This window comes from Flagellimonas okinawensis, assembly GCF_029194005.1.
GTDB lineage: Bacteria > Bacteroidota > Bacteroidia > Flavobacteriales > Flavobacteriaceae > Flagellimonas > Flagellimonas okinawensis.
In genome coordinates, this window is the sequence record NZ_JARFVA010000001.1 from 173,015 (window position 1) to 403,700 (window position 230,686).

The following is a 230,686-nucleotide window of genomic DNA, read 5'->3' on the forward strand; positions in this document are numbered from 1 at the left end:
GAACCAAGAGTTGATGGGCATGGAGCAGGTATTGTTACAGGATAAGGGACTTCCCCGCAGGGATTGGTTTAAGCACCAGATCTATGCCCCTGGATTTTACACCGGGTATGGGGTAAAAACACTTCCAGGCGTGCGCGAGGCCATTGAACAGAAGGAATGGAAAGAAGCACAGGAACAAATTGGGGTATTGGCCACCACCCTAAAAGCTTTTGATGCGCAGGTACAAAAACTGAACAGCATAGTGCAGTAATTGGATTTCTCCTGAAAAATTAAAACCGCCCCTGCGAATATCGTTGGGGCGGTTTTTTATTTTTAATTGGGTTGAATTTGATTATAAAAGAATATAGAGTCGGGGTTAATAGTAATTTTGGCTGGGACGCTATAAATTTTAAAATCAATTTATTTCAGGCTCCAATGATGATTCCACATCATCTAATTTAAGGCTACCTAAACTTCCTATCATTGGTAAAAGAATTGGAGACAAAACTTTTGTTGTATACTTTATATGGGTGAAAATATTTCCGATTTCATTATTGGTTTCTTCAATAGACCTTTCAATTTTATCATTGTATTCTTTTAGAAGTGCAATGCCTATAAGTACCATTCCATATTTATATCTAGCATTCAATAATTTCGAATCAATATTACCATTTGATTTTTGCTCTGATAATAAATGAATATTATTCATGTTTATGAAAAAATCATACCCTCCTTGCCCATCCTCGAATACATGCAAAGCAGTTTCATTTTCAAATCCTTTAGAAATCCAATTTTTATCCTTCTTAAAAACTTCTATAACATTTGGCAGGTCAAGATGTGAGGTATTCTCACTATCGTTTCCCCTATTTTTTGTTGATGATTTTTTCCTACTGGTTTTAGTTGATGAATTATTCTTTTTTTCTATATCTGTAACCTTAATAAAAAACTTACTAACAAATGGTTCAATTTGACTTACATCCTCTACTTTACTTTCAAAGCATAAAATATCGCCAACTTTAGCATTCTCAGGAAGTAAAACATTTAAGTTTATAAAACCATTCCATGGGTTAATCTGTTTATTCTCGACCTCTGTTCCATTAACATAAAGTGAGAATTTACCAGGATCATTATCTCTATCAAAATAATCATTTTCAGCATCAGTTTTATATTGAACTCTGAATCTCACATTTCTAGGACAATCTTTTGGGGAACCTTCTGGATATTCTTTGATTAATGTGAAAAATGTTGGGAACCTTTTTCCTTTAAATTTTTCCTCGCTTTTACTACTTGCTATATTAAATGGATTTGGTAACCTTACTCCTTTGATAAATAGTTTTGATAGTGTTGGAGACTTCTTTAAAATATTCTCTATAACATCGGCAAGAGGTTTTGAATCTTCAAGTTTATCCTCTATATCCTCTCTTCGTCTTCTTTCTCTTAACTGATTTAAACCTTTATGTTCTCTCAATAAAATTTCAAGTTCTCTTTCAATTTGAGAACGCAATTCTCCTGATGCTAATCGATCTCGACTATTTAAAAACAAATCTTCCCTTGATCTTCCATCCAATTCAGAACAATCTACAACTACCAGTAAGGAATCTGCTATATAGCTATGACGCACTGCATTTCGAGTAAAAAATGATTTAGAAAGCGTACCATGTGTTTGTCCGTTAATAACAAAAATAATTCCTTCATCTCTTGTATAATTAGTTGACCTTCCTCTTTTAAATGCGAAAATAGAAGCACGCATTTTTTGACCTAAAGCAGTAATGGGACCTGATACAGGGAAACCACTTTCCAAATTCTCTTTTTTATCTTCATCAAGTCTAACTGACAGACCGGACAATGTAGTTTCCAAAGTATGTCCCTTGTATCCTTTCCTACGTTCATAAAGGCGAATAGGAAGTGCTATGCTAGGCATTAATAAAGCAAGTTTATAATTAAGATCAAATAATATATTTGTTTTCAATCCTGTCATTTGATATTCATACAATTTGATAAAAGTTCCAAATGACAAATCATTTTGGTAAGCATTAGGGTATATACCAGGCATCAACTTAAGTGACTCACTTTCAAATCGTAATATTTTATTATCAGGAGCCAAGAATTTATAAATCGAACTTCGAACACCTTGAGGCGGGTTTTCTCTTCTTACGACAGTGATTCCCCAACAATTGACTGAATCATCTAATTCTTCTTGAATTTTAATATCTGGATTTCTTTTAGAAATAATGAGCTGCAAATTTTCTCGGCCACAAAAACGTAAAACTGCCGTACCACCCATATTAAATTTACCTTGGACAAAAGGAGTTCTCAATTTGTTATTTTTATCTATTGACAAAATTGTATCAGGCAATCTATTGGGTGTTTGTCCTTCACCCTTATCAATAATTGAATAACAAGGATTAGACTTTGCGCCAGTTGAAACAAGTGCTATATTTTCAGCAAGTTTTGTTCTTTCATTTGGAGTTATATTTGATAATTTACCATTATCGACTTTATAAAATTTCTCTAAAGCATCAGCTATACTAGTTGGCGCCTCTGGACTATCTGTCTTAACACCTCTCTTAAGACATTCAGCCATTAATACCGCATCAACGGAATTTACTATTTTCTCAACTAAAGCATCTTCAGCCCTACTTTTTTGATTCCCAATTGTTGCAAAATTGTTTTCTTTACCTCCATATAATTGCCAAACATCAGAATTATCCCAATAACCTTCTTTTTTAAGAATATTAATTATCTCTTTCTCAGTATCAGCCTTAACTAGACTTATTGCTAATTCCTTGTTATTCATACATTTTCAAATGGTTACTGATTTTTCACTTCGTTAGTAAACCTTTAAAAATACCAACATTTAACACGTAACCGATTACAGAAAACCGTAACCATACAAAAAAAGCCCTAAAGGGCTTTCTCCAACATTCCAATAAATCCAACAATCCAACCGTCCTTAAAAAGAAAGTATCCCCTGCATCTGCTCCAACAACTCGGCTGCCATTTCAGGCTGTAACCCATAATCCTGTAGGCTGCCCACAGGGTTTTTAAAACTCAGTTGGGTGGTGGTGTCATCCAGTTGGTGCAACACCATTTTTAGTGGGATATCGTTTATGGCCAGCGGATCGTTCGCCATGATCTCTGCAATATATTTCGGGTGGAAAAAGAGCAATTGCCGCAACGGCGCTATGCGCACCCCGTGTTTGGCCACAATGGCCTGGGTGTCTATTTCGTGCAGGAGTAAAAAGCCGTGTTCCACAATGCGTTTTTTAAGCGCACCGTACAATTGCTCAAAGGGCACGGAAACGGTTTGAGATATCACATGTGCTTTCATGGGTAAAAATTAGGCCATGGCGGCGCGGGCAAAGCCCACTGTTTCGCGATAGGTTTTGGGCGAAACTTCCGCGTTGTTCTTAAAAAATCGGCTAAAGTAGTGTTCATCGTCATACCCAAGGTCGTAGGCAATTTCCTTTACCGTTTTGTCGGTAAGGAACAGCTCGCGCTTGGCCTCGATAATGATTCGTTCGCTGATCAGGTTGGTCATGGTTTTGTTAAAGTGGTTCTTGGTCATTTTGGCCAAGGCCTTGGGGCTAATGTTCAGCAAATCGGCATACTCCCCGGCAGAGTGCATGGTCTTGTAATGTGTCTCAATTAAGTTTTTAAGTTTTTGCAGAATAAAAGGCTCCTTTTGGTCGGTAGCGCCTTCCAGCACTTCGGGCTGTTGCTTGGTCTTGGCACGCGAGGCTGTGATCAAGAATATTTTTAGGTAAGAGACCAACAGCTCGTACTGCGCCAGTTCGGATTTCTGTACCTCGGTATACATCTGCTCGAGTACCAATTCAAAATTTTGGCACATTTCCTCGGTAACGCAGAGCGTAGGCGGACTGTAAATATTATTAAAGAGCACCCCATTACAGGCCACTTGTTCGTGGTGCTTGTGAATGCAGTAAAAATCGGGGTGGAAATTCAACACCACGCCCTCCAACGGTTCTTCCTCGGTAATGGTAAAAGGTTGATAGGGCGTTACGGCAATTAGGGTATTTGGCGTAAACGCGTACTCCGAAAAGTCCACATGGGCTGTACCCCTCCCCTTTTTTATCCAGATCAAGGAATAGTAATTTAAACGGTGCGTGTCGCAAAATTGGCAACCATCCTCAAATTCGGATAGTTTAAAGGCCAGGTTTCCCGTTTGTTCGTTGATGAGCGTGTTGGTGTTGTAGATGTCCATATTTGTTTAGTTAACAGTTGTTAGTTGTTAGTAGCCAGTTGTCTGTCACTTCGATGTTGTCATTTCGAGTGGTTTTTGGACCAAGGGCCAAAAATTATATTGAGAAATGAGTTTTTATGTGCCGGAAACCTTGTTCTCGATACTTTTTCATTCTGAAAAAACTCGAACTGACGGTTTCTATATTGTCTTGTCACTTCGAAGTGACAATGCCTTAACACTTATCAAAGTCTTCTCTCCGATGCTGCTATCGGCAGGTCGTTGATACTGGCAAAGCGCTTTTGCATAAGCCCATGCTCATTGAACTCCCAATTCTCGTTTCCATATGCGCGAATCCACGCTCCTTCGGCATTCTGGTATTCGTATTCAAACCGAACTGCAATCTTATTGTCGGTAAAGGCCCATAGTTCCTTTCTTAATTTGTAATTTTTTTCTTTCTTCCACTTTTCCGTCAAAAAGGAAACTACCTCTTCACGCCCATTTACAAACTGGGAACGGTTGCGCCATTCGGTGTCCACCGTGTAGGCTTTGCTTACCTTTTCCGGGTTTTGACTGTTCCAGGCATCTTCGGCCAATTGTACTTTTTCACGAGCGGTTTCCTCGGTAAAAGGTGGTACGGGATATTTTTTTTCTATGTCCATGATTGTGATTTTTTAAAACAAAAAAAGGGCAGAACCTATGGCGAGGCCCTACCCTTACTGCTAATTAAAACTACTTACTGTTTCTTACTTTGGGCCAATTGGCATGTGCTGCCTTTTTTAGCTCCGTCGTACGTTGCCCCCAATCTTCGTAGGTGTTGAAAGGCTCCCCGTTAAAGGGGCCGTTAAAGAATAGGTAAAGTTTACCATCGATCACCGTGTAGGTTTCCGGATTGATGGGAAACTTGACTTCTTTGGCACCAATACCCCAAGCACAATACCCATCGAACTGAGGTAAATAATTGTTGGGCGATTTTTTAAAGGCAGTCTGGTTCGCCTTGCTAGCGAAGTAATAGGTAGCACCACTGTGCTTTACCGCATAGCTCTTGCTGCCCTTTTGTGCTTCCCCTGAAAAATAGGAAACCACATCGTACCCACCAATGGCAAGACCATTATCGTCTACCGGTGGCGTTTGTGCCTGCGCACTAATAGCGGCAAACAAAACAATTCCAAAAAGAAATAAGTTTTTAATCGTTTTCATTTGAATAGGATTTAAGATTAATGATTGATTACACGGTAGCGACTTCCACCACTGGGAAATCGATATCGGTGTTTGCGGTATTGTTGAAGTAATTCGTGAATACGTTCAAGGCTACATGTGCCACGATCTCACCTACAGCGCCATCGGAATATCCGGCCGCTTTTACGGTTTCCACATCTTCTGCAGTCACGCGTCCGTTTTTATTGATCAATGATTTTGCAAACTGAAGTGCCGCAGCGATTTTTGGGTCTGCATTGATGGCTTCTCTTGCGGATTGCAAGGTGTTGGTATCGATACCCACCAATTTCTCACCAATAAAGGAGTGTGCAGATAGGCAGTAATTACAGGCGTTGGCTTCAGCAACGGTCAAGGCCAACAATTCGCCCAATTTACCTCCCAAGGATCCTTTGCCCAATAGTTCGCTAAGGTTCAGGTAACCTTCCAAAACTACGGAGGAGTTCCCCATGGTTTTCATCATGTTGGGTACCATGCCCAATTTAGCTTGGATACCGTCGAATAATTCTTTTGATCTTCCGGTGGCTTCCTTTGGATCTAATGCTTGTAAACGTGTCATAACTTTCTGTTTTTTAATTCATAAATGGTTTGTCATTATTGACATTACAAAGGTGCAGTGATGAGGTCTTGGATAAAATGGACATATGCCGCAAGTCCGTGGACATTTTTCCCTTTTTCCACTTAAATAATTGAAAAACAAGGCTCTATTTAAAAAATTGGTTTCTGTCAACCTGAACTCGTTTCAGGTTCTCATCACCGTTTTCCAATCAATAGGATGGGATTCTGAAATAAATTCAGAATGACGTATCTGCTTGTCTCCTGGACAATTTCCCCGCTCGTTGAATACTCAACTGATTGTCCATATATTAGAGACCATCATAAAAAAGCGTTCGTCAACCTGAACTCGTTTCAGGTTCTCATCATCATTTTGTAATCAACACGATGAGATTCTGAAATAAATTCAGAATGATGTATTTCACCCTATCAACAAAAAAGAAGGGCCAAACCTAAGTCCGACCCTTCTACCCTCAACTGCAACATCACAAACACTGACGTTCTACTTCATTGGGTGCATTTTCAATTCTTTCACCAATTCCTTAGTGGTAAATACACGGCTGGAAATTAGTTTATAGTTAGTCTGGGCAGCTTGGTCGCCATCCAATCCAGGTAGTTTGGCAGAAGCGGTAGCGTCACCAACAACAGCAACTTCAAAACCGTTCTCTACCAATTCCCTCATGTGGGATTCGGCACATAGGTTACCGGACATCCCTGCCAAGATTACTTTGTCCACCCCTTGTTTTCTCAATTGTAGGGCCAAATCATTGGATTCAGGTCCATATACTTTGTGCGGGCTGGTCACTACTACCCTATCCTTATTGATGTACTTTTTGTAGCGAGGCAACCAATCGGCACCTGAACCTTCAAAACCTTCTACATTAAGTTGGTCCCCACGATCGAACATGCTAATGTTGTGCATCAATTTTTCAAGGGTTCCCTCGAACTTCCACACGTGATCGTGTTTGTAGTAGTAGTGGGGAGAAATAAATACGGGAATGTTGTACTCTTCGCCCAATTTAAAAATGGTCTCCAAGTTTTCGACGGTGTTGTTTTCCTGAACGCTCTGGCCCACGGCACCCCAAGCCACACCATCGGGGCTAAGGAAATCGATTTGCGGGTCGGTGATCACAATGGCGGTGTTTCCGTCAATGGTAAAACCTGGTTCTGGCAATTGGGCGTAAACGCCTGTTACGGTAATCAAGAACAGTGTTACTGTTCGCATCAAATTTCTCATGATATTCTTCTTTAATTGATTAAACTTAAATTTTGATGGGACAAAGTTGCGGCAATACCACGTGTGAAAAAATGGACGAAATACGCCAGTGAATGGACAATTTTTCCATTTTGCGAAATTCCTGGGATAATCGGTTGATTGAGAACGGGTATTGATCAATTGGCAAAGGGCATTCATCAATTTATTGCGCAAAATAATTGCACATAATGTAGCTTCCAGAAAATTTCAGAGTATGACTACACTAGAAACCATAAACGCCCTACAGATATTCTGTTTGGTGATGGTGGGCTTTATTATTTATTTGGCAGGTTGGATGCACGGTGCACATTGGGGGAAAAGAAACAGGTACTAGTACAATACAAGATTTTTTGTCCCGTTACAATCTTCCCAGTAACCTTTAAACCTACTTTGCCATTTTTTGGAGAGATTCCAATATTGAACGTATTTTGGCCTACTTCGGTGATCAACAGTTTACCGTAAGAATAGATGAATTGAAATCTGGCGAGATACGCTACCTGTGCTGGCACAAAAGTAACAGCATATTGGCAAAACCAAGTTTAATGCTTTGTCGAGGCACTGTAAAAAGAGGTGGGAACGGTGAAATCAGGGAATTTACCTTTTTACACGACGACCGTGTTTTTACCATTGAGTATATTCCTTCGAAATTAAAAGGAGGAGTCAATTACTACTTTATCGAGGTTACGGATAGTAACCATAAAAAAAGTACTTGGAAAATGGAACAAAGGCCCATTCCCAAGTACTTGCGTAATTTATCTTAAGGTTTATCCTTTATAGCTTACCCTGTAAATGGCATTGCCTTCATCATCGGAAATTAAAAGAGAGCCATCTTCCAAGAACAATAGATCTACCGGTCTTCCGAATGCTTCTTGCGACTCTTCGTCCAACCATCCATCTATAAAAGGTTCGTAGCTCACAGCTTCTCCATTTTCCAACTTAACCAAAGTAACCCTATACCCTACTTTGGACGAGCGGTTCCAAGAACCGTGCTCTGCTAAAAATGCATGTCCGTTATATTGCTCTGGAAACATTGGCCCTTTTCCAAACTTGACACCCAAAGCAGCTACATGGGCACCCAATGGCTGCACTGGCGGCACAAAATCCGAACACGGGCGCTGGTCTCCAAATTCTGGGTCCTTCACGGTTCCTCCATGGCAAAAAGGATAGCCAAAGTGCTGACCTACTTCGGTAAGTTTGTTCAACTCTCCCGGAGGTACGTCATCCCCCATCATATCTCTGCCGTTATCGGTGAACCAAAGCTCGTTGGTATCCGGATGCCAAGTAAAACCAACGGTATTTCTTACCCCGTGGGCCACAATCTCCCGATTGCTTCCGTCGGAATCCATTCTGGTAATGGAGGCAAAACGCTCGTCCTCATCGGTTCGGTCGCAAATATTACATGGTGCGCCAACAGGCACATATAATTTATTGTCCGGGCCAAAGGCAATATATTTCCATCCGTGGTGGAATTCCGTTGGGTAATCATCATAGATCAATTCTGGCTCCGCTGGATTTTCCAATTGGGATTCTATACCTGTAAACTTAAACAACCGGCTTACGGCGGCCACATACAGGTCACCATCCCTAAATGCCACACCGTTTGGTTGCTCCAAATCGGTAGCAATGGTATAGGTTTCATCGACCCTATAATCACCATCCACATCTTTTAGGGCATATACCTTTCCTTCGTTTCGAGTACCTACAAAAAGGGTTCCGTCAGCACCCATGGCCATGGAGCGTGCTCCTTCAATATTCTCTGCATAAACATCTATGCTAAAACCTTCTGGCAAATTAAGGCGGTCCAAGGGCAGGTCACCCTCGTATTTTGGGGTTTCTTCTACATTATCGGCAACTTCTTCCGTTGCTGTTTCTTCATTTCCGCCATTGTTTCCCTTACATGCAACAAAGGATACGGCCAGCGAAAGCATCAGTATTGACCTAAAGGTCAAAGTGTACATTTTCATCTTGTTTTATTAGGTGTTTTGGTTTCTGAACCAATAAAGCTATGATAAAATGTTGGAAAGAGGAAAATGTTTGCGGTCGGATAGTTGAGACCTGAATCAAAAAAACAACTTAGGTCCGTAAACAAAGTTTTCCAACAGATTTACTTTTCCTCCTCGTATTCACGGAAATTCCCCTGATACCAAATATTGGTCCTATGTGTACTTGAAATCGTAATTCGGGCGTTTCCATTGGGATAAAGTTGTGCATAGACTTGAAAACCTTCGGAATCTTGATCAATGGTAAAACTCATGGTTTTTCCATCCCCCTTTTTAAGGGGTTCAAAAGTGAGGTTTTCGGGGATGCCTTCAAATTTAATTCCTGCCTTATCTTGATTATAATACCCTCCCATACGTCTTTCCCCAAAATATGGCAGGTCGGCCATTACACTGTCCCCAACAACACGCAGATATGCGGTTGCCCCGGTAATATCTATACGGCTGGCCGTACTGCCCGGAGGCAATAAACCGGCATTAGCGATACTATTTAATCCTTGACTTGCCATGGGCTGTGCCCAAGTGGCCCTAATCTCGAACCGCTGATTGGATATTAAATTTTCCAACTCGGCAATTTCTTCGGGCGTGGCATTGTTTCTCCCTGTTGCGCAAGCGGCAACAACCAACAATAGTAGAAAAGCTCCATATTTTAAAATAGACTTCATGATACAAGGTATTTACATCTAGTAAATTACAAAATCATTGAGTCAATTCCGAGACAAATAACGGTGTGTTAACGTTTAAAGCGCTCAAAAATGGCCAGTGTTTTTTTTGTGTTGATAAAATACACACCGGTTAAAAGTATTACGGCGGCCAGAATGGATTGCTTTGTAATCTGTTCATCCAAAAAGTACCAACCTAATAACAGGGCCACTATCGGATTCACATAAGTGGACGTTGCCACTTTTTCCGGGGAAACGGCTTTGAGCAAATAATTAAAGGATGTAAATGCCAAAATACTACCGAAAAATATGAGCAGGAGCATAGATATCTGCACTTCACCGCTCCATTCGGTGGGAGCCGTCCATTTCTCCCCAAAGGAAAGACTCATTATCCCCAGTATAATTCCTGCGAAAAACATCTGAAAACCGGTATTTACAAAATAGTTGGTCGGAAGGTCTGCTTTTGCCACGAATAAACTGGCATAGGCCCAACATATCATACAGAAGAAAATCATGATCATACCTATAATGGATTCTTCTTGTGTTATGATTTGTTTTTGACTCACCAATAAATAAATTCCGACGACGCCAAAAACAACTCCCAACACTGACATCGGCTGAATTTTTTTTCCTTGGAGTATCCGCATCATCAATAAAATAATGAGTGGTTGTGAAGAAATCTCCAAGGCGGCAAAACCTGTATCCACATAGCGTAGGGCCCAAACCACAAGGCCATTTCCTATGCTCAAGAACAATACCCCGGCAATAATGGTGTTCACCAATTGTTTTTTAGTGATTTTAAGGGAAATCCCCATGAGCTTGGCCAAGATAAAAATACAGAGTCCCGCTAGAGTAAACCTGCAACCGGCCAACATAAAAGGCTCCAGCTCCATTACCGCTATTTTATTGAGTAAATATGTGGAACCCCATATAACATAGATGGCAAAAAACGCCAGTATTACAAGAGCGGAATTTGAAGATTTTGCCATAGGGGACAGTTTAGCTGCCCTGCAATATTACGTATGTTTCTGAAAGTAATTATTCTAGATGGGAAATTTAGAAACATTATTCCCTATCTACATGGAATTCTTAATCGGTAAGATAGGATGCGAAATCTTTTTCCAACTTCTTAAAGCGGTCAAGTTGATTTCCGACTTCGTTGTTCACGGCATCGGAGAAATCCATCTTTCGCTGTCGAATTTTGGACATGATATGTTTTTGGTGCTTTTTGAAGTTTTCGATGCTCTTGTTCAGTTCGTAGAATTTTTCGAACTGTTGCGGGCATTTGGGTTGGCAGGTATACGAATTCAACTTTTGAGATAAGCGTTGTACCATTCTATTATTCCTCTCCACCCGCACCAATAATTCTTGTTGCTGTTCTGTGTTATAGTGGATAGTGTTCTCCATAGTTACGCTCAGGTTTATGTTTTAATGATTTGAATACCATTAAGTTAATAAAATTCTGTCAACACAAAGATGGCTTAACCCACATTTAATAGTTTATTTAACATCTGTCAACAAAAAAGGCCCGGAAAAACCGGGCCTTTATATTTTAATAGGGCGACTTCTTAATTTTCAGTCTGCTCGTAAGCTTCTTGTTTAAGCTCGTCACTGGCAATAATAGCAAGCTCAACACGTCTGTTCGCTGCTTTACCGGCAGCAGTCTCGTTGCTTTCCACAGGTTGATCCTCACCATACCATTTAGTGGTAAAGCGTCCCCCGGAAATACCTTTGGATACCAAATAACTGGTTACGGCCTGGGCTCTACGTTGCGAAAGTCCCATATTGTATTCGGCCGCTCCATCGCTATCGGTGTGACCTTCAACTAAAATATTGGTTTTAGGATATTCTTTAAAAATACCGGCCAATTTATCCAATGTGGCTGCAGAGGCTCCTTTGATATCGGATTTGTTGGTGTCGAAATAAACACCGTTTTCTCCACTAAAGGTAACGTTGATACCTTCACCTACCCTTTGCACTTCAGCTCCAGGGATTTCTTGTTCAATCTGCTCAGCTTGTCGGTCCATGCGGTTTCCAATGTAACCACCGGCAGCACCACCTACAACAGCACCGATAATAGCGCCCAAGGCAGTATTTCCTTTACCTACGTTGTTACCGATAACACCACCTATAACAGCACCACCACCTGCACCGATTGCAGCACCTTTTTGAGTGTTGTTTGCATTTTTAATGGCATCACAACTAATAATCATGGTCAACGCCAAAAATGCCATTGCACCTTTTAATACTATATTTTTCATCTATTTATTTTTTTGAGAATTCGTAAACAATGGTCACAGGTTGCCCGTCCACAGAAACATTGGAGTTAAGGGTCATGGATTGTTCGGATAAGCTAACGATGTTCAATCGGTATCCGTAGCCTCCGGAAATATCCTTCCGGTTTTCATCGATAAACTTAAATTGAAGTTGGCTTTGGTAATTCTGTTGTGGTTCTACCACGGACCATCTAAAAAATCGGTCTCCACCTTGGCAAAGGGAACTTTGGGCTATAGTATAGCGCCCTGTACTGTTATTATCGCGGAAAAACCATTCACTGCCTTCAAAACAGATATCTTCTGCATCGTTAAAAATGACAGATTTAAAGTTTCCGGTATTGTTTTCATAATAAACATTGTCCAAGTTCCATGTTCCGCTGAACAAATTTCGTTGTGTTCTAGCACTTTTTGAAACTGAACATGACGAGAGCAAAAGTCCCACCACGGCAAAGAGTAATAATGATCGTTTCATCATAAATAATTAAGTTAATGTTCTATTTAATATACGACTTGGGAGGTTTTTATAGTTGTTAAATTATTGAAAAAAGAGATAACTCACCCTATATTCAATGGATTGCGTTAAAATTAATATTGATACAGTTCAACAAGAGCTGACTCAAATCGATGCTTGGGCAAATAATTCTCTTCCAACGATTTTGCAAATGGAACTGGTGTTTCCAAACTGCCCACTCTTTTTACCGGGGCATCTAGATACTCAAAGCAGTTTTCCATGACCATGGCAGCTATATCGCTTGCCACACCACCAAAAAGTGTGTCCTCTTGTAACACGATCAACTTTCCTGTTTTTTTCACGGAGTTGTAAATAGCTTCTTCGTCCAAGGGCTGCAATGTTCTTAGGTCCAACAAATCGGCATTGATTTCTGGATGATTGCCCAATATCTCCAAAGCCCAATGCACGCCGGCACCATAGGTGACAACCGTAATATCATTCCCTTCTTTAAGCACACTTGCTTTGCCAAAGGGCAGGGTGTAATAATCTACTGGAACTTCTTCTTTTACACTTCGGTACAAACCTTTATGCTCAAAAAACAAAACAGGATTAGGGTCATTAATAGCCGTATTCAAAAGTCCTTTTGCATCGTAAGGGAAAGCAGGGTATACTACTTTTAATCCAGGGGTTTTGGTAAACCAGGCCTCATTGGTCTGTGAATGGAAGGGTCCGGCCCCCACTCCACCACCACAAGGCATTCGAATCACAACATCGGCATTTTCGTTCCACCTGTAGTGCACTTTGGCCAAGTAATTTACGATTGGATTAAATCCAGAGCTCACAAAATCGGCAAATTGCATCTCCACAACCGCTTTCATACCATTAATGGACAAACCCATCGCTGCGGATACGATTGCAGATTCACAAATCGGGGTGTTCCGTACCCTTCGCTTTCCAAACTTGGGCACAAAACCTTCGGTAATTTTAAATACACCACCATAATCAGCTACATCCTGCCCCATTATAATTAGTTCGTTATGCCGATACATGGATTGTTCCAACCCTTGCGAAATAGCATCGACGAAACGTAATTCTTCTTTGTGGTCTGATTCAGGTTTTATTATTTGATTTTCTGATGCTTTGTATACATCACTTAATTCTTTACTTTCAGTTGATGATATTGCATCTTCATCAAAAGCCAGCTTTAAATTTTCATTGATTTCTTCGGATATACTGCTTTTTAACTCCTCTATACGTTCTTGGGTGAGAATACCTTCATTGACCAAAAATGTTTCATAATTGGCAATTGGGTCCTTTTCTCCCCACTCCTTCATTAATTTATCAGGGACGTATTTTGTGCCACTGGCCTCTTCATGGCCACGCATCCTAAACGTTTTGAATTCCAACAATATAGGTCGAGGCCGCCTACGGATAGCCTTGCACAATTCATCCACCTTGGAATACACTTCCAAAATATTATTGCCATCTATAATTCTGGATTCAATACCATACCCCTTGGCCCTATCTGCCAAATGTTCGCAATTATATTGTTCGTTGGTCGGTGTGGAAAGCCCATATCCATTATTCTCAATACAGAAAAGCACGGGTAAGTTCCAAACGGATGCCACATTCAATGCTTCGTGAAAATCTCCCTCACTTGTAGCGCCTTCACCAGTAAATACGGCAGTAACACGTTTTTTTCTTCGCAACATGTCGGCAAGGGCAATTCCATCGGCAACTCCAAGTTGGGGTCCTAAATGGGATATCATACCTACAATCTTGTATTCTTGGGTCCCAAAATGAAAACTACGGTCCCTGCCTTTGGTAAACCCACTCGCTTTGCCTTGCCATTGCGCAAATAGTCGGTGGAGCGGAATGTCCCTCGAAGTAAAAACGCCCAGGTTTCTGTGCATGGGCAAAATGTATTCACTTTCCTTGAGTGCCTTTGTAACACCCACCGAAATAGCCTCTTGTCCAATACCGCTAAACCATTTTGAAATCTTGCCCTGCCGAAGTAAAATCAGCATTTTTTCCTCTATCATTCTGGGCTTGAGCATTCCCGTGTACAAATCAAGCAACTTTTGTTGTTCCAAGTCGCCAACATGATACCTCATACGATAAATTTCTGTAGGTTAAAAGTAGTAAAAAGCCCTTCAAAACGCTTTAAAATTCCATAATCTTCAGCATTATTCCCTATTTTTGACATTATTTCAAAGATGACAATATGAGTGCTATTCCAAGTGTAGACCTAAAGGACTTTGTTTCGGAAGACCCAAAAAGAAAGGAGAAATTTGTCAAAGAAATAGGTGCAGCATTCGAGGATATCGGATTTGTTGCGCTGAGTGGACATTTCTTGTCGGACGAACTGGTCGACAATCTATATGATGAAATAAAAAAATTCTTCAATTTGCCCCAAGACGTTAAGGACAACTACGAGATTGAGGGTATTGGCGGACAAAGGGGTTATACTTCTTTTGGAAAAGAACACGCCAAAGGCAAAAAGGAAGGCGACCTTAAAGAGTTTTGGCATTTTGGACAATATGTTGAGAACAATCCAGCACTCGAAGCCCAATATCCCGACAATGTTACGGTTGAGGAGCTTCCCAATTTTAATAGTGTTGGAAAGGAAACGTACAAAATGTTGGAGAAAACAGCCAAATACGTTCTCAGGGCTTTGGCCCTGCACTTGGGCCTAGAAGAAACCTATTTTGATGATTACATTAAAAACGGAAACTCCATATTAAGGCCCATCCACTACCCTCCCATCACAGAAGAACCCAAAAATGCGGTCAGGGCCGCAGCACATGGCGACATTAATTTGATTACCTTATTAATGGGCGCCCATGGAAAAGGGCTCCAGGTAAAAGACCATCAAGGCAATTGGGTGGATGCCATCGCCAAGCCGGACCAATTAATGATCAATGTTGGGGATATGCTGTCCAGACTATCCAACAATAAATTAAAATCCACCATTCACCAAGTGGTAAACCCGCCCAAAGAACTTTGGGGCACTTCAAGATATTCCATTCCATTTTTTATGCACCCCGTAAGCGATATGCCACTCAATTGTTTGGAAAATTGCATAGATGAGGAGCACCCAAAAGCATTTGAGGATATAACCGCCGGCGAGTACCTGCACGAAAGGCTAATAGAGCTGGGATTGATAAAGAAGTAAAATGGACCTAGGAGATCAACTCAAAAATCTATTTCCGGACCATGTGCCGGAGGAGGAACCAAAAAGCGAAGAGAACAAACCTGATTATTGGCTGCAGGACGAACCAATAATCTGTAAATATGAAAAACGCAAAGGCAAACCCGTAACCATTCTTGAAGGATACAATGGGGCCGATAGCGATTTTAAAAAGTTGACCAAAGAACTAAAAACACTATTGGGTGTTGGGGGAAGTTTTAAGAACGAGGCCATTATTATACAAGGGGATTACCGCGATAAAATCATGGACTACCTCAAAGAAAATGGCTTTTCCGTGAAGCGAGTGGGCGGATAACTGGTAATTCAGCAAAAAAACAATTCGGTTTTTTATACATGTTAAAAACTTGCTCAGAATTGCAATGTTTTGTGAAAATATTTTTGTGTTCCTGCTTTAAACCTTACTTTTATTATTCCTAACCAACGAAAACTGAGCTGAAAATGAAATCACTGTTGCACATAACCAACGGGGACAGTTTCACGTCTAGATTACAATCTTTAGAATTAAAAGGGGACGTAATTACCTGGAGAGAAATGTTATGCGAAGGCAAAACCCTCTCTACCGTAGGAAGCGAATCATTCTGGAAAACAAGATTCGAATTCCTGAACAAAAATTACAAAGTCTCCAAATCCTGGTTTATAGAAAAAACATTGAAAGAATATCGGTCGCTTTGTAACCACAAGCAACAAGACCAGATAGTTCTTTGGTTTGAATACGATCTATTTTGCCAAATAAACATGCTGGCCGTTCTAAGTTGGCTAAAAACCCATCGTAGGCACGCTGAAATCTCGTTAGTGTGCAGCGGTAAGGTAGAAGGCTCGGAAAAACTTCACGGACTTAACGAACTCAATGACGAAGCCTTGATGGAGATGTACGAAAACAAAAAAGTACTCTCGCAAGACGACATTGAATATGCAGACTATATTTGGCAACTATATTGCAGCGACAATCCAATTCGATTGGAGAATCAAATTGCCAACAACGATTTTCAATTCGAATATCTTTCGGATGCATTGAAAACACATCTAAAAAGATTCCCTACCATTAAAAATGGCTTAAACGATTTAGAGAACCATATTCTCGAAGTTGCCAAGAACAGCAAGCCAGAATCAAAGAAAGCATTAATGGGGGAATTATTGACCAACCAAGGGTATTATGGTTTTGGCGATTCCCAATACGAACGCATGATTGCCTCCTTAAAACCCTTGTTCAGTTCTTTTGATCCAGTAAAATTGACCAAAAAAGGTTTGGATGTCCTAAAACAAGAAGCTAATTACTACTCGGAACTACGTGATAATCAAATGTATCTAGGCGGTTCTTTAAAGTATAACTTCTTATATAATACGGAAACAGAACGAATCCTTAAATTGTAATAGATGAGCTCATCTTTGGGCAGTTCAGAGCTTATTCTGAATCCTGATGGGAGCATTTACCATCTAAATCTTCTTCCCGAAGACATTTCCAACATCATTATCACGGTTGGTGATCAAAATCGCGTACACGAAGTATCCAAATACTTTGAAACTATTGAAGTGCAAAAAAGCAAACGTGAATTTGTAACCCATACCGGCATTTTTAAAGGGAAACGAATATCAGTGGTCTCAACAGGCATAGGAACCGACAATATTGATATCGTTTTTAACGAACTCGATGCTCTTGCCAACATAGATTTTGAAACAAGACAGGTTAAAGAAGTTAAGTCCCAACTCAATTTTATACGGGTCGGTACATCTGGATCCCTGCAGCCGGACCTGCCCGTAGATTCATTTTTACTGAGTACTGCAGGGATTGGTTTCGACAATCTCCTTCATTTTTATAACTGTGGACACATCAAGAACAACGAGTTGGAATCAGCTTTGAACGATTACCTAAATTGGAGCAAGCACAATATCCACCCATACGCAGTTGATTTCGATGAAGAATTAGGTAGTATATTCACTTCAAATCGTATACGATTAGGTGTAACAGGAACTAATTCAGGTTTTTATGGTCCTCAAGGAAGAACACTTCGCATACCCCCTGCCATTCCGGACTTTAACGAGAAACTTGCATCCTTTACCTTCAACAAAATACGAATAACCAACCTAGAAATGGAAACCGCAGCCATGTACGGTTTGGCAAAACTGCATGGACACAGGGCCGTTTCACTGAATGCTATTTTGGCAAATAGGGCAACCGGTGAATTTTCACAGCAAGGCCATAAATCTATTGACCAACTAATACAATACACCTTGGATTGTATTGCAAAAAGTCAGTTGGTATAATTTAATACCATGTTTTTTTGGTCAAATACTGCACGGAATCATAATTTTAATCTCATTTATAAATCCAATACATGAAAACTGTAAAAATAATTGGTGTCCCCGAACATTTTAACCTTCCTTGGCATTTGGCCATGGAGGACAATGCTTTTGAAGACCGCGGAATTCAATTGGAATGGACCGATATACCCGAGGGAACGGGAAAAATGACACAAATGCTTCAGGACGGCGAAGCTGATTTGGCCATTATTCTTACCGAAGGCATAATTAAAAGTATATCACAGGGAAATCCAGCCAAAATTGTTCAAGTGTATGTTTCCTCTCCCCTGCTTTGGGGCATACATGTGGATGGCAAGAGTAACCGCAACTCCATATCTGAATTAAAAGAAGACCCTATTGCAATAAGTCGAATGGGAAGTGGAAGTCATTTAATGGCTTATATCAACGCACAGAATCAGGGTTGGGACACGGAGAAGCTTCAATTTGAGATCATTAACAACCTTGATGGCGCTGTAGAAAACCTGACAAGTGGGTCCAATGCATATTTTATGTGGGAACATTTTACCACAAAACCACTTGTGGACAAAGGAATATTTAAACGTGTAGGCGATTGCCCAACCCCTTGGCCATGTTTTGTTGTTGCAGCCTCCAACTCTTTTCTAAAAGAAAAAGCAGGTGTTTTGAGACATATTCTGGAAGTTATTTATACATATACAGCGGAATTTAAACAAATTCCAAGTATCGACAGAACCTTGTCCAATCGGTACGAACAAAAGTTGGAAGACATTCAGGAATGGTTATCCAGTACATCTTGGGGTCAAGAACAGCTTTCTGAAACAACGGTAAATGAAGTGCAGTCCAGGTTACACGACCTTAATTTAATCGAAGAAGTCAAGGACGCTTCAGATTTCCTTTGGAAATAGACGGATATCAGGTCGAGCGCGGTCCAAATACTCGAGGTGGTAGAATTCACCAATCAATCGGTTCTTTGCCCATTTGGGCAAGCAAACCGTTGGTTTTACTAAAATGTTGATTACCGAACCACAATCCACGATTGGCGCTTAAAGGTGAAGGATGCCCCGATGTTAGAATATGGTGTTTGGTTTTATCAATTAAGCTGGATTTTTTCTTTGCAAATCCGCCCCACAACAAAAAAACAACCCCTTCCAGCTCGCTGGAAACGGTTTTTATCACAGCATCGGTAAACTGCTCCCATCCTTTCTTTTGATGGCTGCCCGCTTCGTGAGCGCGAACCGTTAGTGTGGCATTGAGCAAAAGAACACCTTGATCGGCCCATCGTTCCAGATTGCCACTTTCAGGATACGGTTTTTGTAAATCAACCTTGATCTCCTTAAAAATATTCACCAATGAAGGAGGATGAGGAATCCCATCTTTTACGGAAAAACAAAGTCCATTTGCCTGATTGGGCCCATGGTAAGGATCTTGCCCTATGATTACAACTTTGGTTTCTTGAAACGGACAATGGTCGAAGGCAGAAAAAATAGCTACTCCCTTTGGATAACAGGTATTCTGCTGATATTCTTGCTTCACAAAAGTCGTTAGCTGTTGAAAATAAGGCTTTTCAAATTCATTGTTCAGCTGCGCTTTCCAACTTGGCTCAATGTTTACGTCCATGTGATGACTTTACTTTTTTTTCGTCAGTTTGTAGATCAAATATCCGATACCTGCTACAAAATGTAGAATAATAACTCCTGCTATAATATAAATTACCGTGTTGTCGCCCCTCATTTTACCGTGTTTTGATTCAATCCAACGAGTATACATCAAAAGTACGTAATGCAAAATGTTTTTGCTAAACCGTCTGACCTCAAAAACACATCAAAATCCTATCTTTGCGCTGCTAGTAGAAAAAGATGCGAAACATTCACCCTAAAACACTTCAAGATCTAGAATTTCCAACGGTATTGACGCAAATCGCTGCGCGTTGCAATACCGAACTTGGAAAAGAAGATGCGTTATCCATACACCCCTTCCGCCACCAACAAGAATTGATGGACGTTTTGGGACAGACTTCGGAGTATTTAGCATCCTTTTCCAACGACAACCGCATACCAAACCATGGTTTCGACCATATCAACAGCGAACTCGGACTTCTTAAAATAGACAACAGCACTTTAGAAATATCAGGTTTTCGAAAAATTGGGGGTATTTGCAAAACCGTGGCCATTCATCAAAAATTCTTCAAGAAGTTTAGAGAATATTATCCGTTACTTTTTGATAAAGTGAATGCATTGGAACTACATCCCGAGATTCCGGATGCCATAGATGATGTTATCGACAAATTTGGGGAAATCAAGGATTCAGCCTCGGATGAACTGCGTTATATCCGCAGCCAAATCAATGAGGTAAGAAGCAAAATCAACCAAAGCTTTGGAGCGGCACTCGGTCGGTACCAATCCTTGGATTTTTTGGATGAAATCAGGGAGTCCGTAATGGAAAACCGCAGAGTCCTGGCCGTTAAAGCAATGCATAGAAAAAAAGTTAAGGGTACCGTAATGGGCACTTCCAAAACGGGAAGCATCGTCTACATTGTTCCGGAAGCAACACTTTCCTATACCCGCGAACTCAGCAACCTTGAATTTGAAGAAAAGGAGGAAGTACAACGTATTTTAAACCTGCTCACGGACCAAATCAGGCCCTATCTGGAGTTGTTGAAGGAGTACCAAAAGTATTTGTCCGATACCGATATTACAGCAGCCAAGGCAAAGTATGCAAACGAGATGAACGGCATATTGCCCGAAATCAATGAAGAGCGCGAGTTGTTTCTGCGAGATGCGTACCACCCCCTGCTCTATTTATCCAATAAACGAAAGAACGAAAAGACCTGGCCACAGACCATAAAACTGCATCAAGAAAACCGGATTATCGTGATTTCTGGCCCCAACGCAGGTGGAAAAAGTATCACACTTAAAACGATTGGGTTACTGCAAATAATGCTTCAAAGTGGAATGCTGATTCCGGTTCATGAACGCAGTTCGGTTTGCTTTTTTGATAAGATACTTACAGATATTGGTGATAATCAATCCATTGAAAATCATCTAAGTACATACAGTTACCGACTCAAAAACATGAACCACTTTCTTCGGAAGTGCAACGATAAGACCTTATTCTTGATAGATGAGTTTGGAACAGGAAGTGACCCCGAATTGGGAGGCGCTCTTGCTGAAGCTTTTCTTGAAGTGTTCTACGAACGGGAAGCTTACGGAGTTATCACAACACATTATGCAAATTTAAAGGCTCTGGCCAATGAATTGCCGCATGCTACCAATGCAAATATGCTATTCAATTCCAAAACCTTGGAACCTACCTTTCAGTTGGTATTAGGAGAAGCCGGTAGTTCCTTTACATTTGAGGTAGCACAAAAGAATGGCATTCCCTACTCTTTGATTAACAAAGCAAAGAAGAAGATAGAACGAGGCAAAGTCCGTTTTGATGCAACCATAGCCAAACTACAAAAAGAGCGCAGTAAAATGGTGGAGACGGGCTCCAAGCTCAAAGAAGAGGAAACCAAGGCACGGGAAGAATCCGAACGATTGGAGCAGCTCAACTCTAAGATCAAATCCAAGTTGGAGAGCTACCAGGAGATGTACGACCATAACCAACGTATGATTCAGTTGGGCAACAAGGTGAACACTGCTGCAGAAAAATACTTCATTGACAAGAAAAAACGACCGTTGATCTCTGAAATGCTCCGTATTGTTGAAACCGAAAACAGCAAACGTAAAAAGACCACAGCTAAAAAAGCCAAGGCAAAACAGCAGGAGAAAAAACAAGTAGCCCAGGAACTGGAACAGAAAATCAAAAAGGTCAGGGTCGAGAAGAAAATAAAAAAGAAAAAGGAAATCCAGGCCGAAAAGAACAAACCACGCCCTGTATTTAAAGTGGGGGATCGCGTGCGTATGATGGATGGAAAGGCTGTGGGCACTATTGATACGCTGGAAAAAGGCAAAGCAGTTGTCAATTATGGTATTTTCACCACCAATGTTAGCGTGGACCAGCTGGATTTAGTCGAAGCCAAGAAATAAAAAGCCTTGATCTGGAGCGAGTATAATCCCTCTTTCCTTTAAAATCTTCTCAGAATGCCACATCCAACAATGGGAACAGTCTTTATTAAAACGAACATTCAAACTAATGAAGATATTCAAATTTCCGACTGCCCTATTACTTTTCCTTTTTACGATTTCTTGCACCAACCCAGATAAGAAAACTGATTCAGCCGAATTAAAAAACGAAATCGACCGTTACCTGACCAAAACCATGGAAGTTCACAACATTCCAGGCTTGGCTTTGGCAGTGGTTGAGGGTGATAACACTATTTATGAAGGTTACTTCGGGAAAGCTACTTTAGATAGTAACGTTGATGTTAACAAGAAAACATTGTTCAGGGTTTTCTCAGCAACAAAACTTATCACCGCAACAGGGATATTCCAGCTAATTCAGGATGGAAAGCTAGGTTTAGAGGATAAAATTTCAAAGTATCTAGATGATTTACCCCTGCAATGGCAAGAAATCAAAGTAAAAAATCTATTGAGTCATTCTTCAGGACTGCCAGATATCATTCAGTATCCAAGCAGTTTAAACGATAAAGAACTAATGGATAGGCTGTCCGAAGCTGAAATGGAATTTGTCACCGGAAATCAGTTTCGGTACAACCAGACCAATTACTGGCTGCTTGCCCAAATTATTGAGAAAATAACCGGGTTAAGTTTTGATGATTATATCCTTCAAAATCAATTTGAAAATTCCAAAAATGGTGTTCTGTTATCTTCAAATTCACAAGAGGTTATTCCCAATAGAGCCACAAGATATTCCTATAACGACAAAACAAAAGCGTTTGAAAAAGACACCAACAACAATGGTATAAGAGGACACGCTGGGAATGGGCTAAACATTACCCTTGATAAATTTACTGAATGGAACAGGCAATTGGATAAGAATGTTCTGCTGGATCACGCAACCAAAATTAAAATGTGGACACCATTCAATTTTACCAATCAAAAGGACAGTTTTTTATTTGGTTGGGGCAATTATCCTGTCAATAGCTTGTCTTCTTATGGATTTTCAGGCGGAAACTTAGCTGCCTTTAGAAAGTTTGTGGACCAAAAAACAACTATCATATTATTATCGAATGGATATGAAATTCCAGCCTATGACATAATTGTCAATGATGTTGCAAGAATTGCAATCCCTGAATTAAAAGGTTCCACCCTAGAAGAAGATGTTATGAGCCTGATTATAAACAGTGAGTTTGATAAAGCTGCTTTAGCATTTGAAAATCTAAAGGAAGAAAACCCGGATTCGGATTTTGACAATTTAAAATGGAATATCAACAGTTTAGGCAATACTTATTTATACGGTGAAAACAACCCTGAAAAGGCGTTTGAGGTATTTAAATTCAATGCGGACGCAAATGCGGACTGGTGGGTTTCATTGGCGAGTTTGGCAGAAATCCAGGAAGTGAAAAAAGAGAACATCAGTGCTATTAAAAATTACCAAAAAGCCATACTGCTAAATAAAGCCAATGAATGGGATTATAATGAACAGATGAAAAATAAAATTGAAATACTGCGAAGCAATTAAGTTCTTAAATGAATTCATAACAATGCAATACAAGTCATTAGCCTTTACAAGAATGTAAACCGTAATCTCAAAAAACACCAAAAATCGGAGCTCAAAGTTAATACGTAGGAGTAGAGAAAACTTGTTATTTTCCTTATCTTGTTTAGCAAATAAATAGTAAGCCAACCTAAACAAGAGATGAAAAAAACACCAACCTCTTCCAGTAGAAGAAATTTTGTAAAAAATACAGCACTGGCCTCCAGTGTGTTTATAGTACCGCGGCATGTTTTGGGCGGACCAGGTTTTATAGCTCCTAGTGATCGTTTGCACATTGCGGCCATTGGTGCCGGAGGTAAAGGTGCTAGTGATATTGCCAATGCATCCGTGGACGGACGAGAACGAATAGTTGCTTTATGTGACGTTGATTTTTCAGGCTCCGCGAAGCGATCCGTAGAGCGTTTTCCAAAAGCTAAGTTGTTCAGTGATTACCGAGAAATGCTCGATAAAATGAAAGGTATCGACGCGGTAACCATAAGTACCCCCGATCACATACATGGTCCGGCCGCATCCTACGCCATGGAACGCAGTAAACATGTATATGTGCAAAAACCGATTACCCATAACATTCGCGAAGCCCGAATGCTCACCGAAATGGCGAGAGAGAAACAAGTGGTGACCCAAATGGGAAACCAAGGTGCTTCCAACCCACTTTTGGGAATGGTGCAAGAATGGGTAGACTCCGGTAAACTGGGTAAAATATCCAAAATTGAAGTATGGACAAATCGTCCTGTGTGGCCCCAAGGTTATGCCATGCCCGATCCCGACCCGGCCAGCAGACCCGAAGACCTTAACTGGGACCTTTGGCTCGGCCCTGCCCCCATGAAGCCTTACACTCCCAACCTGCACCCCTTTAATTGGAGAGGATGGTGGGATTATGGAACTGGAGCATTGGGAGATGTCGGTTGCCATTTGATCGATATTCCATACCGTACATTAGGATTAAAATATCCAACCTCAGCAGAATGTAGTGTAGGAACTGTATTTTCTCAAATGTGGACCCCGGATTATAACCCAGAGGGTTGTCCTGCGTCTTCATTTATCACCTTAACTTATGAAGAAACTGAAAAAACAGGCTCACAGGTAACAATGACATGGAGCGATGGCGGTATTCGCCCATCCCACCCTGCCATTATTCCTGCAGATGATGACATTGGAGGACCTGGAAGCTATAATGGCGTATTGATCCATGGCGAAAATGGTGTTATCTCCACTAACATTAATGACAGTTCACCATTGACACCAAAATTATACTTGAATGATGGTACCCGAATATTCGGTCCGGAGGTAGAGGAAATGCCGGAACCGGAATATGGCCACCAGCGCAAGTGGGTAGATGCCTGTAAAGCTGGTTTTGGCAGCGAAGAACACCTTGGATTGACCTCATCGTTTGATTACGCCGGTCCTATGACAGAAACCGTGCTTATGGGTAATTTGGCCATTCGCAGCTATATGTTGCGCAGGGAAAATACGGAGGGCAATATGGAATTCTATGGTCGTAAGAAACTGCTTTGGGATGGCGAGAATATGAAAGTCACCAATTTTGATGATGCCAACCAATTTGTGACCCGTACTTACCGCGAAGGTTGGGAAATGTAAAAAACAACCAAACATATAAATTAGAAAAGGGCCGCCAACGCGGCCTTATTTTATAAACGTTTTAAGGTTATCTTTAATTGATAATTTATTTACTACCTCAAATGAAGAAATTCAATTTAATCGCCTTTGTCTTTGTCCTACTTCTAAATGTTTCCTGTGCATTAAAACCTATTTCTAGCGAACACGCACTCTTACGAATGGAAAAGGAAGACGTCTCCTTGGAGAGCTTGGGCAATGGAAAAGTTCTAATCTATAATGATGCAAACATTCTTCATACTGGAGATAATACAGCTAGACTGAATATTATATTGGATGACAAAAACCTTGGTCAATTAAGGGCAAAAGACTTTGCCATAATACAACTGGAAAATGGAGACCATGTTTTCAAAATACGCCACATTGATGTGGTTAACATGAGAAGCACCCATAAAGTCAAAATTACAGACACTGTAAAAATCATTCGTGTTAAACCGACTATTACGTCCAATAAACTTGAAATAACCAATGAGTTTCCCAACAATTGGGATAAATATGGTTTTATGCAATCTCACAACTAACTTACATTCTATAAAAAACAAACCCAGTTCCAAATCGGAACCGGGCTTGCACAATAACATGTCAAAACAAACTCAATATTAGAAGTTTACCACTTCTCCATGGTAGCAAGCGTTGTAAATATCCTTTAACTCCTCTACCGTAGGTTTTCTTGGATTAAAACCGGTACATGGATCGGCAAACGCATTATTTGCAATATAATCCAGGTTTTTATCCCAGTCTTCTTGAGAAATTCCAAACTCTTTGATGCTGGCTTGGTTGTTTACTTCCGAACGCAAGGTTTCCACGGCCACGGCCAAATCCTCTGCCGTTTCCTTACCGATCACTTGTGCCAGTTCAGGAAAACGTTCGGTAGCCTTGGCATTATATCGAATTACATTGGGCAAGAAAATAGCATTTGATGCCCCGTGCGGAATACCGTAAAGTGCTCCAACTTGGTGAGACAAAGAGTGTACAATACCCAACCATGCGTTGTTAAATGCCAATCCGCCCATAAACGAAGCGTCGTGCATATTCTGACGTGCCTTAATGTTGCCCGGGTTGTTCACGGCTTCTTTTAGGTTTTTAAATACAATATCCAATCCACCTTTGGCCAATGCATCGGCATAATTGTCCTCAATGTTGGACACATATGCTTCCACACAATGCGTCAATGCATCCAAACCAGTATTAGAAGTAACATGGGCTGGCATAGTGGCACAAATTTCACCATCCACTATAGCAATATCCGGAGTCAATTCGTATGATACTATTGGGTACTTTACCCCTTTCTCACGATCGGTGATCACAGCAAGTCCTGTAGTTTCGGTACCTGTTCCGCTTGTGGAAGGAATGGCAATAAATTTCGCCTTGTTACGAAGTGTTGGAACTGAGAAAGGTTTGGTCATCTCATCAAAATCGGCATCTGGGTGTTCGTAGAAAACCCACATCATTTTAGCGGCGTCAATAGCGGAACAACCGCCTAGACCCACAATCCAATCCGGTTGAAACTTGCGCATTACCTCTGCCCCGTCAAAACAGGTGGCGGATGAAGGGTCCTCTTCTACTCCTTCGAACACTTTGGTCTCTATTCCAGCTTCATTTAAAAATCCAATGGCCCTGTCCAAAGAACCACTTTTGCGCATGGAACTGCCTCCGGTAACAATAACCGCTTTTTGTCCCTTTACGTTTTTAAGTTCTTCTAAACTTCCTGCGCTGTGTAGTACTTCACCAGCGATAAACAATTTACTCATCTTGTATTTTTTTTGATGAGGCAAAAGTACCGGCGAAGGGAACCCTATTGATTATAAAAACATGGCTAATACTTATAAATTCGGGACAGTTCCTCTTTAAGTTCGCTCGGGGTCTCCTTTAATTTAGCATACACAAACTTGTTTAAAGCTGACGGCGAGTCGAAACCAAGGTCGTATGCGATTTCTTTATGATTTTTTCCTGAAAAGATAAGTTGACGCTTAATTTCGGTAAGAATACGTTCGTGGATAATGTTCAAAGCTGTCTTACCTGTTTTTTCCTTACAAATTGCATTTAGTTTTTTAGGGGTCAACTGTAATTCGCCCGTGTAGTATGATACGGTGCGTTTGGATTTAAAATTGGACTCTATCAAGGTTTTGAACCGTGCAAAATAATCCAACTGGCCAGGTGTTTGGAAACCTTGATATTTTTGATGCGCAGCTTCAATAATTTCCAACAACATTATTTTGATATGGAAACGTATCTGCTCTTTTTTTATAGGGGTCAAGTCTTGGAACAGTTCAAAAATTTGCACACCATATGCATTGATCTTTGAAAACTCCTCGGTTGACAATACTACATGATTCAATTTGTTCATCAAATCATTGTTATAGGAAATCAACTCATTTTTTAATAGATCCGAACAGAACAAGACCTCATCAAATTGGATGATGATACCCTTGGCGTTCTCGTCTATTTCCAATGCATTGACCTGATGTGGAAAAACAACGGTGACATGGTTTTTTTTCAGTTGAACATGTTCATGCTCAATTCGATGATTCACAAGCCCATCATCCAACAGTACCACCTGAAAATAATCGCTTCGATGCAGTTCAGAATCCTTTCCTATACTGAGATCTTGTATATCGTACACATTAAAGGAGAGACAAGGTGATTTCTTCTGATCAAAATATGCTTTAAGGGTATATTGGGGGATATCCATATCTGTAAAAATTGGGGCGCAAAGATAATGATTATGCCACGAGTACTCCTCACCCTTACACCATGGATTTATCAAAACGAAAAACAGCCGGCATCAAATGGTTGAACCCCACCTGAGCGGCCGACAGCACTTATTTGGCCATTAGAAATTGCTATTTAATTCGAACGAATTTAAAATGTGCTGTAATCCCTGCATTAAAGCTCAATGTTTCCGTGACTTCATCATTTATATCCAAGTCTTCCAGCTTAACAGTGCCCGTATGCGACCCCAAATTTCCATCTGGAAGCAACCCATTGTAATCCCACAGATTTCCGTAATATTCAACATGGTCTATGGCCATATTGGGTCTGTAGGGTTTAAAAGTGTATGATTGTCCGACCGTGTAGGTCTTGTCGTTCTGTACATCAACAAAGTTCGAAGAGTCCCTGCTCCATGTGGTTCCATCATCAACTCCGTTACCATTGGCATCGAGGTAGACCCCTCCCACTCTCATCTTAACCCGCAAAGTTCCATAGACTTCTGTATCCGATGGTTGCGTTCCCGTGATTCTATCAATGGTCACCAAATATTCTGGGTAGGCCAGGTCACACTCCCTTACCTGATATTCCGTTGCCAATATTACACGTGCCACTGGAAAGCCTTCTTTCACAAAACGCAATTTATACGCCAAAGGGGCTCCCGGCGAATCTGGTGAATAATTACCACCTTCAGAAATAAAATTGTACACCTCATCAGGGCCATTAATGGCTTGCACTGCCCCATCTCCAGAACCACCAATGATCATGGCCTTGATGTTTGAGGAGTTCATGATTTGTTGGTATTCAGCATCAATACTGCCATCGGTTGACCCAACGGATGCATCGAAAGCCAATTTTACTTCGGACATTGTGGCATTGGATTCCACGGTGTACAAAACCATTCTACCATAGGTTACGGATGAAACATACACTGGATTGGCTGCTCCCAGACTATTGATGTCGGGTAAATCGGTAAACAAATCGCTAGGATCTTGTCCGGGCGAATTTAAATCCAACGTAAAGTAGCGTTGAATAAACTTCAACACATAGGTGTGTTTATACGACGAACCATTGAATTGCAAGTCGGCAGAAACCTTTTTGGTCACTCCCCTGTAATTGGCACCAATGGCTACCGACATATGCTGTTCGGAATGTACTTCGGTAATATCTAGACTAACCTGCGCAGGAGTCGCCCCGGTTACCTCGCGGCTCAACAATTCATTGATGCCTGCCCTAACCTCGGAAAGTTGATTAGGGTCCTCAATTACAATGGATGGACTTCCGCTGATATTGCTAAGGGATGTAGAGACCGTAATTGGGGCCCTACTGGCATTAATACCAATGTATTCCCCTGAAGTAATGGATTCGCCATTTAACAATGCTCCGGGATATATCACATCGGTAGTTGGATCTAGAGTAAACATTTCATCAAACCCCGGTGCGCCGGAATAGGTTTTCGTATAGCATTCCAAGGTCGTGTCCGCAACATCTCGCTCGGGGTCCGAACTGTTTGTTTCCTCAATTGGGGATTCATCAGGCTGATTTAATGCTTGTAGGTTGGCCATCGCATTATTGAATTCCAAAGCTTCATCTTCAGAATACTGTGGTTCTTCAGGTTGCCCTGGGGCAGGTTCAGTACCTCCGTCCGAACTACAAGAAAGTGCTGTTACTGTTATAGAAGCAAATAGCAACAGAACGCCAATCTTCCATATTTTTATCAATGTTTTCATAACTAACGGGTTTTAAGGTTCAACGAGCTCGAAATTAGAGTCATACGATCCTCAAACCTATTTTTGGGCATGGACAAAGTATGGACATGACCTATGGACGACACCTAAAAACCATATGGACAGGCTGATTTTAAAATTTGTGCAATTCACCGATTAACATTAACAAAATCAACACTTTAAAGAGATTTAAATACTTGAATTCATTCAAAGAGACATAGGGTTTATATGGACAAGATTTTTTTTGACCTTATAATCAATTGGGAATCAAAGCCATAATATTTCTACCTTGTAGAACAACAATCAACCTTAACTATGAGAAAATCTGTCTTGCAACTCTTCTTAGTATTCGTGTTGGCACCAAGCCTAAGTTTTGGTCAGTACGATGCCAGCCCGCAACAAATTGATAGTCTTCTGGAAGAATTGGCAAGCACCCCTGTTGATTCCTCTCGGACACCCATACTTGTAAACCTTTGGAGAGCTCACATTAATCGTGATATTGATAAGGCTTTTGGTTATGCGGATCAACTTATTGCTTTGGGAAAACAGCTTGACAATGTTCCAATTCAACATACAGGTTATCAAAGAATGGGAATCGCCTATTCGTATATAGATGATTATCCGTCTTCCAACACCTACTACCGAAAGGCCATGGAACTTAGTGAAAAGTACCAACGCTATAATTCCACGGCCGCGATGCAAATCAATATTGCCATCAACCACTCTATCATGAACCAACAGGACAGTACCTTGATGTATGCAAACAAAGCCATTGAAAATTTTGCCAAGGACAATGATTCCACAGGTATTGGTGCCTGCTATAGTGTAATTTCAGGCGTATATTTTAACAAGGGTCAGTATCAATTATCCTTGGAAAACTCCATTAAGGCCATGGGAATCGCGGAACGCCACAACGACCATCGCAATATGAAGGATGCGATACGGAACATTTACAAAAACTACCTCAAAATGAAAGATACCACTAATACAGTAAGGTATCTAAAGCGTCTGATGCAACTGAACAGAGCGGATAATGACAAACATGGCCTTATTTCCGACCTAACTAATTTGGGTACACTCTACACGAACAAAAATGATAGTTTGGAAGTGGCCAAAAAAATGTTGGATGAAAGCTGGGAACTGTCACAAGACATGAAGTTTCCGAGCGGACAGGTAAGTGCCCTTTATGGATTGGGCAAGTACCATGCAAAAAAGGACAACTTGTTTGAAGCACAGACCAGTTTTAAAAAATCAATGGCCCTTGCTGACTCCCTTGAGCAGATTGGCAATGTAGTGAACAACCAATTGGAACTGGCAAAAATAGCCATTAGAGAAAATGACATGAACAATGCAGCGTCTTGGGCAAACCAAGCCTTATCGCTCTCAAAAGAAAAGGATTTTTTAGAACAACAGGCGCAGGCCTACCAACTACTTTCGGAAATAGCAATGCAGCAGAATAGACAAAGCATTGCATTGTCCTACTTTAAGCAATACAAAATGTTGAACGACAGCATTTACAATATTGAAAACGGGCAACGGCTGTCCGAACTCCAGACCATTTATGAAACGGAGAAAAAAGAAGCTGAAATAGCCTTGCAACAAGAGGAAATCAATACGTTGAACGCCAAGGCCAAAGTGGACAAACTCACCAAAGGACTTTATGCGGGCGGAATGGCCTCTGCCCTAGCCCTTTCCGGCTTGTTAGTGTTCGGTTACCGTCAGAGAATGAAGAAGAACAAAATAGCTCGCGAAAAACAGGAAGAAATCTACAAACAGGAAATAGCCCACAAGAAGAAAGAACTGGCTAGCCAAACCCTGCATTTGGTGCAAAAGAACACCTTTATCCAAGAGTTGATGGAAAACTTGGAAAACATAAAAAACTCCCCGGAAAAATTTAAAATGGAGTTTCGGCGTATTGTGATGCTCCTTAAAAAAGAAAATGCTTCGGATAAGGATTGGGAGGTGTTTAAAACCTACTTTGCCGAGGTTCACAACGACTATGACCAAAAACTAAAGACCATTTACCCGGATATCTCCGAAAAAGAGATCAGGTTGGCCGCCTTTTTACGAATGAATCTGACCACCAAAGAAATCGCGGCAACCCTCAATGTTTTGCCAGATAGCATCCTTAAATCCAAATACCGCTTAAAGAAGAAGTTGGCATTGGACAAGGAAACTGATTTGAGTGAATTCCTCAATTCTTTGTAAAATCACTAGATTGTTGATAATTAAGTTAGATCATTACAGATAACCTATTGATTTTAAGTCGGAAATAACCGAATTTGGTGATTCAACCTAACCAAATGATCAAATTCTTCAGGAAAATACGTCAACGATTGTTGAACGAAAACAGGTTTTCCAAATATCTCCTCTACGCCATTGGCGAAATTGTTCTAGTAGTCATTGGGATTTTGATAGCTCTTCAAATCAGTAATTGGAATGAAAGAAACCAAAAGAAAGAGGAACTTCTAGGTATTTACGCAATTATACAGCAAGATTTAAAAAAAGACATTACATCCATTGACAGGCTCTTGAAATATAAAAATGCGGACATGCCCATTTTTGAAAAAGTGTTCAATGGAACCATGACGGTACAAGAGTATGAAAATTGCGATAGGTGCATAAAACTAATTTTTGGTTACAACGAACTCGCCATTGAACAAAGAGGAATCAATCTTCTAAAAAATTATAGTGTAGATCTACATCAAAACAAAGATTCGCTTCAAATATTGATTAACCAGTTTTACACAAATGCCTTAAAAATCTTGCAAAGTGATGATACGATACGGGCCGAAGCGGTATCAAAAGTTGTGTTCGACTGGGAATCCAAATACGACTGGTACATGGATTATACCACAGACCGTGATTACTCCGGTTTTATTCAGTACGCACTAAACAATAAAGATTACGCAAACAAAGTGGCCACCTACTATCTACTGCAGTACACCATATATCTACCTATTTTGGAAAGATATAAAAAAGGTGCAAGTAGTATAATTGCCAAAATTGATAAAGAATTATTGGAACAAGGATAACACAACCATAGACGACCATGATCAAATTCTTCAGGAAAATACGTCAACGATTGTTGAACGAAAACAGGTTTTCCAAGTATCTACTCTACGCCATTGGCGAAATCGTCCTAGTAGTCCTTGGGATTTTGATTGCATTACAGATCAACAACTGGAACGAAAACAGAAAAAATCTGAATAAAAGAAGTGCCTATACCAAGTCTCTTTTAAAAGAGCTGCAACAAGATACCATTGATTTTAATAAAAACATGGGCTTTCTCGAAGACCAAATGGAGATCTTAAAAGGCTATCATAAAAGATTATCATCAGATAGTGCGACCATAGACACCATGAAGCAGATTGCCCGATATGAATTTCATATGGTCATAGACAATAAGAAAAACTACAACAACAATACTTTAAAAGCTTTACAGACCTCGAGCGAAATACAATTGTACCCTAAACATATACAAGAATTAATGCTTGAACTTAAGGCGATACAGGAAGAAAACAACGATATTATAGAACTGTACCTAGCGGATTATCTACAAGCGGTACAAGCGCAAAGTCTTTTGGCCACAAGACCTGAAAAGTATAATTATTTTGGAATCCATGACAAATTCAAATCAAAAACCTGGGATGCTATGGATGAAGTTGAATTCATTACGGTTTTTGACAATTTTCTAAATGCAAAACTTGACTTTACCGGTGGAAGATTAATCACTTATAAGCTGGTTTCCGAAAAAACGGAAGAGCTCATCAATGCGCTTCAAACTATAGAAGAAAAATGATAAAATTCTTTAGAAAAATTCGACAAGATCTCCTCAACGAAGGAAAGACAAGCAAATACCTCAAATATGCTCTGGGAGAGATTATGTTGGTGGTGATTGGAATTTTAATCGCTTTGGGAATTAACAACTGGAACCAAAACAAAAGCAATACCGCATCCGCGAATCTGCACTTAAAAACCGTGGCCCAAAACCTTAAAGAAGATCTGGCACAACTGAATTACATGTATAAGTTCACGGACACTACTCTAACCTACTCCAAAAAGCTTACCCGACAATTCCAGACCTTGGACCCTATTGACGACAAAACAACAATGTATATATTTTACTTGTTACTTGAAAAGTCCACATCTCCCAATAAAAGCGGTATTGAAACCATTAATAATTCAGGTGAATTATCCTATGTGGATCAGGACATACAGGATATGATCTTAAATTATTACACCACGCTGGACCATATTTTGGCCCGTGAAGAAATATCCAACACCTTCATCAAAATACGATATGAACCCTATTTTTTTGAACATTACAGTTACACCATAAATTCCAATTCGGATTGGGAATCCATTCGGGAGTATTACAAAGACGACCCGAGAACGCCCAAAACCATTGACGAAACAAGTTTTTTAAACGACAGTCCATTTGAGGCCATGGTTTTTGGAAGGTATTTTCAAATTGAACAGCAACACGGACTTTATAAAGAGGCAATACAACTAGCCAATCAGCTTTTACTAAAAATAAACGCCAATGATTAAATTCTTTAGAAAAATTAGACAACGATTGTTCATGGAAAATAGATTCACAAAATACCTGTTGTATGCCTTGGGCGAGATCATTTTGGTGGTCATTGGTATATTGATCGCGCTACAGATCAATAACTGGAACGAACATAGAAAAGAGCTTCAAAAAGAATTGGTAATTGCGAAAGAACTATATAATGAATTACAGCAAAACTTAATAGTAACCACAAAACACCAACAGAATATTGAAAAAATAAACCAAGAAGTACTTTTCCTGCTTAATATAAGCAATGATTCCCTAAAGTCATTGACCAACAAAGAGCTAAACGAACATATTTTTAAATCATCAAAAATCACCAGTTATAGACCAATTAACCAAAAGTTGAAAAGGATACTGGGTATAGAAAGTTTTGGGTTCAGCCACTCCAAAACGCTTTTAAATGAACTCCAGGACTACAATAACTCCATTGATGATATTACTGCTATGAATTTATCAGCAGTTGAGGTATTTAGAAATATGATGGTTCCCTTTCTAGGCGAAAATTTGAGTTTAAAAAATTTGATGCATGAAATGTACCCAAACAAAATTACCAAAAGTGACAATTACGTTGATGTTGGCCCCATTATTAAATCTATGGCATTTGAAAACCTCTATGCAGATTTGTTTGCATCTTACACTTCATACATTTTCACTTTAGAGCGTACTATTGAATTAACAAAAAACCTAATAACGCATATCGAAAAAGCCTACCCGTCAGTTATCCCAACCAAATAAACTCCTTCATGATCAAATTCTTTAGAAAAATCAGACAACGATTGTTAATGGAAAATAGATTCACCAAATACCTGTTGTATGCATTGGGTGAAATCGTCCTGGTTGTCATTGGAATATTGATAGCCCTACAGATCAATAATTGGAATGAACAAAGAAAAGAGCAGATCAGGGAAAAAAAGCTGCTATACTCCCTTAAAGAAGATTTTCAAGCCACCAAATCCAATCTACTGAAATCTTTGGATTATTATCCCGAATTAATGGAAAGGCTAGAAAAACAGCTGTCTTATTTGGGGTACAACAATGCTCAAATTACCGACACCATAAAAACTCAATTAACTGGTACCTTTTTCCCTAACACAAAAATTTTTGATGGAAGTTTAAATGTTGTTCTGAGTTCAGAAAACCTACAATTGATTTCCAACGATAGCCTTAAAAAATACCTTACTGCCTACCCGTCTTACCTATCCAGTTTTAAAGAACAAGAAACCGATGCTAAAAAACTAGTCTTAAATGAACATCGGCCTATATTGGAGCATTATTTTTCATTGACTGATTGGTATACTAGAGATGGAAGAGATCCAGACTTGGCCTCTAGGACAGTACCTTCCGATTTTGTAGGGCTTGTCAATGACCGTGCTTTTCAAAATGTACTGGTAAAAGAAATTTACCACATTAACTACACATTCGATGAAGCAGAAACACTTCTGAACAGGACGAATCAAATTCTTGAGGAGATAGATAAGGAATTAAACAGTAGCAGCCCATGATCAAGTTCTTCAGAAATATCCGCAGAACGCTCATCAACCAAGGTAAAACCAGCAAATACCTTAAATATGCCTTAGGTGAGATTGTTCTCGTGGTTATAGGTATTCTTCTTGCACTTCAAATCAATAATTGGAACGAACACCGAAAGGAAGAAGCCAGCAAGAAAAAATTGATGCTCAACATCAGAGCAGAACTGATGGAAAATAAATTGAGAATGGAGGGCCATATCCTCGGTTTGCATAATAGCAATATGGTTTTGAGCAAGGTGCTCCAATTCTCCACAGGATCTTTACAAATTCCCATGGATAGCCTAAAACTGTATTTAAATGACATGCAGCACAATGGAGAATTGGCCATTCTAACTTCTGTTCAGGAAGAAGCTATCTCATCAGGGAAATTTGTTATGTTGAGTGACACTGTTAAACAAAACCTCTCCATACTAAAGGACTATATGGAATCGAGAAATGCAATCCAAGATCGAGGGAGGCAATTGTACATCTATGATATTGATAATAAATTCGACAAGCTTTGGGCCAAATTAGGTTTGGTGTATGAACCTCCTGAAGCTTTAAAGATACATCCGACAATTCCCGTGCATCCAGATTTCGCGTTACCCGATGATGAAATTGCAACTTTGGTTAAAGATGGTGAAACCTTCCTAGATCTATATAGGGTTTATCAAAACCAATATTCAGATGAGATTTGGGTAAAGTTTGGTCTTGAAACTATCACAAACAGAACCATTGATTTGATAGATAAGGAATTGGCAGAAAATTAAAAAAAATTGACAACGGCATGGCACAATTGGCGAACATGTCAAAAACCTTTTATGATTATTTGATGGAACAAAATCGCTGATTCTCCTTGTTACTTTGTAACATTTCTGATGATTTTGAGTCATATATGCTCATCATCAAAAAACAATCAGAATGACATTCTCCAAAATGGCAAAATCTTGCTATGCCTTTATTTTTATTTCCTCTCTTTTTCTAATAGGTTCGTGTTCCGACGATAATGGCAATGATACCTTGCCAAACAACCAATACCTCTTGATTCCGGACAACCATTTTGAGCAATTACTTATTGATCAAGGCATAGATACAGACGGCGCCATTAATGGACAAATGCTACGGGAAGAAGCCGAACAAATCACTCGATTGGACCTGAACCTAAACAGCCACTTTGGTGAAATCGAAGACCTTACGGGAATCGAAGGGTTTACAAATATTACTTTTCTATCGGCGGCCGGCCAAAACCTAGAAGACATTGATCTAAGTGCAAACACACAATTGGACACCTTGTACCTGCAGAACAATTACCTCACTTCCCTCGACCTGAGTAAAAATACCAATCTGATCTTGGTGCATGCGTTGGTAAACGAATTGACCGAGATTACTGGACTAGAGCAAGCAACACAATTAAAGGAGTTGAACTTATCGTATAACTACTTCGAGGATTTTAGCATTACCAATGCATCCATGGAACATTTGCTGATGAGCGACAACGAATTGACATCTTTTGATTCCTCAGAAGCACCCCATCTTAAAAGTATATCATTGACCACCAATCAACTGAGCACGGTGGATGTAAGCTCCAATCCACTTTTGGAAACCGTGGTGATCTCCAATAATGCGTTGCAAAACATCAGTCTAGAGGACAACCCTAACCTGATGTATTTTTATGCTTCGTCCAATGTATTGAGCACTTTGGATGTAAGCCAAAATACAGCGCTGATTGATTTACGAGTGGACAGAAACCCGGATTTAAGCTGCATCAAAATCCATAGCGGACAAGAAATACCTACGGTATCAATATCCGAATACCAAGAATTGAACGAGAATTGCCAATAAGGGTTTAGATAGTACAAAGCCCGCAAACCATGGACTGGAACTTTTGTTTTTAAAGGATATTTCGCCGAACTTGAAATCCTCTAAAAACATAGACCCATTGAAAACAACCACCACCCTTCTTGCTTTTGTATTCGTGCTTTTGCTCAGTTGTAACACCGATAAAAAGGAAAGCACTGCAGAAACCTCGACCACAACTCAAAATTTCACCTCCAACGATTATCAAGACCTAGTAGCCTTGTTCAAGGAATGGAGAACGTTCGAGAATCCTCCGCTTTTGGATGGAGCTCCCGATTACACCGCAGCAACCTTCGAGAAACGTTGGCCAAGGTTTAAAGAGCTACAATCTCAACTACAGAGTATCGACACAACCAACTGGTCCGTGGAGAACCAAGTGGATTGGATGATCGTTTGGGCCGAGATGAACGGCTACGACTTCAACCAGCGTGTTTTACAGCCTTGGGTGCGCGATCCCGCCTATTACAAAGTGGTCTGGACCGCTAAAAGCGATGTGCCCGCCCACGAGGGACCCACCAATCATGGGACCACGGAACTGTGGACTTATAATTTCCCATTATCCACCGAGGAACGTTCCAGGCTATTGTCCGACCTACAAGTAATTCCGCCATTTTACACACAGGCCAAGAAAAACTTGACAGGCAACGCTCGGGAGTTATGGATCACAGGTATCCGGGATATCAAAAACCAGAGCATCGTGCTCATCGACTTAAAAGAAAACGAGGCCATTACCAACGATGCCGAACTGGTGGCCGTAATCGATGAGGCCATAGCCGCTACCGACGACCTTGCGGGTTGGTTGGAGACGGAATCCGAATCCAAAACAGGCCCTTCGGGCATTGGCAAGGACAATTACACCTGGTATATGCAAAATGTGCATTTGGTGCCGTTGACTTGGGAAGATGAGGTCATGATCCTAAAACGGGAACTCGCCCGTGCATGGACCTCCCTAAAATTGGTGGAGCACAACAACAGAAACCTGCCGGAACTGGTGGATGCAGACTCCCCAGAGGCTTATGATAAAATGGCCGATGCCTCCGCTAAAAGCTTGATGGACTTTTTGGAGCAACAGGACATTGTTACCGTAAAACCGTATTTTGACCCTGCCCTACGCGAGCATTTGGGGGAGTTTATCCCCAAGGAGAAACGTAATTTCTTTTCCATTGGAGAGCATTACGATGCCCGCCCCCTCTACTCCCATTTTTACCATTGGTTTGAACTCGCGCGCATGGATTTGGAACCCCATAAAAGTGAAATACGGAAAGGCCCTTTATTGTACAATATTTGGGATTCCAGAAACGAAGGTACCGCGACGGCCGTGGAGGAAATGTTTATGCAAGCAGGTCTGTACAATGATAGCCCACGGACCAAAGAGATCGTATACATTATGATCGCCCAGCGTGCCGCCAGAGGTTTGGGCTCGTTATATGCCCACGCCAATGAAATGACCATGGAAGAAGCCGGAGGCATCCACAGCGAGTACACGCCGCGGGGTTGGATGAAGACCGAAAAGGAACTGCTCATTTTTGAGCAACACCTCTATTTGCGCCAACCCGGGTATGGATCTAGCTATATTACCGGTAAATATTTGCTGGAAGCCGCCTTGGCCGATTATGCCCGACTACAGGAACTGGAGGGCGAACCCTTTGCCCCAAAGGACTTTTTTGATACGCTGAACAGTATCGGCAACATCCCTATTTCTCTCGGACATTGGCAAATGACGGGCTCCAAGGAGCATTTAAAGACCATTACCGAGTAAACACAGTATAAAACAAAAGGAACGAGGGCCGTAAAATTGCCTTACCCCCTAAACCAAATTTCCTACCTTTAAGAAAACCTATATTAATGCTTTCATAAAACAATAAACAAATTCCAATGAGCAGTATTCAGGACATGAATAATCGCATGAAACAAAATCGGAATTTGCGGCCTTCAAAGCGTCAAAAGTTCAAGGCGAATAATAGAGAAACCCTATACAAAGAATCAAACCCAGAGGACAGACCAAAATTCAAGGAGTTTTCTGAATTTCAAATAAAAAAAACAATTTATAAAATTCGAAAAAGGGCGGAATCGGAAAGGCGCATGGATTTGATATTGATTATTTTAATTATTGGAATAATTAGTCTTTTTATTGCTTACTTCATTTTTACTGAAGAGAACTCTGTAAAACAAAATACGGACAATAGAACCACAACCAATGATGATACCACTCAACCAATAATTTGGAATGGAAAACTATCTGATCCATTGGAACTGCCATTTTCAGACTTATACTACGCTCCAAAGATCAAGGGTTTGGACTTGAATACACAAATCGAAAAATCAATCGAAATAAATTTAACAACTATGGTAGCTGACAGCACCATCAATATTCTATTTTTTGACAGCGATTGCAATTTGATACGTGAGCTTCTTCCAGCTGATGGGCATATTCGATGGATGTATACTGGACCGATAAAGGAAAATATGGGGCCTAAGAGAAATCTGTATGCACTATCCAAAGATGATACAAACAATGACGGACTTATAAATGACAAGGACACGGATTATTTGTTCATTTCAGAACCTAATGGTAAAGGTTTATCTAAAGTTACTGAGCGACGAATAAATAGCATGCAATGGATAGGTAGTGGAAATGAGTTATTTATTGAATTTCCGAATCCAAACAATTTCTTTAATCCTCAAAAACAAAAAGATAGTCTTTATGGAATTTTTAATACAGAGACCAATTCTTTAAGATTAACAAACCAAAAAATAAACAATTAAAACGCTTCACAACAACAGCCATAATCTATTGCTCCCTCCTCCCCTAAACGAAATTCCCTATTTTTAAGAAAACAAACACATATAGCGGAGACAGATATACATAATTCCTCAAAACGACATGCTGTAACCATAACCAACACGGATAACCAATGAAAAATACCAAACCCATTCTTTTTGCAGTGCTAAGCATACTGTTTTTCACGTCGGAATTATTTTCCCAAACCGATAAGGAACAAATAGTATCCATCAGAAAGGCATCCAATTCAGCATTGAAGTCTTATGCAAATAAAGAGGTGCTTTCTTATTTAACGGATGATGTATTGACCACTACAGGAAATGGAACGCTATTATGTGGAAAAGCGGAGTTGGAAGAATATATTTTGGCGGGTGGAGAAAGTAAAATGTATTGGATACGCGATACAAAAGACATAATAATCAATGCAAAAAGAGGCTTGGCTTGGGAAACTGGAGTTTGGAATGGATATGATCCGGAAAAAGGTGAAGATGCTATCGTCAATGGGAATTATTCAGCAATGTGGACTAAAGAGTCTGGTATCTGGAAAATTAAATCACAACTCTTTGTAACACTGGGTGAAAAATAACGCATTATGCCCTAACACCTTGTATAATTCCTTGCTGCCATCCTAAACTAAATTCCCTATTTTTAAGAAAAGTAGAGTAATGAAACTAGAGCATATCGCTATTTGGACTTCTGATCTAGAAAAAATGAGAGCGTTTTACCTACGTTTTTTCGAATTGGAATCCAATGAAAAGTATTACAATCCAAAAAAAGAGTTCAGTTCTTATTTCCTCTCCTTTAAAACAGGGGCACGCATCGAATAAATGCATCGGCCCGATATTTCCGAATTCTTGGAGCATAGGGATGCGAAATTGGGCCTTACCCATTTTGCTATATCCGTGGGTTCCAAACAAAAAGTAGCTACCCTTACCGAAACCATCCGCAACAACGGATTTAAGGTCATAGGAGAACCCAGAACCACTGGCGATGGCTATTACGAAAGTGTTATTGCCGACCCCGAAGGCAATTGGATCGAGATAACGGAGTAAAGCTACATGGTTATCCTCAAGGTCATTTCGAAATGAGGAACAAAGTTCCGATTGAGAAATCCAAAAAAAGAGATTTCTCACACTCGCACAGCTCGGTTCGAAATAACACGCTCCTTGATTAGTGTTTATTCGTGCCATTAGTGTCAGCCTATTAGCCTTTGAGAACTCACTATCATATCTTTACAGTAAAGAAATTGGATTCCTGCCTACGCAGGAATGACAGCACGGAACCCCTGCACCGCATCGATTGAGAAATCCAAAAAAGAGATTTCTCACACTCGCACAGCTCGGTTCGAAATGACAGTATTAAAGTCATTCGTGAAAATTCGTGCCATTAGTGTCAGCCTATTAGCCTTTGAGAACTCACTATCATATCTTGACAATAAAGAAATTGGATTCCTGCCTACGCAGGAATGACAGCACGGAACCGCAGCACCGCATCGATCGAGAAATCTAGTTTTCTCACACTCCCACAGCTCGGTTCGAAATGTCAACGATCTTATTCCCTTATGGAAAAGTTACGAACATTGGCTATAATTCATTGTCCCCTCCTACCCTAAACTAAATTCGCTATTTTTAAGAAACTAAACGTATATAGTCGAGGCCGTTGGCACCCATTGATATGAAACAGGGACTCATAACATCAATATCCAAACACATTACCTTAAGTTACGAGGAAGCCCATTTAATCGAAACGTTTTGGACGGAAAAAACCCTTGAAAAAGGGGATTATCTATTGCGAAACGGGCAAACCTGCCGTACCGATAATTTTGTGGTGAACGGTGCATTAAAGGCTTTTTACATCAACCCCGAAACAGGAAAGGAAGAGATTCTATATTTTGCCATTGAAAACTGGTGGGCAACGGATATAGATAGTTTTCAAAAACAAAGACCATCCATCTACAACATTCATGCCATTGAAAAAACCACGCTGCTTCAAATCAGCCACGACTCTTTTCAAGAAATGCTCAGGCAACTACCAAAACTGGAGCGCTTTTTTAGAATCATCCTGGAAAATTATCTGGGGAGTTTACAGAAAAGAATCATCTTGAATAAAACCCTCGATGCGGAACAACGCTATTTGGAATTCTTAAAAGATTACCCAGAGATTTCCAAGAGAGTACCCAACTATCTCATTGCTTCGTATTTGGGCATTTCTGCCGAATTTTTAAGTAGGATCCGCAAAAAAATCGAAGCATCTTGAACTAGGTCAATTTTTTTCCTATTTCCGATAAGGAACTTTGTCTCGTAATCTAAAAATTAGGAATTATGAACAAAGTATTGATCATTAACGCAAGTGTTCGAAACGAAAGATCGCAGAGCAGAAAGCTGACACAACTTTTCGAGGAAAATTGGCAAAAGAAACATCCGAACGACCTTTTCACCCACCGCGAAGTTGGATTGGAAGAGATACCCCCCATTAACGAAAAATGGATTGCCAGTGCATTCGTCCAACCCAATGAAAGAACACAAGAAAACCAATCAGGTGTTACCCTTAGCGATGCATTGGTAAAAGAGTTTAAAGCACATGATATTTATGTTTTGGGGACACCTATGTACAACTGGTCCATTCCAAGCGGACTAAAGGCCTACATTGACCAACTTATGCGGATCAACGAAACTTGGAAATTTCGTTCAGGCAAACCAGATGGAGATTATGTGGGTATGCTTGAAAACAAAAAAATGTTCATCCTGTCCAGTCGTGGAGACACAGGTTATGGAGAAAACGAAAAAAATGAACACATGAATTTTCAAACCACCTATTTAAAGTTCGTTTTTGGAATTATGGGCATAAAAGACATTTCAATCATCTCTCTGGACAATGAAGAATTTGGTGGAGAATTATTTGAGAACTCTAAGAAAGAAATTTACCAAAAGATGGAACGGATTTAAAATCATATCTTTAGGGAAACCAACCTCCAATGATCAAGTTCTTTCGTAGCATCCGTCAGCGATTGCTTTCCGAAAATAAGTTCAGCAAGTACCTCCTCTATGCCATTGGCGAAATTGTACTCGTGGTCATTGGTATCTTGATTGCACTTCAAATCAACAATTGGAACGAATCAAAAAAGAACTCCAAAAAGGAATTTTATCTGTTGCAACAATTGCAAAAGGAATTTAAAAAGGATAGTAGTCGAATATCCACACAAGCTTCGTTGACCAATTTAAAAATGCAAGATGGAAAGATGGTAAAATCCTTTTTGGAAGGAAAGACCAATTTAGGAGCAGATTCCTTGGTTAGCTTTTTGTTTTATAATAGTAAAGCATTGTTGTTCCAAAGCCACACGCCTACGTATGATGAAATTATTTCATCTGGTAATTTAAACCTGATTACGAATGAAGATTTAAAAGCAAAAATCTCTAGCTATAAAAGTGATCTTAGTTTGATAAATTCTTTTTTATTCATGGAAGCCCATGAACATAAAGAGCGGTACAATCTCCATATATATAAATACTTCGATTCGGAGATCATGACATATTTGTGGAAAAACAATGGTAGAAAAGATAGAATAATTTCGAACGAGGCCATTAAGGATTTTAAAACAGATATCAATGGCTATAAAAATGATTCAAATTCAATATACCATGTCAGCACCTTGATTGGTGTTGATGCAGAACTAAACTTTCAATACACCCAAAGAATAAATATTAGGATCTACGAAATTTTGGATGAATTGAAAAAAGAATTAAAAAAACCTGGACTTTAATAAACCACAACTAACCAAATAATAAATAACGGATGAAAAAAATAAAATACAGGTACCTATTCCTTGGGGTTGTATTAGTGACAATTCTATCATGTAAATCCAACTTTAAATTAAAGTGGACGAATGAAAAAGCACCGGAATATTTCACAGCGAAATTTGAAACCACCAAAGGTGATTTTGAAATCCAATCAAGAAGGGAGTGGTCACCAGCTGCTGTTGATAGGCTCTATCAATTAATAGAACACGGATTTTATACAGACATAGCCATCTTTAGGGTACTTCCCAATTATGTGGCCCAATTTGGGATCCATAATGATAGTACCATTACATCATCCTGGAATAGGGTGAAAATTAAAGATGAGCCGGTACTAAAACCCAACACCCAAGGTTCGGTAAGTTTTGCCCGTGGAGGACCAGAAACCAGGGGAACACAATTGTTTATTAATCTAAAGGATAATTCCCCTCGTTTAGATACTATTTCGTTTATGGATGTAACGGGATTTCCTGTAGTAGCCCAAGTTATTTCAGGTTTTGATGTAGTAGAATCATTTTATGATGGCTATAAAGCGGAATTGGATGATAAGCAGGGTACAATTTATGATCAAGGCAATACCTATTTGAGGAAAAATTACCCCAAATTGGATTATATACACAAGGCATCTATTACAAAAGAGGAATAAAACGGGAAAGCTTATAATAAATCGTAGTGTGTAAACACGTTCAATTCCAATCCTTTAAAATCATATCTTTAGAGAAACCAACCTCTCATGATCAAATTTTTTCGCAGAATCCGTCAGCAATTGCTTTCCGAAAATAAGTTCAGCAAGTACCTACTTTATGCCATTGGTGAAATAGTACTTGTGGTCATTGGTATCTTGATTGCATTGCAGATCAATAATAAGAATCAGGAAAGAATCAATAGAGATTATGAACTAACCATGCTGAGGGAAGTTAAAGAAGCCCTGGATAAAGACATCTACAACTTGGAGGGCGGAATTAAAAATCTTGAAGAATTAAAACAAAGCGTTATTGTGTTGACGACTGTTCGAAATGGATCAACTTACCCTCAGGATTCATTGGACCACCATTTTAACAATGTAAGACAAGGAGGTATTGCACTTGCAATCAATTATAGTCCATACGAGTCCATCAAGTCCACAGGATTAGATAAAATTTCAAATTCCGAACTTAGAAATAGCATTACGAATTTATACGAGGTAAAATTAAAAGCAGTGGAGTTTTGGGTCAATGAATTTATTAGAAGAAAACTGTATGAGAAAAATGACTTGGTCGCTGCCATATTTGAGAAGAAAATTATCCCCGATACAACAGATGGTTTAAAAGTGGAATATATCATAAATCATGAGTTGATCCATACCAACGATCAATTCGATGACTTTCTAGTTGCATCTGGTGGTTATATCCCCATTGCCGTTAGAAATATCAGTTTCGCAATAAAAGAAATGAAATCCCAGGCAAAAGAAATAGCATCTGAACTGGAAAAAAACTAAGGATATGTTAGAAACACTGGAAGAATATGCATTGATCGCTGAAATAATATCAGCGGTTGCCATCATAATATCGTTAATATTTGTTGGTGTTCAGATAAGAGAAAATACAAAAGCAACACAAGCATCTACTTTTCATGAAATTGCAGCTTTGGACATCAACATACTGCTCAATTTTAGCAGTTCTCCAGAATTGGCAAGATTGATCACATTGTTCAGAGATGATCCCGACTCATTGAGCGAGGAAGAACAAATTCATGGGTTTTATTTGTTCGGCGCCGAGGTTCGGCACGTTGAAAATTTGTTTTTACAAAATGAAAACAAGATGTTGAGTGCCAAAAATTGGAAATCCAGAAAGGCACTGGTAGATGGCATAGTACTCTCCGCTGGATTTGGGGCATTGTTAAAACATCCGTTCAGTAAGTTTTTTGACGGCTCATTTATTGAGTATGGTAGAAATCAAAGAAAAAAATCAGGAATAACAGAATGATCGGAGTTTTAGTATTGATTGCCATTTCATGGTTGCTTTTATATCTGCTAGAAAAGAAGACCATTTTAGCATTGGGATTTTTTCCCGTAGCAAAACGACTAAAACAATTCTTGATCGGATTTTTGGTCACGGCCGTGCTCTGTGTTCTGGTTCAATTACTGGAAGCATATTTAAAATCATCCACATGGGTTTTAAATCAAAACATTTCAGCCGCAGCTATTTTGCATTCTTTTTGGTGGGATGTTAAGTCCGTCCTCACCGAAGAACTTATTTTTCGTGGGGCTTTGTTATATCTACTTATCCAAAAAATAGGCACTACAAAAAGCATCTTAATCTCTGCCATAGCATTCGGGATTTACCATTGGTTCTCTTACGGAGTTTTAGGAAATGCAATGGCCATGATCTTGGTATTTATAGGGACAGGATTAATGGGTTATGCCTGGGCATGGGCTTTTTCCAAAACAAAATCCATAATGCTCCCGTTTGGACTCCACTTGGGCTGGAATTTTATTTACAACAGCATATTCTCCAAAGGACCTTTGGGCGATTTGGCATTGATATCTAAAGGAGGCCATGAATTAACGGATTGGGCTTCCTTATTGAACTTTGTCAGTGGATTGGTCTTAGTGCCAATTATAGTACTGCTCTATGTTCGGTATTTTGTGAAAAAAGAAACAGAGGTCAATCCAGAAATAGAGTAATAACCAAGGGATATGATGAGCCCAAAACGAATATTAAAGGTTCTTCCCACCATAGGGATTTTGATGTTCATTGCTATTTACGCTTATGCATCCCACCTATACCCCGGAGGTTCGCTGGCAGATGTAAATTCAGCAGGTTTTGATTGGCTCAACAATCATTGGTGCCACTTAATGCGTGAAAATGCCTTGAACGGCGTTCAAAACAAGGCAAGACCTGTTGCCATTGCCGGTATTACAATGCTTTGCGCCAGTATGATCATCTTTTTCTTTCAGTTTGCGAATCATTTTGAGAAAAATAGAAATTGGAACATAACCATTAAGGTTTCGGGGACCTTGGGCATGTTATCGGCCTGTTTCATTTTTACCATATACCATGATATTATGACTTCCATTTTAAGCGTATTTGGCACCTTGGTCATTATTGGAATGTTACGGGCGCTGTATAAAAAACGGTTGATTTTTTTAATGGTAATGGGCGTATTTTGTATCCTAATTGTGGCAATGAACAATTATTTCTACTACAACGAAAATCTTACCCAATATTCACCGATTATTCAGAAAATAGCCTTTATATTGATTCTTTCCTGGACGGTTTTCCTTAATTTGACCATAACTAAAAATGAGCTGAAAAATGGAATAGAATAATAGGCCCGTTCATACAACTATTTAATATCTGTGCCGTTTACTATTTCCGAACATTGCATTACAAGAAATTCAAATAACCGATTAAAAACACTACAACCATGACTAAAAAACTATTGATCGTTGCACTGGTACACCTTTTAAGCTTTACCGCATTTGGACAAACTGATGGGGAATACAGCAAAACCCTTAAACGAATGTTTGAGGTGTCGGGTACCGAAATATCTTTCCAAACTGCCATTAAACAGATGTTCTCCATGTTTAGGGAACAATATCCAACCATAGAAACTGAAATATGGGTCGATTTGGAGAAGGAATTTTCCAAAACTTCATTAAATGAACTAACTGAAATGCTTGTTCCGGTTTATTCCAAACATTTAAATCAACAAGATTTGGAAGATTTGATCCAATTTTTTGAAACACCCGTTGGAAAAAAATATGCCGCAAGTACACCCTTGATTTTACAGGAATCCATGCAGGTTGGACAACAATGGGGAATGAAAATTGGACAGGATTTTCAAAGAAAACTTCAGGAAAAGGGGTACTAGAACCAGCTATTTCCTGTTAAATAATTGGATTTTTAAGGGTTTCAACCTGTCTTGGACGGGTTGCGACTATCTGTTTGTCTGGTTCTTTTTCCATTGATGTAACATTTTTACTTCTACCGAGTCTACAGGTAAAATACATCATCAATGAAATCAATCAAAATCCTATTATTCCTTCTTGTGAGCACAGTCATCAGCAATTGCAAGAACAGTCCGAACAGTACAGAAACAGCAAGTTCCATCATCACCTTTTTGGATAATGGCGAAGAATTCACCCCTTCAGAACAAAAGCAAATTCGAGAAGTGGTCCTGCAATCCGAACAAGAAATCAGAACCTTGTTGCCCACCCTACCCGACAGTATTAATGTTTCCTTTGAAATTGTGGATTGGGACCTTGATGTGGTCGGGGGTGTTACCGGTCGCACGGAAACCAATTCTCCTCCCGTAGTGTTTATCCAAATTTCGGAGAACTACCCTGGTGGTATTACCGCTGCAACCCAAAAGGCATTAAAACATACCATTTTTCACGAATTCCATCACTTGTCCAGGGGTTGGGCCATTCAGGATAACAAATACGGACCTGGTATTTCCATAGCGGCCATAAACGAAGGTTTGGCCGTTGTTTTCTCCGAGGAATACACCAACGAAGCCATGGAAGCTGATACGCCCCCAGCAGAAGCCATTGCGGAGGCATGGGTAAAAGAGATTAGAGCATTGCCCATAAATGCCAACTATCAACATTGGATGTTCCAACATCCTGATGGCAGACTGGCCGTGGGTTACCGCACGGGAAATTTCCTGATCAGAAAAGCGATGTCCGAATCAGGAAAGGACATACTTGAACTCAGCGAACTTACTCCGGATGAAATTTATCAATTGGCCGGCTATGGGCAAAGCAATTAATTCTGATTTCTAAATAATTTCAACACACTGATTTTAAATACTTTATTCGCATATTAATAGTCCCCCGGACCTCCATACACTGTCATCCTACTTTTAGGGTATAACTAATAGCAACCAAACCCGTTAGTACGATGAAAACACCATTCAAATTAATTCTGGTCCCTTGTCTTGTAGTGCTAATTCATTTTAATAGTTATGGGCAGGAAAAAGTAAACGTAGCAGCAACTATTGGCGCCCCTGACCTTATCGGTATCGGGGTGCGCTTTCAGATGCGTCAATCACAAATAGGATTGAGCTATGGTTTTGCTACGATAAACGATTCCTATGACAAAACCTATATTATTTCTGCGGAGTACTTCAATCACTTTAGTGGACAATCCAAGTTTACCAATAGAAGACCTTGGTATTTTCGTGGAGGGTTCAATTATATGGTAGACGAGGACGATTATTACAAGGACACTTATCTCTATACCAGCCTGAGACTTGGAAGGGATTTCAATGTTTCCAAAAAAATCGGTTTCACCTTTGATCTTGGGTTGATGGTGGAACTGCTACATAACGAAAAGGAGAAGCAACCGTTGGAAGTACCTTACTGGTTCAATTTTGATTGGGGGTTTTCTTCGAGCGATGCCAAAGTATTGCCTGCTCTTTCACTGGGACTGTTTTATCGAATTTGACCTAACAAATGCCATTATAAGTTTATTTCCACAACAACGCCCCAGGCTCTATCTTTGCATTGTGGAAAATGGCAAGAAAATAATTTTGTTCGATGGTGTTTGCAATTTGTGCAACAGTTCCGTCCAGTTCGTAATCAAGCGCGATAAAAAGGATATATTCCGTTATGCCGCACTGCAAAGTGACATAGGTGAACAATTGGTAACCCAAAGGCATATCGATACCAGTAAAGTGGACTCCATTATCCTAATTGAACCCGGTGTGGCCTATTATACAAAATCGGATGCCGCATTGGAAATAGCAAAGGAATTGGGCGGATTATGGAAGCTAACATCCATTTTTACATGGATTCCGACCTCCGTAAGAAATGCTATTTATGATTTTGTGGCCAAAAACCGTTACAAATGGTTTGGCAAACAAGAATCCTGCATGATTCCCACTCCTGAGCTCAAGGCCAAATTTTTGGATTAACTCTCTTTTTCCTTTTGATAGTTATCGTCCCAATTCTTCACTTTGGGCTCACCTAGTTTACCCACAGATTTGGCTACAACCATGGATACCGTTGCATCACCGGAAACATTGACTACCGTTCGGCACATATCCAAAGGTCGGTCCACAGCAAATATAAGTGCCAAACCGGCCTCAGGAATTCCTGCTTGGGCCAATACAATTACCAACATAACCATACCTGCACCAGGAACTGCCGCACTACCTATGGATGCGAGCGTTGCAGTAACAATAATCCCAAGTTGGGCAGAAATACTTAAATCCATACCAAAGGCCTGTGCTATAAAAACAGCGGCCACAGCTTGGTAAAGACTGGTACCATCCATATTAATGGTCGCGCCGATAGGAAGCACAAAACTGGTAACTTCTTCCTCGACCCCAAGGTGCTCTTCTACGCGCTCCATGGTAACGGGAAGAGTGGCCGCACTGGAACTGGTCGAAAACGCCAATAACTGTGCCGGTGACATTCCTTTCATAAAGAAAGCAGGATTGGTTTTGGTGAAAATCCATGCAATCAAAAGGTATACACATAACATTAGTGCCAATCCAAGGAGTACACAGAATGCGTACCATGCCAATGCCTGGAACAAATCCAAACTTGGGGATTCTACCACCAAAGCGGCCAATAGGGCGAACACACCATAAGGTGCCGCCAACATAATGATATCAATGAGTTTTAAAATGACCTCATTAAAGCCATCAAAGAATTTTTTTACCGGTTCTGCGGTCTTTTCAGGAATTAAAATAAGGCCGATACCAAAAAATATGGCGAAGAAAATTACCTGAAGCATATTTCCGTTGTCGCTGGCGGCCTTAAAAATATTACTGGGCACCAAATCCTCCAATGCCTGCAATGGACCGGCTTCCTTTTGTTTATCTGCTGCAGTTTTTATGTTATCGGCGTCTCCCTTATAGTTTTCGACCAACTCGTTTCTGGTATCCTCACTTATGGAACTTCCGGGTTTTACCATATTTACTACCAATAACCCAATGGTTACGGCAATTACGGTGGTAATAATATAAATACCGATGGTACGCCCACCCATTTTGGACAGTTTGGATATGTCTTTAAGGTCGGATACCCCTTTGATCAAAGAAGCCAAGATCAAGGGAACGGCAATCAATTTAAGAGAGTTGATAAAAATATTTCCGAAAGGCTTGATCCAATCCGAGACAATTTTAGGACCCCAATCAAATTGAACCATTAACAATGCAAACAAAACACCCAAGGCCATCCCTATTAGGATTTGCCAGTGTAATTCCAATTTCTTCATAAAGAGTTAAGTTAGGGACGGAAAGATACTTTATAGATGGGAAACGTCCTAACGTAAGCTTAGATTTTGTTGGTGCGGGCCAAAAGTGTGTAGTCTGCCAAAACCAATGCGGCCATGGCTTCCACGATAGGCACCGCTCTAGGGACTACGCATGGATCATGTCTGCCTTTGCCTTGTGTAGTTACTTTTTCTCCTTCCTTATTGATTGTCTCATAGGATTGTAACACTGTAGCTACCGGTTTAAAAGCAACACTGAAATAAATATCCATACCATTACTGATTCCACCTTGCACACCACCACTTCGATTGGTTTTTGTAGTCCCATCAGGATTAAAAGCGTCGTTGTGTTCACTGCCTTTCATTGCAACTCCGGCAAAACCACTACCGTATTCAAAACCTTTTACGGCATTGATGGACAACATGGCCTCCCCAAGTTTGGCATGAAGCTTATCGAATACAGGTTCACCTAAACCAATTGGTACATTTTCAATAACACAGGTAACCACTCCACCAATGGTATCTCCTTCTTTTTTAATGGCCTTGATGTAATCTTCCATCTTCTGGGCCATTTCCGCATCCGGACAGCGTACTGCATTGGATTCGATTTGTGAAAAATCAAGTTCTTGGTAGGATTTATCCAACTTCATATCTCCTACTTGAGACACAAAGGCATTGATTTTTATGTCACTTAAAAATTGCTTCGCAATAGCCCCTGCCACTACCCTACTTGCCGTTTCACGGGCGGAACTTCTTCCACCTCCGCGATAATCGCGGAAACCATATTTTTTATCGTACACATAATCCGCATGCGACGGACGGTACGAATCCTTGATATGGGAATAATCCTTGGATTTTTGGTTGGTGTTATGGATGGCAAAGCCTATCGGCGTTCCTGTGGTTTTTCCCTCGAACACACCCGAATAGATTTCAACGGTGTCCGGCTCCTTACGCTGGGTAACAATAGCTGATTGGCCTGGTTTTCTTCTGTTCAGTTCTTCTTGGACCTTGTCCAAATCTAAAGTAATCCCCGCTGGACAACCATCAATTACGCCTCCCAATGCTTTTCCGTGAGATTCACCAAAAGTGGTGAGTCTAAAAAGTTGTCCAAAAGAATTTCCTGCCATTCGGTATAAAAATTATGATGTCCCCAAAGGTAGACGTTACAAATCTAATTCAAAAACGATGTAACGCCTTAATATTATTGTAACATATTTAGTTTCAGCGTGATGATTTTTTAACATTATGCTCATGAATTGATGACTTCAATTTCATTTTTAATTTATTCCAACCATTTTATTTTGCATTAAACCCTATACCATTGAAAAAAAGGAAGATAGAATTGGCCGTTATCTCAGATGTACACTTGGGAACTTACGGCTGCCATGCAGATGAACTCATTACATATCTCAACAGTATCCAGCCTAAAAAACTGATTCTGAACGGTGATATCATCGACATTTGGCAGTTTAGTAAGCGATACTTCCCTCCTTCCCACCTCAAAGTTTTGCGAAAGATCATAGGGATGGCCTCGAAGGGTACCGAAGTTTACTATATCACTGGAAATCATGATGAAATGCTTCGTAAGTTCAGTGATACTTCAATGGGTAATTTTAAAATAATGAACAAGCTGGTGCTCAATCTGGATGGAAAAAAAGCCTGGATTTTCCATGGCGATGTTTTTGATGTCTCCATTCAGAATGCAAAATGGTTGGCCAAATTGGGCGGCTATGGTTACGACCTCCTTATTTTGATCAACAGCTTTTTAAATTGGTGCTTGGCCAAGATGGGCCGCGAAAAATATTCGCTGTCAAAACGAATCAAAAACAGTGTTAAGGGTGCCATTAAATACATCAACAATTTTGAGAAGACCGCTGCCGAACTTGCCATTGAAAATGATTATGATTATGTGGTCTGCGGACACATCCATCAACCTAAAAAGGAGATATACGAAAATAAATATGGTAGTTGTACCTATTTAAATTCAGGGGATTGGGTTGAAAACCTGACGGCTTTGGAATACTCCTTCAAGCGTTGGAGAATCTATCATTACAATCACGATAGACTCTCCCCTTTCTTTGTGGACGAGGATTTAAAAGAAATGGACATGAACGACTTGATTGCCTCCATTACCGACAAAGACGTCAATATTGAGAATATTTCCCCAGAATATTTGGGAAACGAGGAAAATATAGACCTCGATTTCCTAGATGACAAGGGCTTGTCTCAAGATTGAAACCGGGTGCTGCGCCTCCCTTTTCGTTCCATCCTTAATTTGATGCCTACAACTGGTTCCATTGGCCGCAATAATAGTTTCCTTTGGACTTTTTTCGACTGCCGGGAATAACTTTAGCCCACCAACTTGCATGCTTACTTCGTAGTGTTCCTTTTCGTACCCAAACGAACCGGCCATACCACAACAACCAGACGGAATAATTGTCACCTTATAGTTTTTGGGCAGATTCAACACATCAAAGGTCACCTTTTGGTTACTTAGTGCTTTTTGATGGCAATGCCCATGTATTTTGATAGTCTTTTCCTCTTCGGTAAAACTTTCGGCCGTAATATGCCCACTTGCTATTTCTGCAGCTAGGAATTCTTCTATCAAAAATGATTGTGAAGCCAACTTTTTCAGTTGTTCCTTATTATCGTGTAAACGCTGGTACTCGTCCCTGAACGATAGTATAGCGGAGGGCTCCAATCCCACGATTGGTGTTCCTGCATCCAAAATCGCTTTAAGGCTCTCCATATTTTGATCCACCAATTTTTTGGCTTGCTTCAAAAATCCCTTGGATAGAAAAGTTCTGCCACTTTCCCCGTAAAATAATTCCACATCGTAACCTAATTTGCACAACAGCTCTATAGCATCCTTACCTACTTGAATATCCAAATATTTGACAAACTCGTCAATATACAGGACTATTTGTTTTTTGGAAAGATCTGTTCGCTTTACTCGGTTTTTCTTTAGATGATTTTTGAAATTGAATCGGCCTACCTTTGGTAGATTACGTTCTGGAGCCACCCCCACTGCTTTTTTGAGCGCTCCGCTCACTGCTTTGGTATCGTACATCCAATTTGTAATTCCTGCAACCTTGCTTCCCATGGCATTTAGCCGGGTGTTATGGGCAAATAATTTACTGCGTAGGCTATACCCGTTTGCCTCTTGATAATTATACAGGAACTCAGCTTTTAAAGCGGAAACGTCAACATTACTAGGGCATTCACTGGCACAGGCTTTACAGCTCAGACACAGGTCGAAAGCCGACTTTAGCTCTGCATGATCAAAACGATTGGTTTTTTCCGAATTGGTCAAAAATTCCCTAAGAGCATTGGCCCTAGCACGCGTGGTATCTTTTTCATCCTTGGTAGCCTGGTAGCTTGGGCACATGCCACCATTCATATGATGGCTTTTTCTACAGTCACCGCTTCCGTTACATTTTTCGGCAGCTTTTAAAATACCTTCACTATCCGAAAAATCCAATATAGTTTCTACCTCCGGCTCTTTACGGTCCACCTCGTACCGCAAAGATTCATCCATTGGATAAGCATCCACGATTTTACCTGGATTCAATATCAAATTGGGGTCAAAAAGAGCTTTAACCCTTTTCAAAAGATTATAATTGGTATCGCCGATCATCAATGGGATAAACTCGGCACGAACTATACCATCACCATGCTCTCCACTAAAACTTCCATTATATTTTTTGGTAAGCTTGGCAACATCCGTAGTAATGCTTCTAAAGAGCACAACATCCTCCGACTTTTTAAGATTCAAGATGGGTCGCAAATGCAATTCACCGGCACCGGCATGGGCATAGTAAACCGCATCTTGGTTGTAACCTTCCATAATTTTGGAAAATTCCGCTATAAAATCTTTGAGGTCCTCCAAGGCAACTGCCGTGTCCTCGATACATGCCACCGCTTTTCTGTCCCCCACCATATTGCCCAACAGGCCGAGTCCGGCTTTTCGCAATTCAATGGCTTTATTGATGTCGTCTCCGTATAAAATAGGATTGGCATAGCTTAAACCAGACTTTTCTATGGTTGCCAAAAGTGATTCCAACTGCTTTTCCAAATCTTCTTTGGTGTCGGCCTTTACCTCCAACATTAAAATTCCTGCCGGGTCTCCTTCCACAAAAAAACGATTGGCCAATTGCGCCCTATTATTTTTTGTACAATCCAAGATCACCTTGTCCATCATCTCGCACAAATGCAAATTATGGTTCATCACAGGAGCCACATCGCTCAAGCAATCCTCCAAAGTTTTGTAATGTGTCGCTACCATTGCTGCGTGTGCCGGTGGCAACTCATCCAATTGAAGGGTAACCTCGGTGGTAAAAGCCAATGTGCCCTCACTACCAGAGAGCAATCTACACAAATTGAATTCAGCAGCTTCATCCCCAAAAACATTATTATGAAGGAGTTCGTCCACTGCATATCCAGTGTTTCTGCGATGGATACTAGGTTTTGGAAATTCTGATCGTATGTTGTTTTGTATGTCCGGATTCGAGAGTTCTTCGTAAAGCTTGCTGTAAATTTTAGCCTCCAAGGAATCTCCCTTTTTCTTCTTTTCGAACTCTTCTTTAGAGATATTGGAAAAATACGCATCGCTTCCATCGGACAAAACACATTGCATGGCAATGACTTTGTCCCTGGTAACACCGTATTGAATAGAGGTAGTACCTGATGAATTGTTTCCGACCATCCCACCGATCATACATCTATTGGATGTAGAGGTATTCGGACCAAAGAACAGTCCAAATTGTTTTAGGTATTGATTGAGCTCGTCACGAACTACACCGGGCTGGACCGTAACTTGCCTCTTATCCTTATCCAAACTGACAATCTTGGTGAAATAACGGCTGACGTCAACTACAATACCTTCTCCAACACATTGACCGGCCAAGGAGGTTCCTGCAGTTCTTGGGATTAGACCTATTTTGTTTTTGTTTGCAAATGCAAGCAAGTTTTTAAGGTCATTTACATTTTTAGGATAAGCTACCGCAGTCGGCAACTTTCTATATACTGAAGCATCGGTGGCATAAATTGCCCTGCTCAAATCATCGAACAGCAACTCACCTTTCAAGGCCTCTGAAAGGTCTTTTAACAAATTTTTATCCAATTTGGAGTAATTTTTGGGAACTAAAACGGTTTTTCAAACGTAAATCTAATACAAAACTATCTCTAATTTTTAACTTAACGAGACTATCATGAAGATTACCACATTATTTTCAGTTATTATTTTTTTTGCAACAGCGAGCTTAAGCGCTCAGAACATTTCTGAACATGCCTTAGGATTGCGTTTGGGCGACAGCGACGGTTTTGGAGCTGAGATTTCTTATCAAAAATCTATAGGCCAATACAACCGTGCCGAGTTCGACCTTGGCTGGAGAGACAGCAATAACTTTGATGCCTTTAAGTTGACCGGAGTATACCAGTGGGTCCGTCCTTTGGATGGAAACTTTAACTGGTACTATGGTGTTGGTGGTGGATTGGGTAGCGTTGATTTCGATTATCCAGATCCGGACTTTAACGACGACAACGACGGATTGTTCGTTTTTGCGGCCGGAGACATTGGTGTAGAGTACGATTTCGACATTCCACTTTTACTGTCATTGGATTTTAGACCAGAAATCGGTTTGATCGGTTACGACGGTTTTGACAATGATTTTGATTTTGACATCGCTCTTGGTATCCGTTACCAGTTTTAATTAAGAAAACTTTATAATCGACCCTTGGCCCAAGAAAAGCCAAGGGTTTTTTTATGCGATAACTATTGAATACCTTAGCGGCCTAAACATTTTAAAATGAAAAAACTATTTGTACTATCCTTAGGGGTTCTTTTCTTAACTGCCTGTAATTCCGAACCTAAAGGATTTACTATTAGCGGTACCATTAGCGGGGAGCCCGAAAATGGAACACAAATATTCTTAAAAACAACAGATTCCATCAATCAATTGATAGATGTTGACACAGCCACTGTTGAGAACGGATTGTTCAGCTTTACCGGAAACCAGTTGGAGCCTAAGATGCACTACATTTTTGTTGACAAATTGCGGGGAAACGCCCCAATTATTGTCGAAAATGCTGCTATGGAGGTAGAGTTTCAAAAAGACAGTATAGGTTATGCCGAAATAAAAGGTACCGAGCAGAACGAACTGTTCATGGGCTTTTTGGCAGAGTCCCGTAAATTATCCGAACGTGCCAGGTCCATGCAAGACGATATGAGAATGGCAGCACAAGAAAGAGACACGGCCACTGTTGCAGCCTTGAGAGAGGAGTTCATAGAGTTCCAGGAAGATGCAAGGAATTATAACATGAACTATGCAAAGGAAAACCCTAATGCATTGGTTTCCGTATTGATCATTGGAAACCTATTGGCTACCAAAGGTGCACCTGTTGAAGAAATACAAACCATGTTTGATGGGCTTTCACCAGAAATGAAAGCTACGGAACCAGGGAAAAAGATTGCCGAACAGTTAGAAAGCTTAAAATCAACGGAAGTTGGGGCCACAGCTCCAGATTTTTCCGCGCCTACCCCAACAGGCAGCGTACTTGCATTGAGCGATGTTACCAGCAATGCCAAACTCACACTAGTAGACTTTTGGGCTGCTTGGTGCAGACCATGTCGTGAGGAGAACCCGAACATCGTATCAGTTTATAAAAAGTACCACGATAAAGGTTTTGATGTGTTGGGCGTTTCTTTGGATAATAAAGCAGAGCATTGGACCCAAGCCATTGAATCTGACGAATTGGTTTGGAACCATATTTCCAACTTACAGCGTTTTCAAGATCCCATTGCACGTTTATATAACATCAATGCGATACCAGCAGCATTCTTATTGGATGAGAATGGAGTTATCGTAGCAAAAGACCTAAGAGGTCCTGCATTGGAAGAAAAAGTAGCGGAAATCCTTGGGAAGAGCTAAACAAAAAATATTTTTTTGATGAAGAAAAAAGGTTTTGAATGTTTCAAGGCCTTTTTTGTTGCGCTATATTTTGCCCATTTTATCCAACACAAAAAGTACAATGATTGGAATAGCAAGCAGTACAACAATCAAGGTATCCGTTACAAAAAGGTCCGGCATAAACAATAATGTGGTTGCATAACCACCAATGGCACCACCAAAATGCGCGGTATGTCCAATATTTCCATGTCTGCTCTTCATTCCCCAAATAGAATACAGCAAATAAGCAATACCCAACACATACGCCGGTAGCGGAATCGGGATAAACATAATACCCAATTGCATATCTGGATTCAACAAAATAGCAGCGTACAAAACACCCATTACCGCCCCACTGGCACCGACAGCACTGTAAAAAGGCTCGTTTTTATGAAAGAAAAGTGCCAAAAGGCTCCCAGCAATCAAACTGACCAAGTAAATAATGACAAATTTTATAGGTCCGAACCACCCAATCACAACTGGAGCAAAAAAGTAGAGGGTAAACATGTTCAGGAACAAATGGGAAATATCCACGTGCAAAAAACCAGATGTTACCATTCTTTCCCGCTGACCCGCTTGTACGGCGTTGATACTGAACTTGTATCTATCAAAAAATGCAGTGCTATTAAACCCACGTAGGGAAACCAAAACATTGGCGGCCATAATGGCAATGGTAGCGATATGTAAATTGAGCATGTAAATAAAGGTTTGGGTTCAAATATAGCTATATTTGCACACAAGAATAGTCTATGCAGCTGGTAGTTTATATCCTTGTTTATCCATTGCTCTGGTTGATTTCCAGACTTCCCTTTAAAGTCATTTATTTTATTTCTGATGGTGTTTATGTGCTATTGTACCATGTAATTGGCTATCGAAAAAAAGTGGTGCGAAACAACCTTGCCCTTGTTTTTCCAGAAAAATCTGAGAAAGAACGACTGTTGATCGAGAAGAAATTCTTCCGGCACATGTGTGATATTTTCTTGGAGATGATGAAGACTATGGGGATGAGCAAAAAAGAAATTCAAGAGCGATTTACCGTAACCAATATTGAGTTGATCATTGACTTGGAGGACAAAGGCATCAATACCATGCTAATGCTTCCCCATTACGCCAGTTGGGAATGGGTTTTATCCCTTAACCTTCAGATCAAGTCCAAGGGTTATGGTATTTATCAAAAAATAGAGAACAAGTATTTTGATAAATTAGTGAGGAGCATACGTGGCAAATACAATACCGAGCTTATATCCACTAGAGAATCAAGAAAAATCCTTAAAGCCGCAAACGAAAGTAAAAAATTGACCATGGTGGGCATCATCAGCGACCAATCGCCCATGGTTAGCAGAGCTAAGTATTGGACCGAATTTATGGGGGTTACAGTTCCAGCGCATGTAGGTGGTGAAGAAATCTGTAAAACGAACAACTTTGTACCTATCTATCTTAAAGTTAAAAAACTGAAGCGTGGATATTACCAAAGTACATTTGAAGTTCTTTTTGATGACCCTACTATTGTTCCCGATTACAAAATAACCGATGCCTTTTTGCGGGAAACGGAGAAGTCTATTCGCGAAGCTCCAGAATATTACTTTTGGACCCACAAACGTTGGAAGCACAAAGACAAAGTGCCCAAAGAGTTTCAACAAAAAACCACAAAAGCAGCGAATTCTTAGATTCCTGCCACTTCCTTTATTTCACTGATAATTCTATCGGCCAAACCATCGGCTTCATCTTGTGATTTTGCCTCGGTATAGATTCGGATAATCGGCTCCGTGTTGGATTTTCTTAAGTGTACCCAGTTCTCTGGAAAGTCAATCTTTACCCCATCGATCGTGGACACCTCTTCATCTTTGTATTTGTTGTGCATAGCTTCCAAGAGCGCATCCACATCCAAGTCCGGTGTCAACTCGATCTTCTTTTTGCTCATAAAGTAGCTTGGATAACTAGCGCGCAGCTCAGCAACCGTTCCTCCTCGCTCAGCCATCAACATTAAGAACAAAGCAGTACCAACTAAGGCGTCACGTCCATAATGACTTTCGGGATAGATGATTCCGCCGTTACCTTCACCTCCTATAATGGCGTTATTGTCTTTCATTTTGGTCACCACGTTCACCTCTCCTACTGCGGCGGCTTCATACGTTCCACCATGTTTTTCGGTTACATCTCGTAAAGCTCTGGAAGAAGATAGGTTGGAAACCGTATTTCCTTTGGTTTTGGACAGTACATAATCGGCACAGGCCACTAATGTATATTCTTCACCGAACATTTCACCATCGTTGCTTATGAATGCTAAACGGTCCACGTCGGGGTCAACCACAATACCAAAATCGGCCTTTTCTTCAACTACTTTCTTACAGATATCCCCCAAATGCTCTTTCAATGGCTCTGGATTGTGCGGGAAGTGTCCTGTTGGGTCGCAATAGAGCTTTACCACTTCCACACCCAATTCTTCAAGCAACTTGGGGATGGCAATACCCCCTGTGGAGTTTACACCATCAACAACAACTTTAAAACCTGCTTTTTTAATGGTATCGGCATCGACCAAGGGTAGCTCCAAAACTTCATCAATATGGATGTCGATATAAGAATCATTTTTAATGATTTCTCCCAAGTCATCTACCTCGGCAAATTCGAAATCCTCTTTTTCGGCCAAAGCCAAGATTTTTGCCCCTTGTTCCGCATCCAAAAACTCCCCCTTTTCATTCAGTAATTTAAGGGCGTTCCATTGTTTGGGGTTATGACTTGCAGTCAAGATAATTCCACCATCGGCTTTTTCCAAAGGAACCGCTATCTCTACTGTAGGTGTGGTCGACAAGTCTAAATCGATTACATCAATCCCAAGTCCGACCAAAGTGGAGACGACCAAATTTTGGATCATTTCACCAGATAAACGGGCATCACGACCAATTACGACTTTTAATTCATCCTTTTCCGAGTACGATTTTAACCAAGTACCATAAGCTGCAGCAAATTTTACTGCATCTACAGGTGTTAGGTTATCATTTGTTTGGCCACCAATGGTACCTCGTATTCCGGAAATTGATTTGATTAGTGTCATAATTGTTAAAAAAGTTTTTGCAAATATAGTTGGGCTTATTCGATTCCATGTTTTGAATTTGTAAATTTCGACAGAAAAGGAATTTGCCCCGATGAACTTCTTAGCGCATATCTATTTATCTTTTGGTGACGATGAAATAACATTGGGTAATTTCTTTGCCGATCATATTCGTGGCAACAAGTACAAACATTTACCAGAAAAAATTCAGAAAGGCATTTTGCTGCACCGGGAAATCGACACCTTCACAGATGCACACCCAACTGCCAGAAAAAGCAGTAAGCGCCTTCATAAAAATTACCATCATTATAGTCGAGTAATCGTTGATATTTATTACGACCATTTTTTGGCCAAAAACTGGAGCAGTTATTCAGATGTGCCTTTGGATACCTTTGTAGAAAAGTTCTATGATTTATTGGAAGACAATTACGATATCCTTCCCATGGCCACCAAACGAATGATGCCCTACATGATTGCGGACAATTGGCTGCTCAACTATGCCAATTTAGCTGGGATTGAACGTGTTCTCAATGGCATGAACCGACGGACAAAAAACAAGTCTCGAATGAATTATGCCATTTTGGACCTTGAAGAAAATTATACTGAATTCGAAAATGAATTCACTTCATTTTTTGAAGAATTGATTACCTTTTCCAACCAAAAATTTATTTCTCTATGCGAAGACTAGTACTCCTCTTCCTTCCCCTAATCTTTTTTATTAATTGTAAGCAACAACCAGCAACACCTACTGGACTGGTCGCTGAAAAGGCCATGGTAGTATCCGCCCGTGAAGAAGCATCACAATTGGCGGTGGATATTATGAAAAAAGGCGGAAACGCTTTTGATGCCATGGTAGCTACGGAACTTTCCCTTGTTGTAGCATATCCGTTTGCAGGAAGCGTTGGTGGTGGTGGTTTTATGGTCTACCGCAAAAACAATGGTGAAGTCGGTGGAATCGATTATCGCGAAAAAGCCCCTTTGGCCGCCCATAAAGACATGTATTTGGATTCCTTGGGCAATGTGATCCCAGGTTTAAGCACATCTGGCGGTACTGCAGTGGGAGTTCCAGGTACAGTTGCCGGCGTATTGGAGGTTCACAAAAAATTCGGAAAACTTCCTTTAAAGGATATCATTGAACCTATTATTCAACTCGCCAATAAGGGTGTTGTAGTAACCGAAAACCAGGCCAATCGTTTGGAAAGAACACGAGAACGTTTTATCGAAGCCAATGGTGACAGCACCAAATTCGCCCAAGCTTTTGTTGTAGGTGATACCATAAAGTACCCTGCCTACGCCAAAACACTCCAAAAAATAATGGAAGAAGGTCGTGATGGTTTCTACAAAGGTGAGGTTGCCCAGAAACTAGCCGCTTTTGTTCAGGAGAATGGAGGTTTGATTACCGAAGAGGATCTAGAAAAATATGAAGCGGTATGGAGAGACCCCGTTGTCTTTAACTACAAAGGCATCAAAGTTATCTCAATGAGCCCACCCAGCAGCGGAGGTGTTACCATCAACCAGATATTTAAAATGATGGAACCTTATGAAGTTGCCAAATATGGACATAACTCAGCAAAAACCATCCAATTGTTTACCGAAGCATCTCGTAGAGCTTATGCTGATAGAAATTTCTATTTAGGTGATCCTGATTTTGTGGACATTCCCTACGATATGCTCTTGGACGATGAATATTTGCAAGATAGAATGAGCAATTTCTCTTTTGACAAAGCCACTTTATCCTCAGAGGTTAGTCATGGTGAAGTCGAAATTGTTGAAAGTGACCAAACCACACACTTTTCCATAGTGGATAGCGAAGGTAATGCCGTTTCCGTGACATCCACGTTAAATGGTGGTTATGGATCCAAACTGTATTCTGATGAGCTTGGTTTCTTTTTAAACAATGAGATGGATGATTTTAGCGCCAAACCTGGTGTACCCAACATGTTTGGCCTAATTGGTGCCGAAGCCAACAGTATTGAACCAGAAAAACGCATGTTGAGCAGCATGACCCCTACCATTGTAGAAAAAGACGGGAAACTGTACATGGTTGTAGGTACTCCTGGAGGTTCTACCATAATTACCGCCGTTGCGCAGACCATCCTGAATGTTTATGAGTTCAACCTAAGCATGCAAGAAGCTGTGAATGCACCCCGTTTTCACCATCAGTGGTTGCCCGACATGGTGATTTTTGAACCGGAAGGTTTCTCCGAAGAACTTAAGGCCGAATTAAAATCCAAAGGGTACATCATCAATGAAGAGAGGACTCCGATTATTGGAAAGGTTGATGCGATTCGTGTGTTGCCCGACGGAAAATTGGAAGGTGGCGCAGATAAACGTGGAGATGATACCGCGGTTGGTTATTAATTAGCATTCAATGGAATTTGACGTTGTTGTTTTGACGGACCACAGGTATGTGGACCCAAAAGAAAAGACACCCTACATTCAAAATGTACTGCAAGAAGACCAACTGGTTTTGGAAGCATTGCAAAATCAAGGGTTAAAAGTGGTTCGTAAAGCATGGGACGACCCGGATTTTGATTGGTCGACCACCAAATATGCTTTGTTCCGGACCACCTGGGACTATTTTGACCGTTATGCGGAATTCTCGGAATGGTTGGAAAAAGCATCAAAACAAACACAGTTTATCAATTCCAAAGAGCTTATTTATTGGAATATTGACAAGCATTATTTTAAAGACCTATCTAAGGCAGGAGTGAATGTTCCCAACACGGTATATATAGAAAAAGGTTCCAAAACCACCCTTGAAGGAACGATTCAAAGTGCTATGTCCAACCATGGTTTTACTGCGGACACCTACATTTTAAAGCCATGTGTTTCCGGAGCAGCCCGTCATACCTATAAAATCAAAAATGATAAAGTTTCCGAGCACGAAGCTGTTTTTCAAGATTTGATAAAAGAGGAAGCCATGATGCTTCAGGAGTTTCAGCACCATATTGTTTCGGAAGGGGAAATTTCCATGATGGTTTTTAACGGACAGTTTACCCATGCTGTACTAAAAATTGCCAAACCGGGCGATTTTAGGGTACAGGATGATTTTGGTGGAACTGTTCATAACTATTCGCCGAGCGCTTCGCAAATAGCATTTGCAAAAAGTGTGGTGTATGCTGCACCAGAATTGCCCGTTTATGCTCGAGTGGATATTTTTAAGGACAACGATGGCAATTGGGCTCTGGCCGAATTGGAGATTTTTGAACCGGAATTATGGTTCCGACTTAACCCAACAGCTGCGCATACAGTTGCCAAGGCTATTAAAAACAAATTCTTCTCTTAAAACTATCTAGCAATCTGCTTTTTTAACTCTTCCATGGACTGCTGAAGTTGTTTCAACAGGCCTGTTTCGGTAGTTGCATCAACATTAAAGGTCAACTTACTGCTCACCTCCCAAATCTCTTGAATTTGAAAGGGTTTGATTTCGTAAGGCGGGTAGGTTTCATTCAAGGAAACCAAGGTGATGTTATTGGAATTGGGCTTACGCTCTATTTTCTTCACCATCACGGAGTCTTGTAAAACGACTACGTACATTTTATTGGGACTCACATGGTCTATATGCTCAATGGCACGTGCCAACACCCAATCGTTGGGTCTTAAATTGGGCAACATACTATCCCCTTCTACCTGAAAACCACGATAGGTCGCATTACGGAACTCAGGTATGGGCATATCAAAAGCGGGCAACTGCCTATACCAACTCGTATCGGAAATATTCTGTGGATAACCCGCCGCAGCTTTGGCATTTACCATCACCATGTTGTCATTATCGGAATTATCAACAGTGACCACTTTAGGAATAACACTGGTTTTGGAAGTATCCAAATGCTTTTGATCACTTTCACCGAACAACCACAATGGATTGATCTTGAACTGCTTCAAAAGTTCGGCCACTACTTTACCGGAAAGCTTGGTTCTCCCCCGCTCTATGTCGGCCGTGGTATTTTTAACCCCAAGTAATTTGGCGAACTCGGTTTGAGTGTAGCCAAGTTCCCTGCGGATATCGGTAAATCGTTTTAGGGTTATTTCATTTTCCATCATCAATTCAATAATGTCATGTCGAGCGCAGTCGAGACATCTAGCAACATATTATTCTCGAAAGCAATCAAACAGACAATCCATTCTCAAATATAGCTATTTTGGAATATTTCCAAAAACTTTTATGGATTATTTCCATTTATTGGATTATTTCCATATTTTTGATTGGAATATTTCCAAGTTATGAATTTTGAACGGATACGAGAAAAACTGAACATATTGGCAGATGCTGCCAAATACGATGTCTCTTGTGCAAGTAGTGGCAGTGACCGAACCAATAAAACCAAAGGATTGGGAAATGCTTCCAAAATGGGAATATGCCATAGCTACACCGCAGATGGCCGATGTGTTTCCTTGTTAAAGATCCTGTTGACCAACCATTGTATCTTTGATTGTGCCTATTGCGTAACTCGCAAATCCAATGATGTTCCAAGGGCCGCTTTCAAGGTGCAGGAAGTAGTAGACCTCACCATCAATTTTTATCGCAGAAATTATATCGAAGGGCTTTTTTTGAGTTCCGGGATTTTCAAAAGTCCCGACCACACCATGGAACGTTTGGTGGCCGTTGCCAGAAAACTGCGCGAAGAAGAAAATTTCAACGGCTATATCCATTTAAAATCCATTCCTGGGGCCAGTGATGAATTAATGTACGAAGCAGGATTGTACGCCGACCGACTTTCTGTAAATATCGAAGTTCCCACCATCTCTGGATTAAAATTATTGGCACCGGACAAAAAGCACGAGGACTTTACTAAACCCATGGAAAAGGTGAAAAATGAAATTGTACGATACAAATCAGAACGAAAAATCATTAGAAGTACACCAAAATATGCCCCTGCAGGGCAAAGCACACAGATGATTGTGGGAGCTTCGGGAGAATCGGATAAGGATATTATGTATTCCGCGACCTATTACTATAAAACCTTCAATATGAAACGCGTATACTATTCTGGCTATGTACCGGTGACCCATGATTCCCGCTTGCCGGCCATAGGTTCCCAGGTACCTATGTTGCGCGAAAACCGATTGTACCAAACGGATTGGCTATTGCGTTTTTACGGCTTTTCCATTGGAGAAATCCTGAACAATCAACACCCGAATTTGGATATGGACGTAGACCCAAAGCTATCTTGGGCCTTGCGCAACCTGCACCATTTTCCTGTGAATGTAAATACGGCGGACAAACAACTACTGGCCCGAATTCCTGGGATTGGAATGCGGTCGGTGGACAAAATTGTAAAAGCCAGGAAATTTAGAAAACTGAACTGGGACCACCTCAAAAAGATTGGTGTGGCCCTCAACCGTGCCCAATATTTTATGGTCTGCGATTCCCGGCATTGGGAACGCCGTGATCTGGATGCGGATAAAATTAAAGGTTTGATCCTTCAGAATTCCTCGGGGAAATTTAGGAATCAGTACAGTACACAATTGCCTTTGTTCAATTAGTACAGGCAATTGACAAGTAAGTCATTTCGAACGCATGTGAGAAATCTAGATTCCTCGATCATTAGATCCTTCGAAATGATATCTAAAAAACAAAAAATGCAAGCGCTATGAATGCTTCAACAACCTTAGTTTATGACGGTAGCTTTAACGGATTCTTGACCGCCGTATTTGTCGCCTTTGATGAAAAAATCAATGTAGCCGATATCCAAAAGAACAATCAAACCCAAAGCGGATTGTTTTCTGATACAGAGACAGTTTTCACCCATGTGGAAAAAGCCAAACGTGTTTGGAACGGTGTCCGCAATAAAAGCCACAATGCGATTTCCAATGTCTATTTCGCTTTTTTAAGTGAAGCAGAAGGCGTGGAAATGATGCTTTACTCCTACATCCAAAAATTGATGCGCACCAAAAATGGTAAGTATTTGGACTATTCTGATAGTACAGTGCTCTACATAGCACAACTAGCCAGAAAAGTGGGCCGGGAAAAACATCGAATGGAGGCTTTTGTTCGGTTCCAATTAACCAAGGACGACATCTACTTTGCCAACATAGAACCTGATTTCGACGTTCTACCGTTGATCTCCAAACATTTTCGTGATCGCTACGCTGACCAAAAATGGTTGATCTACGATGTAAAACGTAAGTATGGCATTTATTACGATTTGAACCATGTAGAGATGGTATCCCTGAATTTGAAGGATATCCACTATAACAAAACGGTTAAAAGCGATGCCTTCTCTAAGGAGGAATATGAATACCAAACCCTTTGGAACGATTATTTTAAAAGTACCAATATTGCGTCGCGTATCAACCCTAAGTTACATACGCAACATGTACCAAAACGCTATTGGAAGTATTTAAGTGAGAAGAAGGAGGCGGTTTGATTACTGCTTACTTTTCTCCCCTACAAAATGGTCGCTTTTGGTCTTGAACAGTACATTAAAACTGGTCAAGCTACCATAAATTCGGGTAATATATTGTTGTAAGTCGATTTTTTCTTGATCGTCCAGGTTCTTGCTACTATTAATCTTTTGCTCCATCACACGGATGCGGTCGCGGACCATCACAATTTTATGGAAAAAGGTGTCAATGGGCATTTCTTTATTTGCCGTAGTGTCCCCTGGTTCCAAAACCAATTTACCTCCTCTCCACTTATCGGCCAAAGCCACTTTTTCATGCGTATCGCTCCACTTTTCCAATATTTTCACCAAGGAACGTTCCACATCAAAAAAACTAACGCTATCCACTTCATCTTCCACAGCTTCAATGACTTCAAAATCTGCATCCAAATCAATGGTTTCCAATCCATTTTCCAAAAATGTCACCCAATAGTGTTTGGACGATACGTTGGTTACCACACCTTTACCATAATCTGGATGATCTATTCTTGAGCCAATGCCTAATATTTTCATAATTAAATTTATTTTCTGCTCTCAAATTTAGAATTTTTGAATGTTTCCCCTACCTTCGATAATGGTTTTATAAACCAGCATTCATGGAACCACAAAAATTAAGAGCAAAACTCGGGGAGTTGGCCTCTACTTCCATCAGTGGTAACGACATCAGTTCTTCTTGCCTGTACGTATCCGCTTTGGCCGTTCTACACGCTGGTCAATATGCATGGATTTCATTATTGATTGTTGGCGTAGTTCTCTTTTTATTTCGAAAAATTTATGGTGAAGTCGTTGGAGCGCTTCCAATGAACGGTGGCGCCTATAATGCACTACTGAACACCACAAGTAAGAGCATGGCATCCTTGGCCGCATCACTTACTTTGCTGTCCTATATGGCCACAGCGGTAATCTCTGCCAATGAGGCCATGGCCTATTTAAAAAATATTGTTCCCCATTTGCCCGTGATATTGGCCACCATTGGTCTATTAGCCATTTTTATGGGATTGGTGATTATCGGAATCGGGGAATCATCCAAAGTGGCGATTGCCATTTTCATTTTCCATTTATCCTCATTGGTATTACTGTCATCTTTCGCCGGTTTTTATCTTTTAGAACATGGATGGGAAGTATTTTTCAACAACAATGCGTTACCCGTAAAACATGGAGCTTTGCCCATGGCCCTGTTCTTTGGTTTTTCTGCCGCCATGCTGGGGATAAGCGGCTTCGAGAGTTCGGCGAACTTTGTGGAGGAACAAAAAAAAGGGGTTTTTCCAAAAACGCTTCGCAACATGTGGGTCGTGGTTACCATTTTTAATCCGCTGATTGCCTTTTTGGCATTGGCTGTATTGCCTATTCCCGAGATTGAATCCAATAGCGAAGCTTTATTGTCCATTATGGGCAACCAGGTCAGCGGTTCATGGTTAGCAATGTTGGTTTCCGTGGATGCGGTACTGGTATTGAGTGGTGCCGTCCTTACCTCTTTTGTTGGTGTCTCCGGATTAGTGGAACGTATTACTTTGGACAGGATTTTACCTCCTTTCCTTTTAAAACGAAATAAAAACGGAAGCACCTATCGCATTGCCATTGTTTTCTTTATGCTCTGTGTCTCGATTTTGTTGATTACCGAAGGTAATTTGGAGGCTTTGGCGGGAGTGTACACCATTGCTTTTTTGTCGGTGATGGCGCTTTTTGGAATCGGCAACATCTTATTGAAAGTAAGACGTAAAAATCTTCCCCGCCCAGAACGTTCGGGCTGGTTGTCTTTATTGGTTGCCATTGTTGCCGTAATTACAGCATTGGTCGGAAATATTCTATTGAATCCCGATTACCTTGCCGTATTTATGGAATACTTTATTCCTACCATTGCATTGGTTTTGGTAATGCTCAACAGGACCGCCCTTTTAAAGCTATTGTTGCGTTTAATTCGATATTTTCTCGACCCCGTGAATCGTTTTTTGGTTAAATCCTACCGCGGCATCAATCGGGTTATTGACCGTATCAACGATCAAGAATTTGTCTATTTCACTAAAAAAGATGATGTAGCGGCGCTCAATAAGGTACTGCTCTACATTCGAAATAATGAGCATACAAGAAAATTAAAAATCGTATCTGTATTTCCGGAAGGAGAACAAGCTACGGATAGTTTTGTGTCCGACTTAAATGTATTGGATAGGGAGTATCCAGAAATCAAAATAGAATTTATCCAATTGCATGGTGAGTTTACACCAAAATTGATAAAACAGTTATCGGACCAATGGAAAATTCCTATCAATTTTATGTTTATCGGGAGTCCTAGCGACAAGTTTCCTTACCCACTTCAAGAGTTGGGTGGAGTTAGGTTGATTATTTGATGTTTCTAGCACTTTTAATTCATTGTAAGGAAAGATAGAGTCACTTCCTTTTTAGATCCCAATTCGCTACTTTTGAGGTTTGCTATGATTTATGATTAATTACGAAGAACATATTGAGGTTAAGGGCGCAAGGGTCCATAACCTGAAAAATATAGATGTTACCATTCCCCGTGAAAAACTTGTTGTGATCACAGGACTTTCGGGAAGTGGTAAATCCTCCTTAGCGTTCGATACCATTTATGCCGAAGGGCAACGCAGATATATTGAAACCTTCTCTGCCTATGCCCGGCAGTTCTTGGGCGGGCTGGAGCGCCCTGATGTGGATAAAATAGATGGGCTCTCTCCTGTTATTGCCATTGAACAGAAAACTACATCGAAATCCCCTCGTTCTACAGTAGGTACCATTACCGAAGTCTATGATTTCTTGCGTCTTCTTTTTGCAAGGGCTGGGGATGCCTACAGCTACAATACAGGCGAAAAAATGGTAAGCTATAGCGATGAACAAATCAAGGATTTGATCATAGAGTCTTACAAGGATAAAAAAATCAACGTTCTTGCTCCGGTTATCAAATCGCGTAAAGGACATTACCGTGAACTTTTTGAGCAGATTGCAAAGCAAGGGTTTGTTAAGGTTCGTGTTGATGGTGAGATTATGGACATCACCAAAGGGATGAAGGTCGACCGATACAAAACCCACGATATTGAGATTGTAATCGACCGTTTGAAAGTCGGCGATAGCGAAGATTTCCATAAACGGCTGAGCGAGACCATCAATACTGCCATGTATAGTGGAGACAACGTGCTTATGGTATTGGAAGAAGGGGAATCGGTACCGCGATATTTCAGTAGAGATTTAATGTGTCCATCATCGGGCATCTCCTACCCCACTCCAGAGCCTAACACTTTTTCCTTTAACTCTCCAAAAGGAATGTGTCCCGAATGCAGTGGATTAGGGCATGTTTTTCAAGTCAACGAGAATAAAATCATCCCGAACAAGAAAGTATCCATCAAATCTGGTGGGCTTGCCCCTCTAGGGGAATACAAAAAGTCATGGGCCTTCAAACAACTGGAAACCATTGCGCAACGCTACAATTTTGATCTTTCGGATGCAATAGAAAAGATACCTGCCGAAGCTATGGATGTTATTTTGAACGGCGGCAAGGAAAGTTTTGAGGTAGATTCAAAGAGTCTTGGGGTAAAAAGACAATACAAGATTGATTACGAAGGAATTTCCAACTTCATCAAAACCCAATACGAAGAAGCCAATTCTACTTCCATTAAACGATGGGCCAAGGATTATATGGACAAGGTAAGTTGTCCCACTTGTGAAGGCTCCCGCTTACGAAAAGAGTCGCTCTATTTTAAAATAGACGGAAAGAACATAGCCGAACTGGCACAAATGGATATTGCCGAGCTTGCAAATTTCTTCAAACATTTGGAAGACACCTTGGAGGGTAACCAAAAAAAGATTGCTGAGGAAATTATCAAGGAAATTAAGGCAAGGGTCGGTTTCTTGTTGGATGTTGGCTTGGATTACCTTTCCTTGAATCGAAGTTCGAAATCGCTTTCAGGTGGTGAAGCACAACGTATCCGATTGGCCACTCAAATAGGCTCGCAATTGGTTGGCGTACTCTACATTTTGGATGAACCAAGCATTGGACTGCACCAGCGAGACAATGAACGATTGATTCATTCCCTCGAATCGCTTCGTGATATTGGGAATTCGGTTATTGTGGTAGAGCACGACCGTGACATGATCGAATGTGCTGACCATGTTATCGATATTGGCCCTAAAGCCGGCAAACATGGTGGAGAGATTATATCCGAAGGAAGTCCAAAGGAACTCATTGATCATCATACCATAACCGCGCAGTTCATCACTGGAGAAATGGAAATCCCTGTGCCAGACAAAAGACGCAAGGGAACGGGCAAAAAAATCACACTCTCTGGCTGCACTGGCAATAACTTAAAAAATGTGACCGTGGATTTCCCTTTGGGAAAACTGATCGGTGTAACTGGGGTTTCCGGCAGTGGTAAGTCTACATTGATAAACGAAACCCTCTACCCCATTATGAACGCCCATTATTTTAATGGCGTTAAAAAACCAATGCCCTACAAAAAGATTACCGGGCTAGAACATATCGATAAGGTAATAGACATCAATCAATCTCCTATTGGCCGCACACCGAGGTCGAACCCGGCTACCTACACAGGTGTTTTCAGTGAAATTCGCTCATTGTTCTCTAAAACCACCGAAGCTACTATACGTGGATATAAACCAGGGCGATTTAGCTTTAATGTGGCAGGCGGTCGTTGCGAAACTTGTCAAGGTGGTGGACTCAAGGTCATTGAAATGAATTTTTTGCCCGATGTGTATGTGGAATGTGAGACCTGTAACGGCAAACGATTCAACAGGGAAACCTTGGAGATACGTTACAAAGGAAAATCCATTGCCGATGTGTTAGAAATGACCATCAACGAAGCTGTGGATTTCTTTGAGAATATTCCAAAAATTCATCGTAAACTTAAGACAATAAAAGATGTAGGTTTAGGTTATATATCTTTAGGGCAGCAATCCACTACGCTCTCGGGAGGAGAGGCCCAGAGAGTGAAGTTGGCCACAGAGCTTTCCAAAAGAGATACGGGCAACACTTTTTATATTCTTGACGAACCGACCACAGGCCTGCATTTTGAAGATATCCGAGTACTTATGGAAGTACTGAACCGCTTAGTGGATAAAGGAAACACCATTTTGGTCATAGAACATAATATGGATGTGATCAAAATGATGGACCATATCATCGATATTGGATACGAAGGAGGAAGAGGTGGCGGAAATGTTGTAGCAGAAGGTACACCTGAGGAAGTTGCCAAGGACAAGAAAAGCTATACCGCCAAGTTTTTAAAGAAAGAATTAGACAATACAAAGCAAAAAATAAAACGCGCAGTTTAAAACACTAGACAACTATGCAAATGCGAAAAGAACAACATTCCAAAGGATGGAATGAGATCAAGACAAACGATTCATGGGCCATATTCAAAATTATGGGCGAGTTTGTCAATGGATTTGAAAAAATGAGTGTAATAGGTCCTTGTGTATCCATTTTTGGTTCCGCCAGGGTACGCGAAGGACATCCTTATTACGATTTGGCAGTTAAAATATCCAGGAAAATAGCGGAAGCCGGTTATGGAGTTATTACAGGAGGTGGACCCGGTATTATGGAAGCAGGTAACAAAGGGGCCAATTTGGCGGGCGGCACATCGGTTGGTCTAAACATTGATTTGCCCTTTGAACAGCATGACAACCCTTATATTGACGACGACAAAAGCCTTGATTTTGATTACTTTTTCGTTAGAAAAGTGATGTTTGTAAAGTACTCTCAAGGGTTTGTGGTAATGCCAGGTGGGTTCGGGACTTTGGACGAGTTCTTTGAGGCATTGACCCTTATTCAGACACATAAAATACACACCTTTCCTATAATTCTTGTTGGAACAGAGTTTTGGAAGGGCCTGTTGGATTGGATCAAAAACACCTTGGTCGAAGCAGGCAACATTAGCCCGAAGGACTTAGACTTGATTAAACTAGTGGACACAGAGGATGAGGTTGTTGAAATTATAGATGCCTTTTATAAGGGCAGAACACTTAGCCCAAACTTTTAAACGTATTACTTTGTTAAACCATCGAGCATTACTTAGCCTTGTGCTGCTTATCATTACGGTGTGCCCCAAACTTTGGAGCCAGCACCAAAATGATGTTGTGGCTACTCTCGATGGACCTACTAACCAAATACGGATCCGTCAACACTTTACCTATGTAAATCATTCCAACCGTGGGCTTTCCACCTTGTATTTTAACGACTGGAACCATGCTTATTCGAACAAAAACACAGCATTGGCCAAACGGTTTGCAGAAGAATTTAACAGAAGCCTGCACTTGGCCAAGGATAGGGAAAGAGGTAAAACTACCATCAGAACAATTGTTGATCAAAATTATGCGGGACTGGATTGGAAACGAGAGGGCAACAAGGATGTAATAGCGGTAACACTTAACGAAGTTTTAAAGCCGGGAGAATCTATCCAACTGTTTTTTACCTACACCATTAAATTGCCCACTGCGAAGTTTACAGGATATGGGCATACCGATAGTCGAGGTTTCAACTTAAAAGATTGGTATTTTACCCCAGCGGTCTATGATGGTGAATGGAAACTATACGACAATAAAAACCTAGATGACATTTACACCGATGTTTCCGATACGCGGGTAAATTTCACATATCCCGATGGGCTCTTTTTGGCCTCAAACTATAGAATGTCCAATGTATCCGTTTTTCCCGGCGGACAGCATGTGCAACTGTACGGTACAAAAAGAAAAAGTTGTGAACTGATCCTTACTATCGACGATAGGTTCACTAAACACGTAGCAGAAAACTTAACCATAACCACGGACATTGAGTCCAATAAATATGAGGAGATTCCGCAAGGTATCTCCATCATTAAAATAGCCGATTTCCTGAATGAAAACCTTGGGCCATATCCGCACGACAATCTGTTGGTCAGTGAATTCGATTATAACAAATCACCTTTATATGGCATAAGCCAACTCCCCTCTTTTATCCGGCCGTACGAAGAACAGTTTCAATTTGAAATGAAGTTTTTAAAAACGGCTATTAGGAACTACTTAAAAGAATCACTTTATCTGGACCCACGCAAAGAACGTTGGGTAAACGATGCCATTGGGTACTATTTGATGATCAAATATGTGGAAGAACATTATCCCGATCAAAAATTAGCCGGAAAGCTTTCAAAAATTTGGGGTATTAAAAACTTCCATTTTGCGCAAATGGATTTTAATGACCAATACGCACTTTTTAGCATGCTCAGTGCTCGTAAAAACATAGACCAAGCCCTGACCACTTCAAACGATTCGTTGATCAAGTTCAACCAAAAAATAGCCAATGGCTATAAAGCTGGACTTGGAATGTCCTATTTATCGGCTTATTTGGGTGAGAAAAAAATAGATAGTACCGTTCTTGATTTTTATAAAAACTATAAGCTAAAACAAAAGGTTACCGCTTTGGATTTTAGAAAAACCATTGAGAAATATTCCAATAAGGATGTGGACTGGTTTTTTAATGAATACGTGGGAACCGATAAAAAGATTGATTATAAGATCAAGAAAATCGAGAAAACGGAAGACTCCATAAGTTTTGTGTTAAAGAATAAGCGCGGTACCAATGTGCCGATATCGGTTTTTGGTCTTGAAAATGATTCTGTCGTATCCCATTATTGGTTCACTGGTATTGACAGCACAAAGACCTTTACCATTCCAAGACAAGGCGAAGACAGGCTGGTTTTGAACTATGATCAGAACATTCCAGAGTTTAACCAACGTGATAATTGGAAAACCTTGAACGGATTTTTCTCCAGCAACAAAAAACTTAAGTTTCAATTTTTCAAGGATACCGAAAACCCATATTTCAATCAGGTTTTTTACGTTCCAATTGCAAATTTTAACCTTTACGATGGTATAACCCCAGGACTACGCCTTTACAACAAAACTTTTTTAGAGCGCCCGTTTCAGTACGACATCTCCCCTACTTACTCGTTTTTAGAACGAACATTGGTTGGGAAAGCTAGTTTCAGGTATCGTAAGTACCATAAAAAAACAGGGCTTTATGTAACCAATTATTCCTTTTCTGCTTCTACCTCCCATTTTCAGGAAAACTCCAGGTTCTCAACCCTTACTCCTGCGGTAAGTTTTGGATGGCGACCCAACGATTTATTATCCAACCGCAGACAATCCCTACTTTTAAGGTACAGGAGTGTTTTCAGATCTATTGATGACAATTTGGTGGGTGAACTGGATACCGACCCGGATTATGGGGTAATGAATGTTCGGTTTACGGACGTGGACAATAATATTCTCAACTATTCTTCTTGGTTTATAGATGCCCAACACTCGAGCGAATTCACCAAATTGGCCTTTGAGCTAGAATATAGAAAATTGTTCCAAAGTAATAGACAATTGAACTTGAGGTTTTATGCCGGAAAGTTCCTTAGAAATAAAACAGCGTCTGATTTTTTCAGTTTTGCACTGGACAGGCCTACCGATTATATGTTCGACCTTGCTTATTTGGGTAGATCGGAAAGCTCAGGTCTGTACAGCCAGCAAGTAATTATTGCCGAAGGAGGTTTTAAATCCAAATTGGAAAATCCTTTCGCGAATGACTGGATAGCCACTACAAATGCGAGTACCAATATTTGGAGATGGGTCGAAGCTTATGGCGATATTGGGTTTTTAAAGAACAAAGGAGAAAATGCCCGTTTTGTGTACGACTCTGGTATACGTTTAAATTTGGTAACCGATTATTTTGAACTTTATTTCCCGGTCTACTCCAACCGTGGATGGGAAATCGCGGAAGACGACTACGGTCAACGCATTCGTTTTGTGGTGACTATTAGCCCTAGAACATTGATCGGGTTGTTCACAAGAAAGTGGTTTTAATTATCATATCCTCAATTTACGGCGTCACAATAAAGTTTTATTTGTTACATATATAATTAATTGATTTTATTTTTACGATATATTCAATTTATTAACACGTAGACATATTGCAGTTTTGATGGTTTTTTAGTAATTTCGCAGAAATCTTCAACAATTCATGAAACCTAACCCTAGTACGAGTAACGACATTTCTTTTGACGATTTTAAATCGCAAATTCTTCAAGATTACGAGACAGCCGTCACCAGTAGGGAATGTAGCTTAATGGGACGTCGAGAAGTACTTTCCGGCAAAGCGAAGTTCGGTATTTTTGGAGATGGCAAGGAACTTCCTCAGTTGGCCATGGCAAGAGCTTTCCAAGATGGAGACTTTAGAAGCGGCTACTATCGTGACCAGACGTTTATGATGGCTTTGGGGTATTTGAGCCCAAAAGCATTTTTCCATGGACTTTATGCTACAACAGATTTGGATAAAGAGCCCATGAGTGCCGGTAGGCAAATGGGTGGTCATTTTGTGACCCACAGTTTAAATGAAGATGGGACATGGAAGAACCTAACAGAACAAAAAAACAGTAGTGCCGATATATCCTGTACTGCGGGTCAAATGCCTCGATTATTAGGATTGGCGCAAGCTTCAAAGATATATCGCCATGTTGATGGCATAGATCAGACCAATTTTTCCAAAAATGGTAATGAAGTAGCCTGGGGAACCATTGGAAATGCAAGTACCAGTGAGGGTCATTTTTTTGAGACCCTGAATGCTGCAGGTGTAATGCAGGTTCCTATGGTCATTAGTATTTGGGATGATGAATACGGAATCTCGGTACCATCGGAATTTCATACCACCAAAGGTGATATTTCTGAGGCACTCAGTGGACTTCAGAGAGATGAAGATCATGCAGGTTTTGAAATTTTGAAAGTCAAAGGATGGGATTACACTGCACTTATCCATGCATTTGAAAACGCTTCTGACATAGCCCGTGAAAGCCACGTGCCTGTTCTTATCCATGTTACCGAACTCACCCAACCACAGGGACACTCGACTTCCGGGTCGCACGAAAGATACAAGTCAGCGGAACGATTGGAATGGGAGCGTGAAAACGACTGCAACAAACGTTTCAGGGAATGGATCATTGAAAATGGCATCAGTACAGAAGAAGAGCTTAAAAAACAAGAACGCGAGATTAAGCAAAAAGTTCGTGCAGCCAAAAAAGAAGCTTGGTCAGAGTTTTTAAAACCTCAATTGGAGGCAAAAAAACAACTGGTTCCTTTATTGGACAAAGTGGCAAATCAAAGTCCAAATCGCGTTTTCATCAATAAATTAAAAAACGATTTAATTGCCATTGAGGAGCCTCTTAAAAAAGATTTGGCCTCTGTGTCCAGAAAAGCATTGCGTTATCTATTGGAAGAGAATTCAGCAGAGAAAAAGCAACTTCAACAATGGGTAGACAATTTCTTGGCCACTAATGAGCCTCATTACAGCTCCCATTTATATAATGAACTTGACAACAAGGCCACAAAAGTGGCGCAAGTAGCCCCTACCTACGCAGAAAGTCCAGAAAAAGTAGACGGACGCATCATTCTCAGAGATAATTTTGATGTTCTTTTTGCCAAATATCCAGAAGCATTGGTTTTTGGAGAGGACACCGGTAATATTGGGGATGTTAATCAAGGTTTGGAAGGTCTACAAAGCAAGTATGGAGAACTTCGGATTTCCGATACCGGTATACGTGAAACCTCGATAATAGGACAAGGTATTGGTATGGCTTTACGTGGTTTAAGGCCAATTGCCGAAATTCAATACTTGGATTATATTTTATACGCCATACAAACATTGAGCGACGATTTGGCTACGTTGATGTACAGAACGGTAGGTAAGCAAAAAGCACCACTGATTGTACGTACCAGAGGTCATAGGTTGGAAGGTATTTGGCATTCTGGCTCCCCCATGGGCGGACTGATACATTTGCTACGCGGCATGTATATTTTGGCTCCAAGAAATATGACGCAGGCTGCAGGTTTCTACAACACCCTTATGAAGAGTGATGAACCTGCCCTTATAATAGAAAGCCTTAATGGATATCGCTTAAAAGAGGACATGCCCACCAATTTGGGTGAGTTTTGTACACCTATTGGCAAAGTGGAAACAATTAAAGAGGGTACCGACATTACTTTGTTGTCCTATGGTTCCACCTTGCGGATAGTGGAAAAAGTTGCACACGAACTTTTGGAAGTTGGAATAGATGCAGAAGTTATAGATGCACAGTCCCTACTGCCATTTGACCTTGATCACGATGTTGTAAAAAGTGTGGCCAAAACCAATAGACTCTTGGTTATAGACGAAGATGTTCCAGGGGGATGCTCCGCATATCTAATGCAGGAAGTAGTTGAAAAACAAGGAGGTTACCGTTATTTGGACAGTGCACCACAGACCTTATCTGCAAAATCGCATCGTCCGGCATATGCTTCGGATGGGGATTACTTTTCTAAACCCAATGCTGAGGATATCTTTGAAAAAGTATACCAGATTATGCACGAGACTGACCCAAAATCCTATCCTGCATTAAGATAACTTAATCCTAAAAGGTCAATCCAAAATCACCTTTCATCAATTTATGTTACGTTTTTTAAAACATAATTTATACATTCACGTGGATTAAATTTTCCCCACATGAAAAACAACACTTTGATACACCTAGGTCTTGCAATTTTGAGAATAGTTCCATCTATTTTTATGATGACCCATGGCTATCCAAAACTTATGAATCTTATTAATGGCAACACGGAGTTTGCCAATCCTTTTGGTATTGGCCAGGCCCCCTCACTATTTTTAACGGTAGTGGCGGAATTCGTTTGTCCTCTTCTAATAATTATCGGTTTTAAAACAAGATGGGCTGCAATTCCCACTGCGTTTACCATGTTCATTGCTGGATTCGTTATCCACGGAGCAGACCCATTTGGAAGAAAAGAAATGGCGTTGCTTTACCTGACCGTATTTGTAGTCATCATGCTTTTGGGACCTGGTAAATATAGCGTGGACAAAAAATAATCCTAGATAATTTCCGAAAGTAATTCTTTTAGCAAATCGGCCTGTGCCATATTGCTGGCACCTACCCCTTTGCTTTTTAGATCCAAGGTTCTAAGATTTGAGATAATTCCGCTTACCCTTTTCATAGGGTAATTGCGAGCGGCTACCACATACTCGTTCACAAAATATGGATTGACTCCTAGCACCTTGGCCACATTTCCTGGGGAATGGTCCTTTAGCCCATGATATTGCAATAGCTGCGTAAAAAAAGTGTTTAAAAGAGTGACTGTGACCACAAAAGGATTGTCTTTTGGATTTTGGGCAAAATAATCAATTATTCGTGACGCCTTTTTCACATTGCGCTCACCAATGGCCTTTTTTAGCTCAAAATTGTTGAAGTCCTTACTTATCCCAATGTGCTCTTCAATCAATTCAGGGGTTATTTCCGTGGTCGGCGGAACAATCAATGTAAGTTTATCCAACTCGTTACTGATTTTACTAAGGTCCGTACCCAAGAATTCCACCAGCATAATACAAGACTTGGGAGAAATCTTATACTTTTTGCTTGCCAAGGTTCTACGTATCCAATCTGCTACCTGATTATCATACAACTTTTTGCTTTCAAACAATTCCCCGCTCTTTTTAATGGTTTTATAGAGCTTTTTACGCTTATCCAACTTTTTGTACTTGTAGCAAAGCACCAAAATGGTGGTGGGTTGTGGATTTTCAGCATAAGGAACCAGGTTTTCTATGGTTCTGGAAAGATGTTGTGCCTCCTTAACGATCACTACCTGATACTGAGCCATCATGGGGAAACGTTTCGCATTGGCAACAACTTCATCTACAGAAGTATCCTTTCCGTAAAGCACCATTTGGTTGAATCCCTTTTCATCTTCCGTTAGTACGTTTTCGGCAATAAATTGAGATATTCTATCTATATAATAGGGCTCCTCCCCCATTAAAAAATAGATAGGTTTTGGGTTTCCATTGTTGATTTCCGATACGATCTCCTTTACTTTGTCCATTCAAATTATATCACCAGTTTTGTAGAATGCAAGATTTGAATTTTCCACCTTATTCGTTCCGAATCAAAAATAGCCAAAATAGGCAGTACATTTTTGATGGGTTGCGTAAAAAATTTGTGGTCCTTCAACCTGAAGAATGGGTACGCCAACATGTACTAAGATATTTAGTGTTTACAAAAAACTACCCTAAAAGCTTGATCAATGTAGAAAAGCAGCTTACAGTGAACAAGTTAAAAAAACGGTATGATGTTGTGGTGTTCAATCCAGATGGATCTATATTTCTTTTAATAGAGTGCAAAGCACCGGAAGTAAAGATCACCCAAGAAACCTTTGATCAGATAGCGAGGTACAATTACGAGCTTAAAGCCGAATATTTAATGGTGACCAATGGTCTGGAACATTATTACTGCGAAATGGACCATGAGAATGAAAAGTATACCTTTTTAAAGGATATTCCTGAATTTAGCCGTTAATTTGCCTCCGTTTTGAAAATCGCCGTAGTCATACTCAACTGGAATGGAGAAGCCTTATTGGAAAGGTTCCTGCCATCGGTTATGGAATATTCCAAAGATGCCGATATTTATGTAGTTGACAACGCAAGTACAGACGGGTCGATAGATTTTTTAAAAGAACACTACCCCACGATCGGTATTGTACAAAACTCAACCAATGGTGGTTTTGCAAAGGGCTATAATGACGGGCTAAAACATATTGAAGCCGATATGTATTGTCTTTTAAATTCTGATGTGGAAGTAACTCCAAATTGGCTGGAACCCATAAAACAAACTTTTGAAGACCTGCCCGAAGCTTCGATAATTCAACCCAAAATTTTAGATCTTAACCAAAAGGACCACTTTGAATATGCTGGGGCCGCTGGTGGATTTATAGACATGTTCGGCTATCCATTCTGCCGGGGACGTATTTTCCAGACCATAGAAAAGGACGAAGGCCAATACAACGACATTAAAGAGGTTTTCTGGGCCACAGGTGCCTGTATGTTCATTAAAAGCGAAGTGTTCCATTACCTTGGAGGGTTTGATGAGGATTATTTTGCGCATCAAGAAGAAATTGACCTTTGCTGGCGCGCCAAAAATGCAGGCCATAAAGTTTATTATGTTGGCCATAGCAGTGTTTACCATTTAGGAGGCAGCACACTATCCAATATGAATCCAAAAAAGACCTTTCTCAATTTTAGGAACTCCCTCTATTCCATCACTAAAAATCTTCCCAGAAAAAAAGCATTGCCCTTGGTACTTGCCCGCTTACTACTGGATGGTATTGCCGCATTGCGTTTTGTGTTCCAATTAAAGTTCGATCACTGTTTTGCCATCTTGCGAGCACATCTCAGTTTTTATGCTAACTTTATAAAAATGTACAGAAAGCGCGAAAAAGCTAATTTTTTATTAAAGTACCATGTTGCGACATCCATAGTATGGTCTTACTTCGTACATCAAGTAAAGAATTTTAACATTTTAGTAAAAGATTAACGAAGCCGAAATATAGGAGCCTTGGTTTTTCTATAATTTTGGTGTAGTTTCTTAACATTTGATAAATCTAACAATCCTTAAATTATACTCTGAACTATGAAAAAAGTTTTTCTAGGAACATTGGCAATGACAGTTCTTTTATCTTCTTGTGTATCGCAGAAGAAATATGCCGAACTGGAGGCCAAACAAAAAGAAACCCAAGACCTATTGAATTCAGCAACCGTTAAATTGAACGACTGCTTGGAAGAAAAAGCAACTGCAGATTCTAGGTTAAAAACCCTCGAAGACCAAAACGCATTCCTTAAAGCGAACAACCAAGAGCTTATCAACAACATGGGCAACTTGACAACGCTTACCACAAAAGGAGCTGAAAACCTTGAAAAATCCTTGGAAAGCCTTCGTGAAAAAGACCTTACCATTAGAAAATTACAAGACGCCGTTACTCGTAGAGACTCTGTAAACCTTGCATTGGTACAGAGCTTAAAAGGTGTGTTGGGCAACTTGGATGACGAAGACATCGAAATCAGTGTTGAAAAAGGTGTGGTATTCGTTTCCATTTCCGACAAATTGTTGTTCAGAAGCGGAAGCTACAACGTAACAAGTGCAGCTAAAGAAGTACTTGGAAAAGTAGCCAAAGTAGTTAACAACAAGCCTGACTTTGAGTTTATGGTAGAAGGACATACGGACAATGTACCTTACAGAAGCGGTGTTCTATTGGACAACTGGGATTTGAGTGCTAAAAGAGCAACTTCTGTTGTAAGAATACTTCAGAACGATTTCGGTGTAGATCCTGCTAGAATGACAGCAGCTGGACGTAGCTACTATGTACCACTTGTAGATAACGATACTTCTGCTAACAGAGCTAAAAACAGAAGAACAAGAATCGTTGTACTTCCAAAAATCGATCAGTTCTACAACATGATCGAAGAAGGAATGAAAGATCCTGCTATCGGCGGAACCGGAAAATAAGAATAAGCTTTAGCTTAAAAACAGAAAAGCGGCCAAAAGGCCGCTTTTTTTATTTAGTATATTTCAAGACTTCCTTTACCCTCCCTTATAACCTCCGGTTCGTCTCCAGAAAGGTCTATAACTGTGGAGGCTACATTATCACCATACCCACCGTCGACAACAACATCCACCAGATTCTGCCATTTCTCAAAAATAAGCTCTGGATCGGTGGTATACTCTAAAATATCATCATCGTCACGGATAGAAGTGGAAACAATAGGATGTCCCAAACCCTTTACCAATGCTCTAGCAATGGAATTATCGGGAACCCTAATACCCACCGTTTTCTTCTTCTTGAAATCTTTGGGAAGATTATTGTTGCCTGGCAGAATAAACGTATAAGGTCCAGGCAGCGTTCTTTTTAGGATTTTAAACGTTGGACTATCAATCTGTCTTACATAATCGGAGAGATTGCTCAGGTCAGCGCAAATAAACGACCAATTGGCCTTTTCCAATTTTATTCCCTTGATTCGGGCCAATCGCTGCAAAGCTTTGGAATTGGTTATATCGCATCCCAAACCATACACGGTATCAGTAGGATAAATAACCAATCCACCCTTTTTTAAAACGTTCACCACCTTTTCAACCTGTTTAGGGTTTGGGTTTTCTTCGTAAAGTTTTATCAGCTCTGCCATCCTGAAAAGAATTAAATACAAAGATAATACTTAATTCAGCTTACCCCACTTGCATACCGAGACTGTTAAATAAATGATAAAGCACCCAACCAAAAACAATTATGCAATCTATATAAAAGCACAAGGGGCATTCATCAATCCATATTGGGCATTGATTGGTTTTAACCAAATATTCTAAAAGATAAGCCTCAATTTTAATAAAAATTGCTATTTGATGAAATTAAGAAACATACCATTAATAATTTTTACCCTTTTAAACATCTTATTCTTCCCAAGTTGTCAAAACATGAACAGTTCTAAATCGAAAAACCAGCAATTGACAGGTTATGAGGTGCTTGACAAATTGGACAGTTTGGCAACCCGACTCAACAACTTGGAATCAAAAGACTGTGAAAACATTGATGAGATTGTGACCATAAATGAGCAGATGCGCAGAATTATTGAAGATATTTATTCTAATAATGTATTGGATGAATTGATTACAGCTGCACATAAAGAAACCCATCAAATTGTGTTTGCATCATCTGAAGATAAAAATGTTGGAGTGTTTTCATGGGAATCCAAACTGGATTGTTTGGGTCACAATATCAAAAACATTGCTCTGTTCCGGTCCAACAATAGGGTAAGCACCTCTTCTTTATATGGAAAATCAATGATGTACAGCGAAGTGTCACTGCTCAAAAACAATAATAACAAAATGCTCTACCAACTTAAAGGCACATCGCATTTTGGTGAAAATAAGGTGAACGGATACACAATCAGCAACGGACAATTGATTGAATCACAAATTCCTAACAAAGCTGTTTCCAGACAATATGCCAATTCTACCCTTGAAGAATAGGTTCTATTATTACTATTCCTTGGTATAAAACCCGATATCATCCAATACAACAACACCCAAGGTATCCTTATCAAAGACTAAATTGATACTTTTTAATTTATCCAATTTTAGGCTATCGTTCTTTTTTAAGAATGATGACACGGGCAAATAACAACTTTTCAATTGCACCTCTGAGTTTTTTCCAATCATATCCTTATCCAAAAAATTGAACTTGGTGAACTTGGTCTTAATAATATTGGGCAAGCTGTTGTAATCAGAAATTCCCACCGAAGCCGCATTGTTCAGGCTATCCTTGAGCATAACCGTAAAATTGAAACCCACCTTGGGTTCATCTTCAATTTTGTCCTCCAGCTTTAATTCCGCAATGTCCCCCATGGCCAAGGATATGGCCAACGTATCCGCCGAACTTAAATTCTTAAGGGTATCGGGCAATAAAATAGTGTACACCGGTATTGAATCAGTATCGGTATCTTTGGTATAATTCCAACCCAATACTAAAGTATTGTTCTGTTGACTGCCACCGTCCCTAGCCTCCAGTTCGGTTTCCCTCCAAACCTTAAAATTCTCGGCAAACAAGGTTATACTGTCCAAAGTACTGGTGATATCCAAACCATCTTCGAAGTTTACCAGTACATTTTTATGCGCATCACTATACTGGCTTCTGTATGTTTCCTTGGGCAACCAATCACTGACCAAATCCACATTTTTAAACATGGGTCTGTACGCTTTATTTCCTTTGAGCACTGCCTCTGCAAATGCGCTTACATAAACCTTGGCTACTTGGCGCTGCTCTTCCCCTGTCACCAATGGTGTTAAATTGAGCAACCATTTCATTGGAGCTCCAAAATCCGAACGCCCCCAAGTAGAATTAAACTGTCCATGATTTGCATGATTCATGTACAACCCAGTTTTAAAGCCATCAAAGTTTTCTGAAAATTGTAATCTATGGTAAGGCCTCATTCCCCAAAAACTGGTCTCGTCCGAATCATACGCACCTTGTATGGACATATAGTTGATATCCTTAAGACTGATTTCACGATTATACCTGTAGTCCGTTGGAGCTATTGAGATTACCCCTTTGATTCCAAAACCAAACTCAAATTTTTCATTGCCATTATCTGGAAATCTGTCCAATTGGTTAAATGCTGCGGCAATGGATACGGCCTCTCCTCCCCTGGAATGCCCTACTAAAATCACTTTATCCAAGTCTGCTTTTCCATAGAGCTCAGCGTCTACATCTTTGTTCCATTTTCTCCATTGTTCCAAATGTTTCAAAAGAAGCCAGGCACGTGTTGGCATTTCCTTACCTCTAAAATCTCCCGACCAATGTCCATTTATAAAATTTTCATCTACCGAAATCCCAATAATTCCTCTACTGGCCAATACTTCGCCTAAATAGGCATAGCCACCATCGGAATAATCGATCATGCTGTGGTTGCCATGTACCATCATTACCACAGGAAAAGGTCCATCACCTTTGGGCATATAGACCCTTGCATTCAAAGGGAAGCTGTCTACACCAAACCCCCAAAACTTCTCACGCCATTTCTTCTTTTTACCTTTCCAATCTGGCAATAGCAATGATGCATCCACGGTAGGTGTTTTTACCCTAACCTCTTCTGCAAATTCCACCCGTTTCTTATCGGTTCCACTTCCATAGGTAAACACCTCTACATCATAGTTCCCCTTTGCAGAGGGGTCTTCTATCCCAAGTTCACTTAAGGTTTTAATAGCCATAGTTTCTCCCGGCGATTCTTCCACATAAGGATCACCATCCAAAGAGTTAAAACCTACAAAGCCCAATATTGCAATTATTATTCCCGCTAGAATGGACAATGTCCCTGCTTTGACATTCTTTTTCTGGATAAATTGCCATACTCCAGAAGTTAATAACAACAAACAGATAAATCCCAGTAGAACTAGTCCATAAAATAAAAGAGCAGGCCACCTAAAGGCATACATCCGCATGATATAAAAAGTAAAAAAACCTCCCAATAAGGATGTAATAATGGCAATAGGTATTTTTTTGAACAGGGGCAAAAGCCATGAAAACACCAATTTTAGGATAACGAGCAATACAATCCCTATCAAAATGGCCACAAGCATGGTAATCCAAGCCGGGTAACCGAGTTCATAGTGATAACCGGCAATACCAAATAGGGTTACAACAAGTAAAGCAATAGCTAAAAATACGGGTTTAAAAAAGAGGTTCTTCATAAAAGGGGAAGTTGGTTGGTTTGGTCTAAAAAATTCAAAATAATAGCATTGAATTTAAGCATTTTTGACTACCTGAACCACCTCCTAAAGATTAATTAGAAAATCCCTAAACCTATTATGGTTTCATTATCAGAAACAGAAAATTTCTATTGGGCATTGTCCAAAACCTCAAGTTTGGCAAAACGGAGCAACAATTTTTTGATTCCTCCCTGATCAAAATGTATTTCCGCCTTCCTATCATTGCCCGCCCCCTCGATATTGAGGATTTTGCCCCTACCGAATCGGGTATGGTTTACCCTTGCCCCTACAACCAGTCCAGGGTCTAGATCCATCGGCTTTGCAGGTGAAGAAATTTCTGGTTTGAGCTTCCGCAATTTACGCAATTGGCTCTCGTTGGGCTTTTTAACACTTGGTGGAGTTCCATTGGAAGGTTTTACCTGTCGTAACTTGCTTTTATCTACCTCTCCAAAAATATTCTTGTCGATCATGGATTTATAGCGGTAACCATCATTCACTGGAGTAAGGTTCTCTACATATTGTTCCTCGATTTCTTCCAAAAAACGACTGGGTTCCGCATCGATAAGTTTACCCCAACGATATCTGTTTTGGGTATAAGTAAGAAATGCCTGTTTTTCTGCCCGGGTCAATGCTACGTAAAACAGTCTGCGCTCTTCTTCCAACTCACTCCGGGTATTCATACTCATGGCAGAAGGAAATAAATCCTCCTCCATACCCACAATATACACATAAGGGAACTCAAGTCCTTTGGCTAAGTGAATGGTCATCAAAGCTACTCTGTCATCATCCTCGACCTCTTTGTCCATATCGGTGGCGAGTGCTACATCTTCCAAGAACTCAGTAAGACTGCCAGTAGCGTCGGCGATTTCTTTTTGTCCTTCCACAAAATCCTTGATACCATTGAGCAACTCCTCAATGTTTTCCATTTTAGCAATGCCTTCAGGAGTACCGTCTTTTTTAAACTCCAACAAAAGACCTGTTTTTTTAGCTACATGTTCAGCCAAGGTAAAAGCATCCGACCCCTCGTTCATGATCTGAAAACTCTTGATCATGGTCACAAAATCCGCCAATTTTCTTTTGGTGCCGGCATTTATGTTTAAATTGAGTTTGTCCAAGTGCTCCATAACCTCATAAATGGAGCGGCCGTAATGGTTGGCTGCAACAACAAGTTTATCAATGGTGGTTTGCCCAATGCCCCTTGTTGGAAAGTTGATCACCCGCTTCAATGCCTCCTCATCCTTCGGATTAATAATCAAACGTAAATATGCCAGTACATCCTTGATCTCTTTACGTTGATAGAATGATAAACCTCCATAAATACGATAGGGAATATCCCGTTTGCGCAAGGCGTCCTCGATAGCACGGGATTGCGAGTTGGTTCTGTACAAGACTGCAAAATCACCGTTTTGCATCTGTTGTTGCATCTTGTTCTCAAAAATAGAACCTGCCACATAACGTCCTTCTTCGGCATCGGTAACACTACGGTGAATTTTAATCAGTTCACCATCATCGTTAGAGGTCCATACGTTCTTCTCCAACTGGTTCTTGTTATTGGCAATTATAGAATTGGCAGCGTTAACAATGTTTTTGGTAGAGCGATAGTTCTGTTCCAAACGATATACGGCAACATTGTCATAATCACGCTGAAAATTAAGGATGTTACTAATGTTGGCCCCACGGAAGGAATAAATACTCTGGGCATCGTCCCCCACCACGCAAATATTTTGATATCTATCCGATAATGCTTTTACAATCAAGTACTGTGAATGGTTGGTATCCTGGTACTCGTCCACCAAAATATATCTGAACCTATCTTGATATTTCATCAAAACCTCTGGAAAACGTGTCAACAATTCATTGGTGCGTAAAAGTAAGTCATCAAAATCCATGGCGCCGGCCTTAAAGCATCTATTCACATAATTTTGATAGATCTCCCCAAGCCTAGGTCGTTTGGCCATGGCATCCGCCTCCATCAATTCAGGGTTCTGGAAATATGCCTTAACAGTGATCAAACTGTTTTTATAGGACGAAATCCTGTTCTGTACCTGTTTGTATTTGTAAATATCCTTGTCCAACCCCATTTCTTTGATGATCGCTGCAATCAATCGTTGGGAATCTTGGGTGTCATAAATGGTAAAATTGCTCGGATAGCCCAATTTATCGCCATCAAAACGCAGTAATTTGGCAAATACCGAGTGGAAGGTTCCCATCCACAGGTTTTTTGCTTCGGAATTACCCACAATGGTCGCAATACGCTTCTTCATCTCACGTGCAGCCTTGTTGGTAAAGGTCAGTGCCAAAATATTAAAGGAATCCACCCCCTGTTCCATCAAATGGGCAATCCTATATGTAAGCACACGGGTTTTCCCGGAACCTGCACCAGCAATAACCATTAAAGGTCCATCTTTATGCAGCACGGGAGCGCGCTGCGCATCATTCAGTTCATCTATAAAATTACTCAAGGGCCAGAAGCTTTTAAAGTAGGCGTGAAATTAGCCAATATTGATCTTTTGCTAAAATCAAGCTTTCAATTTTTATAAACACTGTTTTTTCGGATTTGGTTTGATTTTTAAATATATTTAAAGCCTCAACTCAATTAGCTAATGAATTTTCAACGTTTACCCCTATTCCTTCTAGTTTTCACTTCATTTTTAGGATTTTCACAAACAACCAAAACCGGTCCGGTCATTAAAGATTATGGTGCGGTTTGGGAAATAGACAATCCCGATTTTAAAACCGACAAAACCCAAGAGTTCAAAGTTGTCTTTGATGTTAAGGATGGACCAAAATCCGATACCGAACTCAATAGAAACTTAAATACGGTGGCACGTTTCTTAAACATGCACGCCCAAAGCGGTATACCGGCATCTCAGATAAAAGTTGCACTTATAGTCCATGGAACTGCAGCCAGAAACTTGCTCACAGACGAGGCCCACAAAGAACGGTATAAAGTTGCCAACCCAAACAGGGAACTTGTTGAGCAATTGTTGCAAGCGGATGTAGAAGTTATAATGTGTGGACAATCCTCCAAAACAAGGGGTCTTCCAAAGGAAGATTTGATTGAAGGAGTTCAAATTGCCCTATCTGCAATGACAGCGAACATTCAATATCAAAACCAAGGATACCGTCCTATTAAATTATAAACCAACTAACTCTATTATGAAGAAAATTTTAGCACTTGCACTTTGTTCTGCAAGTTTAACCATGTACGCCCAAGATCATGGGCTCGAAAAAGACATCGCTGCGGTCGAATCCAAAGTAATTAAATGGCGACGAGACATGCACGAAAACCCGGAACTGAGCAACCGTGAGTTCAAAACTGCGGAAAAAATTGCTGCCCACCTCAAATCCTTGGGTATGGAAGTACAAACCGGTGTTGCCCATACAGGTGTAGTAGGCCTTTTAAAGGGAGACCATCCAGGTAAAGTTGTTGCCTTGAGGGCAGATATTGATGCATTGCCTGTTACAGAACGAAACGATCTGCCGTTCAAGTCCGAGGTGACCTCTGAATATTTAGGACAAGAAGTTGGGGTAATGCATGCTTGTGGACATGATACGCACATTGCCATAATGATGGGAACCGCAGAGGTTTTGGCCAAAAACAAGGACAAGATACACGGAACCATTAAATTTATATTTCAACCTGCTGAAGAAGGAGCGCCTCCGGGAGAAGAAGGTGGTGCTGAACTTATGGTAAAGGAAGGTGTTCTTGAAAACCCAAAAGTGGATGCCATTTATGGACTGCACATTGGTTCGTACCTGCCGGTTGGACATATTGCTTACAAGCCAGGCGGGGCATTGGCCGCTGCACAGCGTTTTGTCGTGAAGATCAAAGGAAAGCAATCTCACGGGTCACAACCTTGGGGAGGAATCGACCCAATTTTTGTGGCATCTAAAATTGTGGATGGCTACCAATCCATCATCAGCCGTGAATTGGAGTTGACCAAAGAAGCTGCCGTGATTACCGTGGGTAAAATATCAGGAGGGGTTCGCAACAATATTATCCCAGAAAGTGCTGAACTTATCGGAACCATCCGAACGTTGGATTATGACATGCAAAAGCAAGTAAACGACAGGATGAAAGAAATGGCGGAAACCATTGCCAAGGCCTACCGTGCAGAAGCTACTGTAGAAATTGCCAAAGGTGTGCCGATTACGTACAATGATCCTGATCTGACCGCTGCATCCTTGCCGAGTTTGCAAGAAGTGGCAGGTTCCGAAAATGTACACTTGATCAAAGCGATCACTGGAGCCGAGGACTTCTCCTTCTTTCAGGAGAAAATCCCTGGTTTCTTCTATATTTTAGGTGGTAAAGACCCAAATGCTGGACCTGACGAGCATTTTCCACACCACACACCAGATTTTAAGATTGATGACAGTGGTCTTCAATTAGGGGTGAAAGCCATGACGGAAATCGCATTGGATTATTTGGATAGAAGCAAATAGTCCATCTTTAAATAATTAACTCTTTTAGCCCCAATATCCTCCATAATTTGGAATTTGGATATTGGGGCTTGATATTTGTAACTGTTACTTCAATCAATTCAAATGGAATCATTCCTCGATTTTTTAGGCGATATCCCGTGGTGGACCTGGATTTTAATTTTTCTGATTTTGGTCGCCATACGTGATATCTTTTTTCAAAAAGCCCATACCATAAGCCATAACTACCCAGTGGTAGGTCATCTTAGGTATTGGCTGGAGAGTATTGGGCCCGAGATGCGCCAATATTTTGTTGCCAACAATCGAGAAGAGCTCCCCTTTAACCGTATAGAGCGGAGTTGGATATACGCGTCGGCCAAAAAAGAGAACAATTATGAAGGGTTTGGGACCGACAGGGACATTTACAAACATCAACATCTGTTTATTAAAAATGCGATGATCGGGTTTCAAGCCCCAGAAAATCACCCTAACAATGAACATCCATATTTTTTGCCTTGCGCCAAGGTAATGGGTGCCTATAACAAACGTAAAAAACCATATCGGCCGGCATCTATAATCAATGTTTCCGCAATGAGCTTTGGTTCACTTTCAGCTGCCGCCATTGAGTCTTTGAACAAAGGTGTGGAAAAATGCGGTGCCTATCACAATACTGGTGAAGGAGGGCTTTCCCCTTACCACAAGCAAGGAGGCGATGTCATATTTCACTTTGGAACAGGATATTTTGGTGTTAGATCCCGTGATGGAGGGTTTTCCATGAACAAACTAAAAGTTCTTGTAGATGAAAACCCCTGCATTAAGGCCATCGAAATTAAATTATCCCAAGGTGCAAAACCGGGAAAAGGGGGTGTACTTCCAGGTTCTAAAATAACGCAAGAGCTTGCAGAAATACGAGGAGTAGAAGTCGGTAAAGATGTAATCTCCCCTCCTACCCATAAAGCTTTTTCCACCATACCTGAACTTATGGACTTTATAGAATCCATCGCCGAGGAAACCGGGTTGCCCGTGGGTATAAAAGGTGCTATCGGTAAAATTGATCAGTGGCAAGAATTGGCCGATTTAATGAAAAAAACCGGCAAAGGACCGGATTTCATCACCGTAGATGGTGGCGAAGGCGGTACCGGTGCTGCTCCCCCTAGTTTTGCCGATCATGTTTCCTTGCCCTGGAGTTATGGATTTTCTTCTGTCTACAAAATATTTTTAGACCATGGTCTTACCGATAGAATCGTATTTATTGGAAGTGGAAAATTAGGCTTCCCCGGAAAAGCGGCCATGGCATTTGCCATGGGAGCGGATTGTATCAATGTAGCGCGAGAGGCAATGATGAGTATTGGTTGTATTCAGGCCCAAGTTTGCCACACAAATCGCTGCCCAGCTGGAGTGGCCACGCAGAGCAAATGGAGACAAAGTGGGATTAATGTCCCATTAAAATCCGATAGACTTGCCCAATATTTCAATACGTTTAAAAAGGAATTTCTAGAAATAACCCATGCCGCTGGCTACGAGCATCCCTGCCAATTTCATATGGAAGATATACAAGTGAATGTAGATGATGATTATCTTAGCAGCGATATTAGAAGGGTATACAAGTATCAAAAAGAGAAAGTACCTTTCACATCCATGCAAGAGCTTTATGATTGCGAGCACCTTGGAGGCAAAAAAGAAATTAATTAAAACACAATAACTTAGACCCAATCAATTGTACTACTTATGAAAAGAAATTTACCCCTAATCCTGCTTTTAGTAATAGCAACAAGTGCTTTTTCCCAACGAAAAAGTGAGCTATTTGCCGAAATTGATACACTTAAAACCAGAATATCCGAAGTGGAGCAGGAATTGGCCAAAGCAAAGCGTGAAATATCATCTAGCAGCGCAGAGGCGGAAGCATTAAGAGCAGAAAATGTAAGTCTACGAGATGCTAACGCTACCCTATTGGGCAACTTGAGCAATTTTTCTGAGTTGTCCAAGCAGAATTCGGAAAATGTGAACAAGGCCATGGCCGCACTTTCCCGAAAGGAAAAGCAGCTTAGCGGCATTAACGACATGATCTCTGCAAACGATTCCACTGCCATTGTATCCCTGACTCGCATAAAGCAAACTTTGGGCGAAAATGCCAAAGTTGGTGTTGAGGGAGGCATAGTTGTCATCAGTAATAGTTTAAACACCCTTTTTGGTTCTGACACCTCCGCGGAGTTAACAGAAGAAGGCAAGTCTTGGTTGGCCGGTGTTGCCGACATCATAAAATCCAACCCTAACTTTAAAGCTGAAATTGAAGGATTGAACATTACCGGAGAGTTTGGTCCAACCTACAATCAAGTTGCCTCTGTTGCGTCAGAAATGGTAAGCAACTTGGAAGTTCCTGCAGCGAACATTGCAATTTCGGCCAAAGATGGAAACTTTAAAGAAGGAATCAACATTAAATTACAGCCAGACTACAAAGGTTTTTATGCTAAGGCCAAGGAAAGTGCCAAGGCGGCCCAATAACCTTTTGTCCTACATAATTTTTGTGGCTTTGATGCGTTCTTGGTAGTGTAAAATCAATAAAAAACCAGACTACACTATGAGTGGAGATCAAATCCTTCAGTTATTTGCTTATTTATTACCAGCCGTGGTTACAGGTGTTGTAGCTTTCTATTTTTTTAGATTGCACACCAGAAACGAAGATGGTCGTAGGCGCTATTTGTTGCACAAAGATTCCCAAAAGGAAACCCTACCTATACGTTTACAGGCATACGAACGTATGGCACTTTTCTTGGAACGAATCGCATTGAACAGTCTTGTGGTTCGAGTTTCACCAACAGGTAAAAAGAAAAGTGATTACGAAAACCTATTGATCAAGCAAATTGAAACGGAGTTTGAACACAACCTGTCCCAACAGATCTACATGTCCGATTCTTGTTGGAACATCATCAAAACCGCTAAAAACACTACTATACAAATTATTCGCTCTGCTGGAATGAGCGAAACTGATTCACCCGATAAATTGCGTGAAGACATTCTGAACCAAACCATGGAAAAGGAGTCACCTTCCAATGCAGCCTTAGCTTTTGTAAAAAAAGAGGTGAGCGATCTTTGGGCCTAAGTTATTCCTGTTTTTCAGGTTCAATTGGGCTTGTTTCCTCATTCTTGTTCTTCGCATACAAATAACCACGCTTCCACCACAAGGTCATTCGTTCCTTATTAAAAATCAATGAGTTTGTGGTGAGAACCGTTGGTGTATAGTAAAAGTTGATGATGGCATCCTTTTGATTCGCCACTAATTTACCGATACGGATATTTTGGTTCTCGATTCGATCTAACATAAAACCGAAAATGGTAGTGATCAGATCAAACGGGTTTTTGGACGACATACGGTTCAAATGATTAACCTCGGTATGCAGCACTACAACATCCACCTCGGTGGCGCCGCGATTCAACGCTTCTTCTATTGGAACTAAAGTTCCCAGACCACCATCGGCATATTCACATCCGTTCTTTTTGGCCAAGCTCATAAACGGCGTGTAGTTGGATGAAATCCATATCCAATCAATGAATTCATCATAAGTACAATCGTTAATAGATTTGTATTCCACTTGGTTCAAAGAAAGATTGGACACAGTGACCACCACATCCATCTTACTTTTTTTGAGCTTGTTAAATTCTTGAACCGTTATTGATCTTCGAATCAATTTTCGAAGGTTCTCGCTTTCACCAAAGGTTTTTTTGCCTTTTAAAAAATTCTTGAGCACGTTCCAGTGGTTGATGGCAATGGTTTCCACCCCGTGCTTTTTTTTGATAACAAACGGGCAATTATTGAAAATACTGTCCTGATTAACGGATGAATAGATGTTCTTGATTTTATCCAGTTTGTTCAAGGCCAAATGGGAAATAAGAAGACTTCCGGTAGAGGTCCCGACAAACAAATCATAGTCGTGTTTGGCCTCTTGAATCAAAAATTGGGCAACACCACCCGCAAAGGCACCCTTGCTACCTCCCCCTGAAATGACCAATGCCCTCATTCACCTAAAGTTTTCTCCAAATATTGTTTTTCTTGCTGACTTAACAAAGGGTAAAGTCCCTTAATACGGGCTGTATTTCCTTCAGATTGCAAAAAGTCGCTCAATATGGTTCGGGCCGATTTTTTAAAGTGCCATACATGGTGACTACAGGACTCCACCAAATTCTTTAGTACCGTATCGGTAAAGCCTCCGATGCTCTTTAAATACTGGAATGCAATCAAACGGGTCTCAAAATGATGTTCTGAACCAGTATACCCGCTCAATTCATCAAAATATAAAGCCTTGTAGTCGGGGTTGTATTCTGGGGTCACCAATGCCAGTGTTAACCAAAGTAATCGAATGTTTTTATCAGGAAAGCCGGTTATTGTGTCTGTTTCATTTAGGTACTTACTTCTGTTTTTGGGGAAATCTGTCCATAAACGGTACAAAGCGGCCTCAATCGTCGTATAACTTTCGTCTTTCAACAGCCCTTCTACCACAGTCTTGATCTCCGTTGGGATTTTATTTTGGGAAAGGATTACAGCTTGCCTGGTTTTAATATCTCCAGATTGCAGTATAAGGTCCAAAAATTCCGGTGACAACTTGCCTCCGTAATCCAGTACAAGATTTTCTCTTAATTGACTGGATTTTAATTTCTTCCAGTTTCTTTTTAAAATGGTTTCCGTTTTATCAGGCTGCTCCGCTATCTTGTTTTTCAGTTCGAAATAGGTGTTTATGGAAGCACTTTTCTCCTGTAAAAATGAAACAACCTGATCGTAGGGAAAATCAGGATTCTTTAACCACAATTGCTCAAAATCAGCAAGATCGGAATTCGAGGTCAACTCCAATTCTTCCATCAAATTGGAAATGGTCACGTTGCTAAATGCATATTTGTTCAGATAGTTTTTGACCCCATTTTTAAAAGCTTCCCCTCCCACTCTCTCTTGGAGCATTACCAAAGCCCAGGCTCCTTTCTCATAAAAAGTAAGACTTCCGGCTCCAGAATTTTGCAATGCTTCACCCTGATCGTCGTCAGAGAAATTACGTAGAGCTTGTGCTGTCTTGAACAAGTGCCAATAAAAGTAATCGTCTCCAAAAATGTCCTTTTCAGCCAAATAAGCATAAAATGTGGCAAAACCCTCGTGCAACCAATGGTGTTCGCTACTGGTTTCCGTGACCAAATCGCCGAACCAATGGTGTGCCAACTCATGGGCATTAACATTAACATAGTTCTTATCCACAAAAGCAATCGAATCTATCACATATTGATTGGAAAATATGGTGCAGGTGGTATTTTCCATCCCCGCGTAGAGGAAATCCTGTACCGGGACTTGTTTATAGTTCTGCCAAGGATAGGAAACACCGATTTCAGTCTCCAAAAAGTCAAAAATGTGCTTGGTGTATCGATAAGTAGGCTCCACTTTGGCAGAGTCCGCAGGTTCATAATACAGCTCTATGGGTATTCCTGTAGATGATTTAATTGTCTTTTTATGGTAGTCACCAATGGCAAATCCGACCAAATAGCTGCTCATAGGTTCCTCCATATCAAACTGCCATGAATATCCAGTGGAATTTGGCAATGTTTTCTTTTTAATAAGTTTACCGTTAGCGATCACGGTAAAATCCTCTTTTAGAATGATCTTAAGGTCAAATTCGACCTTTTCTGTCATGTCGTCAAAACTGGGTAACCAATGACTGGTATATTTACCTTGCCCTTGCGTCCAAACTTGTTCATTGTTCCTGACCGCATCATCCCATCCTAAAAAATATACCGTTTGTTTTGGTTTCGCCACATAATCCAAGGAAACAATATGGTTCTCCCCTTTATTCATTTCCTTATTGACAGTGATTTGTTTGCCATTATAATTGTATTCTACTTGAACACCATCGAGAGAAACATTCGAAAATTCCATGTTCACGGCATCCAAAAAAAAGGAATCCACATCCTCAATCACATTAAAATGATAAGAAACACTGCCATTAATACGATTTTCTACAGGCGTGGGTTCAATTAAAACATCGGCTCGCAGAAAGTCCACTTTACTCTGAATTTGGGCGGACAGCAACTGCACAAATAAGAAAAATATAACTACAGGGCTCAGCTTCATACCATCATCTTATCAAAAGTCCTTCCAAATTACATATTTTAGTTCGATGAATCCCAATTTTCTGCAAACTCCCATAGCATATTTAAAAGGTGTTGGCCCCAATCGGGCCGAAACCCTAAAGGCCGAATTGGGCATTGAGACCTTTAGAGACCTGCTCCACCTGTTCCCTAACCGCTATTTGGACAGGACGAGTTACTACAAAGTCAATCAACTGCAGCCCAGCGGTGCCGATGTGCAGGTAGTGGGCAAAATTGTCCATATAAAAACCGTAGAGCAAAAACGTGGAAAGCGTTTGGTGGCCACCTTTGTGGATGAAACAGGACAAATGGAACTGGTTTGGTTTAGAGGGCACAAATGGATCAAGGAAAATTTAAAATTGAACGAACCCTACGTGGTCTTTGGCCGGGTCAACAAATACGGAAGCACCTTTTCGATGCCCCATCCTGAAATGGAGACCCTACAAAAACATCAACAAGGGCTAAAAATGGTGATGCAGCCCATTTACCCTTCCACCGAAAAATTAAGCAATAAAGGCATCACGAATCGAGTCATTGGTAAAATGATCCAACAATTATTCTTGGAATGCCAAGGCAAGTTTCCAGAATCGTTATCGCCCACCATTTTGGAAGAACTGAAATTGATTTCGAAGAGTTCCGCGCTGTTCAACATTCATTTTCCGAAGAATCAAGAATTGTTGGCCAAGGCCCAGTTCCGCTTAAAGTTTGAAGAGTTGTTTTTTGTGCAATTACAGCTCATATCCAAAAAAATGCTGCGCAAACAAAAAATCAAAGGGATGCCATTTGAGGCCGTGGGCGAAAAGTTTACCGAATTTTTTGAGAATCACTTGCCTTTTGATTTAACCAAGGCACAAAAACGGGTTATTAAGGAAATCCGAAACGATTTGGGGAGCAATGCCCAAATGAACCGGCTTTTACAGGGTGATGTGGGTTCAGGAAAAACCATTGTGGCATTAATGTGCATGTTATTGGCAATTGATAACGGCTTTCAAGCCTGTTTGATGGCCCCAACTGAGATTTTAGCGACGCAACACTGCAACGGACTCAAAGAACTGTTGGAAAACATGGACGTTAAAATTGCTTTATTGACAGGCTCCACAAAGAAATCAGAACGCACCTTGCTCCACAATCAACTGGAAAATGGCAATTTAAATATATTGGTAGGTACACACGCGGTTTTGGAGGATAAAGTCCAATTCAAAAATCTTGGTTTGGCCATCGTGGACGAACAGCACAGGTTTGGTGTGGCACAACGGTCAAAGTTGTGGCATAAAAATCAGACTCCTCCGCATGTTTTGGTAATGACAGCGACCCCCATTCCCAGAACTTTAGCTATGAGTCTTTATGGGGATTTGGATATCTCTGTCATAGACGAACTCCCGCCAGGCCGAAAACCCATAAAAACAGTACATCGTTTTGACAGTAACCGGTTGAAGGTGTTTGGCTTCATCAAAGATGAAATCAAAAAAGGGAGACAGATTTACATTGTATATCCGCTTATCCAAGAATCTGAAGCTTTGGACTACAAGGACTTAATGGATGGTTATGAAAGTATTGCTCGTGATTTTCCACAGCCCGAGTATCAAATTTCCATTGTACACGGACAAATGAAGCCTGCCGACAAGGACTACGAAATGGAGCGCTTTGTTAAAGGTGAAACCCAAATCATGATTGCCACTACGGTCATTGAAGTGGGCGTAAACGTACCGAATGCCTCTGTGATGATCATTGAAAGTGCGGAAAGATTTGGTCTATCTCAATTGCATCAGCTTCGTGGGCGTGTGGGCCGAGGCGCGGAACAAAGTTTTTGTATTTTAATGACAGGCCACAAGCTTTCCGAGGATTCCAAGACCCGATTGCAGACCATGGTGCGCACCAATGATGGTTTTGAGATTGCGGAGGTAGACCTTAAACTACGTGGGCCAGGCGATTTGATGGGTACACAACAGAGCGGAATGCTTAATCTTAAGATTGCTGATATTGTAAAGGATAATCAAATCCTCAAAACAGCCCGTTATCATGCCATTCAATTACTGAAAGACGACCCTAGACTGGAAAAAGCGGAAAATGCACCCATCCTAAATGCCTATTCCAAAATGATGGCCAACAAAACCATTTGGAATTATATTAGTTAAAGTTTTTGCTATTAGTGTTTAATCATAGCAATTGGTTCCAATTGGCCGAATTCGTAATGTTTTAATAGATTAAACTCAAAATCCAAAATCATTATTCCGTAGGGTGATGAATCATAAGCAGCATCTTTATATGTGACTACAAAGGTTTCCGATTCCAGATCTATCTCTGATTGTAGAATCTCTAGATTATACCTTCCTTCCGAAATTGCAAAGTAAGTCTGATATATTTTAAGGGATGAAAATATGTCAAGAGCTCCTGTATCTAAATCCAAAATAGCGGGTCCAAAAAAATCCGAAATATTTCCCCCTGGAATAATCTCGCCAGATCCATTGTAATACATCATTTTCCCAGCCTCAAACCGGGCTGGAAAACGGATGTCCGATTTAAAACCCAATAAGACACTTGATTCGGATGATAAATCCTGAGACTGGTAATAGATATTGGTGGGAGAGCTTAAAGAGTTTGAGTCGGTATTGTAACTGTAAAATTCCTTATCAACAATGTCGAACATTACAATCTCATTATTGTTGATTGCAAATGGATTCAAACCTAAATTAGCACTTGTTGAATAGGCCTGATCATTCAATTTAATTATCCCCCAATAGTCAGGGTTATCATTTTCATCATGATGATAGTACAAAAGTAAGTCCTTTGTTCCTGTCTTAAAATCAGAGGAACAATCTGATATTGCCAAGGCTGAATCAGGTAAATTTATTTGATAGGTCTCGCCTGTGTCCATATTATAACTTTCCACAAAATAGTAGTCTGATGAAGGGTCTTCAGTTGTATAGAAAGTGATTATTTCTTCATAGGTTGGCACGGTACATTTATTACGTCCTACAAGAACATTATTTGTATCAAAATAGTTTGAGAATGTTGCCTTTTCTTTTGAAACAACATTATAAGACCAAACTAAACCATTATGATCCCAAACAAAGAATTTGTCTTCTTCCACTTTATATCTTGAAAGAAAACGGAGTGATTCTGGTAATTCCAATAATTCTCCATCCTTTATCAAATCACCGTTCTCCAAACTGAATTCGTAAGTTTTCTCTTGAAAATGGGCCAAAACCGTTAGATTGTAGGATAAAGATTTTGTTTCTTCTCCTCCACCGGTTTCGTCAATATTTTCATCTGGAGTTTCCGGGACATTCTCCTGTTCGGTTTGTCCATTGGTATCAGGTTCTGACGAATCAGAACTACAAGAAAAAATAATACAAAGACAAAGTAAAGCGAAGAGGTTTTTCATGGATTATGTAAGATTTTTCCAAAATAATAGATTTCATTTATTTCCACAAAGGCATTTCTATCAATAGCATCTTTTTCAGTTTCATATCTGTAATTAGGACCTAAATCAAATTTTTATAATTATGTTTCCACTTTCATGACATCTCCAATATTCGACTCACCATTTTAATTGTTATAAATTGAAAATCAACCTTTAAGATTTGTTAACTTTAAAAACAATCGCTTGAAATTGCGGTTGAACATCGTAATTTTACCAGAACCGAAAATCGGTTTTACACACAAATTTTAACTTTGTAGGCTTACAAATTATTGAAGACACAATGAGCAAGACACTTTTTGATAAAGTTTGGGATTCACACGTAGTGAAGCATATTGAGAACGGTCCGGATGTACTTTTTATCGACAGGCATTTGGTCCACGAAGTAACGAGTCCCGTAGCTTTTCTAGGATTGAAGAATAGAGGCATAAAAGTATTGTATCCAGAGCGCACCTTTGCGACCGCAGACCACAATACACCGACCAGAAATCAACACTTGCCCGTTAAGGATCCCTTGTCCGCCAATCAGTTAAGGGCTTTGGAAGAAAACGCCAACGCTCACAACATACCTTATTGGGGACTTGGACATAAGAAAAACGGAATTGTACACGTAATTGGCCCGGAAAACGGAATTACCGTTCCAGGAGCCACTATTGTTTGTGGAGATTCACACACTTCTACCCACGGAGCTTTTGGTGCCATCGCTTTTGGTATCGGAACCAGCGAAGTGGAAATGGTGTTATCGACCCAATGCATCATGCAGCCTAAACCTAAAAGTTTGCGCATCAATGTGAATGGGGAATTGAGCGAAGCTGTTACCCCGAAAGATGTAGCACTTTTCATTATTTCGAAATTGTCCACTTCCGGCGCAACCGGCTATTTTGCCGAATATGCAGGCGATGTCTTCAAAAATATGTCGATGGAAGGTCGTATGACAGTTTGTAACCTTAGTATTGAAATGGGTGCCCGTGGCGGTATGATCGCTCCCGACGAAACTACTTTTGAATATATAAAAGGAAGGGAATACACGCCAAAAGGCAAGGATTGGGATGCTGCCATGGAATACTGGAGTACCCTTTATTCTGATGACGATGCTGAGTTTGACAAAGAAGTGACTTTTGACGCCAGCGAGATAGAACCTATGATTACTTTCGGCACCAACCCTGGGATGGGTATCGGTATCAGCAAGGATATTCCTTTGGCAGAGAGTATTGATGGCTCTCCTGCTACTTACAAGAAATCCTTGGAATATATGGATTACAACGAAGGTGAAGCCATGGTGGGCAAACCTATCGATTTTGTGTTCCTCGGAAGCTGTACTAATGGTAGAATTGAGGATTTTAGGGCTTTCGCTTCCATCATTAAAGGAAGAAAAAAAGCGGACAACGTGACCGCTTGGTTGGTTCCCGGTTCCCACAAAGTGGAAGAAGCCATCAAAGAAGAAGGCATCTTGGATATTTTGACCGAAGCTGGATTTGAATTGAGAGAGCCTGGCTGTTCCGCTTGTTTGGCCATGAACGATGATAAAATCCCAGCAGGTAAATATGCAGTGAGTACATCCAACAGAAACTTTGAAGGACGTCAAGGACCTGGAGCACGTACACTGCTTGCTAGTCCATTGGTGGCCGCAGCTGCAGCTGTTACAGGTAAAGTGACCGACCCAAGAGAATTAATGCAGGAAGAAGTTTTAGCATAACACTATACAATGAGCAATAAACAATTAGCAATGAGTGGTTTATTGTTAATTGAACATTGATAACTGATAATTGAAAGAAAAATGGCATACGATAAATTCAACATACTAACAAGTTCAGCGGTACCATTACCTATTGAGAATGTGGATACCGACCAAATTATCCCTGCGCGATTCTTAAAAGCTACGGAGCGTAAAGGATTCGGGGACAATTTGTTCCGTGACTGGAGATACAATTCTGACGACACTCCCAAAGAACAATTTGTACTCAACAATCCTATCTACTCCGGTAAAATCTTGGTTGGAGGAAAAAACTTTGGTTCTGGTTCTTCTAGGGAGCACGCAGCTTGGGCAGTATATGACTACGGCTTTCGTTGTGTAGTGTCTAGCTTTTTTGCAGATATTTTTAGAGGTAACTGCTTGAACATCGGTGTTCTTCCGGTTCAGGTGAGTCCAGAGTTTTTGGACAAAATATTCAAGGCCATTGAAGCTGACCCAAAAACCGAGTTGGAAATCAACCTTCCGGAACAAAAAATTACGATTTTAGCTACGGGTGAAAGTGAAAGCTTTGACATCAACGATTACAAAAAAGGCAACATGCTCAATGGTTTTGATGATATCGACTACTTGTTGAACATCCAAAAAGACATTGAGAAATACGCTGAAAACACGCCTTTATAATCCACCTTTCGGAACACTACGGCATATAAAATGAAAACACGTACCATCGAAATCATGGACACCACCCTACGTGATGGTGAACAAACCTCTGGGGTTTCCTTTTCGGCCTCGGAAAAACTCACCTTGGCCAAACTCCTGCTGGAAGAACTCAAGGTGGACCGCATTGAGGTGGCCTCCGCCCGTGTTTCAGAAGGAGAACTACAGGCAGTTAAAAATATCACCGAATGGGCTGAAGCGGAAGGCTTGATTTCAAAGGTAGAAGTATTGACCTTTGTGGATAACGGAGTGTCTCTAAAATGGATGCAAGAAGCAGGGGCAAAAGTTCAGAACTTGCTGACAAAGGGTTCATTAAACCATTTAACCCATCAACTCAAAAAGACTCCGGAACAGCATTTTACAGAAATTAAAAATGTAGTTTCCGAAGCTCAAAAGCTCGGCATTGAAACAAATGTTTACCTAGAGGATTGGAGCAATGGCATGCGCAATTCCAAAGAGTATGTTTTTGAATTTCTCGACTTTTTGACGCAACAACCGATAAAACGTGTTCTGCTTCCAGATACCTTGGGCGTACTGACTCACACCGAAACAGGAGCGTTTTTTAAGGAAATCATTGAAAGATATCCAAATACGCATTTCGATTTTCACGGACACAACGATTACGATTTGAGCGTCGCCAATGTGATGGAAGCGTTGAAAGCTGGTGCCCACGGATTGCACCTTACCGTAAACGGGATGGGCGAACGTGCAGGTAATGCGCCTTTGGCAAGTGCAGTGGCCGTAATCAACGATTTTTTACCGGAAATCAAGATTGGCGTAAAGGAATCATCACTCTACAAAGTAAGTAAATTGGTGTCGGCATTTACTGGTTTTGGCATACCTGACAACAAACCTATTGTTGGCGGCAATGTGTTTACACAAACAGCTGGTATACATGCAGATGGAGATAGTAAAAAGAATCTTTACTTTAATGATTTATTGCCAGAAAGATTTGGTAGAAAACGTAAATACGCATTAGGTAAAACATCAGGAAAGGCCAATATCCAGAAGAACCTTCAGGAGCTTGGACTGACATTGAACGATGATGAGCTTAAAAAGGTTACCGAGCGTATTATTGAACTTGGAGATAAGAAAGAACGCGTTACAAAGGATGACTTACCTTACATCATTTCTGATGTGCTGGACAGCAACCTGCACCAGCAAAAGGTTTTTGTAAAATCTTATGTGCTTACCCACTCCAAAGGATTAAAACCCTCCACTACTCTTTCCATCGAAATTGAAGGAAAGATCTACGAGGAAAACGCTCAAGGCGATGGACAGTTCGATGCTTTTATCAATGCGTTGAAAAAAGTGTACAAAAAAGAAGGAAGGGAATTGCCTAAATTGGTGGATTATGCCGTGCGCATACCTCCTGGCAGTAATTCCGATGCACTTTGTGAGACCATCATCACTTGGCAGACCAAGGAAAAAGACTTCACTACTCGTGGACTCGATTCAGACCAAACGGTGTCTGCTATCAAGGCCACGGAAAAAATGTTGAATTTAGTATAACAGACTTTGATAATTGTTTATTGATAACCGATAATTGATATAATGAAACTAAACATAGCGCTCTTGGCCGGAGATGGAATTGGCCCCGAAGTAATCGATCAAGCCGTAAAAGTATCTGATGCCGTAGCTGCGAAGTTCGGTCATGAAATTAGCTGGACCCCTGCCCTAACCGGTGCTGCAGCGATTGATGCGGTTGGGGAACCTTACCCGGACGAAACCCACGAAGCCTGTGTTGCTGCCGATGCCGTTCTTTTTGGCGCCATTGGCCATCCACGATTTGATAACGACCCTTCCGCCAAGGTACGTCCCGAGCAAGGTTTGTTGAAAATGCGTCAAAAATTGGGATTGTTCGCCAATGTTAGACCAACATTTACTTTTCCATCCTTGATAGATAAGTCTCCTTTGAAACGAGAGCGTATTGAAGGAACCGATTTAGTATTTCTTCGAGAATTGACGGGAGGTATCTATTTCGGGAAACGTGGACGCGAAGACAACGACAATACCGCTTACGATACTTGCACCTATACTCGAGAGGAAGTTGAGCGTTTGGCCAAAAAAGGCTTTGAAATGGCCATGCAACGTTCCAAAAAGCTTTGTTGCGTAGACAAGGCCAACGTTTTGGAAACTTCGCGCTTATGGAGGGAAACCGTTCAAAAACTGGAAAAAGACTATCCCGAAGTGGAAGTGTCCTATGAATTTGTGGACGCCGTGGCGATGCGTTTGGTGCAATGGCCAAGTGCTTACGATGTTTTGATTACAGAAAACCTATTCGGTGATATCTTAACAGATGAAGCTTCTGTGATTTCTGGATCTATGGGATTAATGCCATCTGCTTCATTGGGTGAAAAGACATCGTTGTTCGAACCTATCCACGGTTCTTATCCACAAGCTGCTGGAAAGGATATTGCCAACCCATTGGCAACGGTTCTTTCTGCGGCAATGATGTTTGAAACTGCATTTGGACTTAAAGATGAAGCTGAAGCTATCCGTGAGGTAGTGAACAAATCATTGGCCGAAGGTGTGGTGACCGAAGATCTTGCCGATGGCGGAAAAGCATACAAGACCAGCGAGGTCGGGAACTGGTTGGCTGAACATATTTAATCAACCCCATATAAAAACCAAAAAGAAAGCCCCGAAATTCGGGGCTTTCTTATTTATTATAAAATTTAATCTTCAACTTTTTCTTTACTATTCTTCAATAACGATACGTCATTCTGAATTTAATTCAGAATCTCATCATTTTAGTATTCCAATTTTAGTGAGAACCTGAAACAAGTTCAGGTTGACTAGAGTTATATTTTCTTAAAAGCTTTTCAGCTTACAATATATAGTCCGTACTCAAAAAGTTGCTCACCTTAGCCTCCATCAATTGTTCCACCGTTTGAACGTTCAAATTGTTATCCTTGAACGCCACAAAGGTTCGAATAGAGAACGAACGCAAGGCATCATGCACGCTTAATGTAGACTGAGCTGAATCTTTTCTTCCTGTAAATGGATACACGTCCGGTCCACGCTGGCAGGAACTGTTTAGGTTCACTCGGCACACCAAGTTCGCCAACGTATCGATGAGCGGAGATAACGTATACACATCCTTACCGAACAAACTTACCTGTTGTCCGTAGTTGGATTCCGCCATATCATCCAGAGGCTCTTCAATATCCTGAAAAGAAAGCACTGGAATTATCGGTCCAAACTGCTCTTCTTGATACACTCGCATATCTTTGGTTACCGGGTACAATACCGCTGGCCATATGTAATTATCAAAATGCTTCCCTCCTTTTTTATTGATGATTTTGGCACCTTTTGCCAAGGCATCATCCAATAACTCTTGAATATATTCGGGCTTGTCAGGTTCAGGAAGTGGCGTTAAGTCCACACCATCATCCCAAGGATTACCGAATTTTAATCCATCCACCTTTTCGGCGAAGCGTTTCAGGAAATCATCTTTTACTTCGTCGTGTACATAAACCACCTTTAGAGCGGTACAGCGCTGGCCATTAAAGGACAACGTACCTGAAATACACTCGTTGATGGTCAAATCCAACTCCGCATCTGGGAGTACAATGGCTGGATTCTTTGCTTCTAGGCCCAATACCAAACGTAATCTATTACTTTTAGGATGTTGCTCCTGTAAGGCATTGGCCGACTTACTGTTTCCAATCAAAGCCAACACATCTACCTTGCCTGTTTGCATTATCGGAGCCGCCACGGCCCTTCCTCGACCAAATAGTATATTCACCACTCCTTTGGGGAAACTGCTCTGAAAAGCCTCCAAAAGTGGCGTAATGAGCAGAACTCCATGCTTAGCTGGTTTAAATATGGTGGTGTTTCCCATAATGATGGCAGGAATCAACAAGGCAAAGGTTTCGTTCAACGGATAGTTGTAGGGTCCAAGACACAACACCACCCCAAGTGGACCTCTTCGGATATGAGCGTAAACACCATCATGTTTTTCGAACTTGGCACTATCGCGATCCAATTTCTTGTAGTCTTCAATGGTATCATAAATATACTCTACGGTACGGTCAAACTCTTTATAAGAATCTGGTTTGGATTTACCTATTTCCCACATCAAAAGCTTGACGACCTCTTCTCGCTTTTGCTCCATTTTCTTCACAAAGGATTCCATGCACTCGACACGGTCCTTCACCTTCATAGTGGGCCAAAGTCCTTGTCCCCTGTCATAAGCCTTCAAAGCAGAATCCAGGGCGTCCAAAGCTTCTATTTCCCCCATATCGGGAACACTTCCCAAAGTTGTCGGAGCATATTCCTCCGTGGATGAGATAGTCGAAATCACAGGACTGGTTGCCCCGTCCCATTTACGCAATTCCCCATTGACCAAATATGTTTTTTGATGAATCTCTTCGGTAATCTGAAAAGCTTCCGGTATCTTTTTAGTTGTTGCCATTAGTTGTTGTTTTACTTTGATTAGTGTTGATAAATGGTCGCAATACTACACAAAGCTAACACAAAAACCGTTGAAATTGATGCTGGTTTTGAGCAAACGCTTAAGTGTAGATTTAAAACCAAACTTTATTATGATGATGCTTGAAAATGTTGGTCGCATCACACCAAATACTGGAACAAATCGGGTTTATTATTTAGATAATCCCCATAGAAATTATTGTCTTTCATCCGTTGAACCAAAGGTGCCAAGTCGTCGGGCGATTTTAGTTCCACCCCAACAATGGCAGGGGCATTTTCCCTGCTTGATTTTTTAGAATATTCAAAATGAGTAATGTCGTCATTGGGACCCAAAATATCCACGACAAATTCTTTCAACGCACCTGGGCGCTGTGGGAACCTCACAATAAAATAATGCTTCAATTGAGCGTACAATAAAGCCCTCTCCTTAATTTCTGCCGTGCGGGTGATGTCGTTATTACTTCCACTGACCACGCAGACTACATTCTTACCTTTGATTTCTTCCTTGAAATAATCCAAAGCGGCAATCGTCAAGGCTCCTGCTGGCTCCACTACAATGGCATCCCTATTGTATAGGTCCAAAATCGTCTGGCATACTTTCCCTTCGGGAACGGTTACCATTTTGTGCAGGTATTCTTTGCAAATGGGATAGGTCAATGACCCCACTTTCTGGACCGCAGCCCCATCGATAAATTTGTCGATGTTTTCCAGTTCCACCAATTCCCCTTGCTCAATGGATTTTAGCATGGAGGGCGCACCTTCGGGCTCCACTCCTATTATCTTGGTGTTGGGCGACAATGCCTGAAACGTGCCGCACAGTCCCGATGCCAATCCTCCGCCACCAACGGCCACAAAAACATAATCGATGGGCTCGCTGGATTGCTGCAGTATCTCCAAACCAACGGTTGCTTGCCCCTCAATGGTTTTTTCATCATCAAAAGGATGCACAAAGGTTTTGCCTTTCTGTTCGCAAAACAATTCGGCCGCTTTCTTGGAATCGTCAAAGGTGTCCCCTTCCAAAACTACATCCACCCATTCACCGCCAAACATATTGGTCTGGTCTATTTTTTGTTTTGGGGTAACCACCGGCATATAAATGGTCCCTTTCACCTGCAAATGACTACAAGCAAAGGCGACACCCTGAGCATGGTTCCCTGCGCTGGCACAGACCACACCACTATCCAGTTGTTTTTGACTTAGGGAGCTAATTTTATTGTATGCACCACGAATTTTGTAGCTACGCACCCTGTGAAGGTCCTCTCTTTTTAAAAGAATATTGGCCCCATGGGATTTGGAATAGCGGATACTTTGCTGCAAAGGTGTTTCCTCTGCCACTTGGGCAATGGTCTTTGCTGCTTGGTAAATATCCGCTATTTGCGGAAAATAGATTTCCACAGTTTCACTCATAGGGCCAATGGTTTTGTTTTATCCGATTGGCTTCATGGCTGTCATCGATGCACGCAATCTAGCACCAACAACCTCTACATCGTGTTCACGGATGGCTTTGTTCACGGCAATCAACCTTACGTTGTCTACGCCAGTGTCCTTACCTTCCCCAAAGTGCTTACCAATGATATCGGTCTCCACGGTTTTCATGAAATCGGTCAACAAAGGTTTACACGCATGGTCGAACAAGTAACAACCGTACTCTGCCGTATCGGAGATAACACGGTTCATTTCGAACAATTTCTTTCTAGCAATGGTATTTGCGATCAATGGTGTCTCGTGCAAGGACTCGTAGTAAGCCGACTCGCCAATGATTCCAGATTCGGTCATAGTCTCATAGGCCAATTCCACTCCTGACTTCACAAAAGCGACCATCAATACGCCATTATCGTAGTATTCTTGCTCAGAGATTTCCATATCTCCAGCTGGAGTCTTTTCAAAAGCTGTCTCCCCTGTGGCAGCTCTCCAGTCCAATAGGTTTTTATCTCCATTGTCCCAATCTTCCATCATAGTTTTGGAGAAATGTCCGCTCATAATGTCGTCCATATGCTTTTGGAACAACGGACGCATAATCACTTTCAATTCTTCAGCCAAATCAAAAGCTTTGATCTTGGCAGGGTTGGACAAACGGTCCATCATATTGGTTATTCCCCCTTGTTTCAATCCTTCGGTGATGGTTTCCCATCCGTATTGAATCAATTTGGAGGCGTATGCTTCATCAATTCCCTTTTCAACCATTTTATTGAAGGAAAGGATGGATCCTGTTTGCAACAAACCACAAAGAATGGTCTGCTCTCCCATCAAATCCGACTTTACTTCCGCTACAAATGATGATTCCAAAACTCCCGCCTTGTCTCCTCCTGTACCTGCGGCATAGGCTTTGGCTTGCTCCAAACCTTTACCCTCTGGGTCGTTTTCTGGGTGAACGGCAATCAAGGTAGGTACACCGAAACCTCTTTTGTACTCTTCGCGTACCTCGGAACCTGGACTTTTTGGCGCAACCATAATCACGGTAAGGTCCTCACGCACCTGCATTCCTTCTTCCACAATATTAAAACCGTGGGAATAGGATAAGGTTGCCCCTTTTTTCATCAAAGGCATTACCGTGCTCACCACATTGGTATGCTGCTTGTCAGGTGTAAGGTTAATGACCAAATCAGCAGAAGGGATCAATTCCTCATATGTTCCCACCACAAAATTGTTTTCTTTGGCATTTTTAAACGATTGCCTTTCTTCCTTAATAGCTGCTGGACGAAGAGCATAGGAGATATCCAATCCGGAATCACGCATGTTCAACCCTTGGTTCAACCCTTGGGCGCCACACCCAACAATTACTATTTTTTTTCCTTTTAGTGCGGTAACACCATCAGCGAACTCGCTGGAATCCATAAATCTACATTTCCCCAACTGTGTAAGTTGTTCGCGAAGTGATAGTGTGTTGAAGTAATTTGCCATTTTTATATTTGATTTTACGCTATTTAGTTTTCTTGAAATTCTTCTAATATTTCACTGATCGGCATGGTAGCCTTGGTCACAGTAATACGCCCGGAGCGCACAAATTGCATAATACCGTAGGGTTCCAACGCCTCGTACATTTCGTCGATTTCGTGCCTGCGGCCTGTTTTGGCCAAAACAAAAAACTCTCGGTTTACTGTTACAATCTGTGATTTGCTTTCTTTGATTATGTTCTGGATCTGCCTTTCATCAAAAAGTAAATGAGAAGCTACTTTGAACAGTGCAGATTCCTGATAGATGGTTTCGTCATCGGTGTGATAATATGCCTTTATAACCTCTATTTGCTTTTCTATCTGACCAACGATTTTACGAGTCCAATCTTCAGTTGTATGAACTACAATTGTAAATTTTGAGACTCCGTCTATTTCTGATTTAGAAACATTTAAACTTTCTATATTAATGTGTCTCTTTAAGAATATCCCCGATATTCTATTAAGTAATCCCACATGATTTTCGGAATACACCGAGATGGTATACCATTGTTTTTCCATAGTGTTTTATATGCTTGTACCCTGTTTAAAAACAACAAGGCAAATCTCTCTAATTATTTTAATCTGATGTCTGAAACGGAGGCTCCTGATGGAATCATCGGGAATACGTTATCCTCTTTTTCCACTTTCACTTCCAAAAAGTAAGGGTCTTTGGACGCCATCATTTCTTCTACCGCATCTTGAAGGTCGCCCCTTTCGGTCACTCTTCTTGATTTGATATGGTATCCTTCCGCGATTTTCACAAAATCTGGGTTGGTCATAACCGTAGAAGCATAGCGTCTATCAAAGAACAGTTCTTGCCATTGACGCACCATTCCCAAATGGTCGTTGTTCAGTACCACGATTTTTACTGGCACATTGTGCTGGAAAATAACACCTAGCTCCTGAATGGTCATTTGATACCCTCCATCGCCGATGATGGCAACGACTTCACGGTCCATTGCGCCCATTTTGGCACCGATGGCTGCTGGAAGCCCAAATCCCATGGTCCCGAGACCCCCAGAGGTAATGTTACTCTTGGATTGCTTAAACTTGGCATAGCGACAGGCAATCATTTGATGCTGCCCTACATCGGACACAATCACAGCTTTTTGTTCGGATGCTATATTGATTTGCTCGATTACCTCTCCCATGGTCAACCCTTCTTTGGTTGGGTGGATATCATTTTTTATCAAGGTATCGAACTCAATTTGGTACATTTTATCAAATTCCGCCTTCCAGTCCTTATGGTCGTTCTCTTTCACCAAAGGAAGAATATCGCTCAAGGTTTCTTTGGAATTTCCCAAAACGGCAACATCAACCTTTACATTTTTGTTTACCTCGGCAGGGTCAATTTCAAAATGAATAATCTTGGCCTGCTTGGCATATGTATCCAAATTACCCGTGACACGATCATCAAAACGCATACCTATGGCTATCAGCACATCACATTCATTGGTAAGCAGATTGGGGCCATAATTTCCGTGCATGCCCACCATACCTACATTTAAAGGGTGGTCGGTATCCATTGCGGACAAACCTAATATGGTCCAAGCAGCTGGAATTCCTGTTTTTTCCACAAAGGCTTTGAGTTCGGCTTCCGCTTCCCCCAAAATCACACCTTGTCCAAATACAATAAAAGGTTTTTTGGCACTGTTTATCAATTCTGCTGCCTTCTCCAAACTACCTGCTTCAGGCTTGGGAACTGGCTTATAACTTCTGACCTTGGTGCATTTCTCATACACAAAATCAAGCTCATCAAATTGTGCATTTTTGGTAATATCCACCAATACAGGACCTGGCCTACCAGACCTGGCAATGTAGAAAGCTTTTGCTAAAATCTCAGGAATCTCCTCTACTCTGGTGATTTGATAGTTCCATTTGGTCACTGGAGTGGAAATACCCACAATGTCCGTTTCCTGAAATGCATCGGAGCCCAATAAACTACGGGTTACCTGGCCGGTGATGCACACCATTGGCGTAGAATCTATTTGGGCATCGGCCAAACCGGTAACCAAGTTGGTCGCACCCGGTCCGGAAGTTGCCATGGCAACACCTACCCTGCCCGTTACCCTTGCATAGCCCTGTGCTGCATGGGTAGCTCCTTGTTCGTGACGCGTTAAAATATGCGTTAAACGATCTTGGAACTTGTATAATTCGTCGTAAACGGGCATAATGGCTCCTCCAGGGTAACCATAAATTAAATCAACACCCTCTGCCAACAAACAATGGATAATGGCTTCAGCGCCGGTAATCCTGATTGTCTTTTGGTCTTTACTATCTTTTTTTTGTGCTTTTAATGTCTCCATAAGCCTAAATTGAGGGAGATACCCCTATCATAATTATTAGAACAAATCGGTAACACAGCCTTTTGCTGCAGACGAAACCGTTTTGGCGTATTTATATAAGCTCCCTGACTTCACTTTGAGCTCAGGTTGCTTCCATTCTTTTCTTCGCTTTTCGAACTCTTCGTCCGATATGTTTATGTTGATGGTATTCTTGACAGCATCAATAGTGATTTCATCGCCATCCTTTACCAATGCGATTCCTCCACCGACTTGAGCTTCGGGAGAAACGTGGCCCACTACAAATCCATGGGAACCACCGGAGAACCTACCATCTGTGATCAAGGCTACATCCTTACCAAGACCTGCTCCCATGATGGCGGAAGTTGGCTTTAGCATTTCTGGCATACCTGGAGCTCCTTTTGGGCCCTCGTAACGGATAACCACAACATCTCCTTTTTGAACTTTTCCTGTGTGAATGCCTTCGTTTACCGCAGCCTCGCTATCAAAAACACGTGCGGTTCCCGTAAATTCCAGACCTTCCTTACCTGTGATTTTAGCCACAGCACCTTCAGATGCCAAGTTTCCATATAATATACGGATATGCCCCGTTTCTTTAATCGGCTGGTCTTTCTTTCTTATAATGTCTTGGCCTTCGGCTAAATCCGGGGCATCCAACAAATTTTCCGCCAATGTTTTTCCAGTAACTGTCATACAATCACCATGAAGCATTCCTTCCTTCAACATATATTTCAATACCGCGGGAACACCTCCAACCTTGTGCAAGTCCTCCATTAAGTACTTACCACTTGGCTTTAAATCGGCCAACAATGGGGTGGATTCACTAATTCTTGTAATGTCTTCCAATGTAAAATCTACCTCAGCAGCATGGGCAATTGCCATAAAGTGAAGCACGGCATTGGTTGAACCACCAAGTACGGTGACCAACCTAAATGCGTTTTCCAAGGATTTTTTGGTCACAATATCCCTTGGTTTGATATCTTCTTTCAATAAATGATACAGAGCTGCGCCCGAAGCTTCACAGTCTGCTTGCTTTTTATCGTTTACTGCTGGAATTGAGGAATTGAAAGGCATGGACATCCCCATGGCCTCAATGGCCGAAGCCATGGTATTGGCAGTATACATACCCCCACAGGCACCAGCACCCGGACAAGCTTTATGAATGACTTCTTTAAATTCCTTCTCGTCTATGGTTCCCGCAACCTTTTGCCCGTAAGCTTCAAAAGCTGAGATAATATCCAGTTTTTTGTTGTTATGGCACCCAGGAGCAATGGTTCCGCCATACACTAATATGGAAGGTCGGTTCAATCGTAATTGAGCCATTAAGGCTCCTGGCATGTTTTTATCACAACCTACAACCGTTACAAGTCCATCATAACTCATGGCGTGTATTACGGTTTCGATGGAGTCGGCAATGATATCCCGCGATGGCAATGAATATCGCATACCTGGGGTACCGTTAGATATCCCGTCACTCACTCCAATGGTATTAAAAATAAGACCCACCAAATTAGAGGACTCGACTCCTTTTTTTACCTCAAGGGCTAAATCATTCAAATGCATGTTACAGGGGTTGCCCTCGTATCCTGTACTTGCTATTCCGATTAAAGGTTTTTGTAGATCTTCATCTGTTAGCCCAATTGCATGTAACATAGCTTGAGCGGCCGGCAGCGTTGGGTCTTGTGTTACTTTCTTACTAAACTTGTTCAATTCCATTATCAAATTTCATTCAAATACAGTATTCTTATGAATATATACCGCAATTCAAAGATAAATGTTTAAAAAACCCTAGATTTTTAACAGTTGTAAGCTGTTTAAATCCACTGGAAACATAATATAGTTATTTTACTGTATTTCAGTTATTTAGATTGTTTAAAATTCCAGTATTCAATTAATTTTATTGTAATAAAAAAGGCCTGTATCGCGTGGGATACAGGCCTTTTTTCGTCAATAGAAAGTCTGCATCACCCCATTTCTGGGATAATAATGACCTCGACAATGACTTGTTTGTTTGTTTTCATTATTCAATGGTACAAAAAAATGATGAAAGTAGATTTACTATGAGGTTAATAATTTTCAGACGAGTTTAAACTTCAATTCATCCCCAAACTTTTTCTGGGCAAGTACGGCAATAGATTCCTCACTGAGTTGAAGTATACGAGGATAGCCGCCCGTGGTTTGGCCGTCTTTCATTAAAATAATCATACGGCCTGCAGGGGTCAATTGAATGGTTCCGGGCAATGTTCCCGAAGTTAGCATGGAGTGGGAATGACCCGTAATCAATTCAGAAATTTGATAGGCCATCCGGTTATTTTCTTTGGACACGGAATAAGGCTTTGCAAATATCTCGGTTAGTTGACCATCCGATAGCAATGAGAATTCTGGGCCTTTGTAAACTTTTAAAACATTATGGTCAAAATGGTCGTCAATCTTTACTTCTGATATTTTAGGCTCATAGGAGACTGTTTCTTTGTAGGGCACCTCATCCCCATCCTTGAGTCGTGATGATTTTGTGACAGGATAAAATTGCGAACGACTATCCAGTAATTTTTCCGACTGAAAACCTCCTTTAATGGCCAAATAGCCCCTAAAGCCTTTTTCGAGCCGCCCATAAGAAAGAATATCGCCTTTACCTATTTTGATTACAGTATAATTATCGATGGGCTCATTGTTCAACGTGGCCACAATATGAGCACCGGACAAACTAATATAGGTTTCCGCATCAAACTGCAATGTTGGCCCTGTCATGGTAATTTCGAGCACAGCATCATTCTCGTCGTTCTCAAGTAAGAGATTTGCCTTTTTAACCGATTCCACATCCATGGCACCGGCAATGGGCACACCAATATCACGGTGTCCGAACCTTCCAAGGTCCTGGATACTCAGATAAAGCCCTGCTTTCAACACTTTAAGCATTCAAAACAACTTTTTCAGGTTCATAAATACCTACTTCGCCTTCAATTTTATGAAGCTTATATTCGGCCTTGGATATACTTTCAAACTGAATCTTGTCCCCCACTTTCACAAAACAAGGAGCCTTTTTAGTGGGGTCGAACAAATCTACTGGACAATTACCGATAATGTTCCAACCACCAGGCGAATCCTGTGGGTAAATACCTGTTTGCTTGCTAGCCAAACCTACCGAACCTTTATGTACTTTTAACCGCGGCTCAGCTCGACGCGGAATCTCTAAGGAAGATGGTAGTCCGCCCAAATACATGAATCCCGGCAAAAACCCTATACCATAAACCACATACTGATGTGATGTATGCTGTTCTATTAGTTCATCTACGGTAAGTCCCAAAGTTTTGGAAGCCTCTTCGATATCCATTCCAAATTCAAGGTCGTAGCATACGGGCAGCGTCCATAAATGTTGAACTCGCTCCGTTTTAGATTTGGCTTGCCGTTCATGGCATTCCAAAATCATGCTCTTGGTATCCTCAAAATCAATATGATCTTGATTATAGACCATTGTTAAAGAGTTATAGGCAACGGACATTTCCCAGCCGGGAATTTTCAGTTCCTTAAAGGCATCCATAAAATCAAGGATATCTGCTAGAATGGATTCGCTCACCTTTTCGGGCCATTCTACTAAAACAGCTCGTTCTCCGAAAGGCTTAATACTTATGGGGTAACTTTTCACTTTGCTAATTGCACCTGATTTTGGGGTAATGCTGTAGAAAGATACATTAATATTTTTAATGCAGAAACCGTATCGCCATGTATACAGAGGGTATCAGCTTTTATTTTGAAAGAATCACCGTTCACAGCCAAAACCTCATCTTTTTTAATGATGGGCAATACATGTTTTAAAACAGCTTCGGGCTCCTCTATCAATGCGTTTTGTTCCTTTCTGGACACAAGGGATAAATCCGGGTTGTAGTTTCTATCCGCAAAGGCTTCAAACCAAATTTTAAATCCTCTCTCCACTGCTATTCTTGTAATTACAGAATGGAAGGGAACATAAACAATGGCCTTCTCTTTATACTCTTGAATGGCATCCAAATATAATTTTGCCAATCCTTCATCCTTGGCCGTTTGATTGTATAAGGCTCCATGGGCTTTAATATGATGCAACGGCAGACCTACTTGTTTCAACACCTCATCAAAGTCGAACAATTGTTTCCGGATACTTTTAATTAGATCATGGTCCGAAATAAGCATCACTTCCCTTCCAAAATTGGCTTTATCGGGAAATGAAGGGTGCGAACCAACCTTAATATTATGTTGTTTGGCGAGGGATACTACCCTAAGCATGGTTTCCAAATCTCCTGCATGCCCCCCACAAGCAATATTACACGAACTGATATATGGGAAAATTTCACCTTCATTGCCTACCCCCTCACCTACATCACAGTTAATATCTATGCTAAACTCTTCCATTAAAACAATCCGATCACTTTTAGTACACTTTTCGCCCCAAGGAATATCGCAAATACCACAATGGCTACCCCGAAAGCATTCTGCATCATGGAGTTTCTGTTTTCACCCATCACAGATTTCTTGTTCACTACCCACAGTAGCAGCAAAGCCATCACGGGAAGCAATACACCATTGGCCACTTGTGCAAATTGAATCACTTCAATGGGTTTAATATCAAAAGAAAGGAAAACAACACCGCACAACAGTACAATACCCCAGACCATTTTAAATTTTTTATTCTGCATACCACCTTCCCAACCAAAACAACTACTGGCCACATAGGCCGCAGCCAAAGGAGCCGTTATCGCTGATGTGATCCCGGCCGCCAATAGACCTATTGCCATAAACAAGAATGCCATTTTACCGAATAACGGTTCCAAAGCAATGGCCATATCCAAAGCGTTATTGATTTCTGAAATGGGCGCTGCAGAAGCCGTGACCAAAATAGCCATGGAAACCAGACCTCCCAACCCAATGGAGATGGTCGTATCCCAGTTCACAGCTTTTAAATCACTTTTTGAATTCCATTTTTCTTTGACCAAAGAAGCATGCAAAAAAAGATTGTATGGAACTACCGTTGTACCCACAAGAGCTACAACAGTTAATAATCCATTTTCAGGTAGTTTTGGTACAAACAATCCTTTTATTATTTCCAACATGGATGGCTGGGTGATTATGGCACACACCACGAAACTAACCCCCATTACCCCTACCAGTCCAACAAATATTTTTTCCAAAATCTTGTAACTACTGAACCATAATAATAGAAATATGACGCCTCCAATAAAAACCGGTAAAAAAGGTCTGAGTTGAGGTTGGGGAAATAATTGCTCGAGCCCAAGTGTTGCACCTCCAATGTTACCTGCTTCGTAGGCTGCATTGCCAACTAAAATTGCTCCCAAAACTATGGCGATAACAATATTTCTGACCCAAGGGGTTTTAAGCTCTTTACGCACCACGTCCAAAAGGCCGCTTTGTGTTACAAGACCAATTCTCCCTGCCATTCCCTGCAATACAATGGTAGCAATGATCGAAATTAAAAGAGCCCACAACAAAGCATAGCCAAAACGGGCTCCGGCAAGGGTACACATAGTTATGGTTCCCGGTCCCACAAAGGCTGCTGCGACCAGAACTCCCGGTCCTATTTTTTTAAACATGGATTCTTTGGTTTTGGTGCGCTTAAATTAAAAGTATAAATGGACAAATCATGCATTTCATCCGAAAAAGTGTATTTCGTCTAAAAGTGAAATGCCGTACGTCGATTTTTTATACTATTTCAAAAATCTCAAAGTTATAATAGTCCCAAATCATACTTAGACTTAAACCTGACAAAACTTATGACATGTAAGGATTGCGGCAAAGACATTAACCCCCAACAGTTTAAAGATTCGAAAGAGTCTTTAGGTGTAGCGCTTTGCGAAAGACATACACGCCTCATTAAAAAGGTGATCCTGGACAACGACACCCCGATTGATGCCATTCATTTATTTTATGCATTAAAAGATGCCGGAGTCTACCCCATGCTAGAATGGTGGGATGGTAAAAAATCTGTTGACATTGCTATATCAAGAGTCAAGCTTAACATTGAGATTGACAAAAATTACAACATGATTACGCATGAACAAGCCATTAGCGACTTGGAAGATGCCATGCATTCGTTTAAAAACGGCTTTACGACCATACGTATACCTCATCTGGCAATAAAATATTACCTAGAAGAAACTGTTGAAAATATACTTGGAATTATTTCAGGGCTAAAGGCTAACATCAAAGCAATTTAATCACAGTACTGGACACTGCTCGCTTTTTTCGTGTGCTTGTATTCCAGAATGTTAATGACCACCGTGTCCTCACCGATGTTCTCTAAATCGTTGACATAGTTCTTGCCCTTATTTTCGAAATATTCGGTATCACCTTGGTTCAGTTTTATCATATCGATTTTTCCATTTCCATATCTGGTAATCAATAAGCCGCCTGTTGTGCACACCCATCCATAATTGACATTGTGCCTTCTAAACGACAAGCGTTCTCCCGGAAGTAATCGTAAGTCCCAAAGTTTTATACCATCGTTTTCAAAAACCAAACGATCGCTCAAAGAATTTTTTATTTCTTGATGTAGCAACTCATCAATCCTCTCCTGCTCCCAAGGGTCAAAATTACCCGTTGGGTTCAACTCCACACATTGCATGTACTATTATTTTCTAAAAACTGGGCAAAAGTACACCTTAATCAACTTAATTACAGTAGATTAAGTTACTTTTAACGTATTGCTTGACTATCTCTCTAAATAAATAGGAATTATTATCAATTTATTCAGTATCCAAGGATTAAATTATTTTTTTCTGATTGATTCACTGATGATTTTTATCTAATTTGGGACAAACAACCAAAACCAACCATGAAAAAAATTCTTCTTGCCGTTCTAGGCTTAATCGTAGTACTTGCTGCCGTATTAATTTTCAACACCCTATCACTTAGTTCAAAACAGGTTGATTCCGAGCCATTGGAGGCCATGAACTTTCCAGACCGTGCATTTGATAACCTGTCAAAAGCAGTGCAATACAAAACTATTTCCTTCAGCGAAGATGCAATCCCAGATTCCACTGCATTTAATGGGTTCCATCAATTTCTGTACGAAACGTACCCACTACTCCATCAAAATTTGACATTGGAGAAAATAAACGAATATAGCTTGTTGTATAAATGGGAAGGAACCGATTCGTCGAAAAAACCAATAATACTGCTTTCTCACCAAGATGTGGTACCTGTGGACCAACCTACATTGGGAGATTGGGAAGCTGGACCTTTTGAAGGAAAAATAACAGATAGCCACATTATTGGCCGTGGTACTCTGGACGACAAAAGCTCTCTGATGGCACTTATGGAATCCGTTGAACTTTTGCTTAAAGAATCGTTCGCCCCAGAACAGAATATATATCTGGCATTTGGACATGACGAAGAGCTTGGAGGTGAAAATGGTGCCAAGGCCATTGCCGCCTACCTGAAAGAAAAAGGAGTAGAAGCTGCCATGACTTTGGACGAAGGTGGATTTTTAGCAGAAAATATGGTTCCTGATTTTGATAAAACCGTTGCTATGGTGAATTTGGCCGAGAAAGGCTATGCCTCGTTCAATCTTATTGTACAGACTACCGGAGGCCATAGTTCCGCTCCACCAGAAAACAACACCTTGGGTATGTTGGCGCAAGCCATTGTTGATTTAGAGAACAATCAACTACCTTATAAACTGGTGAAACCCATCGATTATCAGTTTGAATATATGGGCGCCGAAATGCCCTTTTTTAAAAAAATGGCGTTTGCCAACCCTTGGCTATTTAAAGCACCTGTGCTAAAAGCATTGAATGCACATACCACAACAGCCCCCACTATAATCGAGGGAGGGGTAAAAGACAACGTAATTCCGACCCTTGGAAAAGCCACGATTAATTTTAGAATTCTCCCAGGTGAAACCATCGAATCCGTAAAAGCGCACATTCAAGAAACTGTTGGTGATAAAATCAAAGTTGAACTAGACGGTTTCGCTACAAATCCGTCACCTGTTTCCGGTATTGAATCGGATGCATTTAAAAACTTGGAAAAAACCATTCGTTCCGTTTTTCCCGAAGCTGTCGTGGTTCCTGGATTAATTGGTGGCGGCACCGATGCCAGATATTTTTATGACATTTCTGAAGATGTTTATCGCTTTTATCCTATTAGAATTGGACCGGACAGTATGACACGGTTTCATGGAATAGATGAAAAAATCGAAAAAGAAAACTACAAGGAGATGGTCATATTCACCTATAATTTGATAAAAAGGTTCAATTAATATATCCCAACTATCCTTCACGGTCAAAGCTGCAGCATAGGATGGCTTCGGTGACATACCCGAATGTGCATTTATGAAATATTAAACTCAGGCTTTCTGCAAATTCTTTTTATAAAATCGAGTTATACAAATGAAAAAAATTAAATCCTTTATTACCTTAATACTTGCATTAAGTGTTACCTGTGCTAATGCGAGCAATCCTAAAAACGGTAAAATTGAAACTGCAAATGATTCACTAAGGCTAGCGGAACTAAATAACTTTTGGGCCGAGGTTTCGAGAACTGTAAAAGAGGGAGACTTCGAAGGTTATAAAGCTACCTATCATGAAGATGCGGTTGTTGTATTTACAACTGGTAAAAACAAAGGATCTGTATCTATTGCGAAGGCACTACAAAACTGGAAACAAGGTTTCATGGACACCAAAACAGGAAAAACACAAAATAATGTGGAATTCCGTTTCTCACAGCGGATAGGTGACGAAACTACTGCTCATGAAACAGGGATTTTTGCGTTCCAATCCAACAATGGGGCTGGTAACGCCAATCAAAAACAATTTGTACATTTTAATGCGCTACTCATAAAACGCGATAAAACTTGGTTTTTGGTAATGGAATATCAGAAATCCAAAGCTACTGAAGAAGAGTGGAACTTATTGGAGTAATCCTGCCTTCTGCATTAAAAAGATAACATCCATTACAGGGTCATGATAGCGTTGTATTCTATTGTGACTGTGTGTTTTTGGTATAAAAAGATATAATAGTCTTTTTCACCCTAACCAACCATCTCTATCTAGACTTCGATACTGAATGGCTTCGGAAATATGATTTTCATTTACTTCCGAAGTCTGTTCCAAATCCGCAATGGTTCGGGACACTTTTAGAATACGATCATAAGCCCTGGCCGAAAGATTTAATCGTTGCATAGCATCTTTTAAAAGATTTTTGGAGGTGTTGTTCAATGCACAGAACTCTCGGATATGCTTAGTACCCATTTGTGCATTATAGTGTATCCCCTCCACCATTTTAAATCTTTGGGTCTGAATTTCTCTCGCAGCCTCCACTCGTTTTCTAATTACCATACTGCTTTCACCTTTACGGTCTTCAGATAATTTATCAAAAGGAACAGGCGTCACCTCGATATGAATATCGATCCTATCCAACAAAGGACCGGAGATTTTACCCAAGTAGCGTTGCATTTCGGCTGGGCTGGATGTTACCGGAGCATCGGGATCATTGAAATAGCCTCCCGGGCTGGGGTTCATGCTTGCGACCAACATAAAGCTACTTGGATAAGTGACCGTAAATTGTGCCCTGGCAATAGTTACTTCCCTATCTTCCATAGGCTGACGCATTACTTCGAGCACCCTACGTTCAAACTCAGGCAATTCATCCAAAAACAAAACACCATTATGGGACAATGATATCTCCCCTGGCCGTGGATAACTGCCCCCTCCCACCAAAGCAGCGGAACTTATGGTATGGTGAGGGTTCCTAAACGGTCTTTGGCTCATCAAACCTTTATTTTTCACCTTCCCCACTACACTATGTATTTTAGTGGTCTCCAAGGCTTCGTGCAAGGTCATTGGCGGCAAAATAGAAGGTAAACGCTTGGCCAACATTGTTTTGCCAGCACCCGGTGGACCGATCAATATAATATTATGCCCTCCCGCTGCGGCAATTTCCATACATCGTTTAATACTTTCTTGCCCCTTTACATCAGCAAAATCAAACTCTGGAAAATCAAGGTGCTCATAATATTCTTTTCGCGTATCCACTTTGGTTTGTTCCAATGGAACAGCTGAATCAAAAAACTCGATCACCTCTTTTATATTTTCTACGCCATAAATCTTAAGACCATCTACAACAGCCGCCTCATTGGCATTCTCCTTTGGTAAAATAAACCCTTCAAATCCCTCCTCTTTTGCCTTAATGGCGATGGGCAGCGCGCCTTTAATGGGCAAGAGACTCCCATCCAACGAAAGCTCTCCCATGATCAAATATTTTTCGATACCCTCCGAATGAATTTGGCTAGATGCTGCCAATATGCCTATAGCCAAAGTAAGGTCGTATGCAGAACCCTCCTTTCGTAGATCGGCCGGCGCCATGTTTATTGTGATTTTTTTACCGGGAATACGATATCCGTTGTTCTGTAGTGCGGCCGCAATTCTGTAATTGCTTTCCTTGATGGCATTATCCGGCAATCCTACCAAATGGTACCCAATGCCTTTATCAATATTAACTTCAACTACAATGGTTGTTGCTTCAATACCAAAAACGGCACTTCCGTGGACTTTAATGAGCATGTGGAATTTCTGAATGAATAAGATTGAAAAATAGCCAATCCTATGACAAAAAGAATTTCCCTTTTGATGAATGCCCTATTATGAATTGATGAAAACAGCTTCTGAATTAACGAAAGATCAGAACGGATTCAGCAGTCTCTTCTATTTCTTGTTTGTTCATCATCATTTTTCGGAACTCACCATTAACATACATTTGAGCCTGATCCTCATAATGTTTACTGAATGGATTTCCTGATTGACCCGTAGGAAGAATACTGATACTGTTCTCCACATCCGAAAAGTCTATAATACGCCTTGTGGATGGCCCTGAACTTACTTTATAGAAACCTGTTCCATCGTACGGAAATGATAGGTTGTTGATTACCTCACGGGTTCCTTCAACAGGAAACGGTCCTACATTAAAATATTTGCGAAGTGATTCGATTTGCCCAAACGGATGTTGGTGCTCAATGGTGTGTACCTTGTCCCATGTCCATTCACTCGGGTCATCTCCAAAATCAGCTACAAGTGATTCCCAAGTTTGAGCAAATGACATCATAACAATGTCTTGCCGTGTTTCAATTTCAGGAGTATTGACGTTATCCCACCAAACACCACTTTTCATTCCAGAGCCCCATGCTATTTGCCTTTTAAACAAATGTGTGGACAAAAATTGTTTGAACATTTCCGGTCCCAGTTCATCCTCCATGGTGTTTTTGACCATATTGTACAGAGTTCGATGGTAGATCAACGGGCTTGTGGCTTTTAAGGAGTACTCTCCATCCCAATTCTTCAAAGAATCCAAAAGCGCCAGCTGCTCTTTGTCCAAATGTGTTACATCAAAAAGTTTGATCAGTTCGGTAACCACTTCGGTATTGACCGGGGAGGTAACATCCAATATCATTTCGGATATGGCTTCCTTGTCCCAATCGTCTTTTGCATCTAACAACTGCACAATACGTTTTGCCCTGTTCTCCGGTAAATAATATCCTGGATACAGCATGCCTGCTATAGAATCGGGCTGATTATTGGCGGAATACACGTAGTTCCACGGCGGGTTTTCCGCCATTGGATTCTCAGAGAAATCCAAATATCTCAATGGCTCATCTTTTCCTGTAGCTCCATCCAAAACAAATTTTGTGGATAAGCTATCTGGCATTTCATACAATTTGGCAGTAGCCCACCATGCTACATTGCCTTCGGCATCGCCATACATTACGTTGAGCCCCGGTGCATGGATATTTGGCAATGCACTTTTAAACTCTTCCCTGTTTGAGGCATGGCTTAACCCATACAAGGCATGGAGCACCATATTTTTGGGTTTGGTATAAATCCAAGACATAGCTATTGGCCTGTCTCCCGATATTTGATCCGCGATATTATTGAGAACAGGACCGTGATGTGTTTTCTTATAGGTAAAGCTCACATCGTCCCCGTCCTTCACCTTTATAGTTTTATTTACGAATTCATAGTTCTTCCAGCCCTCGGGAGTTTTATATTGGGTACTGTCCGTTGGATTGGATTCCTCATAGTAAAAGTCGATATCATCATTTTCGAACATGGTAAGCCCATACGCCAATTTCCTATTGTGAGCAAGTAAAGGAAATGGAACTCCTGCTAGATGATATCCGTATTTTTCGTAAGTCGGGGTACTTACATGTGCTTCGTACCAAACGGAAGGTTGTGCAAAACCAATATGCGGGTCGTTGGCGAAAATGACCTTTCCATTTTTTGTTTTTTCCGGGGCAACCACCCAGCTATTACTTCCCTCGAACTGTGGAATTGGAAGTTTATCCAATGCTGCGGTAACACTTGCAGTAATATTGGTGCCCAACGTATCGGTTTTCTCTCCTTTATAATTTTTTATCCAAACGGTAGAAGTGTCCGAGCTTATGGCTAGATCTTTTAAATATGCTTCCCCGAGCTTATTGCGCATACTTGTCAATAACGGGTCGGTCTTATGGGCCATGGCAAAGCTGAAGGCCATATAACCTACTGCATTGTACACATCTTCAATAGAAAATGGTTCCTTTTCAATACCCGTCAAATAAAACTCGATGGGGGTAGGTCCATTTTTTATAAACTCGTTGATTCCATCTAAATAGGCTTGAGACAATGCAATGGTTTCACTGGTTTGGTCCAAACTGGAAAGTGTTTCTTTGGTGTGATCGTCTATACCCAGCGAAAGGAAAAATTTATCCGTTTTAACCATATCCTCTCCAAAAACTTCGGATAGCCTACCCTTTGCAATTCGGCGTAATAGCTCCATTTGCCATAAACGGTCTTGTGCATGTACGTACCCCAAAGCTTTTAAAGCATCTGTTTCATTTTCGGCATAAATGTGCGGGATACCGTAAGGGTCGAAATAGGTAGTTACTTCACTCGAAATACCAGGCAATGATTTTTCGCCGCCGTAATCAGGTTTTAAGCTGTTTATAAATATGGCAACGCCTATAATTACAAGTAAAATCAGTCCTGCGAGAACAAGAAGAATCTTTTTGAACTTTTTCACGAAGATTGGTTAAGCAAATTAGTCCTACCTAAGGTATAACTATTTTCTTAGAACCATAACAAAATAAAAGACAATTGTAAATTATTTGTTCATGGAAAGATGATGCTTCTGAAGGCCCGATTTTAACCACTCTTCGTATGTTTCAACATCAACATACTGCACGGCATCATTCAAAATTTCCAAATTTGGGGATAGCAGTACGTAATAAGGCTGTGATGCGGCATTAAAATTAATGGTTTGAAAAGTTCCCCATTTTTGACCCACAGTTTCAATAGCCTTTATTCTTCCTGAATCAAACTTAAAATCGAACTGCTCCGTTTCGGGCAATTCCTTTCTATCGTCCACATATAGCGAAATCAAAACATAATCATCCTTAAGAATGGGGTAAACATTTGGATCGCTCCAAACATTCTCTTCCATTTTTCTGCAGTTTACACAAGCCCAGCCCGTAAAATCGAGCAAAATGGGCTTGTTCACCTCTTGAGCATGCGCAACACCTTCTTCAAAATCTTTGTAACAATCGAGACCTAAAGGGCAATCACTTTCTGTTTCCACAACACTGTAAAAGCTTGGTGGTGGAAAGCCACTCAACAACTTCAGGTTACTGAAATTAAAGAGACCCAATATCAAATAAATCGTAAAGGCAAAACTTAACAGGCCGACCATTTTTCTGGCAGGAGACAAGTTCTTTTTAGGTCCATCATGTGGAAATCTAAAAATTCCAAAGAGATACAAGGTCATTAAAATGAAGAGCACCACCCATATTCCCACAAAAATCTCTCGTTTGAATATTCCCCAGTTACCCACTAAGTCGGCATTGGATAAAAACTTGAATGCCAAGGCAAGTTCCAAGAAACCAAGTACCACTTTAACGGTGGTCATCCACCCTCCGGATTTTGGCAAAGAGTTCAACCAAGCTGGGAACATGGCGAACAACGCGAACGGAAGTGCCAAGGCCAAACCGAAACCGACCATTCCAGAAGTCAAGTTGGTGGCTACATTACCCTCTGCCAATGTTGTGCTCCCCAATAATCCGCCCAATATGGGCCCTGTACAGGAGAAAGAAACAATGGCCAAGGTCAAAGCCATGAAAAAGATACCGAGTCCCCCCCCTACTTTGGACGAGGCGGAATCCATTTTATTGGCCCATGAACTAGGCAACGTTAATTCGTAATACCCAAAAAATGAAAAGGCAAAGAATACGAAAATGATGAAAAAGAATACATTTAGCCAAATGTTCGTGGCGATGGTGTTCAATATTTGCGAGTCTACCGAATTGAACAAATGGAACGGTAAGCTCAACAAGAAATAAATCAGAACAATAAAGAATCCATAAAGTAAGGCATTCGCAATCCCCTTGGATTTATTTTGAGTCTGTTTGGTGAAAAACGAAACGGTCAACGGAATCATCGGAAAAACACAAGGGGTCAACAATGCGATCAAACCGCCAATAAAGCCCAATCCAAAAATCACCCATAAATTGGATTTACCCTCGGAATCCGTTACTCCTCCTTGATTGAGCAGTTGCTTATTCTTGAAATCCACTTTAAGAGATTCACCTAATGCAACACTACGTTCGTCCAAGGAAGTTTCTTCGGCCACAAAACCACTGCCATCCAAAGAAATCTCGAAAAATTCATCCACCGGAAGACAAACCTCTTTGCAAATCTGATAAAATAGATTGACCGATATCTGATTGACTTCAGGATCTAGCAATTTTATCTTTTGGGTGAATATGGCCTCTCCTTTAAAGAAGGTCTCCTCTACTTCAAAAATATCACTATACTCTTTTATGGTCTCGCTCTCTTCGGTCTTTCCAACAAGCTCATAATCCTCACCAGCTTTTTCAAAAGTGAACTCACTAGGTAGGGAGCCTCCCTCTGCTGTGTATTGGGAATACACATGCCATCCGTCCATAATTTTCCCTTTGAACACTAACTCGTATTCGGTATCGGATAATTTATGTACTTCGTGACTCCAAACCGCTGGATTCTCTTCGGTTTGTGCGAATGTGGTTAGATTGACAAAAAATAATCCTAAAAAGAGTATTAAAAATCTCATTTAACTTGTGTAATCTTTACTATTTGTTGGGTTGATTCCTCAACCCTGAATCGTTCATCTGCTCGTTTGCCCACTACCCAAACAATTTCGTTGTTTGAGCAGAGAAGCCACTGTTTATCTTTGGAAATCTGGTCTATTTTTTCATCCTTGAAAAACTTGGATAACTTTTTTTTGCCCTCCATCCCAAAAGGATAAAAATAGTCGCCATTTTTCCTCTTTCTTAACACTAACGGAAAGTTTAACTTTTCCTTATCCAAAAATATGACATTTTCTCCTTGTTTATCAAGGGTTTTCACTTCTTCAATCTTTAATTGAACTGGCAGGTCGGGTGTGCCTTCCGTTAAATAGACAAGGTGATTGACATTTACCCTATTTTTTATTTTGGAAAGAATTAGGTGGTCCCGGTCTTTAAGCAAAATGTGCGACTTGGACATTACTTTTTTTCCACTGGTCGCAGTCAATAGATTTTTGACGTCCTCCCATTCGGTAAAACCAAAATCTTTCAACAAGCCATATAAGTGGGCATCCAAAGGATGTAACTTCTTTAGTTCCGCAATACTTATTTTGATTTCACCTTCCCATTCCCTGAACAATTTGGACCTTAACTCGTTCAAATAAAGACTTGCCAAATCGTTGGTCTGTTCTAAATGCTTTTGTGTGTTGAGGAAGTTTTGCAAAAAAGCTGGGTGCAACTCCTTTAAAGAAGGTACTATTTCGTGACGAATCTTATTGCGAAGGTATTTGGTACTTGCATTGCTGCTATCTTCCCGCCAGTCCACACCTTCGGAATTGGCGTATTCCAAAACTTCGTTTTGCGAAAATGGCAACAAAGGCCGAATTACTTTTCCGTTTACTTCGGGAATACCTGAGAGTCCATCAATACCTGTTCCTCGTGACAAGTTGATCAAGAAAGTTTCCAGACTATCATCGGCGTGATGGGCCGTTAAAACATAATCATAACCTTTCGTTTCCAACAATTCATCAAACCATTGGTAACGTAATTCCCTGGCAGCCATTTGCACGGACAAACCCTGTTCTTTGGCAAAGGCCTCGGTTTCAAATCGCCCTACATAAACTTCCACGTCCAATTTCGACGCCAAATCAAGGACAAAAGTCTCGTCCCCATCACTTTCTTCACCCCTGAGATTGAAATTGCAATGAGCCATGGCAAAATTCAATTCGATATTGGCACACAAATGGGCCAATACTACACTATCCACCCCTCCACTACAAGCCAAAAGCAAGCGCTTACCCATTAAAAAGGGCATTGTACTGGTAATGTGTTCCTTAAAATTTGCCAACATGCCGCGAATTTACGAATAAACCTTAGTCTTGTTCCAAAACTGTTCGCATAGCCTTGGCTTTCAGCAAACATTCTGCGTATTCATTTTCGGGTATTGATTTGGAAGTTATGGCACTTCCTACGGAAAAGGAAACGTATTTTTCACTGGCATTGTACAAAATACTGCGTATCACCACATTGAAGTCCATATTTCCGTTCGGAGCAAAATAACCAACAGCTCCACTGTACAAACCCCGTTTGGTCTCTTCCAATTCTTCGATAATCTTCATTGCAGATATTTTTGGAGCGCCTGTCATACTCCCCATCGGAAAAGTTTCCCTGATCAATTCCAAAGGGTTCTTACCCCCCGGAACCATTGAAACAACGGTGGAGATCAACTGGTGTACCTGTTTGAATGTGTAGACCTTACAAAGTTCTTCAACATTTACCGAACCTTTGATGGCACTTTTGGACAAGTCGTTACGGACCAAATCGGTAATCATAATGTTTTCGGAGCGTTCCTTTTGATCCTGAACCAGTTCTTTTTTGATTACGTTGTCTTCCTTATCATCCTCTCCTCGCCGTGCCGTCCCCTTGATAGGTTGAGAGATTACCTTATCTCCCATTTTTTTAATGTAACGCTCAGGGGAAGCACACATTAAATAGTTTTCACCTAATCCAAGGAATGCCGCAAACGGAGGTTCCGAGATACGATTGAGCCGATCATAGGTTTCCCATGGGTCCAAAGAAACATTTTCCGCATAGAACTCTTGGCAAAAATTGGCCTCATAAATATCACCACGATGAATGTGCTCCAAAAAACGATTGGCCTTTTCAAAATAGGCATCTTTATGGATGCGCATCTTAATTTTTATCGGGTCATCTTGCTTATGTAATGCATTCTGAGGTTGAACTATGAAGATATCTTTATAGTCTTGTTGAATTTCATCGGAACAATGCTCTAAATAGTTAAAATGAAGGTGTCCATCTAAAACAATGATCAGTTTACTGGGTTGAAAAAACTGAATTGTTGGAAAATTCAATGAGTCTGCGTTCCATGAAGACAACTCCTCCAATTCATTTTTAAAATCATAGGAAAAATAACCGAACAGCCAATCGTTTTCCTGTTGTAGAAAATCATTTAGCCCATCCGCATTCTTTAAAATTTGAGATGCACCAACGGCCAAACAGGCCTCGAAACTGGAATACTTGTCCGTATGTGAATTGCTATCCAACCACACCACATGTTGATGACCACGAGACCAATCGAACAAAGCCTTTTTACTTTGTTCTAGGGAATCTATTTTAAAGGTACGTTGTACACGCAATCCGTTCTTATTTTAAAGCATCCAAAAAGGTATTCAAAGCTTGCCGATGTTCCTCTTTCATGTCCTCATCCAAAATACCGGCTTCCCCAAAATTATCATTGAAAAATTTAAGGGAATACGTAGCTACGATATCACCACCAAACAAAGTGAGCATATTTTTTACGACACCCAGTGATTTTTCCGCACCAAACCTACCTCCTGCGGTGGACATCAAAAAAACTTTTGTTCCTTCCAAAAAACTTCTGTCCAAACGTGACAACCAATCCAGTACATTCTTAAAATATGCAGAAGGATTTCCATTATGTTCGTTAACGGACAGTATAAGCCCGTCCGATGCGGTAATGGTTTCTTTCAATTTCACCAATGCTTCTGGAAAACCATTATCTCTTTCCACATCTTCACTATACATTGGAAATGGTTGTTCGGCCATGTTTAAAGTCTGAATATCATGGTTTTGTATTAAGGAATTGGTGTATTTTACAAGTTTTAAATTAATAGAAGTTGAAGAATTGCTTCCGGCAAATGCCAAAATTGCAGCCATAGTTTAAAATTATTGTTTGTTTCGCTAAAATACCCCGATATCTGCATAGATGCGAGTATTTTATATATTTTTGGCGCAACAAACATCCAAACTATTTGTTTAACAAGTATATAGGGTGAACTAATACTAAATGGCAGTAAAAAGCAACAGACTATTTTTCGTGGACGCCATGCGTGCATGGGCCATTTTAATGATGCTACAAGGGCATTTCATCGATGGCCTTTTGGATCCTGTTTTCCGGGACTCCAGCAATACTGCTTATTCCATATGGCTCTATTTTAGAGGCATAACGGCTCCCGTATTTTTTACTGTATCCGGTTTTATCTTTACTTATCTCTTAATCAGGGTTCCAGAAAACGGAGTTGAAAACCCTAGGGTTAAAAAAGGAATCCGACGTGGATTGCAACTTTTGGCCATTGGCTATTTATTGCGATTAAATCTTGGCGGTCTTTTAAAAGGTCAAATCTACAATGCCTTTTATCTAGTAGATGTATTGCACTGCATAGGACTATCTATTTTAGGGCTAGTTGGTTTGTATGTACTTACAGCCAAAAAGAAAAAGTTTGTTTTCCCAACTGCTCTTGTGGTTGTAACCTTGGTGCTTTTCTTGTTCGAAAGGGTTTATAAAGATTGGTCTTTTGCGTTTTTACCAGATTTCTTGGCCAATTATTTCACCAAGTCCAATGGTTCTGTTTTCACCATTATTCCGTGGTTTGGCTATACTACCATTGGTGCTTTTATCTCGGTTCTCTTTACTCGATTCAAAAATTACAGGTATTTGTACCCGGCTGCCATATCCATTGCTTTGGTAACGGGATATTTACTGATTTATCAGTCATCTGCCGCCTTTGCCATACTCTACGACTGGACTGGATTTGAATTTTTGAAACTGATCTTATCCAACAACTACTTATTTATCCGATTGGGTAATGTGTTTGTGGTTTTTGCGGTATTTATGATACTTAGACAGTTGATGACCAACAAAACTGTTTTAAAAATTGGAGCCAGCACACTTTCCATTTATGTGATTCACTTTATTATACTTTACGGTAGTTTTACGGGATTGGGATTGTATGGGTTCTTCAACCATTCACTTTCGCCTGAAATCGTTATTCCTGGTGCGCTTGCCTTTATGGTTGCCTGTACATTCTTGGCTTTGCAATACAATAAATATGAGGCTTATATCAAAGTTCAAGTAGGCTTGGGCATTGTCTTTGTAAAAGGCCAGCTTATTGAGGCAAAAGAGCTTTCAGCTCCGATGGCAAAAGAAATTCTGATAAAAGCCCGACTAGTTCTCCGAAGAGTTTTACGGACCGTAAGAAGCTAAAAAAAGCATCCAATCCTAAGACTGAATGCTTTTTACTATTCTTTGATTTTATTTCCTCAGCTATACATGCAAAGCTCTATCATCCGTTGCCGCCAATGCAGCTTCTTTTACAGCTTCCGCAAAAGTCGGGTGCGCATGGCTCATTCGGGAAATATCTTCAGCAGACGCCCTAAATTCCATGGCAGTCACTCCTTCTGCAATTAAATCCGCACAACGAGCACCGATCATATGTACACCTAATACCTCGTCGGTATTCTTATCTGCAAGAATTTTCACAAAACCGTCAATATCCATACTAGCACGAGCTCTACCTAAAGCACGCATTGGGAACTGACCTGATTTGTATTCCACACCTTCTTCCTTCAATTGCTCTTCTGTTTTTCCAACAGCAGCAACCTCTGGCCACGTATATACCACCCCAGGAATTAAGTTGTAATCGATATGTGGTTTTTGACCAGCCAAAATTTCGGCAACCATGGTTCCTTCTTCTTCAGCTTTGTGCGCCAACATGACACCTTTTACCACATCACCGATTGCATAAATATTGGAAACATTGGTCTGTAAGTGCTCGTTAACCTCTACTCTGCCCCTATCATCCAATTTGATTCCGGCAGCTTCGGCATTCAATCCATCGGTATATGGCTTACGACCAACGCTTACTAGGCAATAGTCACCTGTTAGGGTTACTTCTTTCCCTTTTTTATCATCTGCTTTCACAATAACCTCGTCTCCTTTGCGCTCTACAGACTTAACTTTATGGGAAAGGTTGAACTTTACTTTTTGTTTTTTCATCACTTTGGTGAGCTCTTTGGACAATGCGCCGTCCATACCAGGGATAATACGGTCCATGAACTCCACTACAGTCACATCGGCACCCAAACGTTTGTATACCTGACCCAATTCCAAACCGATTACTCCACCACCAATCACAATCAAGTGCTTTGGAACTTCCTTCAATTTTAGAGCTTCGGTAGAAGTTATCACTCTTTCTTTATCGATATCTATAAAAGGTAGTGATGATGGTTTTGAACCTGTTGCAATAATTATGTTCTTGGCCTCAATAGTTTCTTCACCATCCTCTTTTGCAATATTGATGTGCGTGGCATCCTTAAAGCTTCCGATACCATGGTAGACATCAATTTTGTTCTTGCTCATCAAAAACTCGATACCTTTTGTGGTTTGGTCAACAACCCCTTGTTTACGGGCGATCATTTGCTCCAAATTCACTTTTACTTCACCAGGAATTTCAATACCGTGCTCCTCGAAGTGCTTTACGGCATCCTCATAATGGTGCGATGAGTCCAACAATGCTTTTGATGGGATACAACCTACGTTAAGACAGGTACCTCCCAAGGTTGCATACTTTTCTATAATTGCGGTTTTCATTCCCAATTGGGCACATCGAATTGCCGCCACATAGCCTCCTGGTCCAGAGCCGATAATGGCTACATCATATTGATTCATATTGTAATAATTGTAAGGATAATTGCTAAAAAACTGTGTTTTTCTAAAACAAGTGTAAAAATACAAATGTTTTTCGGGACAGTACCAAGGAATTATGTTGGATTGTTAGGTTAATAGTGCAGTGGATTGTTTGATTTTTGGGTGGTTGGATTTCTAGTTGTCTTAATGAGTGATAATATTGGTCATTGTCAATTGTTAATTGTTAATTGCACATTAGATATGAACGGATGGGCTATTCTTTACCTCATTGATCACAAAAGAGCTTTGGGTATTCCCGATGTTGGCTATGGCCGTAAGTTTGGTTACCATGAACTCCCGGTAACTCTTCATATCCTTTACAAAAATCTTTAAGATATAATCGTAATCACCGCCTACGTGAAAGCATTCGGAAACCTCGTCCAATTGCAGTACCTCCCGCTCAAACTTTAAAACATTCTCCTTGGTATGTTGCACCAATCTTATTTGGCAGAGTACCATAAAATCGCGTCCCACCTTTATTTTGTCCACCAGAGCGGTGTATTGGGTTATCACTCCATTGCGCTCCAAACGCTTAATGCGTTCATAAACTGCAGTTTTGGACAAATGCAAAGCATCCGCATATTGTTTGGTAGTTTTTTTACTATCCTTTTGGAGTAATCTGATCAATTCTATGTCTACTTTATCCAATTTCATACCGACGAATTTTCTAGTCAATCCAGTTAAATCAACAATTTAATGAATTTATTCCTAATAAATTTAATAATAAAGACTATTGTTCTTTATTAAATCACTTCTATTGATTTTATGTCTATAGATGTATAGTTTTACTAAAAACGGTACATTATGGATTATAAAGCATCAGAACACATACAAGACCTTCAATACTTTGGTGAATTCGGAGGTGTAAACCCTTCAATATCAGATTCATCAACTTACACTTTCCTGTCAGCAAAGACCATGTTCGACACTTTCGAAGGAAACACGGAAGGCTGCTATTTGTACAGCCGCCACTCTTCCCCTTCTAACCTCTATTTAGGTGAGGCCATGGCCCAATTGGAAGGAACAGAGTCCGCGAATGTATATGCCAGTGGAATGGGTGCTATAACCGCTGTGATTCTTCAACTGTGCGATTCGGGAGACCACATTGTATGTAGTAGGACAATTTATGGTGGGACCTATGCTTTCCTAAAGAACTTTGTGAAGAAATTCAATATTGATGTTTCTTTTGTGGACATTACCAATTTGGAAATGGTCACAAATTCCATCACACCCAAAACCAAGATGATATATTGTGAAGCGGTCAGCAATCCTTTGTTGGAAATCGCCGATATCCCATCACTATCAAAAATCGCCAAGAAAAATGATATGCCGCTGGTAGTGGACAACACTTTTTCTCCCTTAACGATAAGTGCCGCCCAATTGGGAGCCGATATTGTGGTCCACAGCCTTACCAAATTCATTAACGGTAGCAGTGATTGTGTTGCAGGAGCAGTTTGTGCCTCTACCGATTTCTGTTTGAGTCTTAAAGATGTAAACAACGGAGCCGGAATGCTCTTGGGGAGCACATTGGATAGTTTACGTGCCGCTTCCATATTAAAGAATATGAGAACACTACACATCCGCATTAAAAAGCACAGTGAAAACGCCCATTATTTGGCTACAGAATTCGAAAAGGATGGATTAAAAGTAGTATACCCCGGATTGGAAAGTCATTCTGGCCATACTTTGATAAAGTCCCAAATGAACCCAGAATATGGTTTTGGCGGCATGCTTACCCTGGATGTAGGTTCCGTTGAAAGAGCCAATGCTCTAATGGAATTAATGCAAAAAGAGAAATTGGGTTATTTGGCCGTTAGTCTCGGATTCTACAAAACGCTATTTAGCGCTTCCGGGACATCCACATCATCTGAGATTCCAGAAGAGGAACAAAAAGAACTGGGTCTTTCTCAAGGACTTATCCGTTTTTCCATTGGTCTGGACAACGATATCCATAAAACCTATACGACTATGCGGAAGTGTATGGAGATGCTGGATATTTTGTCTCCCGATAAAAGTTTGGCATAAATGGTAGTTGAGCGAGGTTTGCACAACATGGTGCAAAATCGTAATATTACCTTCTAACAAACTCAGACCAAATGCCGAATAAAAAGGAGAAACCAAAGTTTAGGGAAGACGAACACATTGTAGAAAATAAAGATTTGACCATTGCAGAAGCGCTTATACCCGTTTTTGCCCTGGTTGCCATGTTGGCCTACAATGTTTATGTTTTTGGGGATGATGCCCTAAGCGGTTCCAATCAATTTATTCTTTTAATGGGTGGTGCGGTAGCTGCCATTGTTGGCATTTTCAATAAGGTTTCCTACAAACGAATGATTGCCGAAGTGGCCGAAAATGTAAAGTCCACAACTGGTGCATTGCTTATTCTATTAATGGTAGGTGCCCTATCGGGAACTTGGTTGGTTAGCGGTATTATTCCTGCCATGATCTATTACGGACTTCAAATATTGAATCCCACAATATTTTTGGCGGCCAGTGTTGTGATTTGCGCTATAATTTCTATTGCAACAGGAAGTAGCTGGACTACTGCCGCAACTGTTGGGATTGCGCTTATCGGTATTGGTGATGCTTTGGGCATTTCGTTGGGGATGACAGCCGGAGCTGTACTTTCCGGGGCTTACTTTGGAGACAAAATGTCTCCTTTGAGCGATACCACTAACTTGGCTCCTGCCATGGCTGGCGGGGATTTGTTTTCCCACATTCGTTACATGACCTACACCACGGTTCCGACCATTATTGTGACCTTGATTGTATTTATTATTCTTGGTTTTACTATTGACACTTCTGGAGTGGCAGATACAAGTGCACTTCTTGAAAATATTGGGTCTACCTTTAATATAAACGGTTGGCTGTTTATTGTCCCTTTAGTGGTAATTGGACTAATCGTAAAAAAAGCACCACCATTAATGGCTCTTTTGATCGGGACCTTGTTAGGTGGAGTTTTCGCACTTATTTTTCAACCGGAAATTGTCGCCAATATTGGAGGGGGAACCGCTTTGAATTTTGAATCAGGTTACAAAGGCATTTTAAATGCCATTACCGTTGATACAGCCATCGCAACAGACGACCCAGCACTTAACGACTTGTTCTCTTCTGGAGGAATGGCAGGAATGCTCGGCACCATTTGGTTGATTGTTTGTGCCATGGTATTCGGTGGCATTATGGATGGTATCGGAGCTTTGGAACGCATCACCGAATCGCTTTTAAAATTAGCCAAGACCACTTTTGGACTTTTCGCAAGCACCGTTGGAAGTTGTTTGGCCTTGAACGTAACCGCATCGGACCAATATTTGGCGATTGTTGTTCCAGGTAAAATGTTTTCCAAGGCATACGAGGAACGTGGACTTGCTCCAGAAAATCTTAGTAGATCATTGGAGGATTCAGGAACCGTGACCTCCGTTTTGGTGCCTTGGAACACTTGTGGAGCCTACCATAGCGGCGTGCTCGGCGTAGGCGTGGGCGAATATGCACTTTATGCCGTTTTTAATTGGTTGAGTCCTATTATGACACTGCTTTTTGCGGCTTTCCGAATTAAGATTAAACAACTGGCCACAACAACCGCTCAATAAATTTTCAATCTACTTTTTTAGCATTCTTTAATTATTTGAGAAGTTGGTGAAATTTGATGTTCAATTTTATCACAACCTCAATAATGACGGTTGATTTTTATGGCATAGTCACAGCTTATCAAGCCATAAGAAATACTAATTTTTCGTTTATTAAAACACGAAAAACCACTGTATTTTTGCTTCTCAAAATTCTAAAAAAATCCAATAAATGACTTTAGTAGGAAGAAAATTTCCAAACATTGAAGTAAACGCCATCGATGAAATGGGCGACACTTTCAAAATCAACATTTTAGAGAAAGCCAAAGCCGAAAACAAGAAAGTATTGTTGTTCTGGTACCCAAAAGATTTCACTTTTGTTTGCCCGACCGAGCTTTTTGCTTTTCAACAAAACCTAAGCGAATTTGAAAAGAGAAACACCATTGTTATTGGAGCGTCCTGCGATACTGCCGAAGTACATTTTGCATGGTTGAACACAGAAAAGGATAACGGAGGAATTGAAGGTGTAACCTACCCTATCGTTTCCGATAGCAATAGAAACTTGGCTACAGCTCTAGGCATCTTGGATATCATGAAGGAGGATTTCAATGAGGAAACCAACACTGTTATGGTGGAAGGGGACAATGTAACCTATAGAGCCACTTACCTAATCGATGAAGAGGGAACTGTATTCCACGAAAGCATCAACCACATGCCATTGGGAAGAAACGTAAAGGAGTTTTTACGTTTGGTAGATGCCTACACACACGTACAGGAAAAAGGAGAGGTTTGTCCAGCCAACTGGGAAGAAGGCAAAGAGGCCATGAGTGCTGACAGAGCTGGTGTATCCGATTATTTGGCTAACCACGTAAATTAATTTGCCATGGTTGTAGAATTGGATAAAGACAACTTAAGCGAAGTTATAGCGAACAACGATAATGTTGTGGTACAGTATAGCGCATCTTGGTGCGGTAACTGCAGAATCATGAAACCTAAGTTTAAAAAGGAAGCATCCTTGAACGAGAACTTAAAGTTTGTAATGGTCGATGCTGAAAAATTCCCGGAATCCAGAAAATTGGCCAATGTGGACAATTTACCCACTTTTGCCACTTTTTCCAAAGGGGCTTTAAAAAATCAGGTGCAGACCAATAAATATGATGTTTTAAAAGACTTGATCAATGAAGTTGCCCATAATTAAACAATTGGTCAATTTTGCCGAAGAGCATGATGAAGACTATTTACAGGAAACAGCCGATACGCTAGAAAGTGTCTGCGAGGTTTCCAGTCTTAAGGATGAGGAACTGGATATGATCGGGGAGTTGATTTCCAATATTTATGGAGCTCTCGAAGTATCCAACGAAATCAAGAATGGAGCGTCTAAAAAAGAGGCACTTAATGGTTTTATGTCCAGGGTACTCGGCTCAATCGACAAGTAGCGATACTTTAAAACAAATAAGTTTTAAGAACCTTCCCATAACATACTTTGGGAAGGTTTTTTTTTGAGTATTTTTGGCACTGAGCCTGCTCCATTTTGAGAGCGAAAACCATTGTCAAAACTTACTTGAAGCATTTTAATGCCCAAAGAATCTTTTCTTCAGAATAGGATAAAAAGTGTGGGATATGCCCTTAAGGGCATGTTTCTCCTAATGCGCACGGAATCCAGCATAAAAATTCAATTGTGCATTGCCTTGATTGTCACGGTATTTGGATTCTATTTCGAAATAACGGCAACGGAATGGATGTTTCAGCTTTTGGCCATAGGATTGGTAATGGGCATAGAAGCTGTAAATACCGCAATCGAAAAAATCTGCGACTACATCCAACCTAATCTGGACCCCAAGATAGGATTGATAAAAGATATTTCAGCAGGAGCCGTTATGATAGTATCGATCATCGCAAGTATCATTGGACTGATCATTTATATACCTAAGATTTTTTAGTAAAATCCAAGAACCCGAGTAGCAACGTAAATTTGTAACTTAGCCCCGCTTAAAAACGATTAATGGCCAAAAAAAGAACAAAATCCAAATCAAAAAAAACTACCGCAACTGCTAAAAAGAAGCTTTCGTTAAAGCCATCCAAGCAGAACAAGATAATATTCGGTAGCCTTTTGATTGTTCTCAGCATTGCGCTTTTCTTCTCTTTCATGTCCTTTTATTTCACATGGCAGGAAGATCAAAGTATGTTGTCCCAATTCGCGGACCGTAATGCCCAAGCCAGTAATTTATTGAACAAATTCGGGGCAAGTGTCAGCCACTTTTTTATGTACAAGGGCTTTGGTCTTGCTTCTTTTGCTTTTCCTTTTCTATTGGCCATAACAGGACTTTACCTGTTTCTGGGTTTAAACGGAAAACGCTTGGTATCCAAATGGATTTGGGGGCTCGTTGGTGTTATTTGGGGCTCTGTGGCCCTAGGTTTTTTCGCTGCCGATTTTCCACTTTTAGGTGGACTTATCGGTTATGAGATGAATGATTTCCTCCAAGATTACACTGGAAAGATCGGGGTGTTCCTGATTCTCATATTTGTTTTGATGGTGATTTTGGTACAATTGTTCAATTTCACTCCCGAAGGATTTGCCAATTTCTTTAAAAGGCAAAAACAAAAAATCAAGTCGGACTTCAACGAAAATCAATCACCTGAAACCCCTAAAGAATCTGTCGTTACTGACGAGGAAGGAAGTATAGCTTTAAGCACGGAAGATTCCGTTCCAGAAAAAATTGACACCTATACCCATAAAAAAGACATTCCTCCACTGGATGAAGCAGGGCTAGATGTCAACATTCCCGAGGAAGAGGAGTCGGACATCGCACTGAAAGTAGAGGAAACTCCTGTTGAGGAAGAAGAAACCGACGCAAAAGCTGCGAAACTGGTAGAGGATTTTGGAGAATTCGACCCAAAATTGGAATTGGGCAATTACAAATTCCCAACCTTGGACCTTTTGGAGGCTCATGGTGCTTCTGGCGGAATTACCATCAATCAAGAAGAGCTCGAGGAAAACAAAAACCGAATTGTAAGCACCCTCAAAAACTATAAAATCGGGATTGCCCAAATCAAAGCGACCATCGGTCCAACGGTAACCCTTTACGAAATTGTACCCGAAGCAGGTATCCGTATTTCCAAAATCAAAAACTTGGAAGACGACATTGCTTTGTCCCTAGCGGCACTAGGCATCCGTATAATTGCCCCTATTCCTGGCAAAGGAACAGTAGGTATAGAGGTTCCAAACAAGAATGCGACCATTGTTTCCATGCGTTCGGTAATCGCCTCCAACAAATTCCAAAAGGCGGAGATGGAATTGCCGATTGCTTTCGGAAAGACCATCAGTAACGAGACTTTTGTAGTGGATTTGGCCAAAATGCCGCACATGCTTATGGCTGGTGCTACCGGACAAGGTAAATCCGTAGGATTGAATGCGGTGATCAGTTCGCTACTGTATAAAAAACACCCAGCAGAGGTTAAGTTTATATTGGTCGATCCCAAAAAAGTGGAATTGACGCTTTACAATAAAATTGAACGTCACTTTTTGGCAAAACTGCCAGACTCCGAAGAAGCCATTATCACGGATAACACCAAAGTAATCAATACATTGAATTCCCTATGTATTGAAATGGACAACCGTTACGAGCTGCTTAAAACAGCAATGGTCCGAAATATTAAAGAGTATAATGCCAAATTTAAGGCAAGGAAATTAAACCCGAACGATGGGCACAAGTTTTTACCCTATATCGTTTTGGTAATAGATGAATTCGCCGACCTGATCATGACAGCAGGCAAGGAAGTGGAAACCCCAATAGCAAGATTGGCGCAATTGGCCCGTGCCATTGGTATCCATTTGATCATCGCTACACAAAGACCTTCGGTAAATGTGATCACAGGTATCATCAAGGCCAACTTCCCGGCGAGAATAGCGTTTAGGGTAACCTCAAAGATTGATTCGAGAACCATTTTGGACGCACAGGGGGCCGACCAACTTATCGGTAGAGGTGATATGCTATATACCCAAGGAAATGATGTGACACGACTGCAATGCGCCTTTGTGGATACTCCGGAAGTTGCTAAAATTACAGACTATATTGGGTCGCAACGAGCTTATCCAGAAGCCCACCTACTGCCAGAGTATGTTGGTGAAGAATCTGGCACAAGTCTTGATAATGATATCGCGGATAGAGATGCTATGTTCCGAGAAGCAGCGGAAGTTATTGTAACCGCGCAACAAGGTTCGGCATCCTTGATACAAAGAAAATTAAAATTGGGGTACAACAGGGCCGGTCGGATCATAGACCAATTGGAAGCAGCTGGAATTGTTGGGCCTTTTGAAGGCAGTAAGGCACGGCAAGTTTTGGTCCCTGACATGTATTCCTTAGATCAACTATTAGAAAATGAAGCAAAATAAGAACATGATCAAGAAAAGTATTCTTTTAATAGCATTGTTTGTTGTTGGATTATCTTCCTACGGACAGAACTCAGATAAGGCCAAGGCTTTATTGGACGAAGTATACAATAAGGTACAGAGTTACGACAATATTTATATTGATTTCCAATCTACCTTGGAAAATACCGAAGCCAATTTAAAGCAAGAGACCAATGGCAACGTTACGCTGGATGGCGAGAAATATTTACTCAACTATTTCGGAGCCAAACAAATGTACGATGGCAAAAAAGTATATACCGTTGTACCCGAAAACGAAGAAGTAACCATTGAAGATGTAAATGAGGACAACGACAACGTAAGCCCATCCAAAATGTTGACTTTTTACAAAACGGGACATAACTATCAATGGGACATTCTTCAAAATGTAGGCGGTAGAAAAATCCAGTATGTAAAATTGATTCCGATCGACTCCAATACTGAAATCAAGTCTGTGCTGCTCGGAATAGACACACAAACAAAACACATCTATAAACTGATCCAAACGGGAAACAATGGTACCAAAACCACCATTACCGTTAATTCTTTCAAAACCAATCAGCCCATATCAAGTACTCTGTTTACCTTTGACGAGAAAAAGTACGAGGACAAAGGGTACTATATTATAAGAAACTAGGCATTGAAAATACTTGATCAGTATATACTAAGAAGATTTCTTTACAACTTCTTCAGTTCTTTTTTCATCCTGATCGTCATATTCATCTTTCAAGGGATATGGCTGTTCATCGATGATTTAGCGGGAAAAGGGCTGGGCATGGTAATTATTGGCAAGTTTATTTTCTACTTTATCCCGACACTGGTGGACAAGGTATTGCCACTTACGGTACTCCTCTCCTCCATCCTTACCTTTGGTACTTTTGCCGAAAACTACGAGTTTGCCGCTATGAAAGCTTCCGGCATATCGCTTCAACGTGGTATGCGAAGTCTAATAGTTTTTGTATTGTTTCTCGGATTGGTCACCTTCTTTTTCGCAAATGACGTGATTCCAAAATCTGAACAAAAAATGTTCAATTTAAGAAGGAACATAGCCAAAGTTAAACCAGCAGCGGCCATAACGGAAGGTGTTTTCAGTGATTTTGAAGGAACCGGTGAGGGAATGAACATTAAAGTGGACAAAAAATACGGCGAACAAGACCGTTTTTTGGATAATGTTATCATACATAAAAAAACAAATCAGAACATAAACAATACGGTGATCAAGGCCAAGTCTGGCGAATTGATAAGTAGCGAAGATTCCGATATAATTCAATTGGTTTTAAAAGATGGCAATTACTATGAAGAAGTAATGCCAAAGGATTCCAAAGAACGACGCAAACAACCCTTTGCCAAATCCGAGTTTGACACCTACACCATCAATATCGATATATCCGAGCTCAACGAGCAAGATTTGGAAGAGGATCAAAACATCACAACCAACAAAATGAAAAACGTTAGTCGTCTTATAAAAGATATTGATTCCTTGAGGGACAATAATCTTGAAAAGGTGACCGCTTTTTCTAAAAATGTGATCAATCGAATGGGAGCTTTCCCCATAGCCATTGTTCCAGATAGCACAAACAAAGAGCTAGAAAGAATTGAAATCAAAAAGAAGGTCGAGGATAAAGTCGCGCAATCGGATTCTATAAAAAGTGCAGATGATTTTATGGCAAGCTTGGAACAATGGGAACAAATCCAAGTAATGAAAAAGGCCCAGAACGATGTGACCAGTATTCTTAACACGGTGGAATCCAAGAAAAACGAACTACAGAGCAGATACAAGTTCTACAATAGCCATATACTATCCCTTCATCAAAAATATGCCCTTGCGCTATCTTGTATTATCCTATTTTTTGTAGGTGCTCCGTTAGGTGCGATTATACGAAAAGGTGGACTGGGACTACCCATGGTAGTTGCCATTATCTTATTTTTGACCTATTACTTTATCGGAGTATTTGCCGGGAACTACGCCAAAGAAGGAAATATACATCCAGCTTTAGGCGCATGGCTGCCTACCCTGATTATGTTGCCCTTGGGCATATCACTCACTAGAAGAGCAACAGCGGATAAAGGATTAATTGGATTTGGACACTTTATTGACCGTATCAAATCATTATTTAAAAAGAAAGAAAAAGAAGCAGAGGGCCAATGATCGCCAAGGATAAAAAAATTCAATTGAACGCCATAGAAGAAGCCATTGCCGATATACGAGATGGTAAAGTTATTATTGTGGTCGATGATGAGAACAGGGAAAACGAAGGTGATTTCTTGGCTGCTGCCGAGTTGATTACTCCCGAGACCATTAATTTTATGGCCACCCATGGCCGTGGTCTTATTTGTGCACCACTTACCGAAGGGCGTTGCAAGGATTTGGGTCTGCACAAAATGGTGACTCACAATACAGACCCATTGGAAACCGCCTTTACAGTTTCCGTTGATCTAAGAGGAAAAGGAGTTACCACTGGCATTTCTGCAGGTGACAGGGCCAAAACCGTGCTTGCGCTAACCGATTACGCCACTAAACCCCATGAATTGGCAAGGCCTGGACATATTTTTCCTTTAATTGCCAAAGAAGGCGGGGTTCTTCGCCGAACCGGACATACGGAGGCGGCCATCGATTTTGCACGTTTGGCAGGATTGGAACCTGCTGGAGTTATAGTGGAAATCATGAACGAAGATGGTTCCATGGCGCGTTTGCCCCAGTTAATGGAAGTGGCAAAAAAGTTTGACCTAAAAATTGTTTCCATCGAGGACTTGATTGCGTATCGTATGGAACACGATAGCTTGATCGAGTTAAAGGAAGCTTTCACCATTCAGACCAGATTTGGTCAGTTTAGACTCCGAGCTTACAAGCAAACTACAAACGACCAAGTACACATTGCTTTGTTAAGGGGCAACTGGAAAACCGGGGAACCTGTACTTACACGTATCAACTCTACTTTGGTCAACAATGATATTCTGGGAACACTGACCAATAATCCGGATGAAGGTCTCCAACGCATGTTCGATGCGCTTAATGCAGAAGAAAACAGTGCTATGATCTTTATTAATCAAGGTAATCAGTCCATGAACTTATTGAACAGGTTATCCGAGTTCAAAAAACTACAGGGTGAAGGGGTTACCAAAGCACCCAAGGTAGAAATGGACAATAAAGATTTTGGTATAGGCGCTCAAATCCTTCATGATATTAATATCTCCAAAATCCGATTATTGACAAATTCAGGACAAACCCGACGTGTAGGCATGGTAGGGTATGGCCTTGAGATTGTGGAGTATGTGAATTATTAAAGCACGGACTTAATTCCCTCGACCATTGTACTGGCTCTCGCGGCTACATCATCCTCGGACCACCCCAATTTTATGAGGCACGAAATATTTCTGGACATCCATTTATCGGATTGCGAGAAATCTGTCTTACTGTAATCGGGCATAGATTCCTGAACATCTTTTGGCAACTTTCCCAAAGATTTCATTTCTGTCAAATGTTCCCACTTTTTATAGTAATGCCAGTTGTTGTTGTACCAATAAAAACATGCATCCACACCGGTATCGCTTAGTGCTTGTTGGGCCTTTTGTGCCAAATCCTCGGTTGGCAAAAAGAAGTTTAAAAAAGAATAGTTCTCCTCTCCTCCTTGTGGGACAGTTCTGAACAGAACTTCAGGAATACTGGACAAGGCCTCTCGCAATACTGTATAGTTTCGCTTTTGAATGGCCAAAAACTCATCTAAGCGAGCGAGTTGGGCAACTCCAACGGCAGCATTCATTTCCGAAATTCTAAAATTGTACCCTAAAAATGGATGTTCTTCTGCTCCCCTATTATTGCCGATATGGTCGTGACCATGATCGGAATACTTGTGAGCATTTTCATAATAGGATTTATTATTTGTAATTACCGCACCACCTTCACCACAAGTAATGGTTTTTACATAATCGAAAGAAAAACATCCCAAGTCACCAATACTTCCCAATGGTTTGCCTTTATAGCTGCCTCCAATGGCCTGACAGGCATCTTCCAGCAACAATAGGCCATACTTGTCACAAATGGCTTTTAAGGCTTCCAAATTAGCCATAGAGCCACACATATGGACGGGCATCACCACTTTGGTATTTGGAGTGATAGCTTTTTCAACAGCATCAGGGTCAAGAGTCAGAGTATCATCGATATTCACTAGGACAGGTACTGCACCGAGGGCTAAAATAGATTCAAAACTAGCTACAAAGGTAAAAGTGGGCATGATGACCTCATCCCCAGCTCCAATACCTGCACTGGCCAACGCAACCGTTAAAGCGGCTGTTCCACTACTTACTGCGTGGGCATACTTGGTCTTCATACGCTGGGACAATCCAGCTTCAAGCTCCTGTGTTTTCCAATGTCCCTTGCGCATTCCATCGAACCCATATCGCATCAAGACCCCAGAGTCCATAACATCTTGTACTTCTTTTCTTTCCTTATCTCCAAAAAGCTCAAATCCCGGCATAATACTATCAATTTAAAAGAACCATAGTTTAATGGCCATTAAAACTACAGCTATTACTAAAAATGTTTTTATGAATCCGTCTCCCTTTTTCACGGAGAACCTACTGGCAAACCAAGCACCTGAACCATTGCCTATGGCCAAGATGAACCCCATTTTCCAATCAATTTTATCGTTAAATGCAAAAACGGCCAGGGCCGCCAACATATAAACAAAAACCACGGCCACTTTAGTGGCATTGGACCTTACCAAATTCATTTGGTTAAAATAATGCAGAAAAAGCATCATTATAAATCCTAGTCCCGCATTTATGAATCCTCCGTAAATTCCAAAAAAGAAAAACGCAATCAAAGCCACCCAAAGATATTTCCCTGTGAGTCGTTCCTGAATTTCTTCCAACCTCATTTTAGGTTTAAAAATAATGATGAGCACTACAGCAATCATTACTATGGCCAAAATCCTGTTAAAGGTCTCCCCGTCTATATCCACTGCAATATATGCGCCGATTATAGCTCCAAAAAAGGCCGAAATTCCCAAGTAAATATTAAACGGATAGGTAGATATTCCCTTGCTCTTAAAACCAGCAGTAGCCATAGCGGTTTGAATAACAATGGCCACACGATTGGTTCCGTTGGCCACTGCGGGCGGCAAGCCCAAAAATATAAGTGTAGGAAGGGACAGAAGGGAACCACCGCCTGCCACTGTATTTATAAATCCGACTGCAAAACCTACAGCTACCAAAAGCAAATAGTGATACCATTCTAGCATAAAACAAAGGTATGACGATTGTTTTGAACAGGCCTATGGAACAGTACAAAGTTTGGATTAAGATTTTTATGGCCCTGTGCTACAAATTTATTTTAACAATAAAGCAAAAAGGTCTTTTGGGAAAAGAAAAAGCTTTATATATTTGCACCCGCTTAGGAGGAATGGCAGAGTGGTCGAATGCGGCAGTCTTGAAAACTGTTGAGGGTCACACCTCCGGGGGTTCGAATCCCTCTTCCTCCGCTGAGAGACATCATCTCAAAACAAGAAACCCTGTAAATTATTGATTTACAGGGTTTTTATTTTTTTTGATATCAAATGATATCATTTATTTTCATCCTAATAGGTGCCCAATTCGGTGTCACCTGTAATCTTACCAAAAAGGGACACCTAATACCATTTAAAATATTGTTAATCAACATATTACAGGGATTATTTTTTAATATTTTTTTACTAAATTCAAGGTAAATAATGTTAAAATAGGTGTCCCTTTTATGTTATCTCTCTTATTCTACATCAAAAAGCACAAAACCGACAAAGTAGGTCGGGCAATGATCTATATCAGAATCACTGTAAATGGAAAGCGTTCCGAATTCAGCACAGGTCGCAAAATTTATCCCAACACTTGGGATGCCACAAATGGAAAGGTGTTGGGGTTCTCGCAAGAAGTACGTCAACTGAATTCGCAATTAATGAAAATACGTACCGACCTGTTTCGGCATGCGGATAAATTGAAAGACAAGGGCCGACCATTGACCGCTGTTTCACTTAAAAATTCTTACCTAGGTGTCGATAAGCCCTCAAAAATGTTATTGGAAATATTTCAAGAGCACAATGACAGGGTTGAAAAATTAGTTGGGAAAGATTTTGCTCCAGGTACAGCAGAACGATACAAAACCGCAAAAAGTCATTTGGCCGAATATTTACAGAACGAGCTTCGAAAGAAAGATGTTCCAGTCGTGGATGTAGACCATTCCTTTATTTCTGGTTTCGAATATTATCTAAAGACAAAAAGAAAGTGCAGCCATAACACGGCCATCAAATATGTGGTGAACTTTAAAAAGATCATTAGGATTGCCTATGCCAATGGTTGGATCAGAACAGACCCCTTTGCCAATTGGAAAGCACGATTGAAAACGGTTGAGCGGGAATTCCTGACCGATGAAGAGCTTCAACGACTGATGAATCATGCTTTTACAAATGAGCGATTGGAGCATGTAAGGGATTGTTTTGTTTTCTGTTGCTTTACCGGATTAGCCTATGCAGACGTAAAAAAACTTACCCATGATGATTTTGTGATAGGGATTGACGGAGATCTTTGGATAAATACCAAACGTACCAAAACAAAAACCAAAAGTAACATTCCTGTTCTTCCCACTGCATTGATGATTCTCGAAAAATACGAGCACAGTTCCTTACTTGTAGATAAAAAGGTACTACCCGTATTGACCAATCAAAAAATGAATGCCTATTTAAAGGAAATAGCAGACCTTAGCGGAATCAACAAACACCTGACCACACATTTGGCTAGGCATACTTTTGCAACTACCGTAACACTTTCCAATGGCGTCTCCATCGAATCGGTAAGTAAAATGCTGGGGCATAAATCACTTCGAACCACACAACATTATGCGAAAATATTGAACCGTAGGGTCAGTGAGGATATGCAACTGTTAAAAAAGAAGTTGAGTTTCCAAGAAAAAGTTAAGTCAAAAAATGCTTGATATCATTATCCTATAATTATACATAACTCAAACACAAAGCAACTAAGTTCCAAAAAAATTAAAAGTCAAGTTTTTTTCGCAAAAAACTTGACTTTCGTTTATGGAAGTATTCACAAAGCATATGGTGGGATTTGTTGGGACATCCACTATCCTAACCAAAAAGCTGCATACTTTTATTCTTGGCGATTCGCCGTGCCAGACTATGGCTCATAATTGTTTTTAAAATTGTTTTTTTTCGTTCTTCCGAATTACTATTTCTATATTTTTGAGAGAAGTTGTTTTTTTATGATCTCGTAGGCGTTTCTTTGGTCATATTCAATGCCGGGCCTTAACAGCGCATAGATATCACCTCCAAAATCCGGATCCTCTATTTTTTCATCCATATTTAACAAGAACTGTTTTTGTGTTGGTGATTGCCCTCTAGAAAAATCCATATAGTGCTTGTATATAGATATCAATTTATCTGTATCAACATCCAGTAGACTTATTGCATGGTTCAAGTCGAATAAATCCCGCCCCTTTCTGCGTTGATATAATGCTCGTAGTTTCGTGGCCAACAACTCCTCAATAGAAAAGGAATTCATGGTACAACTTCCAGAAAACCAACCGTTTTCCATACTATGCTCTAACTCGGTATAGCCCATGACAGTAAAGTGTTCTCGAGTATTGATTTCAATCTTCAACCTCATGTTGACAACCGGTGGAATTTCAGATTCAAAGCGGTAGGTCGCCGTATTCATATTAACATTCTGCTTAATGTTTCTTTTGGTTCCCAAAAAATCAAGCTGCTTTCCTATGGCTTGCAAAATTGGCTTTATGGGGCCCTTCTTTATCTGAACCAAATCAATATCCTCGGAATAACGGGCTTGGGGTTTCAAATAGATTTTATGTAAGGCCGTACCACCACGAAACGCTACATGCTCCTTTAAAAAAGGGTCCGAAAACAAAGCCACCAAAGCGCGCTCTATGACCAAGTCCTGTTCCACTTGTGCGTCTGTCGGCCATGGGGCGTTTGCTTTCCATTCGGTAATATATCTCCTCGGTATCATGAAAAATCCAGTTCAGTATTAATGATCAAGTTCCATTTATCATCCATGAAACCACTCTTGTTTTTGTGGGACAATGATAATGGAGCCGTATTGGTTTTATTTGCCCTCAAAAAATTGGATAGATTATCTACAAGTTTAGTTTCTGACAACTGCTCCAATAGATAGCCCAATCGCTGTAAGGTGGGTAGGGATGATTCCTTGGCAATAGCTAAAATTCTTGACGACTTAAAATTCTCGCTTAGTTCTTCTAGAACCGGAATCACTCTATTTAATCCTCCTATTTGCTTATGATAATGTACTAAATCTACAGCAGTCAATTCAGGGCTTGAGACCAAGACATATCCGGCATCGGTTTTCTTTTGCTCCAACCAATCGCCCCTCCAAGAACCTTTCGTAAAAAATTTTAAATGTTGATTTTTGGTCTTGATGTCCCTAAGTGCCGGTTTTTTAATAATAATCTGCGATTGCATCGGCTGTTGGTGTCCTGCGCCATGAAGTGCAGCAGCAGAGTATAGCCCAAGATAGTATTCCCGATTAAGGAAATTCATCATATCATCTAAATAATAGATAGTGGGCAATATTCCCATATGGGAATATTGAGGAGGGATAATTACATAAAATTCCTTTCGTACCTGGGCAAGTTTGTTCTCCTTTTTTAAACGGTGTAGTTTTTGGGCTATCGCGTTTTCGTTGGGGCCAAAGCGTTTCCTAAGCTCATGCAGACTAACAGAATACCTGCCTTGAGCTTGGATTTCATATAAATAATCTGAAATATCGTGGCCTATCACCTCAAATCTGTTTGCGTAAATTTATGATAAATGTAGTTAATCGCAAACAAATATATAATAAGTCTACTCAAAATTACGGTTTCAGCTTAGATAAACCCCAAATCCTTACCTCCAACTTCAGCGCATGGACCCTGGCCTATTTTTGCAGCGATTCGGAAAGATAAGCGTAAAGCAAAAATAGGCTAGGGCGCTGTCCTACTTTTTGTTATTATCTTCCTGCCATTTTTGATAGAGTTCCCTTGCCTCTGGGATATCGTCAAGGAATGTCCCGTAGTGTTCAATGGCATCATCCTGACCTTTGATGAATGCTGCCTCTTCTTTCTTGGAAATCCTTGATACCTGATAGATGGAAAAACCAAGGACCAACAGGACCGTGACCAACAACCCCCAAATAAGTTTTATGGCCCAACTGGGCAAGAGAACGGACCGCTCTACTTTATGAAGAATCCTTTCCATCAGTCTTTGTTGTTCCTTAATGTTGTTATTTTGGTTGTTGCCATAGTCTTTTAGAAGCGCATTTAATTCGCTGGTATCTGGCCTTAATGGATGGTTTTTGAAATACTCATGAACCTTTTCCAATCGGCCGATACTCTTTTCAAATCCGTTGATCTCCTCTGTCAACAGTTCCGCTATTTCATCCAGTTTTGCCATGATGTTATGTTTAAATTCCTATTCCTGTGTCCCTGACCACCTTGATGGCCAATTTGATGGTTTTCTTTATGATGGTCTGGGACAGACTTGTTGGGACATTCACGGTCCTGCCCAAAAGCTGCATGCTCCTGTCCTTGGCAATCCGCTGTGCCATATTTCTTTCAAAGTTCATTTGACGGGCAATCCTGCCCATGGACATGGACCGGTGCACCTCGCTTCCCTTGAGATTGGTTCCCTTATACTCAAAACGGAAGCCCTGTAACTGGTTCTGCCTGTTGATGCTGGGAATGACCTTTACATTGTTCTGCTCCATGGATTTGATGTACTGGTCAAAATCCCTTGGCCGTTCCCTGGCCATGACCTTTTCATGGATCTTTTGTATTTCAGAGCGGACATGTTGCATCCGGTAGAGTTTTTCCTGCTGTACCTCCCTTACCGTGGTCAGGTCCATTTGTTTGGCCACCCGCTCCGCTACTTGTTGGCTCCGCTTCCCGATAAAGCTGTCGTTATAGGCCTTGCCCTGAAAGTTTATCCGGTTCACATACAGGTGGACATGTACGTGTTCCTTATCCCTGTGTACAAAGGCCACAGCCTGTCGTTCCTTCAACCTCATTTCCTTAAGGAACCGTTCGGTCATTTCCTTGAGCCGTTCGCTTTCGAATTTCCTGCCGTCCTCGATGGTGGGACTGAGCACAAAGCTGAGCGTGTTCTTACGGCACAGTTCGTTCTGTTCTTGGATGACCTTGAACTCCTCGGTGATCTCTCTTGGGGTCTCCCCCGCCAGATATTGACTGTGGATGATCTCCGATTCCTTCTCCTCGTTCATACCGTAGCTCATGGAGGCTGCGGTGTGCGATATGGATTTCCCCATGCCTATCATTTCTTGAAATTTAAAAGGTGTTGTCGTATCTCTTTGGCCAGCTGCGCCGTTTCCTCGGCCAACCTGGGGTTCCGCTTCCGGAACATATTGGTGATCAGCCTAAAATTTCGTTGGTATTTGACCAATAGCTTATAGGCCTCTATCTGTTCGTCCGTCATCCGCTCCACAATACGATCTTCGAATGCGGCACGCCTACAGTATTCACTGATGGAAAGACCGCTTTTCCGGGCCTTGACCTTCAGCAGTTTCTTCTCGTAGACCGAGCAGCGGAACTGGACGAACTCTTTCTTCATTTTCACATCATCTTTTGCGACCTTCGGGAGCAAAAGCAAGATTTGTCATGACAATGACACATCTTGAATTCGTTGCCGAACTTCATCCTTCGCGCTTTTTACCTTCCATTCATTGATATCCTTGAACCCCCTATAGAGAGAGGACATATCCCTACTGTTCGGGCACTTTTCCAACAAAAGTTCTGTCATCCCCATTCCCGCTTTGTCCCTATCCAGAAACAGCTCCACATTTTCATATTTCCCTATTTCTTTTATCATCCGTTTTACAAAGGCCGTGGTGTTCAATACCAGAAGGTCATGGCTGTTTACGATATCCGGCTTCAGCTCCATTAGGGTGAGCATATCGAACATGCCCTCGGTAATGGTCAAGTTTTTTGAATCGTTCTTGATCAATGAAACATCCTTTGGCGATGTGGACCCTTTCCAATAGCTGTTTCGCAGCTCCCAGCCTCCAGACCTGTTCTGGAGTCCGACGCCAAAATATGCCCGCTCCCCTATTCGATAATGTATCTCCTTGCAAAGTTTTCTTCCGGTCTTGATCGAGATACTTCTGGAGCTCAGATAGTTTTCTAGGGCCCGGTGTTCGATTTCCTTTGTCTCGATGATTTCAATCGGGTTGGCCCTATGTTCCTTCTTGGTTGGATTTGGCCGCCGGTGAAAAGAGAAATGGCCCATGTTCCCGGACAGTCTCTCCAATGCCTCCCTTACGGAACAGTTCTCCATTTTCATCACAAGGTCTATGGTACTGCCCCCTTCAAAGGTCCCGAAGTCTATCCAATAGTTTTTCTTCAATGACACCTTGAAAGAGGCTTGGGTCTCGATCCGGAACGGGCTGAGGAACCAAGCTTCTTTTTCCGTTTTCCGGACTGGAAAGTGCCCCAAATTGGCAAGCGTGGAAACGATGTCAATGTTGCGGGCTTTTTCGCAGTCCATTCTTTTTTCTTTCATGGTTCTGTTTTTAGTCGATTTTTGATGATTTGATGACAAACCTCTGGGAAACCCTGTAAATACTGGTTGTTTCCCCGTCATCACTTTGTCATCGTTTCATCACTTTTGTTTTTTTCTTCATGGTACCTGTCATCATTTTTTATTTTGATGACAGAATGATGACAAAGTGATGACAGCCTGAACCTTTATAAACACTGGGCTTATATCAATCTGTCATCAAATCATCAAAATTTTGGGCCAAAAATTTCTTTTTTATGGTAAAGTACCTTCCCTTGGCGTCCTCGGTGTTGATCTCGCCGGTATTCCAGATGGTGATCTTTTGGTACTTGTTGGAATTGGGCTGGTTGTCCAGTTTCCAATCCTTTTTCAGCAACCGTCTCAGTTGGGTCAGGTCAGTCTTGACCCTTGTACGGTTGAGCATGTGCAGGGCATCGATGGGACAAAGGTCCACCGAGTCCATCTCGAACTTTTCCATCGCACTGAGCAATAGGCTGGCCAGTTCCTTCTCCACCCGGTTCCGATTATTGTTCACCAGTTTCTTTAGGGCAGGAGTATGAACCTGTTTGGGGGTGAACCACATTCGTGTTCTTTGCTTTGTGCTATACTCCCTTTTTGAAAGGAAATCCAAAAAGGCGGGTACCTCCTGGGCCAACTGGTCCAGGAAATCGGTGTCCTCCCTTTTAAGGGATGGGATCTTCCTCACCCAGAACCGGGTCTCATGGGCATCGATCTTGATGAAACTGTCCTCGTTGTTGCTGCACAGAATAAATTTACCAAAGAATTCCACTTCTCTTTTATCCTTGCCCTTGGCCTCCAGTTTGTTCCGGTTGGTGGTGCTCAGGTATTTGATGCGCTCGGTGAGCTCTTCCTTGTTGAACAGTACCTCGTCGACGCATATCAGCAGCTTGTTCGCCCAGTCCGCATTGAACTGGCTTGCAAAGCTGTCATTGGTCAGATAGGTAAGGTTGTTGCCAAAGATCTCCTTGAGCCATTTGAGGAAGGTGCTTTTCCCGGTGTTCCTTTCGGTGGAGACCAGACAGAGGATGGGGAGCACCTGCACCGGTCTTTGGTACAGGAGTTTTAGATAGTCCAGTCCCAGTTCCAGCTGGTTGCCGAAGATATGCCCTAAAAAGGCCCGTGTTCTTTTGATGGTTCCCTCTTTGGGTTCATGTGCCAAAAGGGAATAGGTATTGTAGAAACCATGGTGTTCCTTTTTGAAGTCCACATGACAGGGAATACAGGCGAACCCATCATATTTGGGCACCTTGCCCAAATAGTCCTTGCCATGGTCCTGCTTGATGATATGCTCGTTCCAAAGGACCAGCTGCTCGTTGAAATGTCCAGAAATGGTCGGAATCCTCACCAACTTGTAAAAGGTGGTCCCGACCCTTATGTATGGTACTGTTTCCATATTGGTGCTTTTGAAATTTTGTGATTACTTCCACTTTTGGTGAATCCACAAATAGTTTAAAGATGAATCCGTGGCTAAGGATTTGAATCCACAATCGTTTCGCTTTCCGGCAATGGCTTACGTTGGTTCTGTAGCAACCAACTGACTATCTTTTCCCTTTCAAAGAATATAAGTTTTCCATTGGGCTTGGAGTGCGGGATTTGCCCCGCAGCGGTAAGCTTGTACAGATAGCTTCTTGATATGCCTGTGTAATCACAGGTCTCATCAAAGGTCAGTACTTCTTTATTGGCTATCATAAGTCGTTCCAAACGGTCGAGCCGTTCGAGTATCAAAAAATTGTCCATTTTGTTTCTTTTAACGATTAGAAATGAACAAAAGCGCTTTTGTTTTCCTTTGAAGAATTCTTTGGATAAAGATAAAAGAGGTCGGAGGGAAAGTAAGGTTTATAGATTGAATTTTATCCACAAAAAATTGATGTGCAAACACTTACATCATATCAGTTCATATCAAACCAAATGAAAAATGGCAAATAAAATTTTGTTCTAAATCAAATCAAATGACATCAATCGAATTTTCTTAGAATACAAGGATATTGAGTTATCAACAATTGAAATAAACAGATATAAAATTTTGGGCACCAATAAACGATTGATTAGTTGGATGAAAACATTCAGGTAGCTCTGGAATACTGTCTCGAAAAGGGTTAGCTTTTTAAACCTGTTCACTTTACTTCAAAAAAAAGCACCCCGTTTATGAGGTGCTTTTATGTATTTACAAGTAGGAGAATTGACTAGTTTCCTTCGCTCAAAGAAAAGCTGCCATCACCACTAAAAGATTCTACTGTAATCGTTACGGTCCATATTCCGGAAGTGCCTGCGTCGGTTACTCCAGAGAAAGAATCGGGCTCAACCGCACCGTTCAATGATCTATTCAACACGATATTTGCATCTGCATCTGTTACCACCATATTGAAGGTACCTTCCGTGGTCGCAGTGATATCGGCATTATAATCCGCTGTACTGAGGTTGTTGTTCCAGCTGAATATACGGGTGGTAGAACCACCGTTGCCGGTAAAACTTGCATCGATGTCACCATTGAAATCCGACCGGTCACCAACGGTAAAGTCGGAAGGGCTTGTTCTTAATGTTGTTCCATTGACCGTTACACTCGCAAAAGGGTCATCATCTTTGCTACAGGCAATGACGGTAAGGACCATTACTCCGGCTATTAAGGATTTAAATAGATTTGAGGTTTTCATACTTTACTATTGATTAATTAAGAATTGTTGTTTTATAGTTTCCATAGGTTAAACAATCATACTAACGAATTCCCTACCCTGATGATATAAAATCATCTTTTTTTGTTGTGAATCGTGCCCTAATAGTTGTGAAATCATTTTTTTTAGAATTCGGATATCTGTACAATAACGGTTAGGATTGGTTGGCAAAAGTTACTATGGCCGGGAATCTGGTTGATAAAAGGAAGAGAAGATCAAAGGTATCTAATGGGTATATAACTTTTTCAAATTACTCTGAAATATGTGAATAAACATCGAAATAGTCCAACTTGCAACAAATAATCAAAAGACAAATTTGACCTGAGTTTGCGTGCAAATTGCGTGCAAATGAAAAAAGCTCCAAAAGTTGAAAACTCTTGAAGCCTTATTGTGCCTGTGGAGAATACCGGATTCGAACCGGTGGCCTCTTGCCTGCCAGGAAAGTTAGGTTTCTTTGATAGAGATTTCATTAAGTGACCTATTGAAAGTTTTTAACATCCTTGTTAAATAGACTTTCTATTTTAAATTTTGATTTCGTTATCTGGTATTACCCAATTTTAAATTCTGTCATTTTGAAGCTCTTTAATTTATTTTAAATCTCATTGTATCCATTTGGCATTTAAAAGGCCCATAATTGTTAAATTACTGTTAAAAAGGTGTCCCTTTCGGTGTCAGTATCAATTCCCTACCCTTTACAACCCCTAAAAACAGTGGTTTTTTCAATTTAAAGAAGACCCTCTTCCTCCGCAACCAAGCACTATGCTTAAAAAAACCGCAGAGTCATCTCTAGCGGTTTTTTTGTTTTATCAGCTTTTTGTTTTACTTAAATAATCGAGGTGCAAAGTTTTTTAAATCATGTCGCCACACATGCCAGCTATGGCCTCCTGGCATTTCACTGAATTCGTATTCAATTCCATTTTTATCAAAAACCTTTAGCATTTCCTTTCCATTGGCATAGGCAATATCCTCAGGACCTCCTTGGGTGAAAAGCAATAGCTTCACCGTTTTATTTAATGTAGTATTTATTTCTGCCAATCGCTTGTCCCCGTTCGCGTACATTTCTTTGTTATTGGCAAACCAACCTGAACTCATCACATTTATATAGGTAAACATATCCGGCTTTTCCATAAACGAATTCAATACTTCCAATCCTCCCATGGATAAACCGGCCAGAGCACGATGTTCAGTATCAGCGTACACATTGTAGTTGGATTCGATATAAGGAATTATCTCATTAAAGAAATCTTCTACAAACAGATTCACATCTATACCGCCATCTGGCATAACAACCATCATTTCGGTAATTTTCCCTTCCGCCAAAAGATTATCCATAATAATTCCTGCCCGCCCTACTCCAGGCCAGGCTTTTTCGCTATCACCTCCCCCATGTAGCAAATAAAGCACTGGTAACTTTTTGTTGGTTTTATGGTAACCCGCCGGTGTCCAAACTTTCATGTTCCTCATAGATTTGGTTGTGGAGGAATAATATTGAATAGTTGATACCGCGCCATGAGGAACATCCTTCCGGTTTGCAAAAAAAGTTCCATCTCCTTCTGGGGGAATCGAAACCAAGGCGGAGGTCTTGTATGCATCTGGAGCTTTGGGATCATATACCTTAACTCCATCTACCATAAAATGATAACGATAAGTTCCTGCCGAAACTTTGGGCACTATTATAGACCAAACACCGATTTCCGATTTTTTACTTTCAAGGGTTGCTCCCCACGGAACTACATCTCCTCCAAGAGTTACGTTTTCCGCCTTGGGAGCGTAAATACGAAACACCACATCTCCGTTTTCCAAAATTTCCGTTGATTTTAAGGTGTCGTTTGGTGTTGGGGTGCGGTTGAACCGCTGTGCTTGAACGGGTACACTGCATATCAAAATAAGGGTCATGGCAATGCCAAATACACGTATTGATTTGTGAATAGTTTCGAGTTGCTTTGAATCTAAGATTAATCGGGTTTTCATTTTGGCTGAAATTTAGATACTCAAATTAGCCATATCCTCCCAATTACCTGTTGTCCTTTTCGGAAATTTCCATATACCTCTCTAAAAAATGCGCGGCATTTAAAATTTATTCACTTAAAAATGAAGTTTCATCCCTTCATGGGTTGCTGTAAACCCAAGAGATTCATAAAACCGAATGGCATCTGGTCGATTTTTATCCGTTGTTAATTGTAAAACATGTGCATTCTTTTCCTTTGCCCTTCTTATGGCCCACTCCATTACCAATTTGCCAATTCCTTGATTGCGATAAGCTTTGTGCACCCTAACACCTTCGATTTGTGCGCGAATACCCCCTTGGTATGTTAGGTATGGAATAAACGACATTTGAAATACGGCTGTGATATTTCCCGTTTTGTTTTCAACCACCATCAGCTCTTGATTCTTATCCGAAGTGATGCGCTCCAATGCATCATAATAAGTTTTGGGCAAGGGCAAGGTATAGTTCTCTCTTTTACTGCCCAAAGGGTCGTCAGCTATCATTTCAACAATAATAGGTAAGTCCTTGGTCGATGCCTTTCTAAATATCATAAACGTCCTTTTTGCGGCTTTTTAAATCATGTTTTACTGCACCTTTAACCAATTATCCCCCTTATCCCTTCTCAAAGTTTATTAATCTTTACGTCCTGCGGCAGAAAGGGTCTCTCGATTTATTGGTTTACCATTGATAATCACATGCGAGATATCGTTATAGGCAGTAATATCCAGCAAAGGGTTTTTGTTCAAGACCAAAAGGTTGGCCCTTTTCCCTTCTTCCACACTTCCATATTTATCGTCTAGTCGAAATGCCTTTGCGTTTTCGATGGTTGCCATAGATAATATTTTGTTCAACGGTAATCCGGCATCTGCCATTTCCATCATTTCTAAATATCCATTGTAGCCGGGGGGATTACCATATGTGGGAGATGAAGGTGAATCTGTTCCAAAAAGGATATTGCCTCCATTTTTGTACATGTACATTAAATTGATTTTACCTTGATCGGATATCCTGGTAAAGTTGGTCTCAATAATTTCCTTGGGAGCGTCCCCAAAAATATTGGCATACATAGTCTCAGAATGTTCTTTGTAATAAGTTATCAAGTCCTGTGGTAAAACATGGTCCAATTCCGGGCTATTTAAAAAACTTGCATTTGTCAATATTTTTAAGCCATTGATTACTTGTAAAGTCGGCATATATCCCACTTGATTCTCAATTTCGGTGTCCAAAACCTTCTGTATTTCTTTTGGAATCGTTAGCGAATCACCCAAGCTGTATTTTCCCCAATTCCAAAGTCCATGTGCTATCACATCCACATTGGCTTGTCCCAAGAAATCATGGGCCTCCAAAGAATTTCCATGAACAACCAGGGTTAGATTATTCCTGTGGGCTTCTTTTTTTATATCCGCCATAAGTTCAAAGGTCGGCGTAGGGAAAGAAGGGATGGTTGGGTCAAAACCGGGTTCATAATATGTTTTTAAGGCAATGGCCCCTGACTCCCCCACTCTTTTGGCCACTGCTTTTGGTGTATGGTTTTCCTTTTGGTATTCTTCTGGGATTGGATATGCCTCGTTCTCTTGATAAATAAAATTGGGAACTTCATCGCTCCAATTCGTCAAACCATATCCATTTCCGATAACCGCTCCGCCACCTACATAAAATAAGTCGGGCTTGATCTCTGCCTCTAAAAAATCCTGTAAACGATCGGGATGGGCCGTGCCCAAATCTATAATTGTGGTGTAGCCAAAGTAGAGATAGCTCTTGGGCAGTTGATTTTTATAGTGCGCAACTATTTCGGGGTTTTGAATTTCTTCTTCCTCCGAGAGTGCATCGGTACCGGTAATATGCACATGACTATCTATAAGTCCGGGAATAATAAATTTGCCTTTGGCATCCAGTGTTGTAAAAGTGCCTTTAACATGGGGTTCTTGTTGTCCTATATAGGCAATACTGTCTCCATCCAAAACTATAAAGTTGTTCGACGAAACATCCTGACTTAGCGGAGATACTATGTCTGCATTTTTGATAACGAGGCCATTAACTATTGCAATATCGACCTTGGGAGCATTACAAGAAAACAGCAAAAGGGTGGTAAGTAGGGAAATTAAAGATTTGTTCATTTTATGATGTTTATGCATTACGAATTACTGGTCTAATTCTTTTATATTTTCCAAAACGGACGAAAAATCGACCCAATAAATATTGCCGAACCACTCCGAACCATCTTCACCTTCACTATCCACTTCATATCCTCTATGGAAAAACAAATACTTACCATCCGGGGAAACGGAAGGTGCCATTTCGGTTTGCTCTGTATTAATTTTTGAGCCAAGGTTAACGGCCTTGGTCCATGAGTCATTTGTATTAAAACTGATGTACAAATCGCTATCCCCAAATCCTGAAGATTTCTTCCCATCAAAAATCATGTAGCTTTCATCTGGAGCTATAAAGGAGTGTGCAATCATTTTTCCTTGATTGATTTCTTCCCCCATTCTTTTAATTTCGTTGTACTTTCCTTCTTCTAAATATGAATAATAGATACCCCCTTCTTCAATGTTCGCACCTTCCTCCTGTGAGGTAAAATAAAGGTTGCCATTTTTAGATGAAGTCAAATACATCATATAAGTACTTACGACTGGATGCTGCATGGGAACGGGGGCGCTCCACCCATTTTCGGATTTTTCGCAATACCATTGGATCAGCCCCGGAGATTGCACCGAATCGTTGATGGGACGAGTACTCCCGAAATACAGTCGTCCCCCCGTAGGATCCACATGAGGTTCAAACTCCCATGTATCTTCCGATGAAAATGAGGCCAATTCTGGTGTTGTCCAACTATTGTCAATCAATTTACTGACAAAAATATTATTTCTTCCACCGGGAAATCGTCGAGTAAAATACATCTCATCCATCTCAGGATTAAAAGTTATGGCAAAGTCCATGGCATCCTCTATGGACACCAAACCTTGTCCAAAAACCAAAGGGGCATCCATTGGAATTTGGTCACTGAATAATGTAAGGCTCGATTTAGTATTATCGCAGGAAAGGGCAAAAACAAACAATGCTGAGATAAGCACAGTTTTAATTAGATTCATAATATAAATTTTGATTGATGATGTGTAATTTACGGCTTTGATTTTTTATCAAAAGCATTGGAAACCAATAAAAGTACAAAAGCCAAACCAAACCCGATTATGCCAATATTGACACCAAAAAGCGCCTTTTCACTGCCGTCCAAATACCTCATATCGCCTCCATAAAGGTCTTTTATGGTATATGCCAACAGAAATCCTCCGGTGACCAATAAACTTAGTATTCCGCTTATTCTGGTCTCGTTTTTATACCAGACCAACCATAGGCACAACAAACCAATACCAGAGTTTGTGATTAATTGCCAAACTTCGTGTATGCGAACATGTGGTGTCCAATCCGGATTAAAAACATGAGTATTGTTAATTTCCAAAAATGGAACAGCAAATGCGTATAATAAGACAGTAAAGGTAATTGCCACTTTTTTCATTTCTTTAGTTGATTAAAATTCTTGTTGTATTTGTGTATATAAATCCTCTTCAAAGGACTTATAAATTTCCTCGTACCTGTTGTTGCTTAAAATCACAAGGAATTCATTTGTTTTTGGTAAAAACAGTGTCATGGTTTTGGCACCGCCCCAACTCCCATTATGATAGACCCATTTTCCTTTTTTTTGCAGAATCGCAAATGACAAAGCCAAACCCGTACTTTTCTGAAACAACATCCGTAGAGAACATGGCTTGCTTGCTCTCTTCAGTAATTAAGGTATTATTTCGAATGGCCAGTTTCCATTTTTCCAAATCAAGGATAGTCGTATACACTCCACTGCCGCCTACAATGTCGTTCATCCAATTTAGGTGTTTAAGTTCCTTATCACTTTTGGCAAGTTGGCATTCATTCTTTCGATTATTTCGGGTATACCCTTTGGCAACATTATCCATCGTCTACAAGTCCATGTTTTTAGAAAATACTTGTAGCGATACAATAAACTTTGCTTTCAATCTCATTTTATCGGCTTTTCATAAAGATTTTCTGTCATGTTTTTTAGTCCCATTTCAGGTAAAAACTGGTCGGAAATGGTCAGTATTGCATGTAGATTGTCCCTAAGTCGCTCAAGCTTAATTTCTTCTGGGGCCATGGATGTTTGCAATAAGTGCAGCGCCATATCGGCCAACAGTAACCGTTGTTTTTCCAACCACTCCTTATCATCCTTTTTTGCTGGATGGCTCAAATAAGCGGTTTCGACCTGGCTATGCAATTCCCAACTGGTCTTTATCATTTCTGTTTTTTGCTCTTTTGTCATATGTCCGGCTTTTGATTATTTGGTTTTGGTTATTTTAAATCACTTTTAACCCGTTCCAAACATAGGTCGCAAAAACGTCCCTCCTATTACGGCACTTGTATTCCTAATTATTGGTGATTTTTGCAAAAATCACGGACTTTTTAAACAGCCAATACATGGTGATCATACCAACATATTCCAAACCTATGATCCAAAAAACAGGATCGGTAAAAAAGCTGATATGATTTCCTCCATAGGGCAGAATAAACATGGGTACTGTAATACTGGCATCCAACACAATAGTTATCAAAAACATATAACACCCAACACGGAGGCCATGAGTCCTATAGCCTTTTTTATAGTATAAATGGGCTCCTAAGAGTGTTGCCGGAATAATGGTTATGGCCAATACCCAGTTTGCCTGAACCTCTGGATCTTCCAAAACCGGGACAAAATATGATAGCACATATGCGGTCACCCCCAGCACCCATACAATAAGGGCCGAAACGGTAGCTTTTTTAATTTGATCAACATTCATGATTTTTATTTAAATGGTGTGGGTTACATCTTGATTCCAAACGCCTGTAGCTTTCGTCTTTTGCACAAATGATTCAAAACTGGTCGCTGGTCTGCCCAAAACCATTTCAACATCTTGTGATACCTCTTGGTTCTCGGGATTGCCCAAAACTTCTTTGAACAAATATCCGAACAACCACACGTAAGAATCCGGAAGGCCTGCCTGTTTCATTCCAACTTTAAATTCTTCTATGGAAATGGGATGGTAGTGGATTTCCTTGCCAATTCCATCGGACATAACCTGAATTGCCTGCTCCCATGTCATTTTTTTAGGTCCGGTAACTGTTATGGTGCGACCATTGTACGTATCGTCCAATAATACATGGCATACCACATCTGCAATGTCATCGGTATCCACGAATGGAATCTCTGCTTCAGGCATTGGCAAGGCTACCTGACCTGCTAGGATAAAATCCAAGAAAGCACCTTCACTAAAGTTCTGATTGAACCAAGATGCCCGTACCAAAGTATAGTTCAAGCCCGAGTTGGCCACAATCTCTTCACATGCCTCAGCCTCCTTTTCTCCCTTTCCCGATAAAAGCACCACTTTCTCCAGGCCTTCTTTTAATGCAACCGCCGTAAGGTTTTCAATCGCTTCCCTAGAACCCGGCACGGCCAAGTCTGGATAGTACACAATATATGCACGGTCCATCCCTTTTAATGCATGGGCATAGGTGGATGGATCTTCCCAGTTAAAAGCAGGATTGCTATTTCGGGAACCGATTCTAATTTGATGCCCTGCGTCCTCAAGTTTTTTTGCAACCCGGCTCCCTGTTTTACCTGTTCCGCCGATTACTAAAATGTTGTGTTTTAGATTTTTCATGACTGTTCGTTTTTTGATTTTTATTTTTTGATTTGAATGAATACTGCGACCAATCCCAATACAAATGAAAGTACCGTACATATGGTTCTAATTTGATGGAGTCTGTTCCAATTAACCTCATAATAATCCCTGAACTCCTTCATCTTATCTGCATTTAGCTCATAAAGATGTAGTGCATCCAATTTGTTGTTCAACGGAACATTCCCTAGCCCCGTAACTCCAATTGTTCCGATCAGATAAATAATAAATGCGGACAAAATCAACCAAAAAGTGACTTTGTTGTAATTCCATTGATTAAAGCCGGCCACGCCAAAGGCAATAACACTTCCAAAAAAAACAATGAAAAAAGCAGGGTTTATTATCGCCCGATTAATGGACTGCATGGTTTCCAAGTAAACCCCATCCGATAGTCTTTGAGTTCCTGGAATCACAGATACCGACCATCCATAAAACAATCCAGCGGACAATCCTGTTAAAAAAACAGATACCATTAAGGAAATTGTTTTCACAGAGACATACATTTCACATCGTTTTTTAATTCGGATGTAAAATTGCGGCTATCCATTGGGCGATGCTTGACACTTTGTGCCAAACTTTTGACATTTTATGCCAAACACCTCTTTTAAGGGGTGTTACGGAATTCGATCGGCGTTATCCCCGTCCATCTTTTAAATGCCCGATTAAAAGCGCTTTGTTCAGAAAAACCAGTTTCAAAAGCAATTTCAGCAATGCTTCTTTCTGTATGTTTTAATAGATCTTTGGAGATACCTTCCTGTGTTTTTCGGATTAAATCCCGAAACGTTATGCCATTATCGGCAAGTCTTCTTGCCAAGGTTCTATTGCTCATCCCCATCAGTGCGCCAATTTGATGGATACTGGGAATACCACTGGGCAAAGCATCCTGAATTAGTCTCTCACAATCCATGGCTACTTTATTGGCGCTAATTTCCAATCCTTTGGTCTCTTCCTCCACCCGTTCCACCAAAAACTTATTTATGCTACTATCCGCCTTTGCTGTCCGCATTTGAAAGTCGCTTGAGCTGTATGTAATGGAATAATGTGGCTGATCAAAAAGGATTGGGCAATCGAATACGTTGGTATAGCTACTTAAATCGTTAGGTGGACTATGCTTAAAACTAACTTGTGTCGGGGAAATATGAGACTCGGTCATTGCCTGCAAAACCACTACCGTGGCAGATAAGGTTGCTTCGTTGGAAAGCTCCAAACCCCTTCTGTGCGGCTCCCGCATTAAATGGATTACGGAATATTCCTTATTTTTTTCAACTTTGAACACATAGGTATTGGAAAGCATTTTAAAATAGCGCTCGGAACGTTCAAATATTTCACCAACGTAAGAGCAAGTCCTCCACGACAAACCGAGAACGCCATAGTCCTCAATTTTCATTTGCTGACCTACCCGAATTGAAAATCCTGGACCCAACTCAGCGTCTAATAGTTCATGAAGTTCAAAAAATTCTTCTGCAGGAACGGCCTTCACAGTGTCCAAGCTTGAGTATGGAGTCTTCAATTCATTAAAATAGTCCACCTGCATACCTTCGGCCAAGGCACACACGATCATTTTTCGATATAAACTAACTGCAGTGTATTTCATGTAAGGACCCTCGGTAGCCGACAGGTGTTCAATTGTGGAATTAAATATATCGACTTCTGTCCAAAAACGAAATAAGCCTTGCAAACAAAAGTTTACAAGGCTCTTCCATAAAATTTAAATCAACAGCTATTTTGGTATGTTGCACCCCATCCCTTCCCAAGGATACATACCGGCTGGCAATGCTTCTTCAATGGTGATCAACGGTAAAAATATTTCAGCATCCATAGCAACCGCTGACCCTTGTAGGTTAAGGCCAAAAATACTTCGTAATTGATTGGCACCCGTGTTGGGGACTGTTACTGCTGCATCGACCTCTTCCCTACTAATCTCTTGTCTGCCGGCATAAATCTCCGCCCAACGTTCAGCTACAGGTATTTTGATCAATAAACCTTGATTTCCGTCACTCATGGGATCCAAATACATTGCTTCGTCCAAAATATCGGCCACGGCCATTTTATCGTTGATCTCACGGTAATCGTATTTGCTGTTACCTGTAAACAGATTGTTCTTCATGGTGATTTTTGCCCCTTTGTTATAAAGTCCTCCCATATGTCCATAACCCAGCGCATTGTTTTCTATGGCAGCAACCAGGTTTTGATCTATGGCCAAAGCATCTCCACCATAGGAAGCAATAGGATCATGCTTCCACGTAAATAGTACGGTATTGTGTTTTATCTGAAATTTTGGCAAAACAGATTCATCCGAACCTACATATCCTGTTCTGGCCTGAATTCCATATCCGGTATTGTTGATACAGAAGTTGTTTTGGATAATACCTTGTCCGCCCTTAAATACACGCAATGAAATAGCACCCTCGGTCGGCGCGGTATTCATGACCACACAATTTTGAACCGCTATGTTCGTAAAATTGCTGCCAACGATCACAATGCCTCCTGATTCCGGTGATGGGTTTTGTTGCGACTTTGGACTTGCCTTTCTTCTAATGGCCAAATTTTTGTCCAAATGATAGCGGTTTCTTGGTCCATGGTCTACAATTATACCATCAACAATAATCTCTGAACCAGTTGATTTTTGACCGTTATTTTCCCGTTGCTGATCAGTGCGGATATAGATGCGTGGTTGCGTAGATTTCATATACTCGTTGGTACCCGTAAAAATGGTTTTATGTGCATCCCAAGGGTCCCGTGTTGTAAAAGATGTGTCGTAACCTCCGTATATTTTGACCGGAACATTGATCTCATCTGACCCGCTGGAACCTTTGCTCATATAAATTCCTTCAGCAATATGAATTCGATCATTGGGTTTTAGATGATGAATGATGTTTCCCAGGTCCTTGGCCGGGCGTTCTTTTGTGCCCATCTGACCAGAGCCCGTATTTTTGCTAATAAACCAATCCCTTCCCTCGTTGGAGAAGTTAGGAGAGGTATTCTGTGAAATACCCCAATTGAATGATACCAATAGAATAATTGCGGTTGAAATTTGATTCTTCATTTTATAATTAATGTTAGTATTTGTTTATCGTTAATAAGGCCTAAAAGACCTCAATAGTTCCAGTAAGTGCGATGCGTTTTCTTTTTTCATACCGATAGGTGTCCACGCAACAAGAAAATACAGGTCGTCATTTTTTTCTATGAAAACGGTGTAATATGAAATCGGAAAGGGAATGTCCGCTATTTGAGCATCAAATTGTACTCCTCTATTATTGGCATTGGCGATTCCCATGGACAATTCTTCTTCCGAAATAACCTTCATGTCGTGTCTGAACGATGCCAGCTGAATTTGTTTATAGTTTTCCAATAAGGAAAGCCCATCTTGGTAAGCTCCATATTTACGCTGTGCAGTTTTAAATTCCTCGGCAGATTCATCGATGACAATGGCATAAAGTTCCTTTTCCTCATTTTGTAGTTGAAGTGAAGCCGCATCGTTTAGGTCGTATACCTTTTCCATGTGTACGGGCAATTCCAGCGAATACTTTTGTGGTATGCCGATGGTTCCCTTCATGCTTTTGAAACCACGATTGGAAAATTCGGTCTTTTCTTTACGCTGGTGCACATAACTTTTGTAGGCTGTGTAAAGTCGATAGCACAACACTGCGGCTGCACCGATTACACCAATAATTTTGATATCCATTGAATTCCTATTTACAGGCAAATTAGCCTGTTGGAACTGCTATGGGGTACAAGAATTCCCATGCCCTCAAAAAATCTATGAAAACAGGTAATTTTTTATGGACAGGATGTTATTCCTATGTATGTAGGGAATATTCCATAGCTACCTTTACCAGCCCTGCTGTATTTCGGGTTCCGGTCTTGATTAGCATATTTCTTCGGTGGGTCTCCACTGTACCAAAGCTGATAAAGAGTTTATCAGCAATTTCTTGGGTAGTGTGCTCATCAAGTATTAACTGAAGAACTTCCTTTTCCCGTCGGGAAAGTTTTGGAAACAAACTAGAAGTCTCCTTGATCTTCTTGTCGTTGGTCATCATATTAAAAACAATCTCCTTGGAGGTCTCATCCAAATACGTCTTGCCTTCGAATACTGATTTTATGGCCTCGACTAATTCTTTTTTACCGGCATTTTTTAAAACATAACCTTTGGCTCCATTATTTAGCATTTGCCTTATCAAGCTGCTCTCCTTGTGCATGGTTATCGCAATCACTTTGGATGCGAGTCCTAACTTGGTGATTTTCTTGCAGGCATCAATTCCATTTAATTCCGGCATATTAATATCCAAAAGAATAACATCGGGATTGATTTCGGGTAATAGCTGAAGTGCTTTCTTGGCGTCCAATTCAGAACCGACTACCTTAATTTCAACTTCGTTTTGCAGTAATAATTTAAACCCTTCGATAACCATTTGGTGGTCATCAATTATAAAAACATTGATCATTGGTCGGTTGGCAAGCTTATGCGGTTGGTTGATGGTTTTCCCACTAAATATAGGGATACATTCATTTAAAATAAAAACTGTTTCTAGTCTAGCTGATAACCAGATATATAAGCTTCTCCAACTTTTGTAGATGTGGTAATATGGTAAGGTCTTTTGTAGCCATCGGCAAAATGCAGTACCCCATCGTAAACCCAGAGTTCCTCTCCATCTGAGCTCTCGTGCAACCTAAAGGTAGTCCTGCTGTAGCCTTCAATTTCTCCATGTTCATCGGTCAGGGCTTTCATGTAGTTGGCCAATTGACTGCCCAAGGTTGGAGTCCGATATTTTTCGATAACAGTTTTGGCTATCGACTCGTGGTTTCCATCAACAATATGATTTGAGAAATCCGTAAACACTTTCGACTTTATCACATATGGCTCCAAAACTTCTGGCTGATATTTATATTCAGTGGATTCACCCGTTTGCGAGTTTATGGTTTCAACCATTATGTACCCAAATTTCTCCTTTTCCTCTTCGGTGAAACCATCTAACAACATCATGGCCACGGAAGGGCATACCAAATCCTTACGTAAGGAATCCAACATTTTGCTGTTGGTCAATTTAACTTTAAAGGCGGCATAGCTTTCGTTGTTTTCATCGTTCATTTTAAATTCTCTCGAGGAAGTAACTTCGGCTTCAAAATTATCGCTCAGTTTATCCAAAACAGCATCTTGATTGTCCGTGTTGCAGGAAAAAAATAGCAGCGCCAACAAAGGCAGTAAATAGCGGTTTTTCATTTTGGTCGGTGTTTAGTATTAGCTTAGTGTTAATTATATTTTTCAGTGATAAATTCAGATATTTCCTGTTGCAGGGCCTGAAAGTCTTTTTTCTTGGTGTAATACATAGCTCCATAGAATATAAATCCTCCCAAAAGAGTCAATGCGATCAAAACAACAAAAGCCACGAACATCCAAGGAAGCATTAGGTTAATGTTCCCAACAACCTTCACTTTATCGTTTTTGGGGATTACAATGGCCATCACAGGACCATTGACCACATTGATTATTTTTTTGTTGAACATTGGGTATTTTACTTTGTAATTTGGAAAAGCTTCGGTCAAATCATTTTTGATTTGCTCTACTTCCGCGCCTTTATTCAGTGTTAACTCCATTGTTTGATTTTTATGGTTAATGGTTAATTAGAAAAACAATTGCAAACTATTCCATACATGTGGTATTGGTGTCCATAATTTCTTGTACCAGAAAAAAATCCATGAAATCATAGATTTTTGGGGTTTGAACGGTTTATCGAGGGACTCCTTTTGATTATTTTTTAAATTGACCGCTTAAACCAACCTCATAACCTAACCAATGAAAATCGTTCTTTCTCTCACGAAAAGACAACTGTTTTTTGTTTGCTCATTATTTGCCATAACTTTTACATCTACCCAAGCTCAAGACCAAGTTTCCGTATTTATGGATTCCATACTGGTTCATGAGGAAGACACTTCGAAGAAAGTTTTGGGCCTACTACGCTATTCAGGTCAGAACAGATATGTACCACAGACCAAAAAATTAATAAACAGTGCCATTCAAGTTTCTAAGGCAAACCAAGATGGATTGCTGTTGGCCAACAGCTATTATGCACTGGGGAATTACTATTTTTTTAATGCCAACATTGATTCCAGCCTTACTTCGCTTGATCTTGCGGATGAATATCTTGGAAATAAAGATCCAATGCTCAAGGCATCCATTCTCTCTACACGGGGAGGTATTTATAGCAAATCTGGCGATGTTACCCTAGCACTATCCACGCAATTGGAGGCCAAGGCCATATTGGAACAGATTGATGCAACACAATTGGAAGAAAATGCCGCTGCACAATTAACAGGAAAAAAATTGGTGCTCTATAACAGCTTGGCCAATTTGTACCTAAAAATCGATGATTATGATAATGCCCTGAAAAATTACGACGAAGCCTATAATTTGGCAGTGAAAGATGAAAGGGCATTACCGAATACTGCCATTATTTTAAGTAATAAAGGGGAACTCCTTTATAAAATGAAACGCTATGAAGAAGCGCTTGAAACAGCGCATGACGCAAAGAAAATGAAGATAAGGGCGAAGTTACCGGAAAGGTTCGTGGCAGTCTCCAACTATCATATTGGAAGAGCACTATACCAACTTGATAGTGTGGATGTTGCTTTGGATTACCTAAACAATGCACTCACCCAAAGTTTGGATAATCAATATACGCATGGCGAGATGCTTGCACTGGCAGAAAGAGGGCTTATATACTTGCAACAGGGCAACTTTGAAAATGCCTTAAAAGATTGCAGCCGGTCATTGGAATTGGCCGAGGCCATGAATGAAATAGAAACCAAGATTGAAGCCTGCGATTGTCTTTATAAAACCCAGAGCAAGTTGGGCAACTTTGAGTCCTCACTAAAAAACTTTGAAAGGTACACACAACTGAAAGATTCCTTGTTCAATGAGAAAAATGTCCGAAAAATTACCCAATTGGGCATGCAGTACGAATTTGATAAGAGGGATGCGGAACAAGAACTATTGATCGCTAAAAAGAATCGCCAACAAAAACTCATATTATGGGGCGTCGGTGTTTTGTTTGTTTTTGGCCTGTTAGCTTCAATTTTCTTCAGAAAACGTCTCATTTACCAAAAAACCATTACGGAACAACAGCAAGCCATCCAGGAACAAGAAATCGTGAAATTGCGCCAAAACAATAGAATTACGGCCATGAACAGTATGATCGAGGGGCAAGAAAAAGAGCGAGCACGCATTGCAAAGGATCTTCACGATGGGTTGGGCAGTCTGTTGAGTTCGGTTAAATCCCATTACATAGCCGTTACCGAAAACCATACTTCCAATAAAGAAACCGTGGATAAAACCGAACAACTGATTGATTATGCGTGCAACGAAGTACGTAGGATATCCCATAATATGGTCCCGCATACCCTTGCCGTTTCAGGATTGAGCGATGGAATCAAAGATTTGGCCGACAGATTGACCATAGACAATTATGAGGTCACCTTGGATATAAACAAGCTCCCAAAACTGGATGCCACAAAGGAGGCGATGGTATACCGATTGGTTCAGGAAATTGTTTCCAACATTAAAAAACATGCGAAGGCCAAATCAATATTCATCCAGCTTTATGCCCATAACGATCAGGTTTTTTTAACCGTAGAGGATGATGGTGTGGGATTTGACCTGTACGAATCGAAAAACAAGAAAGGTCTTGGACTTAAAAATATTGAAAGCCGTGTCGCTTATTTGAACGGAGAGATAGACTGGGACAGCAAGCAAGGAAAGGGGACCACAATCAACATTAATTTTACAGCCTAACGAATAATACGCATAGCAGCATATTTTTTGCCCATCTTTCCTATGGTGAATGTTTTGGCCTCAAAATTATAATACGCGGTGAGGTTCAAGATAATCATCAGGGTTGAAAAGAAATATAGATTAAGAAATAATGCGATTCCTAAATGCATTCCAATAGTGGCGGCCAACCAATACTTTCGAAGCCCTTTCACATTGATTAAAAAGTAAAACATCTCAATAAGGATTACCGACCAACCGATTAGGGCCAAAAGCCATTGGTGTTCTGACAACCATTCAACACCCACATTAAAATCCAAGTTAAAGTAAGGCAATGTAATTGTTTTCCAAATAGCTTCTCCGTTTCGCCAGTTATAGCCCAGAAGTTTATCAAAACCTGAAAAGAAATAGACTATGCACATAAATATGCCAAGCAACCTACGGACAAGTTGAAAATCCACTATGGCACCTAACCTCTGCATCAATTTCTTAAATAGCATAGCGTCTATGGAAAAGTGGACGTTGGAGGGCAAAAAACATAAAAAGAATAGACTAATACTAGTAAAATAATCCACCCCATAATTGAAAAACACATTGGTTTTGAGCAAGGCAATATGCAGTATTAATAAGACCAAAGCTGAAAATTGGGTAATACAACCCATTGCCAATAATAGGGTGAAAAACAGAAAAATAAATGTAATGACATTCAAATATGCACCCATTGGCACACCCAAACTTTCTGATAACCGGAAATGGGTCAAAATTGTATCGAAAACAAACAAATCGGATATAGGGTTGGGCAGTAAGGCCATTTCTCCGAACAGATATGGCAAATCTTTGTAAATGGCCATAAAATGCACTAGGACAAATATAGCCACGGAAATTCTAAAGAACACCAAGAACAGGGCGTTGCTAGGAACTTGATTATTTATAGTTTTCCCAAAGTTCATCGCGTGTATAGTTTTTTGATTTCAAAAGCACATAGATCGGAGCCATCGTCTTATTGCTTTTCAATTGTTCCAAAGTTGGGTAGTGATACAGTTGAACCTTTGCATTAACAAATTCCGCTCGTTCATTCTCTAGCAGCACCTTGGATGCAAGTCCTTTCAAAAAAATATCACATCTTTTGATCTCAAGCGAATCTGGGTCTGATTCCATATATTTCTCGAACATAGAATAGGCAGTCCTAATTCTAGAAACACTTTCCTTTTGGTGCATTTTTGGAAAATACGTAGTTTCAATTAATGTACTGTCTGTTGAGAACAGTGTAAATTCGGTAAGGTACTCGCTGGCAACGTTTGGTGCAAAAAAACCAAATCCAGTGTCCAAGCCTGTATAGGACAGAAAAGTCGAAACAGCCTTATTTTCCGCAAACTCCAAAGAACTAAACACCCTATTTTCCCGTTTTCTTTTTTCAGCATCCTCAGTATGATAAAATTCTATATAAGAAGAGATGGTTCCCTTGACATTGATCAGCAGTGTAGTCATAAAAATAAGACCAAAGAGAGCAACGTAGATTTTGTTTAATATTCGCATGGCAATACAAAAAGAGCCAGGGCCTTTACGACCCCGGCAAACAACTATCTCAAATAAGACTCCATTGTTCTATCAATGAATCCTCTAGCTTCAGCTTCGTTCTGAACACGAACATTTTTAGTTTTATACAAAGTCTTTGTAAAAGCTTTATTCTTCGCTTCTTTGTGAATAACAAGTGTTCTTCCGGTTTCGTGCAAGGCTGCAGTTTCTTTCCAACCCTTACCATCTCTAAACTCAGAAAAATCGAACTCTTTCGTGGGTTGAACTTGTTTGGCTTCCTTCCATCCTTTGTAAGTCATAAGCTCTTTTAGGGTCTCAGGTTTTAAATCGACCTGGGACACCTGATAGGTACCATCTTTTAATCGAACCAATTTCCTTTCTTGACTACCTTGAAATGAAAAAAAGGTCAAGGATAGCACTGCCACTACCAAAAGTGTGATTTGTTTCATATTATATTGTGTTTTAAAGTGAATCGCGCCCACTATTTTATAGGAATGGGTCACTTGCAAAATGCCGGCACATCTTTGTTTAAATAACATGCCATCCCAGAGGGAACGTTTATTAGGTTACTCCGCGTTGATGCGATACTTGAATTTGTTGGCAACTGACTTATTCCTCATAGCCACACTTATAATCTTGCCCTTAACACCAGTAAGTGTAAAAACCTTGGTCTTCCCGTTTTTGTCGTTAGGAAAAGTAAAAGTCTTCAATGTCTCTGTAATCCCATCTCTACCGTGAGAACAGATGACCACACCGGTTTCCGCTCGCCCATCATATTTATTGATCGTGATTTTCACAGTATTATTAAAGGAAGGAGGTGTCACAAAAGTACGCTTGGTCTGACCTGTTATGCTACCGCTTTCATTACCACCATCGGTTTCCAAAAACCTCGGCCCAATATTCGCACCACTATTGGATGAAATCCAGTTCCAAGCTCTTTTAACCTTTTCAACCTTGTTTTTAAAAGGAATCAATGAGAAGTTAGGTTTCCAAGGTCCAAACTGCTCCCATGTTTTTTCCGCAAGTTTTTTCCCTTGATTACAATTTTGGGCTTGTGCAGTAAAGCTAAAAGCGAACAAAGCCACAGCAATCACAATAATCGATTTTTTCATTTTGAGAATTTTAAAAGTTACTCCCGCAAAGTAGAAAGTGATGGGAGTTTACCTATCTATCAAATCTTGGAGTACCCTAAAATCCATGATTTCCGGTAGGACTTACTTCAATCCAAAAAATATTGAAGAGTTTTGGCTATATTGAAGAAAGATAAAGAGTTGCCATGGACACAAGCAAAGAGCTTAAAATAAGGTGCTGGATAGATATTGACGGGAAAAAGTTTTTTGGTCCTGGCCGAGCCCAATTATTGATGATGATTGAAAAAAATGGTTCTTTATCCAAAGCAGCCAAAGAAATGAGAATGTCCTATCGTAAAGCTTGGGCCATGGTTGAAGATATGAACCAACGAGGTCAGCAACCCTATGTGGAACTGCATAAAGGTGGTACGCAAGGGGGAGGCGCCGAATTAACCGAGACAGGTAAAAAAGTACTTGCCACCTTTAAAAAAATGAATGATAAAATCACTGAAACCGTTCAGCAGCATACGGATGAAATGTTGGGGATGATTTAAATTTTAATACCAAATCCGTGCAGCAAAATCAAACGGAAACCCACGTAGAGTACCAAAATACTGGTGAGCACACCCAAAAACTTAAGGTTGAACTTTTTATTGGACAAATAAGAGCCGATACTTCCTCCAATCACCACGGCAACCACTAATTGTAACATCAATTCATTGTTCAATTTGAAGGTTCCCGCCACATTGAGGCCAATTAAGCCAGAAATAGAGTTCACCAAAATAAATACAGAGGCCAGCGAGGCCACGACTCGTGGATTTTCCCATTTCAATAGATTAAGGACTGGCGACAAAAAGATGCCACCACCTATCCCCGAAATTCCGGAAAGCAATCCGATACCACCACCAAGCAATGATTTTTTTGGATTGGAAAACTTCTTTGAGTCCAGCTTTTTCTTCGCAAAACGTAGAATCATAAAAACTCCCGCCATAACCAATGCGCTTCCCAACACCAGAAAAAATACGGTTTGTGACAAGCGGATTTGGGCCCCTAGATAAGCAAATGGAATGCTCATCACCAAAAAGGGCCAGAACAACTTCATATCAAACACCCGGTTTCGAATAAAAACAATGGTTCCGATGCTCACGACGCAAATATTCAGAATAAGCGCTGTGGAACGTATTTCATAAAAATCGGTCAGGAAAAGACTTAATATGGCCAAGTAGCTAGAACCACCTCCGAATCCAACAGAACTGTAGAATAATGCAATCAGAAAGAAGACTATGGGAAGATATTCAACCGTCATCAATTAAGAAATTAGTTTACACCTTACCAAATCACCTTCTTTCAATACTTCGCCATCATCTACAAAGGCAAGAGCATTTCCTTTTGCCATGGATTGAATCATAGAAGAGCCTTGCCCATCAAGAATCTCTACTTTTCCATCAACAACAGTGGCTTTTAAAAAGGATGGTCGTCCAAAACGATTTTCATACGCATGCTTTATAGGGAATTGGTAACTAGCCAAACCATAACTCCCATACCCACTTAACTTTTGAAGCAAAGGAAGTACATACACATAAAAACAGGTTAACGAAGATGCTGGGTTGCCTGGCAATGCAAACACAAATTGATTGTCCTTTCGGCCAAAATACAATGGTTTGCCAGGTTTTTGAAACACTTTATAAAACAACTCATTAACCCCGTTATCATCAAGGGATTGTTTTACAAAATCGTAATCGCCGACCGATATTCCTCCAGAGATAATTAGTACATCGCAAGACTCCAATGCCGTTTTGATGCCTGCTTTTGTGGCCTCAAAATCATCTCGTATTTGCGTTTTTTGATGATGCTGAAATCCAAATTGCTCTAACGCTCCTGAAATCGCGTAGCTATTGGATTCGTATATTTGTCCCTCGGTTTTGGGCTCTCCTGGTTTTACGAGTTCATTTCCCGTGGTGATGATATTGACCCGCGGTCTGGAAAATACTTCCAATTGCGACAACCCTAAACTGCCCATCAACGCTAAAGAAGGTGGGTTCAAAATGTGCCCTTTTTCAAATACCGTTTGCCCCTCTGTCAACTGACCTCCCCTTTTTCGGATGTTCTGACCAACTTTGGGCATTTCATCAAGAAACAGCGTGCTGTCTGTTACGGAGGTTTTCTCCTGCATCATCACAGCGGTGGCATTATTTGGCACTTTTGCTCCTGTAAAAATCCGAACGGCCTCGCCATCTTGCAACTTTATATCCTTGGAATCGCCAGCAGCGACCTCTCCTACCAATTGGTATTCTTGATAAAGTCCGCAAAGGGCATACCCGTCCATCGCCGAATTATCAAACTCTGGAACATCAAAAGGGGAAACCGTATTTGTTGAAAGGGCAAAACCAAGTGCTCCTTCAAGCGGTTTTGATTCACTTTTTAAACTGATGTTTTGATCTTCGATAATACGAAGGGCTTCTTCAATTGTAACCATTAGCCTCCTATTGAAATCATTGAACGGTTTTGCTCGTAGTGGTCGGCGTCCATTTTAACGTCCATGCCATCACGGGAATGCTTTTTGGATTTTATGGCCTCCAAAATGGTGCCTTCAATTTGTCCCCCATTTCGAAGCGGCGTTAACAAATCAGTTTCTGAGGTGGCAAACAGACAGTTTTTCATCTTACCGTCAGCAGTTAAACGAATACGGTTGCACTCATCACAAAACGGATTGGTAATCGTACTCACAATGCCAAAACTGCCCTTGTGGCCCTTCACCCTAAAATTGGTGGAGGTACTGTGCTTTGGATTATCAAGGGTTTCGATTTCACCGAATTTATCGCCAACGGTCTTTAATATTTCTTCTTTGGAAACTCCCTTGCTCCAGTCCCATTTATTTCCTTTAAAAGGCATAAACTCTATAAACTTGGGGGTAATATTTTTATCCTTGGTCAATGCGATGAAATCATTGATTTCTTTATCGTTCACTCCCTTAATCAGCACAATATTGAGCTTGATATCCATGTCCATGTCCAAGGCCATATTCAGGTTGCGCATAATGCGCTCGTAGTAATCACGCTTGGTAATAAAAATGGATTTAGCCTTATCCAAGGTATCCAGGCTAAAATTGATTTTGCGCAGCCCAATTTTATCGAATAGGTCCAAGTATTTATCAAGTACAATGCCGTTAGTGGTCAATTTTAGGGTCACGCCCAATTTCGCAAGCTCTTCGACCAAATAGCCAAAGTTCTTCCGAACCAAAGGTTCACCGCCCGTCAACCGAACCGTATCCACGCCCAAATCACGAAATGTTCGCGTCATCTCAATGATTTCCTCCAAGGTCATAATGCTTGGCTTTTCCATCAACTCAATACCTTCTTCGGGCATACAGTAAAAGCACCGCAGGTTGCACCGATCCGTCAATGAAATACGGAGATAGGTATGTGGCCTACCAAAATTGTCTATTATCTGTGGTTTTTTATCAATCATGTCTTTTTCCTTCTATCACTTTAAATGCGTGGAGCACGTGCGGGAAAATCGCATCCATGGATTCCGCTGCTCCTTTAGTGGAGCCAGGCAGTGCCAATATCAATTTACCGTCCTTGATGCCCGCGATGGAACGCGAGAACATCGCATACGGCATACGGTTTTGCCCGTAGCTTCGCATTTGTTCTTCTACTCCTTTTAGTTTGATGTCCAACAAGGGCTCCAGGGTCTGTGGGGTGACATCTCGCGGTCCCACGCCTGTTCCTCCGGTAAAAATCAGCAAGTCAGCAGAAGTGTTTTCCACTTTTTTGATGATTTCCTCGGCTTCATCGGGAATGATGCTTTTTTGGGAGTTCACTCCAAGAGCTTTTAATCGCTCCACAATGGCCTCTCCTGCCCTATCCTCACCTTTTCCTTTGGAAATGGTATCGGAACAGACCACGACATCGGCAGTCAATCCTTCCGAATTGATTTTGTACGAGGATTTCCCTCCTTTTTTCGATTTCAAACGAATGGTTCCGATTTCCACGTTTTTGTCAATCGGTTTCAGCATATCGTACATGGTAAGGGCCACAACACTTGCTCCGTGCATCGCCTCTACCTCTACCCCTGTTTTGTATATGGTCTTTACCGTCATGGAAATGGTAATGTCCAAACCATCAATTTCATAATCGATGCCCGTGTATTCAATGGGTAACGGATGACAATCAGGCAATAGGTCCGGCGTTTTTTTGACGCCCAACAGGCCAGCTGCCTTGGCCATTTCAAACACATTCCCTTTGGGAACCTCGTTGTTTTTGATGGCATCTATTGTAGCTTGGCTACTTGTTTTTACGATAGCTTCTGCGGTGGCTTCCCGCAAAGTGGTCACTTTATGTGTAATGTCTACCATTTACTTTCCATTGATGGGTTTCGTCCTCAAAAATCTCTTTACCGAACACAGGTACTTTCGCTTTGATTTCCTCTACAAAAAAATTGGTTGCTTCTATCGCAATCTTTCGATGTGCCGATGATGTGAACACGAACAGACACAACTCCCCAACGTTTACCTTGCCCAAACTGTGATAAATATGGGCACAGGTAATGTCGAACTTGGCAAAAGCAGCTTCGCGTATTTCATGGAAGACATTCTCCGCCATTTCTTCATAGGCCGTGTAATCGATGGCAGTCACGGTTTTACCTTCTACCTCGTCGGCCCTTATCTGTCCCAAAAAAATACTGTGCGCGCCAATATTCGTCTTGCTTTGGTGGTTGGCCACCGAATTGGCTATTTTTTCGGGAGGAATCGCTCCTTGTACAAATACTTTTTTTGGTTTCTTCTTATCCATCAATAATTGTTTCTATACCGCCTTCCACGTTTTTCAAATTGTGAAAGCCAAATTCATTTTTAAGGATTTCAATCGCATTCCTGCTTCGCTTTCCAGACTGACAGAACACAAAAACCTCCTGATTGTTCGGTATCTCTCGGTATCGTGATGTTAAATCACCCATCGGAATACTGAGTACTTTTTTACCCTTTGGTTTGGGCTGTTCGAACACTTCGCGTACATCGAGGTACCACTGTTCTTTATTTTTTAAATCGCAATCAATATAAACGGGGGCTATCCCGTTCTGGCGAATTTTTTCCACTTCTTCAGGGCGCTTGTTTATTTTGATGGTCTGCTCGCTAGCTCGCATCATGTTAATAAGCTTAAGCTTACCGGATAGCACCTCGCCCGCTCCCAAGATGATTTTAAGGACTTCAGCTGCTTGCAGCGTTCCGAGAATGCCCGGTAATACACCCAATACGCCCGTAGCCTCACAACTGATGTTCTGTCGCGTGCTTTTCGGGAATACACAACGGTAGGTGGGGCCATCTTCATAATTAAAAACCGACAATTGCCCTTCATGCTTATAAATGGAGGCAAAAACCCAAGGTTTATTCGCCAATATGCATGCATCGTTGATAAGGTACTTGGTTTCAAAGTTGTCCGTGCCATCCAAAACAACATCGTATTGATTGATGATGTTTTCCGCGTTTTCAATGGTCAACGGCTCTTCGAATACCTCAAACTGTACCTCACTATTTTGTTTTTCCAGTCGTTCCTTGGCAACAACAGCCTTTGACCTTCCTACATCCGGTTCTTGAAAGAGGACTTGTCTATGCAGGTTGGACATATCGACTTTATCATGGTCCATCAAACCAATTTTGCCGACTCCCGCACCTGTCAAATACATGGTAGCAGGGCAGCCCAATCCTCCAACACCAACAACCAATACTTTGGCGCTGCGAAGCTTTTTTTGGCCTTCTGGGCCAACTTCCGTGAGTTTTATTTGTCTGTCGTATTTGCTCATCCTCCAGCGAACGGTGGCAACAAGGCCACTTCGTCCCCGTCTTTTAAGGTTATTGTATCATCCAAATTTTGGTTCACGGCTATCTGTACGGACTCTTTGTCCGCTATAGCCAAGCTGTTCAAGCATTGTGACTTTAGTTCCATAGCGGTCAGCTCCCCATTGAGTTCCAAAACCTCTTCGGACTTTTCAGCAGCTTCGGCCACCAGACCAAAATATTTAACGGTCACTTTCATTCTTCAATTTGCTTTAGTAGCTGCACATCTTCTTCGGTATCCACATCAAAACCGCCCTTTTTAAAGGTTTCCGTACAGAAATCAAAACCTTCCAAGCGAGTTAGTTTCTTAGCACCTTCGTCTCCCTCCAATTCCAACAACAATGGAAATGCTTCCTTACTAAAAATGGCCGGCACTCCAATATTATCACCATATTTGGAATAGGTTGCTTTTGGATGTTGTGTAAGTTGGGTATGCACCAGTTTGATTAAGTTGGTACGTTCCAAAAAGGGTTGGTCGGATACCAGAAACAATACATGGTCCAATCCTTCTTCCTCCGCCATCGCAGCTTCCAACCCAACCTTGATACTGGATGCCATTCCTTGCTCCCAATGGGTATTAACGACCACTTTAAAGCCGTTGGAATCAATTTTATCCATTATTTCCTCACGCTCTGCGCCTAAAACCAAAATCTTGGTCTGAAACCCCAACAAGTCCACTTTATCCAATGCATGGTTCAAAAGGGTTTTCCCCTTGAATTCCACCAACTGTTTTGGTCGCCCCAAACGAGAAGAGCCACCTGCTGCCAAAACAACCACCGCTATGTTTTCTTCTTCACTCAAAGGGTTATTTTTTGAAATTGATTTGCTGTAGCATCGTGAATCGGCTCGGTTTTCTGCTTTAAAGGTCGAGCGCTTTTATTGGTGAGCACACTTTGGATTTCCGCTAAAATGGATAATCCGATTTCGGCGGGTGTCTCAGCTCCTATTTCCAAACCTACAGGTGCGTGAATCTTATCCAAATCCTCTTTGGATACTTCGATGCCTTCATCTGCCAGCTCGTTGAGCATGCGTTCATATTTTTTCAATGGTCCCAAAATACCAATGTATGGTGTATCCGGATTTCCGAGCAGTAATTTGAGTACCGACAAGTCGTAATTGTAATTATGGCTCATCAGCACAAAACAAGATCGATTATCTATATTGATATTTTTTAGCGTTTCTTCCGGTTTGGTTATAATGACTTGGCAAGACCCTACAAAACGTTCTTTATTGGCATGTGTGGGACGCCCATCGGTAACGGTCACTTTCCAACCCAGTAAATCGGCTTGTTGGGCCAAGATTTGAGCATCGTTCCCTGCTCCTACCAACACCAATTTTACTGGGGGTTGATATTTCTGAATAAACACAAAATGTGTTTTCTCTTCCGTTGTGAGCTCTGCAAAACAAGATGCATTTTCATTGATGACCTCTCTACTTTTAACAAGCAAAGCTTGTTGTAAATCATCGGGAAGCTGCTGCCCTGAAACTGCCTGATTTTCATCCGCAACCAAACTGGTTCCCAGTTGTTGTTGGGATTTATCCAAATTAAAAACAACCGAGACCGCCATCGGAACTTCCTGTTCGGTAATGGTTCTCAAAAGTTCGCATGGATTGTTCCCATCGGTATAATCAATGGGCTCAAAGAGCACTTGAATAATGCCATTGCAGCCCAATTGCGCTCCGATAATCGCATCATCCTCGTCGCTAGTATCGTACGTGACCAGCTTATTTTCTTGTCTATCCAATGCAAAAAGTGCCTTTCTGAGCGCATCACCCTCTAAGCAACCTCCGCTAATGGCCCCGGTGATATTTCCATATTCATCCACCAGCATTCGAGCACCGGCTCTCCGATACGATGAGCCTTCAACATGGACGACAGTAGCCAAAATACAGCGTACATCCTGTGATTTTAGCTCTTGGTATTTTGATATGATGACATCCAACTCCCTCATACAACACTGGTTTTAAGTTGGTTGACTGCTTTTTTGATTTCGGACAGCGTCTTTTCAATGTCTTCCGAAGAGGTGTTTCGTCCTGTGCTTATCCGCAGACTGGCCAAGGCAACTTCATCCTCAACTCCCATCGCTTTTAATACGTGTGATGGATTCACTTGATTCGCGGTACAGGCGGAACCCCGAGAAACGGCCAAGGTGTTCAAATAACGAAGTAGCTTGGCGCCATTCACTCCTTTGAAAGAAACATTTGTGGTATTTGGCAACCGCTCTTCATCTTGGCAATTAATGGTTGCCTCATCTATGGCCAATAGCCCCTCCTCCAATTGGTTTTGAAGATTTTTAAATTTTTGATGATTCTCTTTCAAACTCTGCTTTGCTATTTCACACGCTTCGCCAAAACCAACAATACCAGGAACATTCAAAGTACCAGGTCGTACTCCTTTTTCGTGGCTGCCACCGAAAAGATGTTTATCAATGGAAATATTATTGTTTTTATTTAAGTAAAGTGCGCCAACTCCTTTGGGTCCATAAAGTTTGTGTGAAGAAAAAATAGCCATATCCACCCCCAAATCCTGTAAATCAACTGGGATTTTGCCCACTGCCTGTGTAATGTCGGACATCACAGAAATACTCTTGGCATGCACTATTTCAGTTATGGTTTTTATCGGATGAATCAAGCCGGTTTCGTTGTTGGCCAGCATCAAGCAGACCAAAATTGTAGACGGTTTTATGGAAGACTCAAACGCATTCAAATCAATATTTCCTTGCCCATCCACATTCAAATATGTGACTTCAAAACCATCTGACTCCAACGCCTCTAAAGTATCGAGAACCGCTTTGTGTTCCGTTTTACAGGAAATAATGTGGTTTCCATTGCTTCGATTCTTTTTGCAAAATCCGAACAAGGCCAAATTGGCGGCTTCCGTAGCTCCAGAGGTAAAAGTGACTTCCGTTGGTCTACAATTTACCAGCTTCCCAAGCTGACCACGCGCTATTTCAGCTGCATCATCGGCATACCACCCAAAGGAATGGTCACTGCTCGCATTTCCGAAGTTTTCGGTAAAATACGGCAGCATGGCCTCAACCACCTTGGGGTCTGCAGGCGTGGTTGCATTGTAATCCAAGTATATTTTTTCCGTCAGCGCCAAATTACAATCGTTATGTTTAAGCGTGCATAACGCAATTTAATAAGAATGAAGCAGTATTCACATATGTTTTTCAAACGATTAAGAAATAAAATCCAATAAAATATTTGGTGGTAAACCTATTAATCGTAATATTGCAATGAATAAAATCAACTATGGGCTTAGCCAAAACTGAAATATTTACCGATAAGCAAAATGAGATTGCCCAATACGCAAAAGTATTCGGTCACCCTGCCCGTGTAGCCATCCTTCAATACTTATTTAAATTGAATGCTTGCGTTTGTGGGGATTTGGTGGATGAAATCGGTTTGGCCCAACCCACGATTTCCCAACATTTAAAGGAATTAAAGCATTTAGGCCTGATTAAAGGCAATGTAGAGGGAACTAGTGTTTGTTACTGCATTGATGCCGACAATTGGAAGAAAATGAAGAAAGTAATGTCAGAGTTCTTGGATCAAGACCTTGACAAAAAAGAGTGTTGCTAAAAAAATTTAAGTTTATTAATCGTAATATTACAATAAATAGATATAATCATGAAGTTAGAAGAAGTTAAATCAGCATTGGCCCAATTACAGACCATAGCTTTCCAATTGCCAAACGGGGAGTTGGTCCCCAACCATTTTCATGTGACCGAAGTAGGTAAAATCACCAAGCATTTTATTGATTGTGGCGGTACCGTTCGCAATGAAGAGGTGGTCAACTTTCAGCTTTGGAATGCCGACGACTACGACCACAGGCTTCATCCTGAAAAGTTGGTCCACATAATTGAGTTATCACAAAATACCTTAGGTATCGGTGATTTAGAGGTTGAAGTAGAATACCAAGGACAGACCATTGAAAAATTCGCTTTGGAGTTTGATGGGAAAAATTTCTTGTTGACTTCTAAAGAAACTGATTGCTTGGCAAGGGACAAGTGCGGAGTACCCGCTGAAAAACCAAAAGTGAAAATTTCCGAGCTTCAAAATTCTGGTTGTGTTCCAGGTAGTGGTTGTTGCTAAAAAATTCAGAGTTTATGTCACATTACAAGGTGTTGAACGATTTTATTTCAAATCTTGATATATCATCCATCACATCGGAGAGAAAACAAACCTTATCCCCTCTTGTGGAGTACATTCAAGAAAAGGTCACTAATGGAGAATCCATTCGTCTCAACTTTATATGCACCCATAATTCCCGACGCAGTCATTTATCCCAGATTTGGGCTCAGACGATGGCTCATCATTTTGGAGTTAGGAATGTGAGCTGCTATTCGGGAGGAACGGAGGCCACCGCCTTATTTCCCATGGTAGCCTCTACCCTAGCGAACACAGGGTTTGAGGTACAAATGCTTTCCGAAGGAAAAAACCCCGTGTATGGCATCAAGTTTTCAGAGAACGAGCACCCCGTTATTTGTTTTTCCAAACGAATGGATGATGATTTCAACCCAAAATCTGATTTTGCCGCCATTATGACCTGTTCGCAGGCGGATGAGGGTTGTCCATTTGTACCTGGAGCCGAAAAACGAATCCCTATCACCTACGACGACCCAAAAGCGTTTGACAACACGCCTCAGCAAGCTGAAAAGTACAGCGAGCGAAGCAAACAGATCGCAACTGAAATGTTTTATGTCTTTTCCCAAATTCAAAACTAATGGCCATTAAAAAATTGAGCTTTTTAGACAAAAACCTGACCCTGTGGATTTTTGTGGCTATGGCTTTAGGGGTCGGAATTGGATACTTTTTTCCCAATTTTCCCGATTTTGTCAATTCCTTTAGTAGCGGAACCACCAATATTCCGATTGCTATTGGATTGATTTTAATGATGTATCCGCCACTGGCCAAGGTGAAATATTCTTTACTGCCTAAAGTGTTCAAGAACACCAAAATTCTGTCCATTTCCCTTGTGTTGAACTGGATTGTGGGCCCGATTTTAATGTTTGCCCTTGCTATTATCTTTTTGAGGGATTACCCAGAATATATGGTGGGGCTTATTCTGATTGGCTTGGCGCGATGCATCGCCATGGTGCTTGTCTGGAACGATCTGGCAGAAGGTAGCAGTGAATATGGCGCTGGGCTGGTAGCTCTCAACAGTATTTTTCAGGTTTTTGCCTATAGTTTTTATGCTTGGATCTTTATTACCATACTTCCTCCCTATTTTGGGTTTGAAGGTGCCATCGTCGATATCTCCATCGGAACCATTGCAGAAAGCGTGGCCATTTATCTTGGCATTCCTTTTTTGATGGGAATTCTGAGCCGTCAAATTTTGGTGAAAATAAAAGGTGAAACCTGGTATACCTCAACGTTCATCCCCACTATTTCCCCGATGACTTTGATAGCTCTTTTGTTTACCATTGTGATCATGTTTTCCTTAAAAGGTGAATTGATTGTTGAAATCCCGATGGATGTGTTGATTATTGCCGTTCCCCTACTAGTGTATTTTGCCTTGATGTTCATTATCGGTTTCTTTACCACCAAGGCTATGGGGGCCGAGTACGACAAAACTGCTTCGGTGGCATTTACGGCGGCTGGAAATAATTTTGAACTGGCCATTGCCGTTGCCATAGCTGTATTCGGATTAAACTCTGGTCAAGCCTTCGCTGGGGTTATTGGCCCATTGGTAGAGGTGCCTGCACTCATTTTATTAGTGAAGGTATCCTTTTGGTTAAAAAAGAAATATTTCAGCCAAAATAAAGCCAAAGCATAAGATTAAGGTCCATTTTAAATTTTCGGATAGTTTAGTAACTTCATCCAGTTAAAATTACAAGCAAACTAAATTACCGATGATTAAAAGAGCTACTATACTTGGACTTTTTTCCATTCTTGTTGCCTGCAAATCGGACAAGGAAATTCCGGTACAGGAATTGGGACTGGTTTACAATGTTTTGCGAGATGCCGACATTGAAAACTACGAAGTGTACGCAATGGACCTTGACGGTTCCAATAAAAAGAACATAACTGATTTATATAATGTGGATTGGACCTACTTCTCCGAAGGAAATACACTTTATTTTGTTTCGGACAGAGGTTCCTGTAAACGTTGCTTTTTCCTATACAAGAGCAATTTTAAGGGGGAAGCCCCTAAAAAGGTCTCCGAAATTGAATTGGACGATAGTTGGATGAGCACTAGGAAAAATGGCACGGAGATTATTGTTAAGCCAAAAACCGTTTTCGACTCTCCTTTTTACATTCTAAATAGCAAAGGACAGGTAGTTCAAGAAATTAAAACCGGTCTTCCCTATGCAGCAGACCCTCTGTTTGTAAACAATGGCAATCAGATTGTTTTTAGGGGTGGACTTACAAAAAACAAACTTGTTGATGGGTTCAATGAGGAATTGTACATAATGGATGTGGATGGAGAAAATCGCAGGCAATTGACCCACTATCCAGAAAAGGATTCAACTGCCGGCAAATACGGATATAGAGCTGGTGCACCTAGATTAAATCCGACTGAAAACTTTATTAGCTACCAAAGCCTACAAGATGGAAAATACAGTTTATATGCGGTCAGTTTAGACGGTAGCAAGCATTGGAAATTGACGGACAATAGCCAAAATGAAGGATGGCACGACTGGAGTCCCGATGGAAAATGGCTGGCCATTGAACTTTTTGATGATGAGCAGTCACAATTTCATATTGGTCTTATGAATTGGGAAACCAAGGAAATGAAAATTTTGACCGACGACTCTTTCAAATATCAACAAGCACCCAATTTTATCCTGAAAAATTAATTATTGTAAGAAAAAGACTTCTTTTTTACTGTTTAAAATGCAGTTCATCGATAAAAAGTGAATTTTCATGGAATTCAGTAGGGTTTTTTGAACTTTGATTGTTCAATTAATATAAAATCAAGACAGGGATATCTATGTCCTGTTTTCAAAAACCCCATACGATGAGAACAAAGATTTTTTTTAGTTTCCTAATGGCATTTGCCTTATTAATAATGAGCTGTTCAGACGGCGAAGGCTCAGGAAGTGCAGAAGGTACCGGCCGACTATCAGTGCAATTGACAGACGCCCCTTTCCCATACGATCTTTTGGCGGAAGCAAATGTTACAGTTTATAAAATTGAAGCTAGGTTGATTGATGGTGATGATTCCGATGACAATTCTGATGACGACAGTTCTGACGATGACAGTTCCAACGATGATTCCAGCGATGACAGTTCCAGCGATGACTCCAATGACGATTCGGATGATGATTCTGATGATGACAGCTATCCCTATATCACTTTGATGGAGGAGGAAATTGAGGTAAACCTATTGGAACTTACTAATGGATTGACACAGGAATTAGCTGAAATAGATGTGCCAGCAGGTGCATATGACCTTATTCGTGTTTACGTAAAAGGTGTCAATGTTGTTTTGACCGACGGAACGGTTTATGATTTAAAAGTTCCTAGTGGAGACTCTTCCGGTATTAAAGTATTCATAGATCCTGCCATTACAGTGACAGGTGGACTATCTGCCGATTTGCTACTTGATTTTGACGTAAGCCGATCCTTTGTAGCAAAAGGAAACCTGAATACGCCTGCAGGTGTGAATGGATTTAATTTCAAACCTGTTATTAAGGCCAGTAATCTTTCAACTTCCGGAACCCTTGCTGGTAACGTAAGCACGGTTGAGGAAGAAACTTCAGTTGCGCTGGAAGGTGCTCAAATTTCCGTGATCGCTGCAGATACTTTAAATACAACCTCTTTTTCCGATGTAGATGGAAACTATGCCATTCTTGGACTCAAAGCAGGAATGTATAAAGTAGTTGCCGAACTGGATGGATACCTAGCCAGTGACACTTTGGATGTACAAATAGACGCTGCCAATGTTACCACACAAGATTTTATTCTTGAAGTGGACCCAGATGCAGCAACAGAAGAGGAGACTACCGGTGACGGTAATTAGACATCGACACTTAAATAAAAAAAGCCGGAAATAATTCCGGCTTTTTTTATTTATCCATTAAGGCAAACCACAAACAGGTTAGTTATCTCGCATAAAATCATCCACAAATTTCATCAATTCTTCTCCATGTAAATTTTTGGCCAAAACCTTACCTTCACTATCCAATAAAAAATTAGCAGGTATGGTTTTTAATCGCAATGCATCCATAAAGGGATTTTGGTCCCCTTGTAAATGTGAGGCATGCAGCCATCGATGAGCTCCATCCCTTTCTATTGCATTGTTCCAAGCTTTCTTGCTGCTCTCCAAGGCATAGGCCATAATCTGAAAACCTTTGTCCCCATATTTTTCCCAAAGCGGCACCAATACATTCCTATTTTCTACCCTGCATGGTGCACACCAAGAAGCCCAAACATCTAACAATACCAATTTTTTTCCAGTGGTAACATCCGAAATGGAGGTTTCAGAACCATCCTTCATTGGAAATACAAGAGAAAGTATGGTGTCGTTGACCAAAATAGGAAGATTACTCTTGTCGGCTATTTGAGTAAGTTCTTTTACCCATTTATGTCCCGGGACAACTTTACTCCATTTATTGGACTGTGCGTAAACAAGTTCTGCAGTACGCTCGTAATCACCTTCAGGACTGGCCCATCTTAAAGCCATTAAAGCAGGAAGCAATTCTTCCGTGGAATCTGAAAAACCGATAAGTTCCTTCTGGAAATTGTACAATCTTTTTTCACGGTCCAGCAAATCTTTATCAGTTCCCCAATTTTTTGAATCATCTTCAAGATACTTTGTATAAGCAGAAAGCTTTAAATCCCTCAATTGTTCCATACGTTGGTTAGCAACAGAGGGGTCTCTAAAACGTAGGGTGGATTGAAATTTTGACATCTCTGCTTCAACAAAAAGTTTGCTGCCAGATTCGTAAACAAAGGGGAAATAGTTATCAGTTTGCGGGTTCGTGTTGACCAACCTGTTTGCATATTTTTCATTTTGGGGCTGAACTACCAGCATCAATAAAGTATGCTCTTGAAAATCGGGGGCATCCTTGAACTGGAAATATCCATTCTTATCCAATTCGGCAGAATCCAATACTTTACCAACAAAACTTTGGGCAACATCCATGTATTTATCAGGTTGTACCAAATAAACCTTAGGTTTCCAAGCATTATCATCATGTCCTTTTATAGTGCCGGACAACCAAACAGATTCTCCACAGGATTGCATCAGGAGCAAGGAAAACAAACAGAGACGGAGCAAATTTTTCATGTGTATAAAATTAATCAATTCGAGGTATGATAACGCTCTTGGATAGGTCTACTATGTTTTTAATACCATTCAAAAAGCATTATTCTTTCCTAATCGGTTAATTCATCCGAATTAATACGACCAAGGTAACAAGACCATATCGATTAAATATGACAAGAAAATCATTCTTTACGACAATACTTCGGATTGTTCCCGCTGTTATTTTATTGCAAACCCTATTTTTTAAATTCACGGCTGCACCTGAATCGGTTTACATATTTGAGAAACTTGGGCTCGAGCCATGGGGACGAATAGGACTAGGCATATTGGAGTTGATTATAGCCCTCTTAATACTTGTGCCAAAAACAACATGGCTTGGGGCATTATTGGGAATCGGGGTAATGGGAGGAGCCATTTTCTCACATATTTTTAAACTGGGCATTGTTGTGCAAAATGATGGCGGCATGTTGTTTATTCTTGCCTTGATTACCTTTTTTTGCTGTATTGCCCTGGTTTGGAAAAAACGCAACAGCATTCCCTTTTAAAGAACCATTGTGGAAAAATCAGATTAATACAATTTGAAGTGTATCTTGTGCACCTATAATTTAACCTATGAGCACAGGATATTTTACTAAATACATTTACCATGTTAGTTTGGTTATTTGTGTATTCTTGGGCTTTAAAGGAATCGGACAAAGCGATTCAATTTCCATTGTCAATTATTCCGATAAAATAATCCTGAAGATCAATGTAGATACCAAAACCGATGAGTATTTCTACAAAAACAACGAAGAGAACACCCGACTGCATATAAAGCCAAACAATAGGTATAGAATGTTCCTCTCTTTGGATTATGAATTTATTGGGGTTAGCGTAGGCTTTGTGCCAAAGTTTTTGGGAGCCAACCATGATGAAGATCTAAAAGGAGCATCTTCTTTTACGGATTATCAATTCCGGTTTTTTTTAGGAAGATGGGTACAAGGAATGTCGTTTGGTAAAATTACCGGATACTATGTCCAAAACACCAATGATTATTTTCCTAATTGGACCGAGGGTATAGACCCCTATATTCAATTCAACAACCTTTATAGTAAAACATATGGCATGTCCACTTCCTATGTTTTTAACCCCGATTTCTCTTATCGCAATATTGTATACCAAAACGAATGGCAAAAACAGAGCAGCGGCAGTATTATCGGCAGTCTTTTTTACGATTACAACATATTTGATCTTGGGGAAGCGGACGGTATTAATCGAGATAAGTTTTTTAACATTCGATTGTCCCCATCCTATTATTATACTTATGTGCTTCACCAAAACTGGTTTTTGTCCGGGAACCTGTCCCCTTCCTTGGGATTGAGATTTTCCAAGTCCGAAAGCGGAACCGATGGTATTATTACCGTAGAAAACAACACGTATATTACAAGGCAACTGGCAGCAGGGTTAAACCTTGGTTTTAGCTCTGAAAAGGTAATCTATGGTCTAAACATAAATTTTAGTGCGGATTGGTATAATGAAGACGATGCTTCGAGAACAGAGAACGATAAGTTTTATGGTCTTGTATATTTCGGTTATCGTTTTGATTCCCCTAGACCTGTTGCCAAATTATTTCATCCGAAAAAGAAAGACAACTAACTTGCCAGAAGAGGGGCATGCTTACTTCGTTGATTCCTCATTGGTTTCTTTTACCCTCTTCAAATGAAGGGAATCATAAACCTTGTCCAAGATCTCGACCTTATCCGTTAATACCACCAACTTGTCGTTAGCCTCAATTTTGGTCAATCCGTTTGGAGTAATATAGTTGCCATCTCGTTGGATCATGGCAATGATTGCTTTTTTGGGAAAGTTCAAGTTCACAATTTTTACACCAGATGCCGGACAGGATTCACTAATGATGATTTCCTTCATTACTGCCTTGGGGTTTTCAGAAAGCAACTCATCCGTTGCAGAAAGGGGCTTAGCACTATCAGGCAACCCAACACCCAACCATTTTGCCACTAAGGACAACGTACTCCCTTGTATCAACACCGAGGTCAGTGAAACAAAAAAAACAATGTTGAAAATACTGTTTGCCTTGTCTATTCCTGCCAAAAGTGGATAGGTCGCAAAAACTATGGGGACCGCTCCCCTTAACCCAACCCACGAAATATAAAATCTGCGTCTTAATTTCATCCGAAAGGGCAGCAAGGAAATCATAACAGCCAACGGACGCGCCACAAATATCAAAAACAAGGAAATCAACAAACCAACACCTATAAAAGGTACTATTTGGGTAGGAAAAACCAATAGACCCAGCGTTAAGAACAATACAATTTGCATAAGCCACGCCAAACCATCGAACATCCGCATAATGGTTTTTTTATGGATCAGATTTTGATTGCCCAAGTAGACGGAACAGATATAAATGGCAAGGAAACCATTGCCCCCTATAAAATCTGTAGCCGAAAAGGTAATAAACATCAAAGCAATGGTAAGTACAGGATATAGCCCCTCAAAATCCAATCGTATTCTGTTGATGATGATCTTACTGAGTTTGCCAAAAAGAAACCCGGCCGTCCCACCCAAGACCATTTGAAGAAAAAACATGGGTAACACAGACAAGATGTTCTTTTCCGGAAACTGGACCAAGGTCAAAAAAGCAATGGTAAGCACATAGGCCATTGGGTCGTTACTCCCACTTTCCAGCTCCAGCGTTGGTCTTAAATTCTTTTTTAAAGCAAGATTCTTACCCCTTAAAATGGAAAAAACCGCAGCCGCATCTGTGGATGATACAATAGCTCCCAGCAATAAACTTTCATAAAGTTCAAAGTCCGTGATCAAATACACAAAGTACCCCAGGCCCACTGCAGTGAGCAATACCCCAACGGTAGAAAGGGCTATCCCTTCTTTAAGGACAGGTTTAACAGATTGCCAATTGGTATCCAGTCCACCAGAAAAAAGAATAAAGTTCAAAGATACTACCCCTACGAACTGTGCAATTTGTGGGTTATCAAAATAAATTCCCCCAATACCATCCGATCCGGCCAGCATTCCAATGGTCAAGAACAACAACAATGTGGGAATACCAAAACGATAGGTTGTTTTCCCGGCCAGGATACTTATCAGCAACAATACCGAACCTATTAAAATTATATTCTCTATAGTAATGTTCATGGAGTGATGGTGAAAAAGGATTTGAGGTAATTATATAATCTAAAGGCTAACGGCACTTTCAAAACCCCGCTTTTTCAGAATGGCAAAGTTAATCGAATCTGTCTGATTTCTTACCAAGCTCATCATCGGTTGTATCATAATTAAAGTATGCGTTAAGCAAGAAATCAATGAATTACTCCACTTTTTCAAATTGAACACATGTTCGTTCAAACACCCAAAAAGAACGTTTAAAAGCATTTTAGTGGCTATTTGGGTGTTAAACACCGAAAAAATATTCGATAAAATGCACTTTTTAGTCGTTAAAAGTAAAAACCTATGAAAAATTGATAAGTATCCCATCCGATTGTTTTTGATCTTTGTCATGTATTAACCCCCAAATCTATACATCATGACACGTTCAATTATTTACAGCCTACTTATTTCAGGAATGATACTTGCCAGCCAGAATACTTTTGCACAGGCAAATGAAAAAATGATCAACGACACCATGGACGGAAGTGTTTCCACAATAGATGGTTATGTACCCTCCATGTCTATTACTAAAGACGGCAAAACAGCCTACTTCAGTAAAGGAACTTATGAAAAACCACTTTATGGTGTGTTTTCGAAAAAAGAATTGATTTACCATGTTTACCGTGCCGAAAACATTAACGGTGAATGGACAAACATTACAAAATTGGATGTATGCCCTAAACACTATTCGGCCAAACACCCCACAGTTACCGCAGATGGATCTCGTTTGTTCTTTGCGTCCAATATGAAGGGGACCTATGGTAAATACGACATTTATGTTGCGGATATCGCTGCCGATGGTTCCATTGGCGTTTCCAAGAACCTTGGCCCTAAAGTAAATACCAAGGAAGATGAACTTTACCCAAGTATTTACAACGAAACCTTATTGTTCTTTGCTTCAGAAGGCAGAGATGGCTTCGGTGGATTGGACCTTTACGCCTCCCAGGTAGTCAAAAACACATTGACCACCTCGGTTAACTTGGGTGCTCACATAAATAGCAACAGCGATGAGTATGCCATTCAGTTGAGCCCGGAGAAAAAAATGGGATTTGTAGTCTCCAATAGAGGATTCAACAATACCGTATCACAATATACTGTAGCATACGGACGTTCAAGTAAGCAGGGTCAGTACAACGATGTTGCTGAAAGAAATGCAGGACTCCAAACCGTTATGAATGAAGAAGCCTACGAGTATGTAGACACCTCATTCCAAGACGAACAATAATAACTGATACTAACTACTTATTGAATCGGTCAAAAAAACCTGAAGTGTCCAATGATGTTGTTTCATAGCCGAGTTTCGAAACACTCATGACCATGATAAGAAAGACAGGGGGAAACTGACAGACTATCATAGAAAGCGGGTTGTATTATTTCAATCTGACCGATTTACACCAAGAATAGGATGCTGATGGGACGGCATCCTATTTTTTTATTCAATATTTTGTATATCAGTATTTTACAATTACAAATAAGCCCCTTACTCCTTCCTTGTTACAGCTTAATGGATTTTATGAAAAGTGCAGTTGAACGAAAAACATTACAAAAGTTCCGCTCGATAGTTAAAAAATCATAATTTAACTCTTGAAATAATACAATCCCAAATCTATTAAGTCATGAACAAAAACTACAACACTCGAAAAAAAGGCGTCCCAAAACCTCTTTTCACTTTACTTTTTTAGCGAGGACAACCTCAACTAAACACAAATTTTAGTACTTAATCCCACACGGGATTACACCCATTTTTGAAGTAAATCAAAATGAGTAGCTATTGTTATTGCCCTTAGGCAATACGGTATTTCCCTTTTGATTTATCCCAACTTTAAAAAATGCGGAGAAGGACATTTATGTCCAAAACTTAACCTACGAATTATTTGATGAAACAAAATTTACCCCCTAATCTTTCTTATCATGAAAAAGCATGTTTTAAAAATTGCCATCATCGACAACGATGATTTGCTCGGCGGTATTTATAGGCAATATTTCCAAGAATGTGAGGATTATGAACTACAAGGCGTTTACAGCTCGGTTCATGCCCTGCTCTCCAATTTTGGCCGTTCCCATCCAGATATTATCATCTGTGAGGCCATGCTCAACGGAATTTCAGGCATCGATGGACTAGAATATTTCTATCGAAAAAACAAAGACCTCAAAGTGCTTATGATGAGCCAAAAAAATGATTTTAAGCTCATTAAAGAAGCATTTAAAAAAGGTGCCAGTGGCTATCTGATCAAACCAATGACCAAAGAGCGTTTGTTCAATGCCCTTGACACCCTAAGTCAGCATGGGATAGCCTTGGAGCTTGATGTAGCCAAGAAAATCATCGACTCTTTCCAGACAAAGTCTTTTGATGTATTCTCTAAAAAGGAGAATGAGATCATAGAATTGCTAACCCAAGGATTTACGTATAAAATGATTGCGGACAAGCTATTTGTAACACCTAGCGCCGTGAATTTTCATATACAGAACATTTATGTAAAGTTGAACGTGAATTCCAAATCGGAAGCTTTACAAAAACTAAAAGAAATGGAAATGCGGCAGTTGAACGCGGCTTAAGCCAGAAACTTCCACTAAACAAAAAACCCTGACCATTTAGTCAGGGTTTTTAAATTTAATACTTTATTGGACTAGTAAATTTTCTAAAAGACATCGCTTGATCCCCCTATTTTTCCATCCGCAGAAATTGCACTCGCCTCAATTTTGATTGAAGAAGCGTTCTCTGGAACAACCAATTTAACAATAACCTCTCCGTTTTCATCTGTTTCTACATTTGGGTTCCAATACAATAGATTCATTTTGTCTTTCTTTCTTTTGGGTAGCCCCTTTTTGAATTCCCTAAAATCAAATACAGGCTCGTATCCATCAAAAGTTAATTGGCTATCCTTTCGAGGAACATGCTCAAGTTCGTTCCCCTTCCGGGTATATATCATAAATACACCACCAGAGCCCCTACTGCCATATATTGATGCCTCAGGTCCTTTCAACAACTCTATTCGTTCAATATCCCTGTCATTCGCCAGGGCCATAATTTCAAGCAAGGGACTCGATGAACTTGTACCCATATGAGTGGCAGCTCCTTCTTGGGACAAAGGAAATCCATCCAAAACCCAAAGAATAGGGCCTGTACCACCCAAAATACGTGCGTAAGGATTCAATGTTTCCGCACCTCCTACAACAACTCCTGGTAACTCAGCTAACAACTGGAACAAACTTTTTGGCTTATCAAAATCTTGGAAGTTGACCCTATTTGGCGGCACATCTATCCCATAAAGTGATGGGGATTGTTTTTTTTGTGCTATGCCTTTTTCAACCACTTCGACTTCTTCCAGTTCAATGGTCTTTTCCGATTCATCCCGATTAAATGGTTTTGCAACCATGGTTTGGTCATTGACTTTTTTCTCTTGCCGAATCTCCATGTTGGGAACTAATACATTTTTCTCCTTTTCCACCATATTGAATGGCACAATCTTGACCAATCTCGATTTAAGGTCCTTGCCTTTTGTCCTAGCAACCAATGTTGCTTTACCTTCTATGTGAATATCTTTCAGTTTAATTACGCCTTGGGCATCTGTCCAAGCTTCTCCGACCCAAACATCTTTCTCGCTTGTTGCGACCAATTGAATTTTTGTATTGCTCAAAAGAGTATTGTTCAAATCGTAGGTGTGCCCAATAATTTCCAATCCTTTTTGAAATGAAAACCTTAAGCCATCGTTCTTGATTCTGCTCAACGCTAGAGACTCTTCTTCTGTTGCGGACAACAACAATTCAAGATCCTTAATAAATGCCTGCTTTCGATAGCTTGAGGTATTACTGCTATTTGAGATATGAGTCAACTCAAACAGGTCCGTTTGTTCGACAATATCCTTACTTGAATTCTCTTTAGAATCAGGGTTTAGCTGATTTACACTGATGGCCAACCTTGTTTTAACAGGGGTATCATCAAGATCCTTTACTTTAATTTTATAAGTTTTGGAGTCCGTTTCGATATCCACACCTATCTGTTCAATATCCACTTGGAGTTCATTTGAGGCAATCCAGATTGGTCTTTTTGCTATTTCGGAACCTAGGTTATCCATCAACTTTAAAGTAAAAACACCTGGTGGAAAATTGGCTTTGGAGAGCTCTACATCCAACATGCTTTTCTTTGAGAAATTCAACTTCTTTTCAAAATACTTTATCCCGCCTGATTCACCTATCAGAGTAACCTCTTGTCCTAAGACTTGGCCCGAGGCAGTCACTCGTATTTTGGCAAACTCCTTAGCTAGATTATTCACATGTAAAAGATAACCCTCGGTCCCTGCATTTGGAATTGGATATAAGCTTCCATCTTCCAACTCAAGTTGATATTTTTCACCCTCGTAAGGTTCAAAAATAGCCGTACCCAAACCTGCTGCATAGAAAGACACCTTAGAGACTACCTGATTATCCTTATTTACTATTCGACCTTCCTGTGTGTTTTCAAAGGATTGATTTTTAAGGACTTTCAACACTATTCTATTCCTAAATCCATTTATAAGTGTTCCACCCTCTGGTATGATCGAAACCTCAGAACCTCCATTAAGTTTATGTTCGTCATTTACCTCTCCTACTTGAATTTGTGACCACGCCATAAAGTCCGAACCATAGTTTTGAGACCATCGAGTAAAGGCTTTAACAGTATACATTCCGGAAACAATTTTTCCAGGAAGGTTAAGTTGTCCCTGTACCTCTCCATTCACTATTTTATGGGCTTGTTGTTTCAACAAAACTCCTTCTTCATCCAACAATTCAACATTCAAAACGCCGCTCTTACCATTCCTATTAAGTTGGTTTTCTGAAGAGATATATGCTTTAAAAAAAACAGGGGTTTTAGTATCCACTTGTTTGTTCGCAACTTGAAGCAATACACGTTCTGGCCACATGGCCAATGAATCTTGAAAACTATCCTGAAAATTAAACGAGAAGTCTTTCCAAGGAGCGTCGTTGCGAAATTGAACTGAGTTTTGCGCAGAGCCCACGACTAAGGAGAAGATTGTTGCTAAAATTAACAAGTACACTCTACAATTACTTTCCATTACTTTAATTACATGGTTTACAAATACTGGGCGAACTTTGAATAATGAAGGGTGATTACCTCAACCTCAATTGATATTCCTAAATATACAGAAAAAACAGCTACCTGACTTTTGCCCTATTGCGATACAATATCCTGATAAACAAAAAACCCCGGCGAAATCGCCAGGGTTTTTCTATGTATTAAAACGTAAATGAATTACTTCACTTCTTCGAAGTCTACATCCTCTACGTTATCACCTTCAGAGGCGCCTCCAGCTGTATCTTCAGCACCGGCTGAAGCTCCTGCTCCATTAGCCTGTGCATCGGCCTGTGCTTTGTACATTTCTTCGGAAGCTACTTTCCAAGCTTCGTTGATTTTCTCCAAAGCTGGCTCTATAACCGCTAGGTCCTTACCTTCATAAGCTTTCTTCAACTCTTCCAAAGCATCTTCGATAGGTTTTTTCTTGTCATCGGACAATTTATCACCGAACTCGCTCAATTGCTTTTCTGTTTGGAAGATCATTGCATCAGCCTCGTTCAACTTATCAGCTGTCTCCTTGGCTTTTTTATCCGCTTCGGCATTTGCCTCGGCTTCTGCCTTCATCTTTTGGATTTCCTCCTCTGTCAATCCAGAAGAAGCTTCAATTCGGATATCCTGAGATTTACCAGTAGCTTTATCTGTTGCGGAAACCTTGATAATACCGTTGGCATCAATATCAAAAGTCACTTCAATCTGAGGTGTACCTCTTGGTGCTGGTGGAATACCATCCAAGTGGAACCTACCGATTGTTTTGTTATCCGCTGCCATAGGTCTCTCTCCTTGCAATACGTGGATTTCAACCGAAGGTTGATTGTCCGCAGCAGTTGAGAATACCTGTGATTTCTTGGTTGGAATCGTAGTGTTCGCCTCAATTAACTTGGTGAACACGCTTCCCATAGTTTCGATACCCAAAGAAAGTGGGGTAACATCCAACAGAAGTACGTCTTTCACGTCTCCCGTCAATACACCACCTTGGATAGCGGCACCAATGGCCACAACCTCATCCGGGTTTACACCTTTGGATGGTTTTTTACCGAAGAATTTCTCAACGGCTTCCTGTACAGCCGGGATACGGGTAGAACCACCTACCAAGATAATCTCGTCAATATCACTTTTAGAAAGTCCTGCAGATTTCAATGCTTTCTCACAGGGATCAATTGTTCTTTTTACCAAATCGGCAATCAACTGCTCAAATTTGGATCTGGACAATGTTCTTACCAAGTGCTTTGGTCCTGAAGCTGTTGCTGTAACATAAGGCAAATTGATTTCTGTCTGTGCAGAAGAAGACAACTCGATTTTTGCCTTTTCAGCAGCCTCTCTTAAACGTTGAAGCGCCATTGGGTCTTCACGAAGGTCCATATCTTCATCTTTCTTGAACTCTTCGGCCAACCAATCAATTATTTTTTGGTCAACATCGTCACCACCCAAGTGGGTATCACCATCCGTGGCCAATACCTCGAATACCCCATCACCTAATTCAAGAATGGAAACATCGTGTGTACCACCACCAAAGTCAAATACTACAATTTTTTGCTCGGTGTCCTTTTTATCAAGTCCGTATGCCAAAGATGCGGCAGTTGGTTCATTGATGATTCGTTCCACGGTTAGACCTGCGATTTCACCAGCTTCTTTGGTGGCCTGTCTTTGTGAATCGTTAAAGTAAGCTGGAACGGTAATTACCGCTCTAGTTACATCTTGCCCCAAGTAGTCCTCTGCAGTTTTCTTCATTTTTTGAAGAATCATGGCAGAAAGCTCTTGTGGAGTATACAAACGACCGTCTATATCAACCCTTGGGGTATCGTTATCCCCTTTTACCACATTGTAAGGAACCCTGTTGGCCTCCTTGCTGGATTCTGAGTATTTGTTACCCATAAATCTCTTAATGGAATAAATCGTTTTGTGAGGGTTGGTTACGGCTTGTCTTTTTGCAGGGTCACCTACTTTGATTTCCCCACCTTCAACAAATGCGATCATCGATGGAGTGGTACGCTTACCTTCGGCATTTGGAATTACCACTGGCTCGTTACCTTCCATTACAGAGACGCAGGAGTTGGTCGTACCTAAGTCTATACCTATAATCTTGCTCATCGTATCTAAAGTTATTCTGTTTAAAATTCTTTTTTATCTCGCTCTTAAAATGTCAATGATTATGCCATGGGCTAGAATATGACAAGGTGTCAGATTATTGTCAAATCTCAATAAAATCCAGAAAAAATTACCATAACCCTAATCCATATTAAAAAAGGATCTTGGATATTTAAATATTCGCATTTTTATCCCGTTTAGCTTCCTATATTTGACATTGTAAATTGAGTTTATGGAGTGTATTAGTGTGTTTGATATGCTAAAAATAGGTGTTGGGCCTTCTAGCTCTCACACCTTGGGGCCCTGGCGCGCTGCCGAACGTTGGATCGCTGAACTGGAAGAACAACATGTTTTTGAAAATGTCCGGTCCATAAAGGCATATTTATATGGGTCGCTTTGCTTAACCGGTAAAGGACACGCAACGGACATTGCAGTTGTAATGGGTTTGTTAGGTACCGACCCAGAGACAGTAGATATTGACAGTATCTCAGGAAGTATTGACAGGATAAAGACTGATAACACACTCCTGTTTGGCGGTAAAAGAGAAATTCCATTCAATTTTCTCGACGATATACTTTTTAAAAAAGAGTTTCTTCCTTTTCATGCCAACGGTATACGCTTCGAAGCTGAATTGGACAACGGAAAAACCTTGGAAGAGACCTATTATTCCATTGGAGGTGGTTTTGTGGTAAAAGAAGAACGCATACACGCCAAGGAAAACAAAGAAACATTCAAAACCTTTCCGCACCCGGTAAAAACTGGGGACGAATTGCTACAACACTGCAATGCGCAAAATAAATCCATCTCACAAATTGTGATGGAAAACGAGCTTTCACTTAGAACCGAATCCGAAATTGACGAAGGTATTGCCCGTATCTGGAACACCATGTTGGAATGTATGTACGTTGGTTGCCATACCGAAGGTAAACTCCCTGGAGGTTTAAACGTAAAGCGTCGTGCATACGAAATGCATCAAAAATTAAAGGGAAATGCTCCCTACTCCAATCCCCAGGAATGGCTTGAAAGCATCAGGGAAACCGAGGTCAGGTTCCGTCAGATCATAAAATGGGTAAGTTGTTTTGCGCTCAGCGTAAACGAAGTGAACGCTTCATTGGGTCGAGTAGTTACCGCTCCTACCAATGGAAGTGCAGGAGTCATCCCCGCCGTGTTGATGTACTACATGGTGATTGAAAACCACGATGCTAATTTTGATGATGTGAAACAATTTCTGCTTGTGGCCAGTGAAGTGGGAAGCATCTTTAAAAAAGGGGCCACTATATCTGCTGCCATGGGCGGTTGCCAAGCAGAAATCGGCGTATCATCTGCCATGGCTGCAGCTGGATTGACAGAACTCATGGGCGGCTCGCCGGAGCAAGTTTTGATTGCTGCAGAAATCGCCATGGAACACCATTTGGGACTTACTTGTGATCCCATAGGTGGTCTGGTACAGGTGCCCTGTATTGAGCGCAATGCAATGGGAGCCATTAAGGCCATAAATGCCGCAGAGCTTGCATTGGACACCGACCCTAAGGACTGCAAGGTTCCGCTGGACAAAGTAGTAAACACCATGTGGGAAACTGCTAAAGATATGAACTCCAAATACAAGGAAACTTCAGAAGGAGGACTTGCCGTAGGTGTATTTTTAAGCGATTGTTAATCCCTACAACCTTCCTTCCCCCTAGTATCTATTAAATAGATGATTTTCCATTCACCATCAAAATTGATGAGCTGGAAGGAATTGATGCCGCAATGGCTAAATTCTCCATTCAACCAAAACTCATAACCTACCCAGGCATTTGCCATCGTCCTATCTACCTGAATGGAGAATGAGGTGAGTTTTTCCTCAAACTTTGTGGTTTCCGGAATACCAACAATGGACTTTAAGAACCCTGAAAATTCCTCCGTTTTAAAAAGCGTCTTTCCTTCCTTGCTCCTGCCCGTGGTCTGCAATACTATCTCATCTGCTACGGTACTTTTGATAATTGTGGAGTCTTGCTTATGGAAACCCTCAAAAAAAGTTTTTACAACCTTTTTCACCTCCATTTCTGCCTCCTCGGTTGAAGGGTTTGGGCCTTGTGCATGTGCCAAGGATCCCATTACTAAAAAAACAAGGCAATTAAACAGATTTCTCATTTGATAAGTTTTTTGATTGAAGCCTAAATTAAACAAATCTGCTTACTTTTAGCATCAAATTAAAATACAATGTCTACAGCCAAAAAAGAATACAAAAGGGTCACGGTAAAATCGTTGGTGGAAATGAAAAAACATGGTGAAAAAATCAGCATGTTGACCGCTTATGATTATTCCATGGCCAAAATCGTGGACGGTGCCAATGTGGATGCTATTTTGGTCGGTGATTCCGCCAGTAATGTAATGGCCGGCCACGAGACCACACTGCCCATTACGTTAGATCAAATGATTTACCATGCAAGTTCGGTGGTAAGAGCAGCCAAAAGAGCTTTGGTTGTTGTAGACATTCCTTTTGGCAGTTACCAAGGTGATTCCAAAGAAGCTTTGCGCTCGGCTATTCGGATAATGAAGGAAAGTGGTGCGCATGCGGTAAAAGTTGAAGGTGGTGAAGAAATTAAAATTTCCATAAGCCGAATTTTGGAAGCTGGGATTCCAGTGATGGGACATTTGGGACTAACCCCACAATCCATTTATAAGTTTGGCACCTATACTGTTAGAGCCAAAGAAGAAGAGGAAGCAGACAAACTAAAATCCGATGCCAAATTACTGGAGGAATTGGGCTGTTTCGCCATTGTTTTGGAAAAAATTCCAGCTAAACTGGCCAAAGAAGTTGCGGAAAGCGTTTCCATCCCTGTTATTGGTATTGGGGCCGGCGGACATGTGGACGGACAAGTTCTGGTAGTGCATGATATGTTGGGAATGACGCACGAGTTTCATCCAAGGTTTTTGAGGAGATATCTGAACCTTTATGATGAAATGAGCAATGCCATTTCCCAATATGTGGATGATGTAAAAAGCAAGGATTTTCCGAGTGACGAAGAGTCTTATTAGATGATTGGATTATTAGATTATTCGATTGTTGGGTTCTGTTGTTTCTGATTTGAATTCTTATTTTTGAACCTCAACCTCCAAACTGAAAATAAATTGAAATGCATCGATTTAAAGATTTGGAAATATGGAGGTTAAGTAGAAATTTTTGTTCTGACATTTATGAAACCACATCATCATTCCCTGAAAGCGAAAGGTTTGGCCTTACCAATCAACTAAGAAGAGCTTCGGTATCAGTTCCATCTAATATTGCAGAAGGTTGCTCTAGAAAATCCAATAGAGATTTTTCAAGATTTTTAGAAATTGCCATGGGTTCTATGTATGAAATTGAGACGCAATTATTAATTTCCAATGATTTGAACTTCATTCAAACGAAAAAGCTGAACTCACTTTTACAAAAACTGGATTCAATTATTAAAATGACCTCAAAATTCAAATCGACCCTAAAGTGAAATCCAAAAATCCAAAAATCGAAGAGTCAGGTAGGTCCACTCCTTCCAATCTTCAAGTCCTTTTTGAAGACAATCACCTAATCGTGGTAAATAAGCGCGTGGGTGACATTGTTCAGGGGGATAAAACTGGTGATGCTCCCTTAAGCGAAGTTGTTAAGCAATATCTAAAAAATAAATACAATAAACCAGGCAATGTTTATTTGGGCGTGGTGCATCGATTAGATCGTCCCACATCGGGCATTGTACTCTTTTCCAAAACATCCAAGGCCTTGCCTCGTCTCAATAAAATGTTTGCTCAAGGAGAGACCAAAAAAATGTATTGGGCAGTCGTTAAAAATGCCCCTCCACAAGAAAGTGGGTCGTTAACCCATTGGTTGGTGCGCAACCCTAAGCAAAATAAGTCGTATGCTCACAACAAGGAAGTGCCTGATAGCAAAAAGGCCGAGTTGGATTATAAAATCATAAAGAAGCTCGACAACTATTTTTTGTTGGAAATTGATTTGAAAACGGGAAGACATCATCAAATAAGAGCACAACTCACAGCCATAGGATGCACTATAAAGGGAGATTTAAAATATGGTGCCGACCGAAGCAACAAGGATGGCGGAATTCATCTACACGCAAGGAGCTTGGCTATAGTACACCCTGTACAAAAAGAGCCTGTAGCCTTTTTGGCCCCACCACCAAACGACCCTATTTGGAACGCCTGTCTTAACGAGTAAGTGCCAAGGCCTTTTCCCTAATAATTTCGGAAACAGGTTTGTTCTGCAAATGACTTTCCAACCACGAAAGGATGTCCAAATACAAGAATGCCCGTTTTTCATAGGGGTGGTTCTCATATTTTTTCAATTCGTTATACAACTTTTGGAACTCTCCTTTTAAATCTGTTGGATATATGTCACCAAGGTTTCTCAGGAACTTGATCATTTCCTTTTGCACCTCATGTAAATCGTTCATTTTCAGTAAGAACTTGTAGGTGCTTTTAAGCTGCACTTCCAAATGATAATCCATACCTGCTTCGTAATGCGCCACAAGACTCAATACCCTTGCAAAACACATCAAATCTTCGCGCATCTTCAACTTTTTATTGGAAATGATTTTCTTGAGGTACGCAATACAGTTTTTGTTGTCACCATTCCCGAAATATAGGCAGGCAATTTTATAGTAAAGCAGCATTATGTGGTGTTCATCAATCTGTTGTCGATGTTTTTTTATGCCATATTCAATTATGTTCACCAAGTAAATTCCTTTATCAAAAGTCCCCTCAAGAAAGTGAAGATTCAGCTTATTTGTATTGATGTACAAAAAGGCAAGCGAGCTAATGTTATCATTTTTAGGGAACTTTGGATCTTGTACCTGCTCCTCCAAGCGCTCCAAGGTTTCCCTAAACTGGGAAGCATACTTCACAAAGAAGAGTGATTCCAACAAATAATGGTTCCCTTTTAAAAAGAACACGGGGTTCAAAGGAATCATATGTTCATGCTCGTAAAATAGATCAACCCATTTACTTGCGTATTTATAGGCTGACAAAAAGTCTTGAATCAGAAGACTATACCATAAATGAGCCTTGTACAACCAAAGTTTTTCACGGAAACCCAACTTTTCAATTTCATATTTGGGCAAATGTTCCTCAAAATAACTTTTTACTTTTTGGAGGTCCTCATCACTTCTCACATAACCTACTTTCAGCATCATCCCATACAATTGCAGCGATAGATTTGAAAGTTTGCTGGTAATCACATTTTGCTCCGAAAGTTCTTTGGCTTCAACAGCAAGTTCATCGGCCCTATCCGGAATACTGCGTGTAATGTATTGGGTTTCTATAACCTTCTCCAGTTCAACAATTTCATATGCCACATTCTTCTCCTCGTTCTCAATCGCAAAGCTTTTAGCTTTTTCCAAAATCTTTAAGCTCTGCTTATATAGCCCTTTCTGATAAAGAATCGTAGCAAAATCCAATTGTTCCCTTATCTGAATACGTACATTCTGGTTGACTGGATTAAGTCTAAGACTTACCAGGATTTGCTTGTATAAATGCGCTTTAAGGTTGGATAGTTGTGATTTTTTAACAATGCCACTGTCCAAAATCTGCTTTTCGTCATACTTCCGCATCTTATCCAAAAGATTGAAAAGTGCCAAAAATTTTGCATCGGTGTTTACGCCTAATCGACCAACATACAGCTTAAATTGGCGCTTTTCCGATTTGGAAAGCGATTTCACCAATACAAACAAAGCATCCTTATGGGCATTTGTCATCGTAAAAAATATTGTTTAACCAATTGTATTTCAGTTATTTATATCTATCAAAAAGCAATTAAACGTTGTAACGTTCTTTCAGTTGCTTTTCGCCTTCTACCTGACTTCCCTATTTTCGTAAGTCATAGAAAAAACAGGTTGAAATAATGGGTAAAGATAAGGTAGAAATTTTTGACACAACACTGAGAGATGGAGAACAAGTACCAGGTTGCAAACTGGATACTGAACAAAAATTGATTATCGCCGAGCGATTGGATGAACTTGGAGTTGATGTGATCGAGGCAGGGTTCCCCATATCTAGCCCAGGTGATTTCAAATCGGTGAACGAAATTGCAAAGTTGGTCAAAAATGCAAGGGTCTGCGGACTGACCCGCGCAGTTAAAAAGGACATTGAAGTGGCTGCCGAAGCCATAAAAGATGCCAAAAGACCAAGAATACACACTGGAATCGGAACTTCCGAATCACACATAAAGTATAAATTCAACTCTACTCAAGATAAAATTATTGAACGTGCCGTAGATGCTGTGGCCTACGCTAAAACTTTTGTTGAGGACGTAGAGTTCTATGCAGAGGACGCTGGCCGAACCGATAATGAATTCTTGGCCCGAATCTGTGAGGCTGCCATAAAAGCAGGAGCCACTGTTCTAAATATACCGGACACTACCGGATATTGCCTCCCTGAAGAATATGGCGCAAAAATGAAATACTTAAAAGAGAACGTAAAAGGCATTGAGAAAGCCATCCTTTCTTGCCACTGCCATAACGACTTAGGATTGGCCACTGCTAACTCCATTGCCGGGGTAGTTAACGGGGCTAGGCAAATCGAATGTACCATTAATGGTATTGGGGAGCGTGCTGGTAACACTTCTTTGGAGGAAGTTGTGATGATTATGAGACAGCATCCTTACTTGAACCTAGATACGGATATCAACAGTAAATTACTTTGGGATACAAGCACCATGGTTTCCCAAAAAATGGGAATGCCAGTGCAACCCAATAAAGCCATTGTAGGTTCCAATGCATTTGCACACAGCTCAGGAATCCATCAAGATGGGGTTATAAAACAACGGGAAACTTACGAAATCATTGACCCTAAAGATGTTGGTGTAAGTGAATCATCCATTGTACTCACAGCTCGAAGCGGCCGTGCAGCATTGGCTTATCGAGCCAAAAATGTTGGGTACGAGCTTACCAAACTTCAATTGGATGTGGTTTACCAAAACTTTTTGAAGTATGCCGATGTTAAAAAGGAAATTCTAGATGAGGATATTCACGAGATTGTGGAAACCAGCAACATCGGAATAAAAAATATGGCCTAAACACAGGTTACTGTATGTCACTAAAAATTGCATTGCTTCCTGGAGATGGAATCGGTCCCGAAGTATTGGCCCAGGCGGTTAAATGCTTAGAGGCCGTAGAAGAAACCTTTAATCAGCATTTTATTTTTAAGGAAGCCCCTGTAGGTGCCATCGCAATTGATAAAAAAGGTAAACCCTTGCCCGATGCCACTTTAAAATTGTGCAAGGAGTCAGATGCTGTGCTTTTTGGAGCCATTGGTGACCCAAAATACGACAACGACCCAGAGGCAAAAGTAAGACCGGAACAAGGTTTATTGCAATTACGAAAGGAACTTGGCCTTTTTGCCAATATTAGACCCATTCTATCCCATCCTACGCTATTGGACAAATCTCCTTTAAAAAAGAAGGTGGTCAATGGAACCGACTTTGTTATTTATAGGGAATTAACGGGTGGAATCTATTTTGGAGAGAAAAAACTAAACGAAGAAGGCACCAAAGCTTCGGACCTTTGTGAATATACCGAAGAAGAAATAAGCCGAATTGCGCACCTTGCCTTTAAAGCGGCCAAAGGACGAAAAAAGAAGCTTACCCTTATAGATAAGGCCAATGTGCTTGAATCTTCCAGGCTTTGGAGAAAAGTAGTTGCCAAAATCGGAGAAAGCTATCCTGAAATTACTTTGGACTTTATGTTCGTGGACAATGCGGCCATGCAAATCATATTGAACCCAAAACAGTTTGATGTTATCCTAACGGAAAACATGTTCGGCGATATAATTTCTGATGAAGGCAGTGTAATCGGTGGTTCCATTGGATTATTGGCGTCTGCTTCGGTAGGCGAAGAGAATGCTTTGTTCGAGCCAATTCATGGGTCCTACCCGCAAGCCAAGGGCAAAGATATTGCAAACCCCATTGCATCCATACTGTCCGCCGCCATGTTATTGGAGCATTTTGGGCTTATGGAAGAAGCTTGGGCCGTAAAAAAAGCTGTGGACAAATCATTGAAGAAAGGAATTGTTACTCCAGATTTAAAAGCAAACAGCCAATACGGGACCAATCAAGTTGGTGATTTTATTGCCCATAACATCGTGGACATCGAAGATGATTTTTTAATGAACGGGGAAAACATCGACCTGGGGAAATCCACTATTATTTAAAAACTAGCTCTCTACAGCCTTATCTACAGTTTCTTCTGTTGAGGTCAATTCCTCAATAGTAGCATTAAATTCTTTTTTGAATTCGATAAACTTTTCACCTGTAGCAGGTCCATTAAAACCGGTGTGAATTTTTTTCACCTCCCCTTCCCTATCTATATAAATGGTCGTAGGGTACGAAAGAATGTGATTTAACATCGGGAGTTTTTCGTTGGCCTTCTGCTTGTTGGAAGTGCCGTATTGTGCCAATAGTATGGGGTAAGGCACTTCTTCTCGCTCCTTTAACCTATTGATCCCCTCAAAGGCCTTCTCTTCGGTTTTGGCATATTCAAACGCCAGCCCCACAAATTGAAGGTCCAAATCAGGATTATTTTTAATAAAATCTACGTAAAACCGTGTCTCATCCAAGCAATTGGTACACCAGGTTCCCATAATCTGAACCAATACTGGCTTACCTTGAAACATAGGATCTTCCAAGTTTACCATTTCGCCCTCAGGATTGGGGAAAGTAAAATCAAACTTATCATAGCCTTCTCGCAAATAGGTTAGTTCATTCGAATCGGGCAGTTCAAATGCCTCGTTCCTTGCTGCCATAAATTCTTGAACAGTGTGTTTACCAGAGTAAAATTTACCATCAAGAGTGCTATCGGTCACTTTGGCCAAGAATAAAAACACATGGGAACCATCAAAAGCGGATAGTTTCATGCTGTCGCCCGTAACAACTCCATCCAAATATCTATAATCGCCTGTTTTGGTCCTGAAAGTTCCTTTTACCTTATTCCCATCCTGCATAAAAATTCCTTTTGCAGGATATTCGTTTTCTGTATTTACATTAAAATAAGTCTCCCAAATACCAGAAAGGTTTACGGTTGCATCACTTTCAACTTTAAACCTATCTTGTTTACCATGGGTTGCCCTAAAAGGCACCCGCCTTTCCTTACTTTCTTCAATAAACTCCCCATTGATTTCATTTGCCGTATAGGTTCCTGAAATATGACCTTCGAATATGGGCATTCTTATATTGATGGAATCTCCATCAAAAGTGAATTCGTCTATTACGACCACTTCTTCACCATTGTAAGCCTTCATAACATACCCTCCTTCGGCATCTTGAGAAAGTGTAAACTCGAAAGGTAATTTCTGTGACTCGGACACTTCTATTTGAGCCAGCCAATCACCGGTCATCAATTGCGTTTTTTCTTCATTCTTGCAAGAGGCCAAGCAGACACAAAGGCCCAATATTGCCATCGCTATCTTGTTCATATAATGAAAGATTTTACCTAAATGTAGGAAATACATTTTAAAACTTACCACTACCTCCGTTTTATGGTTACTATTATCGTTGAATCTGTTCCCCTATTGTTATATATTTGTGCCCTCTAAAAACGGGGTATGAAGATTTCTTATAACTGGTTGAAGCAATTTTTACAAATTGATTGGAACGCTCAAAAAACAGGCGAACTTTTAACAGATTTGGGTCTGGAAGTTGAGGGTATCTCACAATTTGAATCAGTTAAGGGTGGTTTAAAAGGTATCGTTGTGGGCCATGTACTTACTTGTGATAAACACCCAAACGCCGATAGACTAAAATTAACTACAGTTGATATTGGACAGGAAGCTCCCGTTCAGATTGTTTGCGGAGCCCCGAACGTTGCAGCTGGGCAAAAAGTTCCGGTGGCGACTGTAGGAACCACGCTTTATACCAAAGAAGGTGAGGCTTGGGTAATCAAAAAAGGGAAAATCCGGGGCGAAGTGAGCCAAGGTATGATTTGTGCCGAGGACGAAATCGGTCTAGGAGAAAGTCATGATGGGATTATGGTCCTTAATGAGGAGTTGGTTCCCGGAACTCCATGCTCCAAAGTATTCGATATTGAAGATGACGAAGTATTCGAAATAGGGCTTACCCCTAACCGAGCGGATGCCATGAGCCATTTTGGTGTTGCACGCGATCTTAAGGCCGGATTGGAGCAAAAAGAAATACAGAAGGAACTTGTAACCCCGTCCGTAAGTAATTTTTCCATTGACAATCGCTCACTAAAGATTGATGTGGAGGTTAAGGAAAGTGACCTTGCACCGAGATATTGCGGAGTTACCATAAGTAATCTTGTGGTTCAAGATTCACCGGATTGGTTAAAAAATAGATTGAAAGCCATTGGTTTGGCTCCGATCAACAATGTGGTAGACGTTACCAACTACGTACTCCACGAATTGGGGCAACCACTACATGCTTTCGATGCCTCCAAAATAAAGGGCAATAAAGTAGAGGTTAAAACTTTGCCCGCCGGCACCAAATTTGTCACTTTGGATGAAGTAGAACGGGAACTACATGAGGACGACCTTATGATTTGTGATGCTGAAAAGCCCATGTGTATTGCTGGTGTTTTTGGTGGACTTCATTCCGGTGTTACCGAACATACTACTTCCATATTTTTGGAGAGTGCCTACTTTGACCCTGTTTCCATAAGAAAAACAGCTAAAAGACATGGATTGAACACAGATGCTTCTTTTAGGTTTGAGAGAGGCATTGATATTAATATGACCAAATATGCCCTTAAAAGGGCAGCTTTGCTGATCAGGGAAATAGCCGGTGGCTACATCACTTCGGAAATTGCCGATCTATTCCCGAAAAAACCACAGGAGAGCCAAGTATTTTTGACCTTCAACAAAATCAACTCGTTGATTGGACAAGAGATTCCAAGAGATACCATTAAGTCTATTCTTTCCTCATTGGAAATAAGAATCAATAACGTGACCGAATCCGGACTTGGTTTAACCATTCCCACCTACAGAGTAGATGTTACCAGGGAAGTTGATGTGATCGAGGAAATTTTACGGGTTTTCGGATATAACAATATCGATTTCAAGGAAAAGCTAAATGCATCCATTGCCAAAACTTCTCGTTTCGAAAATTATAGGATTCAAGATATAGTGGGCACTATGCTTGCTTCCAAAGGTTTTTTTGAAATCATGACCAACAGTTTGGTCTCTTCGGACGTTACACCAGATGCCGATAGTTCCGTACAAATGTTGAACCCGCTGAGCTCAGATCTTTCTGTTCTTAGGACTTCCATGCTTAATTCCGGTTTACAAACCGTAAGCTACAACCACAACAGGCAAAAAACAGACCTAAAGCTTTTTGAATTTGGTAAGACCTACCACAAAGTGGATGGTCAATATCAGGAAAAGCAACATTTAGCTCTATTTATTTCTGGAGACCGAAAGCAAAACAGTTGGGCGGTAGCCTCCAAGAAAACTGAATTTTTCTATTTAAAGGGTATTGTTGACAATGTTTTTGAGCGTTTGGGGCTAAGAGACATCAATACGGCGCCTTTGTCAGATTCAAATTTTGCTGAAGGCATTTCTTATACAAAGGACAATACTGTGCTAGTTTCCCTTGGCCTTGTGAGCAAGTCTGCCCTAAAACAAGTAGACATTAAACAGGAGGTGTTTTATGCAGATTTAAACTGGGATGCCATCTTGGAATGCATAAGTACGCAAAATGTAGCCTTCAAGGAAATTCCGAAATTCCCGGAAGTAACCCGCGATTTCGCCTTGCTTTTGGATGATTCTGTATCTTTCCAAAAAGTATATGACATTGCTTGGAACACCGAAAAGAAATTACTTAAAAAAGTGAACCTTTTTGATGTGTATACCGGAGATAATCTACCTGAAGGCAAAAAGTCCTACGCGGTAAGCTTTACGTTAATGGATGAAAAGAAAACATTGACGGACAAGCAAATCGATAAAATAATGGGTAAGCTATTGTCTGAATATCAAAAGGAACTAGGAGCCGAACTTCGCTAATTACATTTGGGCCGGTAAAATAACGCTGTCTATTTCGTGAACCACACCTTCATTTTCCAAATTAAGGTCGGCCGTGGTGATTCTTGCTGTGTTTCCAACAGGATCGGTTAGTACAATATCGTAACCATCTAAATGCACAGTCAGTTTTTTACCTTGGATGGTGGTGAAGCTTGCTTTACCATTGCCATTACCAATTGCACGGAGCATGCGAGAAGCTGTCAAGTGTCCTGCAACGATATGATAAGAAAGCAAGGTCTTCAATTCTCTTTTGTCCTCTGCATTCATCAATTCGGTAATCTTATTATTCGAGAACTTTTCAAAAGCCGCATCGGAAGGTGCAAATATGGTGAAAGGTCCAGATTTTTGAAGCAAAGTACCCAGTTCCGTAGCGTTTACGGCACTTAAAAGTATTTTATGGTTATCCAATTTACTGGCGTAGGACAATGCACTTGTTGTATTGTTCTGTGCGGTTAAACCAACTGAAAAAATAAAAGAAAGACAAAGCAAGAATTTGGCTGCGGGGGTATTCATGTGGTCGGTCAAATTTATAGGGCTTATGCTTTTTAGTATGGTTATACGATTAACTACCAAAAACTTCGATAAGATACATCTTTTTTAATGACATACAGGCTGTTTTTCTTATCGCTATTTTCATTTAACATAACCTTAACATATCGTTTTTATGACAAAAGTCATAAACGAAAATTCAAATCATTAAATTTGAGTGTATTACTAAAAAATAGCATGATTTTGAAAGGAACAAATATTGAGCACAAACTTCAAAAAGCAAGAAATAAGAAAGCTAATAGTGATCAAATTTTGATGGAAGTCCGTCAGATTTTGACAGAAGATTCAATAAAAGAGGATAAGATTTCCGAGCAACTGAAATCAAAAAACAATTCTCACGGCAATAATTTTGATTTTGACCTTCTGGAAACCGATAAAATCTTTCATATTGATCAGATCAAAGAAATTTGCATCGATTACCGATTGCGTTTTTTGAGTAGCTCCTATTTTAAAGGTGAAATCCCTCAAAGGGCTATTTCAAAAATCAAACATTTAGAGGCGGCCCATAATATCGAGATCCAAGGATTTAAAATTATGGCTCCTTCCAAACTTTTTAAACTGGAAGACAAAGATGACCCTTTACTCTTTGCACCTATTGGGAACGATTACTACTATCTGATCCATAAATGGGGCAACGACCTGCATCCCTTAAGAAAGTTGTTCGCTTGGCCATTCAAAAACATAGCCAATCTGGTCCTTGTAGTTCTTATGATCAGTTACTTGGTCACCTTAATGGTTCCGGAAGGCCTCTTTTCCAAAAAAAGTACTACGGCCGAATTCTGGATCATTTACTTCTTTATGTTCAAATGCATAGCATCCATAGTTATTTTCTACGGATTTGCTTTGGGTAAAAACTTTAACCCAGCTATTTGGAAAAGCAAGTATTTTAATGCCTAGGCCGTAACGGAATACATTTTTTCCCGCTGCTCTTTAATTGACTTGTCAGACATATAATCGTCAAAGGTCAAATAACGGTCAATAGCTCCGTTCGGGGTCAACTCAATGATCCTATTGGCTACCGTGTTCACGAATTCGTGATCGTGGGTGGTAAGTAGAATAGTTCCTTTAAAGTTTTTTAACGAATTGTTGAAAGCTGTAATGCTTTCTAGGTCTAGGTGGTTTGTAGGCTCGTCCAAAAGCAGCACGTTGGCACGAAGCATCATCATACGGCTCAACATACAACGTACTTTTTCACCTCCGGAAAGAACCGTACATTTTTTAAGTGCCTCTTCTCCACTAAATAGCATTTTGCCCAAGAAACCTCTAATGTAAACCTCTTCTCTTTCCTCTTCGGTCTTTGCCCATTGACGAAGCCAATCCACAAGGTTGACATCATCCTTGAAGAAATCCGAATTATCCGCGGGCAAATAAGATTGGGTAGTAGTTACCCCCCATTGATACTTACCGCTTTCGGGTTTTATCTTATCGGCAATTATATCGTAGAATGCCGTGGTAGCTCGAGAGTCTTTGGATAAAATGGCTACTTTATCTCCTTTGGCCAAGTTAATGTTCACATCTTTGAACAATAAATCGCCATCTTCCGATGTAGCCGTTAATTTCTCCACGTTCAAAATTTGGTCCCCGGCTTCGCGCTCTCGATCAAATATGATGGCGGGATATCTTCTGCTGGAAGGCTTAATATCTTCGACCTTAAGCTTATCCAACATTTTTTTACGTGAAGTAGCTTGTTTACTTTTTGCAACGTTGGCGCTGAAACGTTGGATGAATTCTTGAAGTTCTTTGGCTTTTTCCTCCGCCTTTTTATTCTGCTGTGCTCTCTGTCTCGCTGCCAATTGACTACTCTCGTACCAAAACGTATAGTTTCCTGAGAACAAATTGATCTTACCAAAATCAATATCCGCAATAGTGGTACAAACAGCATCCAAAAAGTGCCTATCGTGAGACACAACGATTACGGTATTATCGTAGTTGGCCAAGAAGTTTTCCAACCAATTAATGGTTTCGTAATCCAAGTCGTTGGTAGGCTCATCCATGATCAGCACATCTGGATTACCGAAAAGGGCCTGTGCCAAAAGCACACGAACCTTTAGTTTTGAATCCAAATCTGCCATGTTGGTATAGTGTAGGTCTTCTGAAATACCAAGGTTGGAAAGCATAGCCGCTGCATCGCTATCGGCGTTCCAACCATTCATTTCTTCGAACTTCACCTGGAGCTCCCCTATTTTTTCTGCATTTTCATCAGTATAATCCGCATACAGGGCATCGATTTCCTTTTTGATTTCGAACAAAGGTTTGTTCCCCATCACCACGGTCTCCAAAACAGGATATTCATCGTAGGCATTGTGGTTCTGTTCCAAAATGGACATCCTTTTTCCGGGTTCCAAGTGCACATGGCCCGATGTGGCGTCTATCTGTCCGGATAAAATTTTCAAAAAGGTAGATTTACCAGCACCATTGGCGCCGATAATACCGTAACAGTTCCCTTCCGCAAAGGTTACGTTAACCTCATCGAACAAAACTCTTTTGCCAAACTGTACGGATAAATTAGATACTGATAACATGCAACTATCTTTATTTTTTTGCAAAAGTAGCTAAATAGGATTCGTAATTCTAATTTAAATGCGCATATTTAAACGATAGAAAAACACCGTTTAACAACATTTAACTAGCCATTAACAAGTTTAGCTTTAAGGGTTGCTTATTTTTGATAGTCAAATGAATCGTTCCCTATATATGGTAAGATTTTTACTCAGCCTCACCTTAACTTCACTCATTGTTTCGTGCTCTGGTACTCCAGAAGACAGTACGGCAGTTTATTTCGGTGGGGAAATTGTTAACCCTACAAGTGAGTATGTGGTGCTTTACCACAACGATTCCTATGTGGATTCTGTTAAATTGGACGACAGCAATCACTTTGCATTTAATTTGAATGGGATAGATGATGGGCTTTATCATTTTGATCATTCTCCCGAGTTACAATATGTTTACCTTTCCAAAGGTGACAGCCTTTTGGCACGTTTGAACACTGTTGAGTTCGACGAATCACTGGTTTACTCTGGAAAAGGAAGCGAAATCAACAACTTTTTGATAGAGATTTTCTTGACCAATGAAAAAGAGGAATCGTTGATAAAGGAATATTACAATCTCACCCCAGAGAATTTTAGCAAGAAAATCGATTCTCTTCACGAAGAAAAAGTAGCTCTTTTAAAAGAACTGAACATAGATAATCAGTTTAAGCCAAAGGCTCTTGCCATGGCTCAGGCTTCCATTGATTATAATTCATACATTAATAAAGAAAAATATCCTTTCTACCATAAAAAAGAAACCGGTGAAGAAACTATACACGAACTTGGGGAAGAGTTTTATGGATACCGAAAAAACATAGATCTCAATAATAAGGACCTAACCTTTTTTAGGCCTTACTTTGATTTTATGAAATGGCATTTTGGCAACATGTCCTACATGACATGCCTTGAAAATTGTTCCACCGACAAACAACCTGTTAGTGATCGTTTGCATTTCAACAAACACAAGCTTACACTGGTCGACAGCATTGTAAAACAAACAAAGCTCAGGGATATTTTGTTCCGAAACGTGGCTATGGACTATTTGCTCAGGGAGCACACGCCCAGCGAAGAAGCTACTGTATTCATTGAAAAGTTTAAAACCCTTTCCACAAATCAGGAACACCAGGAGGAAATAGACCTGCTTTACAACGGAATCAAAAACTTGCAGCCAAACACTACCATACCAAATATTGGGGTGAGAAATTTTGAAAACAACGAGGTTTCCTTAAAGGATTTGGCAAACAACAAGAAAAATACCGTGTTTTATTTTTGGACGGCAGACCAAAAAAGACACTTTAGAAATGTTAACCAGCACATTACCTCACTCGAAGAAAAATACCCACATTACAACTTTATTGGTATAAACCTCAGGACCAATTTTACTCAGTGGAAAGAACTTATGGATGAGTATAAATTGGACAAGAACAAGCAATTCTTTGGGGAGAACTTTAAAGAACTGCAAATGGCCATGATTATCGACGGGCTCAATAAGTGCATCATTGCCAAGGACACCGTTGTGGTAGACGGTTTTGCCAACCTTTACACATCCTTATAAAAAAAGAAGCCCCGAATTTTCATTCAGGGCTCTCAAAGTTTTATCCAGAATCTTTATTAGGAATTTCCCTTTTTATAATCTTCCAAGAATTTGGCCAAACCAATATCTGTTAATGGGTGCTTCAACAATCCATCAATAGAAGAAAGAGGACCGGTCATAACATCGGCACCAAGTTTTGCACAATCAATTACGTGCATCGTGTGTCTTATGGAAGCTGCCAATATCTGGGTGTCAAAATCATAATTGTCATATATCAAACGGATTTCCGCGATTAGATTAAGTCCATCCGTAGAAATATCGTCCAACCTGCCCAAAAAAGGAGAAACATACGTAGCTCCTGCTTTTGCGGCCAATAATGCTTGCCCTGGAGAAAACACCAAGGTGCAATTGGTACGTATACCATTATCGGAAAAATATTTCAATGCTTTTACACCGTCTTTGATCATGGGGACCTTAACAACGATTTGTTCGTGCAATTCGGCCAGCTCCTCGCCTTCCTTCACCATTTCGCTAAACTCTGTAGCCACTACTTCAGCGGAAACATCGCCATCTACAATGTTACAGATATCCACATAATGCTTTAAAATATTATCCTTTCCCGTAATTCCCTCTTTCGCCATTAGGGAAGGGTTGGTGGTAACTCCATCCAAAACACCAAGTTCTTGGGCTTCCTTAATTTGATCAAGGTTGGCAGTATCAATAAAAAACTTCATTTCTAAGTATTTATAATTTGTTCACTAATACTTGTAAAATTACAACTTATAATGGTTGAGCAGTAATTTTTCATAGACTTTGTCCGGCAACACATTCTTTAGCTTCAATGAGAACTTTTGCATAAATGCCCCCACAGGGTTGTGTACGTTGGGATTCTTTTGATTGATGATTTTAAACACAGCCTCAGCCACTTGAATTGGATCTCCCCCACTATCTACATCATCATTGATAGCCTTTAGTGTTTGTGAATATTTTTCTTGATAGGCAGACCCCTCAATAACTGGAGAATGATACCTGCCCGATGCTATATTGGTTGCAAAATCCCCTGGTGCCACATTGGTAATGGTAACACCAAAATCTTTGGTTTCCATCCGTAAGGCCTCCGTAATGAGCCCTAACGCACCCTTTGTAGCGGAATAGAACCCGCGATAGGGCAATCCCATATAACCAGCTATGGATGTTATATTAATAATGGCTCCCCCACCCTGCTTGCGCATTTGTGGCAGCACGGCCTTCATTACGTGCACAGGTCCGTGGAAATTGGTATCGAACACATGAAGGATTTCCTCGTGCGGTGTTTCCTCGATAGGACCCGTGATTCCCACACCCGCATTGTTGATCAATACATCTAACCTGTTTTCCTTGGAAATTACATGGGAAACGGCATTTTCAATGCTGTTCACATCCTTTACATCCAACTGTACAAGTTCAAATTCCTTAAAATCGGGGTAATTATTTGGATTGCGGGTAGTACCATAAACAGTAAATCCTTTTTGCGTTAAGTACGTTCCAATAGATTTACCAATACCTGAAGAACCACCGGTGATCAGTACAACTTTTTTATCCATGATCATCTGATTTTTGGGTACAAAAAAAGGCAAGCTACCTACATCGCACCGCTACGACCACATACCCTTGCTGCGTTCCCGCCCTGGGGGATTCTGCAGGAGCTGGTCGTGTAGGACTTGCCGAGTGCAAATATACGACCTTTTAAATTTGTGGCAATCCCAATTCATTCTTAATTTCGGTGTTTTACGATTAACAATTTATGATACAAGCAATAAGAACAATGGGCAAACTTTTTACCATAACAGGGGCATTGCTCTTCTTTTTGGCCTGTGGCGATAATAGCGACCCTGCCAAAAATTTTTCCATTCAATTGGAAAACAAAGCAATACAACAAAATCAACAACTTGGTGTGGCCTTAAAGAACAAAAAGGATGTCCAAATATCGGACCTGCACTATTATATTGATGGGGAAGAGATGCCCGTTGAAAATGGCAAATTAACCTTGAACTTACCCACGTTGGGCAACAAGACCTTGATCGCCAAATTTAAAATTGAAGAGCAGACGGTTGAAGTTGAAAAGGACTTTAGATTACTTTCTGCCAAAGCACCCGAGGTATACACCTATGAAATTGTAAACAGCTATCCGCATGATACCGGGGCATACACACAAGGTTTGGAGTTCCATAACGGCACCTTATACGAGAGCACAGGCAAGAAAGGTGCTTCCACTGTTCGTAAAGTAAATTTTGAGACCGGTGAGGTGATTCAAAAAATTGAAATGGATGCATCCGTATTTGGGGAGGGCATTACCATTATGAAAGATAAACTATATCAACTGACATGGCAGAGCGGAATGGGGTATGTTTACGATATATCCAATCTCGAAAAAATTAAAAACTTTACCTATGGTAAAAGTCGTGAAGGATGGGGGTTGTGCAACGATGGCCAAAAAATATACAAAAGCGATGGCACCGAGAAAATATGGATTCTGGACCCGGAAACCTTGGAGGAACAAGCTTATATAGAAACGGTGACCAACAAATCCATATTTAACAAGGCCAACGAACTGGAATATGTGAATGGTAAGATTTATGCCAATGTTTATCAAAAGGAAAGCATGATGATCATTGATGCCACTTCTGGAGCCATTGAAGGTGTCATTAATTTTGGTGGACTCAAAAGCAAAATAACAAAAGGTCCTGAATGGGACGAGGGCAACTCGGTATTGAACGGGGTAGCTTTTCATCCAGAAAGAGAGACCTTTTTTATCACTGGTAAAAACTGGAATAAATTATTCGAAGTCAAAATCAGTAAAAAACAATAATGAAAATTTACTCGGAGACTTTTGATGTAATCCCCTCGGACCTGGATGAACTGAACCATGTAAATAATATTAGGTATGTAGAGTGGATACAGGATATTTCCAAAAAACATTGGACCCATGTTACCACGGATAAGATACAAGAATCCATGGTCTGGGTAGTTAGAAATCATAATATCACATACCACAAATCGGCGATATTGGGTAATACGATTTTAATAAACACTTTTATCCAAAGCAACAAGGGGCCTATCTCCACCCGTGTGGTGGAAATTAAAAACAAAGACACCAACGAATTACTGGTAAAGGGTATTACCGAATGGTGTCTTTTGGATGCCCAAACATTTCGTCCCAAAAGGGTCCCAGAAGAGGTGCAAACTCTTTTTATGAACTAAATAGTTCCAAAAACAGCAACTAAAATGCTGTATTTCATCGAAATAAGCTCAAAAACCCTATAATCCGACCTTTAAAATTTTGAAGCGGGCATAACAAATTGTAATATAGTAGTGAACCAAACACGAACTAAACCTATTTGTTGAACCTGCTAAACACAAACTTTACCCCTTTTTACCCTTCAAATTTTCCAAAATTCAGCTCCAAAAAATCGAACTAAAAATCGGTGTGCTAATTACAGTTAATCCGATTTTAACGATTTTTTATGGAAAAGTGTAGGAAAATAGCCCGATTTAGGGAGAAACCCATAGTTTTTTTAAGGGAAAACTGTAATGAGTTTTTTTTGTGCGTTAGTAACTTGCAATCAGCAAATTGCACATGGAATACACCTACAACATAATTGACTCGGATGCCTCTTCGAAGCTTCAATTGCAGCTTTATTTGGAAGAGTATGATGATTTGGTGTGTGCCGAGGTAGATACGAACGCTTCAGCCGGATTGAATTCCATATTAAAATACAACCCGGACCTCGTACTTATTAATCTGGGAGAAGACGGTATGGACTATTTTCAAATGGTTACCGAACTTAACCAATACATGCAGACCCTACCACTTATAGTAGGTTATGCGAAGACAAAGAAGTACGCCTACAATGCAATTAAAAGTGGATTTTTTGATTATTGGATATTGCCCCACAACGAGTTCGATATCCGTAAGACCATTTTACGTTTAAGAAAACTTCACCCAAAACAAGATACCCCTTCCACCATCTGCCTTAAATCATATAAAGATTACAGGTATTTGGACACCAATAATATACTTTATTTAAAGTCCGACAATAACACAACAGATTTCTTTATGAAAGATGGAAGTGTTATCAGCGCCTTCAAAACTTTGAAATCTTTTGAGGAAAAATTGCCCAAGGATTTTATTCGGGTCCACCAGAGTTATATTATAAACAGTAGGTATGTGTCACGTATCAACTATGGCAAATCCATTTGCAGTCTCAACCACGGTAAAGAGGAAGACCTCCCCTTCTCCAAAACCTATAAAGATAAGGTAGACCAGTTAAAGCAAATGCTCTCCAAAACGGCCACAAAAGCCCTTAATTAGCAAAATTCTTGCAGATTATCGAAGAATTCTAGCAGATTGTCTAGGAATACTACGCCCTTTCCAAAAGTACCTCCCTTGCTCTAAATGCCACATACTTTAGCAGCATAAACTTAATACTTACACGAAAAACCTATTATTATGAAAAAAGTACTTAGCATTTTAGCCATGGCATTATTGACTGTAGGATTCTACTCTTGCGAAACTGAAACTGACGTTCAAGATACAGAAGCCATGTTCGAGCAACTTACTATTGATCAAAACGCTACCGATGACGACGAGATTAATCCTGATGATCGAGGTGACAACGAATAATTAACAATGATTGCTGTATTAACCACAACCAATTTATTTCGCTATTCTATTACTCTATCTATCTTGCTTATAATGTTATTTTTCTTAGAAGATAAATCTATAACATTGGATAAAAAAGATATTGGTGATACATATAAAAAGAAAACGTTGATGAGTGATGTTCGAATAGGTATTTCAAAAAACAATATCTTACGATTACAACGAAGCAACGAGGACAACCGCCAGTTATAGTAGTTGTTCAAAATAGAACTAAGCCCCAAGCATATTATGTTTTGGGGCTTTTTTGTTACCTTGGATTATTAAACGAAGCCTTTTAGTTTGAAAAACACAACCTTTTTAATCTTCCTACTTATTTTTTGGGGATGTTCACAACATCAACAAAAAGAGACTGTCGATAGTAATCCTGAACTCGATTCCATACAAGAATTATTAACAATTGCCAAAAAAGCAAAAGAATTATCATCTGAAGACAGAAAAGCTTATTTAAAAGAGGCAGAAGAAAAAGCTTTGGCCTTGCCCAAAGACACTTTAAGGCTAGAAGAACTCTCTAAAATTTCTTTGGCCTACAAAAATATTAAGGATTCACTAAACTTCAGAAGGTCTAATAGGCAACTTCAAGTCTTATCAGAAGAAGTTGCGGCGAATAGGATTTCTGGGTATGCGCATTGGGACTTAGGTAGTTTTTTACAATCGCATGGGGTCATGGATAGTGCATTCTATCATTACCGTAGTGCTTTTAACCAGTTTGATAAACTTCCTGTCGATTCCACCTCCAAATCGCTAAAAGCACGTATGTTTTACAATATGTCAAGGGTGCAAGATTCTTATAAGGATTATCTGGGGGGAGAAATCAATGCTACGGCTGCCGTTGAAATATTTGATGAACTGGAAGATAATTACAGATTGTTCAATGTGTATAATATGTTAGGGGTATTGGCCAATGGAATGGGAGATAGTAAAAAATCTATCGATTTTTATAATAAAGCCATCGAATATTTAAACAAAACGGATAGGCCAGATAAAGACATTTTACTATGGAAAATTCAAAATAATATTGCGAGCAACAATATGAACGAGGGCAATTATGATGAAGCTATTAAACTATATGACCAACTTCTATTGAGCATGAGTACAGTGGTCGACCCACCTAGTACCTATGAAAAAGCCTTGGGCAGCCTCGCATATTCCTTGTTTAAAGCAAATAAAGATATCTCTCGTGCCGAAGAACTCTTAAAGCAAGCTTTTGAGCGCAATTCATTAAATGGAGATTTATATGATAGGGCCAGACTTCATAATTTCAATGCAGAACTACTTGCTGAAAAAGGCGAAACACCAAAAGCAATCGAACAAGCAAAGTTGGCCTTTGCAATTTCACGGGAGACCTACAATAATGATAGATCTCTAGAAGCACTGAAGCTATTGACCAAACTAGACACGGCCAATGCTTCGGCGTATGCGGAAGAATACTATCTTTTGGATGAGACCATAAGCGAGGAAGAGCGTACCAAACGGGACAAATTCGCTCGTATTCGCATGGAAACCGATGATATTATCGAAGAAAACCAAATCCTTTCCAAGGAAAAGCAAGTTTGGGTGGGTACTGCCCTACTGCTAATCATTTTTGGTATGACATTTATGGTGATTGTTTCCCTTTACGTAAGCAACAACCAATTAAAATTTAAACAGCAACAGCAGGAGAGCAATCAGGAAATCTATAATTTAATGCTGGCTCAACAGGGAAAACTGGAAGAGGGCAAGCAATTGGAACAAAAACGTATTTCCGAAGAACTGCACGATGGTATTTTGGGGGAAATGCTCGGTATACGACTCATTTTAAGCGGATTGAACGAACGTGAGGACCCCGCTAGTATTCAGCAACGGGCAGCCCTAATAGAAAAATTACAAGAGGTGGAAGAGGAAATACGTACGATTTCACATGAATTAAACCACGCTTCGTACGAAAAATTTCATAATTTTATTGTGTCGCTGGAAAGCATGATACACGATATTGAAAAATCCTCAGGTATGTCATGTTCCTTCACCTACGACCACAAGGTGCCATGGGACAACCTGTTGGGCGACATTAAAATCAATGCCTACAGGATTATTCAAGAATCGTTGAAAAACTGCGTCAAACATGCGAAAAGCAAGAATGTTAGCATTTCGTTCCGATCGGTAGAAGATAAATTAAAGCTTACCATTTCCGATGATGGAGTCGGTTTTGACATCAATCGGAAAAAGAAAGGAATCGGTTTAAGAAACATAATATCAAGAGCCAAAAAAATAAAAGGTGAATTGGATATAGACAGTAAACTAGGGCAAGGGACCACCATTAAATTGACGATTCCAGTAAAATATGTGGATGTCCAACCCTCTAAAGAAATTGATTTTATAAATGTATAGCCCCCAAAACACAAATACAGTAATAGAACCTACAATGAAAACTCTGAGAATATTAGCCATAGACGATCATGAAATGACGATGCTCGGGTACAAATTCATACTCGAAGGCATCCAGTTCGATGGTTATAATATTATAGTGGACACGGCAACATCCTACCATTCCGGAAAAAAATTGATTGAGGATTCCGTGAACACCTTTCAGTACGATATTTTATTCTTGGATGTACAATTGTTCGCCCCCAACGAAGATCAGCCATACACGGGCGAAGATTTGGGCATATTGGCCCGCAAAATTGTACCGGATACCAAAATCGTTTTCATGTCCTCTTTTAGCGATAATTTCAGGATAAACAGTATCCTAAAATCAGTGGATCCAGATGGTTATTTGGTAAAGACCGATATTGATCCAAAAACTCTGGAAGATGCGGTAAAAACCATTATGCTCGACCCACCTTATTACTCATCCAAGGCATTAGGAGCCATAAGAAAGAAAATGGCTAACGATATAGAAATAGACGAAAAGGACAAGCAGATACTTTATCATCTATCCAAAGGGACAAAAAACAAGGATTTGGAGAAGTATATAAGGCTTTCCCCCTCCTCCATTGAAAACAGAAAACGACATTTAAAAACCTTGTTCGGAACAGAAAATGAAAACGATCTAGCCCTGATTTTGGCAGCAAAAAACAGAGGTTTTATTTAAGCAGTTTTAGAATAACATTGACAACTTGGAACACTTTGTCAATTATTAAAAACTAAAACTAACTAAAAATCCTACAAACAAGGGAAAACCCCCAGAATTTTTAAGGATAATCTTTAATCGCGTGCAAAAGATTCATCCTAACTTTATGTTGAAAGAAAATTAGAATTCTATCAACATGTCGTTCTCCTACAATTACAACGGTAACAACAACCAATCTGGACCCAAAATATTTGAAGGCACTGAAGGATTGGATGAATTTATCAAAAACCTGGAAAGGTACTTCTTTGCAACAGCAAAACTCAGTTGCAAACAAGATGTTGTGCACAACAAGCTGGATTTGATTGTTGAACTACATTTTAATTTTAGTATTTCTGATTGTTTACGCCATTTCAACAATGGAGATTGGGGCAGTTACAGTATTTCCCAAGAAAGTAGTATCAACATGTCGACCACTATGAGCAGAGCCCTTAAAACGCTCAATGAAAAAAGTACCTACCCTGCCGATATATTGGAAACTTCCTTGCATTTTACGGACACATCCATAGTGATAAGTAGACTGTATGCCAACAGTATTCCCGAGCATATCGGAGAAATTATTTCCACAATAAGCAAGCATTTCGTCTACTTTACCAAAGGGCTGACAGAGATGCCCTATGAGATTTTTGTCCCTATTTTTGAAGACAAGGAAGTGCTTGACAACCAGGAAAAATCCTGCGCAGAAACAAGTTATTACGAATACTGGGGCCTCTATTTTGACAGTAGTCAAGAACACGAAGCCCTAATCTATTCGTTGGATAAAAAGAGATTTTACGAGGAGAGCATTTTTCTCTTCGAATAACAATATTCCACTAGCAAATACTAAGCACTGAACAAAGGTCGCGATTTCATCAAATCGTTGACCTTTTGTTTTATTTCAGCAACTTTCTTCTCGTTTTCAGCATCTGTGATGATCTCGTCGATAAAGCCAACAATGGTTTCCATATCAGCTTCTTTTAGACCTCTTGTGGTAATGGCAGAAGTACCAAAACGGATTCCCGAAGTAATAAATGGAGATTTATCATCAAATGGTACCATATTCTTGTTGGCGGTAATATCCGCTTTTACCAATACCTGTTCCGCTTCTTTACCGGATATATCCTTGTTTCTTAGGTCGATCAACATCATGTGGTTATCGGTTCCTCCAGAAATCACTTTGTAATCCTTATCCATAAAGGCTTTGGCCATGGCTGCTGCGTTTTTCTTTACTTGAACCATGTAGTGCAAGTAATCATCGGTAAGAGCTTCGCCAAAGGCAATGGCCTTGGCAGCGATAATGTGCTCCAAAGGTCCTCCTTGGTTTCCTGGGAATACCGCCAAATCCAATAGACCCGACATTTTCCTCAAGTTTCCGTTCTTAAGTTTTATACCAAAAGGATTATCAAAATTTTCTCCCATTAAAATAAGACCACCTCGAGGGCCACGTAGTGTTTTGTGGGTCGTAGTAGTAACAATATGGCAATGTGGTATTGGGTCGTTCAAAATACCTTTGGCGATCAAACCAGCAGGATGGGAAATATCCGCCAACAAAATAGCACCTACACTATCTGCGATTTCACGGAAACGCTCAAAATCCATATCCCTGGAATATGCCGAGGCACCCGCTATGATCAATTTAGGTTTTTCCTTATCGGCTATTTCTTGAATCTTGTCATAGTTTAACATTCCAGTCTCCTCATCTACACCATAAAAGACTGGATTGTACAATTTACCAGAGAAATTTACAGGCGAACCATGGGTCAAATGCCCTCCGTGGGACAAATCAAAACCCAAAATGGTATCTCCAGCGTTTAGGCAAGCATGATAAACCGATGCATTGGCCTGTGAGCCGGAATGTGGCTGAACATTAGCATAAGCCGCCCCAAACAATTCCTTTGCACGATCTATGGCCAATTGCTCCACTTGGTCCACCACTTCGCAACCACCATAATAACGTTTTCCGGGATATCCCTCTGCATATTTGTTCGTAAGTACGGAACCAGCTGCCTCCATAACTTGAGGACTTACAAAGTTCTCTGAAGCAATTAGTTCAATACCTTCTAGCTGTCTTTCCTTTTCTTGCGCTATCAGTTCAAAAATCTTGTGGTCTCGTTGCATGTTGCCCATTGTTTAATTAAGGGCGTAAAATTACGAATTGACTGGGGATTTATAAGTAAAAAAATGTGATGCCGGCTATATTTTATCAAACAGAAATTAACAATTCTGTGAAAATCAAAATTTATGTTCCGCCCATTATTTACAAGGCTTTTTAAATAAAATATACTACCGAACATCCTTTTTCGTTTATATGGTGAGGATTTTTGGCACAGCTATTGAATTCCATATCACAACCAATAAAATCGTTCCATATGAAAAAACTTATACTCTTAACAACAGTTTTAGTTCTTGCCGCATGTGGCGGGGTGAAAAAAACGCAAGAAGCCCTAAACACGGGCAATTACGGAACAGCAATGAACAAGGCCATTAAAAACTTGGCTGAAAACAAGACCAAAAAAGGACATCAAGAATACATCCTTTTACTGGAAGAGGCATTTGCGAAAAATGCTGCGAGGGAACAGCAAGAAATTTCATTTCTTCAAAATGATGGCAATCCAGCCAATCTGGAGAACATCTACAACAAGTACCTGCAGTTGAAACAGATTCAACAACGAATCAGACCATTATTGCCTCTCTATATCACTGATGAAGGACGTAATGCCGAGTTCAACTTTGTAAATTACGACAACAAAATATTGAATACCAAGGATGACCTTTCTGAGCATTTGTACCAAAATGCCTCTAACTTGTTGGCGTCTGCCAAATACAAAACGGATTACAGGACGGCCTACGAGGATTTAAAATATTTACAGGAAATCAATCCGGGGTATAAGGAGACTGTTGCCAAAATGGACGAGGCCTACAATAAAGGTTTGGAATTTGTAAGAGTAGATATTGCAAACCAGACCCAACAAATAATTCCTGAGCGATTGGAGTCCGAGCTACTGGATTTTAATGCCTTTGGCATTGATAACTTTTGGTTGCAATACCATACCAATCCACTTGAGAATGTTACATATGATTACGCCATGAACCTAGATTTTATGGAAATCAACGTGTCCCCGGAACGCATCAATGAAACCCAGGTGATTAAAGAAAGACAAATCAAAGATGGTTGGGAATACCTATTGGATCGGGATGGTAATGTGGTAAAAGATAGTTTGGGCAATAAAATAAAAGTGGATAAAATGAGGACAGTAACCTGTAAACTGTTCCAGTTCACACAAACCAAGACTGCTCAAATTGGTGCTAAGGTCAGTTTCACGGATTTGAGAAGCGGACAGGAAATCAACTCCTACCCCCTATCCAGTGAATTCTTGTTCGAACATATTTTCGCCAACTATCAAGGTGATAAAAGAGCTTTGGAAGACGATTTAATGTTGTACCTAAATGCAAGGGAAGTTCCATTTCCGTCTAACGAACAAATGGTCTACGACGCTGGTGAAGACCTTAAATTGCGACTCAAGAGCATCGTCTCAAAATATCAGTTCAATTAAAAGATTGTGTCACATCGAGGGCAGTCGAGATATCTTAAGTTCTCGACTGCCCTCGAACTGACATATACTTCCTTTTATAAATACTTTGTAAAATCGGTATCCGAAATTGCACCGTGCGAAGTATGAAAAACTACCGCTCCATTTTTAACAACCAACAACTGGGGAGATTCATGCCTAACTTCAAATTTCTCCGCAATACCATTGGAGACATCCCTATGCTGTTGTATCGTTAAAAAGTAAAGGTCTATATCCAAGTCCATATCATAAGACTCGGTAAACATGCTCAAAACCATTCTGCTGATACCGCAGGTGCTGGAATGCTTGTAAATCACCTGAGGTCTGGTGTTCGAGTTCTCAACTATTGCTTCCAATTGATCCAAAGATTCCAATTGAATCCATGGCAGTTCTTTCTTTTCCGTATTGGTTTTCTCTTTCTTTCCGAAAACGCTGTCAAATATTCCCATAAAACAAATTTACAGGATAAGTCGGGAGAGAACAAAAAGCTTACAACTGACTAAATGTCTTGTCTTTACTGATTTTATCGGACATTTTGACTGTAGTTATGCAATGGTAGGGTTGTTGACATAGTAGAGAAAAACAACGACTATGAACTTTAATAATTTTACAATAAAATCACAGGAAGCCATTCAAAGGGCCCAGCAATTGGCCCAAGAATTTGGGCATCAACAAATCGAGAACGAACACTTGTTCAAGGCCATTGCCGAGGTCGATGAAAACGTGCTGCCATTTATATTAAAAAAACTGAATGTCAACACCAATCTTATCAACCAAATATTGGACAAGGAACTCCAAAGCTTTTCGAAAGTTTCGGGCGGGGAAATAATGTTGTCCAGAGAAGCTGGAAAAACCGTCAACGAAGCAAGTATTGTTGCCAAAAATATGGGCGATGAATACGTTTCCGTAGAGCACTTGTTATTGGCCATTTTCAAATCCAAGAGTAAAATCGCACAAATCTTAAAAGATCAGGGTGTGGCCGAGAAGGATTTAAAGGCAGCCATACAGGAACTACGCAAAGGTGGCAAGGTCACCTCTCAAAGTGCAGAGGAAACCTACAACTCCTTGGACAAGTATGCCAACAACCTGAACCAACTTGCCGATAGCGGTAAATTGGACCCAGTAATCGGTAGGGATGAAGAAATCCGCAGGGTGTTGCAGATCTTATCCAGACGAACCAAGAACAACCCCATGTTGGTTGGTGAGCCCGGTGTGGGTAAAACAGCCATTGCCGAAGGTTTGGCGCACCGAATCATCCAAGGAGATGTTCCCGAAAACCTTAAGGATAAAGTAATTTACTCCCTAGATATGGGTGCACTTATTGCAGGTGCAAAATATAAAGGTGAGTTCGAGGAGCGTCTTAAAGCAGTGATCAAAGAGGTAACCTCATCGGATGGGAACATTGTTCTGTTTATTGATGAGATCCATACTTTGGTGGGAGCTGGTGGTGGACAAGGCGCTATGGATGCTGCAAACATCCTTAAACCAGCCTTGGCACGTGGCGAATTAAGAGCCATCGGTGCAACCACTTTGGACGAATACCAAAAGTATTTTGAAAAGGATAAAGCTTTGGAACGTAGATTCCAAAAAGTTTTGGTTGATGAGCCGGATACAGAGAGTGCCATTTCCATACTTAGGGGTATAAAAGAAAAATATGAAGCGCACCACAAGGTCAGAATCAAAGATGAAGCCGTAATTGGTGCGGTAGAGCTATCACAACGCTACATTACCAATAGGTTTTTGCCCGATAAAGCGATTGACCTTATGGACGAAGCTGCATCAAAACTTAGAATGGAAATCAACTCCAAACCTGAGGAATTGGATGTGCTCGACCGTAAAATAATGCAGTTGGAGATTGAACTGGAAGCCATCAAAAGGGAGAACGACAGTGCCAAATTAAAAACATTGAATTTGGAGCTCGCCAACCTTAAGGAGGAGCGTAATGAGATTTTTGCCAAATGGGAAAGTGAGAAAACCGTGGTGGACAATATCCAAAAAACAAAAGAGGATATTGAAAACTTTAAAGTAGAGGCTGAACGCGCCGAGCGAAACGGTGATTATGGCAAGGTGGCCGAACTGCGTTATGGGAAAATTAAAGAAGCCCAGGAAAGACTGGAGAAACTCCAAGACGAGTTGGCCGAGCAACAAACCGCAGGTACACTCATAAAAGAGGAAGTAACCTATGAGGATATTGCCGAAGTAGTTGCCAAGTGGACAGGTATTCCAGTAAACAAAATGATGCAGAGCGAACGGGAAAAACTGTTGAAACTGGAAGATGTACTGCACAAACGTGTAGTTGGTCAGGATGAAGCCATTATCGCGGTATCCGATGCCATACGTAGAAGTAGAGCTGGATTACAAGACGCCAAAAAGCCCATTGGATCCTTCCTGTTCCTCGGTACAACCGGTGTAGGTAAAACAGAGCTGGCCAAAACTTTGGCGGCCTATCTGTTCGACGATGAAAATGCCATCACCAGGATAGATATGAGCGAGTACCAAGAACGTCACTCCGTAAGCCGATTGGTAGGTGCACCTCCAGGATATGTAGGGTACGATGAAGGTGGACAACTTACGGAAGCCGTAAGAAGGAAACCCTATTCAGTAATCTTGTTGGACGAGATTGAAAAAGCACACCCAGACACCTTTAATATCCTGTTACAAGTATTGGATGAAGGTAGATTGACCGATAACAAAGGTCGTGTGGCTGATTTCAAGAACTCCATCATTATTATGACGAGTAATATGGGAAGCCATATCATTCAAGAGAAGTTCGAGGATGCCGTAGATGTAGAGAGTGCCTCAGAAGCAGCAAGGGTCGAAGTTCTGGGATTGCTTCGTAAGACCATAAGACCTGAATTCCTGAACCGTATTGATGACATCATCATGTTTGCCCCATTGAGCAAATCGGATATCAAGGACATTGTGGGATTGCAACTGGAA

213 protein-coding genes, 1 tRNA gene, 1 other RNA gene and 1 pseudogene (2 of these 216 cut by a window edge) are annotated in these 230,686 nt (G+C 40.6%); 110 read left to right on the forward strand and 106 right to left on the reverse strand.

Annotation, left to right across the window (positions count from 1 at the left end):
* Nucleotides 1-250 carry the end of a transferrin receptor-like dimerization domain-containing protein gene (locus PY091_RS00845; protein WP_275647857.1) on the forward strand. Its footprint begins 1,946 nt before the window's first position, so the window shows 250 of its 2,196 coding nt (coding positions 1,947-2,196); the start codon falls outside the window, past its left edge; it ends in the stop codon at nucleotides 248-250.
* 144 nt (nucleotides 251-394) lie between these two features.
* Here PY091_RS00845 and PY091_RS00850 read toward each other — a convergent pair whose 3' ends face one another.
* From PY091_RS00850 to PY091_RS00880, 7 genes are all read right to left on the reverse strand, one after another.
* Nucleotides 395-2,776 carry a hypothetical protein gene (locus PY091_RS00850; protein WP_275647858.1) on the reverse strand — a complete coding sequence of 794 codons (2,382 nt, stop codon included), beginning with the start codon at nucleotides 2,774-2,776 and terminating at the stop codon, nucleotides 395-397.
* 156 nt (nucleotides 2,777-2,932) lie between these two features.
* The gene (locus tag PY091_RS00855; RefSeq protein ID WP_275647859.1) at nucleotides 2,933-3,310 is read right to left on the reverse strand and encodes a DUF302 domain-containing protein; all 378 of its coding nucleotides are present in this window, start codon (nucleotides 3,308-3,310) and stop codon (nucleotides 2,933-2,935) included.
* A 9-nt stretch (nucleotides 3,311-3,319) separates the two neighbouring features.
* Nucleotides 3,320-4,204, reverse strand: a complete 885-nt coding sequence (locus PY091_RS00860; protein WP_275647860.1) for a helix-turn-helix domain-containing protein — start codon at nucleotides 4,202-4,204, stop codon at nucleotides 3,320-3,322.
* Between the two features lie 221 nt (nucleotides 4,205-4,425).
* Nucleotides 4,426-4,842, reverse strand: coding sequence for a nuclear transport factor 2 family protein (locus PY091_RS00865; RefSeq protein WP_275647861.1), 417 nt, complete (start codon nucleotides 4,840-4,842; stop codon nucleotides 4,426-4,428).
* A gap of 70 nt (nucleotides 4,843-4,912) precedes the next feature.
* Nucleotides 4,913-5,380 (reverse strand): YHS domain-containing (seleno)protein, encoded by a 468-nt coding sequence (locus tag PY091_RS00870; RefSeq protein WP_275647862.1) that lies wholly within the window; start codon nucleotides 5,378-5,380, stop codon nucleotides 4,913-4,915.
* Nucleotides 5,381-5,408: 28 nt separating this feature from the next.
* On the reverse strand, nucleotides 5,409-5,954 hold the full coding sequence (locus PY091_RS00875; protein WP_275647863.1) for a carboxymuconolactone decarboxylase family protein: 546 nt from the start codon (nucleotides 5,952-5,954) through the stop codon (nucleotides 5,409-5,411).
* Between the two features lie 498 nt (nucleotides 5,955-6,452).
* Entirely contained in the window at nucleotides 6,453-7,187 is a 735-nt protein-coding gene (locus tag PY091_RS00880) for a cysteine hydrolase family protein (protein ID WP_275647864.1), read from the reverse strand.
* Nucleotides 7,188-7,633: 446 nt separating this feature from the next.
* Here PY091_RS00880 and PY091_RS00885 point away from each other — a divergent pair, with 446 nt between their 5' ends.
* Nucleotides 7,634-7,966, forward strand: a complete 333-nt coding sequence (locus tag PY091_RS00885) for a hypothetical protein (protein WP_275647865.1) — start codon at nucleotides 7,634-7,636, stop codon at nucleotides 7,964-7,966.
* 3 nt (nucleotides 7,967-7,969) lie between these two features.
* Here the strand turns inward: PY091_RS00885 and PY091_RS00890 are convergent, their stop codons facing one another.
* The 7 genes from PY091_RS00890 to PY091_RS00920 form a co-directional block, all read right to left on the reverse strand.
* Nucleotides 7,970-9,169 carry a PQQ-dependent sugar dehydrogenase gene (locus PY091_RS00890; protein WP_275647866.1) on the reverse strand — a complete coding sequence of 400 codons (1,200 nt, stop codon included), beginning with the start codon at nucleotides 9,167-9,169 and terminating at the stop codon, nucleotides 7,970-7,972.
* 140 nt (nucleotides 9,170-9,309) lie between these two features.
* Nucleotides 9,310-9,867, reverse strand: coding sequence for a DUF4251 domain-containing protein (locus PY091_RS00895; RefSeq protein ID WP_275647867.1), 558 nt, complete (start codon nucleotides 9,865-9,867; stop codon nucleotides 9,310-9,312).
* Nucleotides 9,868-9,935: 68 nt separating this feature from the next.
* On the reverse strand, nucleotides 9,936-10,853 hold the full coding sequence (locus PY091_RS00900) for an EamA family transporter (protein WP_275647868.1): 918 nt from the start codon (nucleotides 10,851-10,853) through the stop codon (nucleotides 9,936-9,938).
* A 100-nt stretch (nucleotides 10,854-10,953) separates the two neighbouring features.
* Nucleotides 10,954-11,271, reverse strand: coding sequence for a hypothetical protein (locus tag PY091_RS00905; protein ID WP_275647869.1), 318 nt, complete (start codon nucleotides 11,269-11,271; stop codon nucleotides 10,954-10,956).
* A gap of 161 nt (nucleotides 11,272-11,432) precedes the next feature.
* The gene (locus PY091_RS00910; RefSeq protein ID WP_275647870.1) at nucleotides 11,433-12,125 is read right to left on the reverse strand and encodes a YiaD family glycine zipper/OmpA-like lipoprotein; all 693 of its coding nucleotides are present in this window, start codon (nucleotides 12,123-12,125) and stop codon (nucleotides 11,433-11,435) included.
* A 4-nt stretch (nucleotides 12,126-12,129) separates the two neighbouring features.
* Nucleotides 12,130-12,615 (reverse strand): lipocalin-like domain-containing protein, encoded by a 486-nt coding sequence (locus PY091_RS00915; protein ID WP_275647871.1) that lies wholly within the window; start codon nucleotides 12,613-12,615, stop codon nucleotides 12,130-12,132.
* A gap of 110 nt (nucleotides 12,616-12,725) precedes the next feature.
* Nucleotides 12,726-14,705, reverse strand: coding sequence for an alpha-ketoacid dehydrogenase subunit alpha/beta (locus PY091_RS00920; protein WP_275647872.1), 1,980 nt, complete (start codon nucleotides 14,703-14,705; stop codon nucleotides 12,726-12,728).
* Between the two features lie 110 nt (nucleotides 14,706-14,815).
* Between PY091_RS00920 and PY091_RS00925 the strand changes: the two genes are divergently transcribed.
* The 5 genes from PY091_RS00925 (at nucleotide 14,816) to PY091_RS00945 (ending at nucleotide 18,984) form a co-directional block, all read left to right on the forward strand.
* Complete coding sequence (locus tag PY091_RS00925; RefSeq protein ID WP_275647873.1) at nucleotides 14,816-15,766, forward strand: isopenicillin N synthase family dioxygenase; 951 nt, start codon at nucleotides 14,816-14,818, stop codon at nucleotides 15,764-15,766.
* A gap of 1 nt (nucleotide 15,767) precedes the next feature.
* On the forward strand, nucleotides 15,768-16,097 hold the full coding sequence (locus PY091_RS00930) for a translation initiation factor (protein WP_275647874.1): 330 nt from the start codon (nucleotides 15,768-15,770) through the stop codon (nucleotides 16,095-16,097).
* Nucleotides 16,098-16,240: 143 nt separating this feature from the next.
* The gene (locus PY091_RS00935; protein ID WP_275647875.1) at nucleotides 16,241-17,173 is read left to right on the forward strand and encodes a DUF1835 domain-containing protein; all 933 of its coding nucleotides are present in this window, start codon (nucleotides 16,241-16,243) and stop codon (nucleotides 17,171-17,173) included.
* A gap of 3 nt (nucleotides 17,174-17,176) precedes the next feature.
* Complete coding sequence (locus tag PY091_RS00940; RefSeq protein ID WP_275647876.1) at nucleotides 17,177-18,064, forward strand: nucleoside phosphorylase; 888 nt, start codon at nucleotides 17,177-17,179, stop codon at nucleotides 18,062-18,064.
* Nucleotides 18,065-18,135: 71 nt separating this feature from the next.
* The gene (locus PY091_RS00945; RefSeq protein ID WP_275647877.1) at nucleotides 18,136-18,984 is read left to right on the forward strand and encodes a substrate-binding domain-containing protein; all 849 of its coding nucleotides are present in this window, start codon (nucleotides 18,136-18,138) and stop codon (nucleotides 18,982-18,984) included.
* A 46-nt stretch (nucleotides 18,985-19,030) separates the two neighbouring features.
* On the opposite strand, the gene PY091_RS00950 is transcribed toward PY091_RS00945, so the two are convergent.
* Nucleotides 19,031-19,696, reverse strand: a complete 666-nt coding sequence (locus tag PY091_RS00950) for a uracil-DNA glycosylase (protein ID WP_275647878.1) — start codon at nucleotides 19,694-19,696, stop codon at nucleotides 19,031-19,033.
* A 239-nt stretch (nucleotides 19,697-19,935) separates the two neighbouring features.
* Here PY091_RS00950 and PY091_RS00955 point away from each other — a divergent pair, with 239 nt between their 5' ends.
* From PY091_RS00955 to PY091_RS00970, 4 genes are all read left to right on the forward strand, one after another.
* The gene (locus tag PY091_RS00955) at nucleotides 19,936-22,107 is read left to right on the forward strand and encodes an endonuclease MutS2 (protein ID WP_275647879.1); all 2,172 of its coding nucleotides are present in this window, start codon (nucleotides 19,936-19,938) and stop codon (nucleotides 22,105-22,107) included.
* Between the two features lie 106 nt (nucleotides 22,108-22,213).
* Nucleotides 22,214-23,662 carry a serine hydrolase gene (locus PY091_RS00960; protein ID WP_275647880.1) on the forward strand — a complete coding sequence of 483 codons (1,449 nt, stop codon included), beginning with the start codon at nucleotides 22,214-22,216 and terminating at the stop codon, nucleotides 23,660-23,662.
* 177 nt (nucleotides 23,663-23,839) lie between these two features.
* Nucleotides 23,840-25,297 (forward strand): Gfo/Idh/MocA family protein, encoded by a 1,458-nt coding sequence (locus PY091_RS00965; protein WP_275647881.1) that lies wholly within the window; start codon nucleotides 23,840-23,842, stop codon nucleotides 25,295-25,297.
* Between the two features lie 101 nt (nucleotides 25,298-25,398).
* Nucleotides 25,399-25,854 (forward strand): hypothetical protein, encoded by a 456-nt coding sequence (locus PY091_RS00970; protein ID WP_275647882.1) that lies wholly within the window; start codon nucleotides 25,399-25,401, stop codon nucleotides 25,852-25,854.
* Between the two features lie 78 nt (nucleotides 25,855-25,932).
* On the opposite strand, the gene PY091_RS00975 is transcribed toward PY091_RS00970, so the two are convergent.
* The 3 genes from PY091_RS00975 to PY091_RS00985 form a co-directional block, all read right to left on the reverse strand.
* Nucleotides 25,933-27,084, reverse strand: coding sequence for an iron-containing alcohol dehydrogenase (locus tag PY091_RS00975; protein WP_275647883.1), 1,152 nt, complete (start codon nucleotides 27,082-27,084; stop codon nucleotides 25,933-25,935).
* Between the two features lie 65 nt (nucleotides 27,085-27,149).
* A complete protein-coding gene (locus PY091_RS00980; RefSeq protein ID WP_275647884.1) occupies nucleotides 27,150-28,025 on the reverse strand; it encodes an AraC family transcriptional regulator in 876 nt (291 codons plus the stop codon).
* Between the two features lie 151 nt (nucleotides 28,026-28,176).
* Complete coding sequence (locus PY091_RS00985; protein WP_275647885.1) at nucleotides 28,177-29,772, reverse strand: thiol-activated cytolysin family protein; 1,596 nt, start codon at nucleotides 29,770-29,772, stop codon at nucleotides 28,177-28,179.
* A gap of 312 nt (nucleotides 29,773-30,084) precedes the next feature.
* Between PY091_RS00985 and PY091_RS00990 the strand changes: the two genes are divergently transcribed.
* The 24 genes and pseudogenes from PY091_RS00990 to PY091_RS01110 all read left to right on the forward strand — a co-directional run bounded on the left by PY091_RS00990 (nucleotide 30,085) and on the right by PY091_RS01110 (nucleotide 50,190).
* On the forward strand, nucleotides 30,085-31,977 hold the full coding sequence (locus PY091_RS00990) for a tetratricopeptide repeat protein (protein WP_275647886.1): 1,893 nt from the start codon (nucleotides 30,085-30,087) through the stop codon (nucleotides 31,975-31,977).
* Nucleotides 31,978-32,072: 95 nt separating this feature from the next.
* Nucleotides 32,073-32,804 carry a DUF6090 family protein gene (locus PY091_RS00995; RefSeq protein WP_275647887.1) on the forward strand — a complete coding sequence of 244 codons (732 nt, stop codon included), beginning with the start codon at nucleotides 32,073-32,075 and terminating at the stop codon, nucleotides 32,802-32,804.
* A gap of 17 nt (nucleotides 32,805-32,821) precedes the next feature.
* Complete coding sequence (locus PY091_RS01000; protein ID WP_275647888.1) at nucleotides 32,822-33,571, forward strand: DUF6090 family protein; 750 nt, start codon at nucleotides 32,822-32,824, stop codon at nucleotides 33,569-33,571.
* Complete coding sequence (locus tag PY091_RS01005; RefSeq protein WP_275647889.1) at nucleotides 33,568-34,323, forward strand: DUF6090 family protein; 756 nt, start codon at nucleotides 33,568-33,570, stop codon at nucleotides 34,321-34,323. The genes PY091_RS01000 and PY091_RS01005 overlap by 4 nt, the downstream gene beginning before the upstream one ends.
* The gene (locus PY091_RS01010) at nucleotides 34,316-35,083 is read left to right on the forward strand and encodes a DUF6090 family protein (protein WP_275647890.1); all 768 of its coding nucleotides are present in this window, start codon (nucleotides 34,316-34,318) and stop codon (nucleotides 35,081-35,083) included. Before PY091_RS01005 ends, PY091_RS01010 begins: the two co-directional genes overlap by 8 nt.
* An 8-nt stretch (nucleotides 35,084-35,091) precedes the next feature.
* On the forward strand, nucleotides 35,092-35,850 hold the full coding sequence (locus PY091_RS01015) for a DUF6090 family protein (RefSeq protein WP_275647891.1): 759 nt from the start codon (nucleotides 35,092-35,094) through the stop codon (nucleotides 35,848-35,850).
* The gene (locus tag PY091_RS01020) at nucleotides 35,847-36,626 is read left to right on the forward strand and encodes a DUF6090 family protein (protein WP_275647892.1); all 780 of its coding nucleotides are present in this window, start codon (nucleotides 35,847-35,849) and stop codon (nucleotides 36,624-36,626) included. Before PY091_RS01015 ends, PY091_RS01020 begins: the two co-directional genes overlap by 4 nt.
* Nucleotides 36,627-36,777: 151 nt before the next feature.
* Nucleotides 36,778-37,698, forward strand: a complete 921-nt coding sequence (locus PY091_RS01025; RefSeq protein ID WP_275647893.1) for a leucine-rich repeat domain-containing protein — start codon at nucleotides 36,778-36,780, stop codon at nucleotides 37,696-37,698.
* Between the two features lie 97 nt (nucleotides 37,699-37,795).
* Nucleotides 37,796-39,472, forward strand: coding sequence for a hypothetical protein (locus PY091_RS01030; protein ID WP_275647894.1), 1,677 nt, complete (start codon nucleotides 37,796-37,798; stop codon nucleotides 39,470-39,472).
* A 116-nt stretch (nucleotides 39,473-39,588) separates the two neighbouring features.
* On the forward strand, nucleotides 39,589-40,479 hold the full coding sequence (locus PY091_RS01035; protein WP_275647895.1) for a hypothetical protein: 891 nt from the start codon (nucleotides 39,589-39,591) through the stop codon (nucleotides 40,477-40,479).
* A 149-nt stretch (nucleotides 40,480-40,628) separates the two neighbouring features.
* Nucleotides 40,629-41,081 carry a YybH family protein gene (locus tag PY091_RS01040; RefSeq protein ID WP_275647896.1) on the forward strand — a complete coding sequence of 151 codons (453 nt, stop codon included), beginning with the start codon at nucleotides 40,629-40,631 and terminating at the stop codon, nucleotides 41,079-41,081.
* 79 nt (nucleotides 41,082-41,160) lie between these two features.
* Nucleotides 41,161-41,547, forward strand: a pseudogene (locus PY091_RS18675) (VOC family protein).
* Between the two features lie 622 nt (nucleotides 41,548-42,169).
* Nucleotides 42,170-42,751 carry a Crp/Fnr family transcriptional regulator gene (locus PY091_RS01055; protein ID WP_275647899.1) on the forward strand — a complete coding sequence of 194 codons (582 nt, stop codon included), beginning with the start codon at nucleotides 42,170-42,172 and terminating at the stop codon, nucleotides 42,749-42,751.
* A gap of 65 nt (nucleotides 42,752-42,816) precedes the next feature.
* Nucleotides 42,817-43,440, forward strand: a complete 624-nt coding sequence (locus PY091_RS01060) for an FMN-dependent NADH-azoreductase (RefSeq protein ID WP_275647900.1) — start codon at nucleotides 42,817-42,819, stop codon at nucleotides 43,438-43,440.
* A 29-nt stretch (nucleotides 43,441-43,469) separates the two neighbouring features.
* Nucleotides 43,470-44,255 carry a DUF6090 family protein gene (locus PY091_RS01065; protein WP_275647901.1) on the forward strand — a complete coding sequence of 262 codons (786 nt, stop codon included), beginning with the start codon at nucleotides 43,470-43,472 and terminating at the stop codon, nucleotides 44,253-44,255.
* 32 nt (nucleotides 44,256-44,287) lie between these two features.
* Nucleotides 44,288-44,935 (forward strand): peptidylprolyl isomerase, encoded by a 648-nt coding sequence (locus PY091_RS01070; protein WP_275647902.1) that lies wholly within the window; start codon nucleotides 44,288-44,290, stop codon nucleotides 44,933-44,935.
* A gap of 87 nt (nucleotides 44,936-45,022) precedes the next feature.
* Nucleotides 45,023-45,766, forward strand: coding sequence for a DUF6090 family protein (locus tag PY091_RS01075; protein WP_275647903.1), 744 nt, complete (start codon nucleotides 45,023-45,025; stop codon nucleotides 45,764-45,766).
* A 4-nt stretch (nucleotides 45,767-45,770) separates the two neighbouring features.
* The gene (locus PY091_RS01080; protein WP_275647904.1) at nucleotides 45,771-46,253 is read left to right on the forward strand and encodes a hypothetical protein; all 483 of its coding nucleotides are present in this window, start codon (nucleotides 45,771-45,773) and stop codon (nucleotides 46,251-46,253) included.
* Entirely contained in the window at nucleotides 46,250-46,954 is a 705-nt protein-coding gene (locus PY091_RS01085) for a CPBP family intramembrane glutamic endopeptidase (protein ID WP_275647905.1), read from the forward strand. Before PY091_RS01080 ends, PY091_RS01085 begins: the two co-directional genes overlap by 4 nt.
* Nucleotides 46,955-46,966: 12 nt before the next feature.
* On the forward strand, nucleotides 46,967-47,599 hold the full coding sequence (locus tag PY091_RS01090) for a hypothetical protein (RefSeq protein ID WP_275647906.1): 633 nt from the start codon (nucleotides 46,967-46,969) through the stop codon (nucleotides 47,597-47,599).
* Nucleotides 47,600-47,697: 98 nt separating this feature from the next.
* The gene (locus PY091_RS01095; protein ID WP_275647907.1) at nucleotides 47,698-48,144 is read left to right on the forward strand and encodes a DUF2059 domain-containing protein; all 447 of its coding nucleotides are present in this window, start codon (nucleotides 47,698-47,700) and stop codon (nucleotides 48,142-48,144) included.
* Nucleotides 48,145-48,288: 144 nt separating this feature from the next.
* On the forward strand, nucleotides 48,289-49,044 hold the full coding sequence (locus PY091_RS01100) for a DUF2268 domain-containing putative Zn-dependent protease (RefSeq protein ID WP_275647908.1): 756 nt from the start codon (nucleotides 48,289-48,291) through the stop codon (nucleotides 49,042-49,044).
* A gap of 131 nt (nucleotides 49,045-49,175) precedes the next feature.
* The gene (locus PY091_RS01105; protein WP_275647909.1) at nucleotides 49,176-49,721 is read left to right on the forward strand and encodes a hypothetical protein; all 546 of its coding nucleotides are present in this window, start codon (nucleotides 49,176-49,178) and stop codon (nucleotides 49,719-49,721) included.
* Between the two features lie 61 nt (nucleotides 49,722-49,782).
* Nucleotides 49,783-50,190: a thiol-disulfide oxidoreductase DCC family protein gene (locus tag PY091_RS01110; RefSeq protein WP_275647910.1), complete on the forward strand. Its 408-nt coding sequence runs from the start codon at nucleotides 49,783-49,785 to the stop codon at nucleotides 50,188-50,190.
* Here PY091_RS01110 and PY091_RS01115 read toward each other — a convergent pair.
* Nucleotides 50,187-51,500, reverse strand: coding sequence for a dicarboxylate/amino acid:cation symporter (locus PY091_RS01115; RefSeq protein WP_275647911.1), 1,314 nt, complete (start codon nucleotides 51,498-51,500; stop codon nucleotides 50,187-50,189). The genes PY091_RS01110 and PY091_RS01115 overlap by 4 nt on opposite strands.
* A gap of 59 nt (nucleotides 51,501-51,559) precedes the next feature.
* A complete protein-coding gene (gene aroC / locus PY091_RS01120) occupies nucleotides 51,560-52,624 on the reverse strand; it encodes a chorismate synthase (RefSeq protein WP_275647912.1) in 1,065 nt (354 codons plus the stop codon).
* Nucleotides 52,625-52,818: 194 nt separating this feature from the next.
* On the opposite strand from aroC, the gene PY091_RS01125 reads away from it, so the two are divergent.
* Nucleotides 52,819-53,733, forward strand: coding sequence for a UDP-2,3-diacylglucosamine diphosphatase (locus PY091_RS01125; protein WP_275647913.1), 915 nt, complete (start codon nucleotides 52,819-52,821; stop codon nucleotides 53,731-53,733).
* Here the strand turns inward: PY091_RS01125 and PY091_RS01130 are convergent.
* Nucleotides 53,704-56,619 carry an FAD-binding and (Fe-S)-binding domain-containing protein gene (locus PY091_RS01130; protein WP_275647914.1) on the reverse strand — a complete coding sequence of 972 codons (2,916 nt, stop codon included), beginning with the start codon at nucleotides 56,617-56,619 and terminating at the stop codon, nucleotides 53,704-53,706. The genes PY091_RS01125 and PY091_RS01130 overlap by 30 nt on opposite strands.
* Before the next feature lie 88 nt (nucleotides 56,620-56,707).
* Between PY091_RS01130 and PY091_RS01135 the strand changes: the two genes are divergently transcribed.
* Both PY091_RS01135 and PY091_RS01140 read left to right on the forward strand, forming a co-directional pair.
* A complete protein-coding gene (locus PY091_RS01135) occupies nucleotides 56,708-57,208 on the forward strand; it encodes a hypothetical protein (protein ID WP_275647915.1) in 501 nt (166 codons plus the stop codon).
* A 96-nt stretch (nucleotides 57,209-57,304) separates the two neighbouring features.
* Nucleotides 57,305-58,426, forward strand: a complete 1,122-nt coding sequence (locus tag PY091_RS01140; protein WP_275647916.1) for a TlpA disulfide reductase family protein — start codon at nucleotides 57,305-57,307, stop codon at nucleotides 58,424-58,426.
* A 63-nt stretch (nucleotides 58,427-58,489) separates the two neighbouring features.
* Here PY091_RS01140 and PY091_RS01145 read toward each other — a convergent pair whose 3' ends face one another.
* Nucleotides 58,490-59,140 carry a rhomboid family intramembrane serine protease gene (locus PY091_RS01145; protein ID WP_275647917.1) on the reverse strand — a complete coding sequence of 217 codons (651 nt, stop codon included), beginning with the start codon at nucleotides 59,138-59,140 and terminating at the stop codon, nucleotides 58,490-58,492.
* A gap of 53 nt (nucleotides 59,141-59,193) precedes the next feature.
* On the opposite strand from PY091_RS01145, the gene PY091_RS01150 reads away from it, so the two are divergent.
* Nucleotides 59,194-60,111: a lysophospholipid acyltransferase family protein gene (locus PY091_RS01150; RefSeq protein ID WP_275647918.1), complete on the forward strand. Its 918-nt coding sequence runs from the start codon at nucleotides 59,194-59,196 to the stop codon at nucleotides 60,109-60,111.
* Here PY091_RS01150 and glmM read toward each other — a convergent pair.
* Nucleotides 60,108-61,496: a phosphoglucosamine mutase gene (gene glmM / locus PY091_RS01155; protein ID WP_275647919.1), complete on the reverse strand. Its 1,389-nt coding sequence runs from the start codon at nucleotides 61,494-61,496 to the stop codon at nucleotides 60,108-60,110. The two genes, PY091_RS01150 and glmM, sit on opposite strands and share 4 nt — an antisense overlap.
* 91 nt (nucleotides 61,497-61,587) lie before the next feature.
* Here glmM and PY091_RS01160 point away from each other — a divergent pair, with 91 nt between their 5' ends.
* Genes PY091_RS01160 through PY091_RS01170 form a run of 3 tightly spaced genes read left to right on the forward strand, consistent with a single transcriptional unit; the run spans nucleotide 61,588 to nucleotide 64,782 of the window.
* Entirely contained in the window at nucleotides 61,588-62,181 is a 594-nt protein-coding gene (locus PY091_RS01160; protein ID WP_275647920.1) for an acyl carrier protein phosphodiesterase, read from the forward strand.
* On the forward strand, nucleotides 62,169-63,854 hold the full coding sequence (gene ggt / locus PY091_RS01165) for a gamma-glutamyltransferase (protein WP_275647921.1): 1,686 nt from the start codon (nucleotides 62,169-62,171) through the stop codon (nucleotides 63,852-63,854). The genes PY091_RS01160 and ggt overlap by 13 nt, the downstream gene beginning before the upstream one ends.
* 10 nt (nucleotides 63,855-63,864) lie before the next feature.
* A complete protein-coding gene (locus PY091_RS01170) occupies nucleotides 63,865-64,782 on the forward strand; it encodes an ATP-grasp domain-containing protein (RefSeq protein WP_275647922.1) in 918 nt (305 codons plus the stop codon).
* Between the two features lie 2 nt (nucleotides 64,783-64,784).
* On the opposite strand, the gene PY091_RS01175 is transcribed toward PY091_RS01170, so the two are convergent.
* Nucleotides 64,785-65,537 carry an XRE family transcriptional regulator gene (locus PY091_RS01175; RefSeq protein WP_275648758.1) on the reverse strand — a complete coding sequence of 251 codons (753 nt, stop codon included), beginning with the start codon at nucleotides 65,535-65,537 and terminating at the stop codon, nucleotides 64,785-64,787.
* A 183-nt stretch (nucleotides 65,538-65,720) separates the two neighbouring features.
* Between PY091_RS01175 and PY091_RS01180 the strand changes: the two genes are divergently transcribed.
* Nucleotides 65,721-66,983, forward strand: a complete 1,263-nt coding sequence (locus PY091_RS01180) for a putative DNA modification/repair radical SAM protein (RefSeq protein ID WP_275647923.1) — start codon at nucleotides 65,721-65,723, stop codon at nucleotides 66,981-66,983.
* A 107-nt stretch (nucleotides 66,984-67,090) separates the two neighbouring features.
* Nucleotides 67,091-67,867, forward strand: a complete 777-nt coding sequence (locus PY091_RS01185; protein ID WP_275647924.1) for a TIGR03915 family putative DNA repair protein — start codon at nucleotides 67,091-67,093, stop codon at nucleotides 67,865-67,867.
* On the opposite strand, the gene PY091_RS01190 is transcribed toward PY091_RS01185, so the two are convergent.
* Nucleotides 67,868-68,395: a hypothetical protein gene (locus tag PY091_RS01190; RefSeq protein WP_275647925.1), complete on the reverse strand. Its 528-nt coding sequence runs from the start codon at nucleotides 68,393-68,395 to the stop codon at nucleotides 67,868-67,870.
* Nucleotides 68,396-68,478: 83 nt separating this feature from the next.
* Between PY091_RS01190 and PY091_RS01195 the strand changes: the two genes are divergently transcribed.
* The 6 genes from PY091_RS01195 (at nucleotide 68,479) to PY091_RS01220 (ending at nucleotide 79,778) form a co-directional block, all read left to right on the forward strand.
* Nucleotides 68,479-70,227, forward strand: a complete 1,749-nt coding sequence (locus PY091_RS01195) for an APC family permease (RefSeq protein WP_275647926.1) — start codon at nucleotides 68,479-68,481, stop codon at nucleotides 70,225-70,227.
* 91 nt (nucleotides 70,228-70,318) lie between these two features.
* A complete protein-coding gene (gene uvrA, locus PY091_RS01200) occupies nucleotides 70,319-73,180 on the forward strand; it encodes an excinuclease ABC subunit UvrA (RefSeq protein WP_275647927.1) in 2,862 nt (953 codons plus the stop codon).
* 20 nt (nucleotides 73,181-73,200) lie between these two features.
* Nucleotides 73,201-73,887: an LOG family protein gene (locus tag PY091_RS01205; protein ID WP_275647928.1), complete on the forward strand. Its 687-nt coding sequence runs from the start codon at nucleotides 73,201-73,203 to the stop codon at nucleotides 73,885-73,887.
* Complete coding sequence (locus PY091_RS01210; RefSeq protein WP_275647929.1) at nucleotides 73,847-76,732, forward strand: metalloprotease; 2,886 nt, start codon at nucleotides 73,847-73,849, stop codon at nucleotides 76,730-76,732. The genes PY091_RS01205 and PY091_RS01210 overlap by 41 nt, the downstream gene beginning before the upstream one ends.
* Nucleotides 76,733-76,889: 157 nt before the next feature.
* The gene (locus PY091_RS01215; protein WP_275647930.1) at nucleotides 76,890-79,301 is read left to right on the forward strand and encodes an alpha-ketoacid dehydrogenase subunit alpha/beta; all 2,412 of its coding nucleotides are present in this window, start codon (nucleotides 76,890-76,892) and stop codon (nucleotides 79,299-79,301) included.
* Nucleotides 79,302-79,400: 99 nt separating this feature from the next.
* Nucleotides 79,401-79,778 (forward strand): DoxX family protein, encoded by a 378-nt coding sequence (locus PY091_RS01220; RefSeq protein WP_275647931.1) that lies wholly within the window; start codon nucleotides 79,401-79,403, stop codon nucleotides 79,776-79,778.
* Between the two features lie 2 nt (nucleotides 79,779-79,780).
* Here PY091_RS01220 and holA read toward each other — a convergent pair whose 3' ends face one another.
* Nucleotides 79,781-80,782, reverse strand: a complete 1,002-nt coding sequence (gene holA / locus PY091_RS01225; protein ID WP_275647932.1) for a DNA polymerase III subunit delta — start codon at nucleotides 80,780-80,782, stop codon at nucleotides 79,781-79,783.
* 26 nt (nucleotides 80,783-80,808) lie between these two features.
* Here holA and PY091_RS01230 point away from each other — a divergent pair, with 26 nt between their 5' ends.
* From PY091_RS01230 to PY091_RS01240, 3 genes are all read left to right on the forward strand, one after another.
* Nucleotides 80,809-81,255 (forward strand): type I restriction enzyme HsdR N-terminal domain-containing protein, encoded by a 447-nt coding sequence (locus PY091_RS01230; protein WP_275647933.1) that lies wholly within the window; start codon nucleotides 80,809-80,811, stop codon nucleotides 81,253-81,255.
* Between the two features lie 12 nt (nucleotides 81,256-81,267).
* On the forward strand, nucleotides 81,268-82,269 hold the full coding sequence (locus PY091_RS01235; protein ID WP_275647934.1) for a glycosyltransferase family 2 protein: 1,002 nt from the start codon (nucleotides 81,268-81,270) through the stop codon (nucleotides 82,267-82,269).
* A gap of 96 nt (nucleotides 82,270-82,365) precedes the next feature.
* Nucleotides 82,366-83,238, forward strand: coding sequence for an OmpA family protein (locus PY091_RS01240; RefSeq protein ID WP_275647935.1), 873 nt, complete (start codon nucleotides 82,366-82,368; stop codon nucleotides 83,236-83,238).
* 53 nt (nucleotides 83,239-83,291) lie between these two features.
* On the opposite strand, the gene PY091_RS01245 is transcribed toward PY091_RS01240, so the two are convergent.
* A complete protein-coding gene (locus PY091_RS01245; protein WP_275647936.1) occupies nucleotides 83,292-83,912 on the reverse strand; it encodes an L-threonylcarbamoyladenylate synthase in 621 nt (206 codons plus the stop codon).
* 286 nt (nucleotides 83,913-84,198) lie between these two features.
* Between PY091_RS01245 and PY091_RS01250 the strand changes: the two genes are divergently transcribed.
* Nucleotides 84,199-84,753, forward strand: a complete 555-nt coding sequence (locus PY091_RS01250) for a hypothetical protein (RefSeq protein ID WP_275647937.1) — start codon at nucleotides 84,199-84,201, stop codon at nucleotides 84,751-84,753.
* 12 nt (nucleotides 84,754-84,765) lie between these two features.
* Here PY091_RS01250 and PY091_RS01255 read toward each other — a convergent pair whose 3' ends face one another.
* Nucleotides 84,766-86,970 (reverse strand): alpha/beta hydrolase family protein, encoded by a 2,205-nt coding sequence (locus PY091_RS01255; protein WP_275647938.1) that lies wholly within the window; start codon nucleotides 86,968-86,970, stop codon nucleotides 84,766-84,768.
* A 146-nt stretch (nucleotides 86,971-87,116) separates the two neighbouring features.
* Complete coding sequence (locus PY091_RS01260; RefSeq protein WP_275647939.1) at nucleotides 87,117-89,450, reverse strand: ATP-dependent helicase; 2,334 nt, start codon at nucleotides 89,448-89,450, stop codon at nucleotides 87,117-87,119.
* A 141-nt stretch (nucleotides 89,451-89,591) separates the two neighbouring features.
* Here PY091_RS01260 and PY091_RS01265 point away from each other — a divergent pair, with 141 nt between their 5' ends.
* From PY091_RS01265 to PY091_RS01285, 5 genes are all read left to right on the forward strand, one after another.
* A complete protein-coding gene (locus tag PY091_RS01265) occupies nucleotides 89,592-90,131 on the forward strand; it encodes a DsrE family protein (RefSeq protein WP_275647940.1) in 540 nt (179 codons plus the stop codon).
* Between the two features lie 16 nt (nucleotides 90,132-90,147).
* Nucleotides 90,148-91,434, forward strand: a complete 1,287-nt coding sequence (locus PY091_RS01270; protein ID WP_275647941.1) for an amidohydrolase — start codon at nucleotides 90,148-90,150, stop codon at nucleotides 91,432-91,434.
* A gap of 102 nt (nucleotides 91,435-91,536) precedes the next feature.
* Nucleotides 91,537-93,102, forward strand: coding sequence for an FMN-binding glutamate synthase family protein (locus PY091_RS01275; RefSeq protein ID WP_275647942.1), 1,566 nt, complete (start codon nucleotides 91,537-91,539; stop codon nucleotides 93,100-93,102).
* A gap of 36 nt (nucleotides 93,103-93,138) precedes the next feature.
* Nucleotides 93,139-93,912: a hypothetical protein gene (locus PY091_RS01280; RefSeq protein WP_275647943.1), complete on the forward strand. Its 774-nt coding sequence runs from the start codon at nucleotides 93,139-93,141 to the stop codon at nucleotides 93,910-93,912.
* A gap of 76 nt (nucleotides 93,913-93,988) precedes the next feature.
* Nucleotides 93,989-94,510, forward strand: coding sequence for a DUF7935 family protein (locus PY091_RS01285; RefSeq protein ID WP_275647944.1), 522 nt, complete (start codon nucleotides 93,989-93,991; stop codon nucleotides 94,508-94,510).
* A 1-nt stretch (nucleotide 94,511) separates the two neighbouring features.
* On the opposite strand, the gene PY091_RS01290 is transcribed toward PY091_RS01285, so the two are convergent.
* A complete protein-coding gene (locus PY091_RS01290) occupies nucleotides 94,512-95,426 on the reverse strand; it encodes a patatin-like phospholipase family protein (RefSeq protein WP_275647945.1) in 915 nt (304 codons plus the stop codon).
* Entirely contained in the window at nucleotides 95,423-97,444 is a 2,022-nt protein-coding gene (locus PY091_RS01295; RefSeq protein WP_275647946.1) for a M1 family metallopeptidase, read from the reverse strand. The genes PY091_RS01290 and PY091_RS01295 overlap by 4 nt, the downstream gene beginning before the upstream one ends.
* 115 nt (nucleotides 97,445-97,559) lie before the next feature.
* Between PY091_RS01295 and recG the strand changes: the two genes are divergently transcribed.
* The gene (gene recG, locus PY091_RS01300; protein ID WP_275647947.1) at nucleotides 97,560-99,665 is read left to right on the forward strand and encodes an ATP-dependent DNA helicase RecG; all 2,106 of its coding nucleotides are present in this window, start codon (nucleotides 97,560-97,562) and stop codon (nucleotides 99,663-99,665) included.
* Nucleotides 99,666-99,676: 11 nt separating this feature from the next.
* On the opposite strand, the gene PY091_RS01305 is transcribed toward recG, so the two are convergent.
* Nucleotides 99,677-100,915 carry a hypothetical protein gene (locus PY091_RS01305; protein WP_275647948.1) on the reverse strand — a complete coding sequence of 413 codons (1,239 nt, stop codon included), beginning with the start codon at nucleotides 100,913-100,915 and terminating at the stop codon, nucleotides 99,677-99,679.
* A gap of 319 nt (nucleotides 100,916-101,234) precedes the next feature.
* Here PY091_RS01305 and leuC point away from each other — a divergent pair, with 319 nt between their 5' ends.
* The 4 genes from leuC (at nucleotide 101,235) to leuB (PY091_RS01325) (ending at nucleotide 105,974) form a co-directional block, all read left to right on the forward strand.
* Nucleotides 101,235-102,647: a 3-isopropylmalate dehydratase large subunit gene (gene leuC / locus PY091_RS01310; protein ID WP_275647949.1), complete on the forward strand. Its 1,413-nt coding sequence runs from the start codon at nucleotides 101,235-101,237 to the stop codon at nucleotides 102,645-102,647.
* Between the two features lie 81 nt (nucleotides 102,648-102,728).
* Nucleotides 102,729-103,325, forward strand: coding sequence for a 3-isopropylmalate dehydratase small subunit (gene leuD, locus PY091_RS01315; RefSeq protein WP_275647950.1), 597 nt, complete (start codon nucleotides 102,729-102,731; stop codon nucleotides 103,323-103,325).
* Nucleotides 103,326-103,355: 30 nt separating this feature from the next.
* Nucleotides 103,356-104,873: an alpha-isopropylmalate synthase regulatory domain-containing protein gene (locus PY091_RS01320; RefSeq protein ID WP_275647951.1), complete on the forward strand. Its 1,518-nt coding sequence runs from the start codon at nucleotides 103,356-103,358 to the stop codon at nucleotides 104,871-104,873.
* Nucleotides 104,874-104,915: 42 nt separating this feature from the next.
* Nucleotides 104,916-105,974, forward strand: a complete 1,059-nt coding sequence (leuB, locus tag PY091_RS01325; protein WP_275647952.1) for a 3-isopropylmalate dehydrogenase — start codon at nucleotides 104,916-104,918, stop codon at nucleotides 105,972-105,974.
* Between the two features lie 217 nt (nucleotides 105,975-106,191).
* Here leuB (PY091_RS01325) and PY091_RS01330 read toward each other — a convergent pair whose 3' ends face one another.
* From PY091_RS01330 to PY091_RS01375, 10 genes are all read right to left on the reverse strand, one after another.
* Nucleotides 106,192-107,781 (reverse strand): NADP-dependent glyceraldehyde-3-phosphate dehydrogenase, encoded by a 1,590-nt coding sequence (locus tag PY091_RS01330; RefSeq protein ID WP_275647953.1) that lies wholly within the window; start codon nucleotides 107,779-107,781, stop codon nucleotides 106,192-106,194.
* Between the two features lie 158 nt (nucleotides 107,782-107,939).
* The gene (gene ilvA, locus PY091_RS01335; RefSeq protein WP_275647954.1) at nucleotides 107,940-109,205 is read right to left on the reverse strand and encodes a threonine ammonia-lyase IlvA; all 1,266 of its coding nucleotides are present in this window, start codon (nucleotides 109,203-109,205) and stop codon (nucleotides 107,940-107,942) included.
* 18 nt (nucleotides 109,206-109,223) lie between these two features.
* Complete coding sequence (gene ilvC, locus PY091_RS01340; protein ID WP_275647955.1) at nucleotides 109,224-110,699, reverse strand: ketol-acid reductoisomerase; 1,476 nt, start codon at nucleotides 110,697-110,699, stop codon at nucleotides 109,224-109,226.
* Nucleotides 110,700-110,722: 23 nt separating this feature from the next.
* Nucleotides 110,723-111,250, reverse strand: a complete 528-nt coding sequence (ilvN, locus tag PY091_RS01345) for an acetolactate synthase small subunit (RefSeq protein WP_275647956.1) — start codon at nucleotides 111,248-111,250, stop codon at nucleotides 110,723-110,725.
* Between the two features lie 53 nt (nucleotides 111,251-111,303).
* Nucleotides 111,304-113,037, reverse strand: coding sequence for a biosynthetic-type acetolactate synthase large subunit (ilvB, locus tag PY091_RS01350; protein ID WP_275647957.1), 1,734 nt, complete (start codon nucleotides 113,035-113,037; stop codon nucleotides 111,304-111,306).
* A 36-nt stretch (nucleotides 113,038-113,073) separates the two neighbouring features.
* Nucleotides 113,074-114,750: a dihydroxy-acid dehydratase gene (gene ilvD / locus PY091_RS01355; RefSeq protein ID WP_275647958.1), complete on the reverse strand. Its 1,677-nt coding sequence runs from the start codon at nucleotides 114,748-114,750 to the stop codon at nucleotides 113,074-113,076.
* Nucleotides 114,751-115,110: 360 nt separating this feature from the next.
* On the reverse strand, nucleotides 115,111-115,950 hold the full coding sequence (locus tag PY091_RS01360) for a 5-oxoprolinase subunit C family protein (RefSeq protein ID WP_275647959.1): 840 nt from the start codon (nucleotides 115,948-115,950) through the stop codon (nucleotides 115,111-115,113).
* Nucleotides 115,943-116,677, reverse strand: a complete 735-nt coding sequence (gene pxpB, locus PY091_RS01365; RefSeq protein WP_275647960.1) for a 5-oxoprolinase subunit PxpB — start codon at nucleotides 116,675-116,677, stop codon at nucleotides 115,943-115,945. The genes PY091_RS01360 and pxpB overlap by 8 nt, the downstream gene beginning before the upstream one ends.
* Nucleotides 116,674-117,417 carry a 5-oxoprolinase subunit PxpA gene (pxpA, locus tag PY091_RS01370; protein WP_275647961.1) on the reverse strand — a complete coding sequence of 248 codons (744 nt, stop codon included), beginning with the start codon at nucleotides 117,415-117,417 and terminating at the stop codon, nucleotides 116,674-116,676. The genes pxpB and pxpA overlap by 4 nt, the downstream gene beginning before the upstream one ends.
* A complete protein-coding gene (locus tag PY091_RS01375; protein ID WP_275647962.1) occupies nucleotides 117,417-118,613 on the reverse strand; it encodes an Nramp family divalent metal transporter in 1,197 nt (398 codons plus the stop codon). Before PY091_RS01375 ends, pxpA begins: the two co-directional genes overlap by 1 nt.
* 180 nt (nucleotides 118,614-118,793) lie before the next feature.
* Between PY091_RS01375 and PY091_RS01380 the strand changes: the two genes are divergently transcribed.
* On the forward strand, nucleotides 118,794-119,237 hold the full coding sequence (locus tag PY091_RS01380; protein ID WP_275647963.1) for a hypothetical protein: 444 nt from the start codon (nucleotides 118,794-118,796) through the stop codon (nucleotides 119,235-119,237).
* On the opposite strand, the gene PY091_RS01385 is transcribed toward PY091_RS01380, so the two are convergent.
* The gene (locus PY091_RS01385; RefSeq protein ID WP_275647964.1) at nucleotides 119,234-119,644 is read right to left on the reverse strand and encodes a hypothetical protein; all 411 of its coding nucleotides are present in this window, start codon (nucleotides 119,642-119,644) and stop codon (nucleotides 119,234-119,236) included. The two genes, PY091_RS01380 and PY091_RS01385, sit on opposite strands and share 4 nt — an antisense overlap.
* A 210-nt stretch (nucleotides 119,645-119,854) precedes the next feature.
* On the opposite strand from PY091_RS01385, the gene PY091_RS01390 reads away from it, so the two are divergent.
* Together PY091_RS01390 and PY091_RS01395 are read left to right on the forward strand one after the other, a co-directional pair.
* The gene (locus tag PY091_RS01390) at nucleotides 119,855-121,282 is read left to right on the forward strand and encodes a M20 family peptidase (RefSeq protein WP_275647965.1); all 1,428 of its coding nucleotides are present in this window, start codon (nucleotides 119,855-119,857) and stop codon (nucleotides 121,280-121,282) included.
* 130 nt (nucleotides 121,283-121,412) lie between these two features.
* Nucleotides 121,413-121,943: a nuclear transport factor 2 family protein gene (locus PY091_RS01395; RefSeq protein WP_275647966.1), complete on the forward strand. Its 531-nt coding sequence runs from the start codon at nucleotides 121,413-121,415 to the stop codon at nucleotides 121,941-121,943.
* Between the two features lie 105 nt (nucleotides 121,944-122,048).
* Here PY091_RS01395 and PY091_RS01400 read toward each other — a convergent pair whose 3' ends face one another.
* The 6 genes from PY091_RS01400 to PY091_RS01425 all read right to left on the reverse strand — a co-directional run bounded on the left by PY091_RS01400 (nucleotide 122,049) and on the right by PY091_RS01425 (nucleotide 131,287).
* Nucleotides 122,049-123,584: a YifB family Mg chelatase-like AAA ATPase gene (locus PY091_RS01400; protein WP_275647967.1), complete on the reverse strand. Its 1,536-nt coding sequence runs from the start codon at nucleotides 123,582-123,584 to the stop codon at nucleotides 122,049-122,051.
* A 106-nt stretch (nucleotides 123,585-123,690) separates the two neighbouring features.
* Nucleotides 123,691-126,075 (reverse strand): penicillin acylase family protein, encoded by a 2,385-nt coding sequence (locus tag PY091_RS01405; protein WP_275647968.1) that lies wholly within the window; start codon nucleotides 126,073-126,075, stop codon nucleotides 123,691-123,693.
* Between the two features lie 81 nt (nucleotides 126,076-126,156).
* Complete coding sequence (locus tag PY091_RS01410) at nucleotides 126,157-128,136, reverse strand: protein-disulfide reductase DsbD family protein (protein ID WP_275647969.1); 1,980 nt, start codon at nucleotides 128,134-128,136, stop codon at nucleotides 126,157-126,159.
* Complete coding sequence (tilS, locus tag PY091_RS01415) at nucleotides 128,133-129,440, reverse strand: tRNA lysidine(34) synthetase TilS (RefSeq protein WP_275647970.1); 1,308 nt, start codon at nucleotides 129,438-129,440, stop codon at nucleotides 128,133-128,135. Before tilS ends, PY091_RS01410 begins: the two co-directional genes overlap by 4 nt.
* 22 nt (nucleotides 129,441-129,462) lie before the next feature.
* A complete protein-coding gene (locus PY091_RS01420; RefSeq protein ID WP_275647971.1) occupies nucleotides 129,463-130,746 on the reverse strand; it encodes an anthranilate synthase component I family protein in 1,284 nt (427 codons plus the stop codon).
* A gap of 7 nt (nucleotides 130,747-130,753) precedes the next feature.
* Nucleotides 130,754-131,287 carry an NADPH-dependent FMN reductase gene (locus tag PY091_RS01425; protein ID WP_275647972.1) on the reverse strand — a complete coding sequence of 178 codons (534 nt, stop codon included), beginning with the start codon at nucleotides 131,285-131,287 and terminating at the stop codon, nucleotides 130,754-130,756.
* 130 nt (nucleotides 131,288-131,417) lie between these two features.
* Between PY091_RS01425 and PY091_RS01430 the strand changes: the two genes are divergently transcribed.
* Nucleotides 131,418-132,614, forward strand: a complete 1,197-nt coding sequence (locus tag PY091_RS01430) for a heparan-alpha-glucosaminide N-acetyltransferase domain-containing protein (RefSeq protein ID WP_275647973.1) — start codon at nucleotides 131,418-131,420, stop codon at nucleotides 132,612-132,614.
* 60 nt (nucleotides 132,615-132,674) lie between these two features.
* Here the strand turns inward: PY091_RS01430 and lpdA are convergent, their stop codons facing one another.
* Nucleotides 132,675-134,078, reverse strand: coding sequence for a dihydrolipoyl dehydrogenase (lpdA, locus tag PY091_RS01435; protein WP_275647974.1), 1,404 nt, complete (start codon nucleotides 134,076-134,078; stop codon nucleotides 132,675-132,677).
* Between the two features lie 213 nt (nucleotides 134,079-134,291).
* The gene (locus PY091_RS01440; protein WP_275647975.1) at nucleotides 134,292-134,750 is read right to left on the reverse strand and encodes an Lrp/AsnC family transcriptional regulator; all 459 of its coding nucleotides are present in this window, start codon (nucleotides 134,748-134,750) and stop codon (nucleotides 134,292-134,294) included.
* A 150-nt stretch (nucleotides 134,751-134,900) separates the two neighbouring features.
* On the opposite strand from PY091_RS01440, the gene PY091_RS01445 reads away from it, so the two are divergent.
* The 10 genes from PY091_RS01445 (at nucleotide 134,901) to ribB (ending at nucleotide 145,352) form a co-directional block, all read left to right on the forward strand.
* Nucleotides 134,901-136,121, forward strand: coding sequence for an aminotransferase class I/II-fold pyridoxal phosphate-dependent enzyme (locus PY091_RS01445; RefSeq protein ID WP_275647976.1), 1,221 nt, complete (start codon nucleotides 134,901-134,903; stop codon nucleotides 136,119-136,121).
* Nucleotides 136,122-136,192: 71 nt separating this feature from the next.
* Nucleotides 136,193-137,683: a Na+/H+ antiporter NhaC gene (nhaC, locus tag PY091_RS01450; RefSeq protein ID WP_275647977.1), complete on the forward strand. Its 1,491-nt coding sequence runs from the start codon at nucleotides 136,193-136,195 to the stop codon at nucleotides 137,681-137,683.
* A 208-nt stretch (nucleotides 137,684-137,891) separates the two neighbouring features.
* The gene (locus PY091_RS01455; protein WP_275647978.1) at nucleotides 137,892-138,536 is read left to right on the forward strand and encodes a peroxiredoxin; all 645 of its coding nucleotides are present in this window, start codon (nucleotides 137,892-137,894) and stop codon (nucleotides 138,534-138,536) included.
* 6 nt (nucleotides 138,537-138,542) lie between these two features.
* Nucleotides 138,543-138,857: a thioredoxin family protein gene (locus PY091_RS01460; RefSeq protein ID WP_275647979.1), complete on the forward strand. Its 315-nt coding sequence runs from the start codon at nucleotides 138,543-138,545 to the stop codon at nucleotides 138,855-138,857.
* Entirely contained in the window at nucleotides 138,838-139,095 is a 258-nt protein-coding gene (locus PY091_RS01465; RefSeq protein WP_275647980.1) for a DUF6952 family protein, read from the forward strand. Before PY091_RS01460 ends, PY091_RS01465 begins: the two co-directional genes overlap by 20 nt.
* Nucleotides 139,096-139,233: 138 nt before the next feature.
* Nucleotides 139,234-139,599: a diacylglycerol kinase family protein gene (locus PY091_RS01470; protein ID WP_275647981.1), complete on the forward strand. Its 366-nt coding sequence runs from the start codon at nucleotides 139,234-139,236 to the stop codon at nucleotides 139,597-139,599.
* Nucleotides 139,600-139,661: 62 nt separating this feature from the next.
* A complete protein-coding gene (locus PY091_RS01475; RefSeq protein WP_275647982.1) occupies nucleotides 139,662-142,052 on the forward strand; it encodes a DNA translocase FtsK in 2,391 nt (796 codons plus the stop codon).
* Between the two features lie 4 nt (nucleotides 142,053-142,056).
* Nucleotides 142,057-142,704 carry an outer membrane lipoprotein periplasmic chaperone LolA1 gene (lolA1, locus tag PY091_RS01480; protein ID WP_275648759.1) on the forward strand — a complete coding sequence of 216 codons (648 nt, stop codon included), beginning with the start codon at nucleotides 142,057-142,059 and terminating at the stop codon, nucleotides 142,702-142,704.
* 3 nt (nucleotides 142,705-142,707) lie between these two features.
* Complete coding sequence (locus PY091_RS01485) at nucleotides 142,708-144,216, forward strand: LptF/LptG family permease (protein ID WP_275647983.1); 1,509 nt, start codon at nucleotides 142,708-142,710, stop codon at nucleotides 144,214-144,216.
* A complete protein-coding gene (gene ribB, locus PY091_RS01490; RefSeq protein ID WP_275647984.1) occupies nucleotides 144,213-145,352 on the forward strand; it encodes a 3,4-dihydroxy-2-butanone-4-phosphate synthase in 1,140 nt (379 codons plus the stop codon). The genes PY091_RS01485 and ribB overlap by 4 nt, the downstream gene beginning before the upstream one ends.
* Here the strand turns inward: ribB and PY091_RS01495 are convergent.
* Together PY091_RS01495 and PY091_RS01500 are read right to left on the reverse strand one after the other, a co-directional pair.
* A complete protein-coding gene (locus PY091_RS01495) occupies nucleotides 145,349-146,542 on the reverse strand; it encodes a DegT/DnrJ/EryC1/StrS family aminotransferase (protein ID WP_275647985.1) in 1,194 nt (397 codons plus the stop codon). The two genes, ribB and PY091_RS01495, sit on opposite strands and share 4 nt — an antisense overlap.
* A gap of 12 nt (nucleotides 146,543-146,554) precedes the next feature.
* Nucleotides 146,555-147,307, reverse strand: a complete 753-nt coding sequence (locus tag PY091_RS01500) for a sulfite exporter TauE/SafE family protein (protein ID WP_275647986.1) — start codon at nucleotides 147,305-147,307, stop codon at nucleotides 146,555-146,557.
* Between the two features lie 155 nt (nucleotides 147,308-147,462).
* Here PY091_RS01500 and PY091_RS01505 point away from each other — a divergent pair.
* A tRNA-Ser gene (locus tag PY091_RS01505) sits at nucleotides 147,463-147,547 on the forward strand.
* 251 nt (nucleotides 147,548-147,798) lie between these two features.
* On the forward strand, nucleotides 147,799-149,028 hold the full coding sequence (locus tag PY091_RS01510) for a site-specific integrase (protein ID WP_207026704.1): 1,230 nt from the start codon (nucleotides 147,799-147,801) through the stop codon (nucleotides 149,026-149,028).
* A 257-nt stretch (nucleotides 149,029-149,285) separates the two neighbouring features.
* Here the strand turns inward: PY091_RS01510 and PY091_RS01515 are convergent, their stop codons facing one another.
* From PY091_RS01515 to PY091_RS01635, 25 genes are all read right to left on the reverse strand, one after another.
* Nucleotides 149,286-150,077 carry a nucleotidyl transferase AbiEii/AbiGii toxin family protein gene (locus PY091_RS01515; RefSeq protein WP_275647987.1) on the reverse strand — a complete coding sequence of 264 codons (792 nt, stop codon included), beginning with the start codon at nucleotides 150,075-150,077 and terminating at the stop codon, nucleotides 149,286-149,288.
* A complete protein-coding gene (locus tag PY091_RS01520; RefSeq protein ID WP_275647988.1) occupies nucleotides 150,074-150,865 on the reverse strand; it encodes a type IV toxin-antitoxin system AbiEi family antitoxin domain-containing protein in 792 nt (263 codons plus the stop codon). The genes PY091_RS01515 and PY091_RS01520 overlap by 4 nt, the downstream gene beginning before the upstream one ends.
* Before the next feature lie 195 nt (nucleotides 150,866-151,060).
* Nucleotides 151,061-151,516 (reverse strand): DUF6730 family protein, encoded by a 456-nt coding sequence (locus PY091_RS01525; RefSeq protein ID WP_275647989.1) that lies wholly within the window; start codon nucleotides 151,514-151,516, stop codon nucleotides 151,061-151,063.
* A gap of 10 nt (nucleotides 151,517-151,526) precedes the next feature.
* The gene (locus PY091_RS01530) at nucleotides 151,527-152,387 is read right to left on the reverse strand and encodes a relaxase/mobilization nuclease domain-containing protein (protein WP_275647990.1); all 861 of its coding nucleotides are present in this window, start codon (nucleotides 152,385-152,387) and stop codon (nucleotides 151,527-151,529) included.
* A gap of 5 nt (nucleotides 152,388-152,392) precedes the next feature.
* On the reverse strand, nucleotides 152,393-152,689 hold the full coding sequence (mbpA, locus tag PY091_RS01535) for a mobilization protein MbpA (RefSeq protein WP_275647991.1): 297 nt from the start codon (nucleotides 152,687-152,689) through the stop codon (nucleotides 152,393-152,395).
* Nucleotides 152,690-152,734: 45 nt separating this feature from the next.
* Entirely contained in the window at nucleotides 152,735-153,637 is a 903-nt protein-coding gene (locus PY091_RS01540) for a toprim domain-containing protein (RefSeq protein WP_275647992.1), read from the reverse strand.
* 205 nt (nucleotides 153,638-153,842) lie between these two features.
* On the reverse strand, nucleotides 153,843-155,048 hold the full coding sequence (locus PY091_RS01545) for a primase-helicase family protein (protein WP_275647993.1): 1,206 nt from the start codon (nucleotides 155,046-155,048) through the stop codon (nucleotides 153,843-153,845).
* A 74-nt stretch (nucleotides 155,049-155,122) separates the two neighbouring features.
* Nucleotides 155,123-155,392 carry a helix-turn-helix transcriptional regulator gene (locus tag PY091_RS01550; protein ID WP_163624465.1) on the reverse strand — a complete coding sequence of 90 codons (270 nt, stop codon included), beginning with the start codon at nucleotides 155,390-155,392 and terminating at the stop codon, nucleotides 155,123-155,125.
* 446 nt (nucleotides 155,393-155,838) lie between these two features.
* Nucleotides 155,839-156,306, reverse strand: coding sequence for a hypothetical protein (locus PY091_RS01555; RefSeq protein ID WP_275647994.1), 468 nt, complete (start codon nucleotides 156,304-156,306; stop codon nucleotides 155,839-155,841).
* A gap of 837 nt (nucleotides 156,307-157,143) precedes the next feature.
* Nucleotides 157,144-158,295 carry an alpha/beta hydrolase-fold protein gene (locus PY091_RS01560; protein ID WP_275647995.1) on the reverse strand — a complete coding sequence of 384 codons (1,152 nt, stop codon included), beginning with the start codon at nucleotides 158,293-158,295 and terminating at the stop codon, nucleotides 157,144-157,146.
* A 114-nt stretch (nucleotides 158,296-158,409) separates the two neighbouring features.
* Nucleotides 158,410-158,862, reverse strand: coding sequence for a GNAT family N-acetyltransferase (locus tag PY091_RS01565; RefSeq protein WP_275647996.1), 453 nt, complete (start codon nucleotides 158,860-158,862; stop codon nucleotides 158,410-158,412).
* 81 nt (nucleotides 158,863-158,943) lie between these two features.
* Complete coding sequence (locus tag PY091_RS01570) at nucleotides 158,944-160,428, reverse strand: amidohydrolase family protein (protein WP_275647997.1); 1,485 nt, start codon at nucleotides 160,426-160,428, stop codon at nucleotides 158,944-158,946.
* A gap of 24 nt (nucleotides 160,429-160,452) precedes the next feature.
* A complete protein-coding gene (locus PY091_RS01575; protein WP_275647998.1) occupies nucleotides 160,453-161,403 on the reverse strand; it encodes a hypothetical protein in 951 nt (316 codons plus the stop codon).
* A 29-nt stretch (nucleotides 161,404-161,432) separates the two neighbouring features.
* Nucleotides 161,433-161,828, reverse strand: coding sequence for a hypothetical protein (locus PY091_RS01580; RefSeq protein ID WP_275647999.1), 396 nt, complete (start codon nucleotides 161,826-161,828; stop codon nucleotides 161,433-161,435).
* Nucleotides 161,829-161,985: 157 nt separating this feature from the next.
* Complete coding sequence (locus PY091_RS01585) at nucleotides 161,986-162,186, reverse strand: hypothetical protein (protein ID WP_275648000.1); 201 nt, start codon at nucleotides 162,184-162,186, stop codon at nucleotides 161,986-161,988.
* Between the two features lie 155 nt (nucleotides 162,187-162,341).
* The gene (locus PY091_RS01590; RefSeq protein WP_275648001.1) at nucleotides 162,342-162,641 is read right to left on the reverse strand and encodes a hypothetical protein; all 300 of its coding nucleotides are present in this window, start codon (nucleotides 162,639-162,641) and stop codon (nucleotides 162,342-162,344) included.
* Between the two features lie 103 nt (nucleotides 162,642-162,744).
* On the reverse strand, nucleotides 162,745-163,158 hold the full coding sequence (locus tag PY091_RS01595; RefSeq protein WP_275648002.1) for a DUF5367 family protein: 414 nt from the start codon (nucleotides 163,156-163,158) through the stop codon (nucleotides 162,745-162,747).
* A 9-nt stretch (nucleotides 163,159-163,167) separates the two neighbouring features.
* Nucleotides 163,168-164,019: an NmrA family NAD(P)-binding protein gene (locus PY091_RS01600; RefSeq protein WP_275648003.1), complete on the reverse strand. Its 852-nt coding sequence runs from the start codon at nucleotides 164,017-164,019 to the stop codon at nucleotides 163,168-163,170.
* Between the two features lie 20 nt (nucleotides 164,020-164,039).
* A complete protein-coding gene (locus PY091_RS01605; RefSeq protein WP_275648004.1) occupies nucleotides 164,040-164,528 on the reverse strand; it encodes an anthrone oxygenase family protein in 489 nt (162 codons plus the stop codon).
* Nucleotides 164,529-164,641: 113 nt separating this feature from the next.
* Complete coding sequence (locus PY091_RS01610) at nucleotides 164,642-165,631, reverse strand: AraC family transcriptional regulator (RefSeq protein ID WP_275648005.1); 990 nt, start codon at nucleotides 165,629-165,631, stop codon at nucleotides 164,642-164,644.
* A 126-nt stretch (nucleotides 165,632-165,757) separates the two neighbouring features.
* Nucleotides 165,758-167,083: a hypothetical protein gene (locus tag PY091_RS01615; RefSeq protein WP_275648006.1), complete on the reverse strand. Its 1,326-nt coding sequence runs from the start codon at nucleotides 167,081-167,083 to the stop codon at nucleotides 165,758-165,760.
* A gap of 30 nt (nucleotides 167,084-167,113) precedes the next feature.
* Complete coding sequence (locus PY091_RS01620; protein WP_275648007.1) at nucleotides 167,114-167,722, reverse strand: hypothetical protein; 609 nt, start codon at nucleotides 167,720-167,722, stop codon at nucleotides 167,114-167,116.
* 115 nt (nucleotides 167,723-167,837) lie between these two features.
* Nucleotides 167,838-168,482 (reverse strand): response regulator transcription factor, encoded by a 645-nt coding sequence (locus PY091_RS01625; RefSeq protein ID WP_275648008.1) that lies wholly within the window; start codon nucleotides 168,480-168,482, stop codon nucleotides 167,838-167,840.
* A gap of 83 nt (nucleotides 168,483-168,565) precedes the next feature.
* Nucleotides 168,566-169,258, reverse strand: a complete 693-nt coding sequence (locus PY091_RS01630; RefSeq protein WP_275648009.1) for a hypothetical protein — start codon at nucleotides 169,256-169,258, stop codon at nucleotides 168,566-168,568.
* A 29-nt stretch (nucleotides 169,259-169,287) separates the two neighbouring features.
* The gene (locus PY091_RS01635) at nucleotides 169,288-169,632 is read right to left on the reverse strand and encodes a hypothetical protein (RefSeq protein WP_275648010.1); all 345 of its coding nucleotides are present in this window, start codon (nucleotides 169,630-169,632) and stop codon (nucleotides 169,288-169,290) included.
* Between the two features lie 304 nt (nucleotides 169,633-169,936).
* On the opposite strand from PY091_RS01635, the gene PY091_RS01640 reads away from it, so the two are divergent.
* A complete protein-coding gene (locus PY091_RS01640; RefSeq protein WP_275648011.1) occupies nucleotides 169,937-171,826 on the forward strand; it encodes a tetratricopeptide repeat-containing sensor histidine kinase in 1,890 nt (629 codons plus the stop codon).
* Here PY091_RS01640 and PY091_RS01645 read toward each other — a convergent pair.
* The 4 genes from PY091_RS01645 to PY091_RS01660 all read right to left on the reverse strand — a co-directional run bounded on the left by PY091_RS01645 (nucleotide 171,823) and on the right by PY091_RS01660 (nucleotide 174,450).
* Entirely contained in the window at nucleotides 171,823-172,752 is a 930-nt protein-coding gene (locus PY091_RS01645; protein WP_275648012.1) for an HTTM domain-containing protein, read from the reverse strand. The genes PY091_RS01640 and PY091_RS01645 overlap by 4 nt on opposite strands.
* The gene (locus PY091_RS01650; protein WP_275648013.1) at nucleotides 172,727-173,290 is read right to left on the reverse strand and encodes a hypothetical protein; all 564 of its coding nucleotides are present in this window, start codon (nucleotides 173,288-173,290) and stop codon (nucleotides 172,727-172,729) included. Before PY091_RS01650 ends, PY091_RS01645 begins: the two co-directional genes overlap by 26 nt.
* A gap of 92 nt (nucleotides 173,291-173,382) precedes the next feature.
* The gene (locus tag PY091_RS01655; RefSeq protein ID WP_275648014.1) at nucleotides 173,383-173,787 is read right to left on the reverse strand and encodes a hypothetical protein; all 405 of its coding nucleotides are present in this window, start codon (nucleotides 173,785-173,787) and stop codon (nucleotides 173,383-173,385) included.
* A 117-nt stretch (nucleotides 173,788-173,904) separates the two neighbouring features.
* Nucleotides 173,905-174,450: a hypothetical protein gene (locus tag PY091_RS01660; protein ID WP_275648015.1), complete on the reverse strand. Its 546-nt coding sequence runs from the start codon at nucleotides 174,448-174,450 to the stop codon at nucleotides 173,905-173,907.
* Between the two features lie 164 nt (nucleotides 174,451-174,614).
* Here PY091_RS01660 and PY091_RS01665 point away from each other — a divergent pair, with 164 nt between their 5' ends.
* On the forward strand, nucleotides 174,615-174,962 hold the full coding sequence (locus tag PY091_RS01665; RefSeq protein WP_275648016.1) for a winged helix-turn-helix domain-containing protein: 348 nt from the start codon (nucleotides 174,615-174,617) through the stop codon (nucleotides 174,960-174,962).
* On the opposite strand, the gene PY091_RS01670 is transcribed toward PY091_RS01665, so the two are convergent.
* Genes PY091_RS01670 through PY091_RS01715 form a run of 10 tightly spaced genes read right to left on the reverse strand, consistent with a single transcriptional unit; the run spans nucleotide 174,959 to nucleotide 183,344 of the window.
* A complete protein-coding gene (locus PY091_RS01670) occupies nucleotides 174,959-175,714 on the reverse strand; it encodes a sulfite exporter TauE/SafE family protein (protein WP_275648017.1) in 756 nt (251 codons plus the stop codon). The two genes, PY091_RS01665 and PY091_RS01670, sit on opposite strands and share 4 nt — an antisense overlap.
* Nucleotides 175,715-175,717: 3 nt before the next feature.
* Nucleotides 175,718-176,884: a molybdopterin molybdotransferase MoeA gene (locus PY091_RS01675; protein ID WP_275648018.1), complete on the reverse strand. Its 1,167-nt coding sequence runs from the start codon at nucleotides 176,882-176,884 to the stop codon at nucleotides 175,718-175,720.
* A complete protein-coding gene (moaA, locus tag PY091_RS01680) occupies nucleotides 176,884-177,876 on the reverse strand; it encodes a GTP 3',8-cyclase MoaA (protein ID WP_275648019.1) in 993 nt (330 codons plus the stop codon). The genes PY091_RS01675 and moaA overlap by 1 nt, the downstream gene beginning before the upstream one ends.
* Entirely contained in the window at nucleotides 177,869-178,765 is an 897-nt protein-coding gene (moaCB, locus tag PY091_RS01685; protein WP_275648020.1) for a bifunctional molybdenum cofactor biosynthesis protein MoaC/MoaB, read from the reverse strand. Before moaCB ends, moaA begins: the two co-directional genes overlap by 8 nt.
* Nucleotides 178,746-179,201 (reverse strand): molybdenum cofactor biosynthesis protein MoaE, encoded by a 456-nt coding sequence (locus tag PY091_RS01690; protein ID WP_275648021.1) that lies wholly within the window; start codon nucleotides 179,199-179,201, stop codon nucleotides 178,746-178,748. Before PY091_RS01690 ends, moaCB begins: the two co-directional genes overlap by 20 nt.
* Nucleotides 179,194-180,207, reverse strand: coding sequence for a HesA/MoeB/ThiF family protein (locus PY091_RS01695; RefSeq protein WP_275648022.1), 1,014 nt, complete (start codon nucleotides 180,205-180,207; stop codon nucleotides 179,194-179,196). The genes PY091_RS01690 and PY091_RS01695 overlap by 8 nt, the downstream gene beginning before the upstream one ends.
* Entirely contained in the window at nucleotides 180,204-180,440 is a 237-nt protein-coding gene (locus PY091_RS01700) for a MoaD/ThiS family protein (RefSeq protein ID WP_275648023.1), read from the reverse strand. Before PY091_RS01700 ends, PY091_RS01695 begins: the two co-directional genes overlap by 4 nt.
* A complete protein-coding gene (locus PY091_RS01705; protein WP_275648024.1) occupies nucleotides 180,437-181,042 on the reverse strand; it encodes a nucleotidyltransferase family protein in 606 nt (201 codons plus the stop codon). Before PY091_RS01705 ends, PY091_RS01700 begins: the two co-directional genes overlap by 4 nt.
* A complete protein-coding gene (locus PY091_RS01710; protein WP_275648025.1) occupies nucleotides 181,039-182,193 on the reverse strand; it encodes an XdhC family protein in 1,155 nt (384 codons plus the stop codon). The genes PY091_RS01705 and PY091_RS01710 overlap by 4 nt, the downstream gene beginning before the upstream one ends.
* Entirely contained in the window at nucleotides 182,190-183,344 is a 1,155-nt protein-coding gene (locus tag PY091_RS01715; protein ID WP_275648026.1) for a cysteine desulfurase family protein, read from the reverse strand. Before PY091_RS01715 ends, PY091_RS01710 begins: the two co-directional genes overlap by 4 nt.
* Before the next feature lie 152 nt (nucleotides 183,345-183,496).
* On the opposite strand from PY091_RS01715, the gene PY091_RS01720 reads away from it, so the two are divergent.
* The 6 genes from PY091_RS01720 (at nucleotide 183,497) to PY091_RS01745 (ending at nucleotide 188,213) form a co-directional block, all read left to right on the forward strand.
* Nucleotides 183,497-183,826, forward strand: a complete 330-nt coding sequence (locus PY091_RS01720; RefSeq protein ID WP_275648027.1) for an ArsR/SmtB family transcription factor — start codon at nucleotides 183,497-183,499, stop codon at nucleotides 183,824-183,826.
* A gap of 48 nt (nucleotides 183,827-183,874) precedes the next feature.
* Nucleotides 183,875-184,339 carry a DUF6428 family protein gene (locus PY091_RS01725; protein ID WP_275648028.1) on the forward strand — a complete coding sequence of 155 codons (465 nt, stop codon included), beginning with the start codon at nucleotides 183,875-183,877 and terminating at the stop codon, nucleotides 184,337-184,339.
* 14 nt (nucleotides 184,340-184,353) lie between these two features.
* Complete coding sequence (locus tag PY091_RS01730) at nucleotides 184,354-184,971, forward strand: arsenate-mycothiol transferase ArsC (protein ID WP_275648029.1); 618 nt, start codon at nucleotides 184,354-184,356, stop codon at nucleotides 184,969-184,971.
* Nucleotides 184,971-186,023 carry an ACR3 family arsenite efflux transporter gene (gene arsB / locus PY091_RS01735; RefSeq protein ID WP_275648030.1) on the forward strand — a complete coding sequence of 351 codons (1,053 nt, stop codon included), beginning with the start codon at nucleotides 184,971-184,973 and terminating at the stop codon, nucleotides 186,021-186,023. The genes PY091_RS01730 and arsB overlap by 1 nt, the downstream gene beginning before the upstream one ends.
* 76 nt (nucleotides 186,024-186,099) lie before the next feature.
* Entirely contained in the window at nucleotides 186,100-187,047 is a 948-nt protein-coding gene (locus PY091_RS01740; protein WP_275648031.1) for a TolB-like translocation protein, read from the forward strand.
* Between the two features lie 161 nt (nucleotides 187,048-187,208).
* Nucleotides 187,209-188,213, forward strand: coding sequence for a DUF4382 domain-containing protein (locus tag PY091_RS01745; protein WP_275648032.1), 1,005 nt, complete (start codon nucleotides 187,209-187,211; stop codon nucleotides 188,211-188,213).
* Nucleotides 188,214-188,291: 78 nt separating this feature from the next.
* Here PY091_RS01745 and PY091_RS01750 read toward each other — a convergent pair whose 3' ends face one another.
* Nucleotides 188,292-189,482, reverse strand: coding sequence for a TlpA family protein disulfide reductase (locus PY091_RS01750; protein ID WP_275648033.1), 1,191 nt, complete (start codon nucleotides 189,480-189,482; stop codon nucleotides 188,292-188,294).
* A gap of 149 nt (nucleotides 189,483-189,631) precedes the next feature.
* Between PY091_RS01750 and PY091_RS01755 the strand changes: the two genes are divergently transcribed.
* Nucleotides 189,632-190,006, forward strand: coding sequence for a DoxX family protein (locus PY091_RS01755; protein ID WP_275648034.1), 375 nt, complete (start codon nucleotides 189,632-189,634; stop codon nucleotides 190,004-190,006).
* A gap of 67 nt (nucleotides 190,007-190,073) precedes the next feature.
* Nucleotides 190,074-191,096 (forward strand): DUF4421 family protein, encoded by a 1,023-nt coding sequence (locus tag PY091_RS01760; RefSeq protein ID WP_275648035.1) that lies wholly within the window; start codon nucleotides 190,074-190,076, stop codon nucleotides 191,094-191,096.
* A 21-nt stretch (nucleotides 191,097-191,117) separates the two neighbouring features.
* On the opposite strand, the gene PY091_RS01765 is transcribed toward PY091_RS01760, so the two are convergent.
* A complete protein-coding gene (locus PY091_RS01765; RefSeq protein ID WP_275648036.1) occupies nucleotides 191,118-192,614 on the reverse strand; it encodes a potassium/proton antiporter in 1,497 nt (498 codons plus the stop codon).
* 388 nt (nucleotides 192,615-193,002) lie between these two features.
* On the opposite strand from PY091_RS01765, the gene PY091_RS01770 reads away from it, so the two are divergent.
* Both PY091_RS01770 and PY091_RS01775 read left to right on the forward strand, forming a co-directional pair.
* Nucleotides 193,003-193,851: a TolB-like translocation protein gene (locus tag PY091_RS01770; protein ID WP_275648037.1), complete on the forward strand. Its 849-nt coding sequence runs from the start codon at nucleotides 193,003-193,005 to the stop codon at nucleotides 193,849-193,851.
* Nucleotides 193,852-194,537: 686 nt separating this feature from the next.
* Nucleotides 194,538-195,182, forward strand: a complete 645-nt coding sequence (locus tag PY091_RS01775; RefSeq protein ID WP_275648038.1) for a response regulator transcription factor — start codon at nucleotides 194,538-194,540, stop codon at nucleotides 195,180-195,182.
* An 83-nt stretch (nucleotides 195,183-195,265) separates the two neighbouring features.
* Here the strand turns inward: PY091_RS01775 and PY091_RS01780 are convergent, their stop codons facing one another.
* Together PY091_RS01780 and dnaK are read right to left on the reverse strand one after the other, a co-directional pair.
* Nucleotides 195,266-197,680, reverse strand: a complete 2,415-nt coding sequence (locus tag PY091_RS01780; RefSeq protein WP_275648039.1) for a TonB-dependent receptor — start codon at nucleotides 197,678-197,680, stop codon at nucleotides 195,266-195,268.
* A 197-nt stretch (nucleotides 197,681-197,877) separates the two neighbouring features.
* On the reverse strand, nucleotides 197,878-199,788 hold the full coding sequence (gene dnaK / locus PY091_RS01785) for a molecular chaperone DnaK (RefSeq protein ID WP_275648040.1): 1,911 nt from the start codon (nucleotides 199,786-199,788) through the stop codon (nucleotides 197,878-197,880).
* A gap of 229 nt (nucleotides 199,789-200,017) precedes the next feature.
* Here dnaK and PY091_RS01790 point away from each other — a divergent pair, with 229 nt between their 5' ends.
* Nucleotides 200,018-201,442 (forward strand): L-serine ammonia-lyase, encoded by a 1,425-nt coding sequence (locus tag PY091_RS01790; protein WP_275648041.1) that lies wholly within the window; start codon nucleotides 200,018-200,020, stop codon nucleotides 201,440-201,442.
* Here PY091_RS01790 and PY091_RS01795 read toward each other — a convergent pair.
* On the reverse strand, nucleotides 201,439-201,918 hold the full coding sequence (locus PY091_RS01795; RefSeq protein WP_275648042.1) for a nuclear transport factor 2 family protein: 480 nt from the start codon (nucleotides 201,916-201,918) through the stop codon (nucleotides 201,439-201,441). The two genes, PY091_RS01790 and PY091_RS01795, sit on opposite strands and share 4 nt — an antisense overlap.
* Nucleotides 201,919-201,987: 69 nt before the next feature.
* On the opposite strand from PY091_RS01795, the gene panB reads away from it, so the two are divergent.
* The 3 genes from panB to PY091_RS01810 all read left to right on the forward strand — a co-directional run bounded on the left by panB (nucleotide 201,988) and on the right by PY091_RS01810 (nucleotide 203,977).
* Nucleotides 201,988-202,806: a 3-methyl-2-oxobutanoate hydroxymethyltransferase gene (gene panB / locus PY091_RS01800; RefSeq protein WP_275648043.1), complete on the forward strand. Its 819-nt coding sequence runs from the start codon at nucleotides 201,988-201,990 to the stop codon at nucleotides 202,804-202,806.
* Between the two features lie 98 nt (nucleotides 202,807-202,904).
* Nucleotides 202,905-203,255 carry a four helix bundle protein gene (locus tag PY091_RS01805; protein WP_275648044.1) on the forward strand — a complete coding sequence of 117 codons (351 nt, stop codon included), beginning with the start codon at nucleotides 202,905-202,907 and terminating at the stop codon, nucleotides 203,253-203,255.
* Complete coding sequence (locus PY091_RS01810; RefSeq protein WP_275648045.1) at nucleotides 203,252-203,977, forward strand: RluA family pseudouridine synthase; 726 nt, start codon at nucleotides 203,252-203,254, stop codon at nucleotides 203,975-203,977. The genes PY091_RS01805 and PY091_RS01810 overlap by 4 nt, the downstream gene beginning before the upstream one ends.
* Here PY091_RS01810 and PY091_RS01815 read toward each other — a convergent pair.
* Nucleotides 203,967-205,511: a hypothetical protein gene (locus PY091_RS01815; protein ID WP_275648046.1), complete on the reverse strand. Its 1,545-nt coding sequence runs from the start codon at nucleotides 205,509-205,511 to the stop codon at nucleotides 203,967-203,969. The two genes, PY091_RS01810 and PY091_RS01815, sit on opposite strands and share 11 nt — an antisense overlap.
* Nucleotides 205,512-205,657: 146 nt before the next feature.
* On the opposite strand from PY091_RS01815, the gene PY091_RS01820 reads away from it, so the two are divergent.
* Both PY091_RS01820 and leuB (PY091_RS01825) read left to right on the forward strand, forming a co-directional pair.
* Complete coding sequence (locus tag PY091_RS01820) at nucleotides 205,658-206,830, forward strand: 2-isopropylmalate synthase (RefSeq protein ID WP_275648047.1); 1,173 nt, start codon at nucleotides 205,658-205,660, stop codon at nucleotides 206,828-206,830.
* 14 nt (nucleotides 206,831-206,844) lie between these two features.
* On the forward strand, nucleotides 206,845-207,963 hold the full coding sequence (gene leuB, locus PY091_RS01825) for a 3-isopropylmalate dehydrogenase (protein WP_275648048.1): 1,119 nt from the start codon (nucleotides 206,845-206,847) through the stop codon (nucleotides 207,961-207,963).
* Nucleotides 207,964-207,966: 3 nt separating this feature from the next.
* Here the strand turns inward: leuB (PY091_RS01825) and PY091_RS01830 are convergent, their stop codons facing one another.
* A complete protein-coding gene (locus PY091_RS01830) occupies nucleotides 207,967-209,223 on the reverse strand; it encodes a peroxiredoxin family protein (RefSeq protein ID WP_275648049.1) in 1,257 nt (418 codons plus the stop codon).
* Nucleotides 209,224-209,352: 129 nt separating this feature from the next.
* On the opposite strand from PY091_RS01830, the gene pheT reads away from it, so the two are divergent.
* The gene (gene pheT / locus PY091_RS01835) at nucleotides 209,353-211,764 is read left to right on the forward strand and encodes a phenylalanine--tRNA ligase subunit beta (RefSeq protein ID WP_275648050.1); all 2,412 of its coding nucleotides are present in this window, start codon (nucleotides 209,353-209,355) and stop codon (nucleotides 211,762-211,764) included.
* On the opposite strand, the gene PY091_RS01840 is transcribed toward pheT, so the two are convergent.
* Nucleotides 211,765-212,295 carry a fasciclin domain-containing protein gene (locus tag PY091_RS01840; protein WP_275648051.1) on the reverse strand — a complete coding sequence of 177 codons (531 nt, stop codon included), beginning with the start codon at nucleotides 212,293-212,295 and terminating at the stop codon, nucleotides 211,765-211,767.
* Nucleotides 212,296-212,508: 213 nt separating this feature from the next.
* Between PY091_RS01840 and PY091_RS01845 the strand changes: the two genes are divergently transcribed.
* Nucleotides 212,509-213,228, forward strand: coding sequence for a hypothetical protein (locus PY091_RS01845; protein WP_275648052.1), 720 nt, complete (start codon nucleotides 212,509-212,511; stop codon nucleotides 213,226-213,228).
* On the opposite strand, the gene PY091_RS01850 is transcribed toward PY091_RS01845, so the two are convergent.
* Nucleotides 213,225-214,853, reverse strand: a complete 1,629-nt coding sequence (locus PY091_RS01850) for an ABC-F family ATP-binding cassette domain-containing protein (RefSeq protein WP_275648053.1) — start codon at nucleotides 214,851-214,853, stop codon at nucleotides 213,225-213,227. The genes PY091_RS01845 and PY091_RS01850 overlap by 4 nt on opposite strands.
* Before the next feature lie 172 nt (nucleotides 214,854-215,025).
* On the opposite strand from PY091_RS01850, the gene PY091_RS01855 reads away from it, so the two are divergent.
* Entirely contained in the window at nucleotides 215,026-216,414 is a 1,389-nt protein-coding gene (locus PY091_RS01855; protein ID WP_275648054.1) for a TlpA family protein disulfide reductase, read from the forward strand.
* Between the two features lie 56 nt (nucleotides 216,415-216,470).
* Here the strand turns inward: PY091_RS01855 and fsa are convergent, their stop codons facing one another.
* The 3 genes from fsa to ffs all read right to left on the reverse strand — a co-directional run bounded on the left by fsa (nucleotide 216,471) and on the right by ffs (nucleotide 218,099).
* Nucleotides 216,471-217,127: a fructose-6-phosphate aldolase gene (gene fsa / locus PY091_RS01860; RefSeq protein WP_275648055.1), complete on the reverse strand. Its 657-nt coding sequence runs from the start codon at nucleotides 217,125-217,127 to the stop codon at nucleotides 216,471-216,473.
* A gap of 39 nt (nucleotides 217,128-217,166) precedes the next feature.
* A complete protein-coding gene (locus tag PY091_RS01865) occupies nucleotides 217,167-217,976 on the reverse strand; it encodes an SDR family oxidoreductase (protein WP_275648056.1) in 810 nt (269 codons plus the stop codon).
* 24 nt (nucleotides 217,977-218,000) lie between these two features.
* Nucleotides 218,001-218,099: signal recognition particle sRNA small type (gene ffs, locus PY091_RS01870), an RNA gene on the reverse strand.
* Between the two features lie 98 nt (nucleotides 218,100-218,197).
* Here ffs and PY091_RS01875 point away from each other — a divergent pair.
* The 7 genes from PY091_RS01875 to PY091_RS01905 all read left to right on the forward strand — a co-directional run bounded on the left by PY091_RS01875 (nucleotide 218,198) and on the right by PY091_RS01905 (nucleotide 225,000).
* Nucleotides 218,198-219,241 carry a glutaminyl-peptide cyclotransferase gene (locus tag PY091_RS01875; protein ID WP_275648057.1) on the forward strand — a complete coding sequence of 348 codons (1,044 nt, stop codon included), beginning with the start codon at nucleotides 218,198-218,200 and terminating at the stop codon, nucleotides 219,239-219,241.
* Complete coding sequence (locus PY091_RS01880; RefSeq protein ID WP_275648058.1) at nucleotides 219,241-219,633, forward strand: acyl-CoA thioesterase; 393 nt, start codon at nucleotides 219,241-219,243, stop codon at nucleotides 219,631-219,633. Before PY091_RS01875 ends, PY091_RS01880 begins: the two co-directional genes overlap by 1 nt.
* Before the next feature lie 376 nt (nucleotides 219,634-220,009).
* Nucleotides 220,010-220,744: a LytR/AlgR family response regulator transcription factor gene (locus PY091_RS01885; protein ID WP_275648059.1), complete on the forward strand. Its 735-nt coding sequence runs from the start codon at nucleotides 220,010-220,012 to the stop codon at nucleotides 220,742-220,744.
* Nucleotides 220,745-220,882: 138 nt separating this feature from the next.
* On the forward strand, nucleotides 220,883-221,056 hold the full coding sequence (locus tag PY091_RS01890) for a hypothetical protein (protein WP_275648060.1): 174 nt from the start codon (nucleotides 220,883-220,885) through the stop codon (nucleotides 221,054-221,056).
* Between the two features lie 318 nt (nucleotides 221,057-221,374).
* Nucleotides 221,375-223,459, forward strand: a complete 2,085-nt coding sequence (locus PY091_RS01895; protein WP_275648061.1) for a tetratricopeptide repeat-containing sensor histidine kinase — start codon at nucleotides 221,375-221,377, stop codon at nucleotides 223,457-223,459.
* A gap of 34 nt (nucleotides 223,460-223,493) precedes the next feature.
* Nucleotides 223,494-224,162, forward strand: coding sequence for a response regulator transcription factor (locus tag PY091_RS01900; RefSeq protein ID WP_275648062.1), 669 nt, complete (start codon nucleotides 223,494-223,496; stop codon nucleotides 224,160-224,162).
* A gap of 175 nt (nucleotides 224,163-224,337) precedes the next feature.
* Entirely contained in the window at nucleotides 224,338-225,000 is a 663-nt protein-coding gene (locus PY091_RS01905) for a hypothetical protein (RefSeq protein WP_275648063.1), read from the forward strand.
* A 20-nt stretch (nucleotides 225,001-225,020) separates the two neighbouring features.
* On the opposite strand, the gene glyA is transcribed toward PY091_RS01905, so the two are convergent.
* Entirely contained in the window at nucleotides 225,021-226,295 is a 1,275-nt protein-coding gene (glyA, locus tag PY091_RS01910; RefSeq protein ID WP_275648064.1) for a serine hydroxymethyltransferase, read from the reverse strand.
* 251 nt (nucleotides 226,296-226,546) lie between these two features.
* On the opposite strand from glyA, the gene PY091_RS01915 reads away from it, so the two are divergent.
* Nucleotides 226,547-227,731, forward strand: a complete 1,185-nt coding sequence (locus PY091_RS01915) for a hypothetical protein (protein WP_275648065.1) — start codon at nucleotides 226,547-226,549, stop codon at nucleotides 227,729-227,731.
* 74 nt (nucleotides 227,732-227,805) lie between these two features.
* Here the strand turns inward: PY091_RS01915 and ytxJ are convergent, their stop codons facing one another.
* A complete protein-coding gene (ytxJ, locus tag PY091_RS01920) occupies nucleotides 227,806-228,195 on the reverse strand; it encodes a bacillithiol system redox-active protein YtxJ (protein ID WP_275648066.1) in 390 nt (129 codons plus the stop codon).
* A gap of 142 nt (nucleotides 228,196-228,337) precedes the next feature.
* Between ytxJ and clpB the strand changes: the two genes are divergently transcribed.
* Nucleotides 228,338-230,686: the 5' portion of an ATP-dependent chaperone ClpB gene (gene clpB, locus PY091_RS01925; RefSeq protein ID WP_275648067.1), read on the forward strand. The gene runs 252 nt beyond the window's last position; only the first 2,349 of its 2,601 coding nucleotides appear in the window; the start codon lies at nucleotides 228,338-228,340; its stop codon lies beyond the right edge, outside the window.

Excerpts from the sequence above, each read along its gene's own strand:
- PY091_RS00850 (WP_275647858.1), bottom strand. The coding sequence starts at position 2,776 with ATGAATAACAAGGAATTAGCAATAAGTCTAGTTAAGGCTGATACTGAG.
- PY091_RS00855 (WP_275647859.1), bottom strand. The coding sequence starts at position 3,310 with ATGAAAGCACATGTGATATCTCAAACCGTTTCCGTGCCCTTTGAGCAA.
- PY091_RS00860 (WP_275647860.1), bottom strand. The coding sequence starts at position 4,204 with ATGGACATCTACAACACCAACACGCTCATCAACGAACAAACGGGAAAC.
- PY091_RS00865 (WP_275647861.1), bottom strand. The coding sequence starts at position 4,842 with ATGGACATAGAAAAAAAATATCCCGTACCACCTTTTACCGAGGAAACC.
- PY091_RS00870 (WP_275647862.1), bottom strand. The coding sequence starts at position 5,380 with ATGAAAACGATTAAAAACTTATTTCTTTTTGGAATTGTTTTGTTTGCC.
- PY091_RS00875 (WP_275647863.1), bottom strand. The coding sequence starts at position 5,954 with ATGACACGTTTACAAGCATTAGATCCAAAGGAAGCCACCGGAAGATCA.
- PY091_RS00880 (WP_275647864.1), bottom strand. The coding sequence starts at position 7,187 with ATGAGAAATTTGATGCGAACAGTAACACTGTTCTTGATTACCGTAACA.
- PY091_RS00890 (WP_275647866.1), bottom strand. The coding sequence starts at position 9,169 with ATGAAAATGTACACTTTGACCTTTAGGTCAATACTGATGCTTTCGCTG.
- PY091_RS00895 (WP_275647867.1), bottom strand. The coding sequence starts at position 9,867 with ATGAAGTCTATTTTAAAATATGGAGCTTTTCTACTATTGTTGGTTGTT.
- PY091_RS00900 (WP_275647868.1), bottom strand. The coding sequence starts at position 10,853 with ATGGCAAAATCTTCAAATTCCGCTCTTGTAATACTGGCGTTTTTTGCC.
- PY091_RS00905 (WP_275647869.1), bottom strand. The coding sequence starts at position 11,271 with ATGGAGAACACTATCCACTATAACACAGAACAGCAACAAGAATTATTG.
- PY091_RS00910 (WP_275647870.1), bottom strand. The coding sequence starts at position 12,125 with ATGAAAAATATAGTATTAAAAGGTGCAATGGCATTTTTGGCGTTGACC.
- PY091_RS00915 (WP_275647871.1), bottom strand. The coding sequence starts at position 12,615 with ATGATGAAACGATCATTATTACTCTTTGCCGTGGTGGGACTTTTGCTC.
- PY091_RS00920 (WP_275647872.1), bottom strand. The coding sequence starts at position 14,705 with ATGAGGTATCATGTTGGCGACTTGGAACAACAAAAGTTGCTTGATTTG.
- PY091_RS00925 (WP_275647873.1), top strand. The coding sequence starts at position 14,816 with ATGAGTGCTATTCCAAGTGTAGACCTAAAGGACTTTGTTTCGGAAGAC.
- PY091_RS00930 (WP_275647874.1), top strand. The coding sequence starts at position 15,768 with ATGGACCTAGGAGATCAACTCAAAAATCTATTTCCGGACCATGTGCCG.
- PY091_RS00935 (WP_275647875.1), top strand. The coding sequence starts at position 16,241 with ATGAAATCACTGTTGCACATAACCAACGGGGACAGTTTCACGTCTAGA.
- PY091_RS00940 (WP_275647876.1), top strand. The coding sequence starts at position 17,177 with ATGAGCTCATCTTTGGGCAGTTCAGAGCTTATTCTGAATCCTGATGGG.
- PY091_RS00945 (WP_275647877.1), top strand. The coding sequence starts at position 18,136 with ATGAAAACTGTAAAAATAATTGGTGTCCCCGAACATTTTAACCTTCCT.
- PY091_RS00950 (WP_275647878.1), bottom strand. The coding sequence starts at position 19,696 with ATGGACGTAAACATTGAGCCAAGTTGGAAAGCGCAGCTGAACAATGAA.
- PY091_RS00955 (WP_275647879.1), top strand. The coding sequence starts at position 19,936 with ATGCGAAACATTCACCCTAAAACACTTCAAGATCTAGAATTTCCAACG.
- PY091_RS00960 (WP_275647880.1), top strand. The coding sequence starts at position 22,214 with ATGAAGATATTCAAATTTCCGACTGCCCTATTACTTTTCCTTTTTACG.
- PY091_RS00965 (WP_275647881.1), top strand. The coding sequence starts at position 23,840 with ATGAAAAAAACACCAACCTCTTCCAGTAGAAGAAATTTTGTAAAAAAT.
- PY091_RS00970 (WP_275647882.1), top strand. The coding sequence starts at position 25,399 with ATGAAGAAATTCAATTTAATCGCCTTTGTCTTTGTCCTACTTCTAAAT.
- PY091_RS00975 (WP_275647883.1), bottom strand. The coding sequence starts at position 27,084 with ATGAGTAAATTGTTTATCGCTGGTGAAGTACTACACAGCGCAGGAAGT.
- PY091_RS00980 (WP_275647884.1), bottom strand. The coding sequence starts at position 28,025 with ATGGATATCCCCCAATATACCCTTAAAGCATATTTTGATCAGAAGAAA.
- PY091_RS00985 (WP_275647885.1), bottom strand. The coding sequence starts at position 29,772 with ATGAAAACATTGATAAAAATATGGAAGATTGGCGTTCTGTTGCTATTT.
- PY091_RS00990 (WP_275647886.1), top strand. The coding sequence starts at position 30,085 with ATGAGAAAATCTGTCTTGCAACTCTTCTTAGTATTCGTGTTGGCACCA.
- PY091_RS00995 (WP_275647887.1), top strand. The coding sequence starts at position 32,073 with ATGATCAAATTCTTCAGGAAAATACGTCAACGATTGTTGAACGAAAAC.
- PY091_RS01000 (WP_275647888.1), top strand. The coding sequence starts at position 32,822 with ATGATCAAATTCTTCAGGAAAATACGTCAACGATTGTTGAACGAAAAC.
- PY091_RS01005 (WP_275647889.1), top strand. The coding sequence starts at position 33,568 with ATGATAAAATTCTTTAGAAAAATTCGACAAGATCTCCTCAACGAAGGA.
- PY091_RS01010 (WP_275647890.1), top strand. The coding sequence starts at position 34,316 with ATGATTAAATTCTTTAGAAAAATTAGACAACGATTGTTCATGGAAAAT.
- PY091_RS01015 (WP_275647891.1), top strand. The coding sequence starts at position 35,092 with ATGATCAAATTCTTTAGAAAAATCAGACAACGATTGTTAATGGAAAAT.
- PY091_RS01020 (WP_275647892.1), top strand. The coding sequence starts at position 35,847 with ATGATCAAGTTCTTCAGAAATATCCGCAGAACGCTCATCAACCAAGGT.
- PY091_RS01025 (WP_275647893.1), top strand. The coding sequence starts at position 36,778 with ATGACATTCTCCAAAATGGCAAAATCTTGCTATGCCTTTATTTTTATT.
- PY091_RS01035 (WP_275647895.1), top strand. The coding sequence starts at position 39,589 with ATGAGCAGTATTCAGGACATGAATAATCGCATGAAACAAAATCGGAAT.
- PY091_RS01040 (WP_275647896.1), top strand. The coding sequence starts at position 40,629 with ATGAAAAATACCAAACCCATTCTTTTTGCAGTGCTAAGCATACTGTTT.
- PY091_RS01055 (WP_275647899.1), top strand. The coding sequence starts at position 42,170 with ATGAAACAGGGACTCATAACATCAATATCCAAACACATTACCTTAAGT.
- PY091_RS01060 (WP_275647900.1), top strand. The coding sequence starts at position 42,817 with ATGAACAAAGTATTGATCATTAACGCAAGTGTTCGAAACGAAAGATCG.
- PY091_RS01065 (WP_275647901.1), top strand. The coding sequence starts at position 43,470 with ATGATCAAGTTCTTTCGTAGCATCCGTCAGCGATTGCTTTCCGAAAAT.
- PY091_RS01070 (WP_275647902.1), top strand. The coding sequence starts at position 44,288 with ATGAAAAAAATAAAATACAGGTACCTATTCCTTGGGGTTGTATTAGTG.
- PY091_RS01075 (WP_275647903.1), top strand. The coding sequence starts at position 45,023 with ATGATCAAATTTTTTCGCAGAATCCGTCAGCAATTGCTTTCCGAAAAT.
- PY091_RS01080 (WP_275647904.1), top strand. The coding sequence starts at position 45,771 with ATGTTAGAAACACTGGAAGAATATGCATTGATCGCTGAAATAATATCA.
- PY091_RS01085 (WP_275647905.1), top strand. The coding sequence starts at position 46,250 with ATGATCGGAGTTTTAGTATTGATTGCCATTTCATGGTTGCTTTTATAT.
- PY091_RS01090 (WP_275647906.1), top strand. The coding sequence starts at position 46,967 with ATGATGAGCCCAAAACGAATATTAAAGGTTCTTCCCACCATAGGGATT.
- PY091_RS01095 (WP_275647907.1), top strand. The coding sequence starts at position 47,698 with ATGACTAAAAAACTATTGATCGTTGCACTGGTACACCTTTTAAGCTTT.
- PY091_RS01100 (WP_275647908.1), top strand. The coding sequence starts at position 48,289 with ATGAAATCAATCAAAATCCTATTATTCCTTCTTGTGAGCACAGTCATC.
- PY091_RS01105 (WP_275647909.1), top strand. The coding sequence starts at position 49,176 with ATGAAAACACCATTCAAATTAATTCTGGTCCCTTGTCTTGTAGTGCTA.
- PY091_RS01115 (WP_275647911.1), bottom strand. The coding sequence starts at position 51,500 with ATGAAGAAATTGGAATTACACTGGCAAATCCTAATAGGGATGGCCTTG.
- aroC (WP_275647912.1), bottom strand. The coding sequence starts at position 52,624 with ATGGCAGGAAATTCTTTTGGACAACTTTTTAGACTCACCACTTTTGGT.
- PY091_RS01135 (WP_275647915.1), top strand. The coding sequence starts at position 56,708 with ATGAAGATTACCACATTATTTTCAGTTATTATTTTTTTTGCAACAGCG.
- PY091_RS01140 (WP_275647916.1), top strand. The coding sequence starts at position 57,305 with ATGAAAAAACTATTTGTACTATCCTTAGGGGTTCTTTTCTTAACTGCC.
- PY091_RS01145 (WP_275647917.1), bottom strand. The coding sequence starts at position 59,140 with ATGCTCAATTTACATATCGCTACCATTGCCATTATGGCCGCCAATGTT.
- PY091_RS01150 (WP_275647918.1), top strand. The coding sequence starts at position 59,194 with ATGCAGCTGGTAGTTTATATCCTTGTTTATCCATTGCTCTGGTTGATT.
- glmM (WP_275647919.1), bottom strand. The coding sequence starts at position 61,496 with ATGACACTAATCAAATCAATTTCCGGAATACGAGGTACCATTGGTGGC.
- PY091_RS01160 (WP_275647920.1), top strand. The coding sequence starts at position 61,588 with ATGAACTTCTTAGCGCATATCTATTTATCTTTTGGTGACGATGAAATA.
- ggt (WP_275647921.1), top strand. The coding sequence starts at position 62,169 with ATGCGAAGACTAGTACTCCTCTTCCTTCCCCTAATCTTTTTTATTAAT.
- PY091_RS01170 (WP_275647922.1), top strand. The coding sequence starts at position 63,865 with ATGGAATTTGACGTTGTTGTTTTGACGGACCACAGGTATGTGGACCCA.
- PY091_RS01175 (WP_275648758.1), bottom strand. The coding sequence starts at position 65,537 with ATGGAAAATGAAATAACCCTAAAACGATTTACCGATATCCGCAGGGAA.
- PY091_RS01180 (WP_275647923.1), top strand. The coding sequence starts at position 65,721 with ATGAATTTTGAACGGATACGAGAAAAACTGAACATATTGGCAGATGCT.
- PY091_RS01185 (WP_275647924.1), top strand. The coding sequence starts at position 67,091 with ATGAATGCTTCAACAACCTTAGTTTATGACGGTAGCTTTAACGGATTC.
- PY091_RS01190 (WP_275647925.1), bottom strand. The coding sequence starts at position 68,395 with ATGAAAATATTAGGCATTGGCTCAAGAATAGATCATCCAGATTATGGT.
- PY091_RS01195 (WP_275647926.1), top strand. The coding sequence starts at position 68,479 with ATGGAACCACAAAAATTAAGAGCAAAACTCGGGGAGTTGGCCTCTACT.
- uvrA (WP_275647927.1), top strand. The coding sequence starts at position 70,319 with ATGATTAATTACGAAGAACATATTGAGGTTAAGGGCGCAAGGGTCCAT.
- PY091_RS01205 (WP_275647928.1), top strand. The coding sequence starts at position 73,201 with ATGCGAAAAGAACAACATTCCAAAGGATGGAATGAGATCAAGACAAAC.
- PY091_RS01210 (WP_275647929.1), top strand. The coding sequence starts at position 73,847 with ATGCCTTTTATAAGGGCAGAACACTTAGCCCAAACTTTTAAACGTATT.
- PY091_RS01215 (WP_275647930.1), top strand. The coding sequence starts at position 76,890 with ATGAAACCTAACCCTAGTACGAGTAACGACATTTCTTTTGACGATTTT.
- PY091_RS01220 (WP_275647931.1), top strand. The coding sequence starts at position 79,401 with ATGAAAAACAACACTTTGATACACCTAGGTCTTGCAATTTTGAGAATA.
- holA (WP_275647932.1), bottom strand. The coding sequence starts at position 80,782 with ATGGACAAAGTAAAGGAGATCGTATCGGAAATCAACAATGGAAACCCA.
- PY091_RS01230 (WP_275647933.1), top strand. The coding sequence starts at position 80,809 with ATGCAAGATTTGAATTTTCCACCTTATTCGTTCCGAATCAAAAATAGC.
- PY091_RS01240 (WP_275647935.1), top strand. The coding sequence starts at position 82,366 with ATGAAAAAAGTTTTTCTAGGAACATTGGCAATGACAGTTCTTTTATCT.
- PY091_RS01245 (WP_275647936.1), bottom strand. The coding sequence starts at position 83,912 with ATGGCAGAGCTGATAAAACTTTACGAAGAAAACCCAAACCCTAAACAG.
- PY091_RS01250 (WP_275647937.1), top strand. The coding sequence starts at position 84,199 with ATGAACAGTTCTAAATCGAAAAACCAGCAATTGACAGGTTATGAGGTG.
- PY091_RS01255 (WP_275647938.1), bottom strand. The coding sequence starts at position 86,970 with ATGAAGAACCTCTTTTTTAAACCCGTATTTTTAGCTATTGCTTTACTT.
- PY091_RS01265 (WP_275647940.1), top strand. The coding sequence starts at position 89,592 with ATGAATTTTCAACGTTTACCCCTATTCCTTCTAGTTTTCACTTCATTT.
- PY091_RS01270 (WP_275647941.1), top strand. The coding sequence starts at position 90,148 with ATGAAGAAAATTTTAGCACTTGCACTTTGTTCTGCAAGTTTAACCATG.
- PY091_RS01275 (WP_275647942.1), top strand. The coding sequence starts at position 91,537 with ATGGAATCATTCCTCGATTTTTTAGGCGATATCCCGTGGTGGACCTGG.
- PY091_RS01280 (WP_275647943.1), top strand. The coding sequence starts at position 93,139 with ATGAAAAGAAATTTACCCCTAATCCTGCTTTTAGTAATAGCAACAAGT.
- PY091_RS01285 (WP_275647944.1), top strand. The coding sequence starts at position 93,989 with ATGAGTGGAGATCAAATCCTTCAGTTATTTGCTTATTTATTACCAGCC.
- PY091_RS01290 (WP_275647945.1), bottom strand. The coding sequence starts at position 95,426 with ATGAGGGCATTGGTCATTTCAGGGGGAGGTAGCAAGGGTGCCTTTGCG.
- recG (WP_275647947.1), top strand. The coding sequence starts at position 97,560 with ATGAATCCCAATTTTCTGCAAACTCCCATAGCATATTTAAAAGGTGTT.
- PY091_RS01305 (WP_275647948.1), bottom strand. The coding sequence starts at position 100,915 with ATGAAAAACCTCTTCGCTTTACTTTGTCTTTGTATTATTTTTTCTTGT.
- leuC (WP_275647949.1), top strand. The coding sequence starts at position 101,235 with ATGAGCAAGACACTTTTTGATAAAGTTTGGGATTCACACGTAGTGAAG.
- leuD (WP_275647950.1), top strand. The coding sequence starts at position 102,729 with ATGGCATACGATAAATTCAACATACTAACAAGTTCAGCGGTACCATTA.
- PY091_RS01320 (WP_275647951.1), top strand. The coding sequence starts at position 103,356 with ATGAAAACACGTACCATCGAAATCATGGACACCACCCTACGTGATGGT.
- leuB (WP_275647952.1), top strand. The coding sequence starts at position 104,916 with ATGAAACTAAACATAGCGCTCTTGGCCGGAGATGGAATTGGCCCCGAA.
- PY091_RS01330 (WP_275647953.1), bottom strand. The coding sequence starts at position 107,781 with ATGGCAACAACTAAAAAGATACCGGAAGCTTTTCAGATTACCGAAGAG.
- ilvA (WP_275647954.1), bottom strand. The coding sequence starts at position 109,205 with ATGAGTGAAACTGTGGAAATCTATTTTCCGCAAATAGCGGATATTTAC.
- ilvC (WP_275647955.1), bottom strand. The coding sequence starts at position 110,699 with ATGGCAAATTACTTCAACACACTATCACTTCGCGAACAACTTACACAG.
- ilvN (WP_275647956.1), bottom strand. The coding sequence starts at position 111,250 with ATGGAAAAACAATGGTATACCATCTCGGTGTATTCCGAAAATCATGTG.
- ilvB (WP_275647957.1), bottom strand. The coding sequence starts at position 113,037 with ATGGAGACATTAAAAGCACAAAAAAAAGATAGTAAAGACCAAAAGACA.
- ilvD (WP_275647958.1), bottom strand. The coding sequence starts at position 114,750 with ATGGAATTGAACAAGTTTAGTAAGAAAGTAACACAAGACCCAACGCTG.
- PY091_RS01360 (WP_275647959.1), bottom strand. The coding sequence starts at position 115,950 with ATGCTTAAAGTGTTGAAAGCAGGGCTTTATCTGAGTATCCAGGACCTT.
- pxpA (WP_275647961.1), bottom strand. The coding sequence starts at position 117,417 with ATGGAAGAGTTTAGCATAGATATTAACTGTGATGTAGGTGAGGGGGTA.
- PY091_RS01375 (WP_275647962.1), bottom strand. The coding sequence starts at position 118,613 with ATGTTTAAAAAAATAGGACCGGGAGTTCTGGTCGCAGCAGCCTTTGTG.
- PY091_RS01380 (WP_275647963.1), top strand. The coding sequence starts at position 118,794 with ATGACATGTAAGGATTGCGGCAAAGACATTAACCCCCAACAGTTTAAA.
- PY091_RS01385 (WP_275647964.1), bottom strand. The coding sequence starts at position 119,644 with ATGCAATGTGTGGAGTTGAACCCAACGGGTAATTTTGACCCTTGGGAG.
- PY091_RS01390 (WP_275647965.1), top strand. The coding sequence starts at position 119,855 with ATGAAAAAAATTCTTCTTGCCGTTCTAGGCTTAATCGTAGTACTTGCT.
- PY091_RS01395 (WP_275647966.1), top strand. The coding sequence starts at position 121,413 with ATGAAAAAAATTAAATCCTTTATTACCTTAATACTTGCATTAAGTGTT.
- PY091_RS01400 (WP_275647967.1), bottom strand. The coding sequence starts at position 123,584 with ATGCTCATTAAAGTCCACGGAAGTGCCGTTTTTGGTATTGAAGCAACA.
- PY091_RS01410 (WP_275647969.1), bottom strand. The coding sequence starts at position 128,136 with ATGAGATTTTTAATACTCTTTTTAGGATTATTTTTTGTCAATCTAACC.
- tilS (WP_275647970.1), bottom strand. The coding sequence starts at position 129,440 with ATGTTGGCAAATTTTAAGGAACACATTACCAGTACAATGCCCTTTTTA.
- PY091_RS01425 (WP_275647972.1), bottom strand. The coding sequence starts at position 131,287 with ATGGCTGCAATTTTGGCATTTGCCGGAAGCAATTCTTCAACTTCTATT.
- PY091_RS01430 (WP_275647973.1), top strand. The coding sequence starts at position 131,418 with ATGGCAGTAAAAAGCAACAGACTATTTTTCGTGGACGCCATGCGTGCA.
- lpdA (WP_275647974.1), bottom strand. The coding sequence starts at position 134,078 with ATGAATCAATATGATGTAGCCATTATCGGCTCTGGACCAGGAGGCTAT.
- PY091_RS01440 (WP_275647975.1), bottom strand. The coding sequence starts at position 134,750 with ATGAAATTGGATAAAGTAGACATAGAATTGATCAGATTACTCCAAAAG.
- PY091_RS01445 (WP_275647976.1), top strand. The coding sequence starts at position 134,901 with ATGGATTATAAAGCATCAGAACACATACAAGACCTTCAATACTTTGGT.
- nhaC (WP_275647977.1), top strand. The coding sequence starts at position 136,193 with ATGCCGAATAAAAAGGAGAAACCAAAGTTTAGGGAAGACGAACACATT.
- PY091_RS01455 (WP_275647978.1), top strand. The coding sequence starts at position 137,892 with ATGACTTTAGTAGGAAGAAAATTTCCAAACATTGAAGTAAACGCCATC.
- PY091_RS01460 (WP_275647979.1), top strand. The coding sequence starts at position 138,543 with ATGGTTGTAGAATTGGATAAAGACAACTTAAGCGAAGTTATAGCGAAC.
- PY091_RS01465 (WP_275647980.1), top strand. The coding sequence starts at position 138,838 with ATGAAGTTGCCCATAATTAAACAATTGGTCAATTTTGCCGAAGAGCAT.
- PY091_RS01470 (WP_275647981.1), top strand. The coding sequence starts at position 139,234 with ATGCCCAAAGAATCTTTTCTTCAGAATAGGATAAAAAGTGTGGGATAT.
- PY091_RS01475 (WP_275647982.1), top strand. The coding sequence starts at position 139,662 with ATGGCCAAAAAAAGAACAAAATCCAAATCAAAAAAAACTACCGCAACT.
- lolA1 (WP_275648759.1), top strand. The coding sequence starts at position 142,057 with ATGATCAAGAAAAGTATTCTTTTAATAGCATTGTTTGTTGTTGGATTA.
- ribB (WP_275647984.1), top strand. The coding sequence starts at position 144,213 with ATGATCGCCAAGGATAAAAAAATTCAATTGAACGCCATAGAAGAAGCC.
- PY091_RS01495 (WP_275647985.1), bottom strand. The coding sequence starts at position 146,542 with ATGCCGGGATTTGAGCTTTTTGGAGATAAGGAAAGAAAAGAAGTACAA.
- PY091_RS01500 (WP_275647986.1), bottom strand. The coding sequence starts at position 147,307 with ATGCTAGAATGGTATCACTATTTGCTTTTGGTAGCTGTAGGTTTTGCA.
- PY091_RS01510 (WP_207026704.1), top strand. The coding sequence starts at position 147,799 with ATGTTATCTCTCTTATTCTACATCAAAAAGCACAAAACCGACAAAGTA.
- PY091_RS01515 (WP_275647987.1), bottom strand. The coding sequence starts at position 150,077 with ATGATACCGAGGAGATATATTACCGAATGGAAAGCAAACGCCCCATGG.
- PY091_RS01525 (WP_275647989.1), bottom strand. The coding sequence starts at position 151,516 with ATGGCAAAACTGGATGAAATAGCGGAACTGTTGACAGAGGAGATCAAC.
- PY091_RS01530 (WP_275647990.1), bottom strand. The coding sequence starts at position 152,387 with ATGGGGAAATCCATATCGCACACCGCAGCCTCCATGAGCTACGGTATG.
- mbpA (WP_275647991.1), bottom strand. The coding sequence starts at position 152,689 with ATGAAGAAAGAGTTCGTCCAGTTCCGCTGCTCGGTCTACGAGAAGAAA.
- PY091_RS01540 (WP_275647992.1), bottom strand. The coding sequence starts at position 153,637 with ATGAAAGAAAAAAGAATGGACTGCGAAAAAGCCCGCAACATTGACATC.
- PY091_RS01545 (WP_275647993.1), bottom strand. The coding sequence starts at position 155,048 with ATGGAAACAGTACCATACATAAGGGTCGGGACCACCTTTTACAAGTTG.
- PY091_RS01550 (WP_163624465.1), bottom strand. The coding sequence starts at position 155,392 with ATGGACAATTTTTTGATACTCGAACGGCTCGACCGTTTGGAACGACTT.
- PY091_RS01555 (WP_275647994.1), bottom strand. The coding sequence starts at position 156,306 with ATGAAAACCTCAAATCTATTTAAATCCTTAATAGCCGGAGTAATGGTC.
- PY091_RS01560 (WP_275647995.1), bottom strand. The coding sequence starts at position 158,295 with ATGAAAACCCGATTAATCTTAGATTCAAAGCAACTCGAAACTATTCAC.
- PY091_RS01565 (WP_275647996.1), bottom strand. The coding sequence starts at position 158,862 with ATGATATTTAGAAAGGCATCGACCAAGGACTTACCTATTATTGTTGAA.
- PY091_RS01570 (WP_275647997.1), bottom strand. The coding sequence starts at position 160,428 with ATGAACAAATCTTTAATTTCCCTACTTACCACCCTTTTGCTGTTTTCT.
- PY091_RS01575 (WP_275647998.1), bottom strand. The coding sequence starts at position 161,403 with ATGAATCTAATTAAAACTGTGCTTATCTCAGCATTGTTTGTTTTTGCC.
- PY091_RS01580 (WP_275647999.1), bottom strand. The coding sequence starts at position 161,828 with ATGAAAAAAGTGGCAATTACCTTTACTGTCTTATTATACGCATTTGCT.
- PY091_RS01585 (WP_275648000.1), bottom strand. The coding sequence starts at position 162,186 with ATGAACGACATTGTAGGCGGCAGTGGAGTGTATACGACTATCCTTGAT.
- PY091_RS01590 (WP_275648001.1), bottom strand. The coding sequence starts at position 162,641 with ATGACAAAAGAGCAAAAAACAGAAATGATAAAGACCAGTTGGGAATTG.
- PY091_RS01595 (WP_275648002.1), bottom strand. The coding sequence starts at position 163,158 with ATGAATGTTGATCAAATTAAAAAAGCTACCGTTTCGGCCCTTATTGTA.
- PY091_RS01600 (WP_275648003.1), bottom strand. The coding sequence starts at position 164,019 with ATGAAAAATCTAAAACACAACATTTTAGTAATCGGCGGAACAGGTAAA.
- PY091_RS01610 (WP_275648005.1), bottom strand. The coding sequence starts at position 165,631 with ATGAAATACACTGCAGTTAGTTTATATCGAAAAATGATCGTGTGTGCC.
- PY091_RS01615 (WP_275648006.1), bottom strand. The coding sequence starts at position 167,083 with ATGAAGAATCAAATTTCAACCGCAATTATTCTATTGGTATCATTCAAT.
- PY091_RS01620 (WP_275648007.1), bottom strand. The coding sequence starts at position 167,722 with ATGGATATCAAAATTATTGGTGTAATCGGTGCAGCCGCAGTGTTGTGC.
- PY091_RS01625 (WP_275648008.1), bottom strand. The coding sequence starts at position 168,482 with ATGATCAATGTTTTTATAATTGATGACCACCAAATGGTTATCGAAGGG.
- PY091_RS01630 (WP_275648009.1), bottom strand. The coding sequence starts at position 169,258 with ATGAAAAACCGCTATTTACTGCCTTTGTTGGCGCTGCTATTTTTTTCC.
- PY091_RS01635 (WP_275648010.1), bottom strand. The coding sequence starts at position 169,632 with ATGGAGTTAACACTGAATAAAGGCGCGGAAGTAGAGCAAATCAAAAAT.
- PY091_RS01640 (WP_275648011.1), top strand. The coding sequence starts at position 169,937 with ATGGATTCCATACTGGTTCATGAGGAAGACACTTCGAAGAAAGTTTTG.
- PY091_RS01645 (WP_275648012.1), bottom strand. The coding sequence starts at position 172,752 with ATGAACTTTGGGAAAACTATAAATAATCAAGTTCCTAGCAACGCCCTG.
- PY091_RS01650 (WP_275648013.1), bottom strand. The coding sequence starts at position 173,290 with ATGACTACACTGCTGATCAATGTCAAGGGAACCATCTCTTCTTATATA.
- PY091_RS01655 (WP_275648014.1), bottom strand. The coding sequence starts at position 173,787 with ATGAAACAAATCACACTTTTGGTAGTGGCAGTGCTATCCTTGACCTTT.
- PY091_RS01660 (WP_275648015.1), bottom strand. The coding sequence starts at position 174,450 with ATGAAAAAATCGATTATTGTGATTGCTGTGGCTTTGTTCGCTTTTAGC.
- PY091_RS01665 (WP_275648016.1), top strand. The coding sequence starts at position 174,615 with ATGGACACAAGCAAAGAGCTTAAAATAAGGTGCTGGATAGATATTGAC.
- PY091_RS01670 (WP_275648017.1), bottom strand. The coding sequence starts at position 175,714 with ATGACGGTTGAATATCTTCCCATAGTCTTCTTTCTGATTGCATTATTC.
- PY091_RS01675 (WP_275648018.1), bottom strand. The coding sequence starts at position 176,884 with ATGGTTACAATTGAAGAAGCCCTTCGTATTATCGAAGATCAAAACATC.
- moaA (WP_275648019.1), bottom strand. The coding sequence starts at position 177,876 with ATGATTGATAAAAAACCACAGATAATAGACAATTTTGGTAGGCCACAT.
- moaCB (WP_275648020.1), bottom strand. The coding sequence starts at position 178,765 with ATGGTAGACATTACACATAAAGTGACCACTTTGCGGGAAGCCACCGCA.
- PY091_RS01690 (WP_275648021.1), bottom strand. The coding sequence starts at position 179,201 with ATGGATAAGAAGAAACCAAAAAAAGTATTTGTACAAGGAGCGATTCCT.
- PY091_RS01695 (WP_275648022.1), bottom strand. The coding sequence starts at position 180,207 with ATGAGCAAATACGACAGACAAATAAAACTCACGGAAGTTGGCCCAGAA.
- PY091_RS01700 (WP_275648023.1), bottom strand. The coding sequence starts at position 180,440 with ATGAAAGTGACCGTTAAATATTTTGGTCTGGTGGCCGAAGCTGCTGAA.
- PY091_RS01710 (WP_275648025.1), bottom strand. The coding sequence starts at position 182,193 with ATGAGGGAGTTGGATGTCATCATATCAAAATACCAAGAGCTAAAATCA.
- PY091_RS01720 (WP_275648027.1), top strand. The coding sequence starts at position 183,497 with ATGGGCTTAGCCAAAACTGAAATATTTACCGATAAGCAAAATGAGATT.
- PY091_RS01725 (WP_275648028.1), top strand. The coding sequence starts at position 183,875 with ATGAAGTTAGAAGAAGTTAAATCAGCATTGGCCCAATTACAGACCATA.
- PY091_RS01730 (WP_275648029.1), top strand. The coding sequence starts at position 184,354 with ATGTCACATTACAAGGTGTTGAACGATTTTATTTCAAATCTTGATATA.
- arsB (WP_275648030.1), top strand. The coding sequence starts at position 184,971 with ATGGCCATTAAAAAATTGAGCTTTTTAGACAAAAACCTGACCCTGTGG.
- PY091_RS01740 (WP_275648031.1), top strand. The coding sequence starts at position 186,100 with ATGATTAAAAGAGCTACTATACTTGGACTTTTTTCCATTCTTGTTGCC.
- PY091_RS01745 (WP_275648032.1), top strand. The coding sequence starts at position 187,209 with ATGAGAACAAAGATTTTTTTTAGTTTCCTAATGGCATTTGCCTTATTA.
- PY091_RS01750 (WP_275648033.1), bottom strand. The coding sequence starts at position 189,482 with ATGAAAAATTTGCTCCGTCTCTGTTTGTTTTCCTTGCTCCTGATGCAA.
- PY091_RS01755 (WP_275648034.1), top strand. The coding sequence starts at position 189,632 with ATGACAAGAAAATCATTCTTTACGACAATACTTCGGATTGTTCCCGCT.
- PY091_RS01760 (WP_275648035.1), top strand. The coding sequence starts at position 190,074 with ATGAGCACAGGATATTTTACTAAATACATTTACCATGTTAGTTTGGTT.
- PY091_RS01765 (WP_275648036.1), bottom strand. The coding sequence starts at position 192,614 with ATGAACATTACTATAGAGAATATAATTTTAATAGGTTCGGTATTGTTG.
- PY091_RS01770 (WP_275648037.1), top strand. The coding sequence starts at position 193,003 with ATGACACGTTCAATTATTTACAGCCTACTTATTTCAGGAATGATACTT.
- PY091_RS01775 (WP_275648038.1), top strand. The coding sequence starts at position 194,538 with ATGAAAAAGCATGTTTTAAAAATTGCCATCATCGACAACGATGATTTG.
- PY091_RS01780 (WP_275648039.1), bottom strand. The coding sequence starts at position 197,680 with ATGGAAAGTAATTGTAGAGTGTACTTGTTAATTTTAGCAACAATCTTC.
- dnaK (WP_275648040.1), bottom strand. The coding sequence starts at position 199,788 with ATGAGCAAGATTATAGGTATAGACTTAGGTACGACCAACTCCTGCGTC.
- PY091_RS01790 (WP_275648041.1), top strand. The coding sequence starts at position 200,018 with ATGGAGTGTATTAGTGTGTTTGATATGCTAAAAATAGGTGTTGGGCCT.
- PY091_RS01795 (WP_275648042.1), bottom strand. The coding sequence starts at position 201,918 with ATGAGAAATCTGTTTAATTGCCTTGTTTTTTTAGTAATGGGATCCTTG.
- panB (WP_275648043.1), top strand. The coding sequence starts at position 201,988 with ATGTCTACAGCCAAAAAAGAATACAAAAGGGTCACGGTAAAATCGTTG.
- PY091_RS01805 (WP_275648044.1), top strand. The coding sequence starts at position 202,905 with ATGCATCGATTTAAAGATTTGGAAATATGGAGGTTAAGTAGAAATTTT.
- PY091_RS01815 (WP_275648046.1), bottom strand. The coding sequence starts at position 205,511 with ATGACAAATGCCCATAAGGATGCTTTGTTTGTATTGGTGAAATCGCTT.
- PY091_RS01820 (WP_275648047.1), top strand. The coding sequence starts at position 205,658 with ATGGGTAAAGATAAGGTAGAAATTTTTGACACAACACTGAGAGATGGA.
- leuB (WP_275648048.1), top strand. The coding sequence starts at position 206,845 with ATGTCACTAAAAATTGCATTGCTTCCTGGAGATGGAATCGGTCCCGAA.
- PY091_RS01830 (WP_275648049.1), bottom strand. The coding sequence starts at position 209,223 with ATGAACAAGATAGCGATGGCAATATTGGGCCTTTGTGTCTGCTTGGCC.
- pheT (WP_275648050.1), top strand. The coding sequence starts at position 209,353 with ATGAAGATTTCTTATAACTGGTTGAAGCAATTTTTACAAATTGATTGG.
- PY091_RS01840 (WP_275648051.1), bottom strand. The coding sequence starts at position 212,295 with ATGAATACCCCCGCAGCCAAATTCTTGCTTTGTCTTTCTTTTATTTTT.
- PY091_RS01845 (WP_275648052.1), top strand. The coding sequence starts at position 212,509 with ATGATTTTGAAAGGAACAAATATTGAGCACAAACTTCAAAAAGCAAGA.
- PY091_RS01850 (WP_275648053.1), bottom strand. The coding sequence starts at position 214,853 with ATGTTATCAGTATCTAATTTATCCGTACAGTTTGGCAAAAGAGTTTTG.
- PY091_RS01855 (WP_275648054.1), top strand. The coding sequence starts at position 215,026 with ATGGTAAGATTTTTACTCAGCCTCACCTTAACTTCACTCATTGTTTCG.
- fsa (WP_275648055.1), bottom strand. The coding sequence starts at position 217,127 with ATGAAGTTTTTTATTGATACTGCCAACCTTGATCAAATTAAGGAAGCC.
- PY091_RS01865 (WP_275648056.1), bottom strand. The coding sequence starts at position 217,976 with ATGGATAAAAAAGTTGTACTGATCACCGGTGGTTCTTCAGGTATTGGT.
- PY091_RS01875 (WP_275648057.1), top strand. The coding sequence starts at position 218,198 with ATGGGCAAACTTTTTACCATAACAGGGGCATTGCTCTTCTTTTTGGCC.
- PY091_RS01880 (WP_275648058.1), top strand. The coding sequence starts at position 219,241 with ATGAAAATTTACTCGGAGACTTTTGATGTAATCCCCTCGGACCTGGAT.
- PY091_RS01885 (WP_275648059.1), top strand. The coding sequence starts at position 220,010 with ATGGAATACACCTACAACATAATTGACTCGGATGCCTCTTCGAAGCTT.
- PY091_RS01890 (WP_275648060.1), top strand. The coding sequence starts at position 220,883 with ATGAAAAAAGTACTTAGCATTTTAGCCATGGCATTATTGACTGTAGGA.
- PY091_RS01900 (WP_275648062.1), top strand. The coding sequence starts at position 223,494 with ATGAAAACTCTGAGAATATTAGCCATAGACGATCATGAAATGACGATG.
- PY091_RS01905 (WP_275648063.1), top strand. The coding sequence starts at position 224,338 with ATGTCGTTCTCCTACAATTACAACGGTAACAACAACCAATCTGGACCC.
- glyA (WP_275648064.1), bottom strand. The coding sequence starts at position 226,295 with ATGCAACGAGACCACAAGATTTTTGAACTGATAGCGCAAGAAAAGGAA.
- PY091_RS01915 (WP_275648065.1), top strand. The coding sequence starts at position 226,547 with ATGAAAAAACTTATACTCTTAACAACAGTTTTAGTTCTTGCCGCATGT.
- ytxJ (WP_275648066.1), bottom strand. The coding sequence starts at position 228,195 with ATGGGAATATTTGACAGCGTTTTCGGAAAGAAAGAGAAAACCAATACG.